The sequence below is a fragment of the Psychrobacter sp. Rd 27.2 genome (assembly GCF_001921755.1).
Classification (GTDB): Bacteria; Pseudomonadota; Gammaproteobacteria; order Pseudomonadales; family Moraxellaceae; genus Psychrobacter; species Psychrobacter celer.
In genome coordinates this window covers 1-186,392 of sequence record NZ_MRYB01000005.1, presented here as the reverse complement: position 1 = coordinate 186,392, position 186,392 = coordinate 1, and the positions used below count along the sequence as shown (strand labels likewise).

Genomic DNA, 186,392 nt, shown 5'->3' with positions numbered 1-186,392 from the left:
TGCTTAATGTAAAAAAGCCAGATACATAAGGTATCTGACTTAGCAAAAAAACTATCAATCTATTTTAGGACGAGACAATCAGATCAAGGATGAATGATGAAAAGACGTGATTTTATAAAAATGGGCGGTCAAGCGACCGTGGCGGGGACTCTGTTGACGCAGCTGAGCGCCTGCTCATCAGACGATGACGAGCGCCCCGTGGTGGCACTAGACGACGTCGATGATTTGGGTTACCAAGGTGCCCAGCCCTTTGTACATGGCATCGCAAGTGGCGACCCACTACAAGATAGGGTGATACTGTGGACCCGTATCACCAATGACGGCAGTATTGATGCCACCAGCATCCCTGTCGGCTATAAGGTCGCCACAGACCCTGATCTGACCAATATCGTCGCCCAAGGCCGCGCCATTGCCACCGCCGCCTCTGACTTTACTATCAAAGTCGACCCCACCTCCCTTCAGCCTGATACCACGTATTATTATGCTTTTGAAGCCTTGGGCTATATTTCGCCTACTGGCCGTACCCGTACCATTCCGCCGTCTGATATGGCAGCGAGCGAGATAGAGCGTGTGCGCTTGGCAGTGGTGTCCTGCTCCAACTATGGCTTTGGGTACTTTAATGGCTATGCCCATATCGCCAAACAAGCCGATATCTCCGCCGTGGTGCATTTGGGAGATTATATCTATGAATACAAGGAAGGGTTTTATCGCGATCAGTCACTGATAGAAGAGCGTCCGCTGTTTCCCAAAAACGAGATCATCAGCCTAGACGACTATCGCCAACGCTATGCGTGTTATCGCACGGATATCGACCTACAAGAATGCCATCGCCAGCATCCTTTTATCGCGGTTTGGGACGACCATGAAATCGCTGATAACTCATGGAAAGGGGGCGCGCGCTTTCATAACGACAGCAAAGGCAACTATTTAGAGCGCAAAATGGCGGCTGTCCGTGCGTATCATGAGTGGATGCCCATTCGGGACGATAAGAGCAATGCGCTTGACAGCCAGCTACGTATTTATCGGCGTTTTGAGTTTGGTAAATTGTTTGATTTAAACATGCTCGACACGCGCATCTTTGGCCGCGAAAAGCTCGATGCGTCCGCCAGTCAGGAGCCAGAACGCCAGTTATTGGGGCTTGAGCAAGAAAACTGGCTCTATCTAAATATGTCTAAGAGCAAACGCCGCGGCGCCACATGGCAGATATTGGGTCAGCAAGTAATCTTGTCACCTTTTAAAGGCGCTTTTGCCAGCAGTTCAGGCGATATCTGGAACGGCTATGCCAGTGCGCGCGATCGTCTATTAGACTATATTGACAATAACGACATCAAAAACACCGTCGTGTTGACGGGGGACTATCACGCCTCTTTTGCCTTCGATGTCGCCAAAAACCCTTTTGATAGTGACAGCTATAACCCAGCAACTGGTGCAGGCGCGCTGGCGGTTGAGTTTGTTTGCCCTGCCCTCACCTCACTTGCCTTTACTGAGCCAAATACAGGGCCCGACGTCAATCCGCACCAAAAGTTTAACAACCAAACCGACCACGGCTATATGCTACTAGACATCACCGAGCAGGCGTTTCAGTGTGAATGGTACTATACCGATACGCTCACCGTCCGTGATAGTAGCACCCAGTTTGCCAAAGGATTGGCCACACAATCACGCGCCCATCATTTAGTTGATGCAGCTCAGTCTCGCCCTATCAGCAATGTGGTTGCCCTAGCCGCGGCGGACAAGGCCGTATCGGTCAAAAAGACGACAACAAACCCAGCGGCGATGAGCGAGGCATAAATCTTTAGAGCCCACTGAACTATTGAGTGATAGTGAGTTCAGTATTTCAGTATAAAAACGAAACAGCGAGACTGGGATGAGTTTTACGCAACATCGAGCGGTGCAGGCATAGTACGGCAAAAAGATTTATACCAGTGCCGCGTTGATATAAACAGCAAAAGGGTGCGTTAGCTGACGCACCCTTTTACTGTTTGTGGTTTTTGAGCATATCTAGCAATTCTATACTTATAGCGACTTACAACTCATCTGCTGCATTCACTGTTCACTGATGACTACTTATCAGTCGCCGCCGAGCTGCTAGGCAAAGCCGCCGTCGTTGGCAATATTTTACTGCGGCGAAAATACTTGGATGAGCTATCGATGATTTTATCGACTTCTTTGATCAAATCATGAATCACATCATCATAAACACCGTGATGCAACTCGGTCTCAAATGCAGTAAAAGGATGCTTGCGCGCCGCTGAGCTGACCTCTGTCACGCCCTGCTTACTATAAAAAATATCGACGCGGCCATCACTGTTTAGCACGCAATTTAACTGACCGCCTTCGAGCATCATCTCGACGCGCTCAGGCATAAAAATATAATCATCCACATCAATAAGCTTTTTTTCTACTTCTCGCTTAAAAAACGACTTGATATCAAACATACATCCATCCTTTATTTTTAATAGTTTTAACCGGTGCGTGTCCTTATTTTAAAAATACTGATATTACCAATACTACTGGCATCAGTGTTATAGGATTCAACCATATAGTCGCACGCCTGCCCCTGCCGTTATACTTATCTTTATGACGAGCGCTCAATACTGGTTTTTATTCATCGGGTGGCTAGAGCGTGCTTGATTTCTTTATCCTATAAGAGGCACGGCTGTTTTTTAAGGCGGGATATGTAAAACTGCGTTTGATGTTGGTAAAAGTGGATGGCTTGTTTAGAGGCTTATCACACCCAGCCTTTTTTGCGAAACGACTTTAGCACTTCGATAAATACTGCCATCTCATCAGGCGTACCCAACGTTACGCGGTTGAACCCCGTGACAGGTGGAAAATCGCGACCGACCTTGATGCCACTGTCTCGCATTCTAGCGATGTAGGTTTTTAAATCACCTTTTATTTCATGAAAAATAAAATTGGTCTGGGATGGTAAGTAGCGAAGTCCAAGCTCGTCCAATACTGTTTCAATCATCTGGCGCGACTGATTGGTCGTGCGCAAACTTAACTCTAAAAACTCTGCATCATTTAATGTCGCAATGGCGGCGACCGCACCTGATAAGTTGGTGTTATCCATAGACATAAATGCTTCGACAGCTTCAATAGCTTGCGGGTTAGAAATCGCATAGCCCACTCGCATACCAGCCAAGGCACATAACTTTGAGAAAGTATGAATCACAATAAGGTTGTCTGATAATCCTTGTTTTACCCACTCAACCCCACTCTCAAAGCTTGGGTCATTCACGTATTCTAAGTAAGCTTGATCTAATAAAAAGTAGTGGTTGTCTGGTGCGTTACCTATCCATGTTTTAAGCTGTTTCGTTGATGTAATGGTTCCGGTTGGATTATTAGGATTACAAACATATAACAAGCTAATACCGTTAAACTCGTCGGCCGCTTTTTTTAGTCTTTGAAGATCTAAATCATAGTTTTCGGCAGTTAATGGTATCTTGACTACAGACGCCCCGATAGAGTTTGCATACATCTCTGCACAATCAAACGTTGGTACAGGGATTACCATCTGAAACTCTCGGCCCTCCGTAAATGCTTTATGTTGCAGCATCTGAATGGTAGCTCGCATATTTTCAGTCGAGCCATTGCCTAATGAGATTTGGTTTTCTGCCACGCCGTGAATGCTGGCAACTTTGCTAATGAGTGCAGCACGTGCATTATCTGGATAACGAAAACCTTCACTTAAAGACTCTGTAACGGCTTTTTTGGCAGAATCCGACATGCCCAGCGAGTTTTCGTTCGCATTTAACTCTATCATTTTATTATTTTGCATGATGGACGATACACCTAACTGTCAGTGGAGAGTATGAGTAAGAATAAGATCAAATTTAATCATTGATCTCATATTAAGTGGCATTTGGTATGATTACAAGTTTTCCAAAACCAAAATATAAGTTATTAATTGTATTCGGCAAAAAGCCATATGATTTCAAGTATTTAGCAGATCATAAAAAAGGTGAGCTACAAATATGCAACTCACCTTTTAAAACTTAAATACTAAGGGATGTTAATGACAATACAAATAATTTATTAGAGCAAATGCGCTTTTAGCTCTAAGACTTTGTCACGTGTTTTTGCAGCTTCCTCAAACTTGAGATCGCGAGACAGCTGCTGCATCTGCTTCTCTAAACGTTTGATTTCTTTGGCGAGCAAATCAGGGCTGCGCAAGATACTGATATCAACATCAGGCAGATTACTCTTGACTGGGATCACTTGATTGTCATTGGCATCCACACTTTCACCGGTATCAATCTTATCGGTGATACTACGGCGCGCACCTTTTGGCGTGATATTATGCTCGATGTTAAAGGCAATCTGCTTTTCGCGGCGGCGATCGGTCTCCTCAATCGCCTTTTCCATACTCGGCGTCATACGATCGGCATAAAGAATCGCTTTACCATTTAAGTGGCGCGCGGCGCGGCCGATGGTCTGAATTAAAGATCTCTCAGAGCGCAAAAACCCTTCTTTGTCGGCATCAAATATCGCCACCAATGACACCTCAGGCATATCCAGTCCTTCACGCAAGAGGTTAATACCGACCAGCACATCGTGCACACCCGTACGCAGCTCATGGATAATCTGCATGCGCTCCACCGTATCGATGTCTGAGTGCAGATAGGCGACCTTGACATCATACTCCTGAAGATAGCTGGTCAAATCCTCCGCCATGCGTTTGGTCAAGGTGGTAATCAGCACACGCTCATCAAGCTCACGGCGTTTGGTAATCTCTGAGAGCACATCATCGACTTGGGTCAATACAGGGCGTATCTCAATCTCAGGGTCAATCAACCCCGTCGGACGTACCACTTGCTCGACGACCTGCTCACTACGCTCAAGCTCATATTGTGCTGGCGTGGCGCTGACATAAATGGTCTTGGGCTTGATACGCTCCCACTCTTCAAACTTCATCGGCCGGTTATTCATCGCGCTTGGCAGGCGAAAACCATAGTTCACCAAGTTTTCTTTGCGTGATCTATCGCCTTTATACATCGCTCCAATCTGCGAGACCGTCACATGCGACTCATCGATAAACAGCAGCGCATCCTCTGGCACATAATCAAACAACGTCGGCGGCGCCTCTCCCCATGGTCGACCAGAGAGATGCTGTGAGTAGTTTTCGATACCATTACAGTAACCAAGCTGCTGAATCATTTCTAGATCATACTGGGTACGCTCTTTGAGGCGCTGCGCTTCGACCAGCTTATTGTTGTCACGAAAATACTCAAGACGCGGCTCAAGCTCAGCACGAATGGTCTCGCTGGCGGCCTCAAGGCGATTACGCGGTGTCACATAATGCGACTTTGGATAAATAGTAATACGCGGCACGCTGCGCACAGTTTTGCCTGTCAAGGGATCAAACCATGTGATTTTTTCTACTTCATCATCAAACAGATGAATACGTACCGCGAGCTGCTCAGACTCTGCAGGGTAGATATCCAAAAGCTCACCGCGCAAACGATAAGTACCACGGCCAAAATCCAGCTCGTTGCGGGTATATTGCATCTCGACCAGACGTTTGATGGTCGCGGTACGATCGATCTTGTCACCGACGACGACGTGCAAGAGCATTTTAAGATAACTCTCAGGATCACCCAGACCGTAGATACAAGAGACGGATGCGACAATGATGGCATCGCGGCGCTCAAGCAGGGCGCGCGTCGCAGATAGACGCATCTGGTCGATATGATCGTTGATGGCGCTGTCTTTTTCGATAAAGGTATCACTGGCCGCCACATACGCCTCGGGCTGATAATAGTCATAATAACTGACAAAATACTCAACAGCGTTATTGGGGAAAAACGACTTAAACTCACCATATAGCTGGGCGGCAAGGGTTTTGTTGTGCGCCATGATAATGGTCGGGCGCTGAGTTTCGGAGATGACCTTGGCCATGGTATAAGTCTTACCAGAGCCCGTTACGCCAAGAAGTAACTGCTCATCCATTCCTTTATTGACACCATTGACCAATTTCTCAATCGCTTGCGGCTGATCGCCTGCAGGCTCAAAGTCGGTCACCATCTCAAAGGCGCGGCTTGATATCTGCGTTCCTGACGCATTGACACCACTGATTTCAGCTTCGCCTTGTAGCTGAGTGGCCAATTGATTTAACTGACGCGACGAGCGCGGTTCGGGCATTCGCATATTGGTTTTCTTCTTCTCAAGGTTTATAACAATATGGGGCCCCATCCACCGTTTTTAAAGGTGAACCAATCGCTGCCCGTTAGAGCTTTTTGCGTCCAAAAGGCTCTTTTTTAGGGCGTGTCTTTATTTCAAAAATGGTGATAAAAATGAGATAAATTGCGGTCAAACAAGGAAAATAGCGCCGTTAATATCGGGATATTGACCAGCTATTTGACGATGTTTGGCAAAATTTGACCATTTTTAGCCCATTTAGATAACTATCGAGTGAATTAAAGACACGCCCTAGTCAAATTATGATGCGGTGGCGATATATTTTTCTGCTATTTTCGCGGTGTCAGCCACCCTGATTAAATGTGGTTAAATATAAAAATTCACAGAACGCCTGCAAACGTTACAAAGGTTTTCATGATTAACAAACCCATTACATGACCCCTTCATAAAGCCTATGCTTAACGGTTCCAACCGCGTGACAAACTGCTATCATTTATAACGATTCATTCAGCAAGACCACGGATACATCAATAACAACAAGTTCAGTATTCTATTTAAGACCGTCTTAAACCAATGATTTTTTATTTACAATGATAATAATGGAGTAAAATATGAGAGAACGTTATGCAAGTGGTATCAATGATGACACTGCCAAAAAAATGGTGGATTTGCTAAACGCCAATTTGGCCAACCTGATCGATCTAAGCATGGACAGTAAGCAGTGCCACTGGAATCTTCAGGGCACAGGTTTTATCGGTGTGCATCAGTTATTAGATGAGACCTATGAGCGCCTAACAGAAGCTTATGATACGGTAGCTGAGCGCATCGTAATATTGGGTGGTAAAGCCAACGGTATCTCAAAACGGGTGGTTGAGGACTCGATTTTAGAGACGTATCCCACCGATATCACGGAGGTCGATGAACATGTGCGCGAGCTGACCAAACGCTACAAAACCATCGCTGCCTCACTGCGCGAAGCAATCGATACCGCGGGTGATGCAGGCGATGAAGACACGGCAGATTTATTAACAGAGGTGAGCCGTATCGTCGACAAAGACGCATGGTTTATCGGTGCCAACGCTCCAAAGAAGTAATATGGGCTTGATCCATAGCGGTCAAATCAATTTATAATCATAATTAATGAAAAATAATCATAGAAAAGCCACCAATAAAGGTGGCTTTTTTGTGGGTACGACTTTTGTGGTGATAAATATAAATATGCGATGTTTATTACTAAGGTCAACCTAACCACGCTTTGTCATTTATGCGCTGGTTGAGATGCTGGCTGATGTTATAAAACATGCTAGGAAAGATGCGCTTTACCTGCATCACTAGGGGGTGTCAACACGGCTGCATTTGGTACAGATAACGTGAGAATTGCTTCTTGAAACAGGGGATTGTCTCGAAACTGGTTTTCGATATCTTCAAATTTTTGCGCGATTTTTTCTTCTTTTTGGTTGCCTGCGATATTGACTGCAGCGACCATAAATATCTTTTTGGGACCGACCCATTCTAAATGCAGGTACGACACGCTATCGATATCAGGGTGGTTGAGCAGTTCACTGAGCGCATAATCATGCATGCTATCAGACACTTTATAGCCAACCAAAAAGTCGCGATTGCGACTGATCAAAAATATCGCCACAGCGCCCAATAACACGCCCACGATGATGGAGCCAAGCGCATCCCAAAACGGCTGGCCTGTATAAGCATGCATCCCCATCGCTGCCGCTGCGATTACCAAACCGATAACCGCTGCCAAGTCCTCGAAAAACACCCCGCGCAGTGTTGGATTGGAGGTGTCGACCACATAACCAATTGCACTGACATTGATGGCTTTGCCGTGTTTTTTACTTTGCAGATAAGCCTGCACCAACGAAAAACCCTCGAGGACAAAGGCGATGGCCAAGATAACAAAGCCGATGGTATAGTTGGTCTCGCTCTCAGCGGCATTCCATTCGGTGATACCGGTGTAGATAGAGACGATAGAGCCTGCCATAAACACGCCAAAAGCCGCAATCATCGACCAGACATAGGACTCTTTACCATAGCCGAGCGGATGGCTTCTATCGGCAGGTTTGACGGACTTTTTTTCTGCGACTATCAGCAGCGCCCCATTGCCAGCATCCGCCCAAGAGTGCGCAGACTCAGCAATCATAGAGGCAGAGCCAGTCATAAAGGCCGCGACCGTCTTTGCAATGGCGATAATCAGATTTGCCCCAACAGCGATCAAGACCGTAATCAATGAACCCGCAGGTTTTTTATCTGCCGGCTTAGCATGGCGATGTGTCTGGTCGTCAGACTGGTTTTTGACAGTGCCTGTGCCGCGAGTACGGCCTCTCGGTGCTAACGCGTCATTCGATGTGGTGTCTTTTGGCTTGATGGTCATGTTAGCCTCGTTATCGCTGACTCATATAAACAGGTTATATAGGTCAGTGATACAAAGATAGTGAGATAAAAATAGGGAAATAAAAAGAAAACAGTCGCCTGCCGTGCAGATTGCCGGGCGTGCTCTAGCTACGCGGCTCACCGCCTCGCTCGCCAGTCATCTTATCGATATCGCAGCTGGGGCGGTGTGAGCTTTCCATACGCAGCTTTTTGCGCGCCAAGGCCGCATCGGCACGGCATTGCTGCATCTCATTTTTGATCTCAAGAGGCGGCGCTGGCGTTGGCTTACCATTGTCATCGATTGCGACCATGGTAAAGTAGCAGCTATTGGTATGGCGTACCGTACGCGCACGCACATCTTCGGCCTCAACGCGAATCCCCACCTCCATTGAAGTCGTACCCACATAATTGACACTAGCAGCAAATGTCACCAGCTCTCCGACATAGATAGGCTCCCGAAACATCACTTGATCGACCGATAGCGTCACCACATAGTTGCCGCTATAACGGCTGGCACAGGCATAAGCGACCTGATCGAGCATCTTAAGCAAATCGCCACCATGGACATTGCCGATAAAATTTGCCATATCAGGCGTCATCAGCACCGACATATACAATTCGTGGTTTAAAGGGGCTTTTTTGGCGGTGGAGCTGGTGTTGAACTGCGGCATAATGTTCCTTAAAGGGTTGTACACGTATTTATGTTTTTAGCTTGCTTATCATTTATACAGCAGCTCGCTATATATCACAAACGCCCCTGTGTCATCAGATGGTCTACATTGTGTAAATAAAATATAAATAATAGCCCATCGGTAAATATAGATAATTCAATATAAATAGAAAACGACACAGTGTGGCTGGGATGAACTTTATGCAGCATCACCATAATTTTTGTTACCAGCCCCATGCGACAGCGAAATATCAGCGTGCTACAATATTCAGTCTATAGTTGAGCCTCTTTACAGTTGAGCTACTTTACAATAGGCACTACACCGACAAAGGCCGCGCAAACCACCTATCAGTAGCACGTGGCCTATATAGTCATTGCCCGTTTTATTTAGGGCTAACTATATACCGACATCATGCCCTGATGACGATCAAAACGTTATATAATTAACATCAGCTACCCCCAACCACCCTTCACTATAAAAAGGATCCCTCATGAGCGAGTTGCAACTGTCTGACCGCGTCAATAGCATCAAACCATCACCAACACTAGCGATTACCAATAAAGCCAAAGAGCTAAAAGCCTCTGGTAAAGACATCATCGGCCTAGGTGCTGGCGAACCTGACTTTGATACGCCAGAGCACATCAAAAAAGCAGCCATTGATGCAATCAATAACGGTTTTACCAAGTACACCGCTGTCGATGGTACACCAGAGCTCAAAGAAGCCATCATTGATAAGTTCAAACGTGATAACGACATCAGCTATGAGCCAAATGAAATCCTAGTATCGGTCGGTGGTAAGCAGTCTTTCTTTAACCTTGCCCAAGCCTTTATCAATCCAGGCGACGAAGTCATCATCCCAGCGCCTTACTGGGTCAGCTATCCTGACATGGTCATCATCGCAGGCGGTAAACCCGTCATCGTCGAATGCCCAGCAGCACAAGACTTCAAAATCACCGCCGAGCAGTTAGAAGCCGCCATCACGGACAAAACCAAACTGCTAGTGCTAAACAGCCCATCGAACCCAACAGGTATGATCTATACGTTGGATGAGCTAAAAGCCATTGCGGAAGTATTGAAAAAGCACCCACAAGTCTATGTGGCCTCAGATGATATGTATGAGCACATTCGCTGGACGGGTGATAAATTCTACAATATCTTAAACGCCGCACCTGAGCTAAAAGAGCGCGCCATCATCCTAAACGGCGTATCAAAAGCCTATGCCATGACAGGTTGGCGCATCGGCTACGCTGGTGGCCCTGCCAAACTCATCGGCGCGATGAAAAAAGTACAGTCGCAGTCCACTTCATGCCCAACCTCTATCAGCCAAGTGGCCGCCGAAGCCGCCATCAGTGGTGACCAAAGCGTACTGGCACCGATGGTAGAAGCCTTTGAGAAGCGTTGTGATTTGGTCGTTGATGGTCTAAATGCCATTAAAGGCATCACGTGCCTGCGTCCTGATGGCGCATTTTACGTCTATCCTCAAATCAAGCCATTGATCAAAGCCGCTGGCCTGTCTTCATGTACAGAGTTTTCCGCATGGCTGCTGGATAAAGTCGGCGTAGCGGTCGTCCCTGGTGATGCCTTTGGTCTTGGCGGCTATATGCGCATCTCTTATGCCACTGACGAAGCGACGCTAAAAGATGCACTATCACGTATCGAAAAAGCCGTGGCTGACTTGGACGTTGCTGAATAAGCAAAAAGGCTTTTAAGCTAAATAGCTTGATTGTTAAAAACTATAAAAAAGATGCCCCATATTTGTTATGTGGGCGTCTTTTTTATGACGGCTTTTGATAAAATAGCTCTCTTTTCTCATTAAAATGACAATCTTTGCAATTTATGCAAAAAAAGGCTTGACGTATTTTTTATCTTTGCTAGAATACGCCCCACTTAGCAAGAACTCATTAGAGACTTTCTAAGTCTTGTTGTCACGTATCATGTACGTACAGCCTATTCTCCAATAGCTCAGTTGGTAGAGCAACGGACTGTTAATCCGTGTGTCCCTGGTTCGAGCCCAGGTTGGAGAGCCACATTTTAGTTGTAAAAATTTGAATTATTTTTAATTCAATTATGGCATTTGCCAAAACCCTCATCACTTTGATGAGGGTTTTTTTATGGTCGTCTGTTTTTATGCAGTTTGGCTTTGTCAGCAGTCTGGTTTCTTTTAGCTCGGCGCTTGTAGCATGGAATTTAAGGAGTATAACGCCTCGGTGGTGGAGCGGTTAAGATTAGCAAATAAAGATAAGATAGGCAGACAAAGAAAAGCCCCGAACCTAGGGCGATTGGTTCAGGGCTTACGGCGCTTCATGTTGTTGTTATTATTATTTCTTCCATGTCGACTTATCCTAAGTCATAAACAGTCATCTATAAGACAGCGGGCTGACCTGTGCTTTTATCGATACTGCCTCAACACTGCATCCTTGCCTCTCCTTGTGTTGATGGTTGTATTGTAGGGCAATCACTTTGATGCGCCTAGAGGCTAAAGACCTTATTTCGCGTAAGCATATGCTTACATTTGTACACCCGCTTACTGCCACACTCGCCTTGTTTGGCGGCTCGTGACTTATCTAGAACCAATCTAGCCTACTACCCTATTCTATCCCAATAACTGCTGCTTTTTAGCATGCTCTTTAGAGACTTTTTCGCCTTCTTCTTTGCCCTCTTCTATTTTGTTATCTGTCTCTTTGATATCGTCTACTTCGGCCGTTGGGGCGTTTTTTTGTTGTTGCTCGGCTTCCTCTGGCTCATACTGCAGCGTCGTCATGACTGGAAAGTGATCAGAGCCTATAGACGGCAAACGCTGAATATCAACGACTGTGAAGCAAGCACTGTGAAAAATATGATCAAGCGCCCAGCGCAAAAATGGATAATTGACATGAAAGGTATTGATAAAGTGGCGGCCGATACGCGGGTCTAGCAAGCCCGAAATGCGCTGAAAGCGGCGCGTCGTCTTCGACCAGGCCACGTCATTAAGATCGCCTGCCAATATAGCGGTTTGATCGTGCTCTTTGATGTGTTTGCCGACCATTAGCAGCTCGGCATCGCGAGTGGTCGATTTGTCGGCTTCAGTAGGACTGGGCGGCATGGGGTGTAAGCAATATAGCCAAATCACTTGACCATTTTGCAGGCGCAGCTGTGAGTGAATCGACGGTATGTCATCTATCATCAAATACTTGACCTCAGGATCGATCAGTTTAAGTTTCGAGTATAGGTGCATGCCATATAAATTGTCTAATGGCACCTTGACGGTATAAGGATAGTCTGGCTCAATTTGCTCCAGTGCTTTTTCCCACTTTTTATCACTCTCTAAGGTGATTAAAATATCGGGCTGCTTTTGCTTGACCAGCTCGACCAGCTTTTGGGTATGATCATTGGGCGTTAGGACATTTGACACCATGAGTTTTAGTTGATGCGCTTGCCCTGCAGGTTTGGATTTTGCTTGTTGTACTTCTTTTTTCCATAGTTTGGTATAGGGCAACACCATTCTTAGCTGAAACGCCAATGTGAGGCTCAAAACCACAAACAATAACCACTGCCCTAGCTGCCAGTCTGGCCAAAATACCAGCATACCAACCCAAGCGATCACCCCCAGCACCATGATCTGAATACGAGGAAACTCGACACCGCGCACCCACCAATTATCCAGCGGCAGCCAGCCCCAAATCGTCACAAACGCGACAAGCCCTGCTAGCCACTGGACAGAATAATATAATAGTGAAAAATCCATAGTATGTATTAACCGTTGGTTGAAATTCTGGTTTGCCGCTGCATAAGATATGTTGGGTGTTCAGGCATCTTTAGGCGTACGGCTCACGATACTGATGCTAGCGCTTACTTTAGCACTTCAATCCAGTGACGCCTACTGCTACAGCCGAATTATATGACAACAACTATAAAACATTACAATGTCAAGTATCTGGCAGTATGGTGTTGGTGATTCGTTGACAAGCTTTTGTTGATAAGGCTTTTGTACCATAAAACCGCAATGACCAGCATCTGCATACTAATAACATCACGTTATAATCAACATAGCAAATAGTGTATAAAAAACCGCTAAAAATCGCCAAAACGTCTTGCTTTTTGGGAGCATTCACGGCATTGTTATTGGTTGGCGATGCAACAAATAATTGTAAATAGGATTAGATTTCATGAGTAATTTAACAGTAGGCTTGGTGGGCTGGCGCGGTATGGTTGGCTCAGTGTTGATACAGCGCATGCAGCAAGAAAAAGACTTTGATGGTATTACGCCCGTGTTTTTTTCGACCAGTAACGCAGGTGGCGATGCGCCAAGCTTCGATGGCGTACAGACCAGCCAATTAAAGGACGCTCATGATATCGACGCACTCGCAGCTTGTGATGTGATTATTACCTGTCAGGGCGGCGACTACACCTCAAAGGTGCATCAGCCCCTACGCGATAGCGGCTGGAATGGCTACTGGATCGATGCAGCCAGCACCTTGCGTATGGCAGATGACAGCATCATTATCCTTGATCCAGTCAATCGCAATGTCATCGATAGCGCGCTCGCCAGTGGCAAAAAAGACTTTATTGGTGGTAACTGTACGGTATCATTGATGCTGATGGCGATCGGTGAGCTGTTTAATAAAGGCTGGGTAGAATGGGTCAGCGCCATGACTTATCAGGCGGCGAGTGGCTCTGGCGCAAACAACATGCGCGAGCTCATCGAAGGCATGGGCGTACTACGTGATGCGGTCAAGGATGAGCTGGCTGATCCTGCAAGTGCTATCTTGGATATCGACAAAAAAATTGCGCAGACCCAGCGCGCAGATGACTTTCCTAAGCAGTATTTTGGCGTACCGCTCGCAGGCAGCTTGATCCCTTATATCGATGCGCAATTAGAAAACAAGCAATCACGCGAAGAGTGGAAAGGCGGCGTCGAAACCAACAAAATCCTTGGCAACTCAGCGGCCAATACCATCCCTATCGATGGTATGTGTGTGCGTATCGGTGCCATGCGCTGCCACGCTCAAGGCCTGACCATCAAGCTCAAAAAAGACATCCCGCTAGAGGAAATCGAAGCGGCGCTAAAAAATAGCGGCAATGAGTGGTTGGACTTGGTCGAAGACGACAAAGAAGCTACGATGAACCGCTTAACACCTGTTGCCGTAACAGGTACCTTAACTGTAGCGCTAGGACGCCTACGTAAGCTAAACATGGGACCTGAATATCTCGGTGCATTTACTGTGGGTGATCAGCTATTATGGGGCGCAGCCGAACCCTTACGCCGTATGCTAAACATTATCCGCGAGCAAAACGTCTAATTTTACAACTCAACTATGAAGTACAAAAAAGACAGCAGATGGCTGTCTTTTTTTATATCGATTTTAGGTTCACTCCTCAAAACGCGCTATGAGCCGCACATAATCGCGCATAATATAAATAGCAACAAAATTGAGATTGGCATCCCTGTCCCAATAAACCCTTAACAATGCTATAATTAGCGCCATTTCCATAGCTTACATAGCGGTTATCATATGCAATTTGTCTTACACAAAACGGCCAGCGGCGAGACGCGTGCGCGCCGTGGCACTGTCCATCTCAATCATGGCGACGTACAAACGCCTGCCTTTATGCCTGTCGGTACGTATGGCACGGTCAAAGGTATGCTGCCGCGCGATATCGAAGCCATCGGTGCTGATATCATCCTTGGCAATACGTTTCACTTATGGCTACGTCCTGGTACTGAGGTCATCGACAAGTTTGGCGGCCTACACAAGTTTATGCATTGGGATAAGCCTATCTTGACCGACTCAGGCGGCTTTCAGGTCTTTAGTCTCGGTGCAATGCGCAAAATCACCGAAGAAGGCGTCAATTTTAAGTCGCCTATCGACGGTGCCAAGGTATTTTTGTCACCAGAAAAATCGATGCAAATTCAGTACAGCTTAAACTCAGACATCGTCATGCAGTTTGATGAGTGTACCCCTTATCCTGCCACTCACGACGAGGCCAAAAAGTCTTTAGAGCTGTCATTACGTTGGGGCCAGCGCTGCGTCGATGAGCACAATAGACTGGGCAGCACCAATGCGCTGTTTGGTATTATTCAAGGCAGTATGTACCCAGATCTACGCCAGCAATCGCTCGAGGGCCTGCTTGAGATTGGTTTTGATGGTTATGCCATCGGCGGCCTATCGGTCGGCGAGCCAAAAGATGAGATGATGGATGTACTAGACTACATCCCAGATGCGATGCCAGCAGACAAGCCGCGCTATCTGATGGGCGTTGGCAAGCCTGAGGACATCGTTGAGGCGGTACGCCGCGGGGTCGATATGTTTGACTGTGTCATGCCCACTCGTAACGCCCGTAATGGCCATTACTTCGTCACAGGCGATACTGACAATGCAGGCGTGGTGCGTATCCGCAATAGCCAATATCGTAACGATGAAGGCCCACTAGACCCTGAGTGTGATTGCTATACTTGCCAAAACTTTAGCCGTGCCTATTTATACCACCTCAATAAATGTAAAGAGATGCTAGGCGCGCAGCTGGCTACCATTCATAACCTGCGTTATTATCAGCGCTTGATGCAAGGCATCAGAGACGCTATTGAACAAGACACCTTTGATGCCTTTGTCAGTGAGTTTTATGCCAAGCGTGGTCAAACGGTGCCTGAGCTAAACCTACGCTAACGCTTTAAACGTTCATCTATCTCTCTGTATCTTTATCTATCATTCAGACCAAAAAAGGGCTTAAGAAGATTCTTAAGCCCTTTTTGCTGCTTGATAGATGTATGCGCCATTCAAAAAGGCTAATGGCCAAACGTTTTAATCCATCAATGTGGTCACAAATACGATAACCACTGCGATTGGTGCTACAAACTTGGAGATAATCTGCCATAGCGTCCACGTACCGTTAGACAGACCCAGTTCTTGCTGAATACTGCGCTGATCCATCTGCCAGCCAAGGAAGATAATCGCCGCCAGACCCGTAAGTGGTAGGATAAACTTACTGGTGAGCTTGTCTAAAGCATCAAAGACACCGTTGCCCATGATCGTAAAATCAGCCCATAGGTTAAACGACAACAAGGCTGCGATACCGAGTAGCCAAATCACAATACTCGCCACGATGGTCGATACTGTACGGCTCATCGAGGTGCGCTCTTCTAAAAACTCCACCGTCGGCTCAAGTAGCGAAATCGATGAAGTGATAGCGGCAAAGGTAATCAATAAGAAAAACAAAGTACCGATGATCGTACCTGCGCCCATGCTACCAAAGGCAATTGGCAAGCTGACAAAGATAAGACCAGGACCTGAGGCAGGATCTAAGCCATTGCTAAAGATAATCGGGAAGATTGCCAGACCAGCGGCCAAGGCAATCACGGTGTCCAATATTACCACTGTACGGGCGGTCTTGAGTAAGTTAACTTCACGGCCCAAATAAGAGCCATACGCAATCATAATGCCCATACCGATAGATAGGGTAAAGAACGCATGACCAAGCGCAGCAAGCATCACGTCTGCAGTCAGCTTGCTAAGGTCTGGAGCAAATAGGTAAGCAACCGCTTCACCAAATCCGCCATTCATGACGTTATAACCGACGATGACAAACAAGATAAGACCCAATAATGGCATTAACACCTTGGCGGTTTTTTCGATACCACCTGTCACCCCCATACCGACGATGATAGCCGTCAACACCATAAACACAGTATGCCAAATGGTCAATGTGCCGGCTGATGCCAGCATAGCATCAAATGTCGCACCAACTGCGTCGCCATCCTGGCCAGCAAACTCACCTGAGGCGATTTTGGTGATGTAGTTTAGCGCCCAGCCACCGATGACACTATAAAACGATAAAATTAAAAAACCACCCAAAATACCTGACGCACCCACAATGCCCCAGCTGCGTGACTTGCCTTCGCTGGCGGCCACATCAGCAAAGGTATTGACTGGGTTTTTTTGCCCGCGGCGACCGATCAACCACTCAGCGACTAGAATCGGAAAACCTACTAACGCGATACAGAATAAATAAGCGATAACGAAAGCGGAACCCCCACTTTCACCGACCATATATGGAAATTTCCATATATTTCCCAACCCAACTGCCGATCCTACCGCTGCTAGCACGAAGCCAAAGCTTGAGCTCCATTGTGCATGTTCTTGTTTATTCATAGCCATCTTTTCCGTCCTCTTGCTTCAATTAATACCACTGATAACCTTCCTTGATTATCATAAGCCGCCCATCATAATGCTTAAGCGAATTATTAAACGCCCCGATATGAAGCGTCCAGTAACATTAAGAAAAAATTGTTTACAATACCGTAAACGCTCAGTTTCTGCTAAGCCGTCAAAAAAGTCAAGTGCCCATAAATATAAAAAGCCATAACAATTGGTTATGGCTTGCTATCATTTTACCTATAACTAACAAGAGTTTGGACTATTAACAATTCTTTTTATCATGGACTGTGATTAAGCCTAATCAATTGTCTACTAACTATTAGCGCACGACACCGCGTCGGCTGTTTTGTAATGAGTCAATAAGCAGCTGAATCTTTGGCTCTCTCGGTAGTAGCTCGTTATGCAACACTTCAAGCGCTTGTACAGTGGTCAGACCAGATCTAAAAATCGTACGATACGCTTGACGCAAAACATCAATTGTCTCTTTTGACCAGTTTTTGCGGCGCATACCTTCGACATTGAGGCCATGGGTTTTGGCAGGATTGCCAGATACCATGGTAAAGGCTGCCACATCTTTCAAAATCAGACTTGCCCCACCGATCAGACTATAGTCATCTACCGTACAAAACTGATGAATACCAGAGTTGCCACCGATGATGGTATGGTTGCCGATAGTGACATGACCCGCTACCCCCACATTATTAGCCAACACATTGTGATCGCCTATCACGCAGTCGTGAGCCACGTGGGTGTTGACCATCAACAAATTATGACTACCAATCTTGGTCAACTCGCTGTCTTGGGCGGTACCGCGGTGCAAGCTGCAGGCCTCACGAATGGTATTATAATCGCCAATCTCAAGCCAAGTGCGCTCGCCTGCATACTTCAAATCCTGCGGATCTTCACCAATACTGGCAAACTGATAAAACTGATTGTGCGCGCCGATACGAGTCAGCTTGGTCACGACCACATGACGATGCAACACCGTATGCGCGCCGATGCTGACATCATCCCCGACGATACAGTACGGGCCAATGGTTGCAGTCTCATCTATCTGAGCGGAGGGTGAGATGAGTGCTGTTGGATGGATCTGACTCATAATGTGGGCCTTTGTATCTTCTGGTGCGAATAAATGGTAAAACACTGACCGTCAGTCATAACTTATCAAACAAACCAAAGTCAGTCTTGCGACAAAATATCGATGCTCATTATAATTCTTCTTGTCTGTTTTGACATAACTCTTTAGATACTGATGAGCCTAAAAGTTATCAGCCAATTTTATTGCTCTTGACGAGCAATCATCACCTGTGCACTTGCCGCCAGCTCGTCTTCGACATGGACGGTACAGTCAAACTTATAAATACCGCGTTTTTGCATCACAGTTTTTGCCCGAATAATCAGCTGATCACCAGGGATAACGCGGCGCTTAAAACGAACCTTGTCCACCCCAGCAAACAAATACAGATAGCCGTCTTCGGCAGTCAATCCTGCACTGATAAACCCAAGCACCCCTGACACTTGTGCCATACACTCGACCATCAGCACGCCTGGCATGATAGGCTCATTGGGGAAATGCCCATTAAAAAACTCTTCATTAATGGTGACGTTTTTGACCCCAGTGATGCATTCACCAGGGATACAGTCGATCACTTTATCGACCAACATAAAAGGATAGCGATGCGGTAAGTAGTGCTTTAGCGTATGATAAGTCAGAGGTAAAGTCAGGCCTTGCTCAGCCAAGCTTTTCATATCGGTATCATTTAAAATATCTATGTCGTTGCTGCTCATATGCCGCGTCCTTGCTCATTGCTAAGTATAAAAGGATTAAAAGGTTAAGGGTTAAAATATTGGATATTATATGGTTAACTACTAAAGGTTGTAAAAGAGAATGATATCCTGTGGTCAGTCAAATCAGCGCTCATCGCGACCAAGCTGGCGAAACCTAACTGCAGCGCGTCGCCAATTGGCAGTTGGCATGGCCGCGGTACCTGAAGAGTAAGAGCCTGCTTGTTTGATGGATTTGGTCACCATCGTCATACCCGATAACGTAACATCATCAGCAATCTCGATGTGGCCAGTGATACCGACCGCGCCACCAATGATACAGCGTTTACCGATATGCGTACTCCCAGCGATACCGGTGTGCGCGGCGATGGCCGTCCCATCACCGATATGCACGTTGTGCGCCACTTGCACCAGATTATCGATAATCACATGATTACCGATGACGGTATCATCGATAGCACCGCGGTCGATACAAGTCTGACTGCCAATACGGACATGATCACCGATGATGACTCGGCCTAACTGTGCAATACGCTCCCACCCGGTCGTGCTTGGGTCGTTGGTCGGGGCAAAGCCAAAACCTTCCGAGCCAATACTTGTACCAGCATGTACTCTGACATGGTCGCCGATGGTACAGTCATGACCGATGACCACCTGTGATTTGATAACACAATCGCTGCCTACCCTCGTACCTGCCTCAATCGTCACATGGGCGGCCAGCGCTGTTCGCGCCCCCAGCTGCACCTGCTCGCCTATCACACAAAACGCCCCTATGCTCACCTGCTCGCCGATGATGGCACTATCGGCAATCACCGCACTCGGATGAATACGACTCGAGGCTGACTGATAAGCAAATAACTGACTGGCGCTGGCGTAAGCCAAGTATGGATTTGCGACCACCAACGCCAAGGTTGATGCGGGTACTTGCTGGCGATGGTCTGCTGTGACTAACACAGCCCCTGCCTGACTGTCTGCCAAACTGGAGAGGTAACGAGGATCGGCCAAAAAACTCAGCTGCGTGTCATTGGCTGTCGTCAGACTACCGATACCGCCAAGCTGTTGGCATAACTGCTCGGCGCTCAGCTCTGCTTTATTTATAACAGGCTGGCGCTGCTCAATTTGGGTGATAAGTTGCTCAATCGTTATCATAGTTATTATTAGTATGAAGTAAGAATAAAAGTCGTATTATAAATAAGACAGTCATCAAGCTGCTATATCAGCTTGATGACCAATTTATCTAGTACCATCTATTTATACCACACAAGTTATTGTGCCGTATAAATAAGATCAAAAAGCCAAAGCGCTTCAGATGGCCGCTACGTTAGAACGTATTACCAATCTGGAACTGTACTTTTTCGGTCTCATCACCTTCTTTGTCACCGATAGGCATCGCATAACTCAAGGAGATAGGGCCAATTGGCGTATACCAAGTGATACCAGCACCAGCACTAAAGCGCAAGTCATTGTCTTGAGTCAATAATGGCACGCCAGTATCAGCACCCGTATCAGGGTTTACGAAAGTACGGTCTTCTTTATCGGTGGTATCAAAGACTTGCCCGCCCTCTGCAAATAATACAGGACGTACTTGGTCAGCCCAGTCACCTTTAAATGGCATGGGCAATACCAGCTCAGCCCCAAAGCTGGCCAGCGCGTTACCACCGATTTCTTCGTCTTTATAACGAACCTCATCATTGATGGCATCATAATACGTCTGTGACTTTGGTCCAAGTGTTGAGGCTTCATAACCACGAACAGAGCCATAACCACCAGCGTAGAAGTTTTCATAAAACGGTAAATCATTACCATAGCCAAGCTTGGTATAACCACGTGCTATCCAATCCTTATAAATTGGATAATAAATATTGCCGCGGTACACAAGTTTTTGATAGCTGGCATCACCAAGGCCGATGGTCGCATCGACGGTATGGCTCATACCTTTGGTTGGGAATACAGGACGATCTAGGGTGCTATAGTCCCAGCCGAATAGTAGATTATAGGTCTGATAGTCGTTTTTAAAGCCAGTACGACCTGAAAGCTGCTCTTTACCTTCTTCATCAATAAAGGTGAACTGCTCAAAAGATCCACCATCATCGATTAACTGCTGGACGTTTGAAACCCCTAAGAAGCGGCCACCCCGTACTGAGGTATTATCCACATTAAGACCTGCACTGACGCGTTTGGTTTCATCGACAGGGTAGCTGTAGTTGAGCGTGGCACCATAGGAGTCAGTCACATAGTTACTGACGTTTCTGTCATCGTACTTGGTCTCACGATAATACGCGCTCAAACCTTGAGAGACACCGTTTTCGGTAAAGTACGGATCAGTATAGCCCAAACTATACGAGTCGCGGGTCTCTGAGCGAGACAACGCGGCTTTGACTCGGTTACCTGTACCCATAAAGTTGTTTTGGGTCAAATCCAGCTGGAAGGTCACACCACCACTTTGTGAGTAACCAGCGGCAATGGTCGAGCTACCTGAAGGCTGCTCTTCTACCGTGTAATGTACGTCTACTTGGTCTGGCTGGTTGGGCACTGGTTTGACATCGACATTGACAGCTTTAAAAAACCCTGTGCGCATCAGACGCGTGCGTGACAATTGGATTTTTTCGCTAGAGGCAAGCGCGCCTTCTAGTTGGCGCATCTCACGGCGCAATACTTCGTCTTGGGTTTTGATATTGCCCGTAAAGTTGATACGGCGCACGTAGATAGGACGGGCAGGGTCGATAAAGTAATCCACATCGACCATTTTAGTATCGTCATTGATACGTGGTACTGGTCTGACTTGGGCCAGATAATAGCCTTCGTTGCCATAACGGCGCTTGAGCTCGGCGGTGGTTTCATCGAGTTTGGCTTGCGAGTATTTTTCGTTTGGAGCAAAGGTAACCAGCTCTTGTAGCTCAGTCGTCTCAAACGTCGGCTTACCTAAAAAATTGACCTCACCAAACTGGTACTGTTCGCCTTCGCTTAGGCTAACTTCGATAAACACACTGCGCTTATCTTCGCTGATGTTAAGTACCGCATTGTCGACGGCAAAACGCACGTAACCGTCATTTTGGTATAAGGCTTTTAAGTTTTCCAAACTGGCCGCCAGCTTTTCTTTGGCATAGCGATCAGATTTAGATAACAGGCGTGTCCAAGAAGATTCTTTTACAGCAAAAACATCTTTGATCTCATCATCGCTGAAGTGCTTGTTACCGATGATATTGATATCGACGACTTTGGCAGGCTTGCCTTCGATAAAGCGTACATCGAGCTTGACACGATTGCCATCGAGTAGCGTTTGGTCGACTTCGATATTACTGTTGTAGTAGCCTTGGCTGATATACTGCTGCTGCAGCTCGTTGGCGACGCCTTGTAACGTCGCTTGCTTGAGTACATCACCGACAGACAAACCTGCGTTGCTCAGTCCTTGCTCTAGTCCTTCTTTTGGGATGAGCTTATTGCCCTCAAAGTTGACTTCGGCGATGGTAGGACGCTCAACGACATCAAAGCGTAACTGACCGCCTTCGACACGGCTTTGAATGTCCGCGAAGTTTTCGGTCGCATATAGCGCCTTAATACTGGCCGCCAAGCTGCTGTCATTTACCGTATCTCCTACCGTGATAGGTAGAACCGGATAGAGGCTATCGGGGGTTAGACGTTGTAAGCCATTAAAACCGATGTCAGTCACTACAAATTCTGCAGCCTGTACCGGCATACTCATCATCGCTACCACTAACGGCAACCCTGCCGCGCTCATAAATAAAGGCGTACGCATAAACACTATCCGTCAATAAAAAAATTGCTTAAGTTAAGTTAAAAAGCACATGTTGTCTTGTCCATTTATCACAAAGTCGCATGCTTTGGCGGACAAGACTCAGAACACTTTATATAAAACGCATCATAAAATAAACTAAAAATTACGATTAGTACAGAGACGGCGGCACAAAGCTGCTCTGCCGTCACACCCGCAATCGCTGCCCGATACGCATAAAACCATTAGTGCATCTTGCCTTATCACCCAAACGCTTGGGCAAACCATCAAAACAATCGGCTGATATCATTACCAATTGCTAACACCATGAAACCTGCCAGCAAGAGTAAACCGATATTAAGTCCAGCCATTTGTACGCCTTCTGAGAGCGGCTTACCGCGAATCAGCTCTATGAGATGATAGACGATATGCCCTCCATCCAATACAGGAATGGGCAAAAGGTTGAGCACTGCCAGACTTAGACTAATCAGCGCGGCGGTAGACAATACCATCTGCCAGCTAATATCGAAGCTTTGTTTGGCGACTTTGGCAATGGTAATCGGGCCTGATAAATTATCGAGACCAATCATACCTGAGAGCATTTTGCCCATCGAGCTGACCGTCATCACCGCCAGCTGTTCGGTTTTTTCAAACGACTTGACCAGTGACTCGCCTGGACCATAGACCACTGTGGTTTTATAATCATCAGGAATGACAATCTCAGACTGTGCCACCATAGCACCAATTTGCCCAAAGTCGTTATCCAAATTGTCTTTTTTGCCCTGCGGCATGATGGCCAATTGTACAGACTTACCCTCTCTTAAGACGGTAAAATTGAGTAAAGTCTCAGGATTATCGCGAATGATGCGCGTGGCACTGATCCAGTCTGCGATGGCGACATCATTAATCGCAGTGATGCGGTCACCGACCTTGAGGCCTTGACGATTGGCGGCACCATCGGGCGTCAGCTCACCGACGATAGGGGCGATCGTCGGTTGCCATGGCAGCATACCAAAGCTGCTCAGCGCATCTTTTCCATGGTCATCGCCCTGCATAAACTCATCCACAGGCGCGTAGTAGGTCTTGGCGGCGTTGTCATCAGCTTGTAGCGTGACACTTATATTGTCCGTCTCGCCCATGCGTCCAGCAAGACGGTAATTAATCCCTTCCCACGTCTGCACCTCATGACCATCGATGGCGACGATTCTATCGCCAACGGGCAGCTGAGCGGTGGCCGCTGGCGTATCAGGCAACACTTGCCCAATCTTTGTCGCCAACTGCTCAGATGGGGTCATAAACAGCACCCAAAACAAGCCAATCGCAATGACAAAGTTCATGATAGGGCCTGCTGCGACGATAGCGATTTTTTTTAGCGGATGCTGACGGTTAAATGACAAATGCTGCTCATCGGCTGCCACCTCGCCTTCTCGCTCATCGAGCATTTTGACATAGCCGCCCAGTGGCAGCGCCGAAATCCGATAATCAATACCGCTTTTTTTGCTGGTCCAGCCTGCGACTTTGGGGCCAAAACCAATAGAGTATGTCAGCACCTTAACACCGCACAGGCGCGCCACGATATAGTGCCCCCATTCATGCAGGGCAATGAGCGGACCTAAGACAAAAATGGCCGCAAGGAGCGTCAATAAAAACGTCATGATGTCTTCTCAATATGGTTTTTTAGCAAGTTCTCTCGTACAAGGCTGATTTGCAGGACTTCTATTCTTATAGCGTCTGCGCCGCTTATATGGATTTTGCCACCTTGGCCACCAATGCCTCAGTATGCCGACGCGCTAGCTGGTCAATCGACAATATATCTTCTATATCCGCCGACGCCGCTAACAGCGGTACTTGTATCTCACTGAGTGCCTGTTCATTGATATCAGCAATATCTGTCAAACGAATTTGTCCTGCCAAAAACGCGGCCACGGCAATCTCATTGGCGGCATTGAGTACGATGGTCGCCTGCGTACCCGCTTGCATGGCTTGTCTCGCCAAACGCAAACAGGCAAACTTTTGTAAATCAGGCTCGATAAATTCTAGGCCGCTTAGCGCATACAAGTCCAAAGGCTGCGAGCCGCTATCAATACGCGCAGGATAGCTGAGTGCATGAGCAATGGGCGTCTTCATATCTGGGCTGCCCAGCTGCGCCAAAAAGCTACCGTCGCTATATTCTACCATTGAGTGAATGATGCTTTGTGGATGAATCACCACATTTATTTTATCCTCACTCAAATCAAACAAATGACAGGCTTCTATCAGCTCAAGCCCTTTGTTCATCATCGTTGCCGAGTCGACCGATATTTTTTGCCCCATCGACCAATTGGGATGTTTGACAGCTTCAGCGACACCAGCTTGCTGCATCTGCGCAAATGACTGCTGCAAAAATGGCCCACCAGAGGCAGTCAGCCACAGCTTACGCACCCCGTGCTTTGGCTGGTGAATCTGGCGGCTGTCTTGTTGGATATCTACCGGCAAGCACTGAAAAATTGCGTTGTGCTCTGAATCTAAAGGTAACAAGGTAGCATGGTGCGTTTTTACCGCATCGATCATTACCTGTCCTGCCATCACCAGCGCTTCTTTATTAGCAAGCAAGATACGCTTGCCTGCGCGCGCGGCGGCCAATGTAGAAGGCAGCCCTGCTGCACCAACAATGGCAGCAACGACCGTATCGGTTTGGCTATCGGTGGCGATATCTATAAGCCCTGCTGCGCCCCCGACGACCTCGATATCAAGCTTCGCTGCGCTCAGACGCTGAGCAAAATCATCGACTGCGGCTGCCGGTACGTTGACGCGCTTTGGCACAAACTGCTGACACAGCGCAAACAGTTTGTCCAAACGATGGTATCCCGACAAGGCATAGACTTGGTACTGCTGCGGATGGGCCGCCAAAATCGCCAACGTACTATCGCCAATCGAGCCAGTTGCGCCTAATACGGCGATACGTTGCATCATAACCATCGTTGCCTATCAATAATACAAAAAAATAAAAATAAAGCCTAACTGGATAAATCCAAGCAAGACACTTTTATACCACCATCAAACCAAAGTATTGCAGCGCCCAAAAGCCGAGCGCAAATATCGGCGTGGCAGACAATAAGGAATCAATACGATCAAGGATGCCGCCATGCCCTGGCAAGATTGTCCCTGAGTCTTTGACACCAGCACGGCGTTTGAGCATTGACTCAAACAAATCGCCGAGTACCGAAGCCAATATCGTCAGTACAGATAGTGCGGCAAAGGCGATCAGCGGCACCCCTGTCAGCTGTAGCTTAAAGACGCTGATGGCCACGACGACGAGCAACCCTGTGACAATGCCGCCGGCCAATCCTTCCATGCTTTTATTGGGTGAAACGTTTGGTGCCATTTTGCGGCGACCAAGCTTGCGCCCGACAAAATATGCCCCACTATCCGCGCACCACACCAATAAAAACACATACAGCAGCCACCAAGCCGATAGCTGCCACAGATAAAACATAGCTGTGATGGCGGCGGTTAATATCACCGCACCCATCAAGCCCAGCTTTTTGCCATACCAATTGGTCGTCGTCGGAAAGACCCGAACCCAAGACAGCGCCATCAGCCATATGGCGAGCGATGCGGCCCACCAAAACAGCCACGTCACTTTAAACAGCAGTGACACCACGGTCAGCGCCAAAACCAAAAGCACAAATAACGCTGGCTGACGCCATTTGGGCATCAGCTTGGTCCATTCATGAGCGGCGATGATTACCCCTATCGCCAACAGCGGCGCAAACAAAATCGGTGTTTGGCTCGCAAACATTGCAATACCAACGATAATAACGAGAACAATTGCCGTTTTAATCCGTTGCCACATACTCATTGAGCCTTATAATAATGAAAAACGTATGGTCAAAAAATGCATTATAGCAGCTAATCTACAATAGCCCACTCATTGCTACTGACTGCAACAAAAGCGGTTCATTATTTCATAAGCACGCAGCCTTAACCACTGTGAATAATCACTATTAAAAGCGTAGCAGGCTTTTAAGGCACAAAAAAGACAAGCAGCAAGCAAGTATCAGATAAGACGTTAGGGTCGTTTAGGGTAATTGCTGCGCGCAAGCGACTTGCTCGCTGGTTTTACCAAAACGGCGTTGGCGCTGGGCAAACTCTGCAACCATCGATGCCAGCTCTGCTGCGCTAAACTCAGGCCATAGGGTTTTGGTAAAAAACAACTCGGCATAAGCGGACTGCCACAATAAAAAGTTCGATAATCGGTACTCACCGCCCGTCCGTATCAGCATATCGACCGCTGGGGTGTCTGCTAACTGGACATGGCGGCCAAGCAAGTCTTTATCGATATCATCAGCACACAGCTCCCCTATCTGCACCTGTTTGGCCAACTGTTTGGCAGCATGGGCAATATCCCACTGTCCACCATAGCTGATGGCAATGACCAATGTCATGGCATCAAAATGCGCGGTTTTTTCTTCTGCATCGGCCATCAATGCTTGTAACTCTGCACTGAGCGGACTGCGATCTCCGATAAACCGTAAGCGAATACGGTATTTGTCCATCCGCGGCATTTGCTCATGAATGGTCGAGGTTAAAAGCTGCATGAGCAGCGCCACTTCACTCGGCGGACGTTGCCAGTTTTCGCTAGAAAAAGCAAATACCGTCAAAACCTCGATACCAGTATCAACACAGTATTCGACAATAGGGTCTAGCGCATCTTTGCCTGCCATATGTCCATGGCCTTTGGGTAGATGATTGGCTTTGCCATAGCGGTTGTTGCCATCCATGATGATGGCGATATGACGGGGTAGAAGAGCAGGAGCCAAGGCGGCTGAAGTAGACATAGGCTAGCTTGCTTATTGTTGAGATGGTTTAATAATAACGCGTGTCATGACGGCAAAAAAGCCAAAAAGATAAGATGTGGTGGTTATTCACAAACTTATCATAAAGCGGTCTGCTACGGCTTTATGATTGACGACACAATAATAAGCAGCCAATCGCAGTGGCTGCTAAACGACATATAGTCCATTGGAAATAAAACTTTTATAGATAGGGCTGCGCGACTGGTATAAACGTTACTTGCGTGCTGCTATCGTTCGATACGGCGCAACCTGCATTTAAAAACAGCACCCCAGTCGCGCTCTGCCATCAATCGTTATACTTCCATCAGCTCGCTTTCTTTTTTGCTCAAACGGCTGTCGATGGTCTCGATGTATTTGTCAGTGATTTTTTGAATATCATCACTAGCGCGGCGCTCGTCATCTTCTGAGATCTCTTTTTCTTTTGCCAGATCTTTTATGTCATTCATCATATCACGGCGGATATTACGAATCGAGACGCGGCTGTTTTCTGCTTCACCGCGCGCCAGCTTTTGCATATCGCGGCGGGTCTCTTCTGTCAGCGCTGGCATCGGCACACGAATCACATCAGCGGTCATCGGGTTCAATCCCAAATCCGCTTCGCGAATGGCCTTGTCCACGGCCTGTACCATCGTACGGTCAAAAGGCTGTACAAGCAATGTGCGCGAGTCTTCGACGTTGACACTGGCCACTTGGTTGAGCGGTGTGTCGGCGCCGTAGTAGCTGACCATCACGCCAGATAGCATGCCTGGATGGGCGCGGCCTGTACGTACCTTACTAAAGGTGTTTTCAAGCGCTTCTAAGGTTTTTTGCATACGGGCTTCGCCGTCTTGCTTAATCTCTTTAATCATTGTGCATCCTTATTTATCGCTGTCGATAAATCATTCATGGTTGTTAATAGATAGTTATTTTTCGGCAATTCATCGCTCGTAGCAGAGCGCTTGACCGCGTATATTGGGCAATATTATGCCCATTAATATTAATGATAGACGCGCGTGCCTTCGTTCTCGCCCATGACCACATTTAATAAGGCGTTGGGCTTGGTCATATCAAACACTTGTAGCGGTACATTGTGCTCACGGCACAAGGCGATAGCGGTTAAGTCCATAACGCCAAGTTTTTGCTCTAAGACTTCATCAAAAGTCAAACCATCGTATTTTTTGGCATCGGCATGCAAACTTGGGTCTTTGTCATAGACGCCATCCACTTTGGTGGCTTTTAATATCAAGCCTGCTTCGACCTCGATACCGCGCAGACATGCTGCTGTGTCGGTGGTAAAGAAAGGATTACCAGTACCGGCGACAAAGATACAAACCTCACCGTTTTTTAGGTAGCGAATGGCATTGCGGCTGCTATAGCTTTCAGTGACTTCACCAATCGGTAAGGCTGACATCAAGCGCGTTTTGATATTGCGGCGCTCAAGCGCATCACGCATGGCCAGACCGTTCATCACAGTCGCAAGCATACCCATTTGATCGCCGGTCACACGGCCGACTAGGCCCTCTTGTTGCAGCTGGGCACCGCGATATAAGTTACCACCACCAACGACGATACCAACTTGCACACCAAGGCCGCGCAAGTGGGCGATAGATAGGCTCATCTTATCGAGCACTTCGGTATCGATACCCATGTCCTTGCCACCAGCCAAGGCTTCGCCTGAGAGTTTTAGCAAGATACGAGAGTAACGCGGGTTTTTGTCAGACATGAGGTCACCTTGTTAGCATTAAATTATAATTAAAGTCATCGATAAAATACAAATGAAGATTGCCTTCTGATTTACGTACAGCCAGCGTTGATACGCAAGCCAGTGTCTGCGTATTGCTAGATTACGTGCAGCGCCCTACTCGTGATGCAGTGCTGAGTAGATAAAAAGGCCAAATTGCGCTAATTGTAGCAAAAACTGCCCGCGATTGGGCAATTTTCACTCATCTATCATTGTGACGGCTTAGGGCATGTCCTCAATTCAATCGATAGCCATCTAAATGGGCTAAAAATGGCTAAATCTGGCCAAACGGTGTCAAATAGCTGACTAATATCTCGATATTATCTGCGCTATTTTCCTTGTTTGACGGCGATTTATCTCATTTTTATCGCCATTTTTGAAATGAGGACACGCCCTAGCCTTGATAGCTGGCAAATAAGTCGTACTCGCTGGCCTCGTCAATGGTGACGGTCAAAAACTGACCAACCTTGACTTGCGCGCTGATGTCATCGACATAGACATGACCATCGATCTCTGGGGCATCGGCGTAACTCCGACAAATCGCAATGCCCTCAGCACTATCGATCTCATCGACCAATACCGTTAAGGTTTTACCGACTTTCTCTTGCAGCTTTTGTGCTGAGATTTCTTGTTGTAGCGTCATCAAGCGCTCATAGCGAGATTGCTTCACTTCTTCAGGCACATGACCTGGCAAGTCATTGGCTACCGCGCCTTCGACCTCTGAATAGGTAAAGGCACCGACGCGATCAAGGCGTGCCTCGACGAGCCAATCGAGCAGACATTGAAAGTCTTCTTCGGTCTCGCCAGGGAAGCCAACGACGAAGGTTGAGCGAATGACGATATCAGGACAAATCTCACGCCACGCTTTGATACGTGCCAAGGTATTTTCGCTATGCGCCGGACGCTTCATGGCCTTTAGGATGCGGTGACTGGCGTGCTGAAACGGAATATCCAGATACGGCAGCAGCTTTTTTTCGCCCATCAGCTCGACGACTTTATCTACGTGCGGATACGGATAGACATAATGCAGGCGCACCCAGATACCCAAGTCATTTAATGCTTGGCATAAATCATAAAACTTGGATTTGAGCGGCATGCCATTCCAAAAGCTGGTTTTGTACTTCAGATCGAGCCCATAAGCAGACGTGTCTTGCGAGATAATTAGTAATTCTTTCACGCCAGCGTTTTTGAGCGCCAGTGCTTCGTTCATGACATTATCAATCGGACGCGAGACTAAGTCACCGCGCAAGCTTGGAATGATGCAAAAGGTACAACGGTGATTACAGCCTTCTGATATCTTTAGATAAGCATAATGGCTTGGGGTCAGCTTAATACCCGCTTCATTGATCAGATCTATTTTTGGATCGTAATGGCTATCTACGTCGCGCTTGGGCTTGGGCACATGCTGCGAGACGGCAGTAATGACCTCATCATAAGCATGTGCGCCTGTGACCGATAGCACCGCTGGATGCATCTCACGGATTTTATCCGCTTCTTTTCCTAAGCAGCCAGTAACGATGACTTTACCGTTTTTGCTGATGGCTTCTCCGATGGCATCGAGCGACTCTTGTACCGCTGACTCAATAAAACCGCAGGTGTTAACCACCACCAAATCTGCGCCATCGTAGTCACTTGCGACCTGATAACCATCGCGGCTAAGCTCTGTGATGATCCGTTCGCTATCGACCAGCGCCTTTGGGCAACCAAGCGACACAAAACCGATCTTTGGCGCGGCTTGAACTGGTGCATCGCTCGCAGCTGTACGGGCTACTGTGGCATCGCCACTTTGCGCGATACTGCGGTTTTGATTGTGATTGGCTTTGTGGTGATAGGGCTGAGTGCCGTCTGCCTGACTCGTTGACTGCTTTTGCGTGTGCGCAGGCTTAGCAGGATTAAAGATAGTGGCTGTGTTTTTTGGAGCAGTAGAAGCTGGCTGTGAAGATATCGTCGTATTTACCGACTCGGTAGAGGTGTTGGGCATGGCTGACCTTGCTTGAGATAAATTGGCTGTGCGCATTGTACGTTTTTTTTATGATAATCACCAGTTTTGCCGCTCTATAGTGTTGATTTATGATTAAATATTGGTAGATTTCTTTTTTATGTTAGGCGTACTTCATGACAGCTGATGTAGTAGTGACAAAACCTGCCCCCAATTTTGCCTTTATGGCTCAGCATTTGTTTACGGCTATCTTGTGGGTCGATGAAAATCTGACCATTACTTGGCTAAATGCTCAAGCAGAGCAACTGCTGGCGACCAGTAGTGGCCGCCTACTGGGGCAATCTATCTTGGCACTGCTCACTCCAAAAACCTCAACATCGACTTTCAAATCCCCCCTCAAAGATCATCTCAAAACCCATAGCGATACTCACAATTCTAAAAAAACAAAGGATGCCGCTTGCTCCTTGAGCGAGCGCTTTCGGCAAGCCAGAGTGTATCAACAGCCATTTATTGATCATGATCATCTTGTGAGCACACAATTAAACAATCATACAGCGCTGCTGATCGACTATAGCGTGACGCCGGTCATTGATGAGCAGCAGCATGGTTTTATCATTGAGATGTGGGGCAAGGATCGCCAAAGCCGTATCTCAGAGGAGCAGCGCCAGCAGCAGCAATATAACGTCGCGCGTCAGATGCTACGCTCGGTCGCTCACGAAATAAAAAACCCATTGGCCGGTATTCGCGGGGCGGCGCAGTTGTTGCAGCGGCAATTTATCAAGTTCAGTGAGAGCGGTTTTTTTGCTGAGGCAGCTCTCACTCAGCAAAGCGCTGCCAGCCCCCATCCTGACAAACAAAAAAACGCGGCAAAACTGCGCAGCTACACCGATATCATCATCGCAGAGACCGACCGTCTGACTCAGCTTATCGGTCAGTTTCTTGGCTCCCATCAGTTACCAAATTGGCAAATGCTCAATATTCATGAGCCGCTAGAGCATGTCTTGTCTCTAATCGTCAACCAATATCCACAGGTGACGCTACAGCGTGATTATGATTTATCACTGCCTGAGCTCTGCGCTGATAAGGATCAGTTGATTCAAGTATTTTTGAACCTCATTAATAATGCTTGTGAGTCGATGACTGAGTTTGAACAAACGCTACAACAGCATAAAGCCTCAGAGTCTCAAGAAACACCACAAGCTACCATGCAAATGGATAGCAATTCTACCTATCAGCCCATACTGCATCTACAAACACGAGTGGTCTTTCAGCACACCATCGGCAGCCAGCAGCACAAACAAGTTTTGCAAGTGACCATCACCGATAATGGCTCAGGCATAGATGCCGATCTCATCGGCCAGATATTTTTTCCGATGGTCACCAGCCGCGCAGCAGGCACGGGTCTAGGGCTGTCTATTGTCCAAGATATCATCAGCCGCCATCATGGTATGATCGATGTCAGCTCCGCCCAATCGAGCATCCATCACACACGCCAAACACAGTTTGCCCTGTATTTGCCCTTTAGCCAGCCAGACCTTACTATAAAAACCTCATAACAATCCTATGATAACCTCATGACAACCAATACGCCCTCTGATGTTATCGCCCACTAGGCCCAAGATATGACTGAGTATAATGACAACCGCGCTTTACATGACCATCAACTCTCAAGCGATCAGCCAATACCTGCTCAAACAGACAAGCCCAGCAGTCCTATCGCTGCTACGTTATGGCTTATCGATGACGATGCCGCCCTACGCCTGATATTGGCCGATACCTTTGAAGATGCAGGGCTCACTGTGATTAGCTTCACGCAAGCGCAAGCGGCATGGACACGCCTAAATGATATCTTGCAGCAGCAAACACTAGCAGACCAGCTCCCTGATGTGATATTGACTGATATTCGTATGCCTATGATGGATGGTCTGTCCTTTAGCGACTGGGTACATCAGCATTTCCCTCAGCTGCCCATCGTCATTATGACGGCGCACTCTGATCTAAGCTCTGCCATCAGTAGCTATCAGACTGGTGCGTTTGAATATCTGCCCAAACCCTTTGATTTAGATGACGCGGTGACAACGATTTATAAAGCCATTCATTATCAGCCCCATACCGATGTTAAGACAACAAACACTAGAAAACCCGCTGTTAGATCAGATGCGATGCCCAACGAGCCCAATAAACCTACTGAGCCGACTGGCCATACAAACCAAGCATCCAAAACCTCACCAACCACCGCGCCGATCAAACCAGCTGCTAAAGAGACATCCCCGACACCACCCGCCGTGACCGACAACCCCAGTGGCATCATCGGGCAGTCACAAGCGATGCAAACGGTGTTTCGCGCGATTGGCCGTTTGGCCCACTCTCCCATCACAGTGTTGATCACAGGCGAGTCAGGCACTGGTAAGGAGCTGGTCGCCAGCGCCCTGCATCAGCATTCACCGCGGCGACAGCAGCCTTTTATTGCCTTAAACATGGCAGCGATTCCGCATGATTTAATCGAATCTGAGCTATTTGGTCACGAAAAAGGCGCGTTTACGGGGGCGACGACCACACGGCAAGGACGTTTTGAGCAGGCCACTGGTGGGACGCTGTTTTTGGATGAAATCGGTGACATGCCCTTTAGTACGCAGACACGTTTGCTGCGAGTATTGGCCAATGGCGAGTTTTATCGCGTTGGTGGCCAGCAGCCTGTCAAAGTCGATGTGCGTATCATCGCCGCCACTCATCAAAACTTAGAAGCACTGGTCAAACAAGGTAAGTTCCGCGAAGATTTGTTTTATCGCCTTAACGTCATACGCTTGCCTCTGCCGCCCCTACGCACACGCCGCGAAGACATCCCTGCCCTCGCCAGCTACTTTATGCAGCGCGCCGCCAAGCAGATGAATACTGCCAAAAAACATCTGCATCCAGCAGCACTGCAAGTCATGCAGGCGTTTGAGTGGCGCGGTAATGTGCGTCAGCTCGAAAATGTCTGCCTGTGGCTGACCGTGATGGCCACCGGTGACACGGTCATGGTAGAGGACTTACCACCAGAGCTGCTCGATAGTGTGCCAGCGGATATAACAGAGCAGTCACAGCCACCTCATGCAGCGCGCTCATCCCAAATCCCGCCGCAGAACGATATAAACCCCCAAGGGTCGATCGACTCGGGCGCTATTAGCCCCAATCCACCTATGACGAGGCAGACCGACTGGCAACAGGCTCTAGCCGTATGGGCAAAGCAGGCGCTACAGACCGGCGAAACCGACATCCTACAAACAGCGATGCCTGAATTTGAACGCGTACTACTCACCGCCGCCCTTAATCATAGTGGTGGCAAAAAAATAGCGGCTGCCCACCTGCTAGGCTGGGGGCGCAATACATTGACACGCAAATTGCAGCAACTAAACCTCACACCAGCACAAGATCAAAATAAATATCACTAAAACGTTAAAAAAACTTAAAATAAAAAAATCTTTTATATCATTAACTTATGAAAAATATGAAAAATAATTGCTAAAATATCGAAAATAATTGCAAATAGGGGTTGCCAAACAATTTAAACTCTATATAATAGCCAACCACTGAGACGCACTACCGAATCAGTTAACTATTTCGATAGCATTTGAGTTCACATGCTTTTGATGATAGAGTAACGAAAATGGGGCTGTGGCGGAATTGGTAGACGCACCAGATTTAGGTTCTGGCGCCGCGAGGTGTGAGAGTTCGAGTCTCTCCAGCCCCACCATTTTCGGATAGTACATCTTAGACCAAATATTAAAACCTGCCTTGATGCAGGTTTTTTTGTGCCTGTTAGCTTTTATGCTTACTAATTAACTTTTATGCTTGCTAATTAAAACGCCCCTACTCAACGCCAAGCATCGAAGCTATTATCGCAGTATAGCAGCTTCAGTATTTAGCGCTCAGCGTTTTCTCCACTCTATACTACGCTTTATTTCTCAATACTCTTCCCTCACCGACCTCTTCTTTAATCCCATATACGTCTTAACGCCAAAAGTATCTGCGCCATGCTTTGATACCTTTTCTCTACCCGCTTTGCCAATGCTTGATCTATAATAGATTGATAATGGCGGTATGCTGGCGGTAGCCTTGGAATTGGCTGCTGACAGTGCTGGACTGCCCTTGCCTTGAGCGGCTCACGACTTTGTTTATCAATCTGTAACGGCCGCACCCCCACCAATATCTCATACAACATAATCCCAAACGCATAGATATCGCTCTGCACCGATGCGCCGTGTCCTTGCCAGCGCTCAGGAGCCAGATACGCCGGTGTACCTGCAGGATTGCCTATAGTTGACGCTTCCACACGAGTGGCCAAAGCAAAATCAGTTAATAACAAGTCAGTCTTGAGACTGCTATCATCCGCCTGACTTGACAAAAAATGAAGTGGCGACAAATCATCTAGCAAAATATTACTAGGTTTAATATCATTATGTAGCCAGCCTGCGCGATGCAGCTGCGCGATTACTTGTGCCGCTTGCATGATAAGCTGATGCTTTTGACGGGCGTGCAGCGGCCGCTTTAGATACTGTGATAGACTGCCGTTTTTATAATATGGCATCACCACAACGATGAGTGCTGACGGCGGCGCTGCTATGTGCAGGCGTAACTCATGATGCGCCAGTAGTGGCGGTGCCACGCGCTGGTATGGCGTTAGAGCAGACAGCGCGGTGATGACGCCGTACTCATAAAAGACACCGCTAGATACCGCTTGAGCGCTCTGCTGACAATGATGCTCGCTTAATTGCCATTTTAGTAGCACTAGGCCAAACTGTGAGTGCATGGCACGGCTCAAGCCCTGATAGTCGCCTGCGTACACGCCGATGCGCAAGTGCGATACCTGACGATACTGCAATTTTACCAATTCTTTTGTCAGTACAGGCAATATCTGCTGAGCATGAGCCTGCCATACTGGCGCTGTCTTCGCTTGTCTTAGCGATGAATTACTGGCGTTGTTTTTCATGCTAAAGTAAGGCCTTTATTTAGAATTACTTTGTATTTGTATATCGTCATTTTATATAGCCAACCCGACATAAAATTGGCACACTTGATGCCATATGTTACTGGTATTCATTTTGCACAGCATCTGCCGGCGTAGGCACAGCACGCAAGAAAAATAAATACCAGTAGGACGGTACCTATTTTCGTTAATATTTTTCCTGTTATAAGCGACCCAGTATTATGTCCCAGTCTTCCACATCCGTTACAAATTATGCCCTGCCAGAGCCGCTATTAGAGTTACTGGGGCAGTATCTGCAAGAGCAAGTCACACCAAAGATCGATATCAATCCTCAGCAGCTGGCCTATCGCTGGGTCGGTGGTCACCGCGGGCGCTTGGAGCCTTTGGCGGTCAATTTGTTTTTAAGTCTGGATGATTTGCATGGTATCGATACGCAAAAACAAAAACTGGTGCAAAACACACGGCAGTTTTTAAAGGGCTATCCGGCCAATCACGTCTTGATGACAGGGACTCGCGGCGCAGGGAAATCATCGCTGATTCGAGCGTTGCTACAAGCCTACCATAGCGAAGGGCTACGTATTATTGAAATTGCCCGTGATGACCTGCGGGTGCTTGATAAGATACGCGCCGCCATCCGCGCCCTACCAGCGGACACCGATTGCCGCTATATCGTGTACTGTGATGATTTGGCATTTAACGGTCAAGACGAGAGTTACCGCACCTTAAAAAGCGTGTTGGACGGGGCGCTGGACTCCGAGCAAGACAAGCTACTGGTGTATGCCACCAGCAACCGTCGGCACCTGTTGCCGCAGCTGATGAAAGACAATGTCAATATTTATAATGGGCAAACCGATGAAGTCAATCCTTATGAGACCATCGACGAGACAGTATCGCTGTCTGATCGCTTTGGCTTGTGGTTGTCATTCCATCCCATGGATCAAAATACTTACTTACACATCGTCCGCCATTACTTATCGCTTTCGCCAAATCGCACTCTAGATAATGACGGTAAAGAAAGTAATAATAATGAAGAAGAAAATAAAGCGCTACCTGACAATATCAGAGCCGCTGCCTTACGCTGGGCATCAGAGCGTGGCGGGCGTTCGGGGCGAGTGGCCTATCAGTTTAGCCGCTACCGGATAGGACAAGCGCAGTTGGCTGCTGAGGAAAATCTATCTTAAACACGCCCTAGTCATTTTTTAGGAGCGCGTGCAGAACCTAAGTCCTGCACGCGGCTACTCTCTTCTTCATTTACCAAATTCGCGGCGCCATTCACCATATATTGGTCAAAATCTGCTGCCAACCATAGATTGCCTGCATAAGCACTTTGGGCATCCAAACGAATATGCGCCATGTTCGGCGTACTACTCTGTGGGTTATCAAAGCTTTGATAGCGAGCGCTAAAATGGGTCAAAATTAGATTCTTAACCTCATTGTTTTGAGCGAACCTACCTACCAGCTGCGCGCTACTGTGCATCGGATCAAAGTCTGGGTTTTTTGCCTGAATCTTATTTAACACCTCATGGGTATAAGTGGCTTCATGCACCAGCAAGTCTGCATCAACGACCGCCACATGCAAGCACTCTGGCGTATCATTATCGCCTGCCACCACGACCTTGGTACGCTGCATATCGTCATCGACATACTCAGCAGACGACAGCATGCGTCCGTCTTCGGTCACGACATCTTCGCCTTGCTGCAGCCTGCCCCACAGCGCACTGGCTGGGATACCATCAGCTGTCAATTTATCAGTATTAAGGGTACGGCGGCTGATCGTCTGAGTAATACCAAAACCATAAGAGGCGACGCGATGTGATAACGGATGAATGTCTATAACCAGCTGATGTTGGTGGTCTACATTGATAGTTACATCACCTTTGTACTCATCATTTGGCTCAGACAATACATCTTCTATCGCCATAAAATCAATGGCAAATGGCAAATACAGCTCGGTTGTCAGCCTCATCGCCTCAAGCATTTTGGCAATGGCTTTGGGCGCAATAAGCGTCAGCGCTGCAGTACGTCCTGACATGGCCGCACTCGCAAGCAACCCCGGCAGACCATAACAATGGTCGCCATGCACATGAGTGATACAAATGGCTTGTAGCTGATGCAAAGATAGCTTGGTATGAAGCAGCTGATGCTGTGTGCCCTCACCGCAATCAATTAAGACCCAAGGACGCGACTTTTTGTTTTGCTGTCGACTTACCCCCGAGTTATAAGGATTGAGGCATTCTATCGCCAGCGCTGTGACGTTACGCTGCTTGGTTGGCACGCCAGCGGAGGTACCCAAAAAGGTGAGATTTAACATAGACGCCCTCTTTTAACTAAATCCTTATCTACTATAATGACTGGCATAGCATGGTTCTTTGACCTTCAATCATTTTACCGCCATTGGCCGTACATTCATTGACCATATTGGACTCATAAGATTTCCAGCCGCCATAAAAGCTGGCAACACACAAAATCACCACCAGCAGCTTTTGTGACCACGCTTTGATAGATACTTGCTGGCGATTCATCTCTGCCGCCTCTATATGCTGTTTGGCTGCAATCTCACTGTCAGTCGGTGTCCTATTGGGCTTCTTCAAGTCTGTCATTTCTTATCCTAAAAAAGGTTTTGTCTATAAATAAACAAAACCTTTTATGTTAATTTTAAATCAATGATTAGGGCGTATCCTAATCGTTGATACCATTCGCTTTGTTTAGAATTTTAAACGCCCGCCTTTTTCTTCGGCACGTTTAAACGCCTCACGCTCTTCGCAGCGTTTTAGCCAGTTTAAAATATTGGTGTACTTACTACTATCCAAACCAGAGCCTGCATTGGCTCCGACGACGGCAAGATGCATCTGAATATCAGCGGCGCTAAACTCACTACCAGCAAACCAATGATTGTCCTGTAGGTGCTGCTCCATCATGCCCAGCATACTGTCTAGGCTGCGGCTAATCATGTTTTTTTCCACTTGGCTTTGGATTTTTTTGCTGACTGGTTTGATGAGCATGGGCGACTGCTGAACGACTTTGCTAAACACCAAACGCATCACTAGCGGCGGCATCAATGATGCTTCGGCAAAGTGTAGCCAAAAGGTATAAGCTTCCCATGCCGCTTCGTTGTCATCAGCAGGTTTGAACTGCTTGTCGGTATCGTAATGCTTGATTAAATACTCGATGATAAACCCTGACTCAATCAGCACGCGATCGTTGACCTCTAGCATTGGTGCATGACCGATTGGATGCACTTTTTTTAAGCTATCAGGCGCACGATACGCTTGGTTACGCTCGTAGCACGTCAATTCATAATCGGTGTTTAGCTCTTCTAACAGCCAAATAATACGAAACGAGCGTGAGTTTGCTAAATGATGAAGATGTAACATAAACCGTCCTAGTTATCATGTGAGTGAGCAATAGCATATAGACAAAGTGTCCTGCGCCTGACGCGCTTGGCAGTAGCGGCGTTTGTCCGTGACAGCGCTTGGCGTGCATACTGCTCGATAATAGCGCAATTCATCTGTCATTGACACACAAACTGCGGTGCACACGGGCAAAAATTATGGCTAAAAAACCATGGCTAACAAATCAAACCTATCACCCGATAAATAATCGCCTTACTTTGAATGCAGCTGCTCTATCTTGCGTGTCATCTTGTCTATTTTTTGCTGATAGCGTTTAATTTTACGAAAACGATGAGCCGCAAGTACCCCTTTGATACGGCGATTTTTTAGACGACGACGCGGCGGAAAACTCCCCACTTGTGGCTCGTTGTAACCATGCAGGCGATCATCACGGCGACGCGCCCTATAGCCAAGCGCACTATCAGCAATCATGATCAGTAGCGCGACAAAAATCATGCCGTACATAAATAATGAGCCGCCCTCATTGATGCTTTGGTGCAGTATCGTAATCGAAAAGATAAACAAAAAAATCGGCTCAAGATAGCATAGCGTGCCAAACAATGAGACGGGCAACTTTTGACTGGCGACCATGGTCAGCGACATCGCCGCGGTGCTGATGATACCCAGCAGCGGCAACAGATACCAAAATTTATCGGTAGTGATCGCCAGCGCAAACCCGCCACTCATATACAGGGCGATCATCACCACTGGCGTCAGCAGCACCAAATCAGAGATAAGGCCGGTGATGGGCGGTACTGCCAGCTTGCGACGCAGCAGATAATAAGGCGGATAACCCAGACAGACAAACAATGTCGCCCAAGAAATCGCGCCATACTGCCAAACATCATACGCGATGCCCAGAGCTGCACAGATGGTGGCAACCCATTGTAGCGGCGTCATCGCTTCATTATAAAAAAACCGGCCCACCATGATCATAATCATCGGGTACAAAAAATACCCTAGTGTCACCTCAAGCCCTAGATTATTGACTGGTGCCCACATAAATATCCAAATCTGGGCGCCCAGTATCGGCGTCGGCAAGATAAATAAAAACCACTCTTTGGGTGTTTTTAGGGTTTTTAGATAATCAAAGATATGCTGCCACTGTTTTAATACACTGACCAGCAGCACCAAACTTAGCAGCATCATCAGCACACGCCACGAGGCGACTTGCGTCCCAGATAGCGGCTGCATCAACAGACCAAATAAAAACAATAATGAGTATAAAAAGTTTGCTGCCACGGCAGCGATGGTGCCCTGCGACGTTTGGGTGGTGGTGAGCATAAAAACAGCCTTTTGAGATAAGCGCACGTCCTTGGCAATTTTAGAAAAAAACAAAAGCCTCAGACGCGGACGTCGGAGGCTTTTGTCTACAAGACCTGTTGTCTATCTCATTGTACACGCAGGTTGTACGTCGCCAATCATGCTAAAACCCTTCGGTGTTAAAAGCAGGCTAATACAATCATCTGTCGTTACATACCACAAGATAAACGCTTGAAATGACTCATACTTATATCATAGCCAGCATTATGTCAAAGTCAGAATAGATAAGCAATACATCCACTTAACGAGTCTTTGAATTTTTATATATCCGATCTACTTTCAAACAGGTGCCGTACTACTGAAATGGATTTTATGCCGCCTCTGGCGTGATGAAATCACACAGCAAGCAAAGAAAATTTATACCAGTAGCGCCTGACACATCGTATCTTGCATGCCAGTTTTATTTAGAAGCGACTATATCGTTACGAGTTTGGGGCTTTATTTGGCATCTAACTGCTCTATTTTTCGCTGGATTTTATCCATTTTTCGCTGATAACGGCGTATTTTACGAAACCGATGCGCTTTTAGTGCGCCATCAATACGGCGATTTATCAGGCGGCGACGCGGTGGAAAACCACCTACTTGTGGCTCGCGGTAGCCATGTAAATGATCGCTACGGCGACGACTCAGATAACCTATCGCACTATCGACAATCATCACCAGTAGCGCTACCGTAATCATGCCATACATAAACAATGAGCCTCCTTCATCCAAGCTCTGACTGAGCACGGTGATGGACAATACAAACAATAGCATAGGCTCGATATAGCTAAGCGCGCCAAATAGCGACACGGGCAGCTTGCTACTGGCCAGCATCGTCAGCGACATCGCCAGTGCACTAAAAGCGCCTAGCAGTGGCAATAGATACCAAAACTTCATATTTTGCGCCGCCATACTAAAGCCGCCACTGGCATAGAGCATCAGTAGCACCACTGGCGTCAGCAGCGTCAAATCAGACAACAACCCCGTAATCGGTGGCACAGCAATCGTCCGCCTGAGCAGATAATACGGCGGATAGCCCAAGCATACAAACAGCGTCACCCACGATACCGAGCCGTATTGCAAGATATCATGACCAATACCAAAAGCCGCCAGTAGCGCCGCCGCTCCTTGCAGCAGGCTCATCGGCTCACGATAAAAAAAGCGACCAAGCACGATCATCACCAGCGGCAATAAAAAATACCCCAAAGTGACATCAAGGCCATAACCGTTCACAGGTGCCCACATAAACAGCCAAATCTGCCCACCCAATATCGGGGTTGGCAGTATAAATATCAGCCAGTCTTTGGCGGTTTTGAGCGTTTTTAGATAATCAAAAACATGCTGCCACTGCTTGCTCACACTGACCAGCAGCACCAGACTGAGTAGCATCATCAACACACGCCATGACGCCACTTGCGTGCCCGTCAAAGGCTGCATAAATAACCCAAATAAAAACATCATCGAAAATAAAACACTCGATGATATCGACGCGATAGTCCCCTGAAAGGTTTGATTGGTCGTCAGCATAACAACAGCCTCAATTTAGCACTTTTTAGGTATAAGTAAGTATCATTCAAAGATCAGCATAAACAGTGGTCATAAAAGATAAAAAGGATTATCAAAGACAACATCCTATAAACGATAAATGACATCCAAAAAAAAGCCTCCAACGATAACGTCAGAGGCTTTTTCTAGAGCAAAAATGCCAAACTAGAACAAAAGCGAACTACTGAAACCGTTATTTATCGTCGGTATTGTCGCCCTCAGTATTTGTCTCATCTAACACAGGATTATTGGCAATGTCGATCACATCGTGAACGTCGGTCACCGCATCGATATCGATTTGCGCTTGGCCTGCTACCTCAAAGGTGCCGTCTTCACGCATGGCATCGACCAGCTCATCATCGCTCTCTTCGTGCTCGACCCGCGCCATCGCCACCAGCTTTTCTTCTTTTGATAGGCGAATCAAGGTGACACCTTGGGTGTTACGACCAGAGCTGGCCACATGCTCAACTGGCGTGCGCACGAGCGTACCTTTGTCCGAGATTAAAATAATATCGTCTGTAGGGTCAACCTTGGTCGCTCGCACCAGTGCGCCATTACGTGCGCTGGTTTTGATGGCTATCACACCACCGCCACCGCGGTTTTGCGTATTAAACTCGTCGATAAAGGTACGCTTACCAAAGCCGTTCTCACAAGCGATAAGGATTTCGCGTACATCATCTTCGATAACGACTAGTGATTTGATAAATTCATCATCAGCCAAACGCATACCGCGTACACCTTTGGCAGTACGGCCCATGGCGCGGGCATCGTTTTCATCAAAACGAATGGCTTTACCACTCGATGCAAATAGCATCACCTCTTGGCTACCGTTGGTGATACGGGCGCTCACCAGTTTGTCACCGTCTTCTAGACCAATGGCAATCAAGCCATTTGAGCGGATATTGGCAAACTGCTTGAGCTCTACGCGCTTCACCGTACCATTGGCAGTGGCAAAGAAAACAAACGGCGGCTCGGCCTCATTGCTACTCTCTGATTTATCATCATCGCCATCGCTCACAGTGTTGCCAGACAGCTCTTCGACGATTTTTGGAATAGGTAAAATGGTGGTGACGGTTTCGTCAGCATCCAAACTGATGAGATTAACCAATGGACGACCGCGCGAGCCGCGGCTGGCAATCGGCACTTCAAACCCACGTAAGCTAAAGACGCGGCCGCTGTCCGTAAAGCACAGCACGGTCGCATGCGTCGAGGTCACGACCAAGTGATCTATCACATCGTCTTCTTTCATGGCGGTTGCCGACTTGCCTTTGCCGCCGCGTTTTTGCGCCACATAATCATCGATGGGCTGAGTCTTGGCGTAGCCGGTGCGCGAGACAGTCATCACAACAGTCTGCTCAGGGATAAGATCTTCACGGTTAAAGTCCATACGCGAGTCGATAATATCGGTGCGGCGCTCATCCCCAAAGTTATCACGAATCTCGATAAGCTCATTAGAGATGATACTCATCAGCTTATCAAAATCACCAAGAATCGACTCTAAATGAGCGATTTCACGCAGCAAATCTTGGTACTCTTCGGTCAATTTGTCTTGCTCAAGTCCCGTCAAACGGTGCAGCTGCATGTCTAAAATCGCATTGACCTGCTCAAGTGATAGGCGATAGCGCTCCTCACCTTCGATCAGACCAAACGGCGCTTTCGGGTCTTCGCCTTCGATAAACTCAGGACGCACAGACTGGCTACCAGCCGCTTTTAGCATCGCCACGACGCTACCGGAGCCCCATGTATTATTTAATAAGCTCTCGCGTGCCAAGCCGCGGTTGGCTGAGGCTTTGATAGTAGCGATGATATCGTCGATATTGGCGAGCGCAACGGTCAGACCTTCGAGCAAATGACCACGGACGCGCGCTTTGTTTAGCTCAAAAATCGTACGGCGCGTCACCACTTCTTGACGATGACGAACAAAGGCGGCTATCAGCTGACGCAAAGTCAGCAGCTTTGGCTGACCATTATCTAGCGCCACCATATTGATACTAAAGCTCGACTCTAGCGGCGTTTGCAAAAACAAATTATTGACAATGACTTCAGCCGTCTCGCCGCGGCGCAAGTCAATGGCGATACGCATCCCTTCCTTATCCGACTCATCACGAATCTCGGTGATGCCCTCGATTTTTTTGTCTCGTACCAGCTCGGCGATACGCTCAATCAGCTTAGCTTTGTTGGCCTGATACGGCACTTCGGTAAAGACAATACGCTCGCGATCACGGTTGACACCGGTGTCACTCATCGGCTCGATATGATAGCGCCCACGAATATGCAAGCGGCCTTTACCGGTGCGATAGGCATCTAAAATACCCGCGCGGCCATAAATAATACCGCCCGTTGGGAAATCGGGGCCTGAGATATGCGACATCAGCTCATCAGCTGAGACCTGCGGGTTTGCGGCATAGGCCAGACAAGCATTGATGACTTCTGTCAAGTTATGCGGCGCCATATTGGTCGCCATACCAACAGCGATACCTGTCGCGCCGTTGACCAGTAGGTTGGGAATACGCGCTGGCATCACGCTTGGCATGCGCTCAGAGCCATCATAGTTGTCTTCCCAATCGACCGTGTCTTTATCCAAGTCAGCAAGCATCTGGTGGGTGAGCTTGGTCATACGAACTTCGGTATAACGCATGGCCGCCGGTGGATCATCATCGATCGAGCCAAAGTTACCTTGGCCATCGACCATCGGATAACGCAGACTAAAATCCTGCGCCATACGCACGATGGCATCATAGACCGCACTATCACCATGTGGGTGATATTTACCGATGACGTCACCGACCACACGTGCTGATTTTTTATAGGGTTTGTTATAATCGTTTGATAGCACGTGCATGGCATACATCACACGGCGGTGTACAGGCTTGAACCCATCACGCACATCAGGCAGCGCACGTGAGACGATCACGCTCATCGCATAATCCAAATACGACTGCTTTAGTTCATCTACGATGCCAATAGGACTGACCGATTCGCTCATATACACTCCTTCACTCACTTTTTTCTGATGCTGTCACCACTGCTTGAGATGTCTTTGGGTCATACAAAAATACAGCTACCAAAAAATGTAGCCATCATCGAAATATAAACCCCAAAAAATCCCCACTCAGCGCACAAAACAACAATAAAATAGTGATACGGTTTTTGTTAAAAGTAACGTTTTATAAAAGAAGCTATTTTAGCACAAATTTGCCGTATTAGGGGCATTTGCACAGGATTAAAACCAAGCGAATCAGGAGATTAGCGGTCATTTTTTTGACTTTTTTTCTCTATTTTTTGTGTGTCAGCGGCAGATCTTTTTAGACTGACTAATCTTGCCGTTATGACAAACAAATTTGCCATCTTTTGAGCAATGCGACACCCCGCCCATTTTCCCTGAACAAGGTGTGTTTCGAGCTTGTGCTTGGCTGATGGGCGCAGTGATAATGGCGCAAGCCAGTAGTGATAACAAGATAGATTTCATAGGGTTTCTCTTATTGACGTCTCGTTAAGCGGCATAAAAAACTGCGTCCAATATTATGGACACAGTTTGGTGGATTGTCAGATGATTTATCCGTTTGAGTATCGTTAACCTATTGCGAAATAGCAGCCGTAGTACATGACCTAAAGGCTGCCGATGTTATGTTGGATTGACTACCGGATTAAAGTTTTGATCAAAAAACGCACGCGTGGCCTCAGTACAGGCTGAACTGACTAGCCCTCCATGATAGTTGGTATAAAATGCTATGAGCGGTATATTGCCTTGCGCCTCAGCGTCAGCTTTTACCTTTTCTACGCTCTGACTAAAGCGAGTCTGTACGCGGACTCTGACCGCCTCTGCATCCCAAGTATTCATGGCAGCTTGGCCAATCAAGCTCAGGGTCTGCTGATCTGGGCGCTCGTCATCATTGTCGATATCGACATCGAGCACGGTAACGTTGAGGTTTTTGGCTGATTTTTTTGCCGCTGCTTGCAGTAGCGTGACCATCGAGCCGGTATTGGTATCAAAATAAACCGTCGGGTCTTGGTTGCCGCCGCAAAGCAGTGTCGGCATGGTCGGCACATAGCCGCGCAAATCGTTGTCTTTTAATGCCTTACGTAGAGTGTTTTTAGGCATGGCCGCTGGCAGACCATCGCCATTCTTTGCCCACAGCCCATCAGGATGTTTGTCGGTATCAGCGACATAGGCGGCACGAAAATCTGTCTTAATCAGATAGTCATTTTCATCATAACCACCCAAGATAGAAAACAGTTTGCCTTGCTCCAGCCCCGCTAGCCTAGGATCACTAGGATTTTTTTGAAACAGCGCATTATTAGGCAGTTTTCCCGTATCGACTAGCTCACCAAATGGTAATTCATTTGGCAGTTGCGCATTGGCATATTTATCCAAAAATATGTCTGATTTTTTATTATAAATATTGCCATATTTTTCTTGTAGGCCACTGCCAAGTAATGGCGCAAACCTTGAGGCACCGATATTGACGTTACCTCTAAATATCTCATCACCAAACGCTGCTAGCGCATAAGGCCCCGAAGATGGCGCGATGGCTGTCACTGGTTTTTCTTGGGATTGTAGCAATCTGGCCGTTGCCATCGTGACATAGCCGCCTTGCGAGTAGCCAGCGATAAATAGCTTGCCTGAATCCGCAATATCACGGTAATTGACCGCATTGGCACGCTTTTGCCGTGCCATGATATCGCGCGCGCTGTCTAGGGCATCGACCATGTCTGTCGACTGCTGCTGAGCCACAAGGTAAGGATGATAATCAAGCGTGGAATCATCATAGCCTGCATAATTGGGTGCGACAACGATATAGCCTTGTGCGGCAAAATTAGCAGCGATTAAGTTGGCTTCGCTTACCGCAGGATTTTGGATATTACCCACTTGCGCAAAGTCATAAGACTTGTCGGTGGTCGTACCATGGGCATATAATAGCAGCGGGCGCGCGCCTTGGCATTCAGGAGCATCGCCCGTTGGCAGCATCAATGCAGCCGTGGCATTGGTATCTTCGTCTGCAGCACCCTTGGTATCATAGCTGACCTTTTCTATGGTAACGCCGCATTTGGCTGCGGGCGTTGCGGTACTACCCAGCCCAAAACTGCTGTCTACTTGAGAGGTGCTAAAGGAGTTGACAAATTCAGCAGTGGCTGATGAGACGATATCAACATCATTGTCAAAGTCATTGTCATCGCCGCAGCCGACCAGCCATATACTACTGGCGATGGCGACTGATAAGACACTGCGCATCGCTATCGGTTTGTGAGTCGCGGCGCGGCCGCGCCGTGAGTGGGGAGTGATCATAATGGCTATCCTTAGCAGTCAAAAGCGGTAAAAAATTGTGAAAAAAAGCGCCGTGCGTCCTTGGCAAGTGATGATACATTTATACCGCAAACACTACCGAAAAGCTACCAGAAAACAGGCGCGACAGAACATCACAAGCACCAGCCATACCCGCGTTGAGTATCGACAAGCCTGCTTAGCCTCTCATCCCGCAACCGATGATACCAAGCGCTTAAGCACACTCAACGCCAACAATCACCTTCTACCGATAACAATATGACAAATATGGCAAACGACAACGACCTCAGTCTCAGCGACATGCACGCATCTTCCAAAGTAAAAACCAAGACCACCACTAAGTTCACCACTAAAGCCACTGCCAAGCCAGCAGCAGCCCCTCAAAGCCGCAGCGAGCGCACAGATCGCAGCTTTGATGCCATCGCCGATCATTTTGAAAAAAAAGTCTACGGCGGATTAAAGGGTGAGATTAGGCTGGCGGTACTACGCCGTGATATTTTTGAGTATAGCGCCCAGATGCGCCAGCGCCTTGGCCGGCCACTACGTGTACTGGATGTGGGTGCAGGTCTGGCGCAAATCGCCATCGATCTGGCCGCCCAAGGGCACACTGTGGTAATCAATGACATCTCCGCCAATATGCTTGCCAAAGCACAGGCTCATGCAGCGCAGACAGACACGCCTCTTGATATCACTTGGCACGTCTGCCCTTATCAGGAGCTACCAGCAAAGCTAAGCACAGAAACGTTGGATGCAGAAAAGTTTGATTTGATACTATGTCATGCGCTGCTTGAATGGCTAGCAGAGCCTGCCGGTGTGATGGATTTTTTTGATCAGTATTTGATGCCCAAAGGCGCGCTGTCACTGTGTTTTTATAACCCAGCGAGCTTTGATTATCGTAATTTAATCATGGGGAATTTTAATTTACTCGACAATAGCGACTATAAAGCAGACAACGTCAAGAGCCTAACGCCCAATCATCCAGTCGCAAAAGAAGAGGTCGAGACTTGGCTCGCCGCGCATCGTTATCACGTCATACGCAGCAGTGGTCTACGCGTGTTTCATGACTATGCCCCGCTCAAACGTGGCGGACACACTGACCCCGAGGCGGTAATACGTATGGAGCTACGCTATTCACAGCACGAGCCCTACAAATGGCTGGGACGCTACCTGCATATACTGGCAACACGGCAAGCCTAACCTGCCTGCTCGCTTGCTCAGTCTTGCCGAATATCTGCAAACCGCTCTACGCCATCGTACTCTGACCATGTGGTGGCGTTGACGTCCTTTTCATCGAAGACAACCACATGCTCGAGTATGGGCAAAATACCGATGTGTGAGCCTATCTCATGATTGTGGTGGCTGGCGACCAAAGACAATACCGTCTGGCCATCATCCAACTGCAAACGGTATAGATAGTTTGCACCGCGAAACACGCGGCCAACCACCAATGCAGTCTGCGTACTGTCATCGTCATGAATGATGTCATCAGGGCGCACCAGTACCTTGATCGGTGTGCCATTTGGATAATCATACTCACAGTACTGCGGATAGCCGGCTTCGTCGTAGACTTCCATACGGCGATAGATATCACCCAGCGCTGTCTCGACGTGCCCTTCTTTGATGATGCCATCTATCATCGCGCCTTCACCGACAAACTCAGCGACAAACGGACTGACTGGCTCATGATATAGCTCACTTGGCGTCGCCCACTGTACCAGCTTACCTTGATGCATCACCCCAACTTTATCAGCAATAGCAAACGCTTCGTTTTGATCATGCGTGACCAGTATCGCAGTGGTGTTGGTGCGTTTGAGAATATCACGTACACTCATCGCCAGCGACTCACGCAGTACCACGTCTAGATTCGAGAACGGCTCATCAAGCAGCAGTAGCTTAGGTTTTGGTGCCAGCGCTCTTGCAAGCGCCACACGCTGCTGCTGACCGCCTGATAGCTCATTTGGGCGTTTGTCCGCGTGCTCAGTCAAGTCAACCAAACTTAGCATCTCAGCCACGCGGGCTTTTTTGTCGGCGGTAGACCATTTGTTCAGACCAAACGCAATGTTTTTTGCCACGCTTAGGTGACCAAACAACGCATAGTCCTGAAACACCATACCCATGCCGCGCTTGGCTGGCGCAACGGCAAACGACTTGCGCGCGCGCTTATCTGTCAGGCGTTGATTGCTCAGATAAATACTACCACCGCGGCTTTGCTCAAGTCCTGCAATGGCACGTAAGGCCGTGGTTTTGCCACAGCCACTATACCCCAAAAAACACCCAATCTCGCCCTGCTGTAACGTCAACGACAGACCATCGACGACGACCGTATCGTCATAACCTACGATGAGATCTTGGACACTAAAATACGGCAATGCTGCGCTACCTACTTGGTCTTTTTGGGAATTTGTGTTTTTAACTTTATGGTCTTGGCGGGCATCTATCTTTTGCGGAGCCTCATCGGGTTTTGGTGCATCTTGCTCGACAGCCGCATGCGCCAGATTATGGGCTTTGATAACTGGGGCGTTTTTTCGATGCTCAAGACGCGTCTTGGCTTGTATAGACTTGGCCTTTATACTGCTGGTATGGATAGATTTAGATTCTGATGGATCATGGATTGAATCAGTGTACATAAAAGGTACCAGTTAGCGATAAAAAATAAAAACTTGGGCACGCTGCGCGCACATACAGATGGGTGCTAAAAACGACTAAGATCGTACTGTAGCAGGTTTAAAGGACTCAGGCCACACAAGTCATAGACCGCATGCTAAAACCGCCCGCTAATAAAGTGCATAACCCCTACTGTCCAAAACTACTGTTAGCCTTGTTTGTCACTTTGGCGCAGCAATATCCATACTGGTAGCAGCCCAACCAGCACGATTAATAGACTTGGCAGCGCAGCTCGCCCCCACATGCCCTCGCTTGTCATCTCAAACACCCGCACCGCCAGTGTATCCCAGCCTTGCCGCCGCGTCATCAAAGTGATGGGCATCTCTTTCATCACCTCAACAAAACCCATGAGCAACGCTGTCAAAACCCCAGGGCTTAATACCGGCAGCATGACCTGCCGCCAGCGCTGATAAGCACTGTCACTGAGCAGTTTGGCCGCCGCTTCTTGATTGACCGTCAGGCGCTGCAACTGGCGATCGACAGGCTGAAAACTCACCGTCATAAAGCGCGTCGATAGAGCCAGCAGCATCACAATGACGCTGCCTGACAATATCTGCTGCGAGGTGATACCAAAGGCAATCATCTGATTATCAAGCCATGCAATGGGAATAAATATCCCCACCGCCAGCACCGTCCCTGGTACCACATAGCCTAGGTTTGCCAAGGTCGTCATCAGCTTGGTTGTTTTGTCAGGATACTGACGCTTGATCCACGCGATGATAATCGCCAAAAAGGCAATAAACATCGTGGTCATACTCGCAATCATCAGACTATTGGTGACAAAGTCGATATAACGAGCATCGAAGTCTTGACGAAAATTGGCCGCCGTCCAGTAGATAAGCTGCAAAAACGGTATCAAAAAAGCCAGCGCAAACACCAGCGTGCACAGCAGCGCCATACCCCATTTTGCAGGTTTACTCGCCTCAAAACGATGACTACTGCCTTGGGTGACAGCAGTGCCGCGCTTGGCCTGCCAATACTGCTCAAACAACACCACGACAAAGACCACACCGATCAATAACGCGGCAAGCTGCGCGGCCGTGGTCAAGCTAAAAAACCCAAACCACGCCTTGTAGATCGCAGTGGTAAAGGTATCGACATTAAACACCGACACCGCGCCAAAGTCCGCCAAGGTCTCCATACTGGCCAACAGTAAACCGCCGATAATCCACGGCAAGGCTTGCGGCAAGGCCAAACGAAAAAATACCCGACGACGGCTCAGCCCCAGCATTTGACCAGCTTCAATCGCCCGCCGACCTTGAGATAAAAACGCTTGACGCGCCAGCAGATACACATAAGGATAAAACGCCAGCGACAACACCAACCCTGCGCCCCAGACATTTCGCACGGACGGAATCGCCGTACTTATGCCCAAATCACGTAAGGCGGTCTGTAACGGCCCACTAAAATCTACAATACCGACGGTCACAAACGCCAAAACATAGGCAGGTATCGCCAGCGGCAACATCAACGCCCACGAAAAAAACCGCTGTCCAGGAAAGCGGTACATGCTGGTCACCCACGCCAGGGCAGTACCGATTGTCCCAGAAATAACGGTGACCATCATCAATAAAATAGCGGTGTTTTTGAGTACTTGTGGCAGCACATACTCACGCATGTGTGTCCAAATATCAGCGACAGGCTGCGTCCAAGACAACAGCACGATCAAAATTGGCACCAGCATAAACAACGAAATCAGTCCTAAGACTGATTTTGAAAGAATGCGCTTACGCAAAGTGTGGTCTTGATTGACTGCTGAATGCCCGTCACTCATATCACCATCGACGATATCGCTTTGACTTACAGACGCATCTGGCGTTGTGATCATATCATTATTACCGTGTCATACTTATAGAGTCCACAAAACAACAAATACCAATCCCAAAGAAATTTGAGATTGGCATCAGTCATCGAGATCTATTTATAACCCGCTTTATCCATCATCTGAATGGCTTGGGTTTGCAGCTCACCAAATTTTTGTACATTGATGTCGTCTTTTTTGAAGCTACCCCATGATCTTAGCATCTCAGACTCATCCACGCCTTCTTTGACCGGAAACTCTTTGTCCGAACTGGCATAGATTCCTTGGGCTTCATCAGAGGACAACCATTCGATCAGCTTTAGCGTACCATCTGGATTGTCTGAGCCTGCGACCACACCGGCACCTGAGACGTTTACATGCGTACCAGTGGTGCCTTGATTGGCCCAAAATATTTTTACTGGGAAGTTTGGTTTTTCGTCCAATATACGGCCATAATAGTAGCTATTGGCGATACCGACTTCACACTGACCCGCCGCGATCGCCTCTAGCATGCTGGTGTCATCACTGAACACATCTGTGGCTAAGTTATCTACCCAGCCGCGGATGATTTCTTCGGTTTTTTCTGCGCCCAAGTGCTCAATCATGCTAGCAACCAATGATTGGTTATAGACTTTCTTTGAGGTACGTAAGCATAGCTTGCCTTTCCATTTTGGATCAGCCAAATCTGCATAAGTTGACAGTTGATCGGCGCTGACCTTGCTTGGATCATAAAAGATCGTACGAGCGCGTAGTGACAGCCCTGTCCACTGGCCTTTTGGGTCACGATATTTGGCAGGGACATTGTTTTCAAGTACCGTCGAAGCCACAGGCTGGAGCAGGCCTTGCTGAGCGGCTTGCCATAAGTTGCCCGCATCGACGGTCAATAGCATGTCAGCTGGCGTGTTCTGACCTTCTGCTTGCAAACGCGCCATTAGCGGGCCTGTCTTGTCCGTTACCAGCTCAATTTTTACGCCTGTCTCTTCAGTATAACGATCAAGTAGCGGCTTGATCAGCTGCTCATTACGAGAAGAATAAATAGTAATGGTTTGGCCATCTGCACTCGTGGCACCATCGGTGGTTGCTTGCGGCGCAGTGCTCTCGCTGGCCGTAGTCTTGGCGCTCTCTTCTGTCGTTGAGGAATTACTACAACCCGCTAGTCCGAGCATCACGCCACAGACGACAACAGGTAAAGTAAGCTTAGAAGCAGAACGCGTAGCGCTGATGGTGTTCAATGACATGGTTTTCCCCATAATAGTGCTATAAAAAAGGTGAGATAGATAAGATGGCGACGATATACAATGGTTATATTATCAGTAACAACACTTGCTGCAGTGCGGATCGCTGACACAAGACGTTAATAATCATGTTAGACATGTCAAAATAGCCATGCCAGCTACTAGCAAGTTCTATTACTGGCGATTGATAACCCTTAATATATGAAAACAACATACTAATAGAAATGAGATTAATTATCAATACATTTGTTTGAGCGAGACTTAGCACCCATCTCCGCTCATTTTTGCCGTATTTCTAGGCCGTGTCTTCCCAACACAAACATAGCAGTTAGAGCAACCACTGACCCAAGATGACATTGACTGCCGCCTCAGTACGTAAGATACGTGGGCCAATGGTGACCGCTGTACAGCCTTGCTTGGCAAGTAAGTCAATCTCGTAATCTATCCAGCCGCCCTCGCTACCGATACAAACCAAACTCGGTAGCGTCAGTGATGACGGCTGGACGTATTGGGCAAATGATTGCGCGCTGTACGGGTGCGCCACGATGGCACGGCAAGTGATCAAGCCCGCCAGCTCATCTTCGACAAACGGCTTAAAACGCTTGGCCAACGTGATACGCGGCACGATGGTATCGACGCTTTGTTGTAGCCCCTCTAAGACAAACTCATCCAAACGATCGAGCATCGGGCTTTGCCAGTAGCTTTTTTGGGTGCGGTAGCTATTAATCAGGACGATATGTCGCACACCTAGCGCCGTCATATCCATGATTAGGCGACGTAAGACCTTTGGCCGTGGCAGTGCTAACACCACCGTCAAATCAAGCTTTTTGGGCGGTTCGCTGCTCAGCTGTACATCGCATAGCTCGATTCTATCAGAGTGCATGCTTGCTATCTGTCCCGTACCGAGCTGGCCACCGAGCTGGCCTATTTTTAGCTTATCTCCGGCGGTGGCTGCCAGTACTTGGGTGACGTGCGTGATTTGCGCCGCGTCATCAATATAAGCGGTGTCTGCCGAAAAGTTGTCGCTGGGCAATAAGATACAGTTCATAAAGGCTCTTGGTGCGACTGCTGGGCAATCACTTCTTCTATCATGGTCACTTGACGGGTCAGTACGGATTGTTGTTGTCTGGTCAGCCGCTCGCCTGCAAGCCCTGCCCGTTTGGCCAGTGCCAGATCACAAAGCCAAGCGGCTAACTGCTGATAAATCAGCGCGGTTTCCGCACGGATGTCGCCAGCAGTCTGGGCGGCTGACGCCCATGTCTCGTCTGTGAGACTAGCTGGTGCCGCCGTGTCAGGAGAAGTATGCGCGTGAGAGGTCGTCACAGGACGATAAAAAGCATTGTACGGCTGATACAGCGCCCCAACCTCAGCGAGCTTGTCGACCACGCTTTGGCACGACTGCGTATAGCGCCCCATGATGACAGGCGTGGCCACACTTGCCGGCTCCACAGGATTGTGTCCGCCGATATCGACAAGCGAGCCACCGACCAATGCCACATTAGCAAGCTGATACCATATCATCAGCTCGCCCATACTATCTGCCACATACACTTGCGTGGCTTCCTCAATCGCCTCATCACGACTGCGCCGCGCCATCGTCAATGCCGACTTTTTGACAAGCTCGGCCACCTCATCAAAGCGCTCAGGATGTCTGGGCACGAGTACAAGCAGCGTATCGGTCAGTGCCGCCTGTGACAACAATTGCTGCTGTAGTGACAGGGCGATCTCTTCTTCGCCGCTGTGAGTGCTGGCCGCCACCCAAATCGGACGACCGGTGACTCCAAATCGCTCGGCCAGACTCGTCTGATCGCTGATGCTACCGTGCAGCGAATTGCTTTGCTCATCTATGCGCGGCTCACTGGCGCTGCTGTCCTGCTTTGGCGCATTGATGACCCATTTTAGCGAGCCTGCCACACGGATTTGCGCACTGCTGGCACCGAGCTGCCGAAAGCGCTTAGCAGATTCATTGTCTTGCGCGATGATTAAGGTAAGGTTTTTCATCATACTACGACTGACAGCAGCAATTTTTTGATAACTGGCAAAAGAAGACGCTGAGAGCCGGCCATTGACCAAAATACTGGGAATACGCTGTTCGGCCAATTTAGATAAGATATTTGCCCACAGCTCTGTCTCAACAAACAATGCCGCTATAGGCTGTACATGTGCCAAAAACGTCTCAATTACGACAGGGCTATCGACCGGCACATAACTATGGCTCATCTGGCCTTGGGCAATCTCATCAGCAAAACGGCTGGCACCACGGGCAAAACCCGTCTGAGTGGTATTGGTCAACCATATCTGATAACCCGCTGCCAATAACGCCTCCAGTAGCGGCGCGACCGTATTGGTCTCACCCAATGAAACCGCATGACACCAGATAACGCCATGATGCGTCATATTATCGCTCACAGCTATAGGAGGCGAGGGATAATGCTTACCAAAGCGCTGCGCCACTTCTTGCTGATAGTTGTCGCGCTGGTGCGAGCGTCGCCATACTTGCAGTCGATACAATGGCTTTAGGACATTGATGGCGCATTGATAATAAAACGGCGGCTGATACACCGCATGATTAAGCCTTGATACTGAATCAGATCTCTGCGAAACGTGCTCAGATGGCGTAGGAGAAGATGACATAGCGTCGCTCAGATTGGTAATGAATCAGATTATATGGTCAATCCACTATAAAAGAATGACCGTTAAACGCGCTTGAAGTACAGACACATACCGATACACTCGTATATGTCTGTACTTGGCTGCTATGAGTTTTTCAGATTGAATCAATGATGACAAAATGACAATAAAAAACGCGCCAATTCTACCTCAATTTGACACTGAACAACACGCCTTTAATTACTGCCCGCCATAAGTAAGTATAAACAGTCCAAAATAAAAGGGATACATTAGGAATTGCGTTCTGCTGGTATAAACTTTTCTCGCTTGCTGTGCGCTTTGCACTCCAGAGGCTTCAAAAAATTCATCCCAGAGTACTGTGTTCTTTTTAGATTGAAACGACTACATGTTAAACAATGATAAATATCAGTATCGCCACCATAACGACAGCAGCGAGCAGCAACTGATAGCGCTTGCTACTATATTGCTCTTGTTTTTGGGTGGTGATCAGCGCTTGCGCTTGCTGCCACTGCTCGAGCACACTTGCCGCTTCTGCATGACCATTTTTTGCCGCTTGCTCGAGCCAATATTTACCATTATCGATATCTTGCGCCACCCCCAGCCCTTGGTAGCACATCTTACTTAGCAAACGCTGACCACGGCTGTCGTTTTTGCTTGCCGCTTTTTTGACCCATTCAGCGCCCGCTGCCAGCGCCGCCTCTGTCTCGGCTGTGACACCTTCGCCGAGCAGCTCATACATTGCCAGGCGTAGCATGGCAGCAGTATTACCCGCCTCTGCTGCGGTTTGTAATTTGAGTAGTGCTTGTTTTTTTACAGCCAAATGCTTTGGGGCAAATTTCACCTGCGCGCGCGGTGTGTTTTGCTTGGCGATATACTGCTCGAACTGCTCTAGAATGCGACTGGCTTGCTCATAGTCTGACTCGCCAGCGCTCTGCATGACCTCAATGTCCTTTAGCTCAGTCATTAGCTGAGTAAACAGCTCGGGCGTAGGCGCTAATTTGGCGCTCGGTGCCAATGGTTTTGGGGGTGCTTGGGATGATTGGGGTGCTTGATGTTTTGAAGGCTGAGGTGCTAATTGCTGAGTGCGCGGCGAGGCAGGTTCAGTTATCATTGATGCGTCATGAGATAAGTTACTGATTGGTGTTTGTGCTTTATTGCGCGATACCTCACTGAAGGCAATTTGGCTATCTGACGTGGGCACGGTACTGACGCGCGCGCCTGCTTTTGTGTCATCATCGATACTGACTTGGCGGTCTATGCTATCGATGCCAGCAGCGCTATTGCGGCTGTCAGCATATGTATTTGTAGGGATGCCGTCTTTGATAAAAGATGGCGCGGTATAGAGTGCATCAGTGCCATGAGTGCTGGGCGTATGTGCCGCAGGCAATCTGGCGCTCACCGCTTGATACAGTCCGCTTGCCACCTGATCGCCTTGCACAGCAACAAAGGGGCGATCGATATGGCCAAACAGCCGCAGCCCGATAGGCTCTAACGCAAAAAACAGCGGCGGCTTATCTGCCTCAATCACCTCAGTCGTCTCATTATCCTCACGATAGACGACCGCCATATGCTGATAAAAATCCTCACGAATGAGCGCGAGCTCAGGATAACGCTTGCCTAATTCAAACTGCCCGTACCAGTGCGGCGTCTGCTGCCAGTGCTGCGCCAGCACGCGACCTGCATAAAACGCCAAAAACACCATCAAATTGCGATAGTGCTCATCAACCAGCAGCACCTCTTCAGACCAGCGCTTTGTTTTGATCAGATCGCGGCGTATCTGAGACAGCAAGGTATCGACGCGCTGCAAGCTTGCCAGCGACTCATCCAGCATACAAGCGTGCAGCTGACTTTCATAAGCCATACCGCCTGCGATAGGACGATTGGCCAAAAAATCCTGCCAATAGCCAGCTGCCATATAATCAAGGGGCGTTACGGGCGATGCAGCCATAAACCAGCGTGTCCTTATTTAAATATTCAAAAATTTAGTCAAAAAACCGGTAACACAGCGCATTTATCAACCAGCTCACTTACTAAGCGGCAGCGAGCACCCGCTTACCTTATCCTAAAATACCACAGGCTACAATAACGGACTAAACAGACGCACCACGTTATCAAACAGTCGCGCAGCACCATGCCGCTGCTGCCACGCCTCAAGACTCACATAGCGACAGCTTTGTAAATACACCTCTTGACAGTCTGCCACCTGTGCGACCATCTCTGGCGTATAAATCGCCAAGCTGACCTCCATGTTTAAATAAAAGCTGCGCATATCGATATTTACCGTTCCAAAGAGACAATAGTCATCATCGATGACCACCGTTTTGGTATGCAACAGCCCGCCTGTAAACAAAGCGATGTTTACCCCCGCTTCTAGCAGCTCTTGATAATACGCTTGTGAAGCGTGCTGCACCAAAAACGAATCGACCTTTTCCGGTACAATCAGCGTCACCTCGACCCCGCGTTTTGCGGCGATGGTCAGCGCTCCTGATAGCGCCTCATCAGGCACAAAGTACGGCGTGGTAATGCGAATGCGTTTATTGGCGCGATGAATGACCGTCACCAAAGTGTTATAAATCACATGCGCTGTGACTTGCGGTGCTGAGGGTATGAGCTGCGCCAACACGTCTTTTACGATCGGTTTTTTGGGTATCACAATCGACGTCGAGCCAATATCTGGCTGCTCGTGATAATCAATGTTATCGCTCAATACTTTTACGCGACTGTTTAAGTCGTTGATGGTCGGATCCATCACATAGAGCTTGCGCGTGTAGTTATTGACTCGCTGGTTGAGCGCATCTAGGTTTTCGTTGTTTTCGGCGCCGATATCGGTCACCACCACCTTTGTCATCGCCGTCGCGATACTAATCGCTTGCTGACTGGTCGCCCGAATCGCCACATCAATCCATTGACCGACATTTTTGTTTTGTTTAAAAAACCTTGGGTCCACCAGATTAAAGCTACCGATATAGCCAATATACTCATCAATCACCACAATCTTGCGATGATTGCGCAAATCAGAGCGCTTAAAGAGCGTCTTAAATAAGCCCACAGGAAGCGACTGATGGACAAATACCCCCGCCCGCTCAAGCGTACGATGCGCGCTACTATTAAAAAAGCTAAAACTGCCCACACTATCAGCCAACAGATGACACTCTACCCCGCGCCGCGCCGCCGCCGCCAGCGCCTCTATCAGCTCTAGTACCTGCCCTTTCGGATAGACAATATAAAACTCCATCAAAACAGTCCGCTGAGCGGCATTGATATCATCGATGAGACTGTTAAAGATTGCGCTCGGCTCTGTCAACAGCTGCATATTGTGATTTGGAAACACGCCAAACCCTGTCCAGCGCGTCCCTATCTGACTGACACCGCGATAGTTGGGTGATAGTAGCTCTTGACCTTGATCAAACACCAAATGCTCACGCCGTGCCATGTCATTCATCAATAGACTGGCTTGATCTACCCGCTCACGATAACGGCGACCAATCATCGGCTCTCCCAACAAAATATAGGCGATAAAACCAAACACCGGCAATGTATAAAGAACCGCAACCCAAGCGATAGACACGCCGATATTGCGCTGCACAGATACGATACGCAGCGTCATTACTATCATCAGCACAATATGCAATACCAGACCCAATCCGGCAAAATCGCCCCAAGACCAAGTCGTAAAGTACTGTTCAATAGCAAAAGTATCTATGCTCGCCTCCAACCATTCAGATAAAATCAATGACCTTTATAAAACATTCAGTAGTATAGTAGCTTTTAATCTTCAAACAACAGATAACTATCATAAGTGTTTTACAGAAAACACCGTTATTTTTCTAGATTTTATGACAATAAATCAATGGCTTAAAAATATATTTTCGATTATTTGCTAAAATAATCAAAATATCGTTTGACAGCCATATCTAAATCTATATAATACACACCCACAGAGCGGGTGATTAGCTCAGTTGGTAGAGCGTCTGCCTTACACGCAGAATGTCGGCGGTTCGAATCCGTCATCACCCACCACTTATTAGCAAGTGGGCCTTTTATAAAGGCAAGATGCTAAGACGACCTAAGCAGCGGTAGTTCAGTTGGTTAGAATACCGGCCTGTCACGCCGGGGGTCGCGGGTTCGAGTCCCGTCCGCTGCGCCATATTTAAAACTTAATTTACTTATTAGTAAACACTAGTTTCGCCTCAAACATTAGATTGTTTGAGGTTTTTTTGTGTCTATAAACCCGCCTCAACAACCTCTCGACAACTTCAAGCCTAACCATAAAAACCAGTCAGCTTATCGCGATTAACATATAACAATCAAAACCATAAAATGCCAAGCCTTGCCTACTAACACTGTAACTAACACCAAGTCACGAGCTAAAACACTAAAACCAGCTGCTTTTATCATCGTGGCTTATATGCTATTAATAGAGTTAAACCCCTGTATAGCGACAGTCACTGCCCCAGCTTTGATCTGACACCGCCTCTTTTACCCTCGATAAATAAAAAAGTGAACAAACACATGGAATATCACCACATACCTAGAGAGCCGCTCGGCTTTTTCCCAACGCCATTGATTGAGCTGACTCGACTGAGTCATGCGCTCGGTGGCCCCACGATTTTTATGAAGCGCGATGATCAGACGGGGCTGGCATTAGGTGGTAATAAAACTCGCAAGCTAGAGTTTATCATTGGTGACGCCCTTGCCAAAGGAGCCGATACCATCATTACTGCAGGGGCTGCACAGTCCAATCACTGCCGGCAGACGGCCGCCGCTGCTGCAAGCTTAGGGCTTGAGTGTCATTTGGTATTAGGCGGACAGGCACCTGCAGCGGCTAACGGCAATCTCCTACTCGATCAGATTTTTGGTTGTCATATTCACTGGGCGGGTGCCCATCGCAAAGGTGAGGACATCCCTCAGCTCGTAGAGCAGTTGACCAACGCTGGCAAAAACGTCCATGTGGTGCCATATGGCGGCTCAAGTGAGCTGGGCGCGCTTGCCTTTGTAGAAGCATTTAAGGAGCTTGAGGCGCAGCGTAGTGAAATCCATGAGACCTTTACTCATATTGTTTTTGCCTCTAGCTCTGGCGGCACCCAAGCAGGACTGATGCTGGGCAATAGGCTGTTTGGTTCACCCTCGCAGATTATGGGTATCAATATCGACAAGGGCGAAACCGACCAAATCCCCTTTGATGAATACACGCTTGCGCTTGCCAACCGTACAGCAAAGCTTATCGGCGCAGACCATCAGTTTACAGCAGCCGATTTATGCCTAAACGCTGATTATGTGGGCGACGGCTATGGCGTGGTTGGCGCATTAGAAAACGAAGCCATCGCTTTGACAGCACAAACCGAGGGAATATTATTGGATCCTGTCTATACAGGCCGTGCGATGGGCGGGCTTATCGATATGATTCGTATAGGCAAAATCAAACACACCGATCGGGTATTGTTTTGGCATACTGGCGGCGCCCCTGCCTTATTTGCTTATGCCAGTGACTTGAGGATATGAAAGTAAGCGTCTAAAAAAACAGAGCGGCTCAATCCACGACCATCTATCATGCCCATATAAACGGCCAAAAGTACGTCAATGAGCCGCGCTAAATCTTATATCACGTCATCGTCTGATGCCAAAAGCCATCAGCGCTGATTGAGTTTATTCACACTCGCAATAAGCGCCACCATGATCATACCCATCATAATCAAAACGCCTAACATCATATGCGCGGCGTCATAATTGAGCGCTTCGACTTGCTCATATATGGCGATAGACACCACTTTGGTCTCACCAGAGATACTGCCGCCTATCATGAGCACTACACCAAACTCACCAATGGTATGAGCAAAGCTGATTAGACTACCCAAAATAATACCAACCTTGGCTTGTGGGGGCGCAACCATCATCAGACACCTTAGGCGGCTTGGCTCGAGTAATTGTGCTATCTCCATTACGCTCTTTGGAATACGCAAAAACTGCGCATAAAATGGGAGGGAATAAATAGTAGAGCCGATAACTAAGCCCTCAAAGGTGAAAATAAGCGGGCTAATATTGTGCTCATGAAGATAGTGACCGATACCAGCGCTAGGACTTAGCAAAAGCAGTAAGTAAAACCCAATCACAGTGCTTGTGAGAAGTATCGCTGCCCCTCGGCTGAACGCAAATAGTGCGTAAAACCTATGGTAGCAGGTTGATCACTAATGATAATACCGTCTTGCAAAATAGCCAGATAAAGCTCAGGCGCCAAGGTAATAAACTGCTCAGGTTTCGCATTGATAGCGATAATTTGTGATTGCACGACAAAGCCATAGTCGATATTGCATGTATACGCATATTGAAAGGTCTGCCCGATGTTTTCTGCTTGCATGATTCGCTTTTGCTGCTCTAAAGCATCATATATCTTTTGCGCCTGCAAGTAGGCTAATATCAGTAGGATTTATGCGCTTACCGACTATCAATACCGCTTCATCTACCTCTATCTCTTCGCCCTGCCCTGCTACAAGCGGATCTGTATAAGCGCTGCCCGCTTGTGACTCACCGATGATCTCGATGGTGCTATCTGCCGATAGTTCGCTGCCTTGCGCGATAGCATAACCATCCATCGCCGATAGGTTTTGTCTGGGTATATCAAAAGGCAAGGCGATATCTTGCGTCAGTATCTGATTGCAAGGCTTCCATGGTAATCATAAAAGGGTACTCTTTTTTTTGACGGCTATTAAATCGCTCAATGAGCAGCTATTTTTCTTGCATATCAGATTGACTATAGCTGATATAGCAATACCCGATTAGCGCAAAAAAGCACCTAATAAGGTGCTTTTTTTGTGGTTATTAAAGTCTTGCTGTAGAACTAACAAGCAAGTGAGCAAAATGCCTTCTTTGACAGCCTAACATTAATAGCCAACCAGATGACACAGCCAGTTTAATAGCCTAGTTCACCATGAGGCTAGGCTTGCAGCACTGCGCTGAGTAATAAAGCCATCTGGCGTCTGGCCATTATCTGCTTGCCAACGCTGAAACGCCCTACGCGTATTGGTGCCTACGATACCGTCAGCACCTTTGGTATCGTAACCCATACTGGTCAGGCGCTGCTGGAGATTGCGCACTTGCACAGTCGATAATGGGCGCTCATAACGCGGCCATGATTTATATAGACCGCCTTGCCCTGCCAGCGCTTTGCCTAACAAGCTGACCCCTAGGGCATAGCTTGATGAATTGTTATAGACTTTGATCACATCAAAATTGGGACTGAGCAGCAGTGCAGGGCCGTCTTTGCCAGCCGGTAGCCACAACTCCATCTGGGTATTGGCATCCAAAGACACATCATCGATGGTATCGATACCAAGTGCCGCCCATCTGGCCGCCGACTGTTTGCTACCAACAACGGAATAATCAAAAGACGCAGGAATCCTCACTTCATAAAAAGGTGCTAAGCCGCGCACCCAGCCTGAGTTACTCAGATAATTGGCAGTAGACGCCAATGCATCGCCTGTTGCCCAAGGGTTGCGGTGACCATCACCATCGCCATCTACCCCTTGTTTGAGCCAAGTATCAGGGATGAATTGCGTTTGCCCCATGCCGCCCGCCCAAGAGCCATCCAGCTGTGACCATGACACATCACCGCGCTGCAACAACGAGGCAAGCGACAATAACTGAGTTTCGGCAAATTCTTGGCGGCGACCGTCATAGGCAAGGCTGGCAAGCGAGCTTGGAATGCTACTGTTGCCCGTCACCGCGCCATACGAGGACTCCATCCCCCATATTGCCGCGATGATTTCGGCACTGACACCATACTGCGACTGTAGCTGAGACAAAAACGCCCGCTGTTCTGCAAACTTACGCTTACCTATGCTGACTCTGCCGTCTGATACTGCCGAATCCACATACTCCCACGGCATTTTAGAAAACTCAGGCTGCCCTGAGTCTAAAGAGATGACTTGCTGATTGAGATACGCCAAATCTAGCAGGCGGCGGATGGTCTGTGCATCATGACCTGACGCCATGGCGCGCATAGAAAAATCCGATTTCCAGTCAGAAAAACTGCCATAGCTTGGTTTTGCGACATGCTGGGGTTTGACAGCAGGCTTGGGGGTCGGCTTGACCTGAATGGTCTGAGTCTGAGTAATCTGCACGTTAGCCTGACGTACAGGTTTGCTAGGTTTTTGCATCGCCTGCTGGCTGGTACAGCCCACCATGACTAGCGCTGGGAAAAGAGCAATATAGTGTTTTTTTAAAATCATAAGAAGTCTCAGGTGTGAATAAGTACTATCGGTAAGCCATACCATCGCTAAAAATCAGAGTAATGAGCATAGAGTAACTATATGTCGCTCATCAGTATATCGCTCATCAGTCGCTTATCATTTTTTAGGGCTTGGGATAACATAGCAAATAAAAACCAGCAGCGGTAGTGCAGCAGTGCTAGGCGTGTTGCACATTCAACCATAGCACTGACAAAGGCTAGCGTCCCAATACTGCCCGTGGATCAATAGGGTTACCATTTAAGCGTACTTGAAACTCCAGACCCACTTGATTGGTTTGGCCGCTACTACCCATATTGGCAATACGTTGGCCTCGCTGCACCGCGTCCCCTTCTTTAACCAAAAGCTGGCTATTGTGAGCATAGGCGGTGATATAGTTGTCGCTATGACGAATCATGATCAGATTGCCATATTCAGGCAGACCGTTACCTGCATATAGCACTGTCCCTGATTGGCTTGCCAGTACAGGGTCGCCGATATTGCCAGCAAACCACATGCCCATCGTGCCAGCCGCCGCATCAAAGTTACGTGTCACTTGGTTGCGGCTCGGGTACTCATAGCCTGACGTGGCGTTTGCCGTGACTTCATAGACAGGGCTGGTGTTATTAGGTGTACTGGTGACAGGCGGGTTGTAAGTAGGCTGTGGCCGTGTCTGAGCAGGCGCGTTATAGCGATTGTTATTGGCAGCATTTGGCTGTCCTTGCCAGAGCTTTAGCCATTGGCCACTATAGATGGTGTATTTGCTATCTAAGCCATTGATCGCGCCAATTTGACGATAATTTAGGCGATAACGGGCGGCGATTTGGCTGACGGTATCACCGCGCTGGACCAGATGGTAGTTAGGAACCCCTTGTGCGTTAGTGATGATCTTGGGCGCAGCTTGGTTTGCTGTCTGATAAGTAGGTTTGGTGGCACAGCCTACCATCGTTAGCGCAGCGGCGGCCATGCTACCAATCAACACCGACGTTGCAAGGTGCGATCCTGTGTTAAGCTTTTTCATACAAGGTTCCTATTCTTTCTCTCACTCATCAGTTTTTGTCTCATTAAGTGGTTTGTGTGCCACTCATACGTATTATGCTTTTTGGGTTATCTATCCTATGGCCACAGACCTCAGCTGTCTATGATTTGTGCTATTACTCCTGCCTTTATCGCCTCAATTATCTTCATAAGGCCAAACTCGACAATGTCTCTAACGCAGCTTTTGGCGCATGGTGCAATCGCACAGGCGATAGGCTGATATAGTTTTCGGCCACGGCTTTATCGTCGTTCATCACACCTGCCACCTCATAGGTTTGCTGGTATAAGGGGTTAAGCGCCTGACGATCTAGTAATCGGGTCGTTTCGTCACCCTCCTCATCATGTAGCGCTGATGCGGCGTGGGCGTTTTTGCGTTTGCGTAACGACAGCCAATACGCATCTCGCCCGCGCGGATCTACCATGTGATGGACGGGGCGCGCAATCTGAGCATGGCCAAGCGTGGTGATTTTTCGGCCTTTTATCTCAGCGCTACTGTGCACATCAGGAATATTAACGTTTAATACGTGATAGGGCAAACTTTTACACGTCGACAAAATAGCGGTCTCACTAATGAGCTTGGCAATCTCCTCAGCAGCTACTTTATAGTGACTGGCATTCTCTTGCCCTCGCCGCTTGCCTGCCTTTTCTCCTTTGATACCGCCGCCTACCAAAGAAGTGGCAATCGCGGGTATACCAAAAATCTGAGCGGTCAATGCCGCGCCAAAGGTACCAGAAAACAAGACATCTTGTCCCAAATTGGCGCCTGAATTGATGCCAGTGACGACACAATCAAAGTCCATATCACAGTACAGCTCGTGCAATGCCAGATAAATACAGTCGGCAGGAGAGCCATTGACAGCGACAAACCCCGACGGCAACTGATGAGCATACAGCGGCTTTGAGACACTAAGCGAGCTTGCGCAGCCACTTTGCTCTTCGCTTGGGGCGACGACGACGACCTCACCGATGGCCGATAGTGCCTGAGCCAATGCCAATAGTCCTGGCGCGTGTACGCCATCATCATTGCTAAGTAAAAATCTCATATTTGCTCGTTGTTTTTGTTTTTGACCGTTTGTCTGCTTTTCAGCCTTTTTGTCATAATATTGCTATACTCAGCGCAGCATTGCCTAAATGATAGGCCATCACGAAGATGATAAGCACGTGGTTTCCCTTGGCAAATCTGCTTATTTGCTCAGTTTGGCTCCTACGGCTGGGTGCCTTAGCCTACAGAGTAAAGGGCGACAGCGCAAACGGTTGATTGGTAAAATTTATCGCCCAATGATACCTTCTTACTTATCCTTATACATCGCGCTAACTCACTACCCATGGTAGACATCATCAGCGCGCCCTGCTGGTATCGTAAGTAAAAGCGCAAAAAAAGCAAAAGGGCAAAAATAAATGGCGATTATACCCCAATCATACACTGACGCGCACATAGCAGAGCCAGCCATAGATGCCATAGATGCCATAGATACAAATACAAAGTTCACAGCCTACAGTATTCAAGGCTTTGCCGCTTTAGCAAAATTATCCTGAACTGTGTATGGCAGAGTGTCATACCGCCAGTACAGATTAAATGATAAGCAAAAACTTGCCATTAGGTTACAATAGGCAACAACGCACTACAATACCAACTTATACTTTTAGGCGGACGTAACTTAGCTGACGATGCTGCTGATATGTTGCTGCAAGATGGCTTTGGCTCACAATATATCTACACATAAATCAATATTTTATGTGACTTTTGTTTTTTTACCCATTAACATATGACCATTAAATAAAGATAAGCGAGTGTAATACAGAATGAAAAATCAATCGATATTATCTATAGCTTCTGTGCTAGCGAAGACCGCATCCAAGGTAGGTCTTGCAGGACTGATAACGTCTGTTGCCATGCTGTCTCAAGCCTCCTATGCGGCAAACAATGCTGCGACGACCATTCCTTTAGACATGTCTGGCATCAACATCACCAAGCATGAAATCGCTGTGATGCAAGTACTTTCAGAGATTTGCCCGCCGATGCTAAACGGCAAGCAAAAACAGCGTTTTTATAAGTCTTATAACGTGCAGTTGCACGAGCTGATGCCGTCACTAGAAGACCCCAAAGCGGCGATTCAATACCTATCAACGCAGCAAGACTATCGTCAAATTCTCCAAGGCATCCGTAGCTGGACGATGGGATTTTCTAAGCAAGACAACCGAGCGCTGTGCGAAGACTTGGCCAATGCTGAATACTAGTACCCCTCATCACCACTTATGATAAGCATGATAAGACAGACGATTTAAAAAAATAAACAAAAACGTACCACTGTGCTTTTGACGCCAAAATAACATTGATCATCAACGACAATAAAAAACGACACAAGCGAGCGTCCAGCGCGAGACAAAGCGTCAAGATTTTTAATGTTTTTCTGACGAGTGATAGATGACCTAAAAGCTTGCTGTATTGCCCCGACAGAAGATGGGCCATATAGCAGGCTTTTTTGCAACCGAAGATTGCGCTGGGTTTGTTTTTTAAGATACCTTATAAATAGGTAAAAATAGCGTTAGATAGCCTGAGTTACGTGATAAACGCGACAAGCGATCATAGACACAAGCAGGGCTTTTTATTTTTGGGGGTGCCTTATTTTTTGCAGTTATCGATTCCCCATCGGTTATCATTTTGCTAAGATAAGGCGTTAATTTTATGTCTGTCGCACCATCGTCACTGCCATCATTAATCCCTTGTTTTTGAATATAATATTTAAGACATACGAAAAAGATGACCGAGGTTTGGGGCGAGTCGCAAGCGGCAGATACATTTGGTTTTATGATGCGGTGTAACGATATATGACAGTAAAGCGTGTAAAAAATCAGCTGGTACAGCTGGTCGTTGGTGTAAGTGTTTCTATGAGTGCGATAATGGCAAATGCCGCCATTCAGCCACCCGAGATGGACAATACCGCCTATGTATTAATGGACTACAACACTGGTGAAATCTTGGCACAAAAAAACGCCAATGAAGCGCTACCGCCAGCATCTTTGACAAAAATGATGACCAGCTACATCATCGAGCAGCGCCTCGCCTCAAGCGACCTAAAAGAAGACGATCAAGTGCTGATGAGCCCAAATGCGTGGTGCCGCGGCAGTAGCAGTCAGTCTTGTATGTATGTACCGGTAAATAAATCTGCGAGCGTTATCGACATGCTACGCGGTATTATTATTCAATCAGGTAATGACGCCTCAAAAGCTATGGCAGAGCATATCGCTGGTAGCGAAGCCTCGTTTGCCATCTTGATGAATGAGCAAGCAGAAAAGCTGGGCATGGAAAACACCCATTTTGTCAACTCGACAGGTATGCCTGACGAAGGCCATAGAGCTTCAGCGCTGGACTTGGCCAAGCTATCGCGCGCCATTATCAAAAACAGCGGCGACTACTATGGCTTGTATGCCGAAAAAGAGTTTACCTACAATGGCATCACACAAGGCAACCGCAACGCCCTACTAGCGACTGACCCCACGGTCGACGGTCTAAAAACAGGGCATACAGACGCTGCAGGCTACTGCTTGGCCGCCTCGAGCAAACGTGATGGCATGCGTCTGATTTCTGTGATCATGGGCACCGAAAGCCCGCAAGCCCGTGCCGACCAGTCGCGCGAGCTGCTTAACTGGGGCTTTGGGCACTTTACCACCGTCACCAAAGCACCTGCTGGGCAGTTTGTCAGTAAGGTACCAGTCTGGTTTGGCGAAACCGACGAAATTGAACTGGTCACAGGTGATAACTTGCAAATACTGACCAGTAAGACGCAAAAAAACAAAATAACCACCGTGGTCGATATTCCCGAAAGCTTAGAAGCCCCCATCAAAAAAGGACAAGAGATCGGTAAAATGATGGCGGTCATCGACGGCAAGGCAGTGGCATCCGTGCCTATTATTGCCACCAGTGATATCGAACAATCAGGATTTTTGAGTCGCACTTGGCAGCGTGTGGTTCGCTGGGTACAAAGCTTTTTTTAAGCATTTGGCATAACTTATATACAAAAAAAGACGCTCCGATAGGTGGGCGTCTTTTTTTTGTTTGCATAAAATCAAGGCTTGTAGTATCACACTCATCTCGCCATATCTGCAGTTAATCCCACCATATCATGTCCAAACGAGCCAGCGTTTTATCAAATCGCTCAATCCTTTATCACTATACGTCACCATGTGGCAATAGTCGACACCAGCGGCTTTTAACCCATGCTCAAAGCTCTCTAAGCTGCGCACGTGGTGTTTTGGATACCAGTATATCAATAGCGCCCGATGGGTGATATCAGCGTTTTCTATCTGACGAATACGGGTGGCCAATGCCTCAGCCCTCGCAGGATACATGTCTTCTGCAAACATCACTATGTCTATTTTTTTGTGGCGTATCTCATCTAGCGCCAGCTGCTCATGCTGATGGCAGATCACCTGCGCGCCTAACCGCTCAAGCTCCTCCACCAAAAATCCCGCTTCGTGATAATAATAGTAAATAATACTCAGCCCCGCCAGCACTTGCTGCTGATGAACTTGCTGCTGGTTGGGTAGTGGAATGGTCAAGACAAACTCTGTGCCGACGTCCAGCTCACTATGGACATCGATACTCGCTCCCATCAGCTGGGCCATTTGTTTGACGACGGGTAAGCCTATCCCTGAACCTTCGTATTGCCGCGTTTGTGACGAGTCTACCTGAAAAAATGGATTAAAAATATCGTTGATGTGATTGTTATCGATGCCGATGCCCGTGTCTTTGACACTGATCTGCCAGCGATTGCTTTTATCAAAATGCGTGAGCTGCGAGGTAATGGTAACCTGCCCCGCTGAGGTAAACTTAATGGCATTACTTAGCAAAATCGAGAGTATTTGCTGTATCTTTTTTACATCACCTTGTAGGCCATAATCTATATGATGCACTTGGCTAATCAGCTCTAAGCCCTTACGTTTAGCAATAGGCTCAAACTCTGCCAACAGATCAGCGATCAGCTGTAGTGGGTTAAACTCACTAAGATGAATGGTCATCTGACCTTTTTGTATCTGATTCAACTGAATGATATGCTCAAGCGAAGACACCAGCTTGTCACTGCCACTACTGATGATATCGACCGCGTCTTTTTGCTCTCGGCTCAACGTTTCATAATCTAGCAGCTGTAAGCCGCCGACAATGGCATTTAATGAGGTTTTTAGCTCGTGGGTTATCATGCTCTGAAAATTATGCAGCTGCACATCGAGCGATACATCTTTGCTGTGTAGCTGCTGCTCAAAGGTCGCCACCGCTTCATAGTCTTGTTTGATGTCTTGCAAGCGTTTAAACAGCACAATCAAAGCCTGCTTGATTTGCGCCAGCTCCTGAAAATTAAAATGCTGGGCGATGACGGGCAGTTTTTCAAGCTCAGGCGTCCTAATGATGATGTCGCATACTTCAGTGAGCGCGTCCACATCCCTAACCGGCCAGTTGAGCTTACGTAAGACATACAGCGCCCAGACCACAGCCAGCAAAATCGTAACCAGCCACAATAAAGCATTGCTTTGAAACCAGCTTGCGCGCAGTTTATTGACATCTAAGGTGATATTAATATAACCGACCAGCGTACTATTGGCATTTTTTGTGGTGCTTGAGGACGCCGCTACGCCTGATGACTGGCGCGGTAAACCATCAGCATCAGAGAATGTAGCGGCTATCGTGAGACTGTCTGGTTGCAAGTCATTACTGACGACTGGGTAATTAAAGCTGACCGTATCGGCAAACAGGGCGTTTTTCCAGTCGCCTCTAGATTGATTGGTATCACTGATAGGCTGAGGGGTTGAGTAAAATAAAATACTCTGAATACTTGGCTCATTTTCTAATAAAAAGGCAACTTGCTCCGCTACGATATCTGCCCCTTCTGCTGTCGAGGCACTGGCGGTCAATACCGCGGCAAGCTGATCTATATGCCGATGCGTTTCTTTGTAATGATAAGTCAGACCATAGACAAAAGACAATATAAACCCTGCCAACACAGCCAGCGTAATGGCCTGTACGACAGAGCGCCAGATAAGCATAGGAATGGTGCGAGATCGAGGGCTGTTCATATCACTCAACGAAGCCAAGACAACTTTTTATTCATACTACAGGTATTTTGCAGAAGTGATAAGACAAACATGCAGATATTTTTGGGCAGGTACCGTCCTACTGGCATCAGAGGTGTCAATTTTATATTGGATTGACTATACACAACGAGGGGAGAATAAAAACAGCGGCGCAGGACTATGTCGCCTTATCATAACAACGATACAGGCGACATCATAAAGCGACTGGTTCGTACACTCGCCACTGGCAAGTTAGCCATTAGCAAGTTAGCGCGGTTTTTTGTCTTTGGTGGTGAATTTTTTTGCCCGATTGCGCTCACGTTGGCGTAACTGCTGCGCTTTTGCTTTCGTCGGTGTGTCGCTTTTATTGGCATAGGGGTTGTCATTTTGTCGAAAGATGACATTCAGCGGTGTGCCTTCAAGCTTAAAGACTTGACGAAATTGGTTTTCGAGGTAACGCTGATAGCTCTTCGGTAGCGCACTGGTTTGGTTACCGTGAATGACGATGACCGGTGGGTTGTGACCACCGATATGCGCATAACGCAACTTGATACGGCGACCTGCGACGGTCGGCGGTGGGTTGGCTGTCACAGCGTCTTGCAATATCTGCGTCAAGCGATTGGTCGACACCTCAAACATAGATGACTGATAAGCGCGCAAAATCGACGGGTATAAGTTGCCCACGCCGGTACCATGTAGCGCTGAGATCAGGTGCACTTTCACAAAAGGAATAAAACTAAAGCGGCGATCCATCTCAAGCTTGATATAATCTTTTTGGTCTTGGCTGAGGCCATCCCACTTGTTTATCGCGACCACCAGCGCCCGACCTGCATCGAGCGCATAGCCTATCATATGCAAGTCTTGATCGACGATGCCTTCTTGCGCATCGATGACAATCACCGTCACATTGGAGTCTTCGATGGCTTGTAGGGTTTTGATAACGGAGAATTTTTCTACTTTTTCATCGATTTTGCCGCGGCGGCGCACGCCTGCGGTGTCGATAAGGACATAATCCTTACCATCCCGTTTATAAGGAATATAAATACTGTCGCGCGTGGTGCCTGGCATATCAAATACCACCACCCTATCTTCGCCAAGCAAACGGTTGACCAAGGTAGATTTGCCGACGTTTGGACGACCGATAATGGCAAGTTTTAAGCCATTTGGTTCGACGACGTTTTCTTGCTCAGGCATGTCAGCGGTCAGCACTTCTAGCAAGTTACCGACACCGCGGCCGTGGCTGGCAGCCATCGGATACGGCTCTCCCAAACCGAGCGCATAAAACTCCGCAGGCGCGGCATCATGGACGCCATCGACTTTGTTGGCGACCACATAGACAGGCTTGCCCAATGTATGCAAAAACTTACCAATCTCAGCATCAGCACCAATCATTCCAGACCGCGCATCTACCACAAACACGATGATATCTGCCTCATGGATCGCTGTGTGCGATTGCTCAGACATATAGTCATCGATATTGCCACTGCCATCGTCTGCCTCACCGATACCGCCCGTATCGACAACGATGAACGATTTGTTTTCGTAGGTAGCATCGCCGTACTGACGGTCACGCGTCAGCCCCGACATATCAGCAACCAATGCCTGCCGACTTTTTGTAAACTGGTTAAATAAGGTGGATTTACCGACGTTTGGACGACCAATTAAGGCGACCACAGGCTTGATACTCATGGGTTACTCTCAGTGAAAGGCACAATGGCAGACCGTACAGCGACTAAAATCATAGTCGCAAATATTGTTGTACGTGACCGCAAATTAATATAAATGATAAAACGACAGCAGATACACTCATCAACCCTATAACATCGACCCTATAACATCGACCCTATGACATAGACCCTATAGTAAGCAAGCCTACAGTGATGATTATATCTCTCAGACACCATTTTATCGGATCTATCAAATGATGTCGTCTATATGGTAAACCTACCGCATATCGGTCGCATAGAGTACGCGAAAGCCTGCGTTTAAACAAGCAGTTTACAACCAAGCACAAAACGCTGACCTAGCAGCGTGAGTGATAATAGTAGTGATCGTGATGTCAAACCGCAAGTCTGATAGCCAATGACTGACTGATAACAATATCACGACTCATCAGCTGCCGCGCGGCACAGCCTATGATACTTAACGTATCAGCTGCCAGATAGCCACTTGACCTGTAGCGCTCTGCGTTAGCAAACGACTTCCTTGTACTTGCAAGTTGGTCAACGCCCCCTTGGTCTGTACACGGCTGATGATTTGACCATTGGCAGGGTTGAACAAATGCACCACACCTTCTAAATCACCAACCGCGATATAATTACCAATCATCACAGGATTGGTCAAGTGACGATACGCCAGCTCATCGCTCTCCCAGAGCATCTCGCCATTGCTGCGATCATACGCAACCACTTTACCATCTAGGCTGGTGGCGATGACTTGCTGATTATTGACAGCAAGGGATTTGAGACTGGCAAGCTCATTGACAAATAAAACCTGACGCGAGGCCAAATCAATACCCAATAACTGACCACTATAGCTGATTGCAAACAGCTGGTTTTGATCAACGATAGGCGTGCCATCGACATCGCTCATACGCTCAACTTCGCTACTGCCCATACCGACACCGACGCGTCTCGACCACTGCGGCAGACCACTATCAACCGTCACCGCATGCAGTCGGCCATCTGCGGTGGCCAGCAGCGCAGTCTTGCTGTCTAGTAGGGTTGGCGCGGCGCTACCGCGTACACTGATGGCAGGCACTTGGGTAGCAAACTGCCATACGGACTGGCCGGTTTGTAGAGATAAGCCGTGCAAAAATCCATCATTCGCTGACAAAATCACACGATTATTACTGACCAAAGCCGGCGTCAATACTGACCCTGATAGCTGCTGCTGCCAGCGTTTGGCACCCGTTGTACTATCAAACGCCATCACCTGACCGCCGCGTGTGCTGATGATTGCCGTTTGGCTTAAGGCGTCTACTGTCACGCCGCCGGTGATTTGATCACCGACATTGACTGACCACAGACGCTCACCTGCATTATCAAACCCTATCAAGTCGCCACCGCGTGAGGCTGCGACCATTTGACCATTGGCATAGCCAACTTGCAGCGCCAAAGGATCTTTTTTGCTGGCTTTTTTATTGCCAACATCTGCGCTAAAGACAGGCTGTAGCACAGTGACCGGCTCTGCAATTTGTACCAAATCGACAGGATCATTGACGACAGGCTTGATACCGCGATTACACCCAATCACTGCAGTGCTCATTACTGCCAGTACGGCCACATGCATGACTGTCTTTTTGATAATATTGGCGGTTGACATGTTGCTCGAGCGAATGGATTGAGTCATCATAGGTTCTCACTACAAAAATTATTATGGATTAGTGGATTGGGCGGTCAGTCTGTGGCTCATCCATCAATGATCTGCTCACAGTGTTGCCTGGTTTTAGTTATCTTGGTAACTGTTATAAAATTTTTTAAATAGATAACAGCCACTTATCAACTCTGCTCTCACGATCAGCCCACTGGCCGCCAATCTAGCATATAGAATTCTGTTGGTACTGCCTAGGGTGCTGATAAAACATCAGCGCTATTATTCGTTAATAGCGCCTAATACAATACCACTACTGTGTAACTTCGGCCGGTGCGCCCTCTACCACTGGTGGCGGCTCAGATATCGCAGGCGCTGGTACAGCAGGCTCTTGGATCAGACTGGCTTGCGCCTCGATAGGCTCAGGCATTACCCCCAAGCTCTCCATCTTCAATGCCAATACTGCACGCATTTCTTGACGCTCACGTAACAGCTCCCACGCATTATTGTAAGCGTTGATGGCCAAATCTTTATCGTTTTGTGCCAGATAAATATCGCCTAGCAACTCTTGCTGACTGGCTTCAAATGAGCTTGGCATGTCTTGTTTGGCTTCTGCCAGTGCGCCCTCAGCATCGCCTGCTGCCAGTAGCGTGTTGGCATAACGTAGACGGGTGATGGCGCTTAGGCCAGCGTCGCCCAAGTCAATGGCTAATGCTTGCTTCAGGGTATTTGCTGCGGCGGTAAAGTCATCACTATCCACTTGATGGCGGGCTTTTATCATCAATGCTTGCCACGCATAGACTGACTCGCCGTGGGCGCCAACCAATGCGTCGATATCTTTGTCCAGTTGTGTACGGCTTTGTGCCAGCGCTTCTTGCGCCTCAGCTTCCAAATCTGGGTTTTGCGCCGCCAGACTGATTTCTTCATTGAGCCGTTGGATATCCGCGTAGTGATCTGCTGCGACTGTATCGACGCGCGCATGGTTATTTTGCCAGTATGTCCAACCAAAATAAGCGGCCAACGCCAACAAAATTGCAGTGACGATATAGCTGCCATACTGCTTTAACGCGTCCATGGAATTGTCTGGATTTGGCGAATTGGGTGTCAAAGCCATAAAGGGTTACCTAATAAAAGTGTTATAAAAATGCTGAGGCGAAAGCCGATATCACCTGATTAATCTATTAATTGATCGACTAATCAATCGACCCATTCATCACTGGCGCGAAAAATTGTCTGCATTCGATAGCCAGTCTTGCGAGACACTACGCTGCTCGCCTGTCTGCATGTCTTTGATACTCACCAGATTGTCATCGAGCTCTTGCTGAGCAATAATCACCGTGAGCGCAGCCCCTGATTTATCCGCCTTTTTCATTTGCGCTTTTAGGCTGGTGGCACTTGCCATCTTGACTCGGATATCTGGACGCTCATAACGTAGGTTTTGGGCATACTTGATACCTGCGCTATAGACTTCTGGATGAGCGACCACAAAGACATCGCAGGCCGAAACGTCTGCCATCGGCGCGACCGCCTCTAGTAACAATAATAAACGCTCAAGCCCCATGGCAAATCCAACGGCAGGCTCAGATTTGGCAGGTTTACTGCCGTCGGTACCGACAGACTTTAGCTGGCCAACCAAACCATCATAACGGCCACCTGCACAGACGGTGGCTTGGCTACCTAGCTTGTCTGTCACCCATTCAAAGACAGTCTTATTGTAATAATCCAGACCGCGTACCAGATGCGGATTGATCTCAAAATCGATACCAAGCGCGGTCAAGTATGCCTGCACTTGCTCAAAGTGCGCCATGCTCTCTGTACCCAAAAACTCAGCCAGCTTTGGCGCTTCTGCCAATAACGCCTGCGTACTCGCCTCTTTGCTGTCTAAGATACGTAGCGGGTTGGTCGTCAGACGGCGCTTGCTGTCTTCGTCAAGCTGGTCTTGTTTGTCGGTTAGATAAGCGACTAGAGCCTCACGGTAAGCATGGCGCTCGTCGATTTCACCCAAGCTGTTTAGTTGCAAGCGCATCTCGTCTTTGAGACCCAGCGCTTGCCACATCAGATGCGTCATCGCGATCAGCTCAGCATCGGCATCGGGCAGCGCACTACCGAAGCTTTCTACCCCTAATTGATGAAACTGACGATAGCGGCCTTTTTGTGGGCGCTCATAGCGAAACATGGGGCCGATGTACCATAGTTTGGGCGTATCACCGCGCAGTAGATTGTGCTCGATTACAGCCCTTACCGCGCCTGCGGTGCCCTCTGGGCGCAAGGTCAAAGGAGTGGGCGGCTCAGATTTATCGGCAAAGCTATACATCTCTTTTTCAACGATGTCGGTGGCCCCGCCAATAGCACGGGCAAACAAATCAGTCTGCTCGACGATAGGCAGACGAATATGCTCATAACCGTACCTACCCAGCACATCCGCCAATATCGCTTCTAATTGTAGCCATTTTGCCGATTGGGTAGGCAAAATATCATTAAACCCTTTGATAGCTTTGATCATGGTACGGTCATATCCTTAAATTTATCACAAGTTCTTTTTTATATAATTAACCTAAAAACAACGACAGCACTACTGGTATCCGTTAGCGCTACTGGTATTTATTTAACGCGAATAATCTCATTTTCGCGCTTTTTTGCCAAGTCTTTAGCATGGGCGCGCACCATACTTTCAATCTCATCGACTAGGTTTTCGGTATTGATCAAATGGCTTTTTTCGCCCATACGGTAGACCAATGACTTTGGCGCAGCACCGACGATACCGATATCGGCTTCTTTGGCCTCCCCTGGGCCATTTACTTTACAGCCAATCACTGACAGATCCATCGGCTCACGAATATCCTCGAGACGCGACTCCAACGCTGTCATCACTTTGATCACATCAAACTCTTGGCGCGAGCAGCTAGGACAAGCGATAAAATTGACACCGTTTGAGCGGATGTTTAGCGATTTTAAAATATCAAAGCCGATTTTAATTTCTTCTTCAGGCTCTGCCGCTAGAGAGATACGAATGGTATCGCCGATGCCGTCTAGGAGCAGCCCCCCTAATGCAATGGCAGATTTGACCGCACCGGTGCGATAGACACCAGCTTCGGTCACGCCTAGATGTAGCGGGTTGTCAATTTGGGCTGAGAGCAGACGATACGCCTCTAATGTCAAAAACACATTACTGGCTTTGACTGAGACTTTATACTGATCAAAATTGAGACGCTCCAAAATATCAATATGGCGCATCGCGGACTCTAGCATCGCCTCACCCGTCGGCTCTTTATACTTTCGCTGGATGTCTTTTTCTAGCGAGCCTGCGTTGACACCGATACGAATCGGGATATTGTGATGCTTGGCGCAGGCAACCACTTCACGTACTTTGGCATCACTACCGATATTACCTGGGTTGATACGCAAACAATCAGCACCTGCTTCGGCCACTGCCAAAGCAATCTTATGATCAAAATGCACATCGGCGATGAGCGGCACGCTGACCTGTTTACGGATTTCGGCAAAGGCGTTGACCGTATCCATCGTCGGGGTCGAGACGCGCATCAGATCAGCGCCTGCTTCTACGCAGCGCTCGATTTGTGCGACCGTCGCGGCCACATCACAAGTCTCGGTGTTGGTCATGCTTTGCACACTAATCGGTGCATCACCCCCAATCGCGACATCACCGACATATATTTTTTTGGTAAGACGACGGTTAATAGGCGCTGACGTTGACATAGACAAACCCTTTGGTTAAAGCAAAAAAATAAAAATAAACCCTGACAATAATACCTAACGATGCGTCGTTATGCTTTTACCCACTTATGGCGCAAGCTCAAAACTGGCTTGCTTATCAGTGGCGTACGCCTCTAATGCCACCGCCTCTTGGTTGAGCATTAAGCTGACATTATCGACATTATCGATCTGTACATTAAATGGCGGCATGCCAGACAACTTATAGCTACCCGTGCTTTGAGCGCCGTTCATCAGATTGCTCCCTGACGCATCAGTAATCACCACCACCGCCTCATCGCTCAACATCACCTCTAACGTCGCGGTGCTGCTCGCCGCGCCTATGTTAAGCGCAGAGCCTGCGGCACCCACACCCGTCTCGCTATCGATAGCAGCGCCTTGAGCCTGCTCGAGTGCCGAGATGTCTTCGACAGCGTTGGTCGGTGCTTGGGTGTTTTCTTTGCTGGCATTACTGACCATGCGGAATAAAAAAATCGCTAAGATAATAACGCCAATGACCGCGATAATCAGTAACGGATTGAAACGAATACGGTTGTGAGTGTCGCGCTGCAAGGTTCCCATCGGGCGCAGCGGTGTATCAATGTTGTTGACTGAATACGGTTTTAGCTCATTGGGATAGGCGGCATCAAAGCTGCTGGCGATCTTTACAGGGTCCAACCCCAAAAACTTGGCATAGTTGATAGCAAAACCGCGAGCAAACGCGGCTTGCGGCAAATCTGCAAAATTCTCGTCTTCTAAGGCTTTTAGGTGACGCTTTAAAATAAACAGCTCGGCGGCGGCCTCTTCTAGACTGACTTGCTTTGTTTTGCGGGCTTGCTGCAACATGGCACCAAATGATCCCTGAGTGTTTGATTGAGTGTTTGATGATGGGGTGGTCATTTCCATGGTGCCTCTGGATTGTTAAGCCAAGTCTTAAGTTGTTTTGCTTCATCACTTAGTGGATAAGCGGATAAAAGCTGCTGTGCCAATTGCTGGCGTGTGGTTATGTTGTTTTGAGCCGCCGCAAGTTTGATGCCTTGTAATAGCAAACGCGGGCTGATACCTTGCCCTTGTACCAAGATCAGTGTCTCGTCATAAAGTTTTTGTGCTTGGGCCACCCGCTGCTGCTCAAGCAATAAATCTACCAATTCGATATGGGCGATGATACTATTGCGGTTGCCATCTAGCGCGCGCAAAAACGCTTTGGCCGCAGCAGTACGGTCGCCCATCTGTAGGTAGGTTCGGCCTAGGTTTTCCAGCGCGCCGATACGACCTTCGTAGCCAAGCGCTGCCCCTGCAATCTCAAACTGCTCAGCCGCTTCTTTATAGCGTTTCATCTGCGACAAATACACGCCATAGTTATTGTGAGCTTGCTCAAAGTCTTTATCAAGCGCGATGGCTTTTTTAAAGTACTGATCGGCTTTTTGCAGATTAATACGGCTGCCCTCTTGCTGCAGCAAAACGCCCATCATATCATAGGCTGGCGCGTAACGGCTATCGGCAGCGAAGGCTTTTTCAAGCTGGCGTTGGGCGGTATCAAGCTCGTTTTTGCGGATATATTGCGCGGCAAGCGAGGTGCGTACGCGCGCAATTTCTTGTTGATCCAAGTTGCGATCATTGCTCGGCCGCGTCGACGTCTGATAAGGGATATCCCCCAATAAATCATCGGTTGGCGTGCTTTGACACCCCGTCAAAAACAGCCCTACCATCGCCATACCAAGCAGTAGCCGTTTGGACGTCACTGCCGTCTGTGCCACGACTGGCAACGTGGCTGTCATCCATGGTTTGTCAGTCAAAAAACACACGCTTTGATACTTATTTTGACAAGAATTTTTAGAAGTCATCATAGCCGCCATCATAAAACTGGATTCAATGCGTTCGATAATCGAAGCATCAGTTTAATAGATTTAGCCCCCATAAGTACAATTTAGTTGTGATTAATTGTATGATGAATCACAACTCAGCGTTTTCACGCGCTTTGATGCTTTGCTGCCATGCCGCTGAACGACGAGTGCGGTCGGCGACTTGCCCGACCAGCTGGCCGCAAGCCGCATCGATATCGTCGCCGCGCGTTTGACGAATGGTACACACAAACCCAGCTTCACTTAAGATATTGCTAAACGCATGGATGCGGTTGTTGCTTGATTTGTCATATGGTGCATGCGGAAACGGATTAAACGGTATCAAATTAATCTTACTTGGTAGACCATCCAACAACGCCACCAACTGCCGCGCATGCTCATCGCTGTCATTGACGCCATCAAGCATGACATACTCAATGGTGACGTGTTTTTTGTGGCGTGGATTGACATCATACACGTAGTTTTTTGCCGCGGCGATCAGCTCACTTAACGGGTATTTCTTATTGATAGGCACCAGCTCATCACGCAGCTCATCATTGGGCGCGTGCAAGGATATCGCCAAAGCCACATCGAGATCTTGTGCCAGCTGATACATCTTGGGTACCACGCCGGAAGTCGACAACGTCACACGGCGCTTTGAGAGACCATAAGCATGGTCGCTGAGCATAATCTCCATCGAGCCGATTACAGGCTTGTAGTTTAATAAAGGCTCACCCATACCCATCATCACCACGTTGGTAACATGGTTTTCCCAAGCGCTATGATCGACAGCCTCTAAGCTGTCATTGTCATCACTCATGTAGGAAGCATTGGCTACCCACAGCTGCCCGATGATCTCAGCCGCCGTCAGATCGCGCTCAAAACCCTGCTTACCGGTACTACAAAAACTACAGTCGAGCGCGCAGCCGACTTGCGAAGAGATACACAAAGTTTTGCGGCCATTCGATTTATTATCATCCGCCGGAATCAATACCGTCTCCACCAGCGAGCCGCCCGTCACTTCAAACACCCATTTACGTGTACCATCATCACTGTACTGACGATGAATAACCTTAGGCGGAGTCACGCAGGCATTCAGCGACAATTTATCGCGCAGTGACTTGCTCAGATTGGTCATCTGCTCAAAATCTGTCACCCCGTGCTGATATATCCATTTAATCACCTGCGTCGCGCGAAATGGCTTTTCGCCGAGGCTTTTAAAATAGTCAGCCAATTCTGCTTGGGTCATCCCCAAAAGATTGGTCTTGGCCTGCGCTTCATCGACCAGCTTGATGCTGGCTTTGGAGGTGGCAAGGACATGCTGGATCGGGGATTGAACAGTGGACATAATAGGTAACCTTTTTGCATCAGCTAAATTAAGCGTGGCAATTGTTGATATAAGCGATGAGTGTTGCTCTCCATACGCCTTATGGCAAATATGGCCATTAGCAATCCATTATGAGCGCAGCGTCTCTTGTACTTATGCCAATCATACATAGCGACAAGCACAAAAAATGATTAGCTATACTGATAAAGGATTGATAATGCTAGATAAAGACAATAATGAGGCAAATAATAAAAAATTTCAATAACACAAAGCCGGCGAAAAAACAGACAAACCAAAATAGCTAAAACGGCTTATACCCATCAGATATAAGCCGTCTTGCGACACAAATTATTCATAACCAACCTCTTGGCTGCTATCAATAACTGGCTGCTCTTAGCGCGTACGTGCACATACTTCATCATCGTTAAAGAAGTAGCTGATTTCACGTGCTGCTGACTCAGCTGAATCTGAACCATGAACCGCGTTTTCATCGATGCTGCTAGCAAAGTCAGCACGGATAGTGCCTTCGGCAGCGTCGGCTGGGTTGGTTGCACCCATGATTTCACGGTGCTTAGCAATGGCGTTTTCGCCTTCTAATACAGAAACAACGACAGGGCCTGAAGTCATGAATGAGACCAAAGCATTATAAAATGGACGCTCGGCATGCTCAGCGTAAAAGCCGCCTGCTTTTTCGTCATCAAGATGCAACATTTTTGCAGCAACGATTTTTAAACCCGCTTCTTCAAAACGGCTATAAATAGCGCCGATGTGGTTGCCAGCGACGGCATCAGGCTTGATGATAGATAAAGTACGTTCGTTAGCCATAAAAAAACTCCTAATAGGGGGTCAGTTTGGTAAAAGTAAAGGGGTAAATGCTTTGTTTTAACGTTGGCCGCCATGTCGACGAAGCGGATAACTCATGATTTATCGATAGCAAAACACGAGCGTCAACATAGGATTGTTGCCTATTATAATGATTGAGGCTATAAATGATAGGATTAATTTATGACCGCACCTTGCATAAAAGTAAATTTATGATCCGCTAATTGTTAATACGGTCATCATATTGACCAAAAAGAACCCCAATGCTCAGCACTGGGGTTCGTTTAATTGATACTACTTGATGAATACTACAAGCCAGTTAGTGCTTATAACACCAAGACTTATAGTACGCACTAAGCATCATACGGGTCACGAAGTACGATGGTCTCTTCGCGGTCAGGGCCGGTTGAGATGATATCTACTGGGCAGCCAATCAATGCTTCGATACGTTTGATGTATTTTTTGGCGTTTTCTGGTAGGTCGTCATAGTTGGTGATACCAACGGTAGACTCGCTCCAACCTTCCATAGTTTCATACTTCGGTGTGACAGACTCATAAAACTCTGCGTCGTGCGCGCCAGCACATTCTGTCTCAGGGAGGTTGTAACCCACGCCGATTAGCAATTCTTCAAGACCGTCTAAGACGTCAAGCTTGGTCAAGCAGATACCTGACATAGAGTTCAATACCACCGCGCGGCGTAGTGCCTCGGCATCAAACCAGCCGCAGCGACGCGCGCGGCCAGTGGTCGCGCCAAACTCATGGCCGACTTTGGCTAAGTGGGCACCCACATCATCAAACAACTCTGTTGGGAATGGACCGCTACCAACACGCGTGGTGTAAGCTTTGGTGATACCAAGTACATAGTCTAGGTACAATGGGCCGATACCCGTACCAGTCGATACGCCGCCTGCTGTAACGCTTGAGCTGGTGACAAACGGATAGGTACCGTGGTCGATATCAAGTAGCGTGCCTTGTGCACCCTCAAACATTAGGTTTTTGCCAGAAAGGCGCAATTGGTTGAGGTCTTCGGTCACATCAGTAACCATGCCTTTGATCTCTTCGCGCCACTCTTGGCACAGCTTAAAGGTCTCATCAAAATCGATGGCATCGACTTTATAATACTGTGTCAGTTGGAAGTTATGATATTCGATTAGGTTACGTAGTTTTTCTTCTAAATCATCACGGAACAAGTCAGCAAGCTTGATGGCACGGCGCGCCACTTTGTCCTCATATGCAGGACCGATGCCGCGACCTGTGGTACCGATTTTGCCTGTACCGCGTTTGGCTTCGCGTGCTTGGTCAAGTGCCACGTGATATGGCATGATGAGTGGGCAGTTTGGCGAGATACGTAGACGCTCGCGTACTGGTACGTTGTTGGCTTCTAGATCTTTTATCTCTTTTAGTAGAGCATCTGGCGCTAGTACCACACCGTTACCGATGAAGCAGGTGACGCCTTCACGCAAGATACCAGATGGGATCAAATGTAGGACGGTGGTTTTGCCATCGACAACCAGTGTGTGCCCAGCGTTGTGACCGCCTTGAAAACGAGCAACGGCTGAGGCTTTTTCGGTAAGTAAATCAACGATTTTACCCTTACCTTCATCGCCCCATTGGCTACCCAAAACTACGACATTCTTACCCATGATCAATCCTTACCTTTATGTATTGAGGTGTGTGCAATAACGGTTGCAAAACTAACGTGATGTTAGCAGTGTTTGATGCTTGCGCTCAGCGCGCTTATCATTGCCGCGCCAAACCAAGTATGTTTTATCTTAAAATCTTTATTCAAGCGGCGAGCCACTGTAAATGTACTTATAAATCAGCCAAACTGAATCTAGTTAAGCGAGATGGTTTGTAGTTGCCATTGATTGTCAGCAAAACCCAAACGATGTGTCACGCCATCGGGACGATCTTCCGCGTTTAGTGGCATGGTGACACGGTAGCCCTGCTCGCGTAGGCTGGTGGCCTGCTGGAGCAAGGTTTGTCGCTGCTCAGGGCTTGCTTGAGTGGCGGCTTGATAATCAATCAGCACGATACTCGGCACTTCAAGCTGCGTGTGCGCCAGCAAACGGCTGACATCCATACTAAAGCCTGTGGCTTCGCGTGGCTGGCTGACGGACAGATGGCCACCGCTTTGCATACCATCAAAACGCCCGCCGCGTACCAGCGGCTGAGTCTCGCTATTGATATAGCCATTAAAAACAATGCCAGTATGATAGTGATAGCCTGATAGTTCAGTCACATCGACACTCACCGGACACTGCCACTGCGTTTTTAGGTGCGTTTTTAGGCGCTGTAGCTCATCGATAGCCGTAGATATCTGTTCATCTTGCTGTGCGGCAGTAGAGAGCTTGGTCAGCAAATTATCGATATCGTGACCAAAACGCGCTAAGGCATAAAAGTCATCGCCCATTGGCAATGCTTGGCAAACACGTTTGAGCTCTGGTAGGTTTTTATTGGCATATAAATGCATCAATTGCTCAGCGTCGCTGTCAGATAGCGCAGCCATCTCAGCCAAACGCTTAAATATCGCCACATGACCCAAGTCAATATGCAGTGCCGCGCTCATATCTAGTGTATTGACCATCCCAAACAAGACATCAATCAGCTCGATATCGGCTGCCAAATCGGCGCAGCCAAATATCTCAGCGCCTAACTGCAAGGGCGTACGTGAGCCAAACAGTCCTGACGGCAAGGTGTGAATCACATCACCTGCATAGCAGTAACGCGCAATACCGGTACCGCCATGATGCGCATCAATACGCAAAATCTGTGGGGTAATATCGGCACGCAAGCCCATCAAACGACCCGTCAGCTGATCGATGATCTTGAACGTCTGACGTTTCAAGTCTTCTGAAGCGTCACTTAACAGTGATTCAGTAAACTCAATCATCGGTGGGTTGACCAACTGATAGCCATGAGTGATCAGCTGCTGCGTCAATTGGTACCTAAGCACCTCTTGCTTATGCGCGTCTTCAAACAACACATCCACCACGCCATCAGGCAACAGCCAACTGTTGGCCACATCGCTGGCAAAGTGGTTTAGGTAGGGCATGCTATTGGATTTAGCAACGCTATCGGCAGGCTGAGTGGCCGCGTTTTTTGTTGCATTTAACTGGGCAGGTTTTGCAGAATCAGAACTGACAGACACAATAAATCCTTGTTTGGCGTATCGCTTACCAAAAAACGCGGTACTGATGCGGTACTAAAAGGTTGTATTTATAAGGGCATTGACATCGTATCGTTGTGTTTTTAACACACAACATCATTGACCCAATTATTTATAAACAAACTAGGTAACCGCAACAGGGTGAGTAATAAGTATAATTTAGGATGATAAGACGAGTATCTTTATGCGCTAATAAACAGAGATAAATAATCAAGGCACTTTATGCTTTAGTTTAGCATAGCAGTCAAGGTTCGCCTAGTGACAATTGGGCACAATTACTATCTAATTATCGTCCATGGCATCATGAGCATCAGCAGATATGGCGACGGCTATCTGCTCGTATTGAGCAAATAGCGTCCGTGAAATAGCGGCTATGCGCTTGCATTACTTGATAAAAACGTGCGCGAATTGCCTCAGCAAGAACAGCGCCATGCAGACAGACTCATGTTACACTAACACATATTTTTATCTCGGAAGCCTTATGTCACCTGATTACCACCCAAACCCAGCCATCAACCAAACCAACGTCTTAGGGACGGCGCTTGCCAGCTGCTGTTTTGACCCGATTACCGGCTATTATCGCAATGGTTTTTGTCATACTGGCAGTCATGATGTCGGCCAGCATACCGTCTGCGCCAAGATGACCAGCGAGTTTTTGAGTTTTTCTGCCAGTCGCGGTAACGACTTGATCACGCCCCTGCCTGAGTATGGTTTTGCTGGATTAAAACCTGGCGACTACTGGTGCATCTGTGCGCTGCGCTGGGTCGAGGCCTTGGACTTCGATATCGCTCCGCCTATCAAGCTCGAAGCCTGTCACGAAAGCCTGCTGAGCTTGGTCGATATTGAAACTTTAAAAAGCCACGCGCTTTAATGACGGCGCAGCGTTTTATTTGTGAGATATTTTTTACTTTATCACGGGAGGGGGTATGGACCACAATAACGATCAACTGCTCAAAAAAACCGCACGTATTGAACCTAACTCCGACATCAACCGTCTTTATGCGGATATGAATGATGAGCATTTATATCTCGATAATGATGATAGCTATATCTACGGCGATGCCGATGCCACCAGAGAAGACACCATCGAGACCATGACGGTCTATGACCCTGATTCTGAGCGCTATGAAGATATCGATCTATCCAGTGAAGATGAGGTCGTCAACTGCTACGCCTACTCTCGTAAGACCGGTGAAAACCTTGATAAAGTAGCGCTAAATGATGTCAGTCGGGCGCTGAGTAACAATGGCCAGTTTATCTGGCTGGGTTTGTATGACCCCAGCCTCCAGACCATGGTCAAAGTCAAAGAAGCCTTTGGTCTGCACGAACTTGCTATCGAGGATGCCTTTGCCGACCATCAGCGCGCCAAAGTCGAAAATTACGACAACGATATGGTATTTGTGGTCTTACGTACCGCCAAGCTTGAAGACAACGTCATTCGCTACGGCACCACGGCGATATTTATGGGCAAAAACTACTTAATCACCATTCGCAATGGTCCATCCAACTCCTACGCACCTGTCCGCGAGCACTGCCATCGCCGCCCAGAAAAGCTCAGAATGGGGCCGATATTTGTCTTGCACGCTATACTCGATTTTATCGTGGATAACTATATGCCGATTACCGATCGTTTGGGACGTTATCTGCGCGAGCAAGAGCGTTACGTGTTTACCTATGAGTTTGATAAAGGCACGCTCAAAAACCTCTACGAGCTCAAGTCACAGCTGGTACACATGCGGGCGATTATCTTACCGGTACAAGACATCTGTAGTTTTTTTATCAATCACAAAAAAAGCGAGCTGGTCTCTGGGTTTTCGCAAGCGGCCAAGCCCTACTTTCGTGACGTCAATGACCACTTGCTGCACTCGTTAGACGCCATCAACGGCCTCAATGAGATGCTAAGCGTGGTTATGAACACCTATATGGCCATGGTCAATATGGGGCAAAACGAGGTGGTACGTAAGCTCGCCGCGTGGGCAGGGATTTTAGCGGTACCAACGGCCATCGCTGGTATCTACGGTATGAACTTTGACTTTATGCCTGAGCTGCACTGGCAATACTCGTATCTGGTCATCATGGTGATCATCGGCTCGCTGTGCGGCTATTTGTATTACAACTTTAAACGCCTCAAATGGTTATAACGGCTGTACGCTAACGTCATTTTTTCGGTCAACAAACACAAAACGCCCCGCACAAAACTCGATACAGATCAGACTTTGGTATTTGGCTCACGCCTACCATGCAGATGAAAAATAGCATCGCTCAAGGTGCTGTTTTTTATTAATGATTGATAATGATTATTATTTGTAATATTATTCTTAGATATTATTGCCACACTCTTACCGTTATTGTTATTTCGCTACATCATCAGCCAGCACGACAAATACTACGCGCGTAGCATTTGTACGGGGCGGTATTGTCATTTTATATCTATTATTTTGTACCTATTGAGGTTTTTATGCGTTTATCCCGTCTTACCCCGATCGCCGCTTGTACTGCTGCTATCTTGACTTTAACAGCATGCGGCGATGACTCTGATCACACCACGATCATAGATGGGACGCCGCCACTTATCACCACCGACAGTAACTTTAGCAATGGCTATAGCGCCGTCGCAGCCGTTTTTGTCTCAGGGCAAGTTCAAGACAGCAGCGGTGTCAAATCGCTCACATACTCGCATAATGGACAACCAGCCCAAGCGCTAACGCTAGATGCCGAAGGTTACTTTGACGATCGTATTTTATTGACCCTCGGTAGCAACCGCATTGTCCTAGAGGCCACGGATAATGCCGGCAACATCATGCGCAAGGTCAAAACCCTCTATCTAGGCGATACCATCGCGGCCGGTGGCTCTCATACCGCCGCCCTACGTGACGGTCAGCTATATGGCTGGGGACGCAATAACTATGGTCAAACAGGGCTGGGGCTGACCACAAAATTCACTGACGTGATGGGCCACCCAGTCACGCCGATGCTAATGAGTAGCGCGCCCAAGGATGTGATGTCCATCAGCTTTAATCAAAACCATTCGCTTGCCATCGCGCAAAATGGTCAGGTATATAGCTGGGGCGAAGACAAATACGGACAGCTCGGCCGCGGTGATGGTGGTCGTCATGACTGCAGCAAAACAGTAGACTGCCGTTTAGATATCAGCGCCATCGACGGTATCGAAGACGCCGTCATGGTCGCTGCAGGCTATAAGCACAATTTAGTATTGACCAAAGATGGTAGCGTTTGGGCTTTTGGGGCCAATGGCCAAGGCCAACTTGGAGATAATACCAGCCGCGATAGCAGTACCCCTGTCAGGGTAGACTTTTCGGCGGCAGAAGCTGGCCATATCGTTCAGGTGGTCGCTAGCGCCAATAGCTCTTATGCGTTAGATGATAAAGGTCAAGTCTGGGGTTGGGGCAGCGATGCCTATGCCAACCTTGGCAAGGGAGCCGCCTGTACGCTGGCTAATGACTGCACCAACATAAACGCTACGCCCGTACGTATCAACGTACTAGGTAATAGCACGGTGGATAAGACTACGCCAGCCAAGGATGACACTGCACTCAGCACAGAAGCCGCGCTAAGCACAGAAAAAGTCACACAACTGGCCGCTGGTAGAGATCACATCTTGGCTTTGACCAATAAAGAGGCCGTCTACGGCTGGGGGTTAAATGCCGCAAGCCAACTGGGCTATAACGGTGAAACCTATCAAGGCAGCCAAAATGCATGGGCAGATATCATCACTACCCCAACCAAACTGCCTTGGTTCACTGACAAAGACGTGCGCCGTGTCTATACCAATGGCAATGCCAGCTACGCGCTGATTGACAACGTCGCGACCAATAGCACAGCCACCAACGCTGTAAGTGACAACGCTGCAACGACCAATGGCGTCCTATACGCATGGGGTATGTTTGGCGAAACAAACGGTGCTGGCAAGACCATTTACCATGATTTAGATGAGCCAACCAACAAACTGCCTAGCCTAAAAGATATCGACAATATGGCCATGGGCGCTATGCACCTGATCGCTCATCAAAAACCGCAAATCCAAGACGATGATGCCGTAAATGAGGATGCTGCAAAAGCCGAGCAGTTATTTACATGGGGCTGGAGCTTTGAAGGCTCGCTGGGCAATGCCAACACCGCTCATGTGTGGATGTACAACAACCCGATACCAGTGACACTACCAAGCCAACTATAGTCAATATACTTTTAGGTCATACCATGTTTTTATTATCAACACCGGCAGGCAGCACTCGCCCCCTGTCTTTATCCTCTTCGGTCATAAAAAGCACGGCGCTTGGCGTGACGATAGCGCTGCTTAGCGCCTGTGGCGGCTCGGATGACGCAAGCAGCACTCAACCAAACCTTCCAAGTCCGCCGACCACGCCTGATCGTCCCACTGTCGATAGCGACTGGCAGCCAGCAGGTGGCAACGCGACGATCGCCGCCAGTGTCGCACAGCCTTTTTTGCAGATTATGCCAAACCTGCCAAGCAGCGCACTGGGCGGCGTATCGCCTGGGCGTGAGCTGTTTATCACAGAGTGGACACCTGCTGGCGAGGGCCGCGCGCTGTTCGACGGTGTGGGGCCACTGTTTAATGCCAATGCCTGTACCCAGTGCCACAGTGCAGACGGCCGCAAGCCTGTCTATGCCGCCAACGGTCAGCTCACCGATGCGATTTTGTTTCGCTTAGGGGATAAGCAAGGCGCGGCGCACGCTTACTACGGTGAGCAAATGCAGCACCAAAGCATCGACCCCAGTATCGCCACCGAAGGCCGCATGCACTATACCTCCACAGCCAGTCAAAACGGCAGACCTGCTGGAGTGGCCTTTGGTTTCACTCCCACCGACCCCAATCAGCCGTTAGGACAAACTGCCATCAGCGGGCGCATCTCGCCGCAACTGGTCGGTATGGGCTTGCTGGATCTTATCCCTGAAGCAGATATCATCGCAGCGGCCGACCCTAACGATAGCGACAATGACGGTATCAGCGGCCGCGTCCATTGGGTCGATGACGATCAGCAGCAGCGCGTTGGACGCTTTGGCTGGAAAGCCATCAACATCAGCCTACGCACCCAAAACGCCAATGCCATGTCACAAGATATGGGCTTGACGACCTCGGTGTTTATGGCACCCAACTGCACGGTCAATCAGCCGATTTGCTGGACGGCACCCAATGGCGGTACCCCTGAAGTCTCAGACAGCAGTCTGGATGCGGTGACTGACTTTATGACAGCACTTGCCGTACCTGAGCGGCGAATAGATGACTTGTCGACTTTTAATGCAGGTGCCAAACTGTTTGCCCAAGTGGGCTGTGCCAGCTGTCATACACCCAAACAAAAAACTGGCGACAGTGCGCGCTTCCCGCTTCTATCACAGCAAACCATCTACCCTTATACCGACTTGCTGCTACATGATATGGGCGCGGGGCTAGATGATGGCGTAAAAGAAAAGAACGCAGAGAGCTATGAGTGGCGCACGCCGCCATTATGGGGTATCGGCATCGTGGCCCGCGATCCTCAAGCTCGGTTTTTGCATGATGGGCGTGCCAGCAGCTTGAGCGATGCGATACTATGGCATGGCGGTGAAGCACAAGGCGCAAAAACACGCTTTAGCCAACTCTCTACCACCGAGCAGCAGACGTTGATGGCCTTTTTAAAAGGTATTTAGCCTGCCATAGAGGTCAGACTGTCGGTTATAAAAACCGATATCATGCGACCAACGTATCGATTTTTTTCAAAATATATAACACGCAAAAAAAAGAGGACCACTGCCATAGCCGCCCTCTTTTTTACAAAAGTATCAATAGTCTGTCATCAATACCCAATCATCAACACCACACCCAATCTGTAGATTAAACACGCCATCAATGACAAATCACTTAATCATCGCGGCGCTTAATACTATAGCTTGGCAAATGATGCTCAGGGCTAATGCTTTGATGATCGTCCAGATAGTCCTCAGGGCGACCAAACATTTTGGCCGTCCAAGTCAAGATGACGATCGAAGCGCTAAGCACCATAATGGCAAACGAAATCGTCGCCAATAGCCACAGATGAAAGTTGTCAGAGACGGCCTGTACGTCCACCACTAGATGTCGTGACAAAGCAGTAATGGCGATAAATATCAAAAACTGCACAGGCAGACGATGGGTCTTAAAGTAAATACCAATCATCGCCAGCAGCTCAAGATAAATAAACAACAGTAAGATATCTTTTAGATCTGCTGAGCCCTTTTGAAAAATCACCAAAAACTCTTTACCCGCGGTCCAAACCACCACCACACTGATCAAAAACAAGATAATGTAGTGGCAAATATCGACGAACTCACGGCCGATATACTGCAAGCGCTCATGTATGCCCATCATTGACCCCAGCGAATGTGTATCGTCTGTTTTATGAGTGTGCGATTCGGTTGAGTGTTTTGTATCTTGCTCGCTTAGCGGCTTCATTCGCTGATATCACCACCGCTCAGGCCTGCTGATTTTTCAGCGGCTTCTACTGTCTGGCGAATAAGCGTATTAATCGTCATCGGGCCTACGCCGCCTGGTACGGGCGTATAAGCACTAGCAATGCTCTCAACGCCTGTCAGCTCGATATCGCCAACGCCGCCATTATCTGTTGGGTGGAAACCTGCATCGACCACCACAGCCCCTTTTTTGAGCCACTCAGCTTTAATCAGCTCAGGCACACCCACTGCGCCAACAACGATATCAGCACGCTTGATATGAGCGGCCAAATCTTGTGTTTTTGAGTGACACATCGTCACTGTGCAGTTGGCATTTAATAACATCATCGCCATCGGCTTACCCAAGATAGCACTACGGCCAACGACCACGGCTTCTTTACCTGATAACTCGATATTATGATGCGCCAATAAGTGCATGATACCCTGCGGTGTGCAAGAGCCATACGCAGACTGCTGCATCGCCATACGACCAAAGCCAAGACAAGTCACGCCATCGACGTCTTTTGCCAAGTCAATTTGCTCAAAGCATGCGCGCTCATCGATATGCGCAGGGACGGGGTGCTGTAGCAAAATACCATGGACATCAGGGTCGTTATTGAGCTCATCAATCTTTGCCATCAGCTCTTTGGTAGTCGTAGCACTTGGCATCTCAACGCGTATAGAATCCATACCGACACGCTTACAGGCATTGCCTTTCATACGTACATAGGTCGCAGAGGCAGGGTCATCACCGACCAATATCGTCGCTAGACTTGGGGTGCGTCCCGTCTTAGCTTTGATAGCGTCTACACGCGCACTCAGTTGCTGTTCGATTTGTTTGGCAAGGGCTTTACCATCTAATAAGGTGGCAGACGCTTGGGCAGTAGACATAAGAACTCCAATATAGGGTACGATAAAAAAGTAAAGACAGCGCCCGCAACTACTTGCATGCCTGTCTTATGCTTGGTCAATATAGGATGAATACCGATATTGTACCTGCCTGCGGCAAAAAATCCTAGCGCGATATAAAACTTGCCTACCGACATTGGTAACCGATAAATGTCTCGGCGACTCCCTCTCTCGCATGCACAGATTTAGTCAATCCTTGTTTATCTCACCACAATCCATATCGCCACAGACGCGAGCGCTCACGGCACCAAACACCTGATCGATCGCCTGTACAGTTTGCTTGATTTCGTCTTCTGTCAACGTTGGATGCACAAGAAACATCAGGCTGGTCTCGCCGAGCTGCTTGGCAACTGGCAGTCTCGTCTTAGGACGCAAGCCGGTATTATCAAAGGCTTTTTCACGGTACACTTCCGAGGCAGACCCTGAAAAGCAAGGCACGCCCAGCGCATTTATCTCTGCAATAATCCGATTGCGCGACCAGCCGTCAGGTAGGTTGTCTGACTGCACATAGACATAGAGCTTATAATAGGCGTGGGCCGAATCTGCAAACTGCGCTGATGCTTCTAGTCTTGGCACCGACAGATAGCCTTTTGCTTCCCATTTAGCACAGGCATCTAGTATTGCATGCGCATTAGCGGTACGTTTGGCTGTCCAGTCACTCATACGCTGTAGCTGAATACGCCCAATCACTGCCTGCATCTCAGTCATACGCCAATTGGTACCAAAGCTCTCATGCAGCCAGCGATAGCCAGGCGCATGCTCGGTCTCATAGACCGCAGCATAGCTTTTGCCATGGTCTTTATATGCCCACATTTTTCGCCACAGCTGCTCGTCATTGGTGGTGACCATACCGCCCTCACCGCCTGTGGTCATGATTTTGTCTTGGCAAAAGCTCCACGCACCGATATGCCCGATACTACCCACGCTACGGCCCTTGTAACGCGCACCATGCGCCTGCGCACAGTCCTCTATCACATATAAATTATGCTGATCTGCCAATGCCATGATGCCATCCATATCACAAGGCCAGCCGGCCAAGTGCACACAGACGATGCCTTTGGTCTTATGCGTCAACACTGCCGCGATAGAGTCTGGTGTGATATTTCCAGTCGCCTCATCGACATCAGCAAATACAGGCCTCGCGCCAGCATTGACTACCGATGAGATACTGGCGATAAAAGTACGCGGGGTGACAATCACTTCATCGCCTGCGCCGATATCTAAGGCTTGTAACGCCACGTCCAATGCTAACGTACCATTACCTATCGCAACGGCATACTTACTATCCGCCCACTCAGCAAACTCCGTCTCAAACTGACGACACTCTAGCCCTGTCCAGTAGTTTACCTTGTTGGATAACAGGACTTGACTGACGGCATCGGCCTCGATTTTGGTAAAGCTGGGCCATGGTGAAAACGGAATGTTTAGCATAAGTTCCTCATCAAAGCGTCCCTGTATCGACGCGGTTGCCAGTGAATTTACTCATGGTCGCTTCACCATCAGCACTGATACCATCTTTACGTATGACTTTTTTGATAGTCTTTAATAATATCTTTGTATCCAGCCATAACGACTGATGATCGACATACCAAATATCGAGGGCAAATTTTTCGTCCCAGCCGATGGCATTGCGGCCATTGATCTGTGCATGACCTGTAATGCCTGGGCGCACGTCGTGCCGGCGTGCTTGCTCAGCATTGTATAGCGGTAGATACTCCATCAGTAGCGGCCGCGGGCCGACCAGACTCATATCACCTTTGATAACATTCCACAGCTCAGGCAGCTCATCGAGGCTGCTATTGCGTAACGCCTTGCCAAACGGCGTCAAACGCTCATCATCTTCTAGTGGCTTGCCGTGCAAATCAGCACCATCCTTCATCGACCGAAACTTTATCATCTCAAACGGCTTGCCATGTAGGCCTGGGCGCGTCTGACGGAACAATACTGGCGCTCCCAAGTGTCGCCTGACCTGATAAGCGGTAATGGCATATACCGGAGAGAGCACAATCAGCGCGGTGGTGGCGATGGTGATATCAAACAGTCGTTTCATCATATATTGGCCTGCCTCTGCTAGTCTCTATGATCCACATTGGATAAGTAAAAACCTAGATAGTCGTCCCATAGCTGCTGGCGCTCAAAATGTGACATCGCCCAGTCTCTTGCCTGCGGATAGCGGGTTTTGAAATGTGCGTCATCGGCAGCATAAGCAATGGCCTCGGCGACAGCAGATATGTCTTTGAGCGCAAACTTTCGACCGCTGACCCCATCGTTTACGCTATCTTTGACACCAACGACATCATAAGCAAACGTTGGAATAGCGCAGCTGGCCGCCTCGATAGCGACGTTTCCAAAGCCCTCACGGTGGCTCAAAAACAAGTGTAAATCAGCGCATTGAAACACCTCATGCACATCCATACTGGTGGGCAGATATACGCCTTTATTGTCTTTGACAATAGTCTCAACGACGCTTTCTCCGAGCGTATCCTCAAAGTCGCCTGCAAAGATAAAATGGATGTTTTTTTCTTTTAGTTTCTGAGCGATGGCACCGATATCCGCAAAGCCTTTATCTGTACATACACGCCCGACCACACAGATGACAAAGACATCTATAGGCAGCTGATATTTTTGTCTCAATGCCTTTTTGTGTTCTAGTGAGACGGGCGTCAGGCACTTGACATCTATGCCGCTAAACGAGCCTTGATCGATGACCCGCGCTTTGCTTTTATTGACGAGACCTTCTTTTAGACATACGCTGCGTAAGGACTTTGAGACAAACAGCACCTCGTGTGATAGCGCAAAGCTCAAGACATCGAAACCCTGAAACACGCGTTTTTTTATTCCGGAAAAATTCTCATAAGGACGGCCGACACTAAACGCAATCCTTCTTTTTTGTCGGGTCATCGCGCTTGCTATGCTACCTAGAAGCATCGCTTTTGGGGTGATATAAATAACCACATCAAAGCGGTGGGTTAGCATATAGGCACTTAATCGAGCAAGCGCCTTACCATCTTTTAACACACTGGGCTGACGCTGAAAATCCAAATCAACCACCTCACCTATATTGCGTGCGCGCAATGTAGCAAGCTGCTCTGGACTGCCGCCGCAGATCAGCGTGATATCGATATCTGCCTGATCTCTGAGGTACTCCAGCTGGTCACGGTACAGCAGATTAAATGACACCGCATCGGTCATCACAAAGCATATTTTTGACGTCATTTGTACACCTCAGCATTTGGTTGTTATGGGCATGATGATTGGATTAAATATCCACTATTAAACCGCCATCAACATCTATCAAACTTCATATACCGCAGATACTATCGACCACAGCTTGATGCTGCGCCCTGAGCGCAGTAGACATTGTGAGCTTGTTTCTTTTATTGGCTATTTTTTGTAGCAGCCCCGCTGAATCCAGCAGCTTGACGGTGCTCACTTTGGCAGCCAGCTTGATTGAGCCAGCCAGCTTCGTGGCGCTTAAACGGCGAGGGTTTTTATAGTCACAATATGTCTGAAAGCTGTCTTTGTATGATCTAATGATTTTTGCTAATGACAAGTTCCCCTCTTCTCTATAGTAATAAAGCAAATCCGGCAATACCGCCAATTTTAGGTCTTGACTGGCGATGGCTCGGCACCACAAATCATAATCTTCAGATCTGGGGTATGCCTCATTGTAGGCATGACGCTGGTACCAGCTTTTTTTTGCGAGTATGGAGGCATGCACGATGGGGTACGCGGCTTCTATTTTTTCAAACCCTGTATATAGGTGCTCCACGTGACGGCAACCATATACCTGATTGTGGTTATCGATAGAGACCACGCCGGTAGACACCAAATCATAATCTGGATTTTTTTCTAAAAAACGCAATTGAGTCGCCAACCTGTCAGGATGCACCAAATCATCAGCATCCATTCGCGCCACGTAGTCATATTGAGCAACAGCGATCAGCTGATTTAGGCGGGCAGGCAGCTTTTTGTTTGCCCCGTCGTAGAGGACTTTTATTCTGTCATCTGACGCAGCAAAGCGCTGAGCAATGGCCAGCGAGCCGTCCGTTGAGCCATCATCTAGCAGTATCAGCTCCCACCGCTCATGTGTCTGTGCCAATATGGATTTGATGGCGTCTGCCAAATATGCCTCAGCATTGTAGATGGGGATGCCGATAGAGACGTACGTTTGGTTTTTCATAACAAAACCTTAAATGTCGGATTAAGAAGATACGGGCTCAAATCACTAAATCGCGAAGTCGTCAATATAAAGTACAGCAAAAACACCACGATGCTCAGCATATAGAGATAAACGTTGTTTATTCGTTTAAAGACCATAGGCACTATCAAAACCAATGCCCACGTAAAATATGTCAATAGCCGCTGTGGCCCTGATGGATTGGTACCCAATATGGCCAAAGGAATGACAAAAACCACGCCTGAAGCATAAAACGTCAGCAGCTTTTGAAAAGCCACATCCTTGATTTTGTATATATAGCGCGCTGCCAGAAGCAAAATCATGAGCGCTACATAAAAACCAATAGTCAAAAACCCACCCGCTTCGGTGGAGGCGCTGGCATAACTCTCATACCTATCATTGGTCGAGGAGATATAAGATACCAACAACCCACTGACCAATAGCGACCCTATAAACGTGGCAAAGACCTTGTATGTCGGCTTTATTCTTAAATTCACAATAAAATAAAACGGGATAATAAATAACGCAGTGACATGAAATAATGAAGCGATAGCGCACCACAACAAATAAGGTATCAGTCTTTTTTCTAACAAATGAGGAATGGCCAAAGTAAATATCGCCATCGCCATTCCTTGACGCAGCCCATTAAAAGAAAATGTATAAACCCCTAAAGTAATAAATAAAAAAACAGAAAACCAATAGTTCACACTATATTTTTTTATTATCTTGAGATAACAATATACAATGACAAAGCTGGTGATTGTCAGCAGCCAAAAATACTGACTGGTAAAATTCAATATCGCATATTCTAATAGCTGATACCCAATCTCAATATCATCGTTAAACTGAAAATACTCTGCATTTATCTGATGGTTAAAGTTTCTAGTATAGTTTGTCGTGTCTGTGCCGACCTGATCACTACGAAACCCTGCAAATACAGTCAAAACAAATAATGGTAGCCAAAAAGAGGTACGATTTAGAGCGTGCTTCTCCAGCACTATCCAAAACGTGACAAAACCAAGCATGAGCAGGTATGGCAGCATTTATCCCTCTTTAGACAATATATATTTCTTTATTATCAATTGGTGTGTATGTATATTTACACCACGACTATTTTTTATAATCCTAAAACATTGACTATAAATATCTGGTTATAAACCACTTATGAAAAACAAGCCTTATCGATTAGAGTGTTCCATTTTTTCATCACTGCTTTTGCGTCATATTGCCTCACTTCTAAACACCCATTATTGGCAAGCGTTTGTGCCAGATCTGTACGGGTCATTAGTTTTTCTAAAGAGCGTGAAAAGTCACTGATATGATGATTTTCAACTAAAATACCGGTTTTGTTATTTTTGAGGATATTTCGCGGGCCTGTCGGGCAATCAAAGGCCACGATAGCCATTCTAGATTGCATGGCTTCTAACAGCACCATCGGAAAGCACTCTGACAACGAGCTCATGGCATATATACGGCTGTCCAGCATTTTGCTGATGATATCGGGACTAGACGGATAAATTGCGGTATTTGCCGCCATATCATGATGCTCGATCAGCGCCTGCAATGACTGTATATATGTATGCTCGCCATCACCATAAATCTCCAGCCGCCAGTCTGGATACTTGCTGGCGATAGCTGACCAGCTAGCAAGCAGGCGCTCAAAACCTTTGATAGCAACGATACGCCCCGCCGTCATGATGACCTTGCGGCGCTTTGTCAGCTCACAAGGAGAGTCATCACTCATAACGACGGGATTAGGTATGACCACTGAATCATGAAGCGAATGTAAATGCGCCTCTTCTTTACTCAAAAAAACATGGGTATCATAAAATTTAGTATAGTATTTTTTTAGCCTGTCTATCGCATTTGTTTTTTGAGAAAAACTAGAGTGATACTCTTTAATACAATGAGTGCCAGCCGCGATTAACGGCAAAAAATAATAATCGTAATTGTAGTTTGTCATCACAATCACATTGGGGTTTATATTTTTTATAGCTGCTCTTAATTTAAAAAAATATCGATAGGCCAGCTTTAGGTTCAATGGCGACAGCAAAGAAATAGATTTATCAAACCCACCGGCTAAATCATGCCGCACCAGACGCAAATCGTAGAAGAAATATGGGCTGCGCCCCTCGTTTTCACTGGTAATCAGATGTACTTCATAGCCGTCCTTTATCCAATGATTGATACGATGTGACAGCACCCTTTCGATGCCGCCGCTTTTATATATTTGATCCGCTATAATACAAATCTTTATCGCATTCATTGGTATCACACCTTGTCATTTGTCATTTGTCATTTGTCATTTGTCTAAACACTATTGATATTAAAGCGCGTGCTCAGTATTTTTCTTAATACTCTGACGCCGCGACTGCCTATCAGTTTTTTTATTCTGTTTTTTCTGAGGCTGCTCACACTGGCCCACGAGTTACTAAAATGATGAATGGTATAAGTATGGTCGCTGGATTTGTCTTGATGATTGAGATAGTCAAAAGGAGATAAAAAGCGCTGCGGCAAAACGGCAATTTCCTCGTCTTGATAATGCAGGACTTGCTCTACGCCATTTTTTGCCAGCCCAATTGCTTCTAATAAGGCGGTCAGCACTTGGACATTGGTGGTGGTGTCTAGCTTTCCGTTACTATCAATAAAATGTCTGGCGTGATAGCTGTCTATAAAGTCAGCGATGAAAGTACTGGCTTTGGGCGCAATCATGGTGCTTGTCGCGGCGTAATGGCCTTCTTCAAAACCAAAGGTTAAGACACCCCGCGCCAGCAAGGGATCAAGGCTTTTACAGACTTCAACATCCGTATCTAAATACACCCCGCCATGCTGGTAGAGCGCCAACAACCGCGCATAGTCGCTAACAAACGCATACTTTTTTGCAGCATAAGCTTCTTTGACATACTGACAGCAATCGATATCGAAGTTATCTTCATTCCATTCGATTATCTGGTAGGTGGGCAGCATCTCTCTCCAGTTGGCGATATAGGCCAACACTGAGTCTGGCTTGGGGGTTTTGCCAAACCAGCAGTAATGAATCACTCTATCGATATGCATCGTCCTAACTCCTTTTAGGCACGCGTCCGTTATGCCTCAATAAACGCGTGGCAGGTGGCTTCCATGGCCGTCTTTAGGGCTTTGTATCGCACTGGGTTGGCAAGGTTGGCGTTTGAGCCTATCTTGCCGTTTGCATGGAAGTTGTTGCTGATTTTGCCCGTCGAGCGCTCGACATCCACACGATTAAACAAATCTGCCAAACCCGCTAATCGGCATGAATCAACAAAACTATCAAAGCCATTGAGATAAATCACCGGCGTACCCAAAGCCAGACAAGGCAACGCACAATGAATACGTGAAGTGATGACCAATTTTGCGCGGGCATATTTGTGCAATAACGTCTCTGCCATGATGAATTTTTGTGCCTCTGAATACGTCTTTGCTGGCAGCTCTTGATGAATGACTTGCGCTTTGTTTAATAGCTCTTTGGTAAATATTTTTTTGAGGTATTGCTGCTTGATGTGCATGTGAAAAACATCACCGCTACGTGTCGATCTTAGCAGGGATTTGATGTCGTAAAAAATGCGCTGTTTGTTGGGAAACCCATATAATGGATCGACGATATAGATATCCTCACCGCGCTCAGCCTCGCAGGCTTGGTAGCTATCTAAAGTCAGGGTCAAGCATCCTGAAAAGTAAGCCTCGATGCCTTTTTCTTGCAATAACTTCACTGTAAAGTGATCACGGCAGCCGATCGGTTGTTTGCTTTTTAAAAACGCAATGCCTTGAGGGCTGAGCATATTGGGCGCCGCTGAGTTGTTTACGTGAAAGGAGATAAGTAAAGGGTTTATGTGTGCGGACGGCACCCAGCTGGTGGTATTGTGCGTAAACCAGCCATTCATAATCAGCTTGGCTTCGCTGTCTGTATAGCGAGCCAGCTTTTCTCGATTGATAAAACAGTCTACTTGCGGCAAAAACTGCTTGGCTGCCAGACTTTGGATATAGTCGCCAATATTAAACGTTCTTTTGTTTTCGGCATACGTCATCAAACCATATTTCATCTCAATAACTCCCTGATTTTTAAATAGCTTTTAAACGTTTTAGGAAAAGTAGCAATGATGGCTCTTTTGCCTTTATCCACCTTAGAGTCTGTTTGTGTGATGGTGGCGTCAAGCGCTACTTTGAGGCTATCTTTTAGTCGTTCGGCACTATGTCGTTCGGTATTGTGTTGCTCGGTATTGTGTCGCTCGGTATTATGATTGTGTTCTGCAAACTGATATAAATTATCAGCGCTCAACAGACTCAGCATAGGTACCCAGTCATAACGCACCCCTTCATTAGCAAAACCCTTAGCCCATAGCGCCTCGATATGCGTGTACACACTGCCATCCACCGCAAAACCGAAATGATTGGGGTTGCGACCAAACAACGTCAGCGCAAAAATGGTTCGATAGCACTTTTCGCACTTATTGCAATTTAGGCCGTTGTTTAATTCGGAATAACAAACGCGAAGGTTGACGTTTTTTTCTAACCGCTCGGCGTTTTGGATGATGGACTCCACTTTATCGAGACGGTGCATGTGGTAGCCATCATGCACCACCTGCGTGCCAGCCCACCGCACATTGTTGTCGATATCAGGCATCGAGCCCCAAAACACTTGAAAACCAATGGTATCTGTGGCAGCGATATAAAGTGAGTGATAGCCTTTTTTGTAAGCCAGCGGTGCCACCGCACAGGTCAACGTCAGTCCATGCTGCACCTTACCCCACCAGCCGCCCCCATAGACCAGCTCTTTGACTCGATACGTATAAAAATCTCGGCAATTCATGGCGATATAGTGCTTGTGGTTTTGCTGCAATATCACCTCATTATTGATATTTTGTTTGGCAGTCGCCCATTGCTTGCTATCGTTCAGCGGGATATCAGCCCCTTGTATCAGTATCAGATCCACGTCATCTTGCTGATGATTAAAGTACGAAGCATATGCATCCACGCCGCCGCTAAACAATAAAGCGTCTTTTTTGCCTTTGTCTCGGTGGTAGGCTGCGGTATTGTCCATTAGCTGATTGACCATAAGACTAGATGAATGGCTTAGAATCTCTGGAAACTCCTTGATAAAGACGGCCTTGATATCTAAAGCCGCTTGGTAAAACTGACGGTCAAGGGTATTTATCGTAATATCAAACCCTGCCAGCCAAGAGATGGGCAATATATTGGCCAATAATGGAATGATCAAAATGCTCTCTGGCACCTCTGCCACACTACAGTCGTATTCAATAAAAAAAGGCGTTTTAAAATACTTTTTTATGTCGTCTGAGACCTCGTACTCATAGGAGATACGAGTCCCAGCGCCTGTCAGATCGATACTATTTACGATAAAATTTGACATCATCATATCCTTATAAAAGTAAGCCCAACTTAAGCATGCCTTGCCATTTCTTTAAACTTGAGATTACGAACCACAAGCTCTTGGTACGTGCCGTAATCAATGATTTTTCCTTGCTCCATAAAATAAATCCGATCACACTGCTCTACTGTCTTTAGACGATGGGCAATCATAATGATGGTTTTTTTGCCACTAAACTCATGAATCGCATCCATGACTATTTTTTCTGTGATACCGTCGAGCGCACTGGTGGCTTCGTCAAACACCAACACTGTCGCTTCGTGATAGAGTGCCCGCGCGATACCGATACGCTGACGCTGGCCGCCTGAGAGCTTGACACCGCGCTCGCCCACTTTGGTATCGATGCCCTCTGGCAGCTGCTCGACCAACTCCATAAGATTGGCCAAAATCAGTGCTCTATAGACTTGATCTGTTCTGATATCGGATATGGGAATACCAAACGCCACGTTTTCTGCGATACTGCCTTCACTCAAAAAGATACTTTGTGGCACAAACCCCAATAAGTCCTGCCAAGCGCGCTTGTTTTTATCGGTGATACGCGTACCATCCACATACAGACAGCCTTGCTGCGGCGTCAGTAGACCAAGCAATATATCGATTAAGGTGGATTTTCCCGAGCCTGACGAGCCGACCAAACCTATCACGCTATTGACAGGAATGCGCATATTGACACCATTGACTGCTGCGGTGTTTTTGCCAGCATAACTAAAGCCAATCTCTGTTAGGGTGATGCTTTTTTTAAGCGACATCGGCGGCGGTACAGGACGTTGACTGATGGTTTTTTGTTGATAAAAGGCGCGTTCCAAATCCTCTTTTACTGCCTCAAAAGCGGCGATATTGCCTTTGATTTGCGAGATGCTAGAGTAAATTTGCTGCAGTGCTGGTAGTAGCTTAAAGGCGGCCAGCGCATAAACAGCCAAAATCGGTAACACTTCACCTAAGTTGCCAGCATGCAGCTTGATCAGCAGTAGCACCAACGATATCATCGCGCCAAAGGCGATAAGCTCGATAAAATAGCGTGGCACTTGGCTGATGGCGATATTGGTGCCTTGCGCATGCGCAAAGACCTTGCCACTGTCTTGAAAGCTTTTGATAAAATCATGACTGCGATCAAGCAATAAGACATCCTTGATACCACCAAAACCCTCATTCATCAGCCGAAAACGCTCAGTCGAAATCCTCGAGAGCCGCTGCCCATTCGCCATCAGTCTTTCGCGCACCAAGCGGTACAACAGCAAATATGCCAGCGAAAAAATGACCAGCCCAAGTACCGCGATTAGCGGGTCATAGATGACGATACTAATAGAGATAAAGACGGCCAACACAATCTTGGCATTCATCTGTACCAGCGGCTGCATGATACCGATGCTGATACGCGCCGCCTCAGTCGATACCTGCTTGGTCAGCTGCGCGCTACTACTGCTAGCATGGAACTGCCAGCTTTGCTGCATATAATAGGTATAGAGCAGATCAGCGATTTCGGTACCGATGCGCGCCCCAAAGATAGACAGCTTCCATATCGTAAACATCGACACCAACGTCGAAAACGTCAGCATGACCAGCACCAGCACGCCGCTATAAAACAAAAAATCCATAGGGCTATCTAGACCCGACATCTGATACAGCTCAGCAAACACCGCGTTTTTTTCTAGAATGCTTATATCACCGACCAGCGCCATGAACGGCGCTATAGAGGCAATCCCTAACAGCTCTGTAAAAGCCATTATGACCACCAGCACTTGTAAGATATAAAATTGCTTTTTCTGCTTGTCTGTCAGCAGAGAAAACAGCTGTTTAATGACGTTAAACATGATGTACTCAACTACAGGTCATTGTAAAAACGCTCTGGTAAAAAACGTTATGTTTGTAAAAATGCCAAGGTAAAAATGCTACGGTAAAAAACACTGCCAACACTGACCGAGCCTAAGACTGCCCAGTTATCAGCCAACCTCGTTTAGCAAGGCATTCTCCTCGGTGGGCATCGCCGTACCGCAGCCTTCTTGGTAACCTTCGACAAAACATCTAAACTGGGTCTTGAGCCACGCCACGTCCTGCTGGGTGGCGCGGTCTATACATTCAGACAAGATATTTTCGATATCTGCCAACGGAAAGCTATGCTCCATGGCTTGCATAATCAGAGGATGAAATGTCGGCTCGATATTATCCTCACCGATGATCAGCTCCTCATAGAGCTTCTCTCCTGGCCGCAAACCTGTAAACACAATCTCAATATCGCCCTTGGGGTTACTGTCATCTTTGAGCTCGCAACCTGTCAGACGAATCATGCGTTTGGCAAGATCAACGATTTTGACCGGTGCACCCATGTCCAGCACAAACACCTCGCCTCCAAACGCCATCGCCCCCGCTTGAATGACCAAACTGGCCGCCTCTGGAATCGTCATAAAATAGCGTGTGATGTCTGGATGGGTGATGGTTATGGGGCCACCTTGTTCGATTTGTTTGGTAAATAGCGGCACGACAGAGCCTGACGATCCCAAAACATTGCCAAAACGCACCATACTAAAGCAGGTATGGCTGCTACTTTGACTTAGCCCTTGGCAAACCAGCTCCGCCAAGCGTTTGGATGCGCCCATGATGTTAGTCGGTCGTACCGCTTTGTCGGTCGAGATCAGGACAAATGTATCGACGCCCGCTTGTATCGCAGCACGGGCACAGTGGTAGGTGCCTTTGGTGTTATTAATCATGCCTTCAAACGGATTGGACTCCACGATAGGCACATGCTTATAAGCGGCAGCGTGATAAATGGTATTTATATGGTTATTTTTGAATATATCGGTTAATTTTTTTTCGTTACTGACGCTTCCGATCACACTTACAATCGTAATCTGCGCCGTCTCAGCCCCGACTATCTCTAAAGCTCTAAGCTCTTGATCGATGGTATATAGCGCATATTCAGATTGCTCGTATAGCACCAAGCAGTTGGGTTTGCTTTTGATGATTTGACGGCATAATTCACTGCCAATCGAGCCACCCGCTCCAGTGACTAGGACGTTTTTGCCAGAGATGTTTTTTTGTAGCAGCTCTGCGACCGGCTCGACCGTTTCTCGCTCCAGCACGTCCAATATATCTACAGGCCGTATATGACTGACCGTCACGACTTCATCAGCCAGCTCGCGCAGACTAGGCAAGTCTTTGATTTTGACAGAGATACCTGAGAGGCTGTCCATGATTTGTTTTTTTCGTGTACGGCTCGTAGACGGCATGGCCAAAATCACCTGCGCTACCTTCAGGGTCTCAATTAGCCATGGCAGCGCATGCGCCGCGTAGATTTGTTTGCCATGTAGGTACGCCCCTATCAGCTGAGGATCGTCATCGATATATGCCACCACATTGTATTGACGGGAGTCTCTTAGGCTGGCTAATAGCTCGCGGCCGGCCTCTCCTGCCCCATAGATGATTACATTGTCACAACAGCCGTCTGGATGTCGGGTTTTCTTGGTGCTTTGCACACGCTTTAATAAGGTACGTATCAGCAGCCTACTATTCCATAACCAAATAAACATCAAAAATAAAAAGATGATAGGCACAGAGCGTGGTATCGCCACTGCTGGGCTAAGATAAATAATGAGCTGATAGACGATAATTAATAATAAAAACAGCTGTAATACGCGGCTCATGAGCGCATCAAAAAACCCTCTAGACGCCCCTCTATAAAAACCAATAAGATACAAACTAGCGACAGGGATAAAGGCATAAAAGAGCTGAGCGGCAATACCGATATGCAAATCTATATATCCATAACGTAACGATAATGCGAGCAGCAAGCAAACATTGGATACCGCAAAGTCGATACCAAATAACAGACTACATTTGGCTGGGCGCGGTAGCGACAACAAATACAGAGCCGCACGTTTTGATCGTCGATCAAAACCATTAGACGCTTGATAAGCATTGTTAGACTCTGTCTTTATAAACATAAGATCCACCTACTTCCGCTGTATTATGTGTCCATGTTATGTGCCTAGCATGATGATAAAACGTCGTTATTATCATGAATGATCGTAAAGAGTACGTCAGCGATTATCCCCATAGGCATAATGGTAGTGATAGCTATATTTATCCATCAAACCTTGCTGCACATCGTTTAATACAATACCGTCTACTTTTATATTGGCTTTGTTCATCTGCTTGATGGCATAGACCAACTGCCCCTCGACGGATTGGTTGAACTTTGTGACGATCAGCACCTTATCTGCCTGCTGCGCTAGTACCATGGCGTCTGAGGCGGCGAGTATCGGCGGCGAATCAATGACAATATAGTCGTACCGCGTCTTTAGCGCCGCCAACAGCTGGCGAAACGACTCGCCTATCAGCAGTGAGGTAGGATTGGCCGATTGTCGTCCACGCGGTATAAAGTCGATCTGTGCCATACCAGTGGGGTGAATGATGCTCTCAATGGTCAAAACAGACGCCGCCTTGTCTATTTGTACGCTTGTCGGCTGCTCGTCATTTACAAATACGGTTTCTTTATCTTGTAATAAATAGTCAGCAAGCCCATCCTCTGCACTCTTATTAAACATCTGATGCAGCTCCCCTAAGCGCATGTCGCCATCGATGATTAAGACTTTTTTGTCCAGCTGTGCAAATACTTCAGATAAGTTCGCTGTAATAAACGACTTACCAACACCTGGGCTCTCGCCTGTGATCAGTATGACCTGTGCTGGCTGTTCGGTGATGGTGCCTGTCGGCATTCCAAAGATCAAATTGGTCCTTAAGCTTTTGATTGCCTCATAGCTCAAGCTACTGTGATCGACATGGGCGAGCATACGCGCGTGCGCTTTTTTCTTTTTGCTCAATCTGGATAACAAAGGCGAGCGTGGAATGGTTGCAATGACAGGGATGCCCGTGCTGGCTTCTAGGTGCTCTGGGTCTTTGACCACGTTCCTCATCAGGTTTTTGAGTAGCACCATGATGACCCCGAGCATCGTGCCGACCAAGGCGGCAAGCATCATGATCTGTAGCTTGTTTGGAGCAATGGCATTAAAGGTGCTGGTCGGTGAGTCAATGATACGGGCATAGCCAATTTGACCGGCTTTGACGATTTTGAGCTGCTCATAGTTTTTGAGTAGGGTCAGATAGATTTCTCGGTTGATGGCCGTGTCTTCTGATAGCTTTAAAAACTCTCGCTGTATCTCAGGCAAGCCTGCAACGGTATTGCCTATCTCTCGCGTTCGATTGTTGAGCACCTTGAGCTGTTGATTGATTTGGACGACCAAGGGATGCTGCTCGGTATAATAAGTGGTCAGATCTGCTTTTTTGAGATTAAGCTCATTGAGCTGCTCATCGATGCGGGATTTTTCGTTTAATAACAGCTCCGCTTCTTTGCCCACGTCGATGGTGCCGTATTTTTTACGAAAATCATTAAAGCGCGCCTCGGCAGCCTCTAGCTTTTCTTTTAGTAGCGGTATTTGCGTTTCCATAAAGGCTAAGGTTTTGGTAGTCTCTTCAGAGCCGCGAGATTGGTTTTGTGCCACATAAGATTGGACAATTTGATTGAGTATGGTGGTGACCTGCTCTTGGTTACCGCCCACCATCGACAGCTGGAGGATGCCTGTCTTTTGGCCTTTTTCTTCGACCGACAGCGCGCTATTGATGGCATCTGTTGTCGTCTTTAGCGTTTGCTTACGAATCTGAACGGGGTAAGCTGTGGCAGGCAAATCTGTGACCAAAATAGCTATCAGCCCCTCTACGCCTTGGAACTGATGCGCCTGACCGATCTGACCCTGAAACTTGTCCACGCCATTACTTAGCACAAACCCTGTCTCCGATCGTGTCAAGGTAAAGGCTTGGTTCAGATAAGCAGGCGCTACCTGAAACTGACTGACTTTGACGGCGCCGCTTTCGGTATCGAGCGACACCTCATCAGGAGTATTTACCTGAGTGGCGATACCGTCGCTTTTTAGTTTGTCGAGATGGCCGATATTTGGGTCCGTAAGCCTTATGCGCAAATGCAGAAATTCAACCACTGGCTCCAATATCATCCGCGAGCGAATCAGTTCCGCCTCGGTTTCCGCCTTACTGACTTCCGTCCCGACGAGCTCTGAGATGCTCTCGCCCAGCGCCTCAACTCCTTGGGTATTTTCTTCGATTTGTATCAGCGCATCTGATTTAAAAGTCGGATTGACATAGCGGCTATATAACAGACCAAGTAAAAGCCCAAGCACTGCTATCACCGCAATGATTCGCCAGCCGCGCAGCAATACCAAAGCCAGCGCCATTAAGTCGATGTCGTCGTTGTCTTTTTTGCCTGTAGGCATCGATAGGTCTTTTGAATCTATATTATTCATAACCATTTACTCATCGCTTAATGTTAGTTGGCTCGCGTGTTCTTATTTAAAATATGATAATCAAAATAAGGACACACCCTAATAGCACTCGCTCATCCTTAACGCTTTGATCGCTGTTACTTCCTGCATTTTCTTGTGCCACTGTTTGAGCCCATCGGCGATATCTTGCCGGCTTTTCTCAAACGCTCTATCGTCCTGCTGATAAGGGTCAATGATGTCTTTATCCAGCCAATGACCGACCCGAAATGTCTTACCGCGGCAATGCGGCCAGCGACTCTCGAGCCACTTGGTTTGGCCAGTCGACATGGTAAAAATCAAATCCGCTTGACTAACCAGCGCGGTGTTGATCTGTTTGGCAACATGAGCGCCGATGTCTATCTGATACGTCGCCATCAATGACACCGCTTTTGGGTCTGCGCCTTGATCGACCAACGCTGATAGCCCAGCAGAGTCGATATACTTTTTAGGGTAGTATTCTGTCAAGATGGCAGCGGCCATCGGACTACGGCAGATATTGCCCACACAAACCACCAGCAAGTTGTCAAACGCTTCCATGACCGACTCCTATATCCCTGAGATTACATTGATGGCCGATGTCGATGGCAAGATGGCACTGATGACACGATTCCAGCGTGCTAGCCCCGTTGGGTCGACATATAAAATATCGTTGGCTTGCATCTCAAAACGACTTGCTAGTGCAAAGCTTGTGATGCTCTGCATATCGACATAATAGATGTTGGTAAATTTACTTTGTGGATTGTCACGTACGATATAGACCTTCGCGGCATTGGCTGTGTTTGGGTTTAGGCCATTTGACTCCCCCAATACATGCGCCAAGCTCAACCCTTGCTCTGGAATGGCGACGGGCTCGAGTTTGCCAAACTCTCCTAACACATAGACCTTGTTGCGGCTTTGGCTGTTGACATGAATCGCGTCACCATCTTTTAGATAGATCTGATTGGCAGATAGCCCCATCTGGTTTAAGGTGCGCATTCCTAGCGGATAGCTTTTGCCTTGCCGATGTAAAATGATGTGATTTGCATCGCCCGTCTCGGACACACCGCCTGCCATAGAGATACCGCCATATAATGAGATGGGCACATCAGCAATCGCAAATTCACCAGATTGCTTGACCGCGCCATCGACAAAAAACTTACTGCCTCGGTAATTGATGATTTTGACCTGCGGATCTGAGTATTTTAGATAACGCTGTAGCTGGCGCTGTAGCGTCGCGGTAAACTGCGGCACACTCAGCCCCGCCGCTTTGATCCTTCCGATTAGTGGAAACTGGATAAACCCTTGTTGATCGACCGTAAGGCTTTCGGTAGAGGCATTAATATCTGGGTAATTGGTGAGTATGATGCTCAGGATATCGCCCTTGGCGATGCCATAGCTGGTAGCGCCAGACGTTTTTAATAAATGATACAAATCTGCGCTGGGCGCGAGGGGCTGTTTTGTAGGTAAATTGGCCAGACTCAGTGGTTGGATGTAAAACGGTAAACCGTTTTCTGCGACGAATGCGCCAGACTCAGGCAGTTTTCCAGACTGAAGTCCTGAATTTATCGTACAACCAGCAAACGATGCCATTAGTAATAAACCAGCCATGCTGCGTGTTATCACGCGCCTATGTACATAAGAGAAATATTTATAAACCATAACAGTTACTCATATTTATATTGGTGAATCAAACCATCGCATGCTGCCATTACTAATATATTCATAAAAAAGAATGTATTTATTGAATATACACTTAAAATATACGTAACGCAATATTTAAAAACACTCATATAAAAGTATTTATTAGCCCTTATTTATGTCATTAAACCCTTATACTTAAAGGCTTGAAGCAGTTTTTACCCTTATCGCATTCTGACTATAAAGAATTAAAAATATATTTTTCTTTATAGCACCACCATTCTTCGTTTGTTATATATACTTCTATAGACATGGCAAATTCATATTTAGTTTAATAAAACCAAAGGTCCAATATGAATTTTTTAATTTTACTTATGGTCAAATGTAACTATTTGTTAATTCATAATGATCTGATTCATTGACTCGGTGTCCCTAATACCCACCGGTTATTAAGTTAACCAAGCAAACTTTTATTTATTAAACTAGGACATCTGCTCAGATCAATCGAGAACTATCTGGACGAGCTAAAGGCCACTTGATAGAACTTTCCCCTAGAGCATGTATGCCAGTTTGCGTGCTAAATGTTTGAAATTCGCGTAGAATAGACACTTCATTTTTTACATTGAGAAATGTAAACCCACCGACTCAAGGACATGATTATGAAAGATGAGAAATTACAAAAAGCCCTCGCCCGTATGGGGCTAGGTTCACGCCGTCAGATGGAAGAAGTCATCAGATCAGGCCGCGTGTCTGTTAATAATGCGCCTGCGACCATTGGTGATCGCGTGCAGCAAGGCGATGAGATACGGGTAGATGGTCGTCAGATCAAATACAACGCCGAAAACGAAAAGCGCCGCCGCGTCTTGGCATACTACAAGCCTGAAGGAGAAGTATGCTCGGCAAAAGACCCTGAAGGTCGCCCGACTGTGTTTGAGCGCCTACCAAAGCTGACCCACGATCGCTGGGTGATGGTTGGCCGTTTGGACATCAACTCAACCGGACTGTTATTGTTTACCAACGATGGCGAGATGGCCCATCGCTTGATGCACCCCTCAAGTGAAGTCACGCGTGAATATGCGGTACGTGTCTTGGGTGAGGTCACCCCTGATATCGCTCGCAACTTGACCGCTGGTGTCATGCTAGAGGACGGCATGGCGCAGTTTGAAGACATTAAAGAAGGCGGCGGTGAAGGCGTCAACAAGTGGTATCACGTCAAACTAAAAGAAGGCCGCAACCGCGAAGTGCGCCGTTTGTTTGAGTCGCAAGGCCTCAAGGTCAGCCGTCTATTGCGCACCCGCTATGGTACGATCTCACTGCCCAAAGAGCTGCGTACAGGCCGCTTCTTGGAGCTGGACAAAAAAGAGATCAACACCCTAACCGACTTAGTCAGTTTGCGCCCGCGTTATGGTACAGGTCTGCACGGCGCGGCCAAAGAAAAACAAGAACGTATCAAAAGCAAACCGCTCAAAGCGCGCCGTGCCGATAGTCGTAGCGATAAGTCGCACAGTAGCAAACCGAAAAGCAGCGGCAGCCCTGCCAGTCGCGGCACTCGGCACACTCGTGGTCGCGGCGATAAGCGTTAGTTTTACTGAGGCTTCATACACCTAGATCATAAAAAAAGCTGCCTGTGAGAGATATCACAGGCAGCTTTTTTTGCGCCATTTGCTGTCGTTTTGCCCTATCCTTTAACGATCGTGGCTCTCGACATAGTTTTTCATCACGCGTAACGCTTGTAGATGCTGCGTCTGCGCCTGGTCCAATAACGCATCTAGACGCTGCTCGATATGGTCTAATACCTGCTGCAACAGCTCACCGGCTTCTGCTTTTTTTTCTGTCTGTGATAGGTCAGCGCTATCGATACTGACCAGATAATCATAACTGGCTAGTGTGTCAGGCAAGCGCGTGTACAGCAGCTTTTGTAGCACAAACTGCGACTCGGTCACCGTCGGCGTCTTATCATCAGCCTGTTGTGTTTTTTGATAAGACTGATAGCGACTCACCTTATCGTCGATACGCTGCAGCTGGCGCAGCTGATCGTTTGGTAAACGCTGTAGATGTTTTTTGTGTAAACGCAGATGCCGCCATGTGATTGAAGACAATGACAAAGGCGCTTGATCATCTTGATATGTAAGCACGCCTGGGGTGATGCCGACGGCTTTATGCAGCGCTTGCCAGCCTTTTTTACCCAAATAAATGGTCGTGATGGTCGTCACGATACCGACACCAATGAGCACACTCATATATCTTACTCTTTTACCGTTATTGTGCTTAGCTTTTAATCTTTACAGTTTGATATCGTCAGCGCGCGCCTTTTTGGTCGCAGCGCCAGCTGGGGTTTCAAGCGTTTGGATACCTGCCTCATCGTCAGCACTGTCATCGAGGTTTTGTCCTTCGTGACTGACAGCAGGCGTTTTAAAGCGTTTTTGTAGATAGCGATTGGTCGCGAGTAGCTTTTGCCCATCTTGGTGATAGGAGGCATTGAGCAAATCATCAAACTGCGCGTCAATGGTGGTGAGTACCTCAAGCAGCGCCTCTTTGCCTGTCACATTGGAGTGCTTGATTTTGGTCGTATCAGCGCGCGCACCATCGCCCACATCTAAGTCATGCAAGCGCCGATAGTCCGCCACCGCCAGCGGCACATGTCTGTCCATGAGATTTTGAATCATGATATAGGTCTCATTGACAGTGTCTTTGTCATCAATCTTACCATCATTATTGGTATCACCATAAATGACGCGCAGCTTTTCGCCTTTTTCGTTGATCTGCGCCAGCATCACCTTGATATCAGCCGGTAGGCTTTTTTCGGGGATATAACCCAGCTGCGGCATCGCCTTATACTCCAGCATTTTGGGCGCGGTCATTTTTTTGATACCACGATATCCCAAGTACAACCCAGCCGCTGGTAGCACACCATACAATACAAACATGATAAACATCGCAGTCATTTGGGTCATTGGCTGATCCTTATTTTATGGCAAGTTTTTTGGCCGTTTTTTTTGGCAAAATGGTTGGCAAGCACCGCGGTATAAAACGGTATCAATAGTGGTATCAATGAGAGCAAGTTCGCAGTCACAACCGCCGCCCTTAGCTTAGCTTTGCGTGCGGCTTTTGACATAGCGATGCGTAGAAGCAAGGCGGCTCATCACGGTGTTGTGCAATTCATCGAGCAGCTCATCAAGCTCGTAGTCAATCTCTAAAAACAAATCCGTCAGCATATCGCCTGCGCTCATCTTGCCTTGTGCTGTATGGTTTCTAGTACGGTGCGGGCTAAATCGTTGCAGCTGCTCATAATGATGCAGCGCCTCGGGGATACTCTCAGACACCAGCTTGTCGATGACGAACTGCCGCTCGTTATGCTGTTGCTGCTGCTCATCGTTGAGCTCATGACTCCACTCACGGTAGCGCTTTAGCTTACCATTGATTCTATCGAGTATCGCCACCGCCTCGATGGGCATAGCGTTTAAGGTGGCTTCATCGACCACATCTACAAGCTCAGTCATAATCGGACAACGTCCATGTTTGAGATACCATAAGGTATCAGGGTCAAAAGGGGGTCTGTTGGCTGGGCGCATTTGTGCGTGATTGGCCAGATAGCGGTCGGTGAGCGGTGTGGCCGAACGCGCATCACCCACTTGCGCCAATGCCGCACAGATACGGTCGGCACGCTCAGGTGGCGTCAGCGTAGTACGCGGGTTCTTGATATTGTCGTCATCTGCCTGCTCGCCGCCTTTGCTCTTTGTTTGGCACTCATAGTGACTCGCTGTCTTTTGCGCCTGTAAGGCCGCTTGCGCTGGCAGATCGTCTTGGGCTTGCCCAAATGACTGTAGCATTCTTGTCAAACTTACCACCATGACCGATCTTACCTCTCTGTTATACACGCCTCTTGTTACATACCCATTTTACAGTAAGGGGCTTTGCTTTATTGCATCGGTGCAATCAATAGCGTATCTTAACAGTTTTTTATGATGCTGCCAGTACGCAAAATGTCAGCGCCGCTGGCACTATCCGCCCCGCTCCACCACCGATTAAGCACTTAATTATGTATGCCCCTGACTTTCTTTCTGGCTTCTTGCTTGGGCTATCGCTCATCATTGCGATAGGCTCGCAAAACGCCTTTGTACTCAAACAAGGGCTAAAGCGCGAGCACATCTTTTTTGTCTGTTTGTTTTGTGCCCTTAGCGATGCCATCTTGATATCAGCAGGCGTCGGCGGCTTTGGTGCCGTGACAGCACGCTACCCGCACATCGTCGATGTCGCAAAATTCGCCGGCGTGGTGTTTTTGCTCGGTTATGGCCTACAAAGCCTATATGCCAGTGTGCGCCTATCACATGCACTGACCGTCGAGGGTCAAGTGGTCAGCAGCCTAAAAAAAGCGCTGCTGCTGTGCTTTGGCTTTACATGGCTCAACCCGCACGTCTATTTAGATACATTGGTGCTCGTCGGCATGGTTTCAACAGGCGCTAATAGCAAAGTGGTGTTTGCCGCTGGTGCCGTCAGCGCGTCTTTCTTTTTCTTTTTTGCGCTGGGCTATGGCGCGCGCTTACTCAAGCCGCTGTTTGCCAAACCAAAAGCTTGGAATATTTTGGACGCCCTCGTCGGTATCTTGATGCTCTATCTGGCATGGCATCTGTATCAAAGCTAATCATCAAAGCTAATCATCAAAGATGGATGACTTAACCTAAAAAAACCAAACCCTCACTTGAAGGTTTGGTTTTTTACAATAAACACTTATAGATAAAAACTGCTTATGAGGCTTTTTTGTGCTTTTTGGGCTGGACAAATGCCAAGTTTAAAAAGTGCTCAAGCGAGTCATCTAACACATCCAGCCACGGCTCTGGCAACTCAGGCGCTAGCGTGCCCGTCAGCGTCGAGCGGTAGGCCTTTTCTCTAAAGGTCATGATGTTCTCTGCTTTGTCCTTTTGCCACTGCTTTAGAATATCGCCTTGTTTTTCTACCGCAAACTCAGGATAGTCCGTCGCATCGGTCAAGTCGCGAATATAAGCCGCTTGAAAGTCGATGGAGTCGTCGACCGTGACGCATTTGGCATAGGTTTCCAGCCATTTTTGCTCATCGGCCTCACGCGTTGCCAAATCCGGCAGCGCCATCTCACCCATGATGACATCACGCGCATACCACGCTTGGGCGTCAAACATATTAAAGGTAAAGTACTGATCTTGCATGCCTAAATAGATAAGCTTGGGATTGGGCTGCCAAAAGATACCTTTATAAAGATTGGCAGGGTACAAGCAATTATGCGTTTGCAAACGCAGCTCATCCGGCAAGAATGGGAAATGGAACAAGTAGCCGGTACACATAATGATGGCGTCAAAGCTCTGGCTGGTACCATCAGCAAAATGCGCCACATCGCCTTCAAAATGCGTCACCAATGGCACTTCTTTGATGCCCTCAGGCCACTCATAGCCAAGTGGCTGGCTGCGATAACTGATGGTTACTGATTTGGTGCCATACTTATAGCACTGCGTACCGATGTCTTCGGCGGAGTAACTGCTACCGATAAGTAAAATATCTTCGTTTTTAAACTCTAGGGCATCACGGAAGTCGTGAGCATGTAAGATACGGCCAGGGAAGGCTTCGAGACCTTCAAAGTACGGCATGTTTGGCGTCGAAAAGTGCCCTGTCGCAACCACAACATAATCAAACTCTTCGACTTCTTGCTCGTCGGTTTTATGGTTCATCACCGTGACGGTGAATTTTTGCGTGTCATCATCGAAAGCCACCCAGCGTACTGGGCATTCAAAGCGAATATATTTTTGAATGTCTTGTTTGTCGATACGGCCCATGATGTAGTCTTTTAGGACTTCACGCGGAGGGTATGAGGGGATAGGCTCACCAAAATGCTCATCAAACGAGTAGTCTGCAAACTCCAAGCATTCTTTCGGGCCATTTGACCATAGATAGCGGTACATACTACCGTGGACGGGCTCACCATTTCTGTCTAGACCTGTGCGCCAGCTATAGTTCCACATACCGCCAATGGCGTTTTGTTTCTCATAACAAACTATCTCAGGTAAGTCTTTTACACCTGCCAAGCGCGCTGCTTCAAAGGCACGCAACTGCGCCAAACCACTTGGACCTGCTCCTAAAATAGCAATTCTTTTCTTACTCAAGATCAACTCCTGTAAAAAAATAGTGAATCACTACTATAACATATTTTCATTAATGGCGTTTTTTGCCAGCGCCTTTGGTGATTGGTTACACAAGCGCACATGCTTTCAATCGTCAGACAAGCGGTTATACCAAGGCAGGAAACAAGGTACGCAAGCCATTGACGATGATTTCGATAGACACTGCAGCCAAGAGCATGCCCATGATGCGGCTCATGATATTTAATCCAGTATCGCCCAGCAGCCGGCTAATACGGCCTGCCGCCATCAAGGCCAAGTAGCAAAACAAGCTGATAAACAATCCAGCGATAAGAATGGCCGAGACTTGCAAAATCCCAGAGACTTGCGAAGAGTAAATGATGACGGTGGAGATACCGCCAGGACCGATCATCATCGGAATAGCGAGCGGCACGACAGCAGAGGCGGTACTTGGTGCCGCGTGTTTATCATACTCGACATCGAAGTTTTCTTGATCGGGTTTGACGGGGTTACCTTCCCCATTCATCATGTTGAGCGCAATCAAAAACACCAAGATACCACCCGCTAGCTGAAACGAGCCGATAGAAATACCCAGCAGCTTAAGCAAGGTCTCCCCTGCCACAGTAAAAAAGCTGATGGTAATAAAAATGGTCAAGCAAGCAACACGCGCCACTTTGCGCCGATTATTCATCGAATAACCGCGGGTCAAATCCAAAAACAACGTCAATGCGCTAAATGGATTGATCAGCACCAAAAAGGCTAAGATTATCTTGATTATTTCAGTGTTCACTGAGTCTCGCTTATCTGTTGCAGCAATGATGCTAAAGTCAGGTCATCACGGCGCACAGCGACGACCTGTTAGGCGGCTAACCACCGCATAAGCGCCATTGTAGCATAGGCAGATAAGCCAATAAAATCATTAACTTTGCTTAATTTTCCGTATTATCACTGACCATAAAATCCAGACCGATATCGAGCGCAGTGGTACTGTGCGTCAGATAACCCATGGCAATGAAATCCACCCCTGTTTGGGCGACCGCTTGCACCGTCTCAGGGGTGATGCCTCCTGAGGCTTCTGTCTTGGCGCGGCCTTGGCACATAGCCACCGCTTGCGCCAAAATATCAGGCGTCATATTGTCCAGTAATACCAAGCTTGCACCGGCATCAAGTGCCTGCGCTAACTGCGCTAAGGTGTCGACTTCTACCTCAATTGGAATCAGATGACCGGCAAAGTCTTGCGCTTGCTTGACAGCAGTTGCGATATCGCCTGCAATCGCAATATGATTGTCTTTGATCAAAATCGCATCGTCCAACCCCAAGCGATGGTTGCGCCCGCCGCCGCAGCGTACAGCGTATTTTTGTACTGTCCGTAGGCCAGGAATGGTCTTACGCGTACAGGTGATTTGCGCAGGGTATGCAGCCACACTATCGACGATCTGCCGTGTCGCGGTCGCAATACCACTCAGATGCGTCATAAAATTAAGCGCGGTACGCTCAGCTGTGAGCAAATGACGCGCATTACCGCACACGGTCGCCAGCACTGTCCCCGCCTCAACCCTTTCACCATCAGTGACCTGAGCATCAAAACCAATCTGCGTATCGACCATATCAAAGGCCAATCGCGCCAAATCCATACCACAGATAACCCCAGCTTGACGCGCTTTGATCTGTAGCTGCGCTTGCATATCGGCTGGGATGGTTGCTTGTGAGGTGACATCGCCGCGCCTGCCTAGATCCTCTGTGAGAGCGGCCTCTACTAATGGGCGTAGCAACACCTCATTTAATGCTGGTTCTTGTTTGCCTGTCATCGGTTATCCTTATCGTTGCGCATTTGCCTAATAAATACGTCATCGCCAGTGATAACACCACAAATAGCAATCATATCACTAGCACCACGGGCATTTATTAGGCTCAAAATGAGCATAAATATAACGTAAAGCACCCCACCCTGCAATAAAATAATGTCATTTAATTATTTGCGTTTGGGCAGCTTGCTATCCATGAGCAGGCTTTGTAGCTCGATATCGTGCCGAAAACGATACAGCTTGGCAGGACGGCCGCGCTGAGCGCTACTACTCTCTCCTGTTTCCATCACTAGGTTTTGTGCCTCCAGCAGACGGCGAAAGTTTTGCTTATGCAGGCGCACACCTGATAACGCCTCTACGCTCTGCTGTAACTGCGATAAAGTAAACACCTCAGGCATCAAACCAAAAATCAGCGGCCGATACTCTATTTTGGCACGTAATCGAGAGATGGCCGTGGCAATCACGCGGCGATGATCGTAATACATTGGCTCACCTATCAGCTGCGACCAGTTTTTGGGCAGCTCGGTGGACACATTGGCTAAGTAGCTTGGCGGATAGCTTGGCGCTTCAGGTATCAACCCTGCTTCATAAAGCATCTCATAGCGCAGCAATACATGCTCGGCGACCCATTCTCTATTTTCTGGCAGCCGCTCCCGGCTGGCTGCGCTGGTGGCACCCAAGCTTGGCGGCTGTTGGCTTATCACATGCGCTTCACCGACGCCCCAACACAGCTCAATACGCTGACGTCGCCGCTGCTGGGTGATAGCATCATCCGCCTCCTCTGCCCATGCCAATAACGCTGGCACGATAAACGAGATAATGATAGTTGGCGCGCCATCTAAGTGGTTTTCCCACGGAAAGTAATCATACCAATCTCGCCATAGCGCTTGGCTGGGCAGCTTTGGCGTCTGTGTCTCCTGCACCAGCCCTAGATAGCTGACATATACTAAAGCATGACCATCAACGTTGCGTCTATTGGTATCGACAAAGGTATAAAGCTGCTCTAAATACCCAAGTGGCTGCTGCGTCTGCTCCTCCACCCACTGGCGCACCCCTGCTTGCAACGAGCGATGCAGCGGCATCAGTGGCCCATTGGGCAATAGCTTACCTTGATCGACCGTTAGGACACGGGCGGTATGCTCGGTAATCGCAACGAGTACGGCAACCACCTCGGTGGTACCACTGCCTTGCTGATGCGCATGTGAATAAGACAACGTCATAAGTGTATTTATCATCCTCAGTAGAAAATCAAACGTAGTACAAAAACAAGCTGAGTACAAAAACAAACTCAGTATACAATCAAAACAGCCGTGCTACAGCAGTCGTTAGCACCGTTTACCTACATAATATTACCCTCCTAGTATAGCTCGAATCTAAGACGATCACAGTCTGTCGCTGTAACATCAGCCAAGCTGCACGCCTTAATATAGTTAATGTACTTTAAAACAGGTACAGCGCTACTGGTATTCATTTTTCTTGCGTGCTGTGCCTACGCCGACAAAGGCTACGCAAAATAAATACCAGTAGCACGTGAACATAATATCTAGCATGTCAGTTTTATTTAGGATTGACTATAGTTAGAAAAATCATAAAAAACCCTTGTTTTTATGCTCAAAATGAGCATAATTAAAACAATTTATGATTTTGCTTTAGCGAGTCATTCCAATATTACGACATATGATGTGTCACTATCGCACCAAAGGAAAGGTTGCAGCTATGAAAACTTATCCATACGACGCCCCTATCATGAGTACCGACCAGCGCATCGCCACTCAGATGACCACCGAATACGCCAAAGCAAAAATACCTACCGAGTTGCCACGCTCTGAGCGGCTGGCGGTTGAAGAAAATATCAAGCACTTGCTAAAAACGCATAACGCTGTGCTCGTCGCTCATTACTATGTCGATCCTTTTATTCAGGATTTGGCATTGGCGACTGGCGGCTGTGTCGGTGACTCGCTTGAGATGGCGCGCTTTGGACAAGCCCATGAAGCGCAGACATTGGTGGTGGCTGGCGTGCGCTTTATGGGCGAGTCAGCAAAAATCCTAAGTATGGAAAAGACCGTCCTGATGCCTGACTTAGCAGCGGAATGCTCGCTTGATTTGGGCTGTCCTGCAGATGAGTTTGCCGCATTTTGTGACGCCCATCCTGAGCGTACCGTGGTGGTTTATGCCAATACCAGCGCCGCGGTCAAAGCGCGTGCCGACTGGGTGGTGACTTCCTCTGTCGGTATCGATATCGTCCGTCATCTACATGCGCAAGGTGAGTCGATCATTTGGGGGCCTGACCGTCATTTGGGCAAATATATCGCTCGTGAGACTGGCGCAGACATGCTGCTCTGGCAAGGTTCTTGTCTGGTGCACAATGAGTTTAAGGCGACCGAGCTGCTGCAATTAAAAGAGGAGCATCCTGACGCCAAAGTGCTGGTACATCCAGAGTCGCCTGATAGCGTGGTTGCGCTCGCTGATGTCGTCGGCTCGACCAGTAAGCTGCTCAGCTCGACCTATGAGATGGATGCCGAGACCTTTATCGTAGCGACCGATTTGGGCATCTTGCACGAGATGCAAAAACGCTCGCCAAACAAGCGCTTTTTGGCGGCACCGACCGCTGGTGAAAGCGCCAGCTGTAAGAGCTGCGCGTTTTGCCCGTGGATGGCGATGAATGGCCTAAAAGGTATCGAGCAGTGTCTGACACAGCGAAGCGGTGAAGTCACATTGACGCCTGAGCTGGCAGTGGCTGCCAAAAAACCTTTACAACGCATGCTGGATTTTGCCGAAGCGCAAAAGCGGCGCGTCACTACAAGCGGTGACATTGTCAAAGACCGCGCACTCTTTGCCAATGTGGGAGCCGCCTAAGATGAGTGAGGCGCATACAGCCGCTAATACAAGCACCTCTGCTGAGGATACCCATGACGTCAGACACACAGACGTGTTGATCATTGGCGCAGGTCTTGCAGGGTTGAGCACAGCGCTGGCCTTACCGCAAACACTGAACGTGACTGTATTAAGCAAAGCGGCGCTGGACCTTTGCTCCAGTCATTATGCCCAAGGCGGTATCGCGGCAAGTTTAGATGCCAAAGACTGTGCCGCCGATCATATCGCTGATACGCTTATCGCTGGCGCAGGATTGTGCGAGGCAAAAAACACCACAGAGATCCTAAGCTCAGGCGAGCAAGCGGTGCAATGGCTGTGCGAGCAAGGCGTGCCCTTTACTCGCCTCCCAAAACAACACGCGTCATCAGAAAAAATAGCAACATTAAATAGGCTTGAAACCCTTTATCAGAGAGGTTTTGAGTCGACCTCCTTACAAACCAGTGATTTACACTTGACCAAAGAAGGCGGCCATGGCTGCCGGCGCGTTGCCCATGCTGATGATGCCACTGGCCGACATATTATGGAAGCCTTAGTTAAAAAAGCGCAAGCGGCGTCCAATATCACCATCCTGCCCTATCATGAAGCGTTTCATCTGCTAAAAAATACTGACAATCGTTGCCAAGGTGCACTTGTTTTTGATCACGTTCATCAACGACAGCTAACCTTGCATAGTCGCGCGGTGGTGCTGGCCAGTGGCGGTTTAGGGCAGTTGTTTAAACGTGCCAGCGCGCCCAATGTCTGTGTCGGTGATGGCGTGATGATGGCTTGGCAGGCAGGCTGCCGCTTGGCAAATCTGGAGTTCATCCAGTTTCATCCGACAGGCTTGGCGCTTGGTGACAGTAGTTTTTTAATCTCTGAAGCCCTGCGCGGTGAAGGCGGACGGCTGTACTGCCCGCAGACAGGTAAACGCTTTATGCTAGAGGTTGATACACGCGCAGAGCTGGCACCAAGAGACATCGTTGCTCGTGCTATCGCCGAGCAAATTAGCATCAATGGACTTGGCTACGTTCATCTCGATGTCAGTCACTTACCAGCGGCATTTCTCCAAGCGCACTTTCCGCAGATTTATCAGACACTATTAGACCTTGGCATCGACATCACCACCGACCCGATCCCAGTAGCCCCCACCGCGCATTATAGCTGCGGCGGCGTGGTCACTTCTGCTAATGGCTTGACCGATGTGACAGGGCTTTATGCGGCAGGAGAAGTTGCTTATACAGGCTTACACGGCGCTAATCGCTTGGCCAGTAATTCGCTGCTTGAGTGCGTGGTGGTCGGGCGCCATATCGCCGCCGATATCCCGCGCTATCTACACGCAACTAAAAAACCAGACGCCACGTCCATTTATATTAACTCAGAGCAGTCCATCTATGATATTTGGACCCCGCCGATGCTGGCAGATTATCAACGTATTACCTTGCCATCGCCCATTGAGTACCAACGCCATACTAATGACCATCACAATGCCAATGTCCACACCAGTACAAATAAGGACATTGCTGGCATAACCACCCAATTAAAAGCGTTAATGACCTCGCATCTGGGCATCACTCGTAGCGCCGAGCAGCTTGAGCAAGCGCTGGGGCAAATCCGGCAGTGGCAACAGCAGCTCGGTGGTAGAAGCTTTGATCATATAGATACTAAAAACCAAGACCACCTCATCTCTTACCATACGCTGCCCTATGTTCAATTAACTAGGCAGTTGCAGTTAGCGGCTTTGATTATGCAGTCGGCTTATCAGCGTCATGAGAGTCGCGGCGGTCATTATAGACAAGACTATCCAAACTTAGCGAGCAAGTCTTTGACCAGTGTCATTGAGCCGCCCTCGCTGACCGCATTTGCTACTATTGACGATATAGACATGACAGCCCATATAACAACAGCGGATGTGCAAAAAACAACTGTACCACCTTTAGCCATGCGGGAATCTGGTTAATATCAGCTAATACCATATATTTTATCAACTATAGTTAGGATTAAAGAAGCATTTACGCTATCATAACAACTCAGCTGTAAACGTTGCGACATAACCCGCGACATAAAATGGTGGCATTTGGATCTTAAAGGTATGGCTTCTGATATCGTCTTTGTGATCGCGCTGATGGGGGTGGTTAGCGCGGTATGGGGAGCGCTGGCCATACCACGCCTGCGCAGACGCCTACCGAAGATTTATCTGATCGCACGCTCATGGTGGTTTATGCTGGCGGCGCTTTTTGGCTGCTATGCAATCGCAAAGATAGCAGATCGCCATGCCGAGCTTTTGACGTCCAGATATCCCTATCAATGGCTGCTTATTGGTTTTTTTGTGCTGATTGGTCTGCGCGGTGGCTACGAAATCAAACGGATATGGTGCCTACCTAGTAGAGCGCGACTGATCCATAAGCTGCAAAGCCGCGGCCTGCAGGCAAGCGTCACTCCCACCTCTTCTGCTGACCACACCGCTAGCGCGACCACTCCACACTACACGCGCCCAACGGGTTTAGATGGGTTATTAAGCATGGCATTTGTCGCTTTGATTGCCAGCTTGATTGCCCTCCAGCAGCTGACGTGGCAACGCGAGCAGTATGGTGTCTTATTGTTTGTCTTATTTGCCAGTCAATTTAACGATATCGCGCAGTATCTATGTGGTCGCCTACTTGGTCATCGCCTGTTTTCACGTGGCCTAGCGCCACGCATCAGCCCCAACAAAAGCATTGAAGGCGCTGTCTTTGGCAGTATGTGTGCCGCGCTACTGGCATCACTACTGGGGGTTTGGCTGACGGGGTTTGAATGGTGGCTTTGCTTGCTAGCCGCATATGGATTGGCAGTGAGCGGTATCGCAGGCGATCTGCTAGAGTCTGCGTTTAAACGTCAGCACGGTATCAAAGACACAGGTACCATGCTAGCAGGGCACGGCGGCGTATTGGACCGTATCGATAGCTTGCTGATTGGCGTGCCTATCTTTACCATCCTTTATTGGCTGCTGGGCTAAATAAAGCCTGTTGCAAAGACAGTTTTTTTACTCATTTTTCATTACTCATTGTTTTTTATCAAGCTGGCTGCGTAATACCCAGTCTAATAACGGCTTGGGCACACTGTTTAAGGCATAAACAATATAACGCATCGCCCATGGAAATATGGCAAGCTCGGTATCATCAGCGATCGCTTGCATGACATGCTGGACGGCGGTCTGTGTACTGATGATAAATGGCTTATGGCTGGCGTCACCGTCATTTAGATCACGCAGCGCTTGGGTATCGATATAGCCTGAGGCGATGCCGTTTACTTGAATATCATACGGGCGCAGTGCCAAGCGATAGGCGCTGGCCGTGGCTATCATCGCGCGTTTGCTTTTGGCATAGAGGCTGGCATAAGGATAGTTCAACGCCCCAGCGACGGAGGCAATGCAGATGAGACTTGGCTTGCCATATTGCCTCATGTCAAACGATGTCGGCTGCTGTTTTAGCCGCTCACTTGCCCACCAAAACACCTGCTCAAATGCTTGTAAGTTAATCGCTAGCATGCGCGTGCTGTCTGCCGCATTGAGCGTCCGCACCCGCTCGTTGGTATAACTGCCCGCACTATAAATCAGCCGATAAAACGTGATGGCAGATAAGCGCTGCAAAAACTCATGCGTTTGGGCGCGGTCAGTCAGATCACAGCGATAGGTGGTGATGTGCGGATATTGACGATTGATCTGCGCTATTTTTTGGCGATCATGACCCACCACACTCACATGCCAGCCCAGTTGCTGGTGATGACGTGCCAATGCCAACCCCAAACCACTGGTGCCACCGACGATGATAACGTGCGGTGCATCAGCGGTGGCAGGCTTTAAGGCGTTTGGTTTAAGATCTGTCATATCATCGGTTCGGCATAAATCGCGGTATGCGTATATCGTCAGTTCAAAATACCATCGTTATAAGTCTAAGCGCGCTACTGGGATAAATGCGGCATAGCCGCTGGCGGTATAGGCATAAGCAAAGGTATAAACACAGTACGCCTGTAAAACGGTAGCGCGAAAGTAGTCAACTATAGCGTATGCTGCCGAATATAGCTGCTCGTTCGCTGATAGCCATATTGCCACTGCGCCTGCATTTGCTGCACAAAACCATCATAATCACGATGAATCAACGCTACGGTCATTTGCTTTATACTAAAGCGCTTTTGCACGCTTTGACCTGCGAGCTGCTCGGCATTGTCAGCAAACGGCAACCAATGCAGCGGCTCGGTATGGCGAGGGCTTGCCTCTCTCTGATAGCCATGCACCTGTGCCAAACGAGCATTGGGATCAAAACCAAAGACACGCTTAATCGCTGGGGCAGCAAGCCAGGTATCATAACCCGCTTTGCTCTCGGCAAATACCGTTTGCCCCAGCTGACAGGCCAGCTCAACGGGCGTGAGGTTGATGACGCCGCCTAAGCACCAACCGAGCGCTGAAATATGGGTGGGTGGTAGATAGTACATATCGGCCATAGACGCACGTATCGCGTCCGCAAAACTCCACTGGCTCACTATCTGTACATGCGGCGGTATGCGCCCATCAGCAAACGCATGCGCAGGTGATCGTATCTTATTGTCAGTTGCGCCTTGCATGGCGGCGGCAAGCGACATCATAGTCGCCACACGCGGCGAGGCAAATAACAACTCTTGCAATACTGCTGCTGGACCCGCCGCCGTATATGAGGCAGGTGGCCACGCGCTGTCAACCCCAGAGGCTTTTTGCAGACGGCAGGCGATGATGGCAACCTCAGGTATGGCTGGCTTGGTGCTTTGAATACAATTATGACCACAGGCACTCTTGTCTCTACGCTCATTACGCTCATTGGCAACACCAGATAGCGCATCGAGCCAATACCGCTCATCATCGATACGAAACATGGCCAATTGCTGCAGCTCTGCGAGTAGCTGCTCATAGCTGGCTGGCGATGAGCGTTGCGGTTTGGCGCTTTGCTTGCTTGCTAAGCGCCAACGCTGTATGGCCTGCGTTATATAGCGCATTTTTGATCGTCTATTTGCTTCATCTGGCCTGACATGCCTGATTGCACAAATGGCGGTATACAGCTCATGACTATACAGCAGTGCTTGCAAGTCTTTTGGCTCAGGTGCAAGATGTACCAAATACGCCGAGAGGCTGCCGCCGCAAGTACCTATGATCATATCTGGCCTCAAATCATGGGCGACCAGCGCGGCATAACTGCCCAGATAATAGGCAAAGCGCGAGCCGCCTCCCGAAAACAGCTGCACGCGCTCATATGTTGTGTGCTTATTTGTCATCAAGCGGGGCGACCTTTACCGCCAGTGACACTGTAAAGATACCAAAACGATCGATACGCATGCTGACTTTTTGAAAGCCTGCCTGCCTGACCAGCTGGTCCATCTCCGCTTGTGAGCGGCAACGCATCACCCAGTCACGGCCGCGATGGTTGTTTAAGGTTTTACTGATAAACTCTTGCTCAGGGTGCCATGGTTGATTGGTATAAATCAGGTAGCCATTTGTGTTTAAGTTATCATAAATACCTGCTAATGCAGTCTCGGGTAAGCGGTTGTCAGAAAACAGCTCAAACAATCCAGAGACGATAGCGATATCAAACCCTGCATCAGATTTTGCGTTGTTTGATGATGGCATATGTAGTGATGACGCGGTGGCACTATCCTCCTGCACGGCCTGCGTATAACTGGCAGGGTCAAAAGCGTCCTGCTGCCTGACCACCACTCGATCAGTGATACCTAAGCGTTCAGCTTTTGCCTGTAGCGCTTGAATATTATGCACCTCATAATCTCGCAGCTCAGCTTGTAGCCCCGTAAACGCCGTCAACAGATCAAATGCATAATAACCATGGCCACTGGCGATATCTAGCAGCTTTGGTTGATAGCGCTCAGAGCTACTTGGTTTTTTCCCTTGGGGGTTGTTGTCTTCGATAGCTGTCAGTGCGATACGCGCCAGCTCTAATATATGCTCGCGGCGGATACGAATGCCTTGCCAGCCGATGTTGTTAAGATAGAATTTATCGACCGCTTGACCAAACTTGTTTTGGCCACTAGGCTGGTTTTGATAGACATGATCGAGCGAATGCCCTGAGTCAAAGCCATGCTCAAGCCCTGTGGCAATCGCATCGCTCACATGACCAAATGTTTGCATTGCCAACCGAGTCAGCGCAAAGCTTGGATTAAATGGCTTGATGGCCAGTCGATCGACCTTGTCTTTGCTGGCGCTATGCAAATGCGCCGCTCTTAAATCCGCTGTTTGTACCGGTGTGCTAAATACGTCCTCGGCAAACGCCAGACAGTCGGCAAACACGTCGGCTTTGTTGGTCTCATGAAAGATGGCATGGTAGCTATCAGGATACAGCTGCCAGCGTTTGCTTGAACTATTGATCGCCTCATAAAATGTCCGCTCTGCTTGCTTATCCACCACATAGTCTTTGCCAGCACACAAGACAAAGGTCGGTACGGTGATGGCCTCTGCATCATCGAGCAGACGCTGACCGGTCGCGTGCGTGTCGATCAGCAGGTCGGTTGAGATGCTGCTAGAGATCAGCGGGTCGGCATTGTAGGCGTGCTGCGCGTCTTGGTCATGGGTGAGTACTTGCGCTTTGACGTAGCTGCTGACGCGTGACATCAGTCCAAGCGTACGCGCTACCTTTAGCGACGGTATGGCAAAAGGCAGATACAGACGAATCTTGAGCGCAGGTGTGCCGAGTATCATGCCGCGGATGTTGGGCGCATAATCATGCACCCACGCGGCGGCGAGCACGGCACCGATACTACTGGCGACGATTAGTGTGTCGTCGATGGCGATGCCGGTTTGTCCCATCACCAGCTGAACAAAGTCATTTAAATCGCGCTCAAGCTCGGTGACGCTCTCGGCATGATCTTTGATACCACCTGATCGGCCATTGCCGCGCGCATCCCACGCAAACACCTGATAGCCTGCCGCTGCAAACTGCTGCCCCAGCTCTGCCAGACGTCCTGAATGCTCATGACCACGATGCAACAAAATCACTTGCCGTAAGCACTGATCGGCGTTTTTTAACTGCTCAATAGGCATCGTTAGCCAATAACGGTAATAAATCGCCGTGCCATCATACGCGTTATAGCAGCTCTCGCCTTCTATCACGGCTGCTTGTAATACTTCTGTAGCCGCGCTAGGAGAGACTGGCATATCCTGCGCCGCTGTATCATTTATATTTATAAAATCAGAAGACATGGTCTGGGACTCCAAAGTAGTATGGGCTGAGCGCGGTACAGGCGGCTGACGCTGTAGATACAGTGCGACCATATAGCGCAGACGATTGAGGCATGTTTTTAGCAGTAGTATTTCTATTAGCATAAAAAACGGACTTGCTGAGCGATGAGACAATGATATCGGTACGCTAAGGCTTTTTGCCGCCCCAAGCGCGCCCAACACAAACGCGCGGTCACTTTTGCCCAGCGGCCCTTGATTGGCTCGAGCGCCCACCGCAGCATCGCAGGCGATGGCTATCAGCTCAGTGCTGACACTCAGTATCATCATCCCAAAGACATGACGCTGCTGATGAGCCTGTTGGTCAATCACATTTTTAGATGGACAGCTTGGCTGAGCGCTATGAGGTAGCAAGCTGCTGATGAGCGCCGTATCGGCAATAATGTCACCTGCTTCATTGAGCACACCGCCCAGCGCAGATGCCTGTGCATGCTCACGCGCCATCATGCCATCGATGGCGTTGAGCGCCATACGCACAAACAGCGACGACGGTAGCAGCGCCCAAAGCGCCTGATGGTGAGCCGCAGGCTTGGCAATCACATAGGCCGTCCCTAGGCTGAGTATCACAGCAGATATCGTCACTTGATTGGCGCTGCATCCTGACTTAGCCAATGTATCGCTTATGGGGCGCAACTGGTCTTGAAACTGAGATTTGAGCTGATAGAGCGACATAGGGCTGACCACAAAGGTTGAGTGCCTTAATGTAGCAACAAAAGTTGATCAGGTAAAGATAAGCCAAGCATATAAAAATACTACTCGCGGCCAGTATCGTTCTATTTTATGATGAATATCATGCGCGGATAGCCGTATTTATAAGTGAATATGATACAATCTTCGGCTTGTTTAAAACCGCTGCGAGCCTGCCGACATGCAAAGCCTGATTACCCTTGTCCTGGTATTAATGCCAATGTTTATTGGCTTTGCCATCCCCTCGAATCCCAAAATGACCAAGCTTGCGGATAAAGGCTTGTCGTACTTGGTGTTTATTATCTTGGCGCTCATCGGTATCGAGCTGTCACAAGTGGAAGGGCTGGGCAGTCAGATAGGTGAGATTGCCTTGTATGTCATTATATTGTCGATATTGACCATAGGTACGGGGCTATTTAGCCTAATGCTCTTTGATCATCTAAAACCTTGGCAAGCCAAAAAACCAGTAGCCAAATCTAAAGAGCACCGCGTCAGTATCCGCGGTAGCTTGGCACAAGTGGTTTGTGTCGTGATTGGCATGGTGATTGGTTATTTTTTACCGGCAGGTTATATGCCGCCTGAAAACACCATGACCGTCATGCTAATGATATTAATCTTATTGGTCGGTATCGGTCTCAAAGGCTCGGGTATCACCCTAAAAGAAGTCTTGCTCAATAAGCGCGGGGTGGAGATGAGTATTATCTTTACCCTCTCGATATTGGTAGGCGGGCTTGTCTTTGCGCTGATGTTTAGCGATGTGTCATGGACGAAAGGCTTGGCGCTGGCGTCTGGATTTGGCTGGTACTCGCTATCGGCCATCGTCATGACCGAGGCTTATGGCGCGATTTGGGGCAGCGTGGCGCTGTTTAATGACTTGATACGTGAATTTTTTGCGCTGCTATTTATTCCCGTCTTTATGCGTAAGTATCCGTCAGCAGCGGTTGGACTTGGCGGCGCAACGAGCTTGGACTTTACCTTGCCGATTATTCAACAATCTGGCGGCCTTAAGGTCGTGCCACTAGCGATTAGTTTTGGCTTTATTATTAATATTGTCTCGCCCGTACTGATGGTGGCGTTTTCGGCGTTGGGGTGAGTTGACTAGATGTTATAACTAAGCTTGTTATTACTAGATATCGTGACAACCTGATTGCCAGCCATTTGTTTGACGATATTATCAATTGTTTTGGGGTCTTCATCGCGCAGATGACTGTTAAGGTAATTGATTAAACTCGATTTTTTTACAGGTCGTGAGCTGACAGGCCGAGCCTTAATAGATGCAATAGCGCATTGATATACGGTACGTTGGTCTATCGTCTTTGAGCTTACGTTTTTGACACTGGTTTTTGTTTTATGGACTGATAAATCATCTAAGGTTGGATAACAAACTTTTTGATTGTTTTGCTTTATCAGTCCTTGATTTTTTAGCCATGTAATAACTAGGTTTACTTGGGACTCATCGTTTTTTTGACGATAGCTGGCAAGTTTTTGTTTGATGACGTTGGTTAATCCAGTCATAGTCTTAGCTTTACTTAGTAATACTTTTTCGGTTACTAAATTTAATATACCCTGACTGTCTGTGTTGTAGCAGAGTTTTTCGTTTTTACTATCGAGCTCTATAAGTCCTTTCTTGATAAATTTATCAAAGACTTTTTCAACGATATTGTTTTGTTCGGCTTCATCAAATTTAACTAAAGCTTCTGCTAACGCGTATTTCTTCATCGCAGAGAATAGGTTTGATTTATAGCTTGGCAAAAACATCTTGCGATTTACTATGTTATCGAACACCAAAACATAGCAGTCATGAATGACAGATTGAGACGTTTTTTCTTCAATGATTTGTGCTGTAGCGGTCTTTATCTCTACCAGATCATCACTATTAGTATCGTCATAGAACACTTCGTTTTGACTGGTATCAACGATGAGTTGACTTTGTTCTATATCAGCCTCTATCGTGTTCTCTACCTCATAGGCAAGGCTTAATTGCTTGGCATCTGCTGCGCGTGTGATGGCCATACCGTCATACACAGTGTTGAGATGCTCAACCAAGATATCGTAACCACTGTCTCTTGCCAAAATACACACATCCGCCTGTGCATCGATTTCAGATATCTTGCCAAGATAAAAAGACAAGTAAAAATCTAAAGCGTTTTTACCTGCATGCTGCATCTTGATGATATGTACATTATCGCTGTTGAATTCGAGTAATGCTTCGACCAACCCAAGTGGCAAGCTCTTTTGCTGATGTATGCCCAAAAACAACCATACATGGCATTCCTTTGTATCCATGCCCTCAAAGCTCTTGGGTTGAATGTTTTCATAATCAATTAAAATATGCTTCATCGAAATATTCTTATTATTTGGTTGTCACAATATGCCCTAAACCCCACTCGCCTGCTTCGCAAACAATCGCATGAGTGGTTTTATCTTGCCAACGCGGTACATGCCTTCACTGCGAATCTGCTGAATCGGACGCATCTGCGCAAGCGAGCCTGCAAACAGCCAATTAAGCGCCGAAAAGCTATGCATCATCAGGCTATTATGCGGTCGGCGTAGACGCTCATAGCTACGCAAAGTTTGGTTACTGCCCCACAGCTTATTGCCGCTACGCGTATAGTCGTGCATCAGCTGCTCACTTAGCGCCTTCACATCGAGCATACCCAAATTTAGCCCTTGACCTGCCAGCGGATGCACGCCATGGGCGGCATCGCCTATTAGCACCAAATTGTCCTGTACATAACGCTTCGCTTGCTGCGCGCTCAGTGGAAAACTGGCGATGGACTCTATCTGCTCGATGGTACCCAGCTCATAGTGACTGGCAGCGGCCAATTTATCAGCGATCACGCGCTCGTCTTCCTCAAGCAAAGCCAGTGCGTCATTGCGCGGTAGTGTCCAGACAATAGACTGCCAATGCTGCGAATTGGCTTTATCTTCATCAGTGATATCCGCTAAGGGCAACAGAGCCAGCGTGCCGGTCGGTAGCATGGCTTGGCGCGCGGTCGCTTGATGGGGCTTGGCAGTCTGAATCGCGCAGCAAATCGCGGTTTGGTTATAATCAAGCGTGTCCAGCCCAATCGCCGCCTGCTGACGGACAAACGAGCCACGACCATCGGCACCGACGAGCAGATGCGTATCGATAGCAGCGCCGTCCGCTAGCGTCACACGGTAGCCCTGCTGCGTCCCGCGCCAGTCCATATTGACGACTTTTTGCCCTGCGATGACGGTCAGATAATCACTGACATCCTCCTCAGACAGACGCTGCCACAAGGCATACTCGATGACCGCTGGTTCAACCATACTGCCAAGCAGCTCTGGCGCACTGCGGTCACTATCGCCAAATAATAGCTCGCCCATACCATTGAGCTGCCATACCTGCATCTGCGAGTAATCCGCCTTGCGCCCCGATAGTGCTATCTTTTGCCAAGCGCCTACGTCTTTTAGCAGCGCAATACTGGCGAGGCTCAGTGCATAAACACGGGCATCTCGCTTGCCAAGAACCTGTTGCCATGCAGACTCATCTCGAGCAGGACGCGCATCGATTAAGGTCACGGGCATTTTGGCCTGTGCCAGGTTTAGCGCCAGCGTCGCACCGACGATACCGCCGCCGATAATGAGTGTATGGTTGTTTGTCATAAGTTAGCTCTCGATATCAGGACGTGATAAACATTTAAAAATAAATACTGCTACTGGCCAAAGTACTGCTAAAAATGCTTGTATCATTTTAGTTATGGATATTACGATTTTAAGCCCATCGCATAATTTGCCACCAGCGGCTTGATATTGGGCAATTTATCAAACGCCACCAGTGCCATGTTACGCGCCAGTTTGATGGCGGGATTAGGGTGGGTAAAGCCATGGACGACCGCATCACAAAAACGAATGACGCGTTTTTGGTCGGTTTGTCGGGCTTTTTCGTAGCGCGTGAGCAATGCCGGACTACCGATATCCTCGCCTCGCAGCACTTGCGCGCTCAGCATTTTTGCCAGTACGTGAGCATCGCGCATACATAGATTAAAGCCTTGACCTGCCACAGGATGCAAGGTGTGGGCGGCATTACCCATGATGACGCAGCGGCCAATGACTTGCTTATCTGCCAGTACGCGCGTCAGCGGATAGGCACCGCGGCGACCAGCGTTGACAAACGTGCCAGCACGATCGCCAAATGCTCCCTGCAACGTCGCCAAAAAATGCGCATCATCTTCTAGGTATCTTGTCTCTTCGCCTTTTGGGCAGACCCAAACCACCGAGCGTCTGTAGCCTTGTTGATATTCCTCATTGCCATCGCCATCTGGGTCGGTCAATGGCAGCACCGCCAGTGGCCCTGCTGGACTAAAGCGCTCAATGGCGACATGGTCGTGCGGCTTATCCGTCTCTACCACTCCGACGATGGCGGTTTGCTGATAATCATACGTCGTTGTGCCGATGTCTAATAGCTGGCGTACGGTAGAGTCGCGGCCATCGCAAGCGACCAGTAGACTGGCCTGCAACTGCTGCTCGTGCTCTTCTTCGCCGTAGTAGCTAAAGCTGAGCGTCACGCCATCAGGCTGCTGCTCGACAGCGATGACGTTGGCATTATCAATGATACTAATCAGCGGCTCTTGCTGCGCGGCCAGTAATAGCTTGCGCCCCAGCCAAGCGTTTTCCATCACTTGCCCAAACGACTCGACCTGCTCGTCCGCCTTATTTAATTGCGCGCGGCCAAAGCTGCCTTGCTCGCTGATCTGTACCGCATCAATACGGCAGGCATGGCTTTGTAGCTCATCCCACAGCCCAATCTCTTGATAAATCTGTACGGTGCGCCGCGACAGAGCGGTGTTGCGACTGTCCAAATAATGACTGCGCGTGCGGTCATCTTGCGGGCTGATGGTTGGGTAGCTGTTTTTTTCGAGCAAGGTGCTGGCGATACCGTGATGGGCAAGCAGCAAGGCAAAGGACAGACCCACATGACCGCCGCCTGCGATCAGCACTTGCTGCTCAGTGATTGCTGCTTTTTTTTTGACAGTTGATGACGTTGCATTAGTGTTTTGCATCATGCTATTCCTAATCATATTGCTTTTAATGGTGTGCTTTCTTATTTTTCAGGCGTTATTTATTAATGCCCTAGATTACCACAGTTTGCTTGAGTTTCTGTGCCCTGACACGTATGCAAAGCGTGTACTCGCCTGTTTGCGGTCATATCATAAAAGACTGACATGAGGGTAAGCTACGCCAAAGCATACCTCACCATTGCAGCCGTTTGCCCACCAGCCCGTGGTTGCAATCCACATACAAAAACCCCGCCATCTGGGCAGGCGATGGCTTGAATTTTAAAAACTATCTACCATAATGAAGACAAGACTTTGATTTATCATTAATCCCAAAACCAATAATAATTTACCGTTATCTATATCGCTAGCAGATACGCCACCTGCGTGTTAAAAGGCGCGTGACACACTGCCCGCCCAGACACCTTGACGAACGACTTTTATTACCCATTTTATTTTTTAGCATTTTATTTTTTATCTCTGAAGCCCGTGGCACTCTCCATGTTGATCTCATCAGCACTAGGCGATAGCAGCGGGTACACAACACAAGGATAATCGCTTGACTGATTCTATGAGCCGCCGTATAAAGTTTGAATCACTGACCCCAGCACAGCTCAAAACCGTGCTTGGTGAATACAATAACCACATGAAATACCTACAAGATCGCCTCGATATCAAGATCATTCAACGCCAAGGCGACTTTTGCCTGAGCGGGGATGTGACTGCGGTCGAGCGCGGCGAACGCATCATTTATAAACTGGTCGATGAGGCGCAAAACACCAAGGATATCAGTGCAGAAGAGCTGCATTTGATTATCCAATCGAGCGTCTCCCGCGATGAAGACATGGCAGATGATGAGCAAGAGTCTGCCGATAATGAGAACGATACAGCTGATTTGGATTCAGCAGATGAGTTTACCCCCATTAGCCTGCGTACGCGCAAAGGCCGTATCATCCCGCGCGGGGGCAACCAGCAGCGCTATGTCAAAAACGTGCTCAGCTCCGATGTGTCCTTTGGTATTGGGCCTGCTGGTACCGGCAAGACGTATCTGGCGGTGGCCTGCGCGGTCGATATGCTAGAGCGCAATGAGATTGAGCGCATACTGCTGGTACGTCCAGCGGTAGAAGCTGGGGAGAAGCTGGGGTTTTTACCCGGTGATCTCACACAGAAGATTGACCCCTATCTGCGTCCACTTTACGATGCCCTCTATGAGATGCTTGGCTTTGAGAAGGTCGGCAAATTGATCGAGCGGCAAATCATCGAGATTGCGCCGCTGGCTTATATGCGTGGCCGCACCTTAAACAACTCATTTGTCATCTTGGATGAGGCGCAAAACACCACACCTGAGCAAATGAAGATGTTTTTGACGCGTCTGGGCTTTGGCTCACGCGCCGTCATCACCGGTGACATCTCACAGGTCGACTTGCCACGCGGTACCAAATCAGGCTTGGCACAGGCGATGGATATCTTGAGCGGTATCGAAGAGATTCATATTACTAAGTTTGACTCAAAAGACGTGGTGCGCCATCAGTTGGTACAAAAAATCGTCGAAGCCTATGATGTGTTTGATGAAGAGCAAATCGCGCTACAAGAAAAACGTAAGTTTGAGCGCATCAAAGAGCAAGAGCGCAGACAGGCGGTGGCAGATGCAGCCTCTAAACTGTAGCTAAACGTCGTTAAACTGTTATGTCTAACCCAAAAGACCGGATTACTAAACATAGTGATCTGGTCTTTTCGTTAATATTAGGGCGTGTTGAACATTCAACCATCGCACTGGCGGCGGCTATTTTTCAGACAATACGCAGTGAAATTTTCGAAGCATCTGTCGGCGTAGGCACAGCACGCAAGAAAAGTTTATACCAGTTCCACGTTGACATACAATCTATCTGTTTTATTTATAATCGACTATATCTCTCCTGAAGGTGACGCTATGAACCAATCTAACAACGATAATATAAACGCCCTAAAGATAAATAATCTAGACAAAATTGAGCTTGATGTCAGCGCTCTCGATAGTATCGATGAGGGGTTAATCAGTCGTTACTACAGTGCAGATCGTCTATTGCCAATCATGGCTGCAACTTTGAAATATATAGATAGACGTATAGAGAGTGGTCTGATGCTCCCTTATTTTACAGATATTAGTCTTGAGACGTGGCAGCAAAAAATCAAAGCGCTAGATATCTATATTACTGACAAAACTGAAGGTCGTGAATTAAACCTAGAGGCGCGGGGCAAGGATTATGCGACCAATATCTTATCCTATCCAAGCGACTTACCCGTCGCCATTATTGACTTGATGCCGACCTTGCCACTCGGCGAGCTGATCATCTGTCATGAAGTCGTGGTGCGAGAAGCCGGCGAACAAGACAAGAGCGTCGCGCAGCATATCAGTCATTTACTAGTACATGGTATGCTGCATCTACTAGGCTTTGATCACGAGCTTGGACAAGCTGAGCAAGATGAGATGGAAGGGTTTGAGATAGAGATTTTGGCAAGTCTCAACCTACCAAACCCCTATCTACCAAACGCTTGAATTTGACGAGATGGTTTTTGACCGAAACAATCCCTTAGAACAAGCACTGAATAACCAATCCTTGCTCAGTCTTTAGTCATGGGCAGTTTTTGCGACTGACCCATTTGATTAATCATCTGATCCAAGCCTTTGACATGGACGCTACGCTGCGGGAATGGAATCTCAATCTTCTCATCATCTAAAGCGTATTTAAACTGCTCAAGCAAATCACACTGCATCGTCCACCAATCAGCATTGGTCGTCCAGACATTGAGGGTCAAATCTACCGAGTTGTCACCCAGATTGGTCACGCGTACGATAGGCTCAGGGTCGGTAAAGGCTATTGGGTTGTTTCTGGCCAAGCTCAGCATCACCTCTTTGGCAGTTTTGATATCGGCATCGTAGCCGATCCCAACTGTGATATCGACGCGGCGATTGGGCAGCGCCGTATAATTGGTCACCGCTGAGGTGGTGATATCGCCATTTGGGATGATGATATCGTGGTTGTTGATCGTGGTTAGGTGGGTGTTGATCAACGTAATCTCGGTCACCGTCCCTGTATAGCTGCTAATCTGTACATAATCACCGCGCACAAAGGGGCGAAAAGTAACGATCATGATACCAGCGGCAAAGTTTGATAGCTGATCCTTTAACGACAGACCAATCGCGACTGCTGCACCGCCCAGTATGGCAACGACCGATGTCGTTTGGACTCCGACCTTGCTCAGCGCGGCCAACACCACCACCACCAATAACACGCCATAAAGCAAGCGCCCTAAAAAGCTGGCCACCGTATCATCTAAATGACTGCGACGCATAATACCATGAGCAAAGGTGACGGCTTTTTTGGCCAGCCAGCGCCCGACCATAAATATAACGATGGCAAAAGCCACCTTGATTACCAAGCTCAATGCGTTACTGGTCAAAGCAGCAACATCGACTGTAAAACCTAAAAATTCCATACTGACTCTTTTTGTTTAAGTGTGTTTTATATCCAAGCGTATTGATAAAAACGCCGGTTCGCCTTTGCTGGCAAACGGCTTTTATTTGATTTGCTGTATCGCTTATTGATACGTCGCTTATTGATACCTCATCCGCTAATACGTCACATTGACTGTATCGCTGTACTGATAAGTACGTATCAAACGCAGCTCTACAATATCGCTCATGTCTTCGGTAAATTTGCCAAAGGGTGCCGCTTGACGCACTGACTGCTTTGCCGCTTCATCCAATATCGTCGAGCCTGAGCTCTCTAGCAAACGAATGGCTTTGACATTGCCATCACTACTGATAACCACCATCAAGCGTACGTCGCCGGTGATACCCTGCGCCCGAGCTTGCGCTGGATAATGCAGGTTACCGACCCGCTCGACATGCTCACGAAACGTATTGATATAATCCGCTGCAGCGCCGCGCGTCGTCGAGTTACTATCGACCGTCACCACTTTTGATTTGGTCGCATAGACCTGCTGACGCTGGGACAACTGCGCCTCTAATGTCGCGATTTGTTTGCGCAGACGCTCTTCCTGCGCCATGATATCATCTTGCTCTTGCGTACTGTCATTATCAGACTCGACGGTTGCCTGTCGCCAGCTCAAGGTGGTACGCAGGTAGCTTTCTTGATAGCGCTGCTGACGGGTCTGCCGCTGCAAATTGATCACATCTTGTGTCTCGCTCATTTGCTCAGCTGACAGCGGGCTGACCTGATCAGTTTCTTGCCTGAGCTGCTCTTCTATCGTGCCGCCACCGACCTGCGAGGCGTTGGCGATAAAGTGCGCGTCCTCATTTGGCTGCATGTTGTCCGTCAAGGCCTTGGCCACATCCTGCATCATCGCTGCCGGATCTTGCCCCATAGAAAAACTGATACCAAAAATAATCAGCACATGCACACTCACAGCGATGACGATCGCCATAAGCAGACTTCTATCGCGCTTAGGGGCTTGCGCTGAAAAATGATAACTTTGTGAGTCTTTAATATAGGCCACAGTTGCTCTCAGCTTAAGGGTATGAGCGTCGCAACACAAGTCTGCCGCTCATCTATGTATCAATGAATAGGCACCGCTAAGCGGTTGACTCATGCCGTGCCGAGGCTATCATAACATGACATAGAATTGCGTCGCCAGCACAACCGCCAAACAGGCGCGCCATCCACACTGCAAACAAATCATTTACGATAAAACGCCTGTGTTCATTTTGAAGCCACGATATTTGTTATATACTGCTTTATAAATGCTATAGTCGAGATACTATAAAACAAATACCCTATCATTGGGATGCTTGCTTTCAATAATATGCAGGAACACAACAAGAAGTGCATACTTTAATAGCGCACTATAAGGATAATACGTTTGAGTGACTTTGATAACATGAGTGATAACGTAAACAATTCAGACAGTTTTGATGAGTACTTTGAAAACATTGGCTATCGTTTTGATGAGTCATTTAGCGACGGCTGGGAGCGCCTCACCCAATCTGTTAAAAACCTTTATAACAAAACCACCGATAAGTTTGAAAACGAGCTATCGCTGCCGGTAGCGCAGCAATACGTCAACGATGCCTTGCAAAAGTTTGTCACTGACAATGTAAAGGCCATCTTAGAGCTGCGCGTTGAGATGCACGACGACTGGTTTCGCCTATACTGTACTATTGATATCTCGGGCATCTATATCGAGGTCGCCAGTAACTTTAGCTTGATTCATGTACAGCTCGATCGCAATGTGCAGCGTTTTGTCTTTGGCCAGCAGACCTATACCGATGTGCTAAACCTGCGCTGCGAGTCTTTTATCAAGCGCCAAGGCATCAAGCTGTTTATCTGGTTTTATCATCGTATCCTCAAAAAAGACCCGCTCGGCTTTATCTTATCGTATATCAACATTGCTCGTGCCAAAAACGAGGTTATCTACCTCGATATCAACCGCTGGCTAAAAAAGAACAAAAAAATCATCAGCACACTGCACAAGGTACAAGTTAATTATGGCGAGCTTGAAGAAGAGCAGATGATCTTAAAGACTCAGATCAACTATCGTGACCTACTGGCCGCCAGTAGCAATGAAGATATCATTAGCGACGCCGATGAGCCTGAGCTGATGCAAGGCCCGATCAATCCTGTCGCAGATGCCACCGAGCCCAGTCAGGTTTGATCTCCAACTACATGGACTATCAATCGTACGTAATAAACCATTAAAACGCCGCTACTTTTCGTCTATCAAGTAGCGGCGTTTTTGTACAACGGCAATACAACTTTTATTTATCAGATTTAAGCAAATATCTGTAGCGGCAGCTTTTATCAATACATCAATAGCTTTTACCAATAATTTTCTACCGCGATATTGCCCTCGCCGCGGCGGTTCATCACCAGCCCTAATGTCTTTAGGGCTTCTTTGGTGTCCTCTACCATCTCAGGGTTGCCGCAGAGCATCACATGGGTGCTATCGACATCCAGCGCAATACCTGCACGCTCTTGTAGCGTACCGTCCAATAGCAGCTTTGGCAGGCGCTCCGTCAATGCGCCATCGACGGGCTCGCGGGTGACAATAGGAATAAAAATCAGCTTGGCAGGGTTGTCCACCAACGAGCCAAAGTCTGCTTGCAAGCGTTCAATCAGCTCAATATAAGCCAGCTCTTCCACCGAGCGCGCACTGTAGGCCAGTACGATATGCTCGTAGTCTTCCCATGTCTTTAGGTCTTGGAGCATCGATAAAAACGGTGCCAAGCCTGTACCTGTCGCCAATAACCATAAGTCTTTGGGCAAGGGTTTTTGGTAGCGAGCCAACGTCAAAAAGCCAAATGGCATGGTATTGAGCAGCAGCTCATCACCCACTTCTAAGTACTGCAACTGCGAGGTAAAAGCGCCATCAGGAATGACAATAGAGAAAAACTCTAACACCTCATCAAATGGTGAGGAGACAATTGAGTAGGCACGAAATATGTCTTCGTCCAATGCTGCTAATGCCTCCTCCTGCTGCTGATAATACTTCAGTCGACTGGGGTTGACCCCCAAACGCACAAACTGCCCTGCAGTAAATTTAAAACTGTCGGGCCGGCTGACCGTAAAGCTAAATAAATTGGGTGTCCAAGTGGTCTTACTGAGCACCGTTACTGTCTGAATATTGTCACTCATAATCGTTAATCACTCTCGTTTTTATTAGTCGTTTTCTTTTAATACTTCTATTGATGGTTGTGTTTATTTGTTTTTAAAGGGGTCAAACCAAAAGATGCGCCAAGCTTATCATAAAGCTGGCGCATCTTGGGTGGTTTACCATCACAGCGGACGTGCGGCACGATAGATTGCCGCACTGTAGCGGTTTGTTTGCTACCTATCTATCAGCATATTACTATCAGTACATTACCAGATACGTGCCATGCTCGCCCACTCAATCATACTGTTTGGCAAGATACCAAAGAATAAAATAATCGCTGTGACGGCGATGACCATGATACCACCCGTGCGAATACCCCACTGTCCTGCCACATCAAACTCGATGAATTGCTTAGGACGTTTAAATAAAGTAAGCAACACGCGCAAGTAATAAAACAGACCGATGGCACTGCCTAGGATAATCATCGCAGCCAAGAACCAGTTGGTCCCTTGCACCGCTGCCAATATCGCAAACAGCTTGGTGATAAAGCCTGCAGTAAGCGGAATACCAGCCAGTGACAGCATCATAATGGTCATGACCGCCGTCAGCACGGGACGACGCCAAAACAGCCCTTGATAGTGAGTCAGCTCATCAGCCTCACCTGCCAAGCGATAAGGACTCGACATCAAGGTCACTACCCCAAAGGCACCGATAGAGGTAAAGGCATAGACCGCCATATACATACTAGAGATGCTATCGGCTGCGGTACCGATACTAACAATAACGATCAGCACATAACCCATATGCGCAATGGATGAATAACCCAATAAGCGCTTGAGACTGGTCTGACGTACGGCTAGTAAGTTACCTACCAATATCGATAAGGTCGCCATCACCATCAGCAGTATCTGTACAGACGGCAGCGCCAATAACGCAGTATCGATTAAGAAACGCACGGCCAAAGCCATCATCGCCACTTTTGAGACAGACGCCAAAAACGTAGCGATAGGAGCTGGTGCACCCTCATAGACATCGGGGGTCCACATATGAAAAGGAGCTGCTGAGAGTTTAAAGGCGATACCGAACAGCATCATCGCCGCCCCAAGTATCAAGAGTGGCGACTCAAATACATTACCCAATACCAAGCTGATCGGTTTGAACGCCAGCGCGCCCACCTCAGCGTAGATAAAGGCCATGCCCATCAGTAGTGTGGCCGATGCGGTCGCTGATAACACCAGATACTTCAGCCCCGACTCAAGCGAACGATTACGCATATAAGTATAGGCCAATAAGCCATATAGCGGTATCGATAGCATCTCAAGACTCATAAAGAACGCCGCCAAATGCTGAGCACTGACCATCAGCAGCGCGCCGATTGTCGATAGCAACATCAGCAGATACAGCTCGTCTTTATTGTCTTTTAGGTTGGCAAGATAAGCATAAGACAGCGTACAGCACGCCAATGCACAAATAAAAATCACCACCATATTAAACTGAGCAAAATTATCGATGATAAATAACTGCTCAGCGCTAGGCGCAGCCGCACCGCTACTGACGATACCAGCCATCTGCGCCAGCAAGGTAAATAGCCCAATGTTTAAGCCCACCACCGTAACAGTACCTGTCACCATATGTGAGCGTTTTACCGCGATGGCAATCATCACCACCAACACCGTAATCACTACGGCGATGATCGGTGCGTAAGGTAGCAATCCCATCAAATCATTCATCGTAATATCATTCATGACTTAACGTGCCTCCATTGCATCAAGCAGTTGCATGGCATCTACCTGTGTGACTTGACTGTATATATATGCATTATTGATCCACTGCATGGCGTGACTTGACGTATCGAGGAATGGCTGCGGATACAATCCTAGCCAGACCAAACCTGCTGCTAACATAAGCAGCAACGAAAGCTCACGTTTGCCCAAATCTTTTAGTCTACGCGTCGGCAGACCATGCGATTTGGTTTCGTGTATCGCCAGCGCTTCGATATTGTTTTTACCAAACAAGGCGCGGTGAATCAAAATGAGCGAGTATAGGCCTGCAAGTACCAAGCTGAACGTAGCAAAAACCACAAACACAGGATACTGAGCAAATGAGCCAAATAAGATCATAAATTCGCCAATGAAGTTACCCGTACCCGGGATACCCAATAAAGCGGCGCAAAAGAACATCAGTATCGGTGCATAGTAGCGGAACTGACCCCACATACCGCCCATCAAAGTCAGATCGCGCGTATGTAAGCGCTCATACAACTGTCCCGCCATGATAAAGAGTGCCGCCGAGCTAAGCCCGTGCGCCAGCATCTGAATCATCAGACCTTGTAAGCTGATGAGCGTACCAGCATAGATGGCCAATACCACAAAGCCCATGTGCGAGACACTGGTATATGCCAATAGACGCTTCATGTCGGTCTGCATAAAGGCGAGCCACGCCCCATAAAAGATACCAATCGTCCCCAAGGTAATGGCAATCGGTGCAAACTCTTGCGACGCGGCTGGAAATAATGGCAAGACAAAACGAATCAAACCATAGGCGGCAGTCTTAATTAGAACCCCAGCCAAATCCACCGAACCTGCTGTTGGTGCTTGAGCGTGCGCATCTGGCAACCAGCCATGAAAAGGTACAATCGGCAACTTCACCGCAAAACCGATAAAGAAGCACAGCATAATGGGATATTCCCAGCCGCCAAGCGAGGTACCGAGCAAGTCATTATAATTAAAGCTGACCACCCCAGTTTGCGCATAGCTGATAATGACCAACACCAAGATACCGATGAGCATGATTAGCCCAGACGCTTGGGTATAAATAAAGAACTTGGTTGCTGCGTACTCTTTGGTTTTGCCCACCACATCATGACCCCATAGCGCGATCAAGAAGTAGATAGGAACCAGCATCATCTCCCAAAAGAAGAAGAACAAAAACAGATCAATGGCTAAGAACACACCGATGACGCCGCCCAAGCTCCATAGTAAGTTGAGATGGAAAAAACCCACACGGCGCTGAATCTCGTTCCACGAACAAGCGACAGCGGCAATACCGAGCAGCCCTGTTAGACCCACCATCAGCAGCGACAAACCATCTAGCGCCAAATGAAAGCTGATACCAAAGCTTGGTATCCACGGCACACTAAACTCAGCGACCCATGGCACGTTTGCATCTGGCGCGATCACCTGCTTACTCATACCGCTATAGTCGCCGTACTGCCATAGCACGAGTGACAAAGCAAAGGTTATGATCATCCCGATTAAGGCGATCCAGCGCGGCAGACGTTTATTAATCCGCTCTACCAGCCAGCATAGCAACCCTGCAATAAAAGGAATTGCAATCAATGCTGGTAGCATCCACGTTTGTTGTAACTCAATCATCTTATACCACCGTTATCATTACCAGCACGAGCAATACAGCAACGCCTAAGCCAAAGCTTGCAGCGTAACCTCGAAGTGACCCTGTTTGCGTCGCAGACAATACCTTATTACCTGCTGATGCCAGCTTAGGTAAGACATACCACGTTTTATCGATAGGGTCGGCTTTTAATAAGCGGCCGATGAACAAAAAGGGTTTTACAAAAAGTAAATCGTATAGCGCATCGAAACCTAGGCCGTGATAGCACCAGTGATACAGCGCGCCGCCGACACGCGAGCGCTTAAAGCTCGTTAGCAGACGACCTTTATTGACCACATATAACAGCGCGGCCAATACCAAACCTGCCAGCATCGCACCCATGGCGATATACTCTGCAGTATGCTTGGCCTCTGCTTGACCAGCCACTTCTAATAGATGCCCAACACTCTGGGGCAATACACCTTGCAATGGCGGCGTAATCCACGCACCGACAGCGGTCGATAGTACCAAAAGCACGGTAAGTGGTAACCAATATGACACTCCTGACAGCTTATGCGCATGGGTCTTTTCTTCACCAAAAAAGACAATCCAGATCATACGGAAGGTATAAATTGCCGTTAAGAATGCACCAAAAACACCCATGTAAAATAGTACTAAGTGACCGGTGGCATAGGTTTCCCAAAGAATCGCTTCTTTAGAATAAAAACCAACGGTGATCCAAGGTATCGCAGCGAGTGCACCGCCACCGACGATATAACACCAAAATACCAAAGGTATCTTTTTGCGTAAGCCGCCCATCTTAAAGATGTCTTGCTCATGATGTACCGCTAGAATGACCGCACCTGATGCCAAGAACAACAGCGCCTTAAAAAAAGCATGGGTCATCAAATGAAAGATAGCCCCTTGCCACGCGCCCACGCCTAAGGCCAAAAACATATAGCCAATCTGACTCATGGTCGAGTAAGCAAGGATACGTTTGATATCGGTTTGCGCCAGCGCACAAAATCCAGCGACCACAAGCGTTAACGCCCCGACACCGCCGACCCAGTACAATAAAATACCTGGCGTTAGCTCAAACAATGGATGCAGGCGGGCGATTAAATACACCCCTGCGGTGACCATCGTCGCGGCGTGAATCAATGCCGATACTGGTGTTGGACCTGCCATCGCATCAGCAAGCCATGTGTGTAGTGGCAACTGGGCTGATTTACCCATCGCGCCGCCCACCAGCATCATAGTGGTGAGCATCATTATGGGGTTGTTTAGGTCAAAGACTTCGGGCGCGCGGGTGATAATCTCTTGAATATGCAGCGTACCGAACTCGCGAAACAATAAAAACAAACCAAAGGCTAAAAACACATCACCGACACGCGTGACCGTAAAGGCTTTCATCGCCGCGCGGCCATTGGCTCTGTCGTGGTAATAATAACCAATCAGCAAGTACGAGCAAATACCCACGCCTTCCCAGCCCAGATACAGCAAAAACAAGTTATCTGCTAACACCAGTAACAACATACTGGCGACAAATAAGTTCATATAGCTAAAGAAACGGGCAAAGCCGGTATCGCCTTTCATGTACCAAGCGGCAAACATATGAATCAAAAAACCGATGCCCGTGATGATGCCTGTCATGGTCAATGCCAAGCCATCAAAACTCAGCCCAAAGCTCGGAGCAAAATCCCCGACCTGAAACCACGTCCACAGCGGCATCTCGACGACCGTACCTGCAGGGTAACTGGTCAAAAAAGTATAGCTGACGACGAGCGTACAAAGCGCAGATAGCAGCATACTACCGACACCGACTATCCTCGCCACCTGCTCGGTGAGTTTATCGCGCATAAAGGCTAAGATTAAAAAGCCAATGAGCGGGAATATAAAGGTTAATGGTAATAAACTCATGACATCATCCTTTCATCTCATTGGCGCTATCGACATCGAGATGCCCACGCTTATGATAAAACCGCAATAATATTGCCAGACCGATTGAAGCTTCAGCCGCGGCCAAAGTCAAAATAAAGATAAACATAATCTGCCCATCTGGATCGACCCAGCGACTGCCTGCTACTACAAATGCCAATGCCGTCGCGTTCATCATAATCTCAAGACTCATTAGCATAAATAAAAAGTTACGTCGTACCATGACGCCGCACAGACCGATGGCAAATAAAATACCTGCCAAAATCAGTCCATGACTCATGGGTATCATACCCAGTACATTTTGCGCCTCAGCAGCTGGCTGTACTAAGCCTGCTACCTCGTGGGCAAACGGCACGTTTGACACATCTTGTGCCACGCTTGCTGCTAGTACCATCAGTCTGACTCCTTGCGCGTGACTCGTTGTACACCTACTTGCTTACCGACATAGTCATGCGGGTCAACATCTTTGTATTCATAAGGCTCCGCCATCTGTGCTGCATGGCTATCGTCGTTATCATATGATTTGATACTGCCGACAGCTGGCTGCACGTCTCGGCTACCATTGCCGATGATCTCATCATCTTTCGTCTCTTTGCCCAAGTGATAGGCGGCAACCAAAGCGGCTAGCAGCAGTAGGGCCGCCACCTCGATGAGCATGACGTATTTGGTAAAGAGCACCGTACCGACTGCTTTGGCAGAGATGGTGGTACCACCAATCATCGCCGCGTCATCATGCCCCATACCTATCATCGCATACAGCACAACGCCGATGATAACCGTCAGGCCGGTCGGCAGCGCCCACGTGCCAGCATCGAGCCAGCGCTCTTCGCGCTCATCATTACTCATGCCCAAGTTGAGCATCATAATGACAAAGACGAACAGCACCATGATAGCGCCAGCATAGACGACGATCTCTAGCGCCCCTGCAAACGGCGCACCTAAGACAAAGAAAATACCTGAGATGGCGAGCAAAGACACAATCATCGACAAGATGGCATGTACTGGATTGGCCTGCGTCACCACGCGCAGGCTGGCAAATATCGCCACAGCAGCCAGCGCATAAAACCCTGCCAGCTCAGGGCTGTTTAAAATAGTCATCATGGTAGCAAGCTCCTTAGATCAATCGGTGCCGCTTCGTTTTGAGCAGCGCCTTTTGGTTTTTCCGCTACCGCCATACCGGTCACACGATAATAGTTATAATCAGGATATTTGCCTGGACCTGAGATGAGCAAATGCTCTTTTTCATAGACCAAGTTTTGGCGCTTATACTCACCCAGCTCAAAATCTGGCGTCAGCTGAATCGCTGTCGTCGGACAGGCTTCTTCGCACATTCCGCAAAAGATACAGCGCGAAAAGTTAATACGAAAAAACTCTGGATACCAGCGTCCATCGTCACGCTCGGCTTTTTGTAGTGAGATACAGCCTACTGGGCAGGCGACGGCACATAGGTTACACGCCACACAGCGCTCATCACCATCAGGGTCACGCGTCAGCACAATACGCCCGCGAAAGCGTGGCGGCACTGGCACTGGCTCTTCAGGATAAAGAATGGTGTCACGTGGCCTAAGCGCATGACTGTTGACCATCCACATGCTGCGGACAATGGTAAGGATACCAATGACGGTCTTTTTTATGGTAGTAAACATGGGATTATTATCCTTATCAGCTTTACCCTAGTTCATCAATGATGGCTAGTAATGATTACAACGTTGGGGAAAAGATCAAAATGACTGCAGCAGTAACGATTAAGTTAATCAGCGTCACTGGCAGGCAGACTTTCCAGCCAAAGTTCATCACCTGATCATAGCGCGGACGCATGAGTGAGCCTCGAGCCAAAACAAATAGGGTCATAAAAAACAGCGTCTTAATCATGAACCAAAAAGCTGGTGGAATAAATGGAATATCTAAATTAAAAGGAGCCAACCAACCACCAAAGAATAAGCAAGTCATCAAGGCTGAGATCAGCACCACATTGACGTACTCGCCAATAAAGAACATACCAAACTTCATACCCGAATATTCGACATGATACCCTTCGGCAAGTTCTTGCTCGGCCTCTGGCTGGTCAAATGGATGCCTGTGGGTCACCGCCACACCAGCGACCACAAAGGTCAAAAATCCAAAAAACTGCGGAATGATATACCAGCCATCGATTTGTGACTCAACGATTTCGCGCAAATTAAACGAGCCGGTCAAGGCCACCACGCCCATCAATGATAAGCCTAAAAACACCTCATAACTGATGGTTTGTGCCGCCGAGCGTAGGCCGCCCAATAGCGAGAATTTGTTGGCAGACGCCCAGCCACCAAACATTACCGCATAGACGGCAATACCTGCCATGGCAAAAAAGAACAAAATACCGATATCCCAATCAGCCACCCCAAAGGTCGGCGAGACAGGGATAATGGCAAATGAGGCCAATGCGGTAAACATCGCGACCGCAGGTGCCAAGGTAAACATAAACTTATCGGTGAAATTTGGTGTCCAGTCTTCTTTAAAGAAGATTTTGAGCATATCAGCGACCAGCTGCAAGGAGCCAAACGGCCCGACACGGTTGGGGCCATAACGATCTTGCCATAAGGCCAGCATGCGGCGCTCATAGACAATCATCAACGCCGCCACGATAACGACCACCAAAAATATGACCAGTGCTTGCACCACCATAAATAAAACGGACCAAGTATCAAAGCTCATACTACTGGCCAAAAAGCTTGGCACATCAGGGATAATACGGGTAACTTGCATATTACACCTCCTGTGTGGTGGTCGGCGCGGTGCCAGTTGGCGCAGCGCGGTTGGTGGTATCGTCAGCGCTATCCGCCATATCGCCCCTCATTGTCACGGGTGCATCGACTTTACGGACTGAGGCTGGCATCGAAGGGTGAATGATGCTCACCTGCCCGACAGGATAACCAATACAGCCTTCTGCTAGATAACCGACAATCTGTACTGGCAGGGTGATTTGCTGTTTGTCAATCTCGATTGCTAAGTAATCACCAGCGGCAATATTCCAGTCTTTGGCATCATCCATACCGATACGCCATGCCGCCACCGGCAGCTGCTCGGCGACGATAGGACTGCGCGATGCCATCATTGAGCTGGCATAGATATTATAGATAGGCACCAGTTTGGCTTGTCCCTGCTGCATGTCAGTCGTGGTCGCAGACAGGGCTTCTGGTGCGACATACTGACGTGTCGGTAGGCGCTCGAGCATATCGAACAAACGCACGCCTGGGTCGCCGTTTTTTAGATGACCACCGACTTTGTCTTGGTATTTGTTCCATGCTTGCGGCGAGTTCCAGCCAGCAGCATGAGCAAAAGGAACCATCGAGCTTGGTGTTTGTTTGCCCGTGTAGCCTTCCATAGAGAAAGTCAATCCTGTATCCAAGTCTTTTGGCTGCATCGGCTCATGTACTGAGATCGGCGCACGCATGGCAGTACGACCAGAGTAACGCCGCGGCTGACGCGCAATTTTAAGACCCGTGATACGGTAGTCCGCATCGGGCGCGGCGCCCTTGATACCAGCAAGCTTTGGATGGGTGGCGATCAATGCATTGATGACATCATCGAGCTGTGTCCAATCGACATCACGGCCTTCGATACTGCTATGCACCGCATGTAACCAGCGCCAGCCTTCTTTGATACTGCTCATTGGATGATAATATTCATTATCATAAACTTGGAAGAAGCGCTGCGCACGGCCCTCAGCAGAGATAAGCGTACCATCCGCTTCGGCAAAACTGGCGGCTGGCAAGACGATGTCGACGTCTTTGTGCCAATCAAGCAGCTGATGATCAAGGGCGATGACGGTCTTATCAGCGAGTAACTGCGTCAACTTATTGGTATCAATGGCATCGGTCAGCTGGTTTTCTGCAACCACCACCACATCAAAGTCAGTGGCTAGTAGCTCTTCAACTGACTGACCGCCAAGCATACAAACGCCCATGCTATTGGCATCAGGAACCGTTAGATAGATACCTGCTTGTGCCTGATACCTGTTATTTACTTCTTTTAACTCAAGGTTTTCAGCAGGCTCGCGCTCGACATCATCCTGCGCTTCTGTATTCACGCCTGTTTCAGGTTTGTTCGGCTTAGCAGATAAATCTTGGTCTTCTTCAGGCTGGTCTTTAGCCGCTTTCGCTTGTGCTGCCTGTACTTTGGCATTATGTGCCTCAACCTGCTGTTGCTCAGTCGCTTTGATTGCCGCGCGTTTTTGCGTGAGTACCTGAGTAATCTGCGCCGCTGCTTCTATCAGTGCAGTAGAAGATAAGCTGCTACCCGAAACCACCAGCGGCTGATCGGCTTGAATCAAATCATATGCGATTTGCTGCGCGAGTGCCTGCATCGCATCGGTCTCGCGCTCGGCAGTATCCGCTTGCGGCGCTACAATCTGCGTCAAATCATCTGCCAGACCTGCAATCTCATCAGCAACTTTAAAACCAAGTTTAACAATGTCTTCAGGAGTCGCTACCACGCTGGCTTTGCTGATGTCTTCTAGCTTGGTTTGGGTCACATCGACGACGTATACTGGGCTTAACGCGTCTTGGGCGATACGCTTGACAGGCTCGGCAAGCCAAGGCTGCGTTTGCAGCGCCGCCGCCATTTTTAAGCCTTCGTTTTTCGCGGCTTGACGTACTGACAGTGCGACACGTGATGAAGTTTGGGTGATGTCTTCGCCCAACACCAGCACAGCGTCATGTGCTTCGATATCAGCCATGCTAGGATTATAGATACCTTCAGTGCTGAGCACTTCGATACATTTATTGACCAATGCTTGCTGCTGATGATTGAGGCCGGTTGAAAAGTTATCAAATCCGACCAGATTTTTTAGCGCAAAGTTGGTCTCGAGACTGGCGCGCGGTGAGCCAATACCGATGACTTTTTTGTCTTTGATGCGTTTGATGGTTTCATCAAGCGCGTAGTCAATATTGATTTTGACGTGTTTGTCATTGATACGCTCAAGCGCTTGGGTTGGACGATCAGCGCGGTTGACATAGCCATAACCAAAGCGGCCACGGTCACATAAGAAGTAGCGGTTTACGTCACCGTTATAGCGGTTTTCGATACGGCGCAGCTCGCCATAACGCTCACCTGGCGAGATATTACAGCCCGCCGAGCAGCCATGACAGATGCTGGGCGCATACTGCATGTCCCATTTACGATTGTAGCGATCAGAATGCGTTTTGTCAGTGAATACCCCAGTTGGGCACACTTCGGTTAAGTTGCCTGAAAACTCGCTTTCGAACTGACCGTCTTTATCACGGCCAAAATACACACGGTTGTTTGAGCCATAAACGCCCAAATCTTCGCCGCCTGCGTAGTCTTTATAAAAACGCACACAGCGATAGCATGCGATACAGCGGTTCATCTCGTGAGCGATAAATGGCCCAAGGTCTTGGTTATGATGCGTGCGCTTGGTAAAGCGATAGCGACGACGACTATGACCTGACATATAAGTCATGTCTTGCAAGTGACAATGCCCGCCTTCTTCACAGGTTGGACAGTCATGCGGATGGTTGGTCATGAGTAGCTCAACCATCGACTTGCGGAATGCCTTGGCTTCGTCATCCGTCACTGAGATATACATGTCATCGCCAGGAGCGACCATGCAAGACATTACTAGACGACCGCGCCCTGCTTCCATATCATCTTTGTTTTGGAACTGCTTGACTGCGCACTGACGACACGAGCCGACCGAGCCAAGGGCTGGATGATAACAAAAATACGGCACATCAATGCCGAGTGATAAGCAGGCTTGCAGCAAGTTATCGCTGCTATCTACTTCGACAGTGGTACCATCAATATGTATGACTGCCATGCCGCTCTCCTTATTTCACTTCTGGCTGTTGGTTGGCTGCCGCATCAATGACATCGACACCAACCGCCTGCGCGATTTTTTGATCAAACTCAGGACGGAAATATTTAATCGCACTCATCAGTGGCTCCATCGCACCAGGCGCATGGGCACAGAATGTTTTGCCGATCCACAAGTCACGGGTGAGGCCTTCTAGTTTTTCCACATCGCCGACTTGTCCCTCACCATCATTGATGGCGGTAAGCAGCTTGACACCCCACGGCAGACCATCACGGCATGGCGTGCACCAACCGCATGACTCACGCTGAAAGAAAATCTCAAGATTGCGCAGCAGCGGCACCATGTCCTGCGCTTCATCGACGACCATAATCAGCCCAGTACCCATACGGCTACCGGCTTTTTGAATGGTGTCAAAATCCATCACCACGTCCAAATGCTCTGTGGTCAAAAAGTCGGTCGAGGCACCACCAGGCAACCATGCTTTGAGTGTCTTGCCATCTTTCATGCCGCCAGCCAACTCTTCGATGATCTCGCGAGCGGTATAGCCAAATGGCAGCTCCCATAGACCTGGGTCATTGACCAATCCTGAGCAGCCAAAGAGCTTAGTACCCGGGGTTTCACTTTTGCCTTTGATCTTTGATAGTGACTGATACCACTCGACACCATGATTGAGAATCGCTGGCATATTATTTAACGTCTCGACGTTATTGACCACCGTCGGTCTGCCCCACGCCCCAGAGATTTGCGGAAACGGCGGCTTGGTACGAGGGTTGGCGCGGCGACCTTCTAGGCAGTTGATTAAAGCGGTTTCTTCACCGCAGATATAGCGGCCAGCACCCGTATGTACGTGCAGATTAAAGCTAAAATCTGAGCCAAGAATGTTGTCGCCCATCAGGTTGTTGGCTAGACATTCTTCAATAGCTGTGACCAAGCGCTCAGCAGCTAAGATGTACTCGCCGCGGATAAAGATATAACCATCGGTGGCACCGATCGCATGCGCAGTAATGAGCATACCTTCGATAAGCTGAAACGGTAGGCGCTCCATCAATAAACGGTCTTTAAAGGTGCCCGGTTCCATCTCATCGGCATTACAGATGAGATAGCGCGGCAAGCCATCTGGCGGCGACATAAACGACCACTTTAGACCAGCGTTAAAGCCAGCGCCGCCGCGTCCTCTGACATTGGCCGCCTTGATCATATTGCCGACTTCTTTTGGTGATTTGGACAATGCTTTTTTTAAACCCGTAAAGCCTTGTAGAGACTCATAAGTCGCTAAATCCAAAACGGCATCATGATGCGCCAAACGCCAAGTCAATGGTTTGGTTTCGCTGGTGGCGGTCGCCTTATCACCATAAATTGGTATACGCTGTTCGTTTAGCTGGCTTGGCGCTTTACCTTGACCGCGACGAGCAATCTGCTCTGAAATCGTTAAACTCATGCGTATAGCTCCAATAATTGCGCGACCTCAGATGGTTGGACAGGACCATAAGTGTCTTCGTCTATCAGCACCGCAGGGCCTTTATCACAGTTACCCAAGCAGCAAATCGGTAATAGCGTAAAACGGCCATCAGCTGTGGTCTGCCCATACTCAATACCCAGCTGTGATCGAATTTCAGCCGATAATGCCTCATAGCCTGTTAGATAGCAGGCCACTGAGTCACAAATCAGGATAACGTGACGGCCGACAGGCTGACGATAAATACGGTTAAAGAAAGTCGCAACGCCGTCCATATCCGACATCGGAATGTCTAATATATTGGCGATAGCATTGACCTGCGCATCATCGACCCAGCCGTTGCGCTTTTGCACGATTTTTAGCGCATCTAACGAGGCGGCGCGCGCATGGGGATAGTGATGCATATATTCATGAATGGCAGCAATTTCCTCAGGGGTGAGGATGCTGGCCACATCTACTTTTGGCATTTTGTCGGAAACAATTTTCATAATCTTCTATCTTTCCTCACTCATCATGCTAAGCACCTAGCCACTACAGCCTTATCATCGCTGACATAAAAACACTGTATGATATTGACAGGTGATCGCATTTTGGCGTGCCATCAGGCAATAATATATTGATTGACTTATCTTAAAAAAACACTCATCTCAAATCACAGCGCTAGCGGTCACAGTCTGCCATCACAATATCAATCGATGCCAGATACATAATGGCATCAGAGACCAAAGAGCCATTAATCACTGACGGCATCTGCTGCAAATGAGCAAATGTCGGGGTGCGAATACGAGTGCGATAACTCATCGTGGCTTTGTCAGACGTGATGTAATAGCTGTTGAGGCCTTTGGTTGCTTCCACGATGGTGGCACACTCACCCGCTGGCATCACAGGACCCCAAGAGACAGAGATAAAGTGGTTGATCAGCGTCTCAATGTCATTTAGCGTACGGTCCTTTGGCGGTGGTACCGCTAGCGGATGGTCGGCTTTGTACGGGCCTTGCGGCATGTTGTCCATACACTGGCGGATAATACGCAGCGACTGGCGCATCTCTTCGACTTTTACCATACAGCGATCATAAGCATCACCGTTGTAGCCGATGGGCACTTCAAAGTCAAAATTCTCATAGCCCATGTATGGACGTGCCTTACGCAGATCAAAGTCCACCCCTGTCGCGCGTAGACCGGCACCGGTGACACCCCAAGCTAAAGCCTGCTTAGCATTGTACTGTGCCACGCCTTGAGTACGGCCCTTGAGCACGCTGTTTTGTAGTGCCGCTTTGACATACTCATCCAAACGCTTAGGCATCCACTCCAAAAACTCACGTACCAAGCGCTGCCAGCCACGCGGCAAGTCAGCAGCCGTACCGCCAATACGGAACCACGCTGGATGCATACGGTAGCCGGTGACGGCTTCGATGACATCATAGGCTTTTTGGCGGTCGGTAAACATATAAAATACCGGCGTCATGCCACCGGCATCCTGAATAAAGGTACCGACATACAATAGGTTGTTGGTAATACGGAAAAACTCGCTCATCATCACGCGGATGGTCTCAGCGCGCGGCGGTATCTTAATACCAGCGAGCTTTTCCACCGACATGATGTAGGGCAGCTCATTCATCACCCCGCCCAGATAATCGATACGGTCGGTATAAGGGATAAATGAGTGCCACGTCTGACGCTCAGCCATCTTTTCTGCACCGCGGTGGTGATAGCCAATATCAGGGATACAATCAACGACTTCCTCGCCATCGAGCTGTAGTACCAAACGAAAGGCACCGTGCGCTGAGGGGTGGTTAGGGCCGATGTTCAAAAACATAAAGTCTTCATCGCGGCCCGAGCGCTTCATACCCCACTCTTCTGGGACAAAGCGCAGGTTTTCTTGCTCGTATTGTTGTTTTGCCGCGTTTAGGAAATACGGCGTAAATTCAGTGGCGCGCGCGTGATACTCTTTGCGCAGTGGATGGCCTTCCCAGTATTTCGGCAATAAGATGCGCGTCAGGTGTGGATGGCCACTAAAGACAATCCCAAACATATCCCAGACTTCGCGCTCATACCAGTTGGCATTTGGCCAAATCTGCGTGGCGCTCGGCAGCGTCAAATCGTCTTCATCTAGCGCCACTTTGATACGCACATCACTATTGCGCTCAAGCGACATCAAATGATAAAACACCGTAAAGTCGCTATCTGGCAGACCTGCACGGTGCTGGCGCAACCGCTCATCTATCGCCGATAAGTCAAATAGCATGACATAGGGCTTGGGCAATTTGCGCAAGAATAACAATATCTCAAGCAAATCTGCGCGCGCCACCCACACCGTTGGAATCTCATCAACCGTATGCTGCACCACAAACTTGCCAGCATATTTATGGGTAAGCTCTTGGATGACTGCTGGAGCAGGCTTGCTCTTAGGACCCCTATTATTAGGATCTGTGTTTTCGACTACCGTGACCATGAATGATGTATTCCTTCATTAATCATAACTAAACGATGTTAATCATAACCGAACTGTGATGGGCGTACGCGTACTGAGCACGTCTACGAATTATTAACGATAAAACCCTAGCCAGACTACATAACCGCTGGCGCTAACAGCGCGCTTAGATACTGTCTGGGCTGCGCAGGTTTTTTACCGCGATACGGTCTGCCTGTTTGCGATCGCGCTCAGGCGTCATTTGCGGCTGGTAGATACCCTGCTCATTGACATGGACACCCAGCGGACGGCGCTCTTTGGTAATAGACTCTTGTAGCAGCATCAGCCCCTGAATCAGCGCTTCTGGACGCGGCGGACAACCTGGCACATAAACGTCGACAGGGATAATCTTATCCACACCTTGTACGACAGAGTAGATATCATACATACCGCCTGAGTTGGCGCAGGCACCCATTGATATGACCCACTTTGGCTCTAGCATTTGCTCATAAAGACGCTGGATAACAGGGGCCATTTTGACAAAACAAGTCCCAGCAACGATCATCACATCGGCCTGACGCGGCGAGGCGCGAATGACTTCGGCACCAAAGCGCGACAAGTCATGAACCGCAGTTAACGTGGTGGCATATTCGACATAACAGCAAGAGGTACCAAAGTTAAATGGCCAAAGCGAGTGCTTGCGACCCCAGTTTGCTGTTGAATGGACAAGGTCTTCGAGACGACCCATAAAGACGTTTTTATTGACTTCATCTTCGATAGGGTCTTTGACCGTTTGACTGGTCTGAGCAGGATAGGTATCTGCATCAGGGTTGGCTTTTGTTAATGTGTATTTCATAACATACAACCTTTATATGGGGCACTGCAGGACAATCATCTTGCCACCGCGCGCGCCCATTATTCATAAGTGATCATTGATATACCATCATAAAACCCTAAGGTTTTGTACAGCTTGACCGTCTTAACGCTCAACACTGTCTTTTTGCGCAGACGTGGCAAAATCCACGGAAGTCACATTGCCCGTGGTATTGATATGATCGATATTTTGTAGATGGCGACGATTGGTCTCGATATTGTTTGAGACGTTGATCTGCCCTGATGACTGCGCTGGGACTTTACCTGTTGGATCGACCATCAGCTCGTGCGCGCCATCAAAACGGGTGATGTCTGCCAAATTAAAACCAGCAGGCGCGGCATGTAGCCGAGGTTTTTTGCGGCGCTTGTCCGCTGGTGCCCAGTTCATCGCGCCCAGACTCAGCTCATATATCAGACCGATGATTAAGATTGTGATAAAGATGGCGGCGGCAGCAAACCCTAACCAGCCGGCTTCGCGCACTGAAACGGCATACGCATAAAGATAAAGCGCCTCTAAATCGAAAATCACAAAGAAAATCGCCACCAAATAAAATTTGGCAGACAGACGAATACGGGCGTTGCCTGCTCCGACAACACCCGCTTCAAATATTTCTTCTTTTTGTGAGCCTTGAGAGCGACCGCCAAGCAAACGCGGCACGACCAGCATAAAAACAACTAGCCCAATGGCGGCTAAGATAAAAGCAATTGCTGACCAATTAAAAGCAGACATGATAATACGTGCTCCTCACCCAATCGAGTATCAAGCGCCGCGCAGAGACTGACCAACAAGGGTCGGTGAGCGGCAGGCTTGACGCAGACGAAAACACAAAGCGACTGTCATTGAGCCACTGTATTTAAGTAACGACTAAATAACCATATTAGGTACTGTGCTGGTAATAGCCAATTATCAAGTGTATTGACGACGATGTCAGACATGACCAACTGTAGAGGTTCCGCTAGACATACGGAGCAAGCTGGTCGTCTAACCCCGCTTGTAACAACGTAAGATCAACTTATTAAATCAATATCATATCGCACTGCTTACTTAATTGATTTAATAACTCATTACACGTAGTCAACAATGGACGAGACAACTGGCATAAATTATTTACGTACTATACGCATTTCAGTGCCCAAAAGCTAGTTTTTAACTGTATTGAACGGTCACTTTCTCTATAAAAAAAATATGTTTTTTTTACTATAAATTATGATATAGACATTACCTTATATTAACCCCAAATCCATAAATTTTACTTAGAATTGATACCATATCATTATTGAGCAAAACCGCTTGGCTTTACTCGGCATCTCTGCGCGGCCATCTCCTCCCCAAAGTCGTTGTTTTTGCTTTATAATACCTCACCGAATTTTAATGATGTCTCGCCATTGGCACAAAGACACCTTTGGCAGCGTCTCAATCATCTTTGGTAATGATAAACCTACAGCACGATATCTGATGAAAAATCTTAGCCTATATTGGCAATATTTATTTGTCCCTCTTAGATGACAGTGATGGTTTATTTTTATCCAGTGGCTGTCGGTACAGTGTTTATACCGCTATAGTCAGTTCACTATAAAATGTTATAGCAAGGCTGATAGAAATTTTTGCAGCCTCTGTCTGCAGCGGCATAGCACGCCAGAAAATTTTTATCGGCCTTTTTGGTCAATAAACGCATGACGCTTTTATTTAGAATCGACTATATTTTATCTTTTGCTTTTGTCTTACAGGTCACGTTATGAGTCAACTCAATCCCAAACAATCCGAGGCCATGCTCTACGTCTCAGGCCCACTACTGGTGCTGGCGGGTGCCGGCTCTGGTAAGACATCAGTGATCACCCGCAAGATTGCGTATCTAATTGAAGAGTGCAACATGCCAGCGGAGCGTATCACCGCGGTGACCTTTACCAACAAGGCGGCGCGCGAGATGAAAGCGCGTGTCAGCAAGCTACTCCCTAGCGAAAAGATGCGCGGTCTGACGGTCTCAACCTTTCACCAATTTGGTCTGCAGTTTTTGCGTTATGAGCTGATGCACACGCCGCTCAAGGGCAATTTTTCTATCATGGACAGCGACGACAGTAAGCGCCTGCTGATGGAGCTGATGATGCGCGACAACCTAAGCGGCGCTGAGAGTCGTGAGCTGGTCGGCAAAGCCATCAAGATGATCTCAGACTGGAAAAACGACTTGATTGAGCCGGATAAGGCGATGGAGACGTTGGACGATCCAGAGGACATGATTTTTGCCACGCTATATGGTTTATATGAGCGCAATCTGCGTGCGTATAACGCTGTGGATTTTGACGATTTGATCGTCTTGCCGACCAAGATACTGCGTGAAAACAGGGAGCTGCGCGACAAATGGCAAAACCGCATTCGCTACTTATTGGTCGATGAGTATCAAGATACCAATACCGCCCAGTATGAGATGATCAAATACTTGGTCGGGCCGCAAGGTCGCTTTACCGTGGTCGGCGATGACGATCAGTCGATCTATGCGTGGCGCGGTGCCAAACCTGAAAACATGGCACTGCTCAAAGAAGATTTTCCCAAACTAAAAATCGTCATGCTTGAGCAAAACTACCGCTCGACCACCCGTATTTTGACCTCAGCCAACGCGGTGATTCTTAACAACGAGCATTTATTTGAAAAAAAGCTCTGGTCGGATAAAGGCCAAGGCGAAAAAATCCGCATCATCAACTGCCGTAATGACGATGATGAGGCCGAGCGCGTCGCCAAAGAAATCGTCACGCACAAGCTGCGCTTTGGCAACGAGTGGGAGCAATACGCAGTGCTTTATCGCAGTAACTTCCAAGCACGTATGCTCGAGGCACAATTGCGCCAATTGCAAGTACCCTATAAGCTCTCTGGCGGTCAGTCGTTTTTTGCGCGCAGTGAAATCAAAGACATCATGGGTTATCTGCGCCTGATATTAAACCCAGAAGACGACAGTGCGTTTTTGCGTATCATCAATACACCCAAACGCGGTATGGGGCCTGCGACGCTTGAGAAGTTAGGCTTATTTGCCCAAGAGCATAGTATCTCCTTACTTGCCTCTTGTACCCATGCGGGCCTTTCGCACGTATTGCCATCCAAAGCCTATGGTACGATAAAGGAGTTTGGCGAGTTTATCGAGCACTATACCCGCGAGCTGGATCAGCACCCTGACCCTGTGCCCATCGTGCGCCAGATGATTGATGAGACAGGCTATATCGACTTTGTCCGTAGCGATGCCAAGACGCCGCAGCAAGAAAAAAACCGCCTTGACAATATCGACATGCTCTACACCAGTATTCAGTCGCTGATCAACCGCGCAGAAGACGATGAAGATCGCACCATTGATACCATCATTCGCAAACTGGTATTACTCGATATGCTCGAGCAACAGCAAGAAGAAGAAAACACCAATAAAGTCAATCTGATGACCCTGCACGCGGCCAAAGGCTTGGAGTTTGATTTTGTCTATATCATGGGGTTAGAAGAAGAGATGCTGCCGCATCGCAACTCTATCATCAGTGAGACCATCGAAGAAGAGCGGCGTTTGATGTACGTGGGCATCACCCGCGCGCGCCGTGAGCTGACGCTGACGCTGGCAACCCAGCGCCGTGCTGGTGGACAAATGCGCGTCACCTCCGAGTCGCGGTTTTTAGATGAGCTGCCAGAGGATCATATCGACTGGCCTGCCAAAGCCAAAAAGAAAAAAGCCAGCAAAGACCCTGAAAAAGTCGCTGATGAATACTTGGCCAATATTCGGGCATTATTGGGCAATCGTTAACGGTCACTAAACGTTCAGCCTTCATCGCCCGTCCCCGTCTTTGTTATCATAAGGGCACAGCATAGAAAACATCGACATGGCTGAGTGATGAGACAACTACCGAGTGAATTGAAGACACGCCCTAGTACCTGTCCTAGCATTTGTAAAAAACATTGGAACCTTTATGCCTACGCCACCGCCTGAACAAGAACGACCATCGACCCTGCAAGGAGATTACAATCCTGCAGAGTATAGCGCTGAGTACAAGCTGCTGTATCTACAAGGTCTGGTGGCTGACAGGGCATTTGAGGACATTACCGCGTTTTTAGACAAGCAATCAGAATATGAAATTGCCAGCTTACTTGAGTCTTTTCCAACACAAAACCGCCTGCTGATTTGGGAGCAAGTACCCGATAACATCAAAGGTGAGGTGCTGGCCGAGCTAGAAGTCGATACGCGCCAGCCGCTGATGGAAAACATCTCATCCAAAGAGATATCACTGTTTACACAAGACCTAGATGCCCAAGACATCTCAGAGATTTTGGACACGGTGACCGACAGCGTCCGCACCTCGGTGATGGCGACGCTGGACGAAGATATCCGTGTGCAGGTCAATAAGCTCGACACCTATGCCGATTGGGAAGTCGGTAGCTATATGGACCCTGATCTCATTCAGGTCAGAGACGACATTACGCTGGCTGAGGTACAAGAATGGCTGCGCGACAATGACGATCTACTCGATGACGAAAGCCAAGAGCTGTTGGTCGTCGATCAAAGCCAGCAATTGCTTGGGCTGCTAAGCCTGGTGGATTTGATCAAACATGATCAAACCACTTTGGTCTCAGTGCTTATCGACCCTGCCGTCACCATCAATGATCGCTTCGACATCACCGATGCGGCGGCGATTTTTCGCTCAGAAGACATTCGTTTTGCTCCCGTCATCAACAGCCATGGCGAGCTGGTCGGTCAGTTAAATGGCGAGGACATCATGGAGATTATCCAAGATGATGTCGATAGCACCATGAAAAACCTCGCCGGTGTTAGCCAAGATGAGGAGCTGTTTGCCCCTATCTTGACCAGCGCCAAAAGCCGTAGTATCTGGCTTGGTATCAATCTGTGTACCGCGCTATTAGCGGCGGCGGTCATCGGTCAGTTTGAGGCGGTGTTGGCAAAAGTGGTGGCGCTGGCGATTTTAATGCCCGTGGTTGCCAGTATGGGCGGTATCGCTGGCTCGCAAACCTTAACAGTCGTCATTCGTGGTATGGCGATGGGTCAAATTGGTGGCTCCAACCGTTTATGGCTACTGAACAAAGAGCTGTGGGTCGGCGCGATAAACGGTATGATATGGGCAATAATCATGGCGTTTATCGCCCAATTGTGGTTTCATGATATCAAGATCAGTGCGGTCATTGGCTTGGCAATCGCCATCAATATGACTGCGGCCAATGTCTCAGGCATTAGCATTCCTTTACTCCTAAAACGCATGAATATCGATCCTGCTCTATCAGCGTCGGTGATTTTGACCACCGTCACTGATATTGTCGGTTTTATGTCGTTTTTGGGCCTAGCAAGTGTGCTGATACTATGAGTGAGCACCAAAGCTGTCATGTAGTAATCATTGACTTTTTTGTTTTTACAAAGCCAATCGGCTTCGCCTAAATCAGGCATTTTTTTTGAATTTAATTTACAACCTATCCAATCGTTGAGTGAGTGCGTTATGCAAGCTGTACAAGTAAAAGTGTTAAACCCAAAAATCGTTGAAGACAAGGCTTTTTCTTTGCCGACACGTGCGACCGATGGTAGTGCTGGTATTGATTTGCGCGCTTGTATCGATGCGCCTTTGACCATCAAAGCCGGGGAAACACATCTTGTCGGTACAGGTCTGGCTGTGTATATCGAGGACCCTAATTATGCTGGGATGATTCTGCCGCGCTCAGGGCTGGGTCATAAGCACGGTATTGTTTTGGGGAATTTGGTGGGTTTGATCGATGCCGACTACCAAGGCGAGCTGATGGTCAGTATCTGGAATCGTAGCGCTGAGGATTTTGTATTAAACCCAGCAGAGCGTATGGCGCAGTATATTGTCGTCCCTGTCGCTCGTCCTGAGTTTACCGTGGTGTCAGAGTTTAGTGATACCAGTGCGCGCGGCGCAGGCGGTTTTGGTCATTCAGGTCGCCAGTAGACCGACTTGCTTTTTTGACTATTTAATGACTGTCGCTTGAATTGAAGACAAGCCCTAGAAAACCTCTACTATTTTAACCATCACGCCATAAGGAGAGTAAGCGATGCCATCTTTTGCTGCGCAGCAATCCTTATTTCGTGCTTATGATATTCGCGGGCCGCGTCAGCATTTTACCACCGATTTTATTCAGGCGTTGGGGCACGCTTTTGCCCATCTGTATCAAACCGCCGAATACCGAGACACCAGCGCTGATATAGATGCTTTGGCAAATGTCGAGCGGTCAAATATCAGTCAGTCAAACACGGATCAGCACAGCATCAATCAGCAGCATATCCTTCCCAATACCATAAACAACACCAATAAACAAAGCATCGTCGTCATCGGCTACGATGTGCGCTGCAGCAGTGATGACATCGCACATACCTTAGCGACTATCTTGGCACAGCATGGCCTACATGTCATTCAGCTCGGTTTGGTGACCACACCGATGATGGCATATTGGGCAGCGCAATATCAGGGACATGGCATCATGGTGACCGCCAGTCACTCGGCCAAAAATATACTAGGCATAAAATGGCTGGTAAACCATCAGTCCCCTAGCTGTGCTGAAATTCAGGCGCTCTATCAGCAGCTAGCGCCTCCTGATACGCCGCTTGCTCTGACTGCAGCGATAGGTTCGATGGGTCATCTGCCAACGGAGCAAGTGAGTCATGGCTATATCGATGCCATTTATCATGTTTTTATCCAGCTATACCCTCTACACCCTATAAGTCTATACCCTATAAGTGGTGAGCAGGCCTGTGATAAAGCATCGCACCATCACGGACAATACAGCGCAGCCCAGCAGCCATGCAGCGACTGGCGCCATGCTGCGCCCAAGCTTGAGCTGACGGTAGTGATCGACTGTATGCATGGGGCGACCAGTCACATCGCTCAGCCTTTATTTCAGCGTTTTTGTCAGAGCGTTATCATGCTTAACAATACAGCAGACGGTCATTTTCCCTTAGGCAACCCCGATCCTACTGAGCCAAGTCGGCTCAAACAGTTGCAGCAAGCGGTCACCACGCACAAAGCCGATATCGGACTGGCGTTCGATGGCGATGGTGATAGGCTGATGGTCGTCGATGAAAATGGCAAGACAGTGATGCCGGATCATCTGTTGTATCTACTGGCAAAATCCGCGCTCTGCGATAGCGCGCCTAACCCAGCTTCAACCGCGGTGCCTCAAGTACTGTTTGATATTAAGTGCTCTCACCATCTGCCTGCATTGCTGGCCGAGCTGGGCGCTGAGCCTATCGTGAGCCGGACGGGGAGCAGTCTGATGCGCCAGCAGATGCAGCATACCGATAGCCGCATTGTCTTTGCAGGCGAGCTATCAGGGCATTTTATTTTTAATGACAAGCGTTTTATCGCTTATGATGATGCCATGTACGCGGCTTTACGGCTATTGCATGGATTGGCCGCTCAGCCGGACGATGTTACCCAAACCTCCTTAGCAGCTATCACCCAAAGCCTGCCTACGCTGGTCAGTACCGCCGATCATTATCTGCCAATACCGTATGCCCTCACGCGCGAGCGCTCTATCGTGACGCAGCTACAGGTTTTTTGTCAGTATATACAGCAGCTCATGGATGCGGCCCGCGAGCAGTCAGATATAGCAGATTCTCAAGAAGATTGCTTGGTCAATCCCGCCTGCAGCCACGCAGTTGTTAATGAACGCTCGTCTTGTGATTGTATAGCGCAACAGCCCGCTATCACCTTAGCGCAGGCGCGGCAGTTATTGCCTATCGGCACGAGACTGAGCTGTATCGACGGTGTGCGCTTGGATTTTGCGCATGGTTTTGGCGTATTGCGGCAGTCCAATACCAGTCATCACCTGACCGCGCGCTTTGCAGGTGATAGTCTTGACGATTTAAAAGAAGTACAAAACAGATTTGCCGCTTTGTGCCGACCCTTTGATCAAAGACTGGCAGAGCAAATCATCGCGATTGCTGCTGAATAACTTATCACCCCCACTTTTTTGGCTTATATTTTTTACCCTGTACCTTTACCGTAGGAGTTTGTAATGACGCTTAATCTAGACGATGCCAAAATCACCGCTGAAGTATTGACCACGGCCTTGCCTTATATTCAGCGCTTTGTCGATAAGATCATCGTGGTCAAATACGGCGGTAACGCCATGACTGACCCTGCGCTTGAGAGCTCCTTTGCCCGTGATATCGTCTTACTCAAAACCGTTGGCATGCATCCTGTCGTCGTTCATGGCGGCGGCCCGCAGGTGGACAACCTGCTAAAAGAGTTGGGGCGGCAGTCTGATCGCATCGATGGCATGCGTGTCACTGACAAAAGCACCATGGATGTCGTCGAGATGGTACTAGGCGGCAGCGTCAACAAATCTATCGTCAGTCTCATCAACAAACACGGCGGCCGCGCTATCGGCCTAACTGGTAAAGATGCCAACTTAATCCAAGCAAAAAAACTGATGATGGACAAAATAGGTACCGATGGAGTCGCTGTACCTGTGGATTTGGGGTTTGTCGGTGATGTGGTGAGCGTCAACAAAGACGTGATAAATATGCTTATTGCCTCCGACTTCATCCCTGTCATCGCCCCACTTGGCGTCGATAGCGAAGGGCATACTTATAATATCAATGCCGACTTGGTGGCCGGTAAAGTGGCGGAGTTTTTGCAAGCAGAAAAACTCATGCTCTTGACCAACATCAAAGGCGTCTTGGGCCGTGATGGTAAAGTGGTGACGGGCCTGACACCAAAAACTGTCGATAGTCTGATCGCAGATGGCACCATTTCAGGCGGTATGATTCCTAAAATAGGATGCGCGCTCGATGCGGTACGTGGCGGCGTCAAAAGCGCCGTCATCGTCGATGGCCGTGTGCCGCATGCAACCTTGCTTGAGATCTTTACCAACGAAGGTGTCGGTACTTTGATTAGCCGTGACCTTGATGCGGCCATGCTTTAACTTCTTGAGGAGTCGATCATGCCGCTGTGGCTGTGGTGCCTACTGTTTGTTTTAGAGAGCCTATATTGCTGGTGGATTATTGGCTACGGCGGTGCGCGCTGGATAGAAGGCTGGAAGTCGTTCTTTATGATTGAGTGGTTTGCGCTTGATTGGACAGCAGAGCAAATTCGTCTTTACGTGCTCATTATTTGGTGCTTCAGTGTGATTTGGTTTGTCGTAGGTATTATAAAACCCGAGCTTAGACTCTAAGCTTGGGCTTTTTAACTGTCTATCAATTTTATGGCCCATCAACATTCATTCAAACAATGATGAATTTAATAAGCACAGAACTCAACAGAACTATGGTAACTATTACCATAAACCTTCATATAGTGATTGCCTTTGCTCTCAGTAATATAAGACGTTTCATTATCATAGCGGTCACCGTCCAATCGACCACTTGGCCCTGAGACGTAAGCCATATTGATGCGATCATCGCCGACATTACGAATCACTAAATTCTGGTCTGCTGCAAGCCATAAACGAAACACTTTGCCATCTTTGATATTGCCTGTAAAGTTACCGCAATAGCTGTCTTTTGCAAAGGTTACTTTAGTTGATGAGTCTGCCGCCTGTACGCTTGTGGCCATTATAGGTGCTGCTGCAAGCGTAGCCATCAGTAATAATTTTTTCATCATTCTATCCTCGAACATTAGGGTCTATTGAACATTCAGATATCGTGCTGGTAGCACATCTGAATATTCAATAGACCTTATAAATTAGTAAACTTAATTCTACCTATGAGAGCATAGTTTATAATTTGTCAAAGTGACAGCTTTTTTATAAAAATTATTTATAAATAACCGCCTCAAACTCAGATTCATTAAAGCCGCACAACAATATTGGCTGACCTTGATTTTTATCGTCAATCTGACCTTCCACAATCGGACGCTTAATCATGCTGGTATTTTCTACCAGCAAATCTATCGCTTTATCTACACTGTCAGCAGCGGCTTGTTTTTGCTCATCGGTCAGCTTGCGCCATGTGGTACCACGCTTATTGAGCACTTTATCAATACCTAGCGCATCTACCCAACGCTGAACGCTTGGTTTGTCGATGCCTTGTTTTTTATAATCATGAAAATCATAGCTGACACCCAACTGATCAAGCTTAGTAAACGCTTTTTTCATGGTGCTACAAGATTTGATGCCATAAACAGTGATGCTCATAAAAACTCCCAATCCATAATCATTAGTCGCTGTATTATACCGAAGCCGGTTAATTTTTGGTTTGTTAAACAAAAACCTCCTGTCGCTACTATGATGCCTTTCCCCCAACTTGCCAACCTGTCGTCGTGACAGCGCGCAAACGCGTCATCATACCATCGCAATTTTCGCCAAATTACGCTATGCTATGGCATTATTTTGTTTTACCCAATTTATCTGTAATCATCAATTTCGAGCCGACTATGAGCAACGCCGTGACAGCAGAAACTGCTAATACCAATCAGACCAACAATACTTCCATAGACCCTACCCAATACCAACCGCAGCTGATCGAAGCGGCACAACAAGCCAAGTGGGCAACGGACAAACGCTATGAAGTGAGTAATGAGCCAAGCGACAAGCCAAGTCGCTATATGCTGTCGATGTTTCCGTACCCAAGTGGCAAGCTGCACATGGGACACGTGCGTAACTATACCATCTCTGATGTACTCAGCCGTTATTATCGCCTCAAAGGCTTTGATGTCATGCAGCCAATGGGCTGGGATGGCTTTGGCCTGCCAGCAGAAAACGCCGCCATCGCCAACCAAACACCGCCTGCTGCTTGGACATTTGCCAACATCGACAACATGCGCGCCCAGCTAAAATTGCTCGGTCTCTCTATCGACTGGTCACGTGAGTTTGCCACTTGTAGCCCTGAGTATTATCAGTGGGAGCAGTGGTTGTTTTTGCAGCTCTACAAAAAAGGCTTGGTCTACAAGAAACTCTCTACCGTCAACTGGGATCCGGTCGACAACACCGTCCTTGCCAACGAGCAAGTCATCGATGGCAAAGGCTGGCGTAGTGGCGCGCCCGTTGAAAAGCGCGACATCCCGATGTATTACTTTAACATCACTGATTATGCCGATGAGCTGCTCGATGATTTAGACCAGCTAGAGGGTCATTGGCCATCTGAAGTTCTGACCATGCAGCGCAACTGGATCGGCCGTAGCGCGGGTATGGAAGTACACTTCCCTTATGAGCTGAGCGGCGAGCGCAACACCTTAGAAGTGTTTACCACTCGCCCTGATACCTTGATGGGCGTCACTTATGTCGCCGTTGCCGCTGAGCATCCGTTAGCGCAGTACGCCTCTGAGCAGGATGACGCCATCGCTCAGTTTTGTGCACTGTGCAAAAAAGGCTCGGTCGCCGAAGCGGATCTGGCCAAAGCCGAAAAAATCGGCATGGATACAGGCCTGACCGTGACCCATCCTCTCACTGGTGAAGAAGTCCCTGTGTGGGTCGCCAACTATGTCTTGATGAGCTATGGCTCAGGCGCAGTGATGGCGGTACCAGCGCACGATGAGCGCGATTATGAGTTTGCCACCAAATACAGCCTACCTATCAAGCAAGTCATCCAGTCGCCTGCAGACTTTGAAGCATCCGTCCTTGCTGCTGCTCAAGCGGACGGCTCTGAGCCAAATCTTGCTTATACTGAGCGCAACATCTTGGTGAACTCAGGCGAATTTGACGGCTTGGATTTTGATCAAGCGTTTGAGGCAATGCTTGCCAAACTTGAGCCACAACAGCTTGCGAAGAAAAAAATCCAGTATCGTCTGCGTGATTGGGGCGTCTCGCGTCAGCGCTATTGGGGCTGCCCTATCCCAATGATCAACTGTGAGCACTGCGGCACGGTGCCTGTCGAAGAGCAAGACCTACCTGTCGTACTGCCAACGGATGTCGTCCCTGATGGCCGCGGCAACCCGCTCAAAAGCATGCCAGAGTTTGTCAATACCACTTGTCCAAAGTGCGGCAACCCAGCTGAGCGCGAGACGGATACCTTTGACACCTTTGTTGAGTCGAGCTGGTACTACGCACGCTTTGCCAGTCCAAACGACACGCAAAACATGGTCAATAAATCTGCCGCCAATAAATGGCTGCCTGTCGATCAATACATCGGCGGTGTCGAGCACGCGGTCATGCATCTACTTTATGCGCGTTTCTTCCATAAGCTCATGCGCGACGAAAACTTGGTATCAGGCAATGAGCCATTTGCCAACTTGATGACGCAAGGCATGGTGCTTGCGGGCACTTTTTACCGCCGCAACGCTGATGGCAGCACCACTTACTACTTCACCGAAGATGTCGATATCGACTACAACGAGCGCGGTCAGCCAGTTAAAGCGATTTTAAAATCTGATGGACAGCCTGTCACCATCGGCAAAATAGAAAAAATGTCCAAATCAAAAAACAACGGCGTCGATCCACAAATCACCATCGATAAATATGGCGCGGATACCGTACGTTTGTACACGCTGTTTACCGCCCCTGCCGACCAGACGCTTGAGTGGTCAGATGACGCGCTAAAAGGCCCTTATAACTTCGTCAAAAAAGTATGGCGCATCGCAACCGACCATATGCAAGCCCTAGCGGCTGCAAGCCTAAGCCCTGATGCATTAAATAAAGCCACGCTCAATAACGAAGCATTAAACACAGAGCACCTTAGCAAAGCGGCGAAAAACTTACGCCGTAAGACTCATGAAACCATCGCCAAGATCGACAGTGACCTAGGCGAGCGCTTGGCGCTAAACACGCCAGTCTCAAGTCTTATGGAGCTTGCCAATGAGCTGACTGGTTTTAAAGCCAGCAGTGAGCAAGACCTGCAAGTACAGCACGAAGCATTGATTGATTTATTAATCATGCTATCTGCCTACGCACCGCACGTCGGCGAGCACTTGCTTGAGCAGCTGGGTGTCGATACGGTCAACTTAAGCTACCCTGCTGTCGACGAGCGCGCACTGGTACAAGACACCATCACCATGGTGGTGCAGGTCAATGGTAAGATGCGCGGCAAAATGGATGTCGCCCCCAACAGCGACCCTGAGCAGCTAAAAGCGCAAGCACGCGCACTTGAGGGTGTGGCCAAGTTTTTGACAGGAGACATCAAAAAAGAGATCGTCGTGCCCAATAAGCTGGTCAATATCGTGGTCGCAGGCTAGTACATCGTCTTTAGCTAGGCGCTACCCGCTAGCGCTATTAGGCGATGCGTCTTTATTACCTTAGGGCGTGCCCTCACCTCCATCGATAGCGGCCTTTACTGCTTCACTAGGCCAAAGACGAGGATTTGAGGGCACCTCCCAAGCTTTTTATCATTAAAGGATAGCGATTATGTCGTATAAGCACCGAGCAGTACCGTCACAATCATCGACCAGCGGACAAAAACTTGCGACAGCGTTACTGGCTGCTTTGCCGATGATGACCGTGCTCGGTGCCACCACCGCACTGAGTGGCTGCGGCTTTCAGCTGCGCGGTTATGAAACGCCGATGCTGCTCGATGTGGCCAAAACAGCGGTCATTATCGAAGATGATCGCACGTCGTTTCCGCTCAAGCTGCCATTGACTCAGCGCCTAAAAACCCTAGGCGCGGAAGTCATGAGCAATATGACCTTAGATGATGTGGCACGTAACAATCGACAAGCACATGCAGAGCCCATCGCCGTCATCGATATCAGCAATGTGCGATTTAAGCGTTATGAGCTGGTTGGGGTTTTGACAGAAATCCGTTTGGTGCTCTCAGCCGATGTCAGTTATCAGACCTTTGAAAATGGCAAACCTGTGATACTCAAAAACGCCATCCAAGTCGATCGCAGCTATCAGTACAACGAAGCCTCGGTCAGCACTGACGATCAGCAAGGCGATCAGATTCGTGACTGGCTCTATGAGCGCTTGGCACGCCGTATCACGGATCAATACGTCGCTATCTCCTTACCCAAAGTGCCACCTGCTGGTAAGCAGGCAGTACCCATGATAAACAGCGCCACTGCACCCACCGTGATGGTGCCAAACGCCCAGTAATTTTATAAGTCTGTAGGAATGCTTCGTCATTCTTCATGATCAAGTAACGCCGCTCTTTTCTTCTTTTTTTAACCTGTGTATCATCAGCCTATGCAAGATACTTTTATCCAAGCCTATCCAAAACTACTACAACCCGCAGCGGCAGTAGCTGGCTTGTGGCTGGCACACGGTGATGAGCCGTTACTCAGTCAATGGCTTATCGATGCCATGCGTCCGCACTGGCGCGCGCAAAACTATGCCATCAAACGTATCGAGCTGGTATCAGTCAAAAGCTGGCAAGATGTGCTATCCGAGCTTGGCAGTCAGTCGTTGTTTGACGATGCCAGTGCGCTGATTGTGACAGGCAATCACAAACCTGATAAAGCCGTCATTGCCGCGCTCGAACGTTTTGCTATCGAGGCACAAGCAGGCACGCACAGTCACAGCCTGCTATGGCTTACGCCTAAGCAAGACAAGCGCAGCCAGAGCAGCAAATGGTTTGCGCCGTTTGCTCAGTACGGTCATGTGATTGATTGCAACTTGTACAATGAGCAGCAGCGTCAGCAGCTATTACAGATACAGGCCCAGCAGTTTGGCCTCACGCTGTCACAAGAAGTGTGGCAGCTGCTGATGTCGCATACCGAGCATCATCTGCTAAGCGCCTATCAAACCTTATGGCGGCTCTCTTATCTGTTTGCGCCGCAGCTCGCACCTGCGGCAACTCCTCATCAACAGTCAACCCATCACTCTACCAGCTCAACTGATGGCAAAGCTCCTACCGAAAACGTCGCATTAGATATTGATGATCTACAAGCCGCGCTGGTCAGTGATGCTCAGTTTAGTGTCTTTGATTTATCCGATGCCATGCTGGCTGGCAACAGCGCGCAGGTAGTCAAAATCATCACGCAGCTCAAGGCCACCGATGAGCCGACGACGTTGGTACTGTGGGCAATCAGTAAAGACATGCGCCAGATTATGCAGCTGCTAGATGGACAAGACCCGCAGGCGCTCGGCATTTGGCGCAGCAAACAAGGCTTATATCAGCAGGCGTGTCGTCGCCAGTCAAAGGCGCAGACCGCGCAGTGGCCGGCGCTGCTTTATCGCTGCGACCAAGCCATCAAAGGACTTATCCGTCAGCCTGCATGGGAGCTACTATTACAAGCAGCGCTTGAGCTATCTGGCAAACGCTTGTTTATCACTTGATACACCTCTCGTTTAGCCGCCATCCCTAATTTACTTCTATAAACGACTTACTTGTATAAACGACGACCAAATCCGCCACAACCGAGTGGCAGATTTTGGTTCTCTCGATCCTCCTTAACCTTTCTTAAACTAATTGCCATTCCTTTTTGCGCAGCAAGCCTCTACTATAGCTACACTTGATTTTATTGTGATTGGATAGTTGTCATGGGCAAAATAAGCAAAAAACCTGCGATCAAATGGGCAGTGGTCACTTTGGTCGTCGTCGTATTCGGCGCGCTGGCCTATCGTTTTTTTATGCCAAAAGAAACAGCGCCTAAATACCTAACGGCGAAGGTAGAGGTCGGTGATATCGAAAATAACGTCATGGCTTCAGGCAAGGTCAAAGCCCTCAATACCGTCGATGTCGGCGCGCAGGTATCAGGTGAGGTCAAACGGCTCTATGTAGAGGTGGGAGACGAAGTGCAGCAAGGCGATTTGATTGCCCAAATCGATCAAGTGACACAAAACAACAACTTAAGCAATCAGCAAGCCAGTCTAGAGCAAAGCCGCGCCGCACTACAAAGCGCACGTGCAGAAGCGCTAAGCCGACAAGCCAGCCTCAAGAGCGCCTACGCCGATCTTGCCAGCCGCCAATCTGAGCTCAAACAAGCTCAGTCTGATTTTGCTCGCCTGCAAGACTTAGTCGCTATCGATGCGATATCGCAGCAGGAGTATGACACACAAGCGACCAACGTCGAGACAGCAAAGGCCGCGGTGGCCAATGCGCGCGCCGCTATTGATACAGCCAAAGCCGCTATCGCCACCACAGAAGCCAATATCAATAGCCAGCAAGCGGCGCTACGCATCTCAGAGACCAACGTCAATACTGCTCGCGAGGATTTGAGCTATACCACTATCCGCGCACCCATCTCTGGTACTGTCGTCTCGATCACCACCGAGCAAGGCACCACGGTCAATGCCAATCAAACCGCCCCGACGCTAGTCACCCTCGCCGACCTCTCGACCGTACGTATCAACGCGCAAATATCTGAAGCTGATGTCATCAATGTTAAAGCTGGCATGCCCGCTTATTTCAACATCATTGGCAATCCAGACCAAAAGTACGATGCTACCTTGACCGCAATAGAGCCTGCACCAGAAAAAATCAGCGAAACCAGCTCCACCGATGCCGCCATCTACTACGTCGGCTACGTCGAAGTCCCCAATCCTGAGCGTTTATTTCGCATCGATATGACCGCGCAGATTTATATTGTCATCGATCAAGCAAAAAACACACTGCTGGTGCCCTCTGCTGTCATCCATGACGGGCCTGCTGATGGCAAAACCACAGATGCAACCAGCCGCCAAGTAAGTAATAATACATCTGAGCATACCAGTAAGTTTGTCCGTGTGTTAAAAGACGACGGCAGCGTAGAGAAGCGCGCCGTCACAGTCGGTATCGACAACCGCGTCAACGCGCAAATACTCAGTGGTCTAACAGCAGGCGAAGAAGTCATCATCAGTACAGAAAACGCAGAAGGCTCGCGCAGTGGTCGCCGCGCAGGTGGCCCGCCAAGAATGTAGATGTTAACTGAACCTGTCTTAAACTCACTCGGCCATACAAGCACTGACGCACACAAGCGCTTTTATGACAAAGCTCATGACCTTATTGAGACACTGCTATGATGACACCTCAACCTTCTCCACAGCCGAGCGAGCGCTCGCTGATAGCTGATAAAAAAAGCCAAGTAGCCACTCCTCCTATCAAGCCCATCATGCAGCTATCGGGGATCATTCGGGAGTTTGCAGCAGGTGAGCAGACCATTCGCGTGTTGCACGATATTGATTTGACGATTTATCAAGGCGAGATGGTCGCGATTATCGGTCAGTCTGGCTCTGGCAAGTCGACGTTGATGAATATCTTGGGCTGCTTGGACCAAGCGACAGCGGGAGACTATAAGATTTATGGACAATCAGCCAACCAGCTTGATGCTGACGAGCTGGCCGAGCTGCGCCGTGAACACTTCGGCTTTATCTTTCAGCGCTATCATCTGCTAGGCGATATCAGCGCCCGTGATAATGTCGCTGTCCCTGCCGTCTATGCAGGCATGGATACGAGTGCACGCATGACACGGGCAGAGGCGCTGCTCACTGATCTTGGACTAGGCAATAAAGTCGACAACCGTCCTAATCAGCTCTCAGGCGGTCAGCAGCAGCGCGTCTCTGTCGCTCGAGCCTTGATGAACGGTGGTGATGTGATTTTGGCCGATGAGCCGACAGGCGCACTCGATAGCAAGTCCGGCGATGATGTGATGGAGATTTTGCATGACCTCAATGCTCAGGGTCATACCATCATCATGGTCACCCACGATCCGCATCTTGCCGAGCAAGCCGAGCGTGTCATTGAGCTAAAAGACGGCCATATCATTGCAGATTATAAAACCGAGCATTATCAGCCAACCACCCAGCAGCCAGCTCCTATTCTGGGTAGCCACCGCAAAAGCGCCTTGGCAAGCTTTCTTGATCGCTTGCTTGAAGCTTTTAAAATGTCCTTGCTCGCCATGCGTGCGCACAAAATGCGTACCCTGCTTACCATGTTGGGCATCATCATCGGCATCGCGGCAGTGGTCTCTATCGTCGGCCTCGGCCAAGGCTCGCAGCAGCAGATACTTGCCAACATCAGCTCACTGGGCACCAACACCATTACTGTCAATGACGGCTACCCCAGAGGCGATCCGCGCCGCCGGTATAATGACGACAACCTGACCCCTGAAGATGCGCAAGCTGTGGGCAATCAACCTTACGTCATTAGCGTCAGTCCGCAAGTAAATAGCACCTCTAGCGTTCGTTACCGCAGTGTACAAGAAGACGCAACGGTTAATGGGATTGGCGAAGACTATCTAAAAGTCACAGGCGAAACACTGGTACAAGGTCAAGGCTTTGATGCACAAAGTATCAGTCTGCGCAGTCAGGACATCATCATCGACGACAATGCCAAGCAGGCTTTTTTTGCCGATATCGACAACCCTATCGGTGAGGTCATACTAATCGGCAGCGTACCAGGGCGGGTGATCGGTGTACTGGCAGAGAACGATGGCGGATTTGGCCCTGATATCACCACACCCACCATATATATGCCCTATACCACCGTCATATCCCGTGTTACGGGCGGCGCTTATATCGATCGTTTTGTGGCATTACTCGATGACAGTGTCTCATCTAGTGTCGCCGAGTCTGCTATCTACGAGCTGATAGAAGGCCGTCACGGTCAGGCGGACTTTCAGATTCGTAACTCTGACTCTATTCGCCAGACCATCGAGGCCACGACAGGGACGATGACGCTGCTCATCTCCTCAGTGGCGGTTATCTCACTGATCGTCGGCGGTATTGGGGTGATGAATATCATGCTGGTGTCTGTGACCGAACGTACCAACGAGATTGGGGTGCGTATGGCGGTTGGGGCACGGCAAAGCGATATCATGCAGCAGTTTTTGATAGAGGCTGTTTTGGTTTGTATTTTAGGAGGACTACTGGGTATTGGCTTGGCATTTGCCATCGGTGAGCTGATCAACCGCATCGGCGGCGATAGCTTTAAAGTCATCTACTCACCGACCTCTATTATCGCAGCTTTTGTTTGCTCGACGCTCATTGGGATTGTATTTGGCTTTTTGCCAGCCCGTAATGCGGCCAAACTCGATCCCGTTGACGCACTGTCTCGAGACTAATCGCGACACAGAATGACGCATTGACCAAACACACACGGTCAAAAAGAGCAAAAATGATAAAAATGGCAAAAAAACTAAAAAATCCTGCTAGATTTGCACTTTTTTTATCATGTGGGGTTGTAATTGTCATAATAATATATATAATGTGCTCTCACGTTTAGGGATACAAACTTTCTAAACGAGAAACCAAGCTTACTGTCTCTGCTAATATTGATAATACGATATACTCAGATAATAAGCTTGATAGAAAATTCTATTTAAAGGATTTTCTCTTGCAGTAATATGCAAACCTAGTGTTGATATCGAGTTTCTTAGAATTTACGAAAATGTAAATTCTCTTGCGCTCGGATGAAGTAGTACTTCATTTTATCCTCGCTCAGGGCCGATAGCTCAGTTGGTAGAGCAGTTGACTTTTAATCAATTGGTCCCGCGTTCGAGTCGCGGTCGGCCCACCATATTTAGTTTGATGCTTGTTTATCATTCTCCCCTATCCGGTAGTGATAAATGAGTAAAAAACATCATTAGGATGTTTAGATTTATATAGTTTTCTTTTAAGAAAATTATTCTTGCATAGCGTCAGATACATTGATTATATGCATAAATGTTATAAAATTCTATTTAAAGAATTTTCTCTTGCAGTAACATGCAAACCTAGTGTTGATATCGAGTTTCTTAGAATTTACGAAAATGTAAATTCTCTTGCGCTCTGATAAAACACTTAATTAGACATCAGTAAGGTGTCGATTTTTTAGAAAATTCTATTTAAAGAATTTTCTCTTGCGAGACTAAAATTGCAGTGCAATTTTTTAACGTCTCTCAGGGCCGATAGCTCAGTTGGTAGAGCAGTTGACTTTTAATCAATTGGTCCCGCGTTCGAGTCGCGGTCGGCCCACCATATTTGAAAAGCCCCATCACTAACTTAATAGTGACGGGGCTTTTTTTTGCGTGCCTGTTAGCGCTATCGTTTGGATTTACGGCGACGCGAAAAGACAGTAAAGTCAGCGTCTTTGCGCCATAGCAGCTTATGTTTGATGGTGTCTTTGATGGTACGCGGATGCTTGGGTGCCTGCGTGATGAGCATATCAAAAGTGGCGTCGTCTATCGCCAGCTCGCGGCCATGCGCCATCATCACCACCGAGGGCTTTAACGCTTTGATTTTTTGCAGCGACTGGATATAGAGTTTTGGATCATAAATAGGAAATGGCGCGACGAACTTGTGACGCAGCTTGATAATCAAGTCTGCTGTATATATTTGCCGACTTGGCAGATGAAATAACGATAAGTCACGATCTGTATGCCCTGGCGTTTCAAGCACTTGCCACTCATCAAACTCAGGCACGCAGTCGCCATCTTTTACCATCACATCAGGATTCAGATGTGCCGGGTAATAAAGATTTTTGGCCGAGCGTCCTTGCCGTCTCGCCACATAATGCGCCAAATTCATATCGATGACATGCATGGCTCGCCCGCCGATACCGCCATACCACTGAGTTTTTTTGTCTGCTGATACGATCAGGCAGCCTGTCTGTTTTTTAAACTGCAGAGCACCGCCAGCATGATCAGGGTGCATATGTGTGACCATCACCACCTTTAGATCCGTTAGCGGGCGTTGTAGCGTCGTTTTTATATAATCAAGCACCAATGCCACATCAGGACGACAGCCACCATCCAACAGCATGATCTTGTCTGGATATACCGCAAGATAGGTACTTTGGATATAGCCTTCTAAACGTACAATCTCACATAAGCTCATTATTATCTTTTCCCTGACCCATGATTCAATGCCATGAGCATTTATTAAATCCATTTGCTATTTAGTATAACGTTCATTATGGCTAAAAAAATGACTTTGAGTGAACGCTTGTGACTATAAATAGTTCACCTTATGTCAGCTTTAAATCATACACTGCCGCACCCAGCCCTAAAAAGGCAAAAACTCAGCACCTAGGCTGAGTTTAAGATAAAGCGTTTGAAGATAAAAACTGATACCGTATCAGTCAACTATGCAAGGTCACGAACCTTTGGCTCACGCTCCCACAGACGCGACTTGGCGTTTTCGATAAAGGCATCTAAGTCAGCAAGAGGCGTGACAAAGCTGTCTTTTTCTACTGGTAGCTTACTTAAGATGAATTCTTCAGTCGCTCCGCAGTAGGCAATAGCTTTGCAATGTACATAAGCATCAGTAAACCAATCTAAGGTCGAGCTGTCTTTTGCTAGTTTCTTGGCTTGCTCTGGCATGATGATACTGACCACCGCATCAAAAAATACCGAAGGCGCCCCTGCTACACGCTCTTCAGCTTGTATGCGAGTACCATCATCTAGTTTCACTTCTTTACTCGGCGCAACGATTTTTACCATCCCGCCCTGAGCATTGACCGCATCTTCGAACTTTTTAATCTCGCTATGCTTAGAGCCTTCGGCGACCAAGATACCCACCAATCGCCCTTTTAAGCTCTTAGGCGTACGGCCAATGGTCTGCACAGCCTCTGATGTCGCCATGTCTTGTACAGGCGCTGCCGCATCAGCAGGCTCTGGCAACTCCATACCCAAGGCAGTTGCCACGCGCTTGGCCAAATCTTCATCGATATGCAGCAGGTGGCTGAGCATACGGGTACGTACATGAGGAGTATCTACTTTACCCAGCTCAAATGCGTAGGCCGTCGCAATATGTGCCTGCTCAGCTGGGGTTTGACTACGGTAGAACATGCGCGGCTGGCTATAGTGGTCTGCAAAGCTCTCTGCGCGAATACGGCCTTTTACATTATCATCTAAGCGCTCTGCATACGACTCAAAGCCTTTTTTGACGCTTTCACGTGGACGATCTAAATCCAGACTTTGTGGTTCATAGAGGGTACGCGTCTTGGGTACTTGCATTTGCATGTGGCCGTCTTGCTGATTATTGGCAAACGGACATTTTGGCGCGTTAATAGGGATTTGCGCAAAGTTTGGCGACCCCAAACGCGACAGCTGGGTGTCAAGATAACTAAATAGACGACCTTGCAGTAAAGGATCATTACTAAAATCGATACCAGCCGGCAGATGTGACGGACAAAATGCTACTTGCTCCGTTTCTGCAAAAAAGTTATCAGGGTTACGGTTCAAGACCATTTTACCGATGATTTTCACAGGCACCGTCTCTTCTGGAATCAGCTTGGTCGCATCTAGATGGTCAAATGGAAACTCATTGGCTTCTTCTTCAGTAAATAACTGAACACCAAACTCCCACTCAAAATACATACCGTTTTCAATCGCTTCATACATGTCACGGCGGTTATAATCAGGATCAGCACCAGATATTTTTACCGCTTCATCCCAAGTAAGCGACTGTACACCTGCTACTGGCTTCCAATGAAAACGTACAAAGGTACTTTTTCCGTCTTTGTTAATCAAACGATAACTATGAATGCCAAAGCCTTCCATCATGCTAAAGCTACGCGGGAGCGCTCGATCACTCATCAGCCAAATGACATTGTGCATGGTCTCAGGACTTAACGACACAAAGTCCCAAAAGGTATCATGAGCAGATGCTGCCTGCGGAAAGCCGCGATCAGGCTCCGGCTTGACTGCATGCACCAGATCTGGGAATTTCATGGCATCTTGAATAAAGAAAATCGGCATATTATTACCAACGATATCCCAGTTACCTTCTTCGGTATAAATCTTGACCGCAAAGCCGCGGACATCGCGAGGCGTATCTTTTGAGCCTTTATTGCCAGCCACGGTCGAAAAACGAGTAAATAAAGGTGTCTGCTTCCCTGTTTCTGTAAGAATTTTGGCGGTCGTGTATTCTTCTAACGATTCTGTCAACTCAAAATAACCATGTGCGGCGCTACCACGTGCATGGACGATACGCTCAGGGATACGCTCATGGTCAAAATGATGAATCTTTTCACGCAGGACAAAATCTTCTAGCAAAGTTGGCCCACGTGCGCCAGCTTTTAATGAGTTTTGGTTATCAGAAATCGCAACGCCTTGCTGCGTGGTGAGCGCTTTTGTGTCATCGTCTGCACGTTGGTGAGTCTCGCCGCCATTGCCGCGAGTTGGGTTCATGTCTTTTGCGGGGTCAGTATGATCAAGATGCTTTTTCATAATATATCCTAGCTGATGAATGAAATGGCCTCTGATGAGACTATCCAAAGCGCGTAAACCCAGTATTTATATCCTTGTATCTATATAGTGACTTCGGCTGTCGCTTCATGTTTTATGAGTTACGCGGCGGTTGATTATCTAACTTTTTATTGTTGCTCTTTCACTGCTATTACGGCGGGCATTGCCAATCACTAGCAATGCCAATCATAGTGCTCATCACTCATCTTACATAAAAACTTCGCGATTTATGTCACATATATCGTGAAGCTTGTTGATTTTTGGTTAAACCAATGACCCAAACTATTAGCACATTACTATCATCAAATATATTGCTAAGTCCTTAACGCTCATGGCAGCGCTCTTTAGATTTTTTGCCTCAAGAATATCGATAGCGTTCGTGCCTATTATCAGTTAAATTATAAGGACAGCCATAAAATAAAGTCAGCCAGCATCAAAGCTGTGGCAAACACTAGCGGCGAGTTCTGATCAAGCAAAATTTTTATAACCATCGCTTATAGCCATCATAAAAGGCTTGGTGTATCACTTTGTATAAGGCGGTTCGTAACTGTATTTACGGGCCGTCTTTATTCATCCGTCTAGGGCGTATTGTTCGTTGAGTAAGGAAAATAGCCATATCCAAGCTTTATTGGATATATTCCCTAGTTATAGACAAGGAAGACAGTTATGTTATTAGATAACGACGTATTGCGTGCGCGCATTCGTTTATTAGGATCGTTTTTAGGCGAAGCCATCTCTCGCCAATCTGGGCAACAAACCTTAGATACCATCGAGACCTTGCGCCAAGGTTTTATCCAAGAGCGCCGCGAGCATAACGACGGACAAAAAAAGCAACTTATCGAGCTCATCGCCTCGCTAGACAATCAAACACTAAAAAATGTCATTCGCGCGTTTTCTATTTACTTTTTTTTGGCAAATTTGACCGAAGAAAACTACTTACGTGAGCAGCGGCGAGTGATGCGCGCGGAGTCTAACCAAAGCTGGGAAGGCTCTTTTCGTCGCACTTTATCAGAATGCCGCGAGCGGCAGATCGAACCTGAACAAATCAAAGAGCTCATTGATCAGCTAAAATTTATCCCTGTCTTTACCGCGCACCCTACCGAGGCGCGTCGCCGTACGACGATGAATATCTTGCAAACGCTATATGAGCACACCGATGCCATGGGTGTCTATCCTGAGGGCAGTCTCGCCTTTGGGCAGGCCAAACAAAAAACCGCGGAAACCATTGATCTACTATGGTCATCAGATGAGGTGCGGACTCGTAAACCCTTGGTCTATGATGAGATTAATAATGGTCTGCATTATTTTGATGCCAGTCTTTTTACCGCCATACCGAAAGTCTATCGCAATATCAAAGACGCAATCGTAGAGATTTATCCAGAGCTTAGTGACTATGCGCTGCCCGCTTTTGTCAATTTTGGCTCTTGGATCGGCGGCGATAGAGACGGCAATCCCTTCGTCACTCATGAGACCACAGAAATGGCCGTGTTGATGCATGCCAATACCGTGCTGCGCCATTACCAAGTATTGATCCGAAAGCTGCGCCGCGAGCTGATTCATAGCGATAGCATCGTCACCATCGTGCCCGAGATTTATGAGCGCATCCAAGACTACAGCGAGCTGGATCAGCAAGTGTTTTGTTATAACCCTGATGACTACAATCATGAACCATACCGTAGATTGTTATCACTCATCCTTGCCAAAATAAAAGCCACCAACCAGTATATCCAAAGCCAAGGCACAGACGACAATGCAGCAAAAGACGCGTACTTATCGCCGGCCGCACTGTTAGATGACTTACGCCTTATCCGCAAGAGCGTCAATACGCATGATAGCGCCCATGCCGAAGGGCTACTGCTAGATACCATCCGCTTGGTCAAAACCTGCGGCTTTCATCTGGCCGCGCTCGATATTCGCCAAGACTCAGGCTATCATGGCGAGGTCATTGCCGATATTTTTGCCAATGCCTCCAACTTGCCCGATTACAAGGTGCTAAGCGAAGCAGAGCGCCAAGAGTGGCTGACCCGCCTACTACAAAAACCAGGCACGCCACTGATTTATACCGATAATTTAAGCGAGCAAACCCGTGAGCAGCTGGCATTGATGCAGTCGGTGGCCAAACTGCGCAAACTGGTCGGCGACGATACCTTTGGCAGCTACGTGATCTCAATGACCAATAACGCCAGTCAGCTGCTAGAAGTACTGCTGCTGATGCGTTTTGCGGGTTTGTCTGGTATCGATGACGACGGACACTTATTTGCCGCCTTGCCGGTAGCACCATTGTTTGAAACCATCGAAGACCTTAAAAACATCGATAAAATCATGCCAACGGTGCTGGATAACCCACTGTATCGCGAGCTACTTGAGCACTCAGGCAATATTCAAGAGATTATGCTGGGCTACTCCGACTCTTCTAAAGACGGCGGCATTATTACCTCGGCTTGGCAGCTGTATAGCGCCCAGCAGACCATCACACGTATTGCCAACCAATACGGCATTAGCACCCGTCTGTTTCATGGCCGCGGCGGCTCTGTCAGTCGCGGCGGCGGCTCAACTCATCAGGCCATCGCCGCTCAGCCTGCTGGTACATTAAACGGACAAATCAAGTTTACCGAACAAGGCGAAGTGCTCTATGCCAAATACGCCAACCCAGATACAGCAGTGTTTGAGCTAACCATGGGCATCACAGGCGCGCTAAAAGCCAGCTCATCACGCTTTGTAGCGCAGCCGGCCCAGCTCGATAGCTATGAAGCACTGTTTGCAGATTTGGCCGATGCAGGCGAGCAGCAATATCGAGCACTGACGGATAATACAGAAGGCTTTTATCAGTTTTACTCCGAGGCCACGCCTGTACAAGAGATCTCTTTGCTAAATATCGGCTCGCGCCCTGCCCACCGCAAAAAAGGCTTGCCAAGCAAATCAACGATTCGGGCGATACCTTGGGTGTTTGGCTGGTCATTGGCCCGCTTTACTCTTCCTGCATGGTATGGCGTGGGCACGGCATTAGAGAGTGTCAAACAAAACGAAGGATTGATGAAAGAGATGAATAAAAACTGGCCGTTTTTTAGTGCATTTATCAGCAATATCGAAATGGCCTTTACCAAATCGGAGATGAATATCGCCCACGCCTACAGCCTGCTGTGCAAAGACGAGCACTTACGCACACAAGTCATGCAGGCTGTCGAGCACGAGCACGCGCTTACTCACTCTGGCCTAAACTCCCTGCTCGAGCAAACCTCATTATTGTCCACGCAGCAAGAGCTGGCAGCATCTTTACAATGGCGCAATGCTTACTTAGACCCGATCAACTATATCCAAATCGAGCTGCTCAAACGCATGCGCCAACCTGATGATAATGATGCTAAAAGTACCGACAAACTGGCGGTAGAAGATCCCCTGATTCGCAGTATCAATGCCCTTGCAGCAGGACTACGTAATACTGGTTAGAACTTGATACTGATATTAAAACGCAAATAACCGCTGACTTAGTTAGCGGTTATTTTTTGAAAAACCAAAATTTGGTTGTTCGCTGGCATCTGATATTGAGTCATTAATGTTAAATGGTGGGCGTTGGCTAAAGCAATGATATCTTCTTTATGCCGGATACCGCTACCAGCATCACGCTGGCGCAAACTGCTATCAAACTGCTAGTTACTTGCACTGGTATAGCGTCCGTTTTCATTAAATGGCCCGTAAACAATCAGCTTGCCGTCTAACGGTAATGCTGCCCCGACCAACTCAAATAACCTCTCAACCAAAGGCCAAGCGATAATATGTAAGGTGTTAGCGGTAAATACAGCGTCATAAGGTTCGCCAGTATTAGTTTTTGGAATAGAATCTGTTAACAAATTAAAAGCCAACGGTGCATACAGGTTTGATGCGGGATAGGCATTATGCCAAGCTTGTATCACCTGATGATTATCAGTTACATCGCTGGTTTGCCATTGTAGGTGTGGCAAGCTTGGTGCAAAGTAAACGCTGTGCTGACCGGTACCTGAGCCGACTTCTAAGACATGAGTATGCTCTTGTAGCTCTTTTTGTAGTACGTTTAAGATAGGCGCTTTATTATTTTCACACGCTTGCGAAAATGGCGCTCCAGCTGGAGCAATCGATTGCGTATTATCAGAATCACTATTAAACACTATGGCCATCCTTATAATGCTGTTTTCATCAAGTACAGATATCAATAACGAAGATAAGCAATAATAACCCACCACAACGACCTAATAGATACCTGCTTCAATGCCTGCTGCCAATGTCATTGCCAGCTCTTCGACTTGCTCAGTGAACGCCTCTTGCCAATCACCTTGTAAAATCAGCGCTTCTTGTATCCACTCCCAGCGCAGCCCCGTCGTAATCGTTTTCATCGCATTTTTAGTCCCTGTGCCATCGTGTCCTGCGCGAATATATAACGCAAACGGCATACCCTGTTTTTTTTCTAGTACTGGATAATAACAACGATCAAAGAAATCCTTGGTCAATCCTGCCATATACGCCAAGTTCTCAGTCGTGCCTAATAATAATGCATCCGCTGCGAGTATATCTTCAGGCTGCGTATCTTGAGGAGATTTAAGTATGACGTTGATATCTATATCGGGATGATTAGCGCCATCGTAGGCCGCTTGCGCCAACTTCTTAGTATTCGGTGATGGCGCATGCGCGACGATAAGTAAGGTTTTAGTAGCCATATTAATCACCATTATAAAATATATCAGTTCTTAGAATAAATAGTCACCTTTTGCATGATATCAGGATGGATGCTTTTCGCAACTGGACAAGTCAGCGCTGTGTTATAAAATATCTTTTGCGTTTTCTCATCTAGCTGCCGATTAAAAGTGATCGCGACATGTATTTCACTGACGCGTCTTGGATCAGCTGTCATCACTTTGGTCACCTCAGCGGTAGTACCGGTGATATCAATCTCCATATCACGAGCTTTAATCCCAATGATCGTTAGCATACAGCTTGCCAAGCTCGTCGCTAACAAATCAGTTGGTGAAAAAGCTTCACCCTTGCCTTGATTATCAGTCGGCGCATCAGTAATAATTTCATTGTTTGATTGCAAATGAATAGCGCTAGTACGCAAGTCACCTTGATAGGTTATTTTTGAAGTTGTCATAGGGTTCCCTTATATAGTTATCAATATTAAATATATATTTAAAAAATATCTTCCTTCATCTAAATAATATACTTTATTTGTATAATAAAGCTATGGTAGTTGATAGTATTTCTTACCACTTTTATAAAGCAGATTTAGTAAATGGCTTATGGAATAAAGAAGGCATTTGATCTTGTTTTAAATAGAATTTAGGCATTTGATCTTCTTCAATCCAAGCATATCCATTTAGGCGATCTTTTAAAACACCATATTGTGAAGGCATTGACAACTCATTCATAATCTTTCTCACGAATGAACGATACCTCCTTCCAACAAAATATTGTTTATATAAGTAAGAAGGAATTGGAAGCTTTACAGCATCATCTCCAGAAACTGAAATACCAAGAATTTTCGTTGGAGGAGCTAACTTTATAAATCTAAGATCTACACCTTTAGACTTTAAAAGGTTATCTCCAACAGACATGATTTCACTAACCATTTTAGAATGCTTCTGATATCGTCCTTGTTCCATATCTCTTTCTATTTCAGTAATTCTCTCTCGTATTTCCTGCACTTCTGAATTGCTCCGATAATAAGAAAGTGCTTCGAGATATTCTTGTCCATCAGTACATTCTTTCACTAGCATAGGTATGAAATTAGGAAGCTGAAGTTCGTCTGAGCTAGGAACTAAATCTAAGTCGCTATATGTTTGAAGCATACTCTTTTTAAACCCCTTCATACCGACATTGAAAGATTTAGCAAAATCAGTAGAGTTGTTTGAGCCAGAATTCAGACGATCAAGGAAGTCATACGAAAAAAAATCTCTTAGTGGATGGGACATGTAGGTCAAGTTTAGTTTTGCAGCATATACTTGGTGCCATATATACTGAGTTCCTAACCACGCCATAACTGAAAGCATTCTCTTAACGTGTGGTGATAACTTTCTCCAGCTGACAGGTCTTCCGTCAATACCATGAATTTCAAAACCTTCACCTAGCTTATAATCAGCTGGACTCGCTAAAAAAGCCTCAATTAAAGGGTTCTCTTTTTCAATACCCATAGTCCGAAAAACTAAATAAAATTCCGAACTCGAATGCTCCCAGATGAATTTACTAAAAGCATTAGCTTGTTCGAAATATTGAGAAAATAAACTTCTGTCAGATCCACTCTTAAATGCTGTAGTCCATGCTTCAGAAAGGGACTTAGAAATAGTCAATAAGTCATTATCTTCTTCTTTAAGAACAGTTTTAAAAGAAAACACAGGATCAGATAACATTTTTTTTCTAGCAGATGTTAAAGATGCTTTATAGGTATCTGGAACAACTATGTTATCACTTAATAAAAAAGCCTCACTAAAGCGTTCAAGAGCAACATGTTCGATATCAAGTAAAGCTGGTTCTTTAGTTGGAGCTTTCCCCAGTGCCCGTTGCACGCTTGAGATTGTTGCGTTATCCAATAAAATAGAAGACATTAAAATTATCCCTAGAAAAGTATATAACCCTTGATCTGTAATAATACCATTAAAATAATAAATCCCCACGCAAAAAAAAGCCCCCTTCTACTCACGTAGAAGGGGGCTTTTTAGGAATAGGGAGCTGACGATGACCTACTCTCACATGGCCGGAGCCACACTACCATTGGCGCAACGATGTTTCACTTCTGAG

The 186,392-nt window shown here is 48.0% G+C and carries 140 protein-coding genes, 6 tRNA genes and 2 pseudogenes; 43 read left to right on the top strand and 105 right to left on the bottom strand.

Annotation, left to right across the window (positions count from 1 at the left end; all coding sequences use genetic code 11):
- The first annotated feature begins 96 nt into the window (after positions 1-96).
- A complete protein-coding gene (locus BTV99_RS06520) occupies positions 97-1,791 on the top strand; it encodes an alkaline phosphatase (RefSeq protein ID WP_075101560.1) in 1,695 nt (564 codons plus the stop codon).
- Positions 1,792-2,063: 272 nt separating this feature from the next.
- Here the strand turns inward: BTV99_RS06520 and BTV99_RS06515 are convergent, their stop codons facing one another.
- The 3 genes from BTV99_RS06515 to uvrB form a co-directional block, all read right to left on the bottom strand.
- Entirely contained in the window at positions 2,064-2,438 is a 375-nt protein-coding gene (locus BTV99_RS06515; protein ID WP_075101559.1) for a hypothetical protein, read from the bottom strand.
- A gap of 293 nt (positions 2,439-2,731) precedes the next feature.
- Positions 2,732-3,784: a histidinol-phosphate transaminase gene (locus BTV99_RS06510; RefSeq protein WP_075101558.1), complete on the bottom strand. Its 1,053-nt coding sequence runs from the start codon at positions 3,782-3,784 to the stop codon at positions 2,732-2,734.
- Between the two features lie 257 nt (positions 3,785-4,041).
- Entirely contained in the window at positions 4,042-6,153 is a 2,112-nt protein-coding gene (uvrB, locus tag BTV99_RS06505; RefSeq protein ID WP_075101557.1) for an excinuclease ABC subunit UvrB, read from the bottom strand.
- A gap of 602 nt (positions 6,154-6,755) precedes the next feature.
- Between uvrB and dps the strand changes: the two genes are divergently transcribed.
- Complete coding sequence (gene dps / locus BTV99_RS06500; RefSeq protein ID WP_075101556.1) at positions 6,756-7,238, top strand: DNA starvation/stationary phase protection protein Dps; 483 nt, start codon at positions 6,756-6,758, stop codon at positions 7,236-7,238.
- Positions 7,239-7,447: 209 nt separating this feature from the next.
- Here the strand turns inward: dps and BTV99_RS06495 are convergent, their stop codons facing one another.
- Together BTV99_RS06495 and BTV99_RS06490 are read right to left on the bottom strand one after the other, a co-directional pair.
- Positions 7,448-8,533 (bottom strand): cation diffusion facilitator family transporter, encoded by a 1,086-nt coding sequence (locus BTV99_RS06495; protein ID WP_075101555.1) that lies wholly within the window; start codon positions 8,531-8,533, stop codon positions 7,448-7,450.
- A 124-nt stretch (positions 8,534-8,657) separates the two neighbouring features.
- The gene (locus tag BTV99_RS06490; protein WP_075101554.1) at positions 8,658-9,203 is read right to left on the bottom strand and encodes an acyl-CoA thioesterase; all 546 of its coding nucleotides are present in this window, start codon (positions 9,201-9,203) and stop codon (positions 8,658-8,660) included.
- Positions 9,204-9,693: 490 nt separating this feature from the next.
- Between BTV99_RS06490 and BTV99_RS06485 the strand changes: the two genes are divergently transcribed.
- Positions 9,694-10,896 carry a pyridoxal phosphate-dependent aminotransferase gene (locus BTV99_RS06485; RefSeq protein ID WP_075101553.1) on the top strand — a complete coding sequence of 401 codons (1,203 nt, stop codon included), beginning with the start codon at positions 9,694-9,696 and terminating at the stop codon, positions 10,894-10,896.
- A gap of 258 nt (positions 10,897-11,154) precedes the next feature.
- Positions 11,155-11,230, top strand: a tRNA-Asn gene (locus tag BTV99_RS06480).
- Positions 11,231-11,796: 566 nt separating this feature from the next.
- Here the strand turns inward: BTV99_RS06480 and BTV99_RS06475 are convergent.
- The gene (locus BTV99_RS06475; RefSeq protein ID WP_075101552.1) at positions 11,797-12,927 is read right to left on the bottom strand and encodes an endonuclease/exonuclease/phosphatase family protein; all 1,131 of its coding nucleotides are present in this window, start codon (positions 12,925-12,927) and stop codon (positions 11,797-11,799) included.
- Between the two features lie 421 nt (positions 12,928-13,348).
- Between BTV99_RS06475 and asd the strand changes: the two genes are divergently transcribed.
- Complete coding sequence (asd, locus tag BTV99_RS06470; protein ID WP_075101551.1) at positions 13,349-14,482, top strand: aspartate-semialdehyde dehydrogenase; 1,134 nt, start codon at positions 13,349-13,351, stop codon at positions 14,480-14,482.
- A gap of 213 nt (positions 14,483-14,695) precedes the next feature.
- Entirely contained in the window at positions 14,696-15,847 is a 1,152-nt protein-coding gene (tgt, locus tag BTV99_RS06465) for a tRNA guanosine(34) transglycosylase Tgt (protein ID WP_075101550.1), read from the top strand.
- A 135-nt stretch (positions 15,848-15,982) separates the two neighbouring features.
- Here the strand turns inward: tgt and BTV99_RS06460 are convergent, their stop codons facing one another.
- The 12 genes from BTV99_RS06460 to rimO all read right to left on the bottom strand — a co-directional run bounded on the left by BTV99_RS06460 (position 15,983) and on the right by rimO (position 31,392).
- Positions 15,983-17,335 (bottom strand): sodium-dependent transporter, encoded by a 1,353-nt coding sequence (locus tag BTV99_RS06460; RefSeq protein WP_083608554.1) that lies wholly within the window; start codon positions 17,333-17,335, stop codon positions 15,983-15,985.
- Between the two features lie 319 nt (positions 17,336-17,654).
- The gene (gene lpxA / locus BTV99_RS06455; RefSeq protein WP_075101549.1) at positions 17,655-18,434 is read right to left on the bottom strand and encodes an acyl-ACP--UDP-N-acetylglucosamine O-acyltransferase; all 780 of its coding nucleotides are present in this window, start codon (positions 18,432-18,434) and stop codon (positions 17,655-17,657) included.
- A 179-nt stretch (positions 18,435-18,613) separates the two neighbouring features.
- Entirely contained in the window at positions 18,614-19,123 is a 510-nt protein-coding gene (gene fabZ / locus BTV99_RS06450) for a 3-hydroxyacyl-ACP dehydratase FabZ (protein ID WP_075101548.1), read from the bottom strand.
- A gap of 123 nt (positions 19,124-19,246) precedes the next feature.
- Positions 19,247-20,269, bottom strand: a complete 1,023-nt coding sequence (gene lpxD, locus BTV99_RS06445) for a UDP-3-O-(3-hydroxymyristoyl)glucosamine N-acyltransferase (protein WP_075101547.1) — start codon at positions 20,267-20,269, stop codon at positions 19,247-19,249.
- A 172-nt stretch (positions 20,270-20,441) separates the two neighbouring features.
- A complete protein-coding gene (bamA, locus tag BTV99_RS06440; protein ID WP_075101546.1) occupies positions 20,442-22,877 on the bottom strand; it encodes an outer membrane protein assembly factor BamA in 2,436 nt (811 codons plus the stop codon).
- Between the two features lie 263 nt (positions 22,878-23,140).
- The gene (gene rseP, locus BTV99_RS06435; protein WP_075101545.1) at positions 23,141-24,508 is read right to left on the bottom strand and encodes an RIP metalloprotease RseP; all 1,368 of its coding nucleotides are present in this window, start codon (positions 24,506-24,508) and stop codon (positions 23,141-23,143) included.
- An 85-nt stretch (positions 24,509-24,593) separates the two neighbouring features.
- Positions 24,594-25,805 (bottom strand): 1-deoxy-D-xylulose-5-phosphate reductoisomerase, encoded by a 1,212-nt coding sequence (gene ispC / locus BTV99_RS06430; protein ID WP_075101544.1) that lies wholly within the window; start codon positions 25,803-25,805, stop codon positions 24,594-24,596.
- Positions 25,806-25,878: 73 nt separating this feature from the next.
- Entirely contained in the window at positions 25,879-26,688 is an 810-nt protein-coding gene (locus BTV99_RS06425; RefSeq protein ID WP_075101543.1) for a phosphatidate cytidylyltransferase, read from the bottom strand.
- Positions 26,689-26,914: 226 nt separating this feature from the next.
- Positions 26,915-27,673, bottom strand: a complete 759-nt coding sequence (gene uppS / locus BTV99_RS06420; protein WP_075101542.1) for a polyprenyl diphosphate synthase — start codon at positions 27,671-27,673, stop codon at positions 26,915-26,917.
- 311 nt (positions 27,674-27,984) lie between these two features.
- Positions 27,985-28,539, bottom strand: a complete 555-nt coding sequence (gene frr / locus BTV99_RS06415; protein ID WP_075101541.1) for a ribosome recycling factor — start codon at positions 28,537-28,539, stop codon at positions 27,985-27,987.
- A 128-nt stretch (positions 28,540-28,667) separates the two neighbouring features.
- Positions 28,668-29,393, bottom strand: coding sequence for a UMP kinase (gene pyrH, locus BTV99_RS06410; protein WP_075101540.1), 726 nt, complete (start codon positions 29,391-29,393; stop codon positions 28,668-28,670).
- A 412-nt stretch (positions 29,394-29,805) separates the two neighbouring features.
- Positions 29,806-31,392 (bottom strand): 30S ribosomal protein S12 methylthiotransferase RimO, encoded by a 1,587-nt coding sequence (gene rimO, locus BTV99_RS06405; RefSeq protein ID WP_075101539.1) that lies wholly within the window; start codon positions 31,390-31,392, stop codon positions 29,806-29,808.
- Positions 31,393-31,526: 134 nt separating this feature from the next.
- Between rimO and BTV99_RS06400 the strand changes: the two genes are divergently transcribed.
- The 3 genes from BTV99_RS06400 to BTV99_RS06390 all read left to right on the top strand — a co-directional run bounded on the left by BTV99_RS06400 (position 31,527) and on the right by BTV99_RS06390 (position 35,083).
- Complete coding sequence (locus BTV99_RS06400; RefSeq protein WP_075101538.1) at positions 31,527-32,906, top strand: nitrogen regulation protein NR(II); 1,380 nt, start codon at positions 31,527-31,529, stop codon at positions 32,904-32,906.
- 66 nt (positions 32,907-32,972) lie between these two features.
- Positions 32,973-34,781: a sigma 54-interacting transcriptional regulator gene (locus BTV99_RS06395; protein ID WP_075101537.1), complete on the top strand. Its 1,809-nt coding sequence runs from the start codon at positions 32,973-32,975 to the stop codon at positions 34,779-34,781.
- 217 nt (positions 34,782-34,998) lie between these two features.
- Positions 34,999-35,083: transfer RNA gene (locus tag BTV99_RS06390), tRNA-Leu, on the top strand.
- Positions 35,084-35,323: 240 nt separating this feature from the next.
- Here BTV99_RS06390 and BTV99_RS06385 read toward each other — a convergent pair.
- Positions 35,324-36,319 carry a serine/threonine-protein kinase gene (locus tag BTV99_RS06385; protein WP_075101536.1) on the bottom strand — a complete coding sequence of 332 codons (996 nt, stop codon included), beginning with the start codon at positions 36,317-36,319 and terminating at the stop codon, positions 35,324-35,326.
- 218 nt (positions 36,320-36,537) lie between these two features.
- On the opposite strand from BTV99_RS06385, the gene BTV99_RS06380 reads away from it, so the two are divergent.
- Complete coding sequence (locus BTV99_RS06380) at positions 36,538-37,497, top strand: ATP-binding protein (RefSeq protein ID WP_075101535.1); 960 nt, start codon at positions 36,538-36,540, stop codon at positions 37,495-37,497.
- Between the two features lie 11 nt (positions 37,498-37,508).
- On the opposite strand, the gene BTV99_RS06375 is transcribed toward BTV99_RS06380, so the two are convergent.
- The 8 genes from BTV99_RS06375 to BTV99_RS06340 all read right to left on the bottom strand — a co-directional run bounded on the left by BTV99_RS06375 (position 37,509) and on the right by BTV99_RS06340 (position 47,845).
- Positions 37,509-38,627 carry a ribonuclease Z gene (locus tag BTV99_RS06375; RefSeq protein ID WP_075101534.1) on the bottom strand — a complete coding sequence of 373 codons (1,119 nt, stop codon included), beginning with the start codon at positions 38,625-38,627 and terminating at the stop codon, positions 37,509-37,511.
- Positions 38,628-38,658: 31 nt separating this feature from the next.
- Positions 38,659-38,916: a hypothetical protein gene (locus BTV99_RS06370; RefSeq protein ID WP_075101533.1), complete on the bottom strand. Its 258-nt coding sequence runs from the start codon at positions 38,914-38,916 to the stop codon at positions 38,659-38,661.
- Positions 38,917-39,021: 105 nt separating this feature from the next.
- Positions 39,022-39,690 carry a glutathione S-transferase gene (locus BTV99_RS06365; protein ID WP_075101532.1) on the bottom strand — a complete coding sequence of 223 codons (669 nt, stop codon included), beginning with the start codon at positions 39,688-39,690 and terminating at the stop codon, positions 39,022-39,024.
- A gap of 231 nt (positions 39,691-39,921) precedes the next feature.
- The gene (rarD, locus tag BTV99_RS06360; RefSeq protein ID WP_075101531.1) at positions 39,922-40,992 is read right to left on the bottom strand and encodes an EamA family transporter RarD; all 1,071 of its coding nucleotides are present in this window, start codon (positions 40,990-40,992) and stop codon (positions 39,922-39,924) included.
- Positions 40,993-41,469: 477 nt separating this feature from the next.
- A complete protein-coding gene (gene rarD / locus BTV99_RS06355) occupies positions 41,470-42,540 on the bottom strand; it encodes an EamA family transporter RarD (protein ID WP_075101530.1) in 1,071 nt (356 codons plus the stop codon).
- A 211-nt stretch (positions 42,541-42,751) separates the two neighbouring features.
- On the bottom strand, positions 42,752-45,544 hold the full coding sequence (gene gyrA, locus BTV99_RS06350; protein WP_075101529.1) for a DNA gyrase subunit A: 2,793 nt from the start codon (positions 45,542-45,544) through the stop codon (positions 42,752-42,754).
- A gap of 303 nt (positions 45,545-45,847) precedes the next feature.
- Entirely contained in the window at positions 45,848-46,027 is a 180-nt protein-coding gene (locus tag BTV99_RS06345; RefSeq protein WP_075101528.1) for a hypothetical protein, read from the bottom strand.
- A gap of 156 nt (positions 46,028-46,183) precedes the next feature.
- Positions 46,184-47,845: a S9 family peptidase gene (locus BTV99_RS06340; protein WP_075101527.1), complete on the bottom strand. Its 1,662-nt coding sequence runs from the start codon at positions 47,843-47,845 to the stop codon at positions 46,184-46,186.
- Between the two features lie 255 nt (positions 47,846-48,100).
- On the opposite strand from BTV99_RS06340, the gene BTV99_RS06335 reads away from it, so the two are divergent.
- On the top strand, positions 48,101-49,039 hold the full coding sequence (locus BTV99_RS06335; protein ID WP_256713741.1) for a methyltransferase domain-containing protein: 939 nt from the start codon (positions 48,101-48,103) through the stop codon (positions 49,037-49,039).
- 17 nt (positions 49,040-49,056) lie between these two features.
- On the opposite strand, the gene BTV99_RS06330 is transcribed toward BTV99_RS06335, so the two are convergent.
- The 7 genes from BTV99_RS06330 to BTV99_RS06300 form a co-directional block, all read right to left on the bottom strand.
- The gene (locus BTV99_RS06330; protein ID WP_083608557.1) at positions 49,057-50,211 is read right to left on the bottom strand and encodes an ABC transporter ATP-binding protein; all 1,155 of its coding nucleotides are present in this window, start codon (positions 50,209-50,211) and stop codon (positions 49,057-49,059) included.
- Positions 50,212-50,654: 443 nt separating this feature from the next.
- Positions 50,655-52,334 (bottom strand): iron ABC transporter permease, encoded by a 1,680-nt coding sequence (locus tag BTV99_RS06325; RefSeq protein WP_075101526.1) that lies wholly within the window; start codon positions 52,332-52,334, stop codon positions 50,655-50,657.
- 89 nt (positions 52,335-52,423) lie between these two features.
- The gene (locus BTV99_RS06320; RefSeq protein WP_075101525.1) at positions 52,424-53,545 is read right to left on the bottom strand and encodes an extracellular solute-binding protein; all 1,122 of its coding nucleotides are present in this window, start codon (positions 53,543-53,545) and stop codon (positions 52,424-52,426) included.
- Between the two features lie 325 nt (positions 53,546-53,870).
- Entirely contained in the window at positions 53,871-54,590 is a 720-nt protein-coding gene (locus tag BTV99_RS06315; RefSeq protein ID WP_075101524.1) for a 16S rRNA (uracil(1498)-N(3))-methyltransferase, read from the bottom strand.
- Entirely contained in the window at positions 54,587-56,176 is a 1,590-nt protein-coding gene (locus BTV99_RS06310) for a 3-deoxy-D-manno-octulosonic acid transferase (RefSeq protein ID WP_075101523.1), read from the bottom strand. Before BTV99_RS06310 ends, BTV99_RS06315 begins: the two co-directional genes overlap by 4 nt.
- A 385-nt stretch (positions 56,177-56,561) precedes the next feature.
- On the bottom strand, positions 56,562-58,121 hold the full coding sequence (locus BTV99_RS06305; RefSeq protein WP_075101522.1) for a tetratricopeptide repeat protein: 1,560 nt from the start codon (positions 58,119-58,121) through the stop codon (positions 56,562-56,564).
- 129 nt (positions 58,122-58,250) lie between these two features.
- Entirely contained in the window at positions 58,251-59,906 is a 1,656-nt protein-coding gene (locus BTV99_RS06300) for a cardiolipin synthase (protein WP_256713740.1), read from the bottom strand.
- A 211-nt stretch (positions 59,907-60,117) separates the two neighbouring features.
- Here BTV99_RS06300 and BTV99_RS06295 point away from each other — a divergent pair.
- The 3 genes from BTV99_RS06295 to BTV99_RS06285 all read left to right on the top strand — a co-directional run bounded on the left by BTV99_RS06295 (position 60,118) and on the right by BTV99_RS06285 (position 61,675).
- A tRNA-Val gene (locus BTV99_RS06295) sits at positions 60,118-60,193 on the top strand.
- Between the two features lie 50 nt (positions 60,194-60,243).
- Positions 60,244-60,320 (top strand) — tRNA-Asp (locus BTV99_RS06290).
- A 365-nt stretch (positions 60,321-60,685) separates the two neighbouring features.
- Entirely contained in the window at positions 60,686-61,675 is a 990-nt protein-coding gene (locus BTV99_RS06285) for a D-cysteine desulfhydrase family protein (protein ID WP_075101521.1), read from the top strand.
- 128 nt (positions 61,676-61,803) lie between these two features.
- Here BTV99_RS06285 and BTV99_RS13755 read toward each other — a convergent pair whose 3' ends face one another.
- The 6 genes and pseudogenes from BTV99_RS13755 to surE all read right to left on the bottom strand — a co-directional run bounded on the left by BTV99_RS13755 (position 61,804) and on the right by surE (position 66,476).
- Entirely contained in the window at positions 61,804-62,067 is a 264-nt protein-coding gene (locus BTV99_RS13755) for a hypothetical protein (RefSeq protein WP_256713739.1), read from the bottom strand.
- Positions 62,068-62,279: 212 nt separating this feature from the next.
- Positions 62,280-62,528: a substrate-binding domain-containing protein gene (locus BTV99_RS06275; RefSeq protein WP_256713738.1), complete on the bottom strand. Its 249-nt coding sequence runs from the start codon at positions 62,526-62,528 to the stop codon at positions 62,280-62,282.
- 43 nt (positions 62,529-62,571) lie between these two features.
- Positions 62,572-62,826: pseudogene (locus BTV99_RS06270) on the bottom strand (molybdopterin molybdenumtransferase MoeA); the annotation flags it as partial.
- Positions 62,827-63,093: 267 nt separating this feature from the next.
- Entirely contained in the window at positions 63,094-64,398 is a 1,305-nt protein-coding gene (locus BTV99_RS06265) for a lytic murein transglycosylase (protein WP_075101519.1), read from the bottom strand.
- A 217-nt stretch (positions 64,399-64,615) separates the two neighbouring features.
- A complete protein-coding gene (locus tag BTV99_RS06260; RefSeq protein WP_075101518.1) occupies positions 64,616-65,416 on the bottom strand; it encodes a peptidoglycan DD-metalloendopeptidase family protein in 801 nt (266 codons plus the stop codon).
- Positions 65,417-65,579: 163 nt separating this feature from the next.
- Positions 65,580-66,476 (bottom strand): 5'/3'-nucleotidase SurE, encoded by an 897-nt coding sequence (surE, locus tag BTV99_RS06255; protein WP_075101517.1) that lies wholly within the window; start codon positions 66,474-66,476, stop codon positions 65,580-65,582.
- A gap of 760 nt (positions 66,477-67,236) precedes the next feature.
- On the opposite strand from surE, the gene BTV99_RS06250 reads away from it, so the two are divergent.
- Together BTV99_RS06250 and BTV99_RS06240 are read left to right on the top strand one after the other, a co-directional pair.
- Positions 67,237-67,671, top strand: coding sequence for an MCR_0457 family protein (locus BTV99_RS06250; RefSeq protein WP_075101516.1), 435 nt, complete (start codon positions 67,237-67,239; stop codon positions 67,669-67,671).
- Between the two features lie 591 nt (positions 67,672-68,262).
- Positions 68,263-69,429, top strand: coding sequence for a D-alanyl-D-alanine carboxypeptidase family protein (locus BTV99_RS06240; protein WP_075101514.1), 1,167 nt, complete (start codon positions 68,263-68,265; stop codon positions 69,427-69,429).
- Between the two features lie 126 nt (positions 69,430-69,555).
- On the opposite strand, the gene BTV99_RS06235 is transcribed toward BTV99_RS06240, so the two are convergent.
- The 12 genes from BTV99_RS06235 to BTV99_RS06180 form a co-directional block, all read right to left on the bottom strand.
- Positions 69,556-71,502, bottom strand: a complete 1,947-nt coding sequence (locus tag BTV99_RS06235) for a HAMP domain-containing sensor histidine kinase (protein ID WP_075101513.1) — start codon at positions 71,500-71,502, stop codon at positions 69,556-69,558.
- Positions 71,503-71,766: 264 nt separating this feature from the next.
- Positions 71,767-73,188, bottom strand: coding sequence for a ribosome biogenesis GTPase Der (gene der / locus BTV99_RS06230; RefSeq protein ID WP_075101512.1), 1,422 nt, complete (start codon positions 73,186-73,188; stop codon positions 71,767-71,769).
- 453 nt (positions 73,189-73,641) lie between these two features.
- Positions 73,642-74,850 (bottom strand): outer membrane protein assembly factor BamB, encoded by a 1,209-nt coding sequence (gene bamB / locus BTV99_RS06225; RefSeq protein ID WP_075101571.1) that lies wholly within the window; start codon positions 74,848-74,850, stop codon positions 73,642-73,644.
- A gap of 274 nt (positions 74,851-75,124) precedes the next feature.
- Positions 75,125-75,925, bottom strand: coding sequence for a tetratricopeptide repeat protein (locus BTV99_RS06220; RefSeq protein ID WP_075101511.1), 801 nt, complete (start codon positions 75,923-75,925; stop codon positions 75,125-75,127).
- Positions 75,926-76,024: 99 nt separating this feature from the next.
- Positions 76,025-77,314 carry a histidine--tRNA ligase gene (gene hisS, locus BTV99_RS06215; RefSeq protein WP_075101510.1) on the bottom strand — a complete coding sequence of 430 codons (1,290 nt, stop codon included), beginning with the start codon at positions 77,312-77,314 and terminating at the stop codon, positions 76,025-76,027.
- A gap of 98 nt (positions 77,315-77,412) precedes the next feature.
- Positions 77,413-78,528 carry a flavodoxin-dependent (E)-4-hydroxy-3-methylbut-2-enyl-diphosphate synthase gene (gene ispG, locus BTV99_RS06210; protein WP_075101509.1) on the bottom strand — a complete coding sequence of 372 codons (1,116 nt, stop codon included), beginning with the start codon at positions 78,526-78,528 and terminating at the stop codon, positions 77,413-77,415.
- Positions 78,529-78,612: 84 nt separating this feature from the next.
- Positions 78,613-79,428 (bottom strand): helix-turn-helix domain-containing protein, encoded by an 816-nt coding sequence (locus tag BTV99_RS06205; RefSeq protein ID WP_256713736.1) that lies wholly within the window; start codon positions 79,426-79,428, stop codon positions 78,613-78,615.
- Positions 79,419-80,369 carry a type IV pilus biogenesis/stability protein PilW gene (gene pilW, locus BTV99_RS06200; RefSeq protein WP_256713735.1) on the bottom strand — a complete coding sequence of 317 codons (951 nt, stop codon included), beginning with the start codon at positions 80,367-80,369 and terminating at the stop codon, positions 79,419-79,421. The genes BTV99_RS06205 and pilW overlap by 10 nt, the downstream gene beginning before the upstream one ends.
- Before the next feature lie 106 nt (positions 80,370-80,475).
- Positions 80,476-81,711, bottom strand: coding sequence for a 23S rRNA (adenine(2503)-C(2))-methyltransferase RlmN (gene rlmN / locus BTV99_RS06195; RefSeq protein ID WP_178377934.1), 1,236 nt, complete (start codon positions 81,709-81,711; stop codon positions 80,476-80,478).
- 372 nt (positions 81,712-82,083) lie between these two features.
- On the bottom strand, positions 82,084-82,515 hold the full coding sequence (ndk, locus tag BTV99_RS06190; RefSeq protein ID WP_075101506.1) for a nucleoside-diphosphate kinase: 432 nt from the start codon (positions 82,513-82,515) through the stop codon (positions 82,084-82,086).
- Positions 82,516-82,865: 350 nt separating this feature from the next.
- Positions 82,866-84,155 (bottom strand): adenylosuccinate synthase, encoded by a 1,290-nt coding sequence (locus tag BTV99_RS06185; protein WP_075101505.1) that lies wholly within the window; start codon positions 84,153-84,155, stop codon positions 82,866-82,868.
- A gap of 191 nt (positions 84,156-84,346) precedes the next feature.
- A complete protein-coding gene (locus BTV99_RS06180) occupies positions 84,347-85,663 on the bottom strand; it encodes an ATP phosphoribosyltransferase regulatory subunit (RefSeq protein WP_075101504.1) in 1,317 nt (438 codons plus the stop codon).
- Between the two features lie 499 nt (positions 85,664-86,162).
- Between BTV99_RS06180 and BTV99_RS06175 the strand changes: the two genes are divergently transcribed.
- The 4 genes from BTV99_RS06175 (at position 86,163) to BTV99_RS06160 (ending at position 91,348) form a co-directional block, all read left to right on the top strand.
- The gene (locus tag BTV99_RS06175) at positions 86,163-86,552 is read left to right on the top strand and encodes a DUF2237 family protein (protein ID WP_075101503.1); all 390 of its coding nucleotides are present in this window, start codon (positions 86,163-86,165) and stop codon (positions 86,550-86,552) included.
- A gap of 55 nt (positions 86,553-86,607) precedes the next feature.
- On the top strand, positions 86,608-87,822 hold the full coding sequence (corA, locus tag BTV99_RS06170) for a magnesium/cobalt transporter CorA (RefSeq protein WP_075101502.1): 1,215 nt from the start codon (positions 86,608-86,610) through the stop codon (positions 87,820-87,822).
- Between the two features lie 317 nt (positions 87,823-88,139).
- Entirely contained in the window at positions 88,140-89,876 is a 1,737-nt protein-coding gene (locus tag BTV99_RS06165) for a chromosome condensation regulator RCC1 (RefSeq protein ID WP_075101501.1), read from the top strand.
- 23 nt (positions 89,877-89,899) lie between these two features.
- Positions 89,900-91,348: a di-heme oxidoredictase family protein gene (locus BTV99_RS06160; RefSeq protein WP_083608550.1), complete on the top strand. Its 1,449-nt coding sequence runs from the start codon at positions 89,900-89,902 to the stop codon at positions 91,346-91,348.
- A gap of 211 nt (positions 91,349-91,559) precedes the next feature.
- On the opposite strand, the gene BTV99_RS06155 is transcribed toward BTV99_RS06160, so the two are convergent.
- The 16 genes from BTV99_RS06155 to BTV99_RS06080 all read right to left on the bottom strand — a co-directional run bounded on the left by BTV99_RS06155 (position 91,560) and on the right by BTV99_RS06080 (position 110,531).
- Entirely contained in the window at positions 91,560-92,045 is a 486-nt protein-coding gene (locus BTV99_RS06155) for a phosphate-starvation-inducible protein PsiE (RefSeq protein ID WP_075101568.1), read from the bottom strand.
- Positions 92,046-92,125: 80 nt separating this feature from the next.
- Positions 92,126-93,016: a bifunctional methylenetetrahydrofolate dehydrogenase/methenyltetrahydrofolate cyclohydrolase FolD gene (gene folD, locus BTV99_RS06150; RefSeq protein ID WP_075101500.1), complete on the bottom strand. Its 891-nt coding sequence runs from the start codon at positions 93,014-93,016 to the stop codon at positions 92,126-92,128.
- A gap of 207 nt (positions 93,017-93,223) precedes the next feature.
- On the bottom strand, positions 93,224-94,465 hold the full coding sequence (locus BTV99_RS06145) for a DegT/DnrJ/EryC1/StrS aminotransferase family protein (protein WP_075101499.1): 1,242 nt from the start codon (positions 94,463-94,465) through the stop codon (positions 93,224-93,226).
- A gap of 10 nt (positions 94,466-94,475) precedes the next feature.
- Complete coding sequence (locus BTV99_RS06140) at positions 94,476-95,087, bottom strand: sugar transferase (RefSeq protein WP_075101498.1); 612 nt, start codon at positions 95,085-95,087, stop codon at positions 94,476-94,478.
- Between the two features lie 17 nt (positions 95,088-95,104).
- A complete protein-coding gene (locus BTV99_RS06135) occupies positions 95,105-96,250 on the bottom strand; it encodes a glycosyltransferase (RefSeq protein WP_075101497.1) in 1,146 nt (381 codons plus the stop codon).
- An 85-nt stretch (positions 96,251-96,335) separates the two neighbouring features.
- Positions 96,336-97,217, bottom strand: coding sequence for a glycosyltransferase family A protein (locus BTV99_RS06130; RefSeq protein ID WP_075101496.1), 882 nt, complete (start codon positions 97,215-97,217; stop codon positions 96,336-96,338).
- The gene (locus tag BTV99_RS06125; protein WP_075101495.1) at positions 97,214-98,257 is read right to left on the bottom strand and encodes an EpsG family protein; all 1,044 of its coding nucleotides are present in this window, start codon (positions 98,255-98,257) and stop codon (positions 97,214-97,216) included. Before BTV99_RS06125 ends, BTV99_RS06130 begins: the two co-directional genes overlap by 4 nt.
- 119 nt (positions 98,258-98,376) lie before the next feature.
- The gene (locus tag BTV99_RS06120; protein ID WP_075101494.1) at positions 98,377-99,480 is read right to left on the bottom strand and encodes a glycosyltransferase; all 1,104 of its coding nucleotides are present in this window, start codon (positions 99,478-99,480) and stop codon (positions 98,377-98,379) included.
- A gap of 44 nt (positions 99,481-99,524) precedes the next feature.
- Positions 99,525-100,271 carry a glycosyltransferase family 32 protein gene (locus tag BTV99_RS06115; RefSeq protein ID WP_075101493.1) on the bottom strand — a complete coding sequence of 249 codons (747 nt, stop codon included), beginning with the start codon at positions 100,269-100,271 and terminating at the stop codon, positions 99,525-99,527.
- 29 nt (positions 100,272-100,300) lie between these two features.
- Positions 100,301-101,272 (bottom strand): polysaccharide pyruvyl transferase family protein, encoded by a 972-nt coding sequence (locus BTV99_RS06110; protein WP_075101492.1) that lies wholly within the window; start codon positions 101,270-101,272, stop codon positions 100,301-100,303.
- Positions 101,269-102,600, bottom strand: coding sequence for a hypothetical protein (locus tag BTV99_RS06105; protein WP_075101491.1), 1,332 nt, complete (start codon positions 102,598-102,600; stop codon positions 101,269-101,271). Before BTV99_RS06105 ends, BTV99_RS06110 begins: the two co-directional genes overlap by 4 nt.
- 29 nt (positions 102,601-102,629) lie before the next feature.
- Entirely contained in the window at positions 102,630-104,429 is a 1,800-nt protein-coding gene (locus tag BTV99_RS06100) for an ABC transporter ATP-binding protein (RefSeq protein ID WP_075101490.1), read from the bottom strand.
- A gap of 129 nt (positions 104,430-104,558) precedes the next feature.
- Complete coding sequence (locus tag BTV99_RS06095; protein ID WP_083608549.1) at positions 104,559-106,556, bottom strand: nucleoside-diphosphate sugar epimerase/dehydratase; 1,998 nt, start codon at positions 106,554-106,556, stop codon at positions 104,559-104,561.
- A 96-nt stretch (positions 106,557-106,652) separates the two neighbouring features.
- Positions 106,653-108,926: a GNVR domain-containing protein gene (locus tag BTV99_RS06090; protein WP_075101489.1), complete on the bottom strand. Its 2,274-nt coding sequence runs from the start codon at positions 108,924-108,926 to the stop codon at positions 106,653-106,655.
- 78 nt (positions 108,927-109,004) lie between these two features.
- Positions 109,005-109,481 (bottom strand): low molecular weight protein-tyrosine-phosphatase, encoded by a 477-nt coding sequence (locus tag BTV99_RS06085; protein ID WP_075101488.1) that lies wholly within the window; start codon positions 109,479-109,481, stop codon positions 109,005-109,007.
- A gap of 9 nt (positions 109,482-109,490) precedes the next feature.
- Entirely contained in the window at positions 109,491-110,531 is a 1,041-nt protein-coding gene (locus tag BTV99_RS06080) for a polysaccharide biosynthesis/export family protein (RefSeq protein WP_075101487.1), read from the bottom strand.
- Between the two features lie 689 nt (positions 110,532-111,220).
- Between BTV99_RS06080 and rluB the strand changes: the two genes are divergently transcribed.
- Positions 111,221-112,144 (top strand): 23S rRNA pseudouridine(2605) synthase RluB, encoded by a 924-nt coding sequence (gene rluB / locus BTV99_RS06075; RefSeq protein ID WP_075101486.1) that lies wholly within the window; start codon positions 111,221-111,223, stop codon positions 112,142-112,144.
- A gap of 102 nt (positions 112,145-112,246) precedes the next feature.
- On the opposite strand, the gene BTV99_RS06070 is transcribed toward rluB, so the two are convergent.
- From BTV99_RS06070 to BTV99_RS06060, 3 genes are all read right to left on the bottom strand, one after another.
- Positions 112,247-112,801 carry a hypothetical protein gene (locus BTV99_RS06070; protein WP_075101485.1) on the bottom strand — a complete coding sequence of 185 codons (555 nt, stop codon included), beginning with the start codon at positions 112,799-112,801 and terminating at the stop codon, positions 112,247-112,249.
- 42 nt (positions 112,802-112,843) lie between these two features.
- A complete protein-coding gene (locus BTV99_RS06065; RefSeq protein WP_075101484.1) occupies positions 112,844-113,515 on the bottom strand; it encodes a hypothetical protein in 672 nt (223 codons plus the stop codon).
- Between the two features lie 135 nt (positions 113,516-113,650).
- Positions 113,651-114,391, bottom strand: a complete 741-nt coding sequence (locus BTV99_RS06060; protein WP_075101483.1) for a hypothetical protein — start codon at positions 114,389-114,391, stop codon at positions 113,651-113,653.
- A gap of 209 nt (positions 114,392-114,600) precedes the next feature.
- Here BTV99_RS06060 and BTV99_RS06055 point away from each other — a divergent pair, with 209 nt between their 5' ends.
- Positions 114,601-115,203: a LysE/ArgO family amino acid transporter gene (locus tag BTV99_RS06055; protein ID WP_075101482.1), complete on the top strand. Its 603-nt coding sequence runs from the start codon at positions 114,601-114,603 to the stop codon at positions 115,201-115,203.
- Between the two features lie 103 nt (positions 115,204-115,306).
- On the opposite strand, the gene BTV99_RS06050 is transcribed toward BTV99_RS06055, so the two are convergent.
- The 4 genes from BTV99_RS06050 to BTV99_RS06035 form a co-directional block, all read right to left on the bottom strand.
- On the bottom strand, positions 115,307-116,689 hold the full coding sequence (locus BTV99_RS06050) for an NAD(P)-binding domain-containing protein (RefSeq protein WP_075101481.1): 1,383 nt from the start codon (positions 116,687-116,689) through the stop codon (positions 115,307-115,309).
- A 124-nt stretch (positions 116,690-116,813) separates the two neighbouring features.
- The gene (locus BTV99_RS06045) at positions 116,814-117,455 is read right to left on the bottom strand and encodes a MarC family protein (RefSeq protein ID WP_075101480.1); all 642 of its coding nucleotides are present in this window, start codon (positions 117,453-117,455) and stop codon (positions 116,814-116,816) included.
- Positions 117,456-117,594: 139 nt separating this feature from the next.
- Positions 117,595-118,473, bottom strand: a complete 879-nt coding sequence (gene nadC, locus BTV99_RS06040; protein ID WP_075101479.1) for a carboxylating nicotinate-nucleotide diphosphorylase — start codon at positions 118,471-118,473, stop codon at positions 117,595-117,597.
- A 164-nt stretch (positions 118,474-118,637) separates the two neighbouring features.
- Entirely contained in the window at positions 118,638-119,690 is a 1,053-nt protein-coding gene (locus BTV99_RS06035; RefSeq protein ID WP_075101478.1) for a hypothetical protein, read from the bottom strand.
- A 496-nt stretch (positions 119,691-120,186) separates the two neighbouring features.
- On the opposite strand from BTV99_RS06035, the gene nadA reads away from it, so the two are divergent.
- From nadA to BTV99_RS06020, 3 genes are all read left to right on the top strand, one after another.
- Positions 120,187-121,326, top strand: coding sequence for a quinolinate synthase NadA (nadA, locus tag BTV99_RS06030; protein ID WP_075101477.1), 1,140 nt, complete (start codon positions 120,187-120,189; stop codon positions 121,324-121,326).
- A 1-nt stretch (position 121,327) separates the two neighbouring features.
- Positions 121,328-123,280, top strand: coding sequence for an L-aspartate oxidase (locus BTV99_RS06025; RefSeq protein WP_075101476.1), 1,953 nt, complete (start codon positions 121,328-121,330; stop codon positions 123,278-123,280).
- Positions 123,281-123,412: 132 nt separating this feature from the next.
- The gene (locus BTV99_RS06020; protein WP_075101475.1) at positions 123,413-124,315 is read left to right on the top strand and encodes a phosphatidate cytidylyltransferase; all 903 of its coding nucleotides are present in this window, start codon (positions 123,413-123,415) and stop codon (positions 124,313-124,315) included.
- 45 nt (positions 124,316-124,360) lie between these two features.
- Here the strand turns inward: BTV99_RS06020 and BTV99_RS06015 are convergent, their stop codons facing one another.
- The 3 genes from BTV99_RS06015 to BTV99_RS06005 form a co-directional block, all read right to left on the bottom strand.
- Positions 124,361-125,185 carry an SDR family oxidoreductase gene (locus BTV99_RS06015; protein ID WP_075101474.1) on the bottom strand — a complete coding sequence of 275 codons (825 nt, stop codon included), beginning with the start codon at positions 125,183-125,185 and terminating at the stop codon, positions 124,361-124,363.
- Positions 125,186-125,355: 170 nt separating this feature from the next.
- Positions 125,356-126,600 (bottom strand): patatin-like phospholipase family protein, encoded by a 1,245-nt coding sequence (locus BTV99_RS06010; RefSeq protein ID WP_075101473.1) that lies wholly within the window; start codon positions 126,598-126,600, stop codon positions 125,356-125,358.
- The gene (locus BTV99_RS06005) at positions 126,590-129,241 is read right to left on the bottom strand and encodes an alpha/beta fold hydrolase (protein WP_083608547.1); all 2,652 of its coding nucleotides are present in this window, start codon (positions 129,239-129,241) and stop codon (positions 126,590-126,592) included. The genes BTV99_RS06010 and BTV99_RS06005 overlap by 11 nt, the downstream gene beginning before the upstream one ends.
- A gap of 196 nt (positions 129,242-129,437) precedes the next feature.
- Here BTV99_RS06005 and BTV99_RS06000 point away from each other — a divergent pair, with 196 nt between their 5' ends.
- Complete coding sequence (locus BTV99_RS06000) at positions 129,438-130,349, top strand: lysine exporter LysO family protein (RefSeq protein WP_075101472.1); 912 nt, start codon at positions 129,438-129,440, stop codon at positions 130,347-130,349.
- A gap of 5 nt (positions 130,350-130,354) precedes the next feature.
- Here BTV99_RS06000 and BTV99_RS05995 read toward each other — a convergent pair whose 3' ends face one another.
- From BTV99_RS05995 to BTV99_RS05985, 3 genes are all read right to left on the bottom strand, one after another.
- Complete coding sequence (locus BTV99_RS05995) at positions 130,355-131,596, bottom strand: PIN domain-containing protein (RefSeq protein ID WP_075101471.1); 1,242 nt, start codon at positions 131,594-131,596, stop codon at positions 130,355-130,357.
- Between the two features lie 36 nt (positions 131,597-131,632).
- Positions 131,633-132,886, bottom strand: coding sequence for an FAD-dependent oxidoreductase (locus tag BTV99_RS05990; RefSeq protein ID WP_075101470.1), 1,254 nt, complete (start codon positions 132,884-132,886; stop codon positions 131,633-131,635).
- Between the two features lie 101 nt (positions 132,887-132,987).
- Positions 132,988-134,283 carry an FAD-dependent monooxygenase gene (locus tag BTV99_RS05985; RefSeq protein WP_100749123.1) on the bottom strand — a complete coding sequence of 432 codons (1,296 nt, stop codon included), beginning with the start codon at positions 134,281-134,283 and terminating at the stop codon, positions 132,988-132,990.
- 565 nt (positions 134,284-134,848) lie between these two features.
- Here BTV99_RS05985 and BTV99_RS05980 point away from each other — a divergent pair.
- Together BTV99_RS05980 and ybeY are read left to right on the top strand one after the other, a co-directional pair.
- On the top strand, positions 134,849-135,943 hold the full coding sequence (locus BTV99_RS05980; protein ID WP_075101468.1) for a PhoH family protein: 1,095 nt from the start codon (positions 134,849-134,851) through the stop codon (positions 135,941-135,943).
- Between the two features lie 264 nt (positions 135,944-136,207).
- The gene (gene ybeY, locus BTV99_RS05975) at positions 136,208-136,813 is read left to right on the top strand and encodes an rRNA maturation RNase YbeY (protein WP_075101467.1); all 606 of its coding nucleotides are present in this window, start codon (positions 136,208-136,210) and stop codon (positions 136,811-136,813) included.
- Positions 136,814-136,878: 65 nt separating this feature from the next.
- On the opposite strand, the gene BTV99_RS05970 is transcribed toward ybeY, so the two are convergent.
- Entirely contained in the window at positions 136,879-137,754 is an 876-nt protein-coding gene (locus BTV99_RS05970) for a mechanosensitive ion channel family protein (RefSeq protein ID WP_075101466.1), read from the bottom strand.
- A 135-nt stretch (positions 137,755-137,889) separates the two neighbouring features.
- A complete protein-coding gene (locus BTV99_RS05965; RefSeq protein WP_172953056.1) occupies positions 137,890-138,777 on the bottom strand; it encodes an energy transducer TonB in 888 nt (295 codons plus the stop codon).
- Between the two features lie 381 nt (positions 138,778-139,158).
- Between BTV99_RS05965 and BTV99_RS05960 the strand changes: the two genes are divergently transcribed.
- Complete coding sequence (locus BTV99_RS05960) at positions 139,159-139,932, top strand: hypothetical protein (RefSeq protein ID WP_075101565.1); 774 nt, start codon at positions 139,159-139,161, stop codon at positions 139,930-139,932.
- Between the two features lie 164 nt (positions 139,933-140,096).
- On the opposite strand, the gene BTV99_RS05955 is transcribed toward BTV99_RS05960, so the two are convergent.
- From BTV99_RS05955 to ndhC, 14 genes are all read right to left on the bottom strand, one after another.
- Positions 140,097-140,912 carry a ferredoxin--NADP reductase gene (locus BTV99_RS05955; RefSeq protein WP_075101464.1) on the bottom strand — a complete coding sequence of 272 codons (816 nt, stop codon included), beginning with the start codon at positions 140,910-140,912 and terminating at the stop codon, positions 140,097-140,099.
- A 225-nt stretch (positions 140,913-141,137) separates the two neighbouring features.
- Positions 141,138-142,616: an NADH-quinone oxidoreductase subunit N gene (locus tag BTV99_RS05950; protein WP_075101463.1), complete on the bottom strand. Its 1,479-nt coding sequence runs from the start codon at positions 142,614-142,616 to the stop codon at positions 141,138-141,140.
- 3 nt (positions 142,617-142,619) lie between these two features.
- Entirely contained in the window at positions 142,620-144,245 is a 1,626-nt protein-coding gene (gene nuoM / locus BTV99_RS05945; RefSeq protein ID WP_075101462.1) for an NADH-quinone oxidoreductase subunit M, read from the bottom strand.
- A 1-nt stretch (position 144,246) separates the two neighbouring features.
- On the bottom strand, positions 144,247-146,121 hold the full coding sequence (gene nuoL, locus BTV99_RS05940; protein WP_075101461.1) for an NADH-quinone oxidoreductase subunit L: 1,875 nt from the start codon (positions 146,119-146,121) through the stop codon (positions 144,247-144,249).
- A gap of 4 nt (positions 146,122-146,125) precedes the next feature.
- Positions 146,126-146,434, bottom strand: a complete 309-nt coding sequence (gene nuoK, locus BTV99_RS05935) for an NADH-quinone oxidoreductase subunit NuoK (protein ID WP_075101564.1) — start codon at positions 146,432-146,434, stop codon at positions 146,126-146,128.
- A 98-nt stretch (positions 146,435-146,532) separates the two neighbouring features.
- Entirely contained in the window at positions 146,533-147,240 is a 708-nt protein-coding gene (gene nuoJ / locus BTV99_RS05930) for an NADH-quinone oxidoreductase subunit J (RefSeq protein WP_075101460.1), read from the bottom strand.
- Entirely contained in the window at positions 147,237-147,785 is a 549-nt protein-coding gene (nuoI, locus tag BTV99_RS05925; RefSeq protein ID WP_075101459.1) for an NADH-quinone oxidoreductase subunit NuoI, read from the bottom strand. Before nuoI ends, nuoJ begins: the two co-directional genes overlap by 4 nt.
- A 55-nt stretch (positions 147,786-147,840) precedes the next feature.
- Positions 147,841-148,833, bottom strand: a complete 993-nt coding sequence (gene nuoH, locus BTV99_RS05920; RefSeq protein ID WP_172953072.1) for an NADH-quinone oxidoreductase subunit NuoH — start codon at positions 148,831-148,833, stop codon at positions 147,841-147,843.
- Positions 148,834-148,885: 52 nt separating this feature from the next.
- The gene (nuoG, locus tag BTV99_RS05915; RefSeq protein ID WP_075101457.1) at positions 148,886-151,957 is read right to left on the bottom strand and encodes an NADH-quinone oxidoreductase subunit NuoG; all 3,072 of its coding nucleotides are present in this window, start codon (positions 151,955-151,957) and stop codon (positions 148,886-148,888) included.
- Between the two features lie 10 nt (positions 151,958-151,967).
- Positions 151,968-153,392, bottom strand: a complete 1,425-nt coding sequence (nuoF, locus tag BTV99_RS05910; RefSeq protein ID WP_075101456.1) for an NADH-quinone oxidoreductase subunit NuoF — start codon at positions 153,390-153,392, stop codon at positions 151,968-151,970.
- Positions 153,389-153,898, bottom strand: coding sequence for an NADH-quinone oxidoreductase subunit NuoE (nuoE, locus tag BTV99_RS05905; protein ID WP_075101455.1), 510 nt, complete (start codon positions 153,896-153,898; stop codon positions 153,389-153,391). Before nuoE ends, nuoF begins: the two co-directional genes overlap by 4 nt.
- 172 nt (positions 153,899-154,070) lie before the next feature.
- On the bottom strand, positions 154,071-155,861 hold the full coding sequence (nuoC, locus tag BTV99_RS05900; RefSeq protein ID WP_075101454.1) for an NADH-quinone oxidoreductase subunit C/D: 1,791 nt from the start codon (positions 155,859-155,861) through the stop codon (positions 154,071-154,073).
- A 145-nt stretch (positions 155,862-156,006) separates the two neighbouring features.
- Complete coding sequence (locus BTV99_RS05895; protein WP_075101453.1) at positions 156,007-156,675, bottom strand: NADH-quinone oxidoreductase subunit B family protein; 669 nt, start codon at positions 156,673-156,675, stop codon at positions 156,007-156,009.
- Positions 156,676-156,798: 123 nt separating this feature from the next.
- Positions 156,799-157,422, bottom strand: a complete 624-nt coding sequence (gene ndhC, locus BTV99_RS05890; protein WP_075101452.1) for an NADH-quinone oxidoreductase subunit A — start codon at positions 157,420-157,422, stop codon at positions 156,799-156,801.
- A 1,006-nt stretch (positions 157,423-158,428) separates the two neighbouring features.
- Here ndhC and BTV99_RS05885 point away from each other — a divergent pair.
- The 6 genes from BTV99_RS05885 to BTV99_RS05860 all read left to right on the top strand — a co-directional run bounded on the left by BTV99_RS05885 (position 158,429) and on the right by BTV99_RS05860 (position 165,849).
- Positions 158,429-160,462 carry a UvrD-helicase domain-containing protein gene (locus tag BTV99_RS05885; protein WP_075101451.1) on the top strand — a complete coding sequence of 678 codons (2,034 nt, stop codon included), beginning with the start codon at positions 158,429-158,431 and terminating at the stop codon, positions 160,460-160,462.
- Positions 160,463-160,625: 163 nt separating this feature from the next.
- Positions 160,626-162,029, top strand: a complete 1,404-nt coding sequence (mgtE, locus tag BTV99_RS05880) for a magnesium transporter (RefSeq protein ID WP_075101450.1) — start codon at positions 160,626-160,628, stop codon at positions 162,027-162,029.
- 129 nt (positions 162,030-162,158) lie between these two features.
- Entirely contained in the window at positions 162,159-162,623 is a 465-nt protein-coding gene (dut, locus tag BTV99_RS05875; RefSeq protein WP_075101449.1) for a dUTP diphosphatase, read from the top strand.
- A gap of 103 nt (positions 162,624-162,726) precedes the next feature.
- Positions 162,727-164,625 carry a hypothetical protein gene (locus BTV99_RS05870; protein WP_075101448.1) on the top strand — a complete coding sequence of 633 codons (1,899 nt, stop codon included), beginning with the start codon at positions 162,727-162,729 and terminating at the stop codon, positions 164,623-164,625.
- Between the two features lie 63 nt (positions 164,626-164,688).
- Positions 164,689-165,600 (top strand): acetylglutamate kinase, encoded by a 912-nt coding sequence (gene argB, locus BTV99_RS05865; RefSeq protein WP_075101447.1) that lies wholly within the window; start codon positions 164,689-164,691, stop codon positions 165,598-165,600.
- 18 nt (positions 165,601-165,618) lie between these two features.
- Complete coding sequence (locus BTV99_RS05860) at positions 165,619-165,849, top strand: hypothetical protein (protein ID WP_075101446.1); 231 nt, start codon at positions 165,619-165,621, stop codon at positions 165,847-165,849.
- 65 nt (positions 165,850-165,914) lie between these two features.
- On the opposite strand, the gene BTV99_RS05855 is transcribed toward BTV99_RS05860, so the two are convergent.
- Complete coding sequence (locus BTV99_RS05855) at positions 165,915-166,277, bottom strand: hypothetical protein (protein ID WP_256713734.1); 363 nt, start codon at positions 166,275-166,277, stop codon at positions 165,915-165,917.
- 151 nt (positions 166,278-166,428) lie between these two features.
- Positions 166,429-166,809 carry an arsenate reductase gene (locus BTV99_RS05850; RefSeq protein WP_075101444.1) on the bottom strand — a complete coding sequence of 127 codons (381 nt, stop codon included), beginning with the start codon at positions 166,807-166,809 and terminating at the stop codon, positions 166,429-166,431.
- 239 nt (positions 166,810-167,048) lie between these two features.
- Between BTV99_RS05850 and leuS the strand changes: the two genes are divergently transcribed.
- From leuS to BTV99_RS05815, 7 genes are all read left to right on the top strand, one after another.
- The gene (gene leuS / locus BTV99_RS05845) at positions 167,049-169,781 is read left to right on the top strand and encodes a leucine--tRNA ligase (RefSeq protein ID WP_075101563.1); all 2,733 of its coding nucleotides are present in this window, start codon (positions 167,049-167,051) and stop codon (positions 169,779-169,781) included.
- Between the two features lie 169 nt (positions 169,782-169,950).
- The gene (locus BTV99_RS05840; protein ID WP_075101443.1) at positions 169,951-170,637 is read left to right on the top strand and encodes a hypothetical protein; all 687 of its coding nucleotides are present in this window, start codon (positions 169,951-169,953) and stop codon (positions 170,635-170,637) included.
- A gap of 90 nt (positions 170,638-170,727) precedes the next feature.
- Positions 170,728-171,819: a DNA polymerase III subunit delta gene (locus BTV99_RS05835; protein ID WP_075101442.1), complete on the top strand. Its 1,092-nt coding sequence runs from the start codon at positions 170,728-170,730 to the stop codon at positions 171,817-171,819.
- Between the two features lie 204 nt (positions 171,820-172,023).
- Positions 172,024-173,382, top strand: a complete 1,359-nt coding sequence (locus tag BTV99_RS05830) for an efflux RND transporter periplasmic adaptor subunit (protein ID WP_075101441.1) — start codon at positions 172,024-172,026, stop codon at positions 173,380-173,382.
- 191 nt (positions 173,383-173,573) lie between these two features.
- Complete coding sequence (locus BTV99_RS05825; RefSeq protein WP_075101562.1) at positions 173,574-175,523, top strand: MacB family efflux pump subunit; 1,950 nt, start codon at positions 173,574-173,576, stop codon at positions 175,521-175,523.
- Between the two features lie 379 nt (positions 175,524-175,902).
- Positions 175,903-175,978 (top strand) — tRNA-Lys (locus BTV99_RS05820).
- Positions 175,979-176,342: 364 nt separating this feature from the next.
- Positions 176,343-176,418: transfer RNA gene (locus BTV99_RS05815), tRNA-Lys, on the top strand.
- Between the two features lie 63 nt (positions 176,419-176,481).
- On the opposite strand, the gene BTV99_RS05810 is transcribed toward BTV99_RS05815, so the two are convergent.
- Positions 176,482-177,276, bottom strand: coding sequence for an MBL fold metallo-hydrolase (locus BTV99_RS05810; RefSeq protein WP_075101440.1), 795 nt, complete (start codon positions 177,274-177,276; stop codon positions 176,482-176,484).
- 248 nt (positions 177,277-177,524) lie between these two features.
- Complete coding sequence (locus tag BTV99_RS05805; protein WP_075101439.1) at positions 177,525-179,612, bottom strand: catalase; 2,088 nt, start codon at positions 179,610-179,612, stop codon at positions 177,525-177,527.
- Between the two features lie 684 nt (positions 179,613-180,296).
- Between BTV99_RS05805 and ppc the strand changes: the two genes are divergently transcribed.
- Positions 180,297-183,077, top strand: a complete 2,781-nt coding sequence (gene ppc, locus BTV99_RS05800) for a phosphoenolpyruvate carboxylase (protein ID WP_075101438.1) — start codon at positions 180,297-180,299, stop codon at positions 183,075-183,077.
- 38 nt (positions 183,078-183,115) lie between these two features.
- Here ppc and BTV99_RS05795 read toward each other — a convergent pair.
- The 4 genes and pseudogenes from BTV99_RS05795 to BTV99_RS05780 all read right to left on the bottom strand — a co-directional run bounded on the left by BTV99_RS05795 (position 183,116) and on the right by BTV99_RS05780 (position 186,199).
- A pseudogene (locus BTV99_RS05795) lies at positions 183,116-183,772 on the bottom strand (DUF938 domain-containing protein).
- Positions 183,773-183,853: 81 nt separating this feature from the next.
- Positions 183,854-184,318, bottom strand: a complete 465-nt coding sequence (locus tag BTV99_RS05790; RefSeq protein WP_075101561.1) for a flavodoxin family protein — start codon at positions 184,316-184,318, stop codon at positions 183,854-183,856.
- 23 nt (positions 184,319-184,341) lie between these two features.
- The gene (locus BTV99_RS05785) at positions 184,342-184,749 is read right to left on the bottom strand and encodes an OsmC family protein (protein WP_075101437.1); all 408 of its coding nucleotides are present in this window, start codon (positions 184,747-184,749) and stop codon (positions 184,342-184,344) included.
- A gap of 121 nt (positions 184,750-184,870) precedes the next feature.
- On the bottom strand, positions 184,871-186,199 hold the full coding sequence (locus tag BTV99_RS05780; RefSeq protein WP_075101436.1) for a hypothetical protein: 1,329 nt from the start codon (positions 186,197-186,199) through the stop codon (positions 184,871-184,873).
- Positions 186,200-186,392 lie beyond the last annotated feature (193 nt).

What these genes read in the sequence shown, in the direction of transcription:
- ybeY (WP_075101467.1), top strand. Translation starts at nt 136,208, where the DNA reads ATGAACCAATCTAACAACGATAATATAAACGCCCTAAAGATAAATAAT.
- ndk (WP_075101506.1), bottom strand. Translation starts at nt 82,515, where the DNA reads ATGGCTAACGAACGTACTTTATCTATCATCAAGCCTGATGCCGTCGCT.
- BTV99_RS06275 (WP_256713738.1), bottom strand. Translation starts at nt 62,528, where the DNA reads ATGCAAGCAGAAAACATCGGGCAGACCTTTCAATATGCGTATACATGC.
- lpxA (WP_075101549.1), bottom strand. Translation starts at nt 18,434, where the DNA reads ATGAGTCAGATCCATCCAACAGCACTCATCTCACCCTCCGCTCAGATA.
- BTV99_RS05980 (WP_075101468.1), top strand. Translation starts at nt 134,849, where the DNA reads ATGAGCCGCCGTATAAAGTTTGAATCACTGACCCCAGCACAGCTCAAA.
- BTV99_RS05850 (WP_075101444.1), bottom strand. Translation starts at nt 166,809, where the DNA reads ATGAGCATCACTGTTTATGGCATCAAATCTTGTAGCACCATGAAAAAA.
- BTV99_RS06315 (WP_075101524.1), bottom strand. Translation starts at nt 54,590, where the DNA reads ATGAACTGTATCTTATTGCCCAGCGACAACTTTTCGGCAGACACCGCT.
- BTV99_RS06060 (WP_075101483.1), bottom strand. Translation starts at nt 114,391, where the DNA reads ATGCTACAGTCATTTGGGCAAGCCCAAGACGATCTGCCAGCGCAAGCG.
- leuS (WP_075101563.1), top strand. Translation starts at nt 167,049, where the DNA reads ATGAGCAACGCCGTGACAGCAGAAACTGCTAATACCAATCAGACCAAC.
- ispG (WP_075101509.1), bottom strand. Translation starts at nt 78,528, where the DNA reads ATGTCAACGTCAGCGCCTATTAACCGTCGTCTTACCAAAAAAATATAT.
- BTV99_RS06380 (WP_075101535.1), top strand. Translation starts at nt 36,538, where the DNA reads ATGTCCCAGTCTTCCACATCCGTTACAAATTATGCCCTGCCAGAGCCG.
- BTV99_RS06090 (WP_075101489.1), bottom strand. Translation starts at nt 108,926, where the DNA reads ATGAATAATATAGATTCAAAAGACCTATCGATGCCTACAGGCAAAAAA.
- BTV99_RS06035 (WP_075101478.1), bottom strand. Translation starts at nt 119,690, where the DNA reads ATGACGTTGTCTTATTCACATGCGCATCAGCAAGGCAGTGGTACCACC.
- BTV99_RS06015 (WP_075101474.1), bottom strand. Translation starts at nt 125,185, where the DNA reads ATGACAGATCTTAAACCAAACGCCTTAAAGCCTGCCACCGCTGATGCA.
- BTV99_RS06080 (WP_075101487.1), bottom strand. Translation starts at nt 110,531, where the DNA reads ATGGCTGGTTTATTACTAATGGCATCGTTTGCTGGTTGTACGATAAAT.
- BTV99_RS06205 (WP_256713736.1), bottom strand. Translation starts at nt 79,428, where the DNA reads ATGGAAATGACCACCCCATCATCAAACACTCAATCAAACACTCAGGGA.
- BTV99_RS06165 (WP_075101501.1), top strand. Translation starts at nt 88,140, where the DNA reads ATGCGTTTATCCCGTCTTACCCCGATCGCCGCTTGTACTGCTGCTATC.
- mgtE (WP_075101450.1), top strand. Translation starts at nt 160,626, where the DNA reads ATGCCTACGCCACCGCCTGAACAAGAACGACCATCGACCCTGCAAGGA.
- BTV99_RS06115 (WP_075101493.1), bottom strand. Translation starts at nt 100,271, where the DNA reads ATGCATATCGATAGAGTGATTCATTACTGCTGGTTTGGCAAAACCCCC.
- pilW (WP_256713735.1), bottom strand. Translation starts at nt 80,369, where the DNA reads ATGATGACTTCTAAAAATTCTTGTCAAAATAAGTATCAAAGCGTGTGT.
- BTV99_RS06240 (WP_075101514.1), top strand. Translation starts at nt 68,263, where the DNA reads ATGACAGTAAAGCGTGTAAAAAATCAGCTGGTACAGCTGGTCGTTGGT.
- rluB (WP_075101486.1), top strand. Translation starts at nt 111,221, where the DNA reads ATGAAAGATGAGAAATTACAAAAAGCCCTCGCCCGTATGGGGCTAGGT.
- BTV99_RS06085 (WP_075101488.1), bottom strand. Translation starts at nt 109,481, where the DNA reads ATGGAAGCGTTTGACAACTTGCTGGTGGTTTGTGTGGGCAATATCTGC.
- BTV99_RS06385 (WP_075101536.1), bottom strand. Translation starts at nt 36,319, where the DNA reads ATGAAAAACAACGCCAGTAATTCATCGCTAAGACAAGCGAAGACAGCG.
- rseP (WP_075101545.1), bottom strand. Translation starts at nt 24,508, where the DNA reads ATGACGTTTTTATTGACGCTCCTTGCGGCCATTTTTGTCTTAGGTCCG.
- BTV99_RS06185 (WP_075101505.1), bottom strand. Translation starts at nt 84,155, where the DNA reads ATGGGTAAGAATGTCGTAGTTTTGGGTAGCCAATGGGGCGATGAAGGT.
- uppS (WP_075101542.1), bottom strand. Translation starts at nt 27,673, where the DNA reads ATGTCTACTTCAGCCGCCTTGGCTCCTGCTCTTCTACCCCGTCATATC.
- BTV99_RS05950 (WP_075101463.1), bottom strand. Translation starts at nt 142,616, where the DNA reads ATGAATGATATTACGATGAATGATTTGATGGGATTGCTACCTTACGCA.
- BTV99_RS06155 (WP_075101568.1), bottom strand. Translation starts at nt 92,045, where the DNA reads ATGATGGGCATACATGAGCGCTTGCAGTATATCGGCCGTGAGTTCGTC.
- BTV99_RS06520 (WP_075101560.1), top strand. Translation starts at nt 97, where the DNA reads ATGAAAAGACGTGATTTTATAAAAATGGGCGGTCAAGCGACCGTGGCG.
- BTV99_RS06265 (WP_075101519.1), bottom strand. Translation starts at nt 64,398, where the DNA reads ATGATTTTAAAAAAACACTATATTGCTCTTTTCCCAGCGCTAGTCATG.
- folD (WP_075101500.1), bottom strand. Translation starts at nt 93,016, where the DNA reads ATGTCTACTGCCCAAGCGTCTGCCACCTTATTAGATGGTAAAGCCCTT.
- BTV99_RS06020 (WP_075101475.1), top strand. Translation starts at nt 123,413, where the DNA reads ATGGCTTCTGATATCGTCTTTGTGATCGCGCTGATGGGGGTGGTTAGC.
- BTV99_RS05990 (WP_075101470.1), bottom strand. Translation starts at nt 132,886, where the DNA reads ATGACAAACAACCATACACTCATTATCGGCGGCGGTATCGTCGGTGCG.
- nuoH (WP_172953072.1), bottom strand. Translation starts at nt 148,833, where the DNA reads ATGAGCTTTGATACTTGGTCCGTTTTATTTATGGTGGTGCAAGCACTG.
- BTV99_RS06400 (WP_075101538.1), top strand. Translation starts at nt 31,527, where the DNA reads ATGACAGCTGATGTAGTAGTGACAAAACCTGCCCCCAATTTTGCCTTT.
- BTV99_RS06140 (WP_075101498.1), bottom strand. Translation starts at nt 95,087, where the DNA reads ATGATGAAACGACTGTTTGATATCACCATCGCCACCACCGCGCTGATT.
- BTV99_RS06340 (WP_075101527.1), bottom strand. Translation starts at nt 47,845, where the DNA reads ATGATCACTCCCCACTCACGGCGCGGCCGCGCCGCGACTCACAAACCG.
- argB (WP_075101447.1), top strand. Translation starts at nt 164,689, where the DNA reads ATGACGCTTAATCTAGACGATGCCAAAATCACCGCTGAAGTATTGACC.
- BTV99_RS06310 (WP_075101523.1), bottom strand. Translation starts at nt 56,176, where the DNA reads ATGTCATCTTCTCCTACGCCATCTGAGCACGTTTCGCAGAGATCTGAT.
- nuoE (WP_075101455.1), bottom strand. Translation starts at nt 153,898, where the DNA reads ATGAAAATTGTTTCCGACAAAATGCCAAAAGTAGATGTGGCCAGCATC.
- rimO (WP_075101539.1), bottom strand. Translation starts at nt 31,392, where the DNA reads ATGCCCAACACCTCTACCGAGTCGGTAAATACGACGATATCTTCACAG.
- BTV99_RS06370 (WP_075101533.1), bottom strand. Translation starts at nt 38,916, where the DNA reads ATGACAGACTTGAAGAAGCCCAATAGGACACCGACTGACAGTGAGATT.
- nadA (WP_075101477.1), top strand. Translation starts at nt 120,187, where the DNA reads ATGAAAACTTATCCATACGACGCCCCTATCATGAGTACCGACCAGCGC.
- BTV99_RS06220 (WP_075101511.1), bottom strand. Translation starts at nt 75,925, where the DNA reads ATGGCTTTGACACCCAATTCGCCAAATCCAGACAATTCCATGGACGCG.
- frr (WP_075101541.1), bottom strand. Translation starts at nt 28,539, where the DNA reads ATGATTAAAGAGATTAAGCAAGACGGCGAAGCCCGTATGCAAAAAACC.
- corA (WP_075101502.1), top strand. Translation starts at nt 86,608, where the DNA reads ATGGACCACAATAACGATCAACTGCTCAAAAAAACCGCACGTATTGAA.
- pyrH (WP_075101540.1), bottom strand. Translation starts at nt 29,393, where the DNA reads ATGTCTGACAAAAACCCGCGTTACTCTCGTATCTTGCTAAAACTCTCA.
- BTV99_RS06130 (WP_075101496.1), bottom strand. Translation starts at nt 97,217, where the DNA reads ATGAAAAACCAAACGTACGTCTCTATCGGCATCCCCATCTACAATGCT.
- BTV99_RS05955 (WP_075101464.1), bottom strand. Translation starts at nt 140,912, where the DNA reads ATGAGTGACAATATTCAGACAGTAACGGTGCTCAGTAAGACCACTTGG.
- BTV99_RS06425 (WP_075101543.1), bottom strand. Translation starts at nt 26,688, where the DNA reads ATGTGGCAACGGATTAAAACGGCAATTGTTCTCGTTATTATCGTTGGT.
- BTV99_RS06175 (WP_075101503.1), top strand. Translation starts at nt 86,163, where the DNA reads ATGTCACCTGATTACCACCCAAACCCAGCCATCAACCAAACCAACGTC.
- ispC (WP_075101544.1), bottom strand. Translation starts at nt 25,805, where the DNA reads ATGATGCAACGTATCGCCGTATTAGGCGCAACTGGCTCGATTGGCGAT.
- BTV99_RS05790 (WP_075101561.1), bottom strand. Translation starts at nt 184,318, where the DNA reads ATGGCTACTAAAACCTTACTTATCGTCGCGCATGCGCCATCACCGAAT.
- BTV99_RS06375 (WP_075101534.1), bottom strand. Translation starts at nt 38,627, where the DNA reads ATGTTAAATCTCACCTTTTTGGGTACCTCCGCTGGCGTGCCAACCAAG.
- BTV99_RS06365 (WP_075101532.1), bottom strand. Translation starts at nt 39,690, where the DNA reads ATGTTACATCTTCATCATTTAGCAAACTCACGCTCGTTTCGTATTATT.
- BTV99_RS05860 (WP_075101446.1), top strand. Translation starts at nt 165,619, where the DNA reads ATGCCGCTGTGGCTGTGGTGCCTACTGTTTGTTTTAGAGAGCCTATAT.
- BTV99_RS06495 (WP_075101555.1), bottom strand. Translation starts at nt 8,533, where the DNA reads ATGACCATCAAGCCAAAAGACACCACATCGAATGACGCGTTAGCACCG.
- BTV99_RS05810 (WP_075101440.1), bottom strand. Translation starts at nt 177,276, where the DNA reads ATGAGCTTATGTGAGATTGTACGTTTAGAAGGCTATATCCAAAGTACC.
- fabZ (WP_075101548.1), bottom strand. Translation starts at nt 19,123, where the DNA reads ATGAGCAGCAACGACATAGATATTTTAAATGATACCGATATGAAAAGC.
- rarD (WP_075101530.1), bottom strand. Translation starts at nt 42,540, where the DNA reads ATGCTGACGACCAATCAAACCTTTCAGGGGACTATCGCGTCGATATCA.
- BTV99_RS06100 (WP_075101490.1), bottom strand. Translation starts at nt 104,429, where the DNA reads ATGTTTAACGTCATTAAACAGCTGTTTTCTCTGCTGACAGACAAGCAG.
- nuoI (WP_075101459.1), bottom strand. Translation starts at nt 147,785, where the DNA reads ATGTTTACTACCATAAAAAAGACCGTCATTGGTATCCTTACCATTGTC.
- BTV99_RS05840 (WP_075101443.1), top strand. Translation starts at nt 169,951, where the DNA reads ATGTCGTATAAGCACCGAGCAGTACCGTCACAATCATCGACCAGCGGA.
- BTV99_RS06120 (WP_075101494.1), bottom strand. Translation starts at nt 99,480, where the DNA reads ATGAATGCGATAAAGATTTGTATTATAGCGGATCAAATATATAAAAGC.
- bamA (WP_075101546.1), bottom strand. Translation starts at nt 22,877, where the DNA reads ATGCGTACGCCTTTATTTATGAGCGCGGCAGGGTTGCCGTTAGTGGTA.
- BTV99_RS06260 (WP_075101518.1), bottom strand. Translation starts at nt 65,416, where the DNA reads ATGAAAAAGCTTAACACAGGATCGCACCTTGCAACGTCGGTGTTGATT.
- BTV99_RS06305 (WP_075101522.1), bottom strand. Translation starts at nt 58,121, where the DNA reads ATGGCTGCATCGCCCGTAACGCCCCTTGATTATATGGCAGCTGGCTAT.
- ndhC (WP_075101452.1), bottom strand. Translation starts at nt 157,422, where the DNA reads ATGTCTGCTTTTAATTGGTCAGCAATTGCTTTTATCTTAGCCGCCATT.
- BTV99_RS06475 (WP_075101552.1), bottom strand. Translation starts at nt 12,927, where the DNA reads ATGGATTTTTCACTATTATATTATTCTGTCCAGTGGCTAGCAGGGCTT.
- BTV99_RS06070 (WP_075101485.1), bottom strand. Translation starts at nt 112,801, where the DNA reads ATGAGTGTGCTCATTGGTGTCGGTATCGTGACGACCATCACGACCATT.
- nuoF (WP_075101456.1), bottom strand. Translation starts at nt 153,392, where the DNA reads ATGAGTTTAACGATTTCAGAGCAGATTGCTCGTCGCGGTCAAGGTAAA.
- dps (WP_075101556.1), top strand. Translation starts at nt 6,756, where the DNA reads ATGAGAGAACGTTATGCAAGTGGTATCAATGATGACACTGCCAAAAAA.
- BTV99_RS06025 (WP_075101476.1), top strand. Translation starts at nt 121,328, where the DNA reads ATGAGTGAGGCGCATACAGCCGCTAATACAAGCACCTCTGCTGAGGAT.
- ppc (WP_075101438.1), top strand. Translation starts at nt 180,297, where the DNA reads ATGTTATTAGATAACGACGTATTGCGTGCGCGCATTCGTTTATTAGGA.
- BTV99_RS05895 (WP_075101453.1), bottom strand. Translation starts at nt 156,675, where the DNA reads ATGAAATACACATTAACAAAAGCCAACCCTGATGCAGATACCTATCCT.
- BTV99_RS05855 (WP_256713734.1), bottom strand. Translation starts at nt 166,277, where the DNA reads ATGATGAAAAAATTATTACTGATGGCTACGCTTGCAGCAGCACCTATA.
- bamB (WP_075101571.1), bottom strand. Translation starts at nt 74,850, where the DNA reads ATGACTCAATCCATTCGCTCGAGCAACATGTCAACCGCCAATATTATC.
- BTV99_RS06285 (WP_075101521.1), top strand. Translation starts at nt 60,686, where the DNA reads ATGGAATATCACCACATACCTAGAGAGCCGCTCGGCTTTTTCCCAACG.
- BTV99_RS06325 (WP_075101526.1), bottom strand. Translation starts at nt 52,334, where the DNA reads ATGATCACAACGCCAGATGCGTCTGTAAGTCAAAGCGATATCGTCGAT.
- BTV99_RS05995 (WP_075101471.1), bottom strand. Translation starts at nt 131,596, where the DNA reads ATGAAGCATATTTTAATTGATTATGAAAACATTCAACCCAAGAGCTTT.
- BTV99_RS06490 (WP_075101554.1), bottom strand. Translation starts at nt 9,203, where the DNA reads ATGCCGCAGTTCAACACCAGCTCCACCGCCAAAAAAGCCCCTTTAAAC.
- BTV99_RS05785 (WP_075101437.1), bottom strand. Translation starts at nt 184,749, where the DNA reads ATGACAACTTCAAAAATAACCTATCAAGGTGACTTGCGTACTAGCGCT.
- nuoJ (WP_075101460.1), bottom strand. Translation starts at nt 147,240, where the DNA reads ATGATGACTATTTTAAACAGCCCTGAGCTGGCAGGGTTTTATGCGCTG.
- BTV99_RS06005 (WP_083608547.1), bottom strand. Translation starts at nt 129,241, where the DNA reads ATGTCGCTCTATCAGCTCAAATCTCAGTTTCAAGACCAGTTGCGCCCC.
- rlmN (WP_178377934.1), bottom strand. Translation starts at nt 81,711, where the DNA reads ATGTCCACTGTTCAATCCCCGATCCAGCATGTCCTTGCCACCTCCAAA.
- BTV99_RS13755 (WP_256713739.1), bottom strand. Translation starts at nt 62,067, where the DNA reads ATGATGGTTGCGCCCCCACAAGCCAAGGTTGGTATTATTTTGGGTAGT.
- hisS (WP_075101510.1), bottom strand. Translation starts at nt 77,314, where the DNA reads ATGATCAAAGCTATCAAAGGGTTTAATGATATTTTGCCTACCCAATCG.
- BTV99_RS05870 (WP_075101448.1), top strand. Translation starts at nt 162,727, where the DNA reads ATGCCATCTTTTGCTGCGCAGCAATCCTTATTTCGTGCTTATGATATT.
- rarD (WP_075101531.1), bottom strand. Translation starts at nt 40,992, where the DNA reads ATGCTCACCACCACCCAAACGTCGCAGGGCACCATCGCTGCCGTGGCA.
- BTV99_RS06110 (WP_075101492.1), bottom strand. Translation starts at nt 101,272, where the DNA reads ATGAAATATGGTTTGATGACGTATGCCGAAAACAAAAGAACGTTTAAT.
- BTV99_RS06320 (WP_075101525.1), bottom strand. Translation starts at nt 53,545, where the DNA reads ATGTCATTGAACACCATCAGCGCTACGCGTTCTGCTTCTAAGCTTACT.
- BTV99_RS05780 (WP_075101436.1), bottom strand. Translation starts at nt 186,199, where the DNA reads ATGTCTTCTATTTTATTGGATAACGCAACAATCTCAAGCGTGCAACGG.
- nuoL (WP_075101461.1), bottom strand. Translation starts at nt 146,121, where the DNA reads ATGAGTTTATTACCATTAACCTTTATATTCCCGCTCATTGGCTTTTTA.
- nuoM (WP_075101462.1), bottom strand. Translation starts at nt 144,245, where the DNA reads ATGATTGAGTTACAACAAACGTGGATGCTACCAGCATTGATTGCAATT.
- BTV99_RS05835 (WP_075101442.1), top strand. Translation starts at nt 170,728, where the DNA reads ATGCAAGATACTTTTATCCAAGCCTATCCAAAACTACTACAACCCGCA.
- BTV99_RS06510 (WP_075101558.1), bottom strand. Translation starts at nt 3,784, where the DNA reads ATGCAAAATAATAAAATGATAGAGTTAAATGCGAACGAAAACTCGCTG.
- BTV99_RS05805 (WP_075101439.1), bottom strand. Translation starts at nt 179,612, where the DNA reads ATGAAAAAGCATCTTGATCATACTGACCCCGCAAAAGACATGAACCCA.
- BTV99_RS06095 (WP_083608549.1), bottom strand. Translation starts at nt 106,556, where the DNA reads ATGTTTATAAAGACAGAGTCTAACAATGCTTATCAAGCGTCTAATGGT.
- nadC (WP_075101479.1), bottom strand. Translation starts at nt 118,473, where the DNA reads ATGACAGGCAAACAAGAACCAGCATTAAATGAGGTGTTGCTACGCCCA.
- BTV99_RS06010 (WP_075101473.1), bottom strand. Translation starts at nt 126,600, where the DNA reads ATGACAAATAAGCACACAACATATGAGCGCGTGCAGCTGTTTTCGGGA.
- BTV99_RS06105 (WP_075101491.1), bottom strand. Translation starts at nt 102,600, where the DNA reads ATGTCAAATTTTATCGTAAATAGTATCGATCTGACAGGCGCTGGGACT.
- tgt (WP_075101550.1), top strand. Translation starts at nt 14,696, where the DNA reads ATGCAATTTGTCTTACACAAAACGGCCAGCGGCGAGACGCGTGCGCGC.
- BTV99_RS05825 (WP_075101562.1), top strand. Translation starts at nt 173,574, where the DNA reads ATGCAGCTATCGGGGATCATTCGGGAGTTTGCAGCAGGTGAGCAGACC.
- BTV99_RS05960 (WP_075101565.1), top strand. Translation starts at nt 139,159, where the DNA reads ATGAGTGATAACGTAAACAATTCAGACAGTTTTGATGAGTACTTTGAA.
- surE (WP_075101517.1), bottom strand. Translation starts at nt 66,476, where the DNA reads ATGAGATTTTTACTTAGCAATGATGATGGCGTACACGCGCCAGGACTA.
- uvrB (WP_075101557.1), bottom strand. Translation starts at nt 6,153, where the DNA reads ATGCGAATGCCCGAACCGCGCTCGTCGCGTCAGTTAAATCAATTGGCC.
- BTV99_RS06460 (WP_083608554.1), bottom strand. Translation starts at nt 17,335, where the DNA reads ATGGCTATGAATAAACAAGAACATGCACAATGGAGCTCAAGCTTTGGC.
- BTV99_RS05970 (WP_075101466.1), bottom strand. Translation starts at nt 137,754, where the DNA reads ATGGAATTTTTAGGTTTTACAGTCGATGTTGCTGCTTTGACCAGTAAC.
- BTV99_RS06160 (WP_083608550.1), top strand. Translation starts at nt 89,900, where the DNA reads ATGTTTTTATTATCAACACCGGCAGGCAGCACTCGCCCCCTGTCTTTA.
- BTV99_RS06145 (WP_075101499.1), bottom strand. Translation starts at nt 94,465, where the DNA reads ATGCTAAACATTCCGTTTTCACCATGGCCCAGCTTTACCAAAATCGAG.
- BTV99_RS06125 (WP_075101495.1), bottom strand. Translation starts at nt 98,257, where the DNA reads ATGCTGCCATACCTGCTCATGCTTGGTTTTGTCACGTTTTGGATAGTG.
- BTV99_RS06065 (WP_075101484.1), bottom strand. Translation starts at nt 113,515, where the DNA reads ATGACCCAAATGACTGCGATGTTTATCATGTTTGTATTGTATGGTGTG.
- BTV99_RS06515 (WP_075101559.1), bottom strand. Translation starts at nt 2,438, where the DNA reads ATGTTTGATATCAAGTCGTTTTTTAAGCGAGAAGTAGAAAAAAAGCTT.
- BTV99_RS06235 (WP_075101513.1), bottom strand. Translation starts at nt 71,502, where the DNA reads ATGAACAGCCCTCGATCTCGCACCATTCCTATGCTTATCTGGCGCTCT.
- BTV99_RS06250 (WP_075101516.1), top strand. Translation starts at nt 67,237, where the DNA reads ATGAAAAATCAATCGATATTATCTATAGCTTCTGTGCTAGCGAAGACC.
- BTV99_RS06055 (WP_075101482.1), top strand. Translation starts at nt 114,601, where the DNA reads ATGTATGCCCCTGACTTTCTTTCTGGCTTCTTGCTTGGGCTATCGCTC.
- BTV99_RS05830 (WP_075101441.1), top strand. Translation starts at nt 172,024, where the DNA reads ATGGGCAAAATAAGCAAAAAACCTGCGATCAAATGGGCAGTGGTCACT.
- BTV99_RS06335 (WP_256713741.1), top strand. Translation starts at nt 48,101, where the DNA reads ATGACAAATATGGCAAACGACAACGACCTCAGTCTCAGCGACATGCAC.
- nuoG (WP_075101457.1), bottom strand. Translation starts at nt 151,957, where the DNA reads ATGGCAGTCATACATATTGATGGTACCACTGTCGAAGTAGATAGCAGC.
- lpxD (WP_075101547.1), bottom strand. Translation starts at nt 20,269, where the DNA reads ATGATAACGATTGAGCAACTTATCACCCAAATTGAGCAGCGCCAGCCT.
- BTV99_RS05885 (WP_075101451.1), top strand. Translation starts at nt 158,429, where the DNA reads ATGAGTCAACTCAATCCCAAACAATCCGAGGCCATGCTCTACGTCTCA.
- gyrA (WP_075101529.1), bottom strand. Translation starts at nt 45,544, where the DNA reads ATGAGCGAATCGGTCAGTCCTATTGGCATCGTAGATGAACTAAAGCAG.
- BTV99_RS06135 (WP_075101497.1), bottom strand. Translation starts at nt 96,250, where the DNA reads ATGACGTCAAAAATATGCTTTGTGATGACCGATGCGGTGTCATTTAAT.
- nuoC (WP_075101454.1), bottom strand. Translation starts at nt 155,861, where the DNA reads ATGGTCACGGTAGTCGAAAACACAGATCCTAATAATAGGGGTCCTAAG.
- BTV99_RS05985 (WP_100749123.1), bottom strand. Translation starts at nt 134,283, where the DNA reads ATGCAAAACACTAATGCAACGTCATCAACTGTCAAAAAAAAAGCAGCA.
- BTV99_RS06345 (WP_075101528.1), bottom strand. Translation starts at nt 46,027, where the DNA reads ATGAAATCTATCTTGTTATCACTACTGGCTTGCGCCATTATCACTGCG.
- BTV99_RS06395 (WP_075101537.1), top strand. Translation starts at nt 32,973, where the DNA reads ATGACTGAGTATAATGACAACCGCGCTTTACATGACCATCAACTCTCA.
- asd (WP_075101551.1), top strand. Translation starts at nt 13,349, where the DNA reads ATGAGTAATTTAACAGTAGGCTTGGTGGGCTGGCGCGGTATGGTTGGC.
- der (WP_075101512.1), bottom strand. Translation starts at nt 73,188, where the DNA reads ATGAGTATCAAGCCTGTGGTCGCCTTAATTGGTCGTCCAAACGTCGGT.
- BTV99_RS06485 (WP_075101553.1), top strand. Translation starts at nt 9,694, where the DNA reads ATGAGCGAGTTGCAACTGTCTGACCGCGTCAATAGCATCAAACCATCA.
- dut (WP_075101449.1), top strand. Translation starts at nt 162,159, where the DNA reads ATGCAAGCTGTACAAGTAAAAGTGTTAAACCCAAAAATCGTTGAAGAC.
- BTV99_RS06000 (WP_075101472.1), top strand. Translation starts at nt 129,438, where the DNA reads ATGCAAAGCCTGATTACCCTTGTCCTGGTATTAATGCCAATGTTTATT.